Below are 227454 nucleotides of genomic sequence, written 5' to 3' on the forward strand. Positions count from 1 at the left end.
GACTATCGCTACTTCCCTGACCCTGACCTGCTGCCGCTAGAGATCGAGCAGGCCTGGGTTGACGACATCGCCGCCAACCTGCCCGAGCTGCCTGACGATAAAAAAGCGCGTTTTATCAGCACGTTCGGACTGACGGACTATGACGCATCGGTGCTGACAGCTGATGTTGAATCGGCTGCCTATTTCGAAGAGGTCGCGCAGGGTCGCAATGGCAAACTGGCTGCAAACTGGGTCATTAACGAACTGTTTGGCCGCCTGAAAAAGGAAGATCACGAGATCACCGACTCGCCGGTTTCACCTGCACAGCTTGGCGGCATCATCGACCTGATTTCCTCGGACGCGATCTCGGGCAAGATCGCCAAGGACCTGTTCGAAATCGTCTATACCGAAGGCGGAGATCCGGCGCAGATCGTCGAAGACCGCGGCATGAAGCAGGTGACGGACACGGGCGCGATCGAGGCCGCTTTGGACGAGATCATCGCCGCCAATCCGGCACAGGTCGAGAAGGCCAAGGTAAACCCGAAACTGGCCGGTTGGTTCGTTGGTCAGGTAATGAAGGCGACTGGCGGCAAGGCCAATCCCAAGGCCGTCAACGAGCTGATTGCCAAGAAACTGGGATCGTAGATCTTTCGGTTTTACTGATTTCGGCGGCGGGACTTTAGCCTTTGCGCAAAGTCCCGCCGCTTGTCATTTGTGGCACCAGACCCGCACCAGCAGATGTGCCGGAATTCGCCCGCCGCGCTATGATGACTTTCCCATTGTGATCAACCTGCTAGATTACCCGGAACTTACAGGTAGGAATTCCGATGCCCCGCTACGAATACAAAGTTGTCCCTTCCCCCCAAAAGTCTGCCAAGACCAAGGGTGAAAAGTCAGCCGAGGGACGTTTCGCTGCTTCTATTGAACAAGTGCTAAACCAGATGGGGCAGGATGGCTGGGAATATCAACGCGCCGAGTTGTTGCCCAGCGAGGAACGCTCCGGCCTGACCGGCAGCACCGTGAACTGGCGCAATGTGCTGATATTCCGCCGTGAAATTGATGTGCCTGTTGCCCCGACACCTGGCCCGACCGAAACGAAGGATGGCGTTGCTCTTGCTCAACCTGTTCCTGGTCCCGATACCGTTCAGGCCCCGGCCCCCATTGCAGAACAGGCCAAAGAGCCGCCTTTGTCGCTGAAAGGTGCTGAAACAGAAAAATCGGAAGACGAAACTGCAGAGACTGAAGGTCAAAAAACCTGATTGCCCTAACCGGGTCTGTCAAAAACAGCTGTCAGGAGTAGCGTTTTGAATCTCAGCTCGTGACGTCGCGAATTAGCGTGTCCCATTGGGCAAAGACCTGATCCGGGGACAGATCGGCCTTTAGCGTAGGTGACACCTTGGACATCTGCGCCCTGAGGTCGGGTTCATGGATCAGCTTCAGCACTGCCTGTTCCAAACCACTGACATCGTTGACGGGAACCAGATATCCGTTCCGTCCGTTTTGAATGAACTCTGACGGACCGTAATCGCAATCGAAAGACACGACCGGTATCCCGCTGACCGCCGCCTCAGCGACGACATTGTGAAACCCTTCGAACCGCGAGGTCGCTACCAGAATGTCCGCACGCTGCGCCCATTCCCCGACCTCGATCGTATTGCCGGGCAGCCGAGCAACCGACTGTAGCCCCAGATCATCGCGCAGTTTCTGCAGATTTTCCCGCTCGCTGCCCTCACCATAGATAATCAACCTGGTATCTGGAGTTTGGGAATGAATGCGCTGCATCGCCTGCAGCAGCATGTCGAACCCCTTTTGCCGAACGAGGCGGCCAACCGCGACCAGTTGCACACCCCGCCTCGTGCCAGAGGATTCAACTCGCTCAAAGGGGAGGATCGGGTTCGGAATAACCATCCCCTTCTTGCGCAAAGTGAAGGGAAGATCCGCCAATCCGCGATGTGTCAGCCCGACAACCTTTGCTGCCTTTATCCCCGCAATCCCCTGAAGCGGTGCCCAAAGGGGATGTGCGTCCTGTCGCAGCGGATTGTTGCGTTCAGAAATGATAACGGGAATCCCGGTTCCAACGCTTGCCAGAAGAGTCTGAACATTCACCTTGGTCAGGAATGAGATTACAACGTCCGGTCGGAATTTCTTTATGACAGAGCGGATATGCGTAATACGTGACGCCTGTCCCGTCGCCTTTTCTGCAACGCTGAGTTCAACATCGAGATGCATCGGGAAATAGGGACCATCGGTCGGCATCTGAAAACCGGTAACGTGAACAGCACAACCGCGCCGGGCAAAATGCCCTGAAACCATGGCGATTACTTTCTCTGCCCCCCCAGGCCCAAATCCAGCCTGCACAAAAAGAACTCTCAAAACCAAATACCTGAAAAACATCCCGTCAATGGAGGGTAGATTAGGGCCCGCGTTCGAGCAACTGTTATGCATGGAATGTTTTCACATTCAGGCTGAATTTCCTGATTTGTTGCCATCACTGCAAGAAACCGGTCGAAATCACCAAAACACCGAAAAATTACCGGCCGGCTTTCACCTATCCAACCCGCGACCCTGTGCCAATCTCTGAACGATCACGGCAAAACCCGCGAATTGTCTTCTCTGCAGGGGTACGACCGTTCCGGGCCGCGTTGCAAAAGCCTGCCTAAACACCGATATCCAATGCCAGAGCATGGATCCGCGGCACGATATCTCCAAGCGCCTTGTGCACTGCGCGGTGGCGGGCAACGCGAGATTGCCCCTCGAATGCAGCCGCGCGGATTCGGATGTTGAAATGGCTTTCACCACCTTCTTGGAATCCGGCATGCCCGCGGTGGCTTTCGCTGTCGTCAACAATTTCAAGCTCATGTGGATCAAACGCCGATTGCAGGCGGCTTCGCATTTCTTCGGTCACGGTCATTTTTACGCTCAGCGGCAAAAATATTACCGCCCCCCTCTTCTACTTTCGGCTGCTTAGACTAAACTGCTGCCTCCGAGTCGAGAAGATGCGTTCTTAAGGATCATAGCATGACGAAATCAGACCCATTTGGATTCGATATGTCCGTCTCCAGCGCGAAGAAAAAAAACCCGCGTGGACGGCGTGGTATGTCTGGCGCGTCTGAAACTTCGGTGCGAATCTGTGACCATGAGGGCTGTGAAGAGCCTGGTAAATTTCGGGCCCCGAAAGCACCGGATGTTTTGGATGATTTCTTCTGGTTCTGCCAGCAGCATGTGCGCGAGTATAACCAGAAATGGAATTTCTTCGACGGCACGACCGAGGCCGAAATGAATGCTCAACAGTCTAAGGACAAAGTCTGGGAGCGTGAAACCAAACCCATGGGCGATCCCGAGGCACGTGCCTGGGCCCGTTTGGGAATCGAAGACCCGCACCAGGTGCTGGGCGCGAACAGTACCCAGAACAAAGGGCGCACTACAGGCGGAGGCGGCCGCCGCCTGCCCCCGACCGAACGTCGCGCTATCGAGATTCTGGAAGCCAATGACAGCTGGTCCAAGGCCGAAATCCGAAAGACCTATAAAAAGCTGATCAAGGTGTTGCACCCCGATATGAACGGCGGCGACCGCTCGCAGGAAGAGCAGCTGCAAGAGGTTGTCTGGGCCTGGGACCAGATCAAAGACAGCCGGAACTTTAAATAGGCGTTTTAATTGCTGGCCATACCCTGCAGCGCCAGCACTTCGGGGCGTTTCAAGCAACGTAACCGCGTTCGAGGAACCGACGCCTCAGCACACAGTTCAGGGAATAGCGCGCGCAATTCGTCGACGTCTTCGCGGTGAAAGGATTGCAGCGCCCTGTCGCCCAGAAACAGGCTTTCGCTGCGCACGCCATTGGATGTCAAAATCTCGTGCCGTTCGCAGGCAATGTGAAAATATTCTACCGGCTTATCGGGCGGCACTTGATAGACCGTATCGCCATTGACCAAATGGATGGCAGCCGAAAAAACCTTTGCTTCGCCAAACAATAACTCGGCCCGCCAGCCTTCCAGCACGATCCGATGCTGAGGCGACACGTACAAATCCTGATCCGGCACCCCTTTGCCCAGGGCATTTCTCCGGATGCAGACAGGTCTGAACTTTGGCCTGCTGTGCAAAGCCATAGTGCTAAGAGCCCTTTTGCCGATCCAGACAATAGGCAGTGCCCCGCCATTCGAGACGAGCACCCTGTCGCCAACAACCAATTTCTCGACCGGGACCGGTCCGTTGTCGGTATCAATCAAAGTCCCGGAAACAAAACAGGGCGGGTCTGTTGGATCAAGATCCGAGGTCGTGATCTTCCAGTTCCCCAATGTCATCGGGCCCGTCGGGTTCGCCGTGTCCCAGGCATAAACCTGGCCGCCCACCCGAATGAACTCGCCAGATTCCCCTGTGCCACGGTAATTGCCTTGGCCAAGATATGTGTAGGTCTGGAACGTTGCCCCACCATCGAACGAGATCGTAGAGCCAGAGATAATGGCAGGAACGGTCGTGTCCTGAACGATCAGGTCTCCGCGGCCAGTGCTGTTGACAGTATGGAGAAGGGCATCAAAAGCCATTGGTCAGGCCCAGGATGCTGACGACCGAATGCGCCAACAAATGACCATGGAAAGTACAGAACTGAAAGCAGCCTGAACCAAGCTTCTCATAAACTACCTCACTCGGAACCCATTAAAACTCACTAATATGTTCAGTCTAAAACACAGTTACCCCCAAACTAAGTGATATTTTCATATTTGAATGCATATTGTTGCCTGCTGGCCAACAATATCGCCTGATGTAGAAGTGCAATTTCACCAAGACCATCTCCTTATGTGTAATCCGATTGGGCACAGTGCCTTTATCTGAAACGCACGGAGGCGGTATACCGAGCGCGTCAATACGAATGAAACTGCGCCTCAGTCTTTTAGCCTCGCCGCTTCCCCTTGCCCTTACCCGCAATATGTTGCACCACACACGGGTTCAGAAGCCCGCGCGGGGGCCGCGGTATCAGGATAAGGACGACAGGCATGGATTGGCCGATTGACGCAAACGCAAAACCAACAGAAGAGATTTCGGTCCGAGATGTGTTCGGCATCGATTCTGACATGCAGGTCAAACGCTTTTACGAACAGACAGAACGGGTTCCCGAGATCGACCCGACATATAAGTTCGACCCAGATACGACGCTGGCAATCCTCGCAGGGTTTACCCATAACCGCCGCGTGATGATTCAGGGTTATCACGGCACCGGTAAATCGACCCATATCGAACAGGTTGCCGCACGCCTGAATTGGCCGGCTGTGCGTGTGAACCTCGACAGCCATATCAGCCGGATCGACCTGATCGGCAAGGACGCGATCAAACTGCGCGACGGCAAGCAGGTTACGGATTTCCACGAAGGAATTCTGCCCTGGGCTCTGCGTAACCCTGTTGCGATCGTCTTTGACGAATACGACGCCGGGCGCGCAGACGTGATGTTTGTGATCCAGCGCGTTCTGGAAACCAATGGCAGCCTGACCCTGCTGGACCAGAACGAGATTCTGACCCCGCACAAGTATTTCCGCCTGTTTGCCACCGCCAATACTGTTGGCCTGGGTGACACAACCGGCCTGTATCACGGCACACAACAGATCAACCAAGCCCAGATGGACCGTTGGTCTCTGGTCGCGACGCTGAACTACCTTAGCCATGACGCAGAAACGATGATCGTTCTGTCCAAAGCGCCGCACTACAACACGGCCGAGGGCCGCAAGATCGTCGCTCAGATGGTCACCGTTGCCGATCTGACTCGGACCGCGTTCATGAACGGTGATCTTTCGACCGTGATGAGCCCCCGAACGGTAATCAACTGGGCCCAAAACGCCGAGATTTTCCGCAATGTCGGCTATGCTTTCCGCCTATCCTTTCTGAACAAATGCGACGAGCTGGAGCGCCAGACAGTGGCCGAGTTCTATCAGCGGTGTTTTGACGAGGAACTCCCGGAAAGCGCTGCAAGCACCAGCTTGGGATAACAAAATATACGGAATTTCCGGGGGCTTGTGCGTGGCACAGGCTTTCGGAAGCTCTGGTAGGGCCACATCATCAAAAGCTACGAAAGTTAGCTTTTATGCATTATTGGCCAAATGTGCCTGTGCAACTTCTTGAGCCGCATCTGGAGCCAGCAGTCCATCGTCGTCAAGTTTCCAGATTCCAATGTGATTGTCACAGAACTCGCGAAGATGACCGCGTTTACTGACGTCTTCCGCCAATTTGGTTAAACTATCCGCCGCCTCTGTGAAGTTATGCATGGCATAATCATCAAAGTCCTGGGTTTTCCACGGCCGATCATCGCCGAAATGAAACGTCAGACTGACATTCTTGAGCATCAGCATTCGTTTCGAGTGCGCAGCGAGATTGAATAGCATTGGCTGTATGACCCCAGACATCCCGAGGCAGGAATCTGTGCGAACAAATTGATCGAAAACTTCTTTGGAAAAAACAAAGCAGTCGAAACCCGGATGCTGCATACCAACCTCGCCCATAGACAGGGGGTCATGGGAAAACCCATGCGCATCGCCAAATGTCCGGCGATTGATCGTGATGGCATCGAAACCACCCGCAATAAGCTGACGTACCGCGCCATAAAAATAGGGCTGAAGACAAATATCTGCATTAGTGTAGATTACAAAATCTCCGGGTTTAGCAACGGATGCACCCTTTTCCAGAATATCAAACAAAAGTGGCAAAGGCCGAGGAATTCGAAACGTTCCGACATCCAGAACCGTGCGTTCCAGTTTTGTCGCAACTTGCAGGCCGTAATGGGCCTGAATCAGATCTTCGTCCCCATGCACCGGAACCTGCACCAAAGTTGTTTCACCTTCACCAGCCAACGGATCTGATTTGGCAGTCACCATGCTATCCAACGTAGCGCGCTGCACATCATTCATCGCTCCGTCGACAGAAAAGAAATTTACGATATGCACCAGGTTGATTGGGTCAGGATCTTTGTATTTGGGATCGAAAACGTGAACTATCTCACTCAGCGGCGTTGAGGGTGACTGACAGAAAACATTCTCGGCTAGCCAGCCGGAGGGCTGTAATTCTATGGTCTGTCTTTTGATCCCGAACAATTTTCGAAATTGTCTTCTGAGTCCCATAAAACCGTCCCAAACAAATAACTATATCACGCGTTCGTGTACCGTTCGTTTTGCATTGTACTGACGGAAAAGTCACCCCCAGTTAGAATCACAGGCCACGCAGAAGCCGGGCGTTGCCTCTTTTCTACAGGTCCGGCGTTTTTGCAATTCGGGCGTGCCGCTGATTACCCGGAAAACAAGGCCGACCCTATGGTCAAGACCTATGATTGGCTCTAGGTTGCCCGAGTAGAACAAGACCGGACCTGCCACCGATGAGCAAACCCAAAGACAACCCCGCTGATCCGTTCAAGAAAGCTCTGGCCGAAGCCACCAAAGTGATGGCCGACGATCCGGAACTTACGGTGAGCTATACGGTCGACCCGTCGGGCCTGTCGGGTGAGTCGATGCGGTTGCCTCAGGTCTCGCGGCGCATGACGCGGGAAGAGGTTCTGTTGGCACGCGGGACCGCGGATGCTTTGGCTTTGCAGCGACGCTATCACGATGATGCTACTCATAATCGCTATGCGCCTCCGGGTGACATGGCCCGCGATCTGTACGAGGCGATGGAGGTTGCCCGGTGCGAAGCGATGGGTGCGCGGGACATGCCAGGCACTGCGTCCAACATCGACGTCAAGATCGGGCACGAAGCGATCCGGCGTGGGTATGATCAGTGCAAACAGCCAGCTGACGCGCCTCTTTCGGTGGCCGCCGGCTATCTGATCCGGCATCTGGCCACTGGTCGCGACCTGCCGCCTGCGGCTGACAATGTCATGAACCTGTGGCGCGGGTTTATCGAAGATCAGGCGGGGGGCGTACTGGAGAACCTTGACGAGGTGCTTTCGGACCAGGCCGAATTCGCCAAGTTTGCACGCCAGATGATCAAGGATCTGGGCTATGGCGATCAGCTGGGCGATGACCCGGATGAGCTGGACGAAGATCAGGAAGATCAGGCCGAAGACGACGCCGAAGAACAGCCCGACCCCGACAGCACTGGTCAGGATGATCAGGACGAACAGGACGCGGATGCGACCCCTGAGCAGTCACAGGAAGAACAGCAGGATCAGTCTCAGGCCCAAGTCTCCATGGATGAGATGGCCGAGGATGAAATGGGAGAAGAGGCCGAGATGCCCGAGGGCGAGGCCCCGCTGGAGCCGCCTGCCCCTCCGCCTGCATCCGATGCTGATCCCGACTATAAGGTCTACCTGAGCACCCATGACGAAGAGATCGCCGCCGAGGATCTGGCGGAGCCCGCTGAGCTGGAACGCCTTCGGGCCTATCTGGATCAACAGCTAGAACCGCTGAAAGGCGCCGTCAGCCGTTTGGCTAACAAATTGCAGCGCCGGTTGCAGGCGCAACAGAACCGCAGCTGGGAGTTCGACCGCGAAGAAGGCATTCTGGACGCGGGCCGTCTGGCGCGTGTTGTTGCAAGCCCAACCACACCGCTGAGCTTTAAGGTCGAGAAGGATACTGAGTTCCGCGATACGGTGGTGACGCTGCTGTTGGATAATTCGGGCTCGATGCGCGGGCGACCTATTTCGATCGCGGCGATCTGCGCGGATGTTCTGGCACGCACGCTGGAACGCTGCAACGTCAAGGTCGAGATTCTGGGCTTTACCACGCGAGCGTGGAAAGGCGGGCTGGCGCGCGAGGCCTGGCTGAACGATGGCCGCCCACAGCAGCCCGGTCGTCTGAACGATCTGCGCCATATCATCTACAAAGGCGCGGATGCCCCGTGGCGACGCGCCCGACCCAATCTGGGGCTGATGATGAAAGAAGGTCTGCTGAAGGAAAATATCGACGGCGAGGCGCTGGAATGGGCGCATCGCCGGATGATGGCACGGCGCGAGCAGCGCAAGATTTTGATGGTAATCTCGGACGGGGCGCCGGTCGATGATTCAACGCTCAGCGTGAACCCAGCAAACTATCTGGAAAAGCACCTGCGCGATGTGATCGGGATGGTCGAAAAGCGCAAGATGGTGGAATTGCTTGCCATCGGCATCGGCCATGACGTGACCCGGTATTACGACCGCGCCGTGACCATCACGGATGTCGAGCAACTGGCCGGAGCCATGACCGAGCAACTGGCCGCTCTGTTTGACAGTGATCCGCGCGCACGAGCACGGGTGATGGGAATGAAGAGAGTAGGCTGAATCGCCTTTTCCATAACATGGCGTCGCGCGCTCCAAACTGATAGAGGTATGACATGTTTCAGTCCTTCGCCGTGACCGCACGGCCGGAACAGGGCCCGCCCCGGCTGGCCGATCTGCGGACCGAATTGGCACGCGACGGGTTGGACGGTTTCTTGGTCCCGCGCGCGGATGTGCATCAAGGCGAGTATGTGGCCCCGCGCGACGAACGGCTTGCCTGGCTGACCGGGTTCACAGGTTCGGCCGGGTTTTGCGTGGTTTTGGCAGATAAGGCCGGCGTCTTCATTGACGGACGCTATCGCACGCAGGTCAAAGCGCAGGTCGCCGCCGATTACATACCTGTTCCATGGCCCGAGGTCAGCCTTGCCGCGTGGCTAAAGGAACAACTCCCGCAGGGTGGTCGGGTTGGCTTTGATCCGTGGCTGCATTCGGCGGGTCAGATCGCGAAAACGCAGACCGACCTTGAAGGCCGAGATATTACACTGGAGCGCAGCGAGAATCTGGTGGACCGGGTTTGGCGGGATCAACCCGATCCACCAATGAACCCGGTAAAGCTGCACCCGATCGAATTCGCGGGCGAAAGCGCAGACAGCAAAATCGCGCGTCTGGCGCAGTCCCTGCAGGACGCGGGCTGTGGCGCAGCGGTGATTACGCTGCCCGACTCGATCATGTGGTTGTTGAACATTCGGGGCTCCGATATCGGGTACAACCCGGTGGCGCATGGGTTTGCTATACTGCATGCGGATGGCCGCGTGGATCTGTTCATGGCGCACCAAAAGCTGAACGTGGCGATGGCCGATTCAGTCACAGTTCATGCGCCGGACACGTTTTTGACGGCTGTCGCAGCGCTTGACGGTAAGGTTCAGGTTGATCTTGGTACGCTGCCACAGGCAGTGGCCGATGTGCTAGAAGGGCAGATGGTCGATGGCGGCGACCCTTGTGCGCTGCCCAAAGCCTGCAAGAACCCTGCCGAAATCGCAGGCAGTGCCGAGGCACATCTGCGCGATGCTGTCGCTGTGATCGAAACGCTGTGCTGGCTGGATGCGCAGGCCGCTGGCAATGTTACGGAAACGCAGGTGGTCACTCGGCTTGAGGAGAACCGGCGCAAGGATAATGCCCTGCAGGATATCTCGTTCGATACGATTGCAGGGACAGGACCCAATGGCGCGATCATGCATTACCGGGTGACCGAGGAAACCGACAGCCTGCTGCAAGACGGTCATATCCTGGTGCTGGACAGCGGCGGACAATATTTGGATGGCACGACTGATATCACCCGGACCATTGCTATCGGCAATGTGGGTGAAGAAGAAAAAGCCTGCTTTACTCGCGTGCTGAAAGGCATGATCGCCATGTCTATGCTGCGCTGGCCTGCCGGGTTGGCTGGACGTGATATCGAATCCGTGGCGCGTATTCCCTTATGGGCAGCGGGTCAGGACTTTAATCACGGTGTCGGGCACGGCGTCGGTGCCTATCTGAGTGTGCATGAGGGTCCTCAGCGTCTGTCCAAGGCCAGCCATGAGCCCTTGCTGCCGGGCATGATCTTGTCGAATGAGCCGGGTTATTACCGCGAAGGTGCCTTTGGAATCCGGATTGAAAACCTTTTGGTGGTGCAATCTGCCCCTACCCTGCCCAGTGGTGACGCGGAACGTCCCATGTTGGAATGGCGCACATTGACCTATGTCCCTATCGACCGACGCTTGGTTCTGACCGATATGCTGACGGCAGTCGAACGCGACTGGCTGAACGCATATCACCGCGAAGTTGCCGAAAAAGTTCGACCAAGGCTGGGAGATGACGCCCAACTGTGGTTGGATGCCGCAACCGCACCGATCTGACACCGCATCGTTACATATACCGGGCAGTGGATAAGCGCGAAACCGGACCAGAGGAAGAGCAAAGATGACCGAGATCACCATTCGCAAGACACCAGGCAAATGGAGCGTCCGTTCAGGAGGCGCCATTCTGGGTGAAACCACAAATGCTCTGGAATTGCTCGAGGGCGATCTTGATCCGGTCATCTATTTCCCTCGTACCGATATCGCGATGGCATTTCTGGATGTTACCGACAAGGTCACGCAGTGCAAACACAAGGGCCAAGCCACGCATTTTTCGATCGTCAACAAATCCTCGGTCACTGAAAACGCTGCTTGGAGCTATGAAGACCCGATCCATTCTGCCTTAGACATCAAAGGCCATGTCGCCTTCTACCCGCTTGATTCCGTGAAGGTCGAACAAATCTGACGTATGTCCCAGATGCGCAATACCTCTACTCAATCTAGTTGTTGCACAATATGAAAGGCCAGATCGCTTTGGCCTTCACGTCAAAATCTGGCTCGAAGTAAGTGAACGATCCTTTACGCTGGATACCACGAAAGTATCAAACGAGCCCGACCTGCACCTTGGGATTTCTCGCTGCGCCTACACTAATAACTGCTTTTTCCGGTATTCATGGCGCAGTTTCTTGGCAAAACCCACGCCCAAAATGGTCTGTTATTCTGGCACCAAATAGATTTGTTTTTGGTCGATCTAATGCCGCAAACAAGGTGAGTTTAGAGAGTTAAACTGAAGCCTGCTCAAGATCTAAAACTCATCAAATTCCGGAACATTTCCAAGCCTAATGATGAAACTCGGCGCCCCGACCTCGCCACTGTTCGGGTCCTCACTGACCATGTAGGCATCAGCGCCAGCGCAATCGTCGGATAGCGCTTCCCTTTCTGCTCTGTTTTGTGCCTCTGCTGCCGTGGAATATTCAAATTGCTTGCCAATTTTCAAGCTTCCTTGCCCTCCGCGACCGGGCTTATTTTCCACATATGTCTGGCAGATATAGTGAATTTTTTCTGAGCTCTCATCTGAGATTGTCATGGCAGTATCCGTAAAATGAGTATGGGTGCGATTGATGCATGGGAAAAAAATGCTCGCTAGCCGCTTTGTTCGTGTTTCGATCATTCCAGTCGCGCAAAAAGAAGGGGCGACTATCCTGTCACCGCTTTTTGACGGGCTTCGGCGGACAGGCTTCAGATAATGTATTCGCATCCCTTTCGAGCCGAGTTTTGCGGAGCCGGGCATTCTTGATCTGTCTTTGCTCTGCTTCTTCGTTGACCATTTCTCTAACGATCCGCGTTGTTTTGTCCATCGGTGTTTCCGCCTTGGGAACGTGTGCATAGAAGACAGTTTTTTTTGTCAGCTTTGCCAATGGTTATTCTCCTAACCGTTTTCAACGGTGCATTTATCAGTTGAGTGTTCAAATCGATGCTAGGTGATTGCCTGATCCTTGAGAGACATGCGCGTGTCTTGAATGACTGCCACGGAGCAACTTTGTCTTAACGTCAGGAGCGGACATAGCATTCATCAATGCACTATAGTTCATTTGGAACTTCATTTCCGATCCTACGCTTTGCGTCGAATGGTAAGTGCCAACGACAAGATGATCGCTTGTTGCACCGATAAACCTGTATCCAGGGGGCATCGAAAGCCCCAAAATGTTCGTGTCTTGCTGACCAACGGCCAGAATTATTTGTGTGCTCTGTCCGCTTTTCGGGACGAGGTGAAGTCTTTTGAATACCGGATCGCAGATGCTCTGAGGGTGAGATGCAGGTTTGGACCCTGTTTCAATTACCTCAGCGACAAGCGTGAAGGCATCCGTATACATCCCGCCTATCTGATCTCCGGAAACCGGATCAATGCCCAGAAGTATTGCTTCCCCCAGCCTTAGATCATTGATGCGACAAACTGGGTGTCCGCCGAGGGCCCAAGGAAGGTTGGCCGAGTTTCCGCCAGATACCGTGTGAAGGAAGGGACCACACTGCCCCTCTGTTTCATTCGCCAGGTCAGATAGGGCCTCCATATCTGCAGCATTCGGGGCAATTCCCCCCAGACATGCAAAGTTCGCTCCGATGCCTTTCAGCGTAACGCCGGGCATGTCCACCACTTGCTGTGCAACCGAGCCGAGGTCCTTTGGCATGATCCCTTCGCGCAGATCGCCCATCTCAACCATCAGGATAATGCCGTGAATGCAGTCTTTCCGGATCGCGGCGGCGGCCAGAGCGGTAATCACGAGGATTTCTGTATTGTAACTCGCCTCACAGTATTGGATGACCTGATCGACCTGACTCAGCATTGGTGTACGGATCAATGTGATCGGGCATGTCATGCCCGCGTTGCGTAACCTTCGCACGTTACTAAGCCGCGCTTCCGCAAGCCCCACAGCGCCGCCGTCGAGCATTGCCCGAGCGATTGCTGGATGCCCGCACACTGCCTTGGTCACACCGGTGACACCGATGCCGCGTATCTTGAGGCGCTCGACAACAGTCTTCGCATTGTGACGTATCTTGCTCAGATGCACCTCAATGCGAGGGGTACTCATATCGCAGCCACGGGTGTCGAGTGATGTAACCCAGGATAAGCGGCAACAACCATTGCAAGCAAATGCGAAGCCGGCCGGCTGAGTACATCCGTTACCGGCAGCCCGAGTATTTGTGACTGTGCAGCGATCGTGTCGGTTACTTCGGCCCCGGACATCCCCTCATGATTGAGCGTGACACCAATGACCTTTGTGTCAGCAAATGCTTCGATAAGGGCAATCTCACTTTCAGGCTTGGGCATCGGCATATTGGGAAAGTCACAGCGATGCGCGCGCTTTGGAGCGTGCTGGAGGATTACGGCGTCCGGCTGGCTGCCCCGCAGGATAAAGGCGGATGTGCAGAACGCCGGATGGCTCAACGCTCCTTGACCTTCGATCAATATGACATCGGGTCGTTCAGCCTCGGAAGCGTCAACGATCGCGCCTTCAAGTTCGCCGCAACAGAACTGCGGTGGTACGGCATCCATTGCCACCCCATATTTTGCACCCTGCATCAAACCTGTCTGGCCGGTACCAACAAGGACAGTCTTGATGCCTCTTGCGTTCAAAGCACGGGCTAAAACAGTCGCTGTTGTCCGCTTTCCGATGGCGCAGTCGGTTCCAAGAACCGCTATGCGCAGTGCTTTCACACCTGCAATACTTCCATCGAACAGGCGCATATCCTTGCTGGGTTTAGGTTTGCGAATATCTCGGATGGTGACTTTGCGTTCGGCCGCAAAAGAGGCGATTTCTGGATCATCGCCCAGATACTCATGCAATCCACTGACGATGTTCATACCAAGTGATATCGCGTCGAGAACAACGTCACGATCTGTCGATGAGAGCCTGCCTGTAGATGGTGCCATCCCGTAAATGAGGGTATCTGGGATTACGGCTTCATGGACAACAGCAGCGTCCAGACTTCTGAAGACCGGAATGTGGTTTACAGTATCGTCAAGAACCAACCCGCTGTCTTTGCCGTCGTGATCGCTATCTATGACAGACAGGATCCTGTAGGCCTGTGAATGACGAACAAGGCCATTTGCAGTTTTGCCATCCGCCTTGGCAAAGTTACCTTGGCAATAGACAATCGCAGTTGGCGGCAAGATGATCTGAGTGGCAGAAGTTGATCTTATGGGTTCGTCGCTGGTCAATGGCGGCGCCTGCGCCCCGCTAACAGGACGACGGATCGTGTTTGCCACGTTAAAGTCGGTTTTCATGATGTTTCCTTTGTGTGGTCGACACCCAAGGCAACACGGTCGTCACCATCGGATACCAAAGTCGAAATAGTCGCGCCGCGCGCTCAGTTATCGAGAACGCACAGGCCTTTAGATGACTTGAAATTCCTGTTGCAGTTCCAACGGTTTCCGGACCTGTCAAGATGGGCATTCGCAGGAAGCACTATTGTTTCGCAATTCACACCTGAGGTCGCGTATCCCCGCTCGCACTTCCATCCCGTGCCGTACGTTGCATCGTCCAAGTAGGCATGTTCAGGGATCACGACGGCCGCGCACGTGCCATCCTGTACAAAATATCCACGTTCACATGTCCAAGGTTGGCCGTATCCTGATGAATTCAAATACGCGTTGGCCGGGACCACAATGGCGACGCAACGGTCGTCCAATGCTTCGAACCCACGTTTGCATTCCCACGCGGGTCCATAGGTCGTATCAGCCAGATAAGCGTTTGCGGGTACGACAATTTCTTGGCACGTGTCGTCGATTTTGAGAAAACCGCGCGAGCAATGCCAACGTTCACCTGATGAATCAAGGAATCCGCCATCGGGTACAATCACCGCAACACAGGTCGCTTCATCGTTCTCGCGAAAACCATGAAGACATTCCCAACCTAAACCATAGGTACGGTTGGTCGGATAGGCATTTGCTGGCACTATGACAGCCGCGCAGACGTCGCCACTCAACCTATACCCGGCGTTACATTTCCAACCGTCGCCGTAGCTCGTTGCAGTGGCATATTCTGGCACCGATTGCGATGTAGATTGAGCGAATGCAGGCATCGAAAATAAAAGCAAAGCACAGAGTGTAAACCCAATCAGCGCCGCACTCATCTGAATGCCTAGTAACAGATTTGCGCGCCAAGTCGTCCGAAAGAGTTGCGGCATTGCCTTTGCCTTATGATCCATCCAGCTCAAGCCCCGCGATACAGGCATCTGCGAGGTCGCGGCTTGGCGAATCTGACCCCGGCAGTGTTGCCCAACCTGTATCCATCATGGCCTTGCGGCGGTTGAAGCCAGAGGCCTCTTGCAGTGTTTCGATTATTTCTTCGCGCTTGGGATCAGCGGTTGACCTGTTCAGGCAGACCGGCACCATCGCGAGCGTTACTTCTTCGCTTGCATGGTCTTTCGCCAACTCTTGAGCGCTGCCGCTGGTTGTCCATCCGCCCCAGGTAAAGCCAAGGATTGAGACCGCAACCGCACCACACAAAGCACCGTAGATGCCTGGTTTCGTCCATTCTGGAAATGTCATTTTCGATCCTCTGGCGGAGAAAGCGCCGCCTCGCTGTTTTATGTCTTTCTGCGCAATCTTGATCTTGCGCCCGGGCCAATCCCAGGACGCGATGGTCGATAGGCGCAGTTCTTGCCTATCGGAAGCTCATTTGATCAACGGTTGCGTTGTGGTTTATTGGCAAGCCATCGGTGCGTCTGATCACCACAAACGGATCAACTAACGTCACAAGCGATGTGGTCGTGCGCGAAAACATCGGCAACTTTCCCAAACATCATATCCAAGTAGAGGACGTGACAGCTGAATTTTCATGATGGAAGAACTTAGTTCGCTCTAGCAGGCGATACGCCTGGGCTGCAGAAAACCAGAACTTTAGTGTTTTCTATATAACCACTTGGAGACGCAATTACAACGCTCGTGGCCCTACCGCTGTTCCCAAGGCCCCGATACCGATCAAAAAAATGGTTTCAACCTGGCATTTGCTTTGTGTATCGGCAAATCCGTGACCACTTATGTAGCCTTTTTACTATGTCACTCTGAAACTGGCATTCGCTGCATCAAGGAAAACATGCGGTGAGGGCAGATAATGCTTGGACGTTTTACCGAAAAGTGTGGGTTTGTCTCTGATCTCACATGCTGTTTTGAGTGTGCCTCGCCAAACATTTCTGAGCGATTTTTTGGATGATGACAGGTTGGACTGACGCGCAGGGAAAAATCGGAATTTGGCGAGAAAACGGGCGTGGGTAACGCCTGAGACGCGCCGCCAAACGGATCGGCTGGGCGCCTCACCGACCTAGCCACGACCGATTTCGTCAAGCAATTCGGCTGTCGTCACCTGACGGCAGTAGCCTTTGATCGTTTGCAGGGAATTGTCGTGACGCTCTTGCGTGTAGGTCATGCAGGCATCCGTCACTTGGGTGACCAGATAGCCCAGATCACAAGCATCGCGAATTGCGCTTTCGACGCATTGATCAGTCACGATCCCTGCCAGCACCAATTGCTTTATGCCGAGATTGCGCAGCACGTAATCTATGTGGGTCGAGACAAAGACTGAGGACGAAGATTTTGGAAACACGATCTCATCATCGGCTGGTGCCAGTTCGTCGATCACCTTGCCGTCCCAGGATCCTTTGGGCACGTTGAAGCCCGTGATTTTGTAATCCAGAGATCTGTCGCGCCCGTCTTTGGTCAGACTTTCAATCGTTGTGTAAAGAACCTCGACTCCCGCCGCGCGAAATCCCTTTTGCAAGGCTTGCATATTAGGTACGATACGGGATTTCAGCTGCTCAAAAAACCAGCCAAACTTTGCGTCAAACTCGGCATTTGTCAGCCCTTCGAATTCGGCACCATCCCTGTGGGCTGCAAAGTTCTGCACGTCAATAAACAGCAATCCCGATTGGTCATGTTCTAGTGGAAGATCGCGGGTCAATTCCATGTCTGTCTCTGCTTTCAAATGTTTGCCCAAGAGGTCTAATTTTATGAATGAGGGCGATCATGACGTCCATACTAAAAGAAAATAAAATTCCAAAGTCAATTCAATTTAGATTGACAGAAAATATTTTTCCACCACCATATAGCGCATGTTGATCAGAGACCGCATCGAAAACGCAGCCGATATGCTAACCAGCGGAGAGCGCAAACTTGCTGCAGCTATCCTGTCGGATTACCCATTTGCTGGCCTTTCCTCGATCCAAGAGCTGGCAAAACACGCCGAGGTGTCACCGCCTTCAATCTCACGGTTTGTTACCAAGATTGGACTTGATGGATATCAGGATTTCCAACGTGATCTTATCGCGGAATTGAAAGAAGGGCACCGCTCGCCTGTTCAACTCCACCAGGCGGAACGGCCCGTTCATGGGGGATATCTGAAGGACTTTATTTCCAAATCGGCCAGCCAGATGGCCATGGCGGCTGATGCGATCACCGAAGATCAGTTTAACCAGATCTGCACCCTTCTGACCGACCCGAAACGCAGCGTTTACGTGCTGGGTGGCCGGATCAGCGATACGATCGCCAAGCATCTTTCGTTCCACCTGCGTCAGATCCGCAAGGATGTGTTTCATCTGCCTGATACGCCTGAAGGCTGGCCAGAATATCTGTTGCGGATGCGGCCCGGGGATATCCTTTATGCTGTTGATTTTCGCCGCTACCAATCGGCGCTGGAGCAGCTGTCGCTTGTTGCCTCACGCGATCGGAATGCCCGTGTGATCCTGATGACGGACAAATGGATTTCACCGATTGCCAAACACGCCCATGAGGTCATGCCGGTGCCAATTGATAGCGGCACCTTGTGGGATACTTACTCGGCGGCACTCTCGGTGACCGAGGCCATCGTGACGCGGATTGCCGAGGACAACTGGGAACAGACCCGAGACCGCATCAAGGCCTGGGATGCTTTGCGCTTTACTCAAGAGGAAAATGAAAAATGACCCTGCCGCTAATTTTTGCTGCCATATCCGATGTTGCCGGAAAGGTGCGCGGCAAAGCCTTTCCCGCTGATCAGTTGGAAAAACGGCTGGTGCGGGGGGTCGGCTGGACCCCTACCAATGTGCAGATCACCTGTTTCGACATAATCGCTGACAGCCCGTTCGGCGCACTAGGTGATTTGCTTTTGATTCCCGATGCAAACGCAGAGGCCCGGGCGACATTTGGAGATGTGACCGAGCATTTCCTGATGGGCGATGTCGTCACGCTTGACGGGGATCCTTGGGCCTTTTGTACGCGCGCTATCCTCAAATCCGCGCTGAAGCGCCTGCATGATGTGGCGGGCGTTCATCTGATCTCGGCGTTCGAGCACGAGTTTCAACTGAAAAGCCCACCGGCGGTGGAAAACCAGGGATACGGACGCGAAGGGTTCGAGATTCAGCGGAAGCTTTGCGAAGTGCTGATGGCGACACTCGCCGAAAACGGGCTCGAGCCAGACAGTATCATGAAGGAATTCGGCCCCAATCAATACGAGGTCGTTATCGGCCCTGCCAAAGGTGTGCGCTCGGCAGATGCGGCAGTAATCCTGCGCGAGCTTACTCGCTCGGCAGCGCGTCACCTGGGTGAGGCTGCAACCTTTACGCCAATCCGCGATGTGGCGAGCGTCGGCAATGGCGTTCATATCCACATGAGCTTTGTCGACGATGCCGGCGAGCCGGTCACATTTGATGCAAGCGGCCCCTGCGGGATGTCCAGACTTACTGATGGGTTCGCTGCTGGCGTGCTAAAATACCTGCCTAACATTTTAGCGCTGACGGCACCGTCTGTCGTGTCATACGAACGCCTTACTCCGCACCGGTGGTCGGCTGCGTATAACAATCTCGGGTTCCGAGACCGCGAGGCCTCGTTAAGGGTCTGCCCTGTGACGGCAAAGGACCCCGCTTCAATCGCCAGACAATTCAACATTGAATACCGCGCGGCGGATGCAGCGGCGTCGCCTTACCTGGCTTTGGCCGCTGTTGTACATGCTGGTGTTCAGGGGATCGAAGATGGGCTGAAAGCGCCTGCGCCGACCGAGGAAGACCTGTCACTTCTGTCAGCGGACGATCTCACGGCGCGTGGATTTGTGCGCCTGCCCGAAACGCTTGAGGCCGCCCTTGAGGCGTTTCAGGCGGATACGACAGTCACCGGTTGGTTTGGTCCAGATTTCGCGAGCGTCTACGCCGCCCATAAGGCTGCAGAAATCGACGCGGTAAAAGGCATGGACACAGCACAGAAATGCGCCGCGTATGAAGGAACATACTGATGAGCGCGCCCTCTGACAGAGCATTGGTTCCATTTGTCAGCGTCGAAAACATGCGGGCCCTGGTCCATAAGCATGGCCTACGGGACTGCCTTGCAGAATTGGCCAATATGATCGAAGCCGATTTCAAACGCTGGCCGGTATTTGACAAGACACCGCGCGTGGCGTCCCATTCTAAGGTCGGTGTTATTGAACTGATGCCAACCTCTGATGGTGTGGATCACACCTTCAAGTCCATGAACGGGCACCGATCGAACACCAAGGTCGGCCTGCAAACCCTAACCGCCGTTGGTGTGCTGGACTCTGTTGATACCGGCTATCCACAGCCCTTTTCTGAAATGACCCTTCTGACGGCGCTTCGCACGGTGGCAACATCGGCGATGGTGACGCGTATATTGGCCCCAAAATCAGCTAAAACCGCTGCGAGTATCGGCTACAGGATATTCTGATGCGCAATGACATTTCTGTAGAGTACCCAAAACAGACGCGCATCAAGGGCGATATCCAGCAACTCGACCCGGATCACGCGGTCAACGAACTGTGGCAGGTTCTAACCGGTTCTAAAAAGGGACGAACCTCCGAAGATCAGATCACGGTTTTTGATGGTGTTGGCTTTGTGGTCGAGGATTTCTCGGCCACGCGCTGGCTGCACCAAAAAGCGACTGACGACGCCCCAAGCGAAATGCTGGATCTGATTGCCGACCCGCACGATCCCAAGGATCTGCTCGGTATGATAAGACGATACACACACCGTGCGGTCCAAGCTGCATGAATTTGTGTACTCATACCTTATTGGGGCCGAACGATCCTGCGCCGATTGACGTCGTTAATGCGGATAGCACGTCGGAGATCGTGCTGCTGTGTGAGCATGCAGGCAATGCGGTCCCCGAGATGCTTGGAGATTTGGGCGTCCACCGCGACTTCATTGAAAGCCACCGCGGCTGGGACATTGGTGCTCAGAATGTAGCGCGCCAGTTGGCTGAACAGTTGAACGCGCCTCTCGTCGTCCAAAATTACTCACGGCTGGTATTTGACTGTAACCGTCCCCCTGACAGCCCCTTGGCGGTCCCTGCGATCAGCGACCAGGTTGAGGTGCCGGGGAACAGCGCGATCACCGAATTGAGCCGGGCCATGCGTGTCGATGAAATCTTCCGACCTATGGATGCAGAGTTGAATCGGCTCTTTGCCAACCGTCCGCGTCGTGCCGCGTTTTCGATCCATTCCTTTACACCGCATCTCGATGGCAAGGACCGGCCTTGGCAGGCAGGCTTTTTAAGCCGCGGTACAGGCGGTGCTGCCAAAGCATTGATGGCACATATCGCGCAGCGCCGCCCTGACATGACCTTTGCGTTGAACAAGCCCTATCAGATCGAAACTGAGGGCGATTGGTTTATTCCAGCGCATGCAGAACCCCGTGAGCTTGTGCATTGCCTGATTGAAATTCGAAACGATCAAATCCGCGAACAATCGCAAGTCGGGCTGTGGGCGGATCTGCTGGCAGACGCAATCCTTACAGCAGTAGGGGACATTCCCTCATGAGCATCGCCCCCCTTCATACACATCCCGGACGCTTGCGGGCGTCCAACTTGCTCCGGACGGCGGCGGCGGTTGCTGTGCTGCTGGCTGTGGTGCTTGGGCTGACGTTGATTTTTGGACGCACTGGCGAGCGGATTGCTGTACAGATGTGTGTCAATGTGGTCGCCGTAGTGGCCCTTGCGATTTATTGCGGCAACACGGGCATTGTGTCTTTCGGGCATGGCGCGTTTTTGGCGCTAGGCGCTTATCTGTCAGGCATTCTCACCATGCCTGCTGCTCTTCAACGTTCTGCCCTACCGGATCTACCGTCATTTCTGGCAGGCCATGAAGTAACGATCTGGGTGTCGCTGCCGGTGGTCGCCCTTGCGGGACTTGCCTTTGCAGCTTTAACCGGAAGCGCCATCGCTCGGCTTGTGGGTGCGTCTGCCACGATTGCCACGCTTGGCCTGCTGATCATCGCCCATGGCGTGGCCATCGCCGCACGCGAAATCACACGCGGTAGCCAGACGTTTTACGGTGTGCCAAGGGTGACAGATCTGGTTCTGGCCCTCGGCGCGGCCACGGTCGCAATCCTGCTGGCCCGTTGGTATCGCGAAAGCCGTTTGGGCCTGTTTTCCCGCGCGGCCCGTGACGATGAGGATGCCGCAACAGCACTTGGCATCAATGCCCGACGCACAAGATTCATCGCTTGGTGTGCCTCTGGTACCATGGCGACAGTCGCAGGTGCACTTTACGGGCATATGCTAGGGGCATTTTCACCCGCATCCTTCTACCTTGGGCTCGTCTTTGCGCAGGTGGTCATGATGATTGTCGGCGGAATGTCATCGGTTGGCGGCGCAGTGGTCGGGGTGATCGCGGTGACGCTGCTGCAGGACACTGTGCGCCAGTTCGAAGGCGGCTCAACTGTGCTTGGCGTCACCTTGCCCGAGGTCTTTGGCCTGACGACGATTGTCCTGGGGCTTGCCATCCTGCTGGTGATCTGGGCGCGACCTCAGGGTCTGGTCGGAGGCTTTGAACTTGGCCCTGGCGCCGATGCAAATCTGCTCGGGCGCCTGAAGTCCCGAGTAACTCCTGCGCGCACGCCCGAGCCCGTCGTCCCAGCCACGCTGAAAGCATCAAACCTGTCAAAAAGTTTCGCAGGCGTCAAAGCCGTAAGAGACGTCAGTTTCGAAGCTCCGACTGGGCGCATCACTGGCCTGATTGGCCCCAACGGTGCTGGCAAGTCCACGCTTGTTAACTTGCTGACACGCGCCTATCAGGCGGACACCGGTTCTGCGCATATGGGCGAGGTTGACCTGACCCGTGTCGCGCATCACAAAGTGCCAGGCTTTGGTGTCTCGCGTAGCTTCCAGAACTTGCGCCTGTTCAGCGGTCTGACAGCCTATGAAAATGTTCTTGTTGCCGCTTTGACCGCAGGTCACGACCGCAAGACTGCCGCGGCTATCACCCTGCGTGAACTGGATGCCTTTGATCTTGGGGAAGTCGCCGGGTATCGCGCCGACAGCCTGCCATATGGTGCCCGCAAGCGCCTGGAAATCGCCCGCGCTTTGGCACAAGACCCTAAGATTCTTTTACTGGATGAACCGGCCGCTGGCATGAATCCCGGCGAAACAGATGATCTGGCTGATCGGCTGATTAAGGTCGGCAAAACACGCGGCATCGGTGTCCTTCTGATCGATCATGACCTGAGGTTCGTGAACCGCCTGTCGGACTGGATCGTGGTGATGCACCAAGGTGGCGTCATCGCGCAAGGCACGCCTGATGACGTGCGCGCAAATCCCAAAGTCATCGAGGCTTACATCGGCAAAGGGCGCACAGCCCAAAAAGCAGAAATTAGCGAAACCAACCGAAGTCAACCAAAAGAGGTAGCAATAAAATGATACGTAATGCCCTTCTTCTTTCAACAGCAGTTATCACCGGCCTGACTGGAACAGCGATGGCTGAGAGTTATAAAATCGGCGTAATGTCCGCGCAATCGGGCTATCTGGCCCCCTATGATGGACCCGCCTATGCCGGATTCCAGTTCTGCATTGACGAAATGAACGCCAAGGGGGGCTTGAACGGCACAACACCGGTTGAGCTGATCGTGCGCGACACCCGGTCTGACATCGCCGAAGGCGTTAAAGTCGTACAGGAAATGATCGATGACGGCGCGCAGTTCATCGTGGCGTCAGCCGATGCCGATCCGACAATCGCCGCGGCCCAGATCACAGCGGCAGACAGCATCCCAACAATGACCTTTGCCGGAACAGCCCCGGTTCTGACGCAAGTCGGTGAACATGTCTTTGGCAGTTACCCTGCGGACAACCAACAGGCTGCCGTACTGGCAGGCCACGCACGCGAGCAAGGGTTCGAACGTGTCTGGCTCGTGAAATCCCCAGACAGTGCCTACACATTGGGTGGGCCCGAGTACTTTGGCGAGGCCTTCACATCGCTTGGTGGTGCCGTTGTCGGAGAAAGCAACTATTCGCTGAACCAGCCGGACTTTTCTGCCATCGTGACGACCATCAAGAATGCGGATACCACCCCGGACGTGATCGTCACATGGGCGTGGGAGCCTGATTTCCCGGCCTTTATCCGTGCGCTGCGGGGTGCCGGGGTTGATACCCAGGTGATGGGAGGTGACGTACTCGATTCACCAACCGTACGCGGCCTTGGTGATGTCGTCACAGGCGTAGCGCATACATCTGGTGGCTTTCCAGACGAAGGCTCTGCCTATGCCGATTTCATCGCGCGGTTCTCTGCTGCAAAGGGGATCACGCCTGACAACAATTACTACGTCAATGGCTGCGATATTGCGCATATGATCGAGGATGCTGTTGCAGCGGCTGGCACGACAGACCCTGCTGCCGTGACTGCCGCAATGGCCGGCATTGAGAATGGTGAGGGTATCATGTCCAACTTCACTTTCGCGGGGACCGACCGGATGCCTCTGCGTGATGTTGTGGTCGCACGGATTACCGATGCAGGCGAAAAAGAGTTTGTCCTGCGCACCTCAGCTGATCCCGCGATCCTGCCACAGCCGTAAGGTCTGAACCCAATGGAAACAGCACTCGATATCCAAGGCTTGCACGTCCGCTATGGCCCAATCCGCGCGGTTCAGGGCATTGACCTGATCGTCCCCAAAGGCGGCATAACGGCGCTTTTAGGGGCCAATGGCGCAGGCAAGACAACGACGGTCATGGCCATCGCAGGTGCTTTGCCCGTGGTATCGGGCGCTGTTTCCCTTTTTGGCAAGGATATGACAGGGGCCACACCCGACGCCATTGTGCGGGCGGGTGTGGCCATCTCACCGGAAGGACGCCGCGTGTTTGCGCAGCTGACGGTCGAAGAAAATCTTGTGCTGGCCGGATCAATTCTGGGCGACGAGACGCTCAGCGCCAAACGTTTGGCCGAGATGAAAGAGCGCTTCCCGATCCTGGGCGAACGCCGCCGTCAGATGGCGGGGCTTTTGTCGGGGGGCGAACAACAGATGCTGGCGGTGGGACGTGCCTTGATGAGCGGACCGCGCTTGCTGTTGCTGGACGAACCGTCGCTTGGCCTTGCGCCGCAGGTTGTGGATCAGATTTTCGACATCGTAGAAGAATTGAAAGCCGACGGTATTTCAGTGCTTCTGGTCGAGCAAAACGCGGCTCTTGCCCTGGACATTGCCGATCATGCTGTCGTGCTGGCGAATGGCGCTGTTGCCGCTGCCGGTGCACCATCGGAACTAGCAAATGACGCGGTCTTGCAATCCGCATATCTGGCGGCTTGAGCGATGGAAGTTCTTCTTCAACAAATGATCAACGCGCTTAGCCTTGGGGGAATTTATGCGATGCTGGCCCTGGGGCTGGCGATTGTGTTCTCTATTGTGCGATTGATCAATTTCGCGCATGGCGAAATCATGACGTTCGGGGGCTATGGCATCTTTCTGGCCATGAGCTTTGGCCTGCCGCCGATCGCCGCTCTTGTTGTCGGGCTTGGCGCTTCTGTGTTCATGGCCATGGCAATGGAGCGTACAGCGTTTCGCGCCATGCGCGGCGCGGATGTCGTTGCACTTTTGATCACATCCTTCGCGGTATCCGAAATCCTCAAAGTTCTGTTCCAGAACGGAATTTCAGCCAGACCCGTCCCGATCTCTTTTCCAGCGTCATGGTCTGGCACCTATCATTTCGGCCAGACGACATTTGGCATTATCCCGACCGTATCAATCATCGTAACATTTTCAGCCCTTGCAGGCCTGACATTCGTGTTGCGGCGCACAACGATTGGCATGGCCATGCGCGCCGCTGCCGAAGATATCGAGATGCTCAAACTGCTGGGTATCAAGGCCAACCGGGTCGTTGCTGTGGCTTTTGCCCTGTCAGGGCTACTTGCGGGTATTGCCGCTGTCATCTGGACGGCACAACGCGGGTCAGTGGATCCACTGATGGGATTTTTCCCCGTTCTCAAGGCCTTCATAGCGACCGTACTTGGGGGTTTGGGCAGCTTGGGCGGTGCTGTCCTTGGTGGGTTCATCGTCGGCGGGCTGGAGGTTCTGCTACAGGCTTTCCTGCCAGACAGTCTGGCCCCATACCGGGATGCAATGGTTCTGGCCTCAGTCATCTTGTTGTTGCTGTTACGCCCGGATGGCCTCCTTCCAGCGGCGAATGCCAACAGATCGTAAGGAGCGGTGTTGGCGCATAGTTCATCACTCGCTCGGATTGTTGCCCTCAGAGCGCGATGACAGACAAAGAGTGTGCAAATCGGATTCTGCGGAAATTGAATCTAACTTCCAAAATCAGACATTGGCGCAGCTGCAGCGGAATTGGGCTGTGCCACACTGCCCTTCTTTGACCAGATACCGACAAAAGTCCGCAATAGATCAGAATTTCTCGATGTTACGGCCAATATTGCATGACCCGCTGGCTCGAAAATATCCTGGGAAGCTGTCGACGGCTCAAAGTTGCGCGTCGTTCCACAAATTCCAGAGCGTCAGTGAGGTAAAGTTAGTCCTTCACCAGCGCTCCAAGGCCTAATGTTTTTCAGCTAGAAAGCTCAGTTCTGCACAGCTTGTCAGATCGAACACATGAGCCTCTGGATTTCGACTGGCCACGCCCGGCAAGTGCAGATCCAAAGATCGTATCGCGTCAATGCCTCGCCTGTTTCAACGAACAAGATTGACAAGGACCAATGTTGCAGGGGCCCCTGTTATGAATGTTCTTCTGCAGCCGTGGCTGCCAACGCGCGGTTATAGGCCTTTAGCGCATCAATATGGTAGAGCGTACCGACTGGGGTCTCAGCTCCGTCATCACCGCTCACAACCACCGGTATGCAGAGGATTTCGTCTCGGTCGAAGAACGGCATCGCCGCCTCAAGTGTGGCGCTTGCTTGAACAAAAAGACCCTGATCAATCAAAACCTGTGCTTCTTCCCGGGTGATTGAACGTGCATCGCCAAGCGGTCGCATCACTGCGCCTGCGCGCAACATTGCCAGAAGATAGGCCTGTGGCCCCGCGGCCAGATGCACATTGCGCCGTTCCAGTTGGGTCAGGAAGAAGGATCGATCCACGAGGCGCGAAGCCAGCGCCGTGGACATTGAAACCGACACCATCACCGCCAGACCGATCTGCCAATCTCCGGTCAGTTCAAAGACAATCATCGTGGTCGAAATCGGGGCACCAAGCACGGCAGCGGCCACCGCGCCCATCCCGGCAAATGCGTAGAGGGTATGGGTACCCGATACATCGGGCAGCAAACCCGTTGCAATCAACCCGAATGCCAACCCGGTTAACGCACCTATCATCAGCGAGGGTGAAAACACACCGCCACCCATACGTCCCCCCATCGTGATCGCAACAGCCACAGTTTTGATGATTGCGAACAGAATGGCAGTTGTCAGAGCCAGATCTCCGGCCAGAGCCCGGATCGTGGTTTCGTATCCAACGCCGATGATGTGGGGAAACCAGATCGCGATCAGCCCCAACATTGCGCCTGATACAGCAGGACGCAGCCATCCGGGCAAGGTAAGCCGGCTTTGAATGTGATTGCCAATATCTTCTGCAAAAAAGATCGACCGCATCAGAAGCAAGGCCACCAACCCGCAGATCAACCCAAGGATCAGAAACGCGGGCAGCTCGACATAGAATTGCAGTGATCCGGGCGTATCCAGAGTGAATTCGGTCACGTCGCCGTATTCCAGCCGGTTAATCACCGTCCCGGCGACCGAAGCGATAACGATGGGCGCAAAAGCATGCACCGCGAAATGGCGCAACACCACCTCAAGTGCGAACAAAGCACCGGCAATGGGTGAGTTGAAACTGGCCGAAACTGCCGCCGCCACCGCACATCCCAGCAAATCACGCCCGGTAATTCCGTCGGCATGGATACGATTACTGACCCAGGTCGAGATCACGCCTGCCATATGCACAACCGGCCCTTCTCGACCCGTGGACCCACCTGTGCTGAGCGTAATCAGCGAGGAGAAAAAAGACGCGATACCCGCCTTGCCTTCGACCCGACCATCGGTGAGGGCAGCGCCTTCGATTACGTCGGCAACTGAACGCACGCGCCCGTCATCGGTATACCGGTGCAGGATGATGCCAACGATAAGACCGCCGATGATCGGTGTGATCAGGATCAGGAACCAGGGTAGCTTTTCCACATGGCTGTGTAGTAACGAGATATCCCCGGTGTCGTAAACATAGGCCTGCAATGCCTGAATTGCCTTACGAAATCCCAATGCCATAAAGCCTGCGGCAATCCCGATCGCCAGCGCGATGAACCAGAACTGGATTTGGCTGGGCCCACGCCTGCGCATCACCCGCCACGCGTCCTTTATCGCGGCCAGAGCCTGATTGAGCTGGTTGCGCAGAACGGTGCGGGTTGACTGGGTCATTTGCCCTCGGGGGATCAGGATACACCCCTTACTAAGCCACGGAGGGCACGGATAAAAGCCGGATCGCGCGTCTGTGAGGGCCTATGCGTCCAGAAGAGCACGGGCAGCGGCGCGCGCTTCGTCCGTGATCGTGTCTCCGGCGACCATCCTGGCGATCTCGTCCACCCGGTCGGCCTGGGCCAAGGGCACCACGGTCGACAGAGTTTGCCCATCGGTCACATGTTTCTGAACACGCCAGTGATAGGCGGCACGTGCGGCGACCTGCGGGGAATGCGTCACGACCAATACCTGCCCGCCCTGTGCCAGCGATGCCAGACGCCTGCCGACGGCGTCCGCGGTCGCGCCGCCAACACCCCTGTCGATCTCATCAAAGATCATCGTGCGCACGCTGTCATCGCCGGTCAGACAGACCTTGAGCGCCAGCAAGAAGCGGCTCAGTTCACCGCCCGAGGCGATTTTGTTTAACGGTCCAGACGGTGCACCGGGGTTGGTGGCAACGGTGAACGCCACAGCATCCGCACCTTCGGGGCCGGGATCGGACGGGGTGATCTCGGTCTGGAACACAGCGCGTTCCATTTTCAGCGGTGCAAGCTCGGCCATCACTGCGGTGTCGAGTTTCGACGCTGCCCGCTGACGCAAGGTGCTGAGCGCCTTGGCAGCTTTGTTGTAGGCGGCCTGTGCGGTTTCAACCGCAACGCGCCTGTCGGCCAGATCAGCGTCACCAGCATCCAAACGGTTCAGCCGCTCACGCAAGGTGTCCGCGAACCCGCCCAAGTCGTCCGGGGCAACGTCATGCTTTCGGGCCAACGCACGAATGGCGAAAAGCCGTTCCTCGACTGCTTCCAGTTCAACCGGATTGAAGTCCAGCGCCTGAAGACTGGCATTAACGCCATCTTGCGCCTCGCCCAATTCGACCAGTGCACGCCCCAGTGCGGCAACAGGCTCTTCCAACTGCCCGCCCGCATTATCGGACACGCCTTCCAACCAGCGCAGAGCATCAGACATCGCGCCCTCGGCCCCATCGCTGCCAAGCAAGTCATAGGCACGGGCGACGTCATCGCGAATCCGCTCTGCCCCCTGCATCATGCGGCGCCTTGCATCCAGTTCGGCATCCTCGCCGGGCTGCGGATCAAGCTTATCAAGCTCAGTGACCGCATGGCGCAGAAATTCTTCCTCTGCCCGCATGGCAGCCAAGGCAGATTCGACCTCAGACAAAAGCTTGCGCGCACGCGACATCTCGGACCATGCAGAGCGCACAGTGGCCAGTTGCCCCCTTGCCTCGGCAAAATCATCCAGCATCGCGCGGTGGCCACGTGGGTTCAGCAGGCCGCGATCATCGTGCTGGCCATGCAGTTCCACCAGGGTTTCCGACAAGGCCCGCAGCACCTCGCCCGAGCAACGCCGGTCATTGACCCATGCGGTTTTCCGGCCCTCGGCTGTGTTCACGCGGCGCAAGATCAGCTCTTCGCCTCCGGGCAATCCGGCTTCGGCCAAAATCGCATGTGCGGGGTGGTTTTCGTGCAGCTCGAACTCGGCCACAACTTCGCCCTGAGCGGCCCCCTGACGCACCAGCTCTGCCCGCCCGCGCCAGCCCAGAACGAACCCAAGCGAATCCAGTAGGATCGACTTGCCCGCGCCGGTCTCGCCGGTCAACGCGTTCAATCCCGACTGGAACGTCAGTTCCAACCGGTCGATGATCAGCATATCGCGGATATCAAGGGCGCGCAGCATCGGGTCTCAGCGTCCCACGCCTTTAGCCATGGCGATTACAACCACTGACCTTTGACGGTCTGGCGATAAATCGTGCTGAGCCAGTTGTTGCCGCGGCTTTTGAGTTTCAGCCCGCGAGAGGTCAGCAGCTTATAGCCAGCGTCATACCATTCCGAGGATTGGTAGTTGTAACCCAGAATTGCACCGGCCGATTGCGCCTCATCCACCAGACCCAACGAGAGATAGGCCTCGATCAGGCGATAGAGCGCTTCAGCGGTATGCGAAGTTGTCTGAAAATCCTCTACCACAACGCGGAACCGGTTGATCGCGGCAGTATAGTGATCCTGACGCAGATAATAACGTCCGATCTCCATTTCTTTGCCAGCCAGATGGTCAAAGGCCAGATCGAATTTCAACACGGCGGAGGTTGCATATTCGCTGTCCGGATAGACTTCGATCACCGTGCGCAATGACTGAAGCGCCTGGAACGTCAGGCCCTGATCGCGGCCCACCTCGTCAATCTGGTCATAATAGCTGAGTGCCAACAGATATTGGGCATAGGCCGCATCTTCGTCGGTTGGATAGAAATCTATATAGCGCTGTGCCGCTGCACGGCTTTCTTCGTAATTCTCATCTGCATGGTACGAAAACGCCTGCATGATCAGCGCGCGCTTTGCCCAGTCAGAGTAAGGGTAAAGACGTTCAACCTCAGAGAAGTACCACGCCGCATCGTCGGAACGATTCTCCGACAGCTCAAATTCCCCACGCGTGAAAATCTGTTCGGGGGTGAACCCTTCTAGGTTCTGATTGCGGTCAGCGCCCCCGCTGTTGCACGCTGTCAAAACTGCTGTCAGAAGTACCGCCCCTGCGAATCTGACCGCCGCTTTGGTGCCTATCATTCCGCCAATCCTTGTCGTCTTGCTTAATGGGAATACCCCGGTTTGGGCCTTGGTCTAGCACATAAAATTCCAGTGCAAAACGCCTTAGTAGGCCCTTTGGCGGATTTGTCAGCAGAGTGGAACCAATCAGGCGACTTCGGGGATTTCGTCCCAGACCAGACCCTGCCCGGGCAGACGCGCGGCCTGTTCGGGGGTACACAGGATCGGACGCACAGCACCGGGCGTTTCAAACAGCTTGCGCAGCAGCGTGTTTGTCATCGCATGACCAGACTTGTCGCCGGTGAAATGACCCAGAATCGGTCCACCCGCCAAATACAAGTCACCCAGAGCATCTAGCATCTTGTGACGCACTGCCTCGTCTGCGTGGCGAAGGCCACCCGGGGTCAGAACTTCGTCGCCCTGAACGACCACAGCATTTTCAAGCGTGCCGCCAAGAGCCAAGCCGTTCTCGCGCATCGCTTCGACGTCGGTACGACGGCAAAATGTCCGGCAATCACTAAGCTCGCGTGCAAAAGAGCCATTGCACATATCCAGCGTCTTAGTCTGACGACCAATGGCGCTGTCTTCAAAATCGATATGAAAATCGATAATCAAACCGTCCGCAGGCGCAATCGAAGCACTGGCACCCTCACGGGTTGCGGTCACAGGTTTAAGAACCTCATAGGCCAGGACCGGGCTTGCCTGACGACGCACGCCTTTCAACATGATGCCACGAACGAATTCAATCGAAGACCCGTCCATGATCGGCACTTCGGGGCCATCGATCTCGATCAGCGCATTGTGGACACCGCATCCAGCCAAGGCTGCCATGATATGCTCGACGGTGGAAACCGTAACGCCCGCTTCATTGACCAGTCGGGTACAAAGCGGGGTACGATCGACCACATCGTAGATTGCAGGGATCAACGCATTGCCCAGCTCGATATCCGTCCGTTTGAACCAGATGCCGTGGCCAGCAGCAGCCGGCTTCAGGATCATCGTCGCAGGCTTACCGCTGTGCAGCCCGAGGCCTGTAAACGTGATCGAAGATTTGAGCGTATGTTGCAAGTGTGACCTCGGTGAGTGGCGTCCGACCTGTGATGGCGGTGTTGGCATTCAACTAAGGAAGCAGGTCAAAAGGCTCAACTCACTCTTTGCAACCGAATGAAACATGAATGTGACAGGTCGGCAAAACCCTGCTCACATAGGGATAATGCACTGTTTTAAAATAATAAAGGGCCGCCAAATGACAGCCCCTCTTTAGTATATTGTTACCGCGATCAGTTGGCTTGACGGCGAAGGAAGGCCGGTATTTCGATCCGATCCTGCTCCGGGTCGTCCTCGACATGTGCAGGTGCCGTAGCGTCAGATTGGCGCAATACCGGCTGCTGGCGGGCCGGTTGCTGCGCCGGAGTATCGGCTGCGTGGCCGGTCATGCGATCAATCAGGCGGTTAAAACCAAATCGCGGGCGGTCGGCATCCCCATGATTATCGGAGACCTCCTGCGGTCGAGGCGCAGGATGACCTCTTTCAGCCGGAGGTACATTCTGGACGGCTGCCTGCAAGCGCCTCAGCGCTTCAGGTGACGGCGATCCTGCGGGTGCTTGCGGCTGAGGTGCGACAAAGCTTTCTGGGGCGTATTCGACCGGCTCGGGAGTCGGCTCGAATTCGGCCACGCGCGGCTGATAGGCCGGGGGTGGCAGGCCGTCATCATCCTGTTCTGCGCGCGGTTGGAACTGCGGTTCCATCGGCTCTTCAGTTGTTTCAAACAGCGAAGGTTCACGCGTTGGTTCGGGCTGAGGTTCAGGTTCGGCGCTTGCCGCCACTGACATTTCTTCCAGGGCCGCTTCCTCTGCAGAAACCGAACGGGTCAGCGGTGCCGACATCGAACGACGCGCGACAGGCACATCATCCTGCTTTTCGCTGGCGTCGATACCTGTTGCCACAACCGAAACGCGCATGCCGCCTTCCATTGCGGTATCCAGCGTGGAGCCGACGATGATATTCGCCTCTGGGTCCACTTCCTCACGGATACGGTTTGCGGCTTCGTCCAGTTCGAACAGGGTCAGGTCGTGGCTGCCAGTGATGTTGATCAGAACGCCCTTAGCGCCCTTGAGGCTGATTTCGTCCAACAGCGGGTTGGCGATGGCCTTCTCGGCGGCCTGAACCGCGCGATCTTCGCCGGTGGCTTCGCCCGTGCCCATCATCGCCTTGCCCATCTCGTCCATAACGGCGCGAACATCCGCGAAGTCGAGGTTGATCAGGCCCGGACGCACCATCAGGTCGGTCACGCCTTTGACACCCTGATACAGAACGTCATCCGCCATCGAAAACGCCTCGGTAAACGTGGTCTTTTCGTTGGCCAGACGGAACAAGTTCTGGTTTGGAATGATGATCAGCGTGTCGACTACGCGCTGCAAGGCTTCAACACCGTCTTCGGCCTGACGCATCCGCTTGGCGCCTTCGAACTGGAAAGGCTTGGTCACAACACCGACGGTCAAAACACCCAATTCACGCGCTGCCTGCGCGATGATCGGTGCGGCACCCGTGCCGGTGCCACCACCCATACCGGCCGTGATGAAGCACATATGCGCGCCTGCCAGATGGTCTACAATCTGCTCGATGCTTTCTTCGGCCGCTGCCGCACCCACTGTCGGACGCGCGCCCGCACCCAGACCTTCGGTGACTTTCACGCCCAGTTGAACTCGTGACGAAGACTGGCTTTGCTGCAGCGCCTGGGCATCGGTGTTGGCAACGACAAAATCGACACCGTCCAACTGTTTTTCAATCATGTTGTTGACGGCGTTACCGCCCGCTCCGCCAACGCCAAAAACTGTAATCCGAGGCTTCAGCTCGTCGTGCCCGGGCATCGAAAGATTCAATGTCATGCTTCTGTCCGCCTGTTTATATAACCCGCCAACGCGGTGTTTTTCTTACCTATCCACTAACAATCCTACCGATCCAAACGGCAAACGTCACGCCAAAAATCGCGAAAATCCACAAAATATGGAGGAAATAAGGCACCTGAAAACAGTATTTGGCAGATATTGCCAGATGTTGCGGAATTATCTCAATGCACCACAAAACATGCGACGCTCGCGCCACTGTTGACGGGCGCGTCACTTGCAATTCATTCACATTCTGTCTGCGGAAAACTGCTCAAGCCCTCTCGCAAGGCCTCTGACGGGCCCTGTGGATATCTTGCGGGATTTTGACAGCCCCTGCAAGATATTTCTTTAGCTAATTGGGGCACTTGGGCAGTTAAGACCTTTCTCAGAAATGTCCCTGACCTCTTGAATTTCTGTCCTGGAGAAACCGACCATTCGCACCATCAACTGGTCTTCATACAAAAACGGCCACCAGCAAACTGGCAGACCATCCTCGTCATCGTCGTACAGAAAGCAAATCTGCCCATTAGGAGTTGTAATTTTCCCGTACACACAACCCTTGCCCTCCATACGCCAGACCGAGAGAGTCGGGCTCAGGAACTCTTCGGTGCCGACCAGCATTCCGCTGTCATAGACGTGAAACTTTACGGTCTTTCCTTGAACGGCCCCCAGGAAGGCTTCGGGTGTGATACGGGTCTGAGCCTCTATCGCTGACGGCACAGCCATGACCAGCGCCGCGATCGCGGCCTTACCAGTTGTCACGGAACCACCGCACAGCGCGCTTGAACGGGCGTGCGGAATAGGTGTCTACGGGGATTTCAAAATCCCACCATTCATCCTGTGGGTTGGCTGCAAACAGGCTTAGCCCCACAACCGAAGAGAACCCCGGCCCCGTGGCCGATTGCGGCAACCCATGGACCCGCAGCGGGCGACCAAGGCGAACACGTTGCCCCAGAATACGAGATGCCAACCCGTCGAGCCCCATAATCTGACTGCCGCCACCGGTCAGCACGATCTGCTGGCTGGGCATATGCTCAAACCCGGCAGCATCCAGCCGGACACGCACTTCTTCCAGAATTTCTTCGACACGCGGGCGCATGATGCCGATCAGCTCGGCCCGGCTGACCGTACGACGGTCATGTTCCCAATCACCGGTATCCCCTCCGATGTCGATCAGGTCACGATCATCCGCGCCGGTCGCGTGAACGCCGCCATTGAAGGTCTTGATCCGCTCGGCCACAGAGGCCGGAACGCCCAGCCCCATCGAGATGTCACTGGTCACGTGATCCCCACCCATGCGCACGCAATCGGCATAGATCATGTGTTTCTTCATGAAGATTGACACGCTGGTGGTGCCACCGCCCATGTCGATACAGGCCGCACCCAGTTCCTGTTCATCCTCAACCAGCGCCGAGATGCCCGAGACATAGGCCGAATTCGCGATACCGGCCAATTCCAGATCACAGCGTTTAATACAGCGCACGATGTTTTGGATCGAGACCGCGTCCACGGTCAGCATGTGCATATCGACGGCCAGCGATTGCCCCATCTGACCCCTTGGGTCAATCAGGCCCGATCGGTTATCCAGCGCAAAATTCACCGGCTGAGCATGTAGGACTTCGCGGCCCGCACCATAGTCGGGCACGTCACAGGCATTCAGAACCCGGCCGACTTCGGCCTCGGTGACAAGCTGGCCTTCCAGATCCACCTGGGCATCCAAACCATAGGACCGCGGGTTTGCCCCCGAGAAACAGGCGATCACATGGTCGACCCGGATATCTGCCATCTTCTGCGCGGCCTGAAGCGCGGTGCGAATGGCGCGCTCGGTCTCCTGCATCGCAGTGACTTCGCCAAACTGAACCCCACGCGATCGCGTCGTCGCAGCACCAATCACCCGGAACCCGGACTGCCCGGCCAGAGACCCGATGCCGCTGTCCTCGTGCAGGCGTCCGGCACCGTCGAACCGCAACACAAGGCAGGAGATCTTCGAACTCCCGACATCCAGAATGGCGACGACGCCGCGTTGCATTGCCTGCCTGCGCATCTGCCGCATCGCCCGTTGGGACTGATAAAGATCGGTCATCATTGTCGTTACTGCCCGCTACTCACATCTACTTTTGTATTCCACCAGTCTTCGCTGGCGGCTTTGGTCATTCGGATTGTTGGTCGCTGACCCAGGCGCATATCCACCACGGCCACATCGCGTTCCAGAAGATCCTGAACCTCGTTCACGGCCAACACGCGTTCCAATGCGCGCACTGGCCGTTCTGTCGGCAACATGATGCGCTGACCGCGATCCAGAACCAGATCCCAGCGACGTTCGCCAATTCGCACCAGACCGCGCACCCGATTGCCAAGACTGCTGGCTGTGGCCGTCAGTTGCAGCGCTTCCGGCACATAGGAATCCGCGCCCTCACCCGCGATCAGTGGCAGATTGGAGTGATCCTGCCGCGATGCTATGATTTCAACATGCGCGCCGGTTTCATCCAGCAATTCGACCCCTCGGCGGGTACGCCAGACAATGGCGGGCTGCCGTTCGACAACATCCACCTGCAGGATACCTCCTGGACGGATGCGCACAGAGGCTGATTTAACCGGATCCAATCCTGTGATCGTTTCGCGCATCTGTTCGACATCCAGGTCCCAGGAACTGATTGGGAAGTCCAGCGGCACCACTTCACGAATGTCTTCCGAAAGGTTGGTTCCCGCCCCATCAATCGCCATCAGGTTGACCATGAATTCTGGTCGCTGCTGGATCGAGATTTTCACATCATGGACATGAGCCACAATCGCTTCGCGCCGGTCCTGAGAGCTGAAATACCCGCCAAGCGCAGCACACACAGCGAAGACCGGCAGCCCGTATTTCAGGCCACGGCGAACACCAGGCGTCAACATCCAGCGCTGCAACCGATAGCTTAGGCGGGACGGCGCCGGATCAAACGCCGATGACTTACGCCCCCAAAGTCGCCGCAGGCGGAACTTGGGTTCTACATTGTTGCGGTCCCCCGAAGCGAAATCGGCATCCGGACCGGCAAGTGGCTTTGACCGATGGATAACCGGCGCACGGGTGGCTGTCAGCGGTCGCATGATGCGTCCTCCACCATCCATGCGCAAAACTGGCCGAAGGTTATCCCGCAGTGCGCGCCCTGTTCCGGAGCCAGTGACGTAGGCGTCATTCCTGGCTGGGTGTTGGTTTCCAGCAGGAACAAGCCCTCTGCGCCCTTGCTGTCATCCCACCGAAAATCTGTGCGGCTGACGCCTTTGCACCCCAACAGATCATGCGCCTGTTTGGCAAAGCCCATACACAGGTCAAAAATGTCCTGCGGGATTTCAGCAGGCAGCACATGCCACGACCCGCCCGGCTTGTACTTGGCATCGTAATCGTACCAGCCATCCGTCATGATTTCTGTCACGGTCAGGGCGCGGTCGCCCATGACTGTGACGGTCAACTCGCGGCCAGCCACATATTGTTCGACCATTACCAGTTCGGGCATGTCGTCTGCCAGTTTCGGTGGAGTGTTGGCGCCCTCATGCACCAGATAAATGCCGACGCTGGAACCCTCGTTGTTGGGCTTGACCACATAGGGCGGTTCCATCTTGTGACGCGCGGCAACTTCGGATTTGGCCTCGATCACACTTTCGGCGACTGGCAGACCCGCGATACGGAACGCCGCTTTGCTGCGCTGCTTGTCCATGGCCAACGCCGAAGCCAGCACACCCGAATGGGTATAGGGAATACGCAACCACTCCAGCAGACCCTGCACGCAGCCATCCTCGCCCCAGCGACCATGCAGAGCGTTGAAGACCACATCCGGCTTGATATCCAAAAGGCGCGCATAGAGGTCCGGACCCGCGTCCAGTTCGACCACTTCAAAGCCTTCTCCCCTTAGGGCGGCTGCGCATTCGCGCCCAGAGCTGAGAGACACCTCACGTTCCGCCGAGGGTCCACCCATCAATACCGCCACTTTGGGGTTTGTCCTGCTCGAACTACCCACGTCGTGCGCCTCAAATCCTGCGGACCTTATGTGGTGGTCCGTCCTGCTTTATGCCTTTGATCCGTCGCCCTATTTTGCCTGTTTTGGGTCTGACGGTCGGAGCTTTAATCTGTCAGCGGATCACCGACCCGCATGATTTCCCACTCTAGCGTGATGCCGCTTGTTTCGTAAACCTTTTTTCGCACATCTTCGCCCAACCCTTCGAGGTCGGCAGCGGTGGCAGAGCCGGTGTTGATCAGAAAATTGGGATGCTTGGGGCTCATCTGCGCTCCGCCCCGCATCACGCCCCGCATTCCCGCGTCGTCGATCACCTTCCAGGCCTTGAGGTCATGCACATCATCTGCGCGGCCCGTCGAGGAAAACCCGGCTGGATTGCGGAAGGTCGAGCCCGCGCTGCGATCTTTGGTCGGCTGGGTCTCATCCCGCTTTTTCAACTGCGAGTCCATGCGGGCATGCAGTTCATCAGGATCATCTAGGGGGCCTTCGAACGTGGCCGAGATCAGCACCGCACCCTCAGGCAGATCCGACTGACGATAGCGAAAATTCAGTTCTTCGGGCGTCAGATCGACGACCTGCCCTTGCCGCGTGATGATCGTCGCCTTGCACAGAACATCCGCCGTATAGCTGCCATAACATCCCGCATTCATCCGCACAGCGCCGCCGATCGACCCCGGAATGGTTCGCAAAAACGTCAGGTCCACGCCCGCATCAGCTGCCTTGCGCGCCACATGCCCATCCAGCGCCGCCGCGCCTGCGGTGACAATGTTGCCCTCAATCGAGATGCCATTAAATCCCCGGCCCAACCGGATCACTACGGCGCGCAGCCCTCCGTCCCGGACGATCAGGTTCGAACCGACGCCCATCGGGAAAACCGTGATATCGTCAGGTAAGTCGCGCAGAAACTGCTGCAGGTCTTCCTGGTCGGCGGGTTGAAAAAGGTAATCCGCCGGTCCTCCGACCCGCAACCAGGTCAGATCATTCAGCGGGCGGTTCTGGGTGAGCTTGCCACGTGGCGAGGGAACAGAAGTCATGGCCGCTAATTCGCGGATTTGAACCGCCAAAGCAAGCTGTATCCGCTATTGCGCGGCACCCAGGATCCGACGCAACCACCGGCCCAGATAAATCACGGGCCAACGCAGTACCGAGATCCCAGCAACCAGAACAATCAACCCGATCCATGGGCCGTTCTGCAGCGTGACATAGCCAACGATAGGAATACCCGCAGCAATCAAGAAATAGGCGCGGGTCCAGTGATTATCCTTGCTGGGGATCATCGCCAGCACATTCGCAACAACTCCCCACAGGGCGGCAAGGGCAATGGACCAATTCATTCGTCGTCCCCTCGGCCTGTCCAACGTTGCCAATAGTGGCGAATTGGGTTGCGGAACATGGATGCAAAAGCCGCAAAGCCCAGGACCGAAAAGAACCAGCCGAAATCGTAACCCAGCCAGACAATCAGCGCCGGCGCAACGATAACCAACACAATCCCCGGTGGAAATTGCAGGCGCATCGGTAGCATGGCCACGATAGTCGACGCTATGACCCACATCCCTGCAAATAATACCGAGTACGCCAAATCTTGCCTCCGAGACCGCTTTTTCTGCGGTTGCACGATCACTCTTTAGGGTTGCACCGCAAAAGAGTCCATTACGTCACATCGCCTGTTATTTCTGCAAGCGCGAAGGCAGGCCATTGGCCCAGGCGCTGATCGTACCGGCACCAAGGCAGACAACCATGTCTCCGGGGCGGGCCTGCTCACGAACCAGACGTTCAAGATCGGATTCGTCCATCAAAGCGCGGGCATGTCGATGCCCATGCCGGATGAGCCCCTGAACCAGGTCATCGCGGGACGCCCCTTCGATCGGGTCCTCTCCGGCAGCGAAAATATCGGCGATGGCAACAACGTCGGCGTCATTGAAACAGGTACAGAAATCATCGAACAGATTAGACAAACGCGAATACCTGTGGGGTTGATGGACCGCGATCACACGGCCTTCGGTGGCCTGGCGTGCGGCTTTCAGAACCGCTGCGATTTCAACCGGGTGGTGACCGTAATCGTCGATGATTGTGACGCCATCGACCTCACCCACTTTGGTAAAGCGACGATTGACGCCACCGAAATTAGCCAACGCTTCGCGGATTTCGGCGGCTTTCATGCCCAGATGGCGGGCAACAGCAACCGCAGACAACGCGTTCGAGACGTTGTGGTCGCCGGGCATCGGCAGGGTGCAGCCCTCGATCCTCTTGTCTTCGTATTGCAGGTGAATGTCGAAATGTGCGACGCCGCCCTTATAGGTCAGGTTCTCGGCCCGCACATCCGCCTGCGCGTTGAAACCATAGGTCCGCACGCGCCGGTCTGTGATGCGACCCACCAGTGTTTGCACTTCGGCGTGGTCGGTGCAGCAGACGGCAAGCCCGTAAAACGGCAGGTTCGAGACAAATTCGTAGAACCCGTCGCGCAGCTGGTCGAAATCACCCCAATGCTCCATATGCTCGGGGTCGATATTGGTGACAATGGCAATGGTCGCGGGCAGCCGGTTGAACGAGCCGTCGGATTCGTCCGCCTCGACCACCATCCATTCGCCCTGCCCCATCCGCGCATTCGAGCCATAAGCGTGAATGATGCCGCCATTGATCACGGTCGGGTCAAATTCCCCTGCCACCATCAGTTCAGCCATCATCGTGGTGGTGGTGGTCTTGCCGTGGGTTCCGGCAATGGCGATGTTGGATTTCAGGCGCATCAGCTCGGCCAGCATATCGGCCCGGCGCACCACTGGCAGGCCGCGCGCACGGGCGCCGTCCAGCTCCGGGTTGCCCGGTTTGATCGCGGTCGACACCACAACCACGGCGGCGTTCTCAAGGTTTTCAGCACTTTGACCGACAAAGATCTCGGCGCCCAGACCAGCAAGGCGGTCGGTGATTTTCGACGCTTTCAGGTCCGAGCCCTGTACCCGGTAGCCCAGATTCAAAAGCACCTCGGCAATGCCCGACATCCCGATCCCGCCGATACCCACGAAATGGATCGGCCCGACATCCTGCGGCAGTTTGGTTGCTGGGGTCATGCGGTCTCCTTCTGCGCCAACTGTTCGACCTGGGCGACCAAACGCTCGGTCGCGTCCGGTGCGCCGGTCGATAGGGCGGCATGGGCCATCTTTTGTGCGGCTTCAGGGTTTGTCAGAACTGCGGTGATTTGCTGCGTCAGCGAAGGAACGTCAAGCAGGTTCTCGGGGATCATGATTGCCCCTCCGGCCTGAACCAGCCCGCGTGCATTGGCGGTCTGATGATCGCCCGCGGCGGCGGCATACGGGATCAGGATCGAGGGTCGCCCGATGACGGATATATCCGCCACACTTGACGCACCTGAGCGTGATATCACCAGCTGCGCATCGGACATACGACGGGGCACATCCTGAAAGAACGGTTTCACTTCGGCACGGATACCGTGGTCGTCATAAAACGCGGAAACACGGGCACCGTCTTCGTCGCGGGCCTGATGCGCGACACGAATATGGCGGCGCATCTCATCAGGCAGCGCGGCAATCGCTTCGGGCACAATCTGACTAAGGATGCGCGCCCCTTGCGAGCCACCCATCACCAGGATCGACATCGGGTAATCACCTGGTGGGATATAGCCCGCCGCAGCCCGGTCCAGCACAGCGGCCCGAACCGGGTTGCCAGTATGTATGCCCTTTGCACCGTCCGGCAGATCAGTCGGCCAGACACCGCAAGCCACCTGCGCCACGCGAGTCGCAAACAGCTGATTCACACGGCCCAAAACGCCATTCTGTTCATGGATCATGCGCGGGATCTTCGACATCGTCGCAGCGCCCAGCGCCGGGATTGAGGGATAGCCGCCAAAGCCGACCACGACGTCCGGTCGGTCGCGCAACATCTGAAACGCCATACCGGCGACACCACCTGCGATCTTGGGACCGACCATCAGTTTGGCGGGCAGTCCGCCACGGGCGAATGTGGCCGAGGACGCCTCGACAATTTCAGTCGAATGCGGAAAGCCACCCGTATATCGTGCGCCGCGCGTATCGGTGGACAAGCGCACACGCCAGCCCCTGTGCAGCATCGCCTCGGCCAGCGCCTGAGCCGGGAACATGTGGCCCCCGGTCCCGCCAGCCGCAATCAGAAGGTAGGGTTTGCCCATCAGCCTCGTCCGCGTAGAATATCACCAAGTTCGCCCTGAGGGCGGGTGCGGGTAAACGCCAGAAGCATGCCGATTGCAATACCACCTGCAATCAGCGAGGACCCACCATAGCTGACGAACGGCAAAGTCATGCCTTTGGCAGGCAAAAGGCGCACGGCCACGCCCATATTGATCATCGCCTGAACCCCGAACATGCAGGCCAGACCGGTACCCGCCAGACGGATGAACATGTCGCGCTCGCGCATCAGCCGCAGCAATGACCGCACGACGATCAGCGAATACAGTGCAATGATGATCAACACCAGGATCAGGCCATATTCTTCGGCCGCGACAGCGATGATGAAATCCGTATGCGCATCGGGCAGCGACCATTTCACCTGCCCTTCACCCACACCGACACCGAAAAGCCCGCCCTCGCGGATCGCATTGGTGGCATAGCCCAGCTGAGTGGTCGGATCGACCTCTTGGTTCAGGAACCCGTCAATACGTCGGGCGAAATGTTCCGAGTTGGAATAGGCGAACATACCGCCTAGCACGACAAACCCCGCCATACCAACCAGCAACAACATCGGCGCACCGGCAACGAAATACATCACGCCCCAGCCAAACAGGATCAGGCAGGCCTGACCAAAATCGGGCTGCATAACCAACATGGCGACAATCGCCATGCACAGCGCAAAAGACCATAGCCGACCGGGCGGGCCGTTGATCTGTTGTGACGCGGCCAGCAACCAGGCCGCCACAACGATAAACCCGGGTTTCAGAAATTCAGACGGCTGCAGCGAGGCAAAGCCAAGCGAATACCAGCGCACCGCACCTTTGCCAAAATCTGTGCCAAAGACGGGAAGGAAGACCAGCGCGACAAACGCCGCAAGAAACCCCAACACCGCCAGACGTCGAACCAGTGTGGGCGACATCATCGAAGTCAGCAGCATCGCAACAAGCGCCATTCCGCCGAACAACGCCTGGCGTTCGACGTAATGGAACGGATCGAACCCGTTGCGACCAGCCAGCGGCGGCGATGAGGCCAGCCCCAGCAACAGCCCGATGACAAACAGGATCAGTACGCAGGACATCGTCCAACGATCGATCGTCCGCCACCACTTTGGTAGAATCGGTTCTCCGCGCTGGTCCTGGACCGCGCCATACACCATCTCAGTCATGAGATACCGCCACTATCTGCCTCGTCAACGCCCCGTTTTCGGGGTCTACGTGCGACTCTACAGGGGTTTTAGCGTTTGGGCTAGTGGAATGACGCCGCGACAGGGGGAAATTGGCGCCTTCAAGCCAGTGATCCGCTTCAGGGCTTCCCGTACCGGGCGTTCGGATCACCTAGGGAACAAGATCGTAGTGCTTTATCCTTCTGGATTCGACCAATTCAGCCTTTTTCCCAGTCGAACTGTGACTTGAGAAATGCGCGTGATCACTGAACCGCCCCCCTGTGCAGTGCGTCAAATTGAGCTTTCTTGTCAGGCGTATTCTGGCACATGGTATTCCGGCCTATATCACAAATGTTCCAACTGCCAATTTCATTCCAATTTCCCAAACCAATCAGAGGACGGAGCCACAGTCACGGACGGACGTTTGCAGCGCGTTTTCACGTCTCCCCCTTGCCATCCCAGCCATTCCACGCCATCCCCCGCGCATGACTTATGATACGATCATCCTGGGCGCCGGTGCTGCTGGCTTGATGTGTGCCGCCCATTGCGTTGGGCGCGTTCTGGTGATCGATCACGCGAAGGCGCCGGGTGAGAAAATCCGCATATCGGGCGGCGGGCGGTGCAATTTCACCAATATGTATGCAGGGCCGGGCAACTTCCTGTCTCAGAACCCGCATTTCTGTAAGTCCGCATTGGCGCGCTACACGCAGTGGGATTTCATTGAAATGGTCGGGCGTCATGACATCGCTTGGCACGAGAAAACACTGGGACAGCTGTTCTGCGACGGTTCCTCGAAACAGATCATCCAAATGTTGCTGGATGAAACAGAGCGAGCCGGGGCCGAGCTGTGGGTAAGGACCGAGATGAAGGACCTGTGCAAAACCGACACTGGTTTCGCGCTGACGGTTGAACGCGAGGGGCAGCGTCATGCCCTGACCTGCACCAATCTGGTTCTGGCCACGGGTGGCAAGTCGATCCCTAAAATGGGGGCGACGGGTCTGGCTTATGACATCGCGCACCAGTTTGGATTGCGGATGACCGAGACACGCGCGGCTCTGGTGCCGTTCACCTTTTCCGATGGCAGGTTCAAGGACCTGTCCGGTGTCTCGCTGCCGACGCGGCTGTCGAACGACCGGACCAGCTTTGACGAGGCTTTGCTTTTCACCCATCGCGGCCTCAGCGGACCAGCTGCGCTGCAACTATCCTCATACTGGCGCGAGGGTGAGGCGATCCGAGTCAACCTGATCCAGGATATGCCACTGTTCGACCTGCTGAGAGATCAGCGCCAAAACAGCGGACGCAAAGCCCTGACTACTGAACTTTCCCGGCAGTTACCCGCGCGATTGGTCGATTTCCTGAGCCAACACATTCCCATGCAAGGCAATTTGGCCGACCAATCGGACACCGCCCTTTCGGACCTGGTCGAGGCCCTGTCGAACTGGCATCTGACCCCGTCCGGGACCGAAGGCTATCGCACCGCCGAGGTCACGCTGGGCGGCATCGACACCGATGATCTGTCGTCAAAAACGATGGAGGCCAGGGATGTCCCCGGCCTCTATGCGATAGGTGAAGCGGTGGATGTCACCGGTTGGCTGGGCGGGTACAATTTCCAATGGGCATGGTCCTCAGGCCATGCCGCTGGAACTGCAATCGCCAGTCGTGGTTAGCCGACACGGTATTTGCGCGGCACTAGCCGACGACGTTGTACCCACGGCCACGCATGCAGTTACGCACCAACACTTCTTTGTTCTGGTTCTTGTTGATCACATCCGCACCGGCGCCAACCAACGCACCTGCAACTGCAGCACGGCCCAGATTATCGCTGCTGTCCTGTACGATCCCGGTCACTGCGGCTGCGCCAACGGCGCCGATGGCTGCATTCCCGGCCGTGGTGCCATCAACAGATGCCTGCGATGCCGCAAGCTGTTGGCACTGCTGCAGATCAACGTTGTAATTAGGGCCAACCGGACCATCGATGATCGGCTGGTAGTTTGCGCCAGTGTTGGTGCAGGCACCCGCAATCAGAATGGCAGGCAGGATCAGGGAAAACTTACGATATGGCATAGTCATAACCTCGTGTTGAATTTGACGGGTAGCAAAACCAAAAAATATGGCGCGTCAAGCTGATAGCATCTCAGCTTGGCCCAACCGGCGATCTATTGCAAATGGCGTATCCTAAAGCCGATTGCGAACCTGTTCGGCAAAATCCTCACCGCGTTGTTCGAAATTGTCATATTGATCAAAACTGGCTGCGGCAGGGGCCAGCAAAATCGTCTCGCCCGACTGCGCGTCGTTCATTGCCTGTTCAACGGCTTCTGCCATTGTGGTGCAAACCAGGGTATCTGCCTGTAACTGCATTGCAAATCCGGCAGCTTCGCGCCCGATCACATAAGCCTTGAGCACATGTTCACTGGCTGAGTTGAGTGCAGACAACCCGCCCTCTTTCTCAAGCCCGCCACAGATCCAGCGGACCTTCTTGAACGCGTTCAACGCCTTTACTGCGCTGTCGACATTGGTCGCCTTTGAATCGTTCACATAGGTGACCCCATCCGCTTCGGCGATGATCTGACTGCGATGCGGCAGGCCCGGATAGCTGTGCAAAGCATCCTGAATGATCCGAGGGGCCAACCCCAACGCGCGGCACGTGGCGTAGGCGGCACAGGCATTCTGGTGATTATGTGCACCGGGCAGACCTTTGATCTCGCGCAAGTCAATCGACCCCGCCTGTCGCCCCTTGCGATACTCCGACAGGAACCCTTTGCGCGCAAATACCTGCCATCCGGGTCCGGTCAACTTGCGGGCAACCGAGATACGGATCACCCGGTCATCCGTTGGCGCTTCGGCCAGCTGACCAGCCAGAAAGGCGCCTTCGTCTTCATCCACGCCGATCACGGCACGGTCAGGGCCACCTTCGGCAAACAGACGGCGCTTGGCGGCGAAATAGCCCCCCAAGCCACCGTGACGATCCAGATGATCCGGTGACAGATTGGTGAAAACGGCCACATCAGGTGTCAGCGACCGCGCAAGCTCTGTCTGATAACTCGACAACTCCAACACCACGACCGAGCCATTGCCCCCCGGATCAATGTCCAATACGCCTCGGCCGATATTCCCCGCCAGCTGTGCCTCACGGCCAGCTTCGGTCAGGATATGATGGATAAGTGCGGCGGTGGTTGATTTCCCGTTCGACCCGGTCACCGCGACCACGCGGGGCGGAGTATCGAGATTGTCCCATTCTGGCCCGGCGAACGAGCGGAAAAACAAACCGATATCGTTATCCACCGGTACCCCGGCCTCAAGCGCGGCCGCCACAACCGGGTTAGGCTCTGGGTACAGATGGGGGATCCCCGGCGACACGATCAGAGTGGCGACATCATCAAACGCCCCGTGACGGCCTAGATCGCAGCATGTGAACCCTTCGGCTTCGGCCGCCGCGCGTGCAGCCGGATTATCATCCCAGCAGACGGGTTCGGCCTTACCGGCCCGCAAGGCGCGCGCCGTGGTCAGGCCAGACCGACCCAGCCCCAGAACCGCAACTTTCTGTCCTGAAAACCCTTTGACCGGGATCATATTTCCCACCTTCTTTCGACTTCAAATGCGCCGACACACTGCACAGATGAACCTGCCATTGGCAAGATCGACAGCAGGTTCGTGCGCAGCGCGAGCCCGGCCCAACAGGAGGCGGCGGGCCGGCTGTCCTCCGAATCTGGCGGGAGCCTACCGGACCTTCAGCGTCGCAAGCCCAATCATCGCCAGGATCAGTGAGATGATCCAGAACCGGATCACGATGGTGGGCTCGGCCCAGCCCTTCTTCTCATAGTGATGATGGATCGGGGCCATCAGAAACACGCGACGACCTGTGCGTTTGAAATACAGCACTTGGATGATCACGCTCAGCGCTTCGACCACGAACAGACCTCCGACGACAGCCAACACCAATTCGTGTTTGGTGGCCACCGCAATCGCTCCCAAAGCGCCGCCCAAGGCAAGCGATCCAGTATCGCCCATGAACACGGCCGCAGGCGGCGCGTTATACCATAGAAACCCAAGGCCAGCACCGAACAGGGCCGAGGTGAAAATAAAGATTTCGCCGGTTCCGGGCACGTAATGCACATCCAGATACTCAGTGAAGTCGACCCGGCCCACTGCATAGGCGATAATCCCCAGGGTCGATGCGGCGATCATTGCGGGCATGATCGCCAGCCCGTCCAGCCCATCGGTCAGGTTCACCGCATTTGCTGACCCAACGATCACGACAATCGCGAAGGGAATGTAGAATATCCCCAGATTGAGCAGCGTGTCTTTGAATACCGGCACAGCAAGCTGATTCTGCAGCGCCTCAGGGTGGTGCATCGTGGCCCAAATAGACGCAAGAACTGCGATAACCACACCAAGTCCTAACCGCATTTTCCCCGAAACACCTTTGGTGTTTTGCTTGGAGACCTTGGCATAGTCATCTGCAAACCCAATGGCGGCATAGGCCAGCGTCACGAATAAGACCATCCAGACATAGGGGTTGTCCCACCGTGCCCAAACCAGTGTCGATGTGACAAGCGCGCCTACGATCAGCAAGCCGCCCATGGTCGGCGTGCCCGCTTTGGAGAAGTGCCCCTCGGGGCCATCATCCCGGATCGGTTGCCCTTTGCCCTGCTTGCGGCGCAGAACATTGATCAGCGGTTTGCCAAAGATAAACCCGAAAATCAGCGCTGTCATAAAGGCACCGCCCGCCCGGAACGTGATGTACCGGAAGAGATTGAAAAAATCCCCTCCGTCCGACAGGCCGGTCAACCAATAGAGCATATCAATACCTTTCCCGTGCGGCGATCATGGCTCAAGCGCGTCCCCTTGCCCCATTTCCCGCAAACCGTCAACAATTCGCGCCAGCGCCATGCTGAGTGATCCTTTGGCAAGAACAGTGTCGCCTGCGCAGATCAGCTCTGGCAGCCGTTCAGCCATCTCAACGCTGGTCTCAAACCAAAGTCCGCGCTTTTCCGCTGGCAACGCATCGTAAAGCGCTTTCATAAGCGGGCCAATGCAGTGAACCTGATCCATCTGCGTCATAGCCGCGACATTTGCCATCGCTGCATGCATGGGGATCTCTTGTGCGCCCAGCTCTTTCATATCACCCAGAAATGCGATCCGACGCCTGCCCTGTGAGGCGGCCAAAACTTCCAAGGCAGCCTCCATCGAAGTTGGATTGGCGTTATAGCTGTCGTCCAGCAATTCGACCTGATCACCATCCGCCAGTGAAATCTGCTCGCGAACGCCGCGACCTTTTACCGGCAACCAGTTGCCCAAGCCTGCGATGGCTTCGTTCAGGTCGACACCAAGTTCAACGCAGGCCGCCAATGCCCCAAGTGCATTCATGGCAAAATGAGTGCCTGCTGATTGCACATCAAAGGAGATGGCTTTTCCGTCGACCCTGGCCGTTGCATGGACCGAGTCCGGTTTCTGCACAACTCCGGTCAGCACGTAATCTGACGCAGCGCGTCCAAAGTCGACAATCCCTGCCCCAGCCTGAGTTGCGTATTGGCGCAGGATGTCGGCATGTTCGATATCCGCATTTACGATGGCCGCGCCGCCTGGGAGTAACCCTTCAAATATCGCTGCTTTCTCTTGGGCTATACCTGCGACGGACTCGAATGCTTCCAGATGGACTGCCGCGACGGTGGTAACCAAGGCCACATGCGGGCGGGCCTGACGCGCCAGCGGAGCAATCTCTCCGGGATGATTCATCCCGATCTCGATCACAGCGAATTCGGTATCGCGCGGCATCCGCGCCAGCGTCAGCGGCACACCCCAGTGGTTGTTGTAGCTGGCAACGCTGGCATGTGTTTTTCCATGCATTTCCAAGATGTTGACCAGCATTTCTTTGGTCGATGTCTTGCCGACGCTGCCGGTTACACCGACCACGCGCGCCTCTGTCCGGGCACGAGCCGCCTGTCCCAGCGCCTCAAGCCCGGTCTGCACGTCCTCGACGATCAGTAACGGCGCGTCCGGGGAAACGCCTTCGGGTATCTGCGAGACCAGCGCTGCGCCTGCGCCCTTCTCAAGCGCTTGCGCCACAAAATCGTGACCGTCGCGCACCGCCTTCAGCGCAACAAACAGATCTCCGGGCTGCAATGTGCGGGTGTCGATGGATACGCCATTGACCTGCCAATCGGCGGTGGCACGCCCGCCAGTGGCCGCAACAGCCTCAGCCGCAGTCCAGAGCGTCATGCCACCCTCCCATCGAGGGCGGCCACGCTGATGCTGGCCTGTTCTACGTCGTCGAAAGGTAAAACCTGATCGCCCACGATCTGTCCTGTCTCGTGCCCTTTACCGGCGATCAGCAGCGCATCACCCGGTTGCAGGGCATCTATGCCGCGCAGGATGGCTTCGGCACGATCACCCACCTCGGTCGCCTCGGGCGCGCCCAGCATCACCGCAGTACGAATGGTGGCCGGGTCTTCGGTGCGGGGATTGTCGTCGGTGACAAATACCACATCAGCGTTATTGGTCGCAGCCTTGCCCATCAGCGGGCGCTTGGTCGCATCACGATCTCCGCCGGCACCGATGACGGCAATCAGCCGGCCCATAACATGAGGGCGCAAAGCCTTGAGTGCCGTGGCCACAGCATCTGGCGTATGGGCGTAATCGACAAACACAGCAGCCCCGTTTTCACGCGTCGCAGCCAGTTGCATCCGTCCCCGGACCGTCGTCAGATGCGGCAGGGTCTCGAAAACACGCGTGGGATCTTCGCCACCAGCGATCACCAGCCCACATGCCAGCAGGATGTTTTCAGCCTGGAACCCACCGATCAGGTTCAATCGGGTCTGATACACCTTACCCTGCCACGAAAACCGCAGATCCTGCCCGGTTGCATCAAAGCGCTGATTGAGCAGACACAGATCTGCATCACCCAATCCAACGGTCAGCACATTTTGCCCGCGGGTTTCAGCGATACGACGAACCTGCCCACCCTTTGGATCGCTCATGTTGACCACAACCGTGCCGTCCTGAGGCAACACGCGGTCGAAAAGTCCTGCTTTGGCGGCAAAATACGCCTCGAAGGTTTCGTGATAATCCAGATGATCCTGGGTGAAATTCGAGAAACCCGCTGCCGCCAACTGTACCCCGTCGAGGCGGCGCTGCTCGAGACCATGCGAGGATGCCTCCATCGCGGCATGTGTCACACCGTTCTCAGCCGCCTCGGCCAAACACCGATGCAGGGTGATCGGTTCGGGCGTTGTATGCGCCAGAGGGGCAGTCCATGCGCCCTCGACCCCGGTTGTGCCCAGGTTGACGGCCGCATGACCCAGTTCCATCCAGATTTGGCGGACAAAGGTCGCGACAGAGGTTTTACCATTGGTCCCCGTCACAGCCACGATGGTTTGAGGCTGCTTTCCGAACCACAGTGCTGCGCATCCTGCCAGCGCCTGCCTTGGGTCTTCAACCACCACCAGCGCGGCATCCGACCCCGCAAGCACATCCGCTGCGACCTCGACCCCTTCGGCATCGGTGAGGATTGCGGCGGCCCCCATGCGCAGAGCATATTGAATGAACTCTGCGCCATGGACCCGCGTTCCCGGAAGTGCCGCAAACAGATAACCGTCTTTGACCTCGCGGCTATCAACGGCCAACCCGGTAATCTCAGGGTTTGCACCCGCACGCGCGGTCAGGGCCAGTTGGCTGAGTTTCTTTGTCCTAGTGCCCATGACCCACCTTTCGCCGGACGCCTAATTCGAGGTCAGCGTTATAGCAGCGCGCGCCTCAGGCTCAAGCCGGGGGCGCAGACCCAGCAAGGGCGCGATCCGTCCGATCAATTCTGCCGCCACAGGGACGGCTGTCCACCCCGCCGTCCGGCGCTTTTCGCCATAGGCCACGATGGAAGGTTCATCCAGCGTGACGATCAGCACGTATTTCGGATCATAGGCCGGGAAGATCGTGGCGAAAGTGGCGATGACTTTGTCATCATAGTACCCACCGCGCGGTTTCGGTTTGTCTGCCGTACCGGTTTTACCTGCCACGTCATACCCCGCGACATCGCCAAAGCTGGCGGTGCCATCGGTGACAACCTTGCGCAGCATCTTCTGCGCCTGCGTCGCCGCCCCCAGCGACATCACGCGCGGGCCATATTGTGACCCGCTCCGGCGCAGAATGGTTGGGCTGACATAATACCCGCCATTGGCAATCGCCGCATATCCCGCCGCCAGATGCATCGGGCTGGTCGACAAGCCATGGCCATAAGAAATGGTCACTGTGCTCAGCTCACCCCATTTCTTGGGCTTGAGCGGCTCACCACCTTTTGCTTCGACAATCTCGAACGGGGTCGGTTCGAACATGCCCAGCGAACGCAGGAATTCCTGTTGCCGCTGCGCGCCAATTTGCAGCGCCAGACGCCCAGTACCCCGGTTCGAGCTGTGGACGATCACATCCGCCACGCTGATCTTGCCGTAATTCTTGCCGTTGAACTCACCAATCGGAAAACGACCGATTTTCATCGGACCCGAGGTGTCGATGATCGTTTCAGAATTCACCAGACCAAGCTGAATTGCCTGCGCGGCGGTGAATATCTTGAACACCGATCCCAACTCGTACACGCCCTGCACATAGCGGTTGAACAAGGGGCTGTCCGATGGATCGAACCCCGAGGTCGGGGGGCGCGGGCGATCATTGGGATCAAAGGATGGCAGCGACGCCGCCGAGATGACCTCGCCCGTATGCGCATCCATCAAAACGGCTGAGGCGCCTTTGGCGTTCATGATCTTCATGCCACCAAAAAGCACCTGTTCGACAGCGGCCTGTACAGTCAGATCCAGCGAGAGTTGCAGCGGCTTGTTTCCGTTGGCAGGGTCCCGCAGATAATCGTCGAACTGCTTTTCAATCCCGGCCACGCCTATCACCTCGGCAGCGCTCACGCCTTCACGCCCAAAACCTGACCCGCCAAGGATATGTGCTGCCAGCTTGCCATTCGGGTAAAGGCGCATTTCGCGGGGGCCAAACAGAATACCTGGATCACCGATGTCATGCACGGCTTGCTTCTGCTCGGGCGAGATACGCTTTTTGATCCACAGGAACTTGCGGTTGCCGGTGAAATCCTTGATCAGACGCTCTTTTTCCAAATCCGGGAAGATTGCCACCAGTTGATCCGCGGCGGCAATCGGATCGATCATCAACGGCGGCTGGGCATAGACGGAATAGGTGTCCAGGTTGGTCGCCAGAATGCGCCCTTCGCGGTCAACAATATTGGCGCGCTGCATCGCGATTGTGGCACCGGGGGCGTTGGCCAAGGGCTCTTGCGCCTCGGATGTCGCAAGCATCCCCATCCGAACGCCAACCACCGAGAAGGCGCAAAAGAAGAAAAGACCCAGCACCAGCAAACGGCCCTCGGCCCGAGCGCGGGCCCTGTCCTTCATATCTTCATGGCGCTTCTGGATGTTTTCGCGCTCGATAACCTTGGGGTTTTCACCGCGTGCGCGCGCATCCAGGACACGGGCCAGAGGGCGGAGGGGCGTGCGCGTCATGGGAACTGCACCTCTCCCAACGCCTTAATGTTGGTTATCGCCTGCAATTCGATGGGATCGACAATCGGAAGATCCGGATCCTCGGCATAGGCAACCTGATCCGCGCGTCCGAACTGCTCTGCTCGCAAGGGCAGCAGGCCGAGACGTTCAAAATTCAGATCCGCCAGCTCTCGAAGACGATCAGGACGGTTCAAATAAGCCCATTCCGCATTCAGAACGGCCAGTCGGACCTGTGCCACGCCGATCTCTCGTTGCAGTGTTTGCGTTTCTTTCACAACTTGCTGGGTGCGGTAGTTCTCTTGATACGCCCAAAGGGCCACCCCGAACACGGCCAAGGCAGTCAACACATACAATACACTCTTCATTTTGCCCTTCCCCCTAGTTGCGGCATCCCAATGGCACGGGCTTCAATTTCCCCTGCCGGAGCCTCGGTGCGCACAGCAACACGCAGCTTGGCTGAGCGCGAACGCGGATTTTCCTGCAATTCCTGATCGTCCGGCCCCACCGCCTTACGGGTTTTAAGCGTAAATTGCGGCAGGTCCTGCTCAATTTCGGGCGCATAGCGATTGGCCCGGCCGGTTTTGCCCGCCCGCGACTGAAAGAACCGCTTTACCATGCGATCTTCGATCGAATGGAATGTCACAACAGCCAGCTGCCCGCCCGGTTTCAGCGCGCGCTCAGCGGCCATCAGGCCCTGGAACAATTCTTCATATTCTGCATTCACCGCGATGCGCAGCCCCTGAAAGCTGCGTGTCGCGGGATGCGATTGACCGGGTTTGGGCCTGGGCAGACAGGATTCGACAAGCCCCACCAACCGCAAAGTGGTTGTGATCGGCTCTTCCGCCCGCGCCTTTACGATAGCCCTGGCAATTCGCCTGCTGGCGCGTTCTTCACCATAGTGAAACAGGATGTCGGCGAGCTGCGCTTCGCTTGCAGTGTTGACCAGATCAGCCGCGCTTTCGCCGTCCTGGCTCATGCGCATGTCCAGCGGGCCGTCCTTCATAAAGGAAAAGCCACGCTCGGCCAAATCCAGCTGCATGGAGGAAACCCCAAGGTCCAGCACCACCCCGTCCAAGTCCTGCGCGTATTCGTCCAGACGCGAAAAGACGCCGGGCTGCATCACCAGCCGATCACCATAGCCCTTGGCCCAGTCCGCAGCCATTTCAAAGGCCAGCGGATCACGATCAACGCCGACGACCTTGTCCGCGCCTGCCTCGAGCAGGCCACGGGTATATCCTCCGGCACCAAAGGTTCCGTCCAACCAAACACCCGACACCGGAGAGACCGCAGCCAGCAAAGGGCGCAATAATACCGGAATATGTGGTTTGTCAGAAGAGGTTTGCGCACCGGCCATGCCGTCACGCGTCCCCGACGCCATCTAGGAACACCAAAGGATCGAAATCCTCGGGTTGATCATCCAGCCATTCCTCGGCGGCCGCCAATTCATCAGACTCGTAGGTTTCAGGCTTCCAGATCTGGAACGTGTCGCCAGCGGCAATAAAGAAGGCTTCACCCTCTAGGTCAATCTTGCGGCGCAGCTTGGCGGGTAGAACCAGACGCCCGGTCTCATCCACGTTTGTCGGAAAGGATTGTCCGTGGAACATGCGCTGCAATGTCTTCCGCTGCATTGAACCCCGTGGAAGCGCATCAATCTTGGCGTCAACTTCGTCAATCGCCTGCATGGTATAGCATTCAAGGAATTTGCGCCGGTGGTCGCCATAAACAATTACAAGTTCGGGATTGTCACCGGGCTGCCAGTTGGGATCAGAAGCTTCAAGCACACGGCGAAACGAGGCCGGGATCGAGACCCTGCCCTTCGTGTCCACCTTATGGTGGCTTTCACCTCTAAACCTGCGCGCCAAGACGACTGTCCCTTTCGCTTGCGCCCCACTTGAAATTCTCACTCCCCCCAGAATTAAAACGGCGGGTTGATCTGCTGCCACTGATCAACCCGCCGCATTGACCCGCTTTGCGGGATGTCCAGCTGCGCGCGCCACCTGGGGGGATGTCTGCTCGCCCGCGCGCCGGATCTCTTGATTGATGAAAGCGAGATGCCTGTATGAAACCTGATTTTATTGGTTCGGGGTCGTTTAGCGCCCCATGTGCCTCGTCCTCATCGGATAACTAAGGGATGACATGGGAATTCATGGAAATCAACAGAAAATTTCTCACATTCACGTCCCAACTCACAATGTACTCGATAAGAAAATGAATGGAAACTCTATTTACACACCAGAATTAGAACACAACCACCCAAAAGCAACCATATATAGACAAATCAGAGAAATTATAAGCGTCCCATGAATTCCCAACTTTTTTCACTTTCATCGATTCCCTGTAGATAGAGCCAGCAAATCCTCCATTCCAAACTACGAATCAACAAAGGTGGCTCGGTTCCCACGCACTCCCAAGTTACTAAAAACCACCTGAACCCACGATTTCCCATATACGCACGACCACAGCCATTCGGCTTCTTCGATAACCGTACCGAAGCAATCGGACCTTACGTCACGATCCTATGGTTTTCAGTGGAACCGCATTAGAAGCGACACCCTTGGCGCAACTCAAACCCATATTTTTAAGGCATATTCGATTGCCAACATTCAACTCTTTGATATCCATGCATTTGCTGCATAGCAGCATTGACGACGTCAACTATTGTGCAATCGCAGCATTTGCTTATTTTCATCCTCAAGCAAACGCCGAAACACTTCGGCACCAACATACGAAACGGGTTACGCAGATGGGTGTAGCAACACAACAAACCGCTCTGAGAAGCGCTCCGGCATTCGGCCTGGCTTCGATGATCGAAACCGCAAAGACCCGGTTTGCACGCTATCGGGCCTACCGCCAGACGGTTAACGAACTGTCCGAGCTGTCCGATCGCGAGTTGGCCGATCTGGGCCTGCACCGCTCAATGATCCGTCGGCTGGCAATGCAGGCCGCAGAAGAACAATTCGCGCGTTAAGCGCACAGCAATACAGAGATCAGACCCTACTCCTCCCTTGGGTCTGTAATCTGCGGCAACGTCTCTCCTCCTCCCTGACGTTGCCGCCTTTTATACCGGCCCTGAACGCCGGAAGCAGATACATCGGGGCTCTCCTCCTCCCTGCCCTGATGTTGAAAGTACGCGGCGACGTCTCTCCTCCTCCCTGACGTCGCCGCGTCTTCCTCATACCGGGATCAAACCCGGGTTCGGATACATCGGGGCTCTCCTCCTCCCTGCCTTGGTGTTGAAAAGAACGGCGGTTTCCTTCCTCCTCCCTGGGAACCGCCGTTTTTCGTTTCTCTCAAAGAAAAAGGCGCCCACCCAGGCGCCTTTCAAAACATTGAGCATGCGCCGTCAGGCGCATTCCTTTTGGTTAAAACGGAACGTCGTCCTTCGGAAAAAGATACTGGGCAACAACCTTCTTGGTGCCCGCCTTGTCGAACGCGACCTCAACCTTGTCGCCCTCGATGCCCTCCACTGCGCCATAGCCGAATTTCTTGTGAAACACCCGCTCGCCCAGTGTGAAACTTGCCACCGCGGTTGCGTCGATCACCGTGTTGCGTGTTTCGCGCGGTTGCGACATGCCATATTGTCCCTGCCGCGCCTGCAGCCGTTTCCAGCCGGGTGAGTTATAGACATTTGCCTCAGCCGCGCGGGTTTCGATCCCGGCCGACGGCTGCCCCCCGCCATAGAGCCCCGGAGGCGTCAGAACCTCGACATGCTCCTCGGGCAGTTCGTCAATAAACCGTGATGGCATCGAATTCTGCCATTGCCCGAACACCCGGCGGTTGGCGGCAAAGGAAATCGTACAGACCTCTTCGGCACGGGTGATGCCCACATAGGCTAGACGCCGTTCCTCTTCGAGCCCCTTAATTCCGGTCTCGTCCATCGACCGCTGCGACGGGAACAACCCGTCCTCCCAACCCGGCAGGAACACGGCGGGAAACTCCAGCCCCTTGGCCGCATGCAGAGTCATGATCGAGACCTTTGCCCCATCCGTTTCCTTTTCATTGTCCATGACCAGGCTGACATGTTCCAAAAACCCTTGCAGGTTCTCGAAATTGTCCAGTTGGTTGACCAGTTCCTTGAGGTTTTCCAGCCGCCCCGGCGCCTCGGGCGTTTTCTCATTCTGCCAATGGGCGGTATAGCCGGACTCGTCCAGCACGATCTGCGCCAGTTCGATATGCGTGTGCTCGGGCGCGTCATAGCGGATCGGAGACACCCCGTCATCAATGAGGGTGTCATCATCCACTTCAATCCGTGGTCCACGTGTCATCGCATTCCACCGAGCCAGCCCGTCGATCAACTCGCGCAGCGCCTTGCCGCCCTTGCCCTTGATCAACTCCTGCTCGACTACGATCCGCGCGCCCTCGACCAGAGACACCCCGTTTTCACGCGCCACCACTTGAATGGTCTGCTGCGCCTTGTCCCCAAGGCCGCGCTTGGGCGTGTTAACGATCCTCTCAAACGCCAGATCATCCTCGGGGCTGACCACCAGCCGGAAATAGGCCATGGCATCGCGAATCTCCATCCGCTCATAAAACCGCGGCCCGCCAATCACCTTGTAGGGCATCCCAATGGTCAGAAACCTATCCTCGAACGCGCGCATCTGGTGCGACGCGCGCACGAGGATAGCCATTTCGTCCAAGTTCATCGGGCGCACGCCACGCGTCCCGCCCTGCATCGCGTCGATCTCTTCTCCGATCCAACGCGCCTCTTCCTCACCATCCCAATGTCCAATCAGGCGAACCTTTTCACCCTCTTCTCTGTCGGTCCAAAGCTCTTTGCCCAACCGGCTTTCATTGCCCCGAATAACGTTCGAAGCCGCCGCCAGAATATGCGGGGTCGAGCGGTAGTTCTGTTCCAGCCGAACGACAAAAGCGCCGGGAAAATCCTTCTCGAATCGCAAGATGTTGCCCACCTCGGCCCCGCGCCAGCCATAGATCGACTGATCGTCATCGCCAACACAGCAGATATTCTTATGCCCCCCGGCCAGCAGACGCAGCCAGAGATATTGGGCGACATTGGTATCCTGATACTCGTCGACAAGGATGTAGCGGAACCAGCGTTGGTATTGCTCCAGCACATCCGGGTGGGTTTGAAAGATCGTCACCACGTGCAACAGCAGATCGCCGAAATCCACCGCATTCAGCTCACGCAGGCGGGTCTGGTATTGGGCATAAAGCTCAATGCCTTTGTTATTATAAGCTCCGGCATCCGCAGCAGGCACCCTATCTGGCGTCAGCGCGCGGTTTTTCCAGTCATCAATGATCCCGGCCAGCATCCGCGCAGGCCAGCGTTTGTCGTCGATATTGGCTGCCTGAGTCAGTTGCTTGAGCAAGCGCTTTTGGTCATCCGTATCCAAAATGGTAAAATTCGACTTGAGGCCCGCCAGTTCGGCATGGCGGCGCAACAGTTTGACGCAGATCGCGTGGAACGTTCCCAGCCACGGCATCCCTTCGGCAGGTCGGCCCAGCATGCGCCCGACCCGTTCTTTCATCTCGCGCGCGGCCTTGTTGGTGAAGGTCACGGCCAAAATCTCGTTCTCGCGTACCCGATGCGATCTGAGCAGATGGGTGATCCGCGCGGTCAGTGCCTTGGTCTTGCCCGTGCCGGCACCTGCCAGCATCAAAACCGGACCGTCCAGCCGCTCGACCGCTTCGCGCTGTGCCGGGTTGAGTTCGTTCAAATAGTCGGCAGCCACCGCAGGCATCGCCCGCGCCGACAGCGATGCGCCCTCGAAGGCGTCCATTTCGTCAAAACTGCTCATACTCTCAAACTACGCCGGATGGGCGCAAAGGGAAAGGCTTTGTTCACGGCTTGTTCACAAGCTTTTAAGATTTTCCTTGCGTTCAATTCTAACCAAATGAAGCGGTGTTCGACTGATGCCATTAACTCTCTGTAAAGCCTTAGGTCAGATGCTTGGCTCAAAGGTTTGGGAGCATATGGATATGGCATTGGCTGAGCGGGGGACGATCAATCATCGACTCAAATGGACCGGGATCACCCTATTGCTGATCAGCCTCGCCATTGGTGCAGGTTGGGGTGTCTATAGGCTTCCTGCGCCCTTGGTGGAACGGATGCTGCGGACAGATATCCTCAAACAGTCAGAATTGTGGAAACGCAGGGTTGTTTTGCACCTTGAAGACCCCGAAACAACGCTGCGAACCGGCCATATAGACGGGCATGACGCAGAGTTTCTGACCTCGATGCCCGAAGCATCGGATGTCTACCGGTTCAGGTTGTTCGACACGAGTGGACGCGTGGTCTGGTCCACTCGTCAAGGTGAGGTCGGCCTGCGCGAAGACAGCGCGTTCTTTCGCGCCGATGTTGCCCGGGGAATGGTGCACTATTTACAAGAGGTTGTGCCCCTATCCGAGATTGACGGCCTGGACTTGCACACAGGCAACATTCAGAACTCCAGTGCGCATCACATAGTCAAAGTCTTTATGCCGGTTACAAAAAACGGTCGCTTCATCGGTGCGATAGAGTTTTTTACCGATATCTCGGATTTGCGGGCGACCTTCATAACCCGGCTGAGAATTTCGCTGATCGTTCTAAGCGGTGTGGCCCTGTTGGCGCTGGCGATGGTGTCATTGGTGACCTACAGGACCAACCGGGCGCAACTGCGCTCTTTGCACAAACAATCCGAGAAAGAGCGTGATCTGATGGCTGACCAGTTGCGGCTGGCGCGTGAGGTGCGGCTGCTAGGGGAGCTGAACGAGTGGCTGCAATCCAGCCGTTCTCTGGATGAGCTGTTCGACATGGTCTCACGTTTTATGACCCATATCCTGCCCGAAGCAGAGGGCAGCGTTTACGTCTACTCGAACTCGCGCGATGTGCTTGATGGCTGCGCCAGTTGGAACGGCGGCACCCATAAGGCACATATCCACCCAGAGGGTTGCTGGGGCCTGCGCCGAGGACGCACATATGAATTCGGCGCCTCAGAGATTGACTTCATCTGCGAGCATGCCGAACCGCATGACGGGCGCCAATATTTCTGCTTTCCGATTCTGGCTCATGGCGAGACGGTTGGATTGTTGCATCTTCGGGCACATGAAAACTGCGAAGAAGAGTTTCACGTCAGCAGGAAACTGGCGCAGCTCTGCGCTGAACAGATCAGCATGGCCATTGCAAATGTGAGGATGCGCGATCAGCTGCACGACCAGTCCGTGCGTGATCCTTTAACCGGACTGTTCAACCGTCGTCATATGACGGAAACCCTGCGCAAGTCTATTTCACGCAGTCAACAGACCGGTGTACCGCTGAGCCTGATCGCCGTTGATGTCGATCATTTCAAGAAGTTCAACGACACTCATGGCCATGATGCAGGCGACATGGTGCTGCGCGCAGTCGGAGCCGCCTTGGAACAGGGCTGTGACCGGGACGAGGTTGCCTGCCGTATTGGTGGTGAGGAATTCATGCTGATCTTGCCGGACAACACCCCGGATGACGCGGTGAGCCGTGCCGAGAAATTACGGCAGTCGGTCGAAGCGGTCTCGGTCCGATACGGTGACAAGTCGCTGCCGCGAATAACGATTTCGGTTGGTGTATCGCATTACCCGGCGCATGGAACCATGCCGCAAGATTTGATGCGCGCCGCCGATGACGCGCTGTATATGGCAAAAGACAAAGGACGCAATCAGGTGCAAGTCGCCAAGGGAACGCCAACCGAAACCGGGTCCGCTGATAGCAACGGCCAAAAGGTTCGGACTTCAGGCCCAGTCGCGGCGGCGTGAAGCTCTAGCTAATACTTAGCAAAAACTCCAGTTACCCGGCGCCTGACTGCGCGGGCAAGGTAGCCACTTCTATACTTGTTAGCTTTCTCCAAGATCTTGGCCACATCGCGATCTTGCCAACCGTCCTAGCCAGCCCTATCGCTTTTGAGCGGCACAATCCCCAGACTCATAAACGGTCGGTGATCTTTCAGAGGATCGGATAAAGAAGTGACGCAATGATTTGAGGCAAGCGGTACGCAAACGATCTGCCCAAAACCTCTCGGGGCTGCACATCCACGATAACCGGACACGGTCAGGCCTTTCATTCCCAACGTGCTTGAAGTCAATCGGCTCGGCACCCGGCACGACCATGCGCGCAACTTGCCTGCTATGTCGAAACTTGGGAAAGCACCTGCCGACCGTGGCCAAAAAGTCTTTAATGAACACGCCAAATCAAGCCGCAATTCACCAGTCTTGATGCCGCAGCGCAGCAAGGCTATCAAGCATTCACCAACAGGAGGCGTTTGCGAGCGTTAACATGCCGGTTCTACCCAAATCACCGATATACCTGCGCGTATTGTTCGCCTAGAAGTTCGCCAAACAAACAGGACCGGGACCTGATATGACACATTTCGACAAGATCCTGATCGCCAACCGCGGCGAGATTGCTATTCGCGTGATGCGCGCTGCGAATGAGATGGGCAAACGCACAGTCGCCGTATATGCGGAAGAGGACAAGCTTGGCTTGCACCGTTTCAAGGCGGACGAGGCCTATCGCATCGGCGAGGGGATGGGGCCGGTTGCCGCTTACCTCAGCATTGACGAGATTATTCGCGTGGCCAAGGAATGTGGTGCGGATGCCATCCACCCGGGCTATGGCTTGTTGTCGGAAAACCCAGATTTCGTGGATGCCTGCGTCCAGAACGGGATCACCTTCATTGGACCAAAGGCCGAAACCATGCGCGCCTTGGGCGACAAGGCCAGCGCCCGCCGCGTGGCCATCGCCGCCGGAGTTCCGGTGATCCCAGCGACCGAAGTGCTGGGCGACGATATGGACGCGATCCGGTCACAAGCCAAAGAGATCGGATATCCCCTGATGCTCAAAGCATCCTGGGGCGGAGGTGGCCGCGGCATGCGCCCAATCGAATCCGAGGACGAACTGGAAGAAAAAGTCCTGGAAGGCCGCCGTGAAGCCGAGGCTGCCTTTGGCAATGGCGAGGGCTATTTGGAAAAAATGATTATCCGCGCCCGTCATGTCGAGGTGCAGATTCTGGGCGACAAACATGGCGAAATTTACCACCTGTATGAGCGCGACTGCTCGGTCCAGCGCCGTAATCAGAAAGTCGTAGAACGCGCGCCTGCCCCGTATCTCAGCGAAGAACAGCGCGCGGAAATCTGCGAACTGGGCCGCAAGATTTGCGCCCATGTAAATTATGAATGCGCAGGCACCGTCGAGTTCCTGATGGATATGGAAACCAGCAAGTTCTACTTCATCGAGGTGAACCCGCGCGTTCAGGTGGAACATACCGTCACCGAGGAAGTCACAGGTATCGACATTGTGCAGGCACAGATCCTGATCGCCGAGGGTAAATCGTTGGCCGAAGCCACCGGCGCCGCCAGCCAAGCGGATGTGCACCTGAACGGTCATGCCCTTCAGACCCGGATCACAACCGAAGACCCGCAGAACAACTTCATTCCCGACTACGGTCGCATCACCGCATACCGCTCGGCTACTGGCATGGGTATTCGCCTGGATGGCGGCACGGCCTATGCGGGTGGTGTAATCACGCGGTACTACGACTCTCTGCTGACCAAGGTCACGGCCTGGGCCCCGACGCCACAGGCCGCGATTTCGCGAATGGACCGAGCGCTGCGCGAGTTCCGTATTCGTGGCGTCAGCACCAATATCGACTTTGTCATCAACCTGCTGAAACACCCGACCTTCCTGTCGAATGAATACACCACCAAGTTCATTGACACGACGCCCGAGCTGTTCACCTTTAAACGACGCCGTGACAGGGGCACCAAGGTTCTGACCTATATTGCGGATATCACCGTGAATGGGCATCCCGAAACCAAGGATCGTCCCGAACCGCGTACCGATCTGAAAGAGGCCAAGGCCCCGGCCCTGAAAAGTGAACCGCAGATGGGCACCCGCAACCTGCTAGAACAAAAGGGCCCGCAGGCGGTGGCCGATTGGATGAAGGCTCAGCGCCAGTTGCTGATCACCGACACCACGATGCGCGACGGGCACCAGTCGCTGCTGGCGACGCGAATGCGGTCGATCGACATGATCAAAGTGGCCCCAAGCTATGCGGCCAATCTGCCGCAGCTGTTCAGCGTCGAATGCTGGGGCGGCGCCACTTTCGATGTGGCTTATCGGTTCTTGCAGGAATGTCCGTGGCAACGTCTGCGTGACCTGCGCGAGGTGATGCCGAACCTGATGACCCAGATGCTTTTGCGCGGTGCAAACGGGGTTGGATACACCAATTACCCCGACAACGTGGTGCAGGAATTCGTTCGTCAGGCGTCAGAAAATATCGACGTGTTTCGCGTCTTCGACTCTCTCAACTGGGTCGAAAATATGCGTGTCGCAATGGATGCGGTGGTCGAGAACGGTAAAATCTGTGAAGGCACCGTTTGCTATACTGGCGATATTCTGGACCCGAACCGTGCCAAATATGACCTAAAATACTATGTTGGCATGGCGAAAGAGCTGCGCGATGCCGGGGCTCATATTCTGGGCCTGAAAGACATGGCCGGCCTGCTGAAACCAGCCTCGGCCAAGATTTTGATCCGTGCGCTGAAAGAAGAGGTCGGGTTGCCAATCCACTTCCACACGCACGACACTGCCGGTATCGCCAGCGCCACCATTCTGGCCGCCTCCGAGGCGGGTGTGGACGCAGTGGATTGCGCGATGGACAGCTTCAGTGGCAACACTTCTCAGGCGACATTGGGCACTGTGGTCGAAGCGCTGCGCCATACGGAACGCGACACCGGTCTGGACATCAAGGCCATCCGCGAAATCAGCGACTATTTCGAGGTGGTCCGAGGCCAGTATGCAGCCTTTGAATCCAGCCTGCAGGCCCCTGCATCCGAGGTATATCTGCACGAGATGCCCGGTGGCCAGTTCACTAACCTCAAGGCTCAGGCGCGCAGCCTTGGCCTGGAAGAGCGTTGGCATGAAGTGGCGCAGATGTATGCGGACGTGAACCAGATGTTCGGCGATATCGTCAAAGTCACGCCTTCGTCAAAAGTGGTTGGCGATATGGCGCTGATGATGGTCAGCCAGGGGCTGACGCGCGCCGATGTCGAAAACCCGGACTCGGATGTGGCCTTCCCGGATTCGGTCATCGACATGATGCGCGGCAATCTAGGGCAGCCTCCGGGCGGATTCCCTGATGCGATCATCAGCAAGGCGCTTAAGGGCGAAAGCCCCAACACTGACCGCCCCGGCAAAGACGTACCCCCGGTCGATCTGGAGGAAACGCGCGCCGAGCTATCCAAACAACTGGACGGCAAAGAGGTCGATGACGAGGATCTGAACGGATACCTGATGTATCCCAAGGTGTTCCTTGATTACATGGGTCGCCATCGGATCTATGGCCCCGTCCGCACCCTGCCCACGCGCACATTCTTCTATGGAATGGAGCCCGGCGAAGAGATCGCCGCGGAAATCGATCCCGGCAAGACTCTGGAGATTCGCTGTCAGGCGATCGGTGAAACCGATGAAAATGGTGAGGTCAAAGTGTTCTTTGAACTGAACGGTCAGCCCCGTGTGATCCGGGTGCCAAACCGTCTGGTGACGTCAACCACGCAGGCCCGACCCAAAGCGGAAATCGGCAACCTCGCACATATCGGCGCACCGATGCCGGGTGTCGTGGCAACCGTTGCGGTTACTTCGGGACAAGAGGTCAAAGAAGGCGATATGCTTTTGACCATCGAGGCCATGAAGATGGAGACTGGCATTCACGCCGAAAGGGACGCCGTAGTCAAAGCCATCCACGTTCAGCCAGGCGGTCAAATTGACGCCAAGGACCTGCTGATCGAGCTGGAATAGCAAAAAAAGGCGCGCCTCTGGGGCGCGCCTTTTCCATTTCATTGGGTTAAGGTTCAGCCGTCTACGGTTTCTTCTTCAACCTCATCTTCGACCAATGCATTTTCTGTTTCATCATCAGAAACATCATAATCCGCAAGCGCCGGCAGACCCAGCAGGTCGTACAGCTCGTTCAGGGCGTCGTCAGACAACTCGCGACCGCCGGTCAGAGTATCCAGAGCCTCTTGCGGGTCAGAAGATCCGGCCAGGTTTGTCTCGGCCTCCTCGACAGCCAGCTCAGCCTCTTCGACCGCGTCGTCGTACTTGTCCTGAGCGGTGATGCCCTCGGCAAGCTCGTCCTCGGTCGGCTCATAGGCCTCTTCGATCTCTTCTGCGGTCAGTTCCTGCAGGTCTTCCAGTTCGTCGTTCTTATCCTGCAGATCTGTCGTCGCGTCGGTATGACCAAGGATGTTCTGCTGATAAGAGTACAGCTTTCCTGGCATACTGTTCGGGGACGCATTCATAAGAGCCGTTTGGCTGGCATAGGCCGCGTTCAGACCTTTAAGCTCCGATGCAATTTTGCCGTGCTTGTTGGGGTGAACCGGCTTCTCATCAACGACAGCAGTGGTAACTTTGGTCATCTTGGCAGGTTTCTTATTGCCCCTGACCAGATTACCAATCGAAGCGACCAGCCCGTTTTTCTTTTGAGTCGTAGCGCCCGTTTTGGCAGTTTTTTGCTTTTTCAGGCCAAGACTGGCGAGCAACCCTTTGCCCGTCCCCTTTTTACCCGAGGACTTGCCACCTTTCACCTGTGAGGACTTGTCGCCAGACTTATCCGCGCCGTTCCCATTTCCACCACCATTGCCTTTGCCAGCGCCATTGCCTTTGCCGCCACCATTTTTGGCGATGGCCATATCAGGTGCGGCAACAACTGCCACAAAGCTTACAGCGCCAAGCAGCAGAAATGAGGTGCAACTACACGCGAAAGTAACAAGAACCGCTTCATATTATTCACCTGTCCTTCTTGAGCAGTGGCAGCAGATACCACAAAATCAAGCACCTGAGACAACGTTGACAGTTAGTTAATAATTGAATCTGGGTAAAACGGTGGCCTTTTTCGGCGTGAGCGACCCACCGCGCTCACACCGCCAGCACAATATTGGCTATTGCAGCTACGAGGATTGAACCAAATGTCAGCAGCATTCCGATTTGCCTGAGGATAACGATCTGCGGAGACCTGCCAAACCCATATGCATGAAGCAGGCGACCACCCAGCAAGGCCAATCCCAACAGGTTCAACAGCAACCCGCTGGCGCCCTGCAATTCAACCATCGCCATCAATAACAGCGCAAACGGCGCGTATTCCGCGAAATTGCCATGAGTTCGGATCGCCTTGATCATTTGACCCTTGCCACCATCCCCGTATGAGACCTTTTCGCCCCGTCGGTGGCCAATGACCCGAAGGCTCAGCGCCAGATACAAAAAGGCGGCCAATGCCGCATAAACAGGTGTAATTGTCAGCATGGGTGGCTCCGTCTATTAATATTCCTAAGCTCTGGGCGAAGCTTAACGCGGAATCTCGACCGGTCCAGTTGAACCGGGCTGCTGCTACGCGAGGTCAAGTCTGTCTGGATTTCCTCCGCACGAGAAGATTTTTTGCAAAAGTCGCGTTTTTCCCCTTGCAGCTTTCCGCCAGAATTAATACTTCACGCCTCACTCAACGGCGCGGGCGTAGCTCAGGGGTAGAGCATAACCTTGCCAAGGTTAGGGTCGGGCGTTCGAATCGCCTCGCCCGCTCCATTGAGAGGTCTCCGGACCAAATATGTATCTGATGCGGGCGTAGCTCAGGGGTAGAGCATAACCTTGCCAAGGTTAGGGTCGGGCGTTCGAATCGCCTCGCCCGCTCCAGATACAAACCCTCTCACTCAACGCTGTTTTCTTATGGCGCGGCCTGCTGAAAAAGCATGACCCGCGTATATGTTCATATGCCGCAACCGAACAAAGCCACCTTCACATTGGCCGCGCGGGCGGCGCGTAAGAACGTCTTTGACACCGCGCCGAAGCACTCCAATCACGACCCGGACCGAATCTTCCGCGTGACCACGTTTGAGCAGGGCTAGAAGGCCTTGAACGTCATTGTGGTCAGCGAGCGTTCTATACCCGAGATCACCAGCAGATTTTCATTGATGAAATGTCCCACATCCTCGGCCTCGGGGATGTAAAGCTTCAGCAGCAGGTCATATTCGCCGCTGGTAGAGTAGAGCTCCGAGTGGATTTCGCGCAACGCGATCTCTTCAGCCACCTTGTAAGTGGTGCCGGGTTTGCAGCGGATCTGGATGAAAACACAAGTGGACATGGGCCGAGCCTTGTTGGTTGAGTTGGCCGCAGGCTGACATGGGCTGCGCCCGGGCGCAATCCCCTGCAACAGTTTGCGGCGATTGCGACGGATGGTCTGGATCAACCCGCCCTACCCCGTCTATAAGCACGCCTGTAGTAAAAGGAATTCGCCCATGCGCAGCGCAAAGATCAGCCGTCAGACCGCCGAAACCGAGATCACGGTCGAGGTCAATCTGGATGGGACCGGCCAGTATGACAATCAGACCGGCGTCGGTTTCTTTGACCACATGCTGGATCAGTTAGCGCGCCATTCTCTGATCGACATGACGATCCGTGCCAAGGGCGATTACCACATCGACGACCACCACACGGTCGAGGACACCGGAATCGCACTGGGGCAAGCGTTGACACAGGCCTTGGGCGACAAAAAGGGCATCCGGCGGTATGGCGAATGTCACCTGCCGATGGACGATGCACAGGTGCGCTGTGCGTTGGATCTGTCAGGGCGACCGTTTCTGATCTGGAACGTAGACCTGCCGACACCCAAGATTGGCGCCTTCGACACTGAACTGGTGCGCGAGTTCTTTCAGGCGCTGGCCACTCATGGCGGCATCACGCTGCATATCGACCAGTTGCACGGGTTCAACAGCCACCACATCGCAGAAGCGGCGTTCAAAGCTGTCGCGCGCGCATTGCGCGACGCGGTTGAGACCGATGCGCGCAAAGCAGATGCGATTCCGTCGACCAAGGGCGCGTTGTAAATGCTCACCGCCATTATCGACTATGAAAGCGGCAATCTGCATTCCGCTGAAAAGGCGTTTCAGCGCATGGCGCGGGAACTGGACGCCGGCGAGGTCGTAGTAACTTCAGACGCGGATGTCGTTGCACGCGCCGACCGGCTGGTGCTGCCCGGCGACGGCGCTTTCCCTGCCTGCGCGGCTGAGCTGCGCGGGCACAAGGGTATCTATGACGCGATGGTCGAAGCGGTCGAGCAGAAAGCCCGCCCATTTTTGGGTATCTGCGTGGGTATGCAGCTGATGGCCTCGAAAGGTCATGAGTACACTGACACCGATGGGTTGGACTGGATTGCCGGGGATGTGGTGCAGATTGCGCCGTCAGACCGGTCGCTGAAAGTGCCGCATATGGGTTGGAACGATCTGGTGTTGGAAAGCGAACACCCTGTCTTTGCCGGGGTCACATCAGGCGATCACGCCTATTTCGTCCACTCATACCATTTCCGGGTCAGCGATCCGGCACAGCGTCTGGCCTATGTGGATTACGGTCAGGACGTCACGGCCGTAATTGGCCGTGACACTATGGTCGGGATGCAGTTCCATCCTGAGAAAAGCCAGGATGTGGGCCTGCGCATGATCGGGAATTTCCTGACCTGGACGCCCTGAGTGGTTACTGAACCCGTGTCCAGTCCTGCCCGCGACACACCAATCCACCCGCAACACAACCTTTGACGGTCAGCTTGTTCTGGCTGTCCAGGGTCATTTTCGAGCTGTAGGTCTTGTCTCTGTCCGGAGCCCAGATCTTGCCCCCGCCATAGGTGCCGTCGCCATCGGGCACCATATCCCAGATGATCTGTTTGCCGAGGTTTTCATATTCAAGCTGTTCATTCCCGTCTTTGTCAAAAGCGGTATCGATGGTACCGCAAATCGCGCTGCCGCATTCGGCGATCGAAACATGCAGATATCCGCCGGTGTCTCCGGGCTGGGTTTTCCAAAGACCGTCAACCGGGTCGGCCATCGCCGCTCCCGAAATCAGAGATGCCAGCCCCAAGGCTGCTGCAAAAGTTGTTTTCTTCATAAAATCCTCCCTATTTGACCAGCAGTCTGGCGCGCTGGTGGACGTGGGGCAAGATTGACTTTGCGTCGCGTTGCATCCCCTGCCCTGCCTGTGCGATATCCCGCCGGGAAAACAGCGATTCAAGGCCTGACAACATGATCCTCTATCCTGCCATCGACCTCAAAGACGGACAGGCCGTGCGCCTGCTGCGCGGAGAAATGGACAAAGCGACCGTGTTCAATGAAGACCCCGCCGCCCAGGCCCGTGCCTTTGTCGACGCGGGGTGCGAATGGCTACATCTGGTTGACCTGAACGGTGCCTTTGCCGGTGAGCCGGTCAACGCCGCCCCAGTCGAGGCAATTCTGAAGGAATGCAACGTTCCCGCCCAGCTTGGCGGCGGTATCCGCGACATGGCCACCATTGAAACCTGGATCGACAAAGGTCTGGCCCGAGTGATTCTGGGCACAATCGCGGTCGAGAACCCGGATCTGGTGCGCAAGGCGGCCAAAGCCTTTCCCGGCAAAGTTGCCGTTGGCATTGATGCCCGCAACGGCATGGTCGCGACCAAAGGCTGGGCTGAAGAGACGAATGTGCAGGTCACTGATCTGGCGCGCAGCTTCGAGGATGCCGGCGTTGCTGCAATCATCTATACTGATATCAACCGCGATGGCGCGATGCAGGGCCCTAACATTGAGGCCACCGCGGACTTGGCCCTTGCCGTATCGATCCCGGTGATCGCGTCAGGCGGCGTCAGCTCATTGGATGATCTGATTGCTCTGCGTGATTGCGGTGTGGAACTGAACGGCGCGATTTCCGGCCGGGCGCTGTATGACGGCGCGATTGACCTGGCAGAGGCCATTCGCGCCCTGACCTGATTTACTGCGCGGCAGCCGCAGTCAGCTTTGCCAGCGCCCCGCGCATTTTCTCGATGATGGGAGAGTTTTCGACCGCGTCGAACTCATCCATCGTCTCTTTTGGATCTTCATAGATCAGCCAAACCTGACCGTCGGCATCTTCATACGCTTGCACCTTGAGCGGCAGGAACAGTCCGGCACGCGGGTCGATCTGCATTGCAGGCGTACCCAGCGCAGGATTGCCGAAGATCAGCACCTGATTGGGTGGTATTGGCGTTCCGACCTTTTCGGCCCCGGCCGCGTGGTCAACCCGCGCAAAAACCGTTGCACCCGCGTTGCCAATCGCCGTCTCAAGCGCGTCCAGCGCCTGTGTCACCGATTTGTCGGTCTTCATCTTGATGATATCGTCAGCCATTGCGGCAGCTGCTCCTGCGAAAATGAAAGTGGTTGCTAAAAAGAGTCTACGCATCTCATTGATCTCCTGATGAATTGGGGACAGTTTTCACAGGTTCCAGAGTTGTGACAATCACAAGTCTGGCATCGGCGGGGCTTTGCCGTTAGAGGTGCGCCAACAAAGGACGAGAGATGCTGAAAACCCGTATCATACCCTGTCTGGATGTCGCCGATGGCCGCGTTGTCAAAGGTGTTAACTTTGTTGGCCTGCGCGATGCGGGTGACCCGGTGGAATCCGCCAAGGCCTATGACGCGGCAGGCGCTGACGAGATTTGCTTTCTGGACATCCATGCCACCCATGAAAACCGCGGGACCATGTTCGATGTGGTGCAGCGCACAGCGGAACAGTGCTTTGTACCCCTAACCGTTGGCGGCGGCGTGCGGACCAAGGAAGACGTGCGCGCTCTGTTGCTGGCCGGTGCAGACAAGGTCAGCTTCAACTCGGCGGCAGTGGCAAACCCGGATGTGATCTCCCAAGCCGCCGATCAATTCGGCAGCCAGTGCATCGTCTGTGCCATCGACGCCAAGACCGTAAGCCCCGGCAAGTGGGAAATTTTTACTCATGGCGGACGCAAGCCCACTGGCATCGACGCGGTTGAGTTCGCCAAAACCGTCGTCGCCAAGGGCGCGGGTGAGATTCTGCTGACTTCGATGGATCGCGATGGTACCAAAGCCGGGTTCAACTTGCCGCTGACACGCGCCATTTCGGATGCTGTGAATGTACCAGTGATCGCCTCGGGCGGGGTTGGAACTCTGGATCATCTGGTCGAAGGCGTCACCGAAGGCGGTGCCAGCGCTGTCCTTGCCGCATCGATCTTTCACTTCGGCGAATTCACCATCCGCGAGGCCAAGGAGCACATGGCCGCCGCTGGCATCCCGATGAGGCTGACATGAGCATTCTGCACGAGCTGGCCCAAACGATTGAGGCCCGCAAAGGGACGGATCCTGAAGGCAGCTGGACCGCCAAGCTGTTGGCCAAAGGCCCCGAGAAATGCGCCGAGAAATTCGGCGAAGAGGCGGTTGAGGCCATCATCGAGGCGGTCAAGGGCGATCAGGCCAAGCTGACCTCAGAGGCGGCGGATGTACTGTATCACCTGCTGGTCATGCTGGCCGCGCGCGATGTGGCGCTGGATGATGTGCTGGCCGAACTGGCCCGGCGTCAGGGCACCAGCGGCATCGCGGAAAAGGCCGCGCGACCCAAGGGGTGACGCAGGTGTTGTCGATCCATTATTCTGATCCTGACAGGTTCGCAGGTCAAAGGGCGCGCAGATGATCAGAGCTTTGGTATTTGGGCTGGCGCTAGCCGTTCTGGGGTCCTGCGCAATTGCCCCGCCGTCCACCAGTGATGAAGTTCAGCGCCTGGCGTCTGAAATCCGCAACCTCGGGCCTGACATCGACCCTGAAGAGGCCAACCGCGCCGCGCGCATTGCCTATGCCTACACCGATCAACTGGCTCAGGAATATCAGATCACCGACCCGCCACTGATCCACAATGCCAAAGTCAACAAGGGCCTGAAGCCGCGCGGACTGTGTTGGCACTGGGCCGAGGATATCGAACGGCGGCTGGATCAGGAAAACTTCCAGACGCTGGAAATGCACCGCGCCATCGCTAATGCCGACAACCCGTTCCGGATCGACCACAGCACGGCAATCATCAGTCGCAAAGGCGAGACAATGTATGACGGTGTTGTGCTGGACCCCTGGCGCTATGGCGGCGTGCTGTACTGGACGCCCTTACAACAAGACACGCGCTATGACTGGGTTCCGCGCGAAGTGGTTCTGGAAAAGCGGCGTTTGGAACAATTCGGCGAACTGCAACCATATCTCGGTGAATAACCGCTCAGAGTTTCGACGAAATCATTCCGGTGGCAAAACCACCCATGCGCAACTCACCAAACAGGCGTTGATATTCGATCTTGGGACAGCGGTTCATTACCACATCCACCCCACGCGCCTGCGCTGTGGCCGCGGCCGTGGCATGCTCAATCCCGATCTGCATCCAGATTGTGCGCAGATTGGGGAACGCCTCTAACGCCTCATCGACAATGGGCGGGACGGCTTCGGACCGGCGGAAGATATCGACCATGTCTACCGGTTCGGAAATCTCGGACAGTGACACACGGATTGTCTGGCCAAACAACATCTTGCCCGCATGGCCGGGGTTCACAGGGATCACTTTGTATCCCTTAAGCGACAAATACCGCGCCACATAATAGCTGGGTCGCACCGGATTCATCGACACGCCCGCCACAGCAATGGTTTTTGTACGCTTTAGAATCTGGGTCAGGAATTCATCGGAATATTCAGTCATTTGGGCACCCTAGTCGCCCTTTCCAAAAGAAAAAAGCGCCCAGGAATACCTGAGCGCCAGTTGTTGGAACGAGGGACAGTGAAATGACCCGCGGCAGTTCCGTTCCGCGGTCACTGTGACATTTAAGCATGAGTTCGGAGAAAAAAAGAGGTAGCGCGCAATTTTGTGATGACAGATCAGAAAAAAGCGGTCGCCGGCCGATTATTTGTACAGAACGCTCGGCCAATGCGCTTCGGCCTCGCGGATATAGGCGGCGGTATCGGTCTGCCAGATGCGCTCGATTTCGGGCGAGTGGGTAAGATACAGCCGACCGTCAATCACCTGCCAAATAGTCGGATCGGTGCTGACAAGCTCTCCTTGCGCCATTGCGAAGGCGCAGTACCCGCCGAACTGAGGTGCATAGGCACGCGGATTCATCTCAAACGCATCCCGATTCTCAGCGGTGGCAAAGTGCCATTCAGCGCCTTTCCACATAACCGCGTATTCAGGCTGACCCCGAACAGGTGTTTCGCCATTGAAATAGGACACCGCATCATATCCGGCCATGGCTGCACCGTCCGTCCGATAGAAGACGGGCAGATCCTGCGCAAACGCAGGAAGAGCAATCACACTGGCGGCAATCGCGCCAAAAAGGAAACGTCTGTTCATGGTCATCGGATCACAAATAGAAACTCAGGGTATCAAGATGCAATTTATTATCGCAACTGAAACCCCTTTTAACGCGCTTGTGAACATTCGAACCGGCAACGCCAGCCTTTAGTCGAAAATGTCCTCGATCACATCCCAGGCTTCATCCAGCACCCGTGAGAAAACGCCTTTTTTCTTCTTCTTTTTGCCTTTGTAGGGACGATCCTGCTTGGCTGTTTGACGGTTCGCCTTGGCATCGTCCAGTTTGCGCTTTGGCATCATCTTGAGGTTATGCAGCGGGGCACCGCAGCTTGAACAACTGAGCTCTTGGCGCTGCGTGCCTTTTAGAACAAGCGCTGCCCGGGTCCCACAGTAACAGCAGGTCGCAATTTTGGATGGCGTGGAAATGACGTTCTCCTGTCGTTATCTTTGCCTAGAAGCATATAGGGCAATCGCCGCCGCATTTGAGACATTGAGAGAACCAAACCCGCCCACAGCGTCAATTTTGACCAACTTGTCGACGGTTTCTTTGGTTTTTTGCCTCAGGCCCGGCCCCTCTGCGCCCAACACCAATGCCACTGGCTGGTCCGGGTTACCTCTCAAGGCGGCCTCGATCGTGTCGTCCGCCTCGCCGTCCAGTCCTAGAACCAGAAACCCCATTCCCTGCAACTCGACAATGGCATCAGCCAGGTTACGCACCCGCAAATAGGGTTGACGTTCCAGTGCGCCGCTGGCGGTCTTGGCTAGCGCGCCAGTTTCCGGCGCCGCGTGATGGCGCATACCGACTACAGCGCTGGCTCCAAGAACCTCAGCTGACCGTAGAATCGCTCCGACATTATGGGGGTCGGTTACGCGGTCTAACAAAATGACGCGCGGGTGTTCGCGCCCGATGCAGTTTTCCGCCAGACCACCCCATTCCAAAGGCTTAACCTCAAGGGCCGCGCCCTGATGAACCGACCCCGGGTCAATCGGAGCGGTAAATTTGCGTGGATCAACCATCTCGGGCTCAATACCTGCAAATTCAATGGCTTCCACCAGCTTGTCCCGCGCATTCCGCGTCACAATCAGGTGCAATTTTGTGCGGTTTGGGTTCATCAGCGCATCCCGCACCGCATGCAGACCAAACAGCCAAACAGTTTCGGATGCGGCAGCTTTGCGCGCCTGTTCTTTTTCGACGACCCACTTGGGTTTCTTCATTTCTTTGGCCTCCGGGCCGCGAATTCGGTTTCCTGCGTCAAAGCAGTATTTTCCTGTTGACGCTCCTTTAGAGCGCTAGTAATCACGCCTCCACGTCAGGTGCAACGCCTGACAGTGGGCGACAGGCCGCAAGGTGTGGCAGGGGACTGTAACTCCCTCGCGGAGACGCACGCCTGGTTCGATTCCAGGGTCGCCCACCATTTTCTTCCAGACATCTAGCAAGCTTTGCCAGCGCGAGTGATGGATGGTTGATCACACCGCACCATGCAGAAATTGGCAGGACCGATGGCCCCGCCTTATGACCGTTCTGTCAGGCGGCAGCTTCACGTTGCGCAGTGACCCGGTCAAACCAGGCCAAGATCGCCTCAAGGTCGGGCTCAATCTGCTCGGCACCGCCGCCCGTGAATTCTTCGAATTTAGCCGCGTTCAAGCCGTTCACCCCGACAAGAACCGGAATGTCCTGCGCCAGTGCTTCAGCGATGACCGGGCGAAAACCGCGCCCATCCGCCTCGTGCTTGCCGAACTTGTTAACGATCAGCAAATGGGGATTCTCTGCCAGCGATGCCCTCACGTATCCAACTGCCCGCTCAAGTGCCGCAGGGTCCAGACGGCAGCCGCGCGACTGTGTACCCAAAGATTGCGAAATCCGGATGGTCTCTCCCTCTGGCAGGACACGGACGTCCATGTCGCACTTGCTGCTGTCGGCGCATTCGGTGTTGGTTTGCACCACACCCGCCAACTGCGCATCTGCGGCCAAAAGGCGATCCGCAGCCGCGCTCAGCAGACGGTCGGTTGCACCGCGGTCGGTGGTCGTAACATAGGCGAGGTACATGCAAATCCCCTTGTCGCAACAATTCGAAACATCAAATAGCACGCACGACCCGCCCCGACCACCACTCAGCTTATGGCAGCGGAGACAATCCGATCACCGGTTCGTGTAGGTGAAGCAGGATTGCAAATGCCACCAGCGCTACAAACCCGATCCAAACAGGCGGCCAAGGGCGTGGCGCACGCAAAGAAAACCTTGCAGTGTTGCGCGACAGCCGACCCCATTCAGCACCCATCTGACGGGACTTGCGTCGATCAATCAGCGGCAGCCCCATCGCAGCAAATACCGCAAACAAACCGAACAAAATCACGTGGGACAGGCTGCCATTGGCCAGCAGATGAGCGACAGCCCACACCAACAGTGCCACCAAAACCGGGTGGCGCGTGGTGCGCAGAATGCCGGGCTTTTCCGGATCGAACGGGCGCTGGCCTAAACCACCAAATGAAAACGGGTTCTGGATCGTCAAGCCCGCAACCGCGAGCCAGCACACAACGGGCATTATCAGAACGGGAATCCAGCGGAAAATCCAAATGGGTGGGATCACCTCGACATACGGGGCTTGCGCTGCGGCGATGATCAACCAACCCAGAACCAGCAGAGACAAGATGGAATAAGCCACGAAATACCCGCGCCGTCCGAACGTAGTGATCAGGCGGTCGCGCACAGCGGGGCGCGCTGGTATCGCATGGGTCGCCAGAAACGCTATCAGTGCAGCAAAGAATAGGGGCCAGCCCGCCATGGTAGTCTCCGATCATTTGCGCCAAGTTTAATCACCTGCGCCGGAACGTCCTTGCCCGAAATCAAAAGAGGCAGAGAGGCGGTTGTTCCGCCTTTCTGCCGATGTTTACAGGCCCAGCGCCTTGCGACGTTCCTCGGCAAAGCCCTGCACGATGCGGTCAGCTATCAGCGCAAGGATAGCCATCGCCGCCCCTGCTGAAATCCCCAATCCCACATCCGCCTGCCCCAGCGCCAGATAGATCGACTGGCCCAGACCGGTGGTTCCGATCAGCGCAGCGATCACCAGCATGGCAAAGGCGTAAAGGATGGTCTGGTTCAGACCCAGTAAGATAGTCGGGGCAGCATAAGGCGCGCGCACGTCACGCATGATCTGCCACTCGGTCGCGCCACTAGAGATGGCGGCCTCCATCATCTCATCCGGTGTGTTGACCAGCCCGTGCCGTGTGTAGCGGATCATCGGAACAACGGCATAGGCGCAGATTGCCAGAAAGGCCGAAAACTCGCCGATCTGAAACACCATCAGCACAGGAATCAGGAACACGAACAGTGGGATCGTCTGCAACATGTCACAGACGGGGCGGACCACCTTCCAAACAGGCAACCAGACCGCACTGGCAAGACCAATCACACCACCGACTACGGCACAAGAAAACACCGCAGCACCGCTCAGATACAGCGATAACAGCGCGCGTTCCCACAGGCCCGAGACAAGAATGGTACAGAGCAATCCGACCGAAAGCGCCGCCAATCGCCAGCCCCCTGCCACCCACCCCAACGCGGCGGCGGCAGTCAGAACGAAAGGCCAGGGCAGATTGGCAATGCCGGTTTCGAGCATCCCGATCAGGATCAGCATCACAAGCCCGCCGGTCAGATGTCCGCGCCATGCCATTAGCACAGCAATCGCTGCGGCGGCGGCGAACAGGCCATAGCTCATCACGGGCGTCCACTGAAAACCCCATGTGAACGGCAGCACGGCCTGGTCCAAACCAATCCGAAGCGGCAGCAGCACATAGAACAAAGAGTTGTTCTTGAGCGCGTCAAGCCACGGCCCATTAGCCTGGGTAAACGCCGTCAGCCCGCCGTCAATCACCCCGGCCAGCGGGTCGAGAATGGTCAGTTCGGACGGGTTCGGCAGCCTGGTCCAAAAGACAGCGGTGAACAGCACGGCAACGCCAATTACTGCCCAGGCGACACGCTGGTCATAGCGTTTACGTTCGGTCGCCAGCGTCCCGCTCATCCGGTCGATGACGACGGCAAAGACCACGATCACCAGACCGGCCATCAAGGCTTCGCCGAACTGTGCCTTGCGCATGGTCAGAAGAACCTCCCAACCGATATCGTTGAAGCCGCCAATGACGGCTGCGATGATAACCATCGACAGCGCAGCCATTAGGCACTGGTTCACACCGACCATGATCTGCGTGGCTGCAGCCGGGATCTCGACCTGAAACAGCTGTTGAAACCGCGTGCCGCCGGACATGATGGCAGCCTCTTTGATTTCCGGTTCGACCCGCTCCAGCCCCAACATCACGTTGCGCGCCATCGGAGGGGCCGCATAGATGGCCGAAGCGATCAGCCCAACCACAGGACCGAAACCAAACAGCAGCAGCAGCGGCGTCAGATAAGCGAATGTCGGCACGGTCTGCATCACGTCCAGCACGGCCTGCACAAATGACTTCACGCGCGGAACTTCGTTGGCAAGGATGCCGATAGCTCCGCCCATGATCAGCGCAACCGGCACGGAAACGGCCACTAACGCCAGGGTGTTCATACTTTCGGCCCAATAGCCCGATGCCAACACAAAGCTAAGGCCCACAAAGCCCAGCGCCGCCATCGGCAAGCCGCCCAAATACCAACCCAGCGCAGTCACCAGACCGATCAGGATGGGCCATGGCGTATTGCCAAGCACAAAGTTGGCCCAGTTCATGGGATAGGCCATGAGATCGGAAAACAGCCGCGCCGCCGGTTTGATCCCGTTCAGGAACCAGTCCAGAAACGTGCCTACCCATTGCGTTGCAGGCAGTTCCCAGCCTGCGGGCCATTTGACCAGCCAGGGCGCGACGCCTTCCAGCGCCAGACACAGCGCACCGACGATCACTGTGATCAGTGCGGCGCGCGCGCCAATGCTCATGCGCGCCTGCGGCACAGAAACTTCCGTCGCTACAGTCATGTTTCATCAACCTGCAGGGCGGCGGCCAGATCGGACGGATGAACCGTTCCGACGATGTTACCATCGGCATCCCTGACGGGCACCGGTTCGTATAACTCCATGCAATGCGCCAATGCAGCATCTAATGTCATCGAGGTTGTCAGGCCAGGGTCATCTGGTCCCCGCTCTCCGTCTTGGCGCATGACCGATGCGACCTTGGCATGCTGACCCTTGGCGACATCCTTTGAAAACTCTCGCACGTAATCATCCACCGGGCGCAGTACGATATCGGTGGGTGTACCGATCTGGACTATCTTGCCGTCGCGCATGATGGCAATCCGGTCGGCCAGTTTCAGCGCCTCTTGAATATCGTGGGTGATGAAGACGATGGATTTCTGCAGCGTCGCCTGAATGCGCAGGAATTCATCCTGCAACTGACGGCGGATCAAGGGATCGAGGGCCGAGAATGGTTCGTCCAAAAACCAGATATCGGGGTTCACGGCCAGAGACCGGGCAATCCCGACGCGCTGCCGCTGACCACCCGAAAGCTGACGCGGGAAGCTGTCTTCGCGCCCTTCCAGCCCGACCAACGAGATCACCTCCTGCGCGCGGGCCATCCGCTCTTTGCGGCTAACACCCTGAACACGCAGCGGATAGGCGACGTTTTCGGCAACGGTCATATGCGGGAACAGGCCGAAATGCTGAAATACCATGCCCAGCTTTTTGCGGCGCAGCTCGGTCATGGCTTTCTTTGACGCGCCGATGACGTTCTCGCCATCCACACGGATTTCGCCACCTGTGCCCGGCAAAAGCTGAGAGATACAGCGGATCAAAGTGGACTTGCCCGATCCGGACAGGCCCATGATCACAAACAGCTCGCCCTCCTTGACCTCGAAATTGGCATCCTGAACGGCGGGGATGAACCCGTTTTCCCGCAGATCGGCAGCGGCTTTGTCAGCGTCATTCCCTGACCGAGACAGCGCGTCGGTCAGGGCTTTGTCAGCGCCGGGGCCAAACACCTGCCAGAGATTCTGGCAGGCGATGGCTGGCGAATTTACGTCAGTCACTGATGTCAGCTCACTGCGTTGCCGCGTCAACAACAGGGCGCCATTTGCCTTCGTTTTCATCCATCCAAGCGGCGACGACCTCTTCGACGGAACCACCATCAACGTCGATCGCACCCATCATCGGCTGCTGATCTTCGACCGCCAGCTGATAGTTGGTCAGGATTTCATAGGCTGCGGGCCATTTGTCTTCCATGCCGCTCCAACCCGCCTTGAAGATGCGCGACGGCGAGAAATCGCAATCGTTCACAGCGTTCGGGTTCGGGCCCCAAGCGGGATCGGTGAAACAGGCGTCTTCCCCGGCTGGCAGTTCGACGAATTGCACATCATAGGCCGACATGGCCCAATGCGGCTGCCAGAAGGTGATCAGCAGCGGCGAGTTGCGCTCGGTCGAGGCCCGAAGCTCGGCTATCAAAGCACCCTCGGAACCTGCGGGAACCGCTTTGAACGGCAGATCCAGGCCCACCATACGGTCAGCGCCGGGCGTACCCCAATCGGCCGGGTAATCGACCAGACGGCCCCCGGGCAGCGTTTCGGCCGTCGCAAACACCTGCGCGCAGTCCTTCAGCGCTTCCCATGCGGGCAGGCCGGGACACAGATCAGCCACATGCGCGGGATAGGCGATGCCTTCTTTGGCGTCGAGGCCCAGATCGCCGATTTCAACGACGGTGCCTTCGTCGATCTTCTTGGCATATTCATCCGATACGTTGGACGACCAGATTTCCAGGGTCGCGTCGATGTCACCATCGGCCAACGCCTGGAACTGATTCATCATGCCTGCAGTCACATATTCCACATTGTATCCGGCAGCTTTCAGCATCTCACCCGCGACATGGGTGGTCACGTGCTGGCCAGTCCATTCGTTGATCGCCAGTTTGATCGGCTGATCCACGGCCCCCATCTCGGCGGCATAGGCAGAGCCTGCAACGGTCAGCGCCATCAGGCTTACACTCAGTTTTTTCATTGATTTTCTCCCTGCAATATTCGTTTTGCCCGGTCCGGCGCGCTGTTACGCGCCAGTCGGCTTGTCATGTGACAAATCCATGTCGCAACATGCACAAAAACTGGCGAAGAAGGGAAGCAGACAGTTCGGCGCGGCACGGAATAACTCGCCCCTTTGCCCCAGTGTTTCCACTCTTTCAGCATCATGCTACGCGCCCGCGCACACTGCATTTCCCCAGCATTGCGGTGCGGATATTGATTGACGAGTCAATCACAAACCAGAATCACCCACTTTGTCGAGCATTTCTTTTGGGCTTGGGATGTTTTTTTACCTTGGCAGGCATGTGTCCCGGGCCACCTTGCAACATCGACCGCAAAACGCGACGCTAGGTTTGGAGGATTCTGCAGATGCGCCATTTCGACGAGATTTTCGCCATAGCCGCCAACCGTCACGGCGGGACAGATGCCCTGAGCAACAAGCTTTCCAAACCCAAAAGCCCTGCGGAACTGGCTGAAATGCCCGAAGATCGCTGGCTGTCGATTATCACGAAATGCATCTTTCAGGCCGGGTTTAACTGGAAGGTCATCGAAAACAAATGGGACGGGTTCGAAACCGCTTTTGACGGGTTCGACATTGGACGCTGCGCCTTTATGGACGACGAAAAGTTCGATGCTCTGCTGCAGGACACTCGGATCGTGCGCAATGGCACCAAGATCGCCACGGTCCGCGACAATGCTGCCTTTTTGCTGGAACTGCGCCAAGAAGGTGGCGTCGGAAAGATTCTGGGTGGGTGGCCTTCGGATGACTATGTCGGTCTGCTGAATATGCTGGGCAAGCGCGGGTCGCGGCTGGGCGGTGCATCGGCGCAATATGCGATGCGATTTGCGGGGCGTGAAAGTTTCATCCTGTCGCAGGATGTGACCGCACGGCTGGTGGCCGAGGGCGTGGTCGATAAGCCGCCGACATCGAAAAAGGCGATGGCCTCGGTTCAAGCGGCATTCAACACATGGATGGAACAGTCCGGGCGATCTCTGACGGAAATCAGCCGCGTCCTAGCAATGAGCCTGTAAAAAAACCATTTGCACACGTGTGCTGCCAGAATAGATTTTTTGTCATGTTACGCCTCATTTTGATGACGTCCCTTTTGGTATTCACCGCTTGCGGTCGCCCCCTGACTGATCAGGAGGCTGCTTTTACCCGCACACTTCAGGGTGATACGCTGAAACTCAACAAAGTGCGGTTGGTCGAAGGCGCACCAGTTGCGCCAATAACTTTCTATCGTAAAGATCGGTCACGCCTTGCCTGCCGCGAGCGCATTTTTCCCGCCCCGAAAGAAGGTGTCGTCACCGCAAAACCCGCGGCAGTGGCCCTGTTCAACAAGGTCTATTTCACGCGTGACTGGTATCTGGACGATTACATGTCCGAATTCCCGGATCGGATGAACCTGATCGCGGCAATGTTGCTGGGTCATGAACTGACCCATGTGTGGCAATGGCAAAACCGCAAGAAGACCGGCTATCATCCGCTGCGCGCCGCAGCCGAGCATGGCGGGAATAACGACCCCTATCAATTCGATCTGGAGAGCTCGCCTGATTTCCTGTCCTACGGGTACGAACAGCAGGGGGCCATTGTCGAGGAATACATTTGTTGCCGGGCGCTGGATCCTTCGGCACCCCGCACCAGGCGTCTGCACGAGATGCTGGGCGCACATTTCGATCTGGCTCTGCTACGTGGTGACAAGCGTGAAAGCGCAGTGGTCATCCCCTGGGCCGATGCCGAGATCAAAGGAATCTGTCGGTAACGTTCAGTTGACCTGCAGCGTCTGCAGATAAGCCACCAGATCCACGATCGGCTGGCTGGTTAGGATCGGCTGCCCATCTGGTGTTTTCATCGCCGTATCCTGCCCTTCGAAATACGGTCCATAGACTGGCATCGGGCTGCCATGGCTGACCAGCGGGTCTCGTCCATCTATGCGCGCCACAACACGAGCGGTCGGGAATACCCCTTCGCTGCTTGCAAGCCGCGTCAGGTCAGTTGGCTGAATAACAAGGACGCCTGCCATTGGACCATAGCCCGTCGCGTCGATCCCGTGGCAGGTTGCACAATAATGCTGGTACAGCTCGGCGCCGGTATCTGCATCCTGCGCGCTGACCTGAGACGCCGTCACAAACGCCGCTATCGATAGCGCCCCCATTGCCTGTCTGATCATCACATCCTCCTGTCAGATTTGACATTTTCAGGCTTGCCCGTGCCTGGGCTTGGCGCAATGATCCAGATCAACGAGGCAATAGGAAAACCGCATGACACAATATGCTGCTATTATGCTTGTGGCTGGAATTGGGGTTCCGATCCTTGCCGCGTTGAATGCCGCATTGGGCAAATTGATCGGGTCGCCAACAACAGCGGCTGTGGTCCTGTTTGCGATAGCCTTTGCATCAAGTGCAGCGTTGATGGTGGTTTTTCCCGGCTTTGGAGCCCTTTCAAAAATAGCCGATGCCCCCAAGCACCTGCTTCTGGCCGGTGTGCTTGTCGCCTTTTACGTTCTGTCGATCACCCATGTTGCACCACATTTCGGGGTCGGCAACGCGGTGTTCTTTGTCCTTCTTGGGCAACTCGTCAGCACTGCAACCATCGACCACTTCGGCTTGTTTGGCGCGCAGGTCACCCCGCTGACATGGGTTCGCGCAAGCGGTATCGCAGTGATGGCTGCAGGCGTTGCAATCACTCAACTGGCCTAAGCGCGCCTCCGTCCAGCCTTAGTGTTCGGTCCATCCGGGCGGCAAGCTGCATGTTATGTGTGGCGATCAGAGCCGAGAGCCCCTCGTCCCGCACCAAAGCCATCAATGCGTCAAAAACCTGATCCGAGGTTTCAGGGTCCAAATTGCCGGTCGGCTCATCCGCAAGAAGAACCCGAGGTTTGTTGGCCAATGCGCGGCAGAAGGCCACGCGTTGCTGCTCACCGCCGGACAGGGCGGCCGGCCGGTGATCGGCGCGCGCGGCGACGCCGACATGATCCAACAGCGACATCGCCCGGTCCTGGGCCGCTCTCTCGGGCACGCCATTGGCCAGCTGCGGCAGGGTGATATTTTCCAGCGCGGTGAATTCTGGCAACAGATGGTGGAACTGATAGACAAAGCCGACATCCTGCCGCCGCAACGCAGTTCGCGTGCGATCACCTTTCCCGGTCACGTTCTGGCCTGCAATCTCAACCGATCCTGTGTCGGGTGTGTCCAACAATCCGGCAATATGCAACAGCGTCGACTTACCGGCACCCGAGGGCGCTACTAGGGCCACGGCCTCGCCCGCACGCAGGTCCAAATCGACACCGCGCAACACCTGAACTTCGCCCGGCGTGCCTTTGAGGTAGGTCTTGGTCAGACCGGCCAATCGCATCATCACATCACTCATAGCGCAGCGCCTCGACAGGGTTCAGCCGCGCCGCGCGACGGGCGGGGAAATAGGTGACCAGGAATGACAAGCCCAGAGATAGGCCAACGGCCTTGAGCACATCCGAAAGATGCAGCTCGGCAGGCAGCGCATAGATGCCGCGGATGGACGGATCCCAAACCCCGCCCCCCATCACAAAGTTCACAAAACTGAAGATTGGGTCGATATAGATTGCAAAGAGACAGCCCAGCACCACGCCCAACGCAGTGCCGATGATCCCGGTAAACGCGCCGCAGATAAAGAACACGCGCAGGATCGAGCCTTCGCTCAGCCCGATGGTGCGTAGGATGCCGATGTCTCGGCCCTTGTTTTTCACCAGCATGATCAGACCCGAAACGATGTTCATCGCGGCGATCAGAACCAGGATCGACAGAATGATGAACATGACGTTGTCTTCCACTTCAAGCGCGCGGAGGAACCCGCCCGAGGCATCCTGCCATGTCCAGATCTGACTGCGCTCGCCTGCGGCTTCAAGGATCGGGATCAGGATCGGCGTCAGTTCTTCGGGGCGGTCAACCATAACTTCGATCTCATCAGCCACGCCCTCGCGGTTGAAAAAACCCTGCGCCTGTTCGAAGGGCATATAGACCCGCGTCCGGTCGATGTCATAACGCCCAGCAGAAAACACATAAACCACCTGGTAGGCATTCACTCGGGGTGAGGTGCCAAACGCGGTCTTCACCCCATTGGGCGAGGTCAGCTTGATGGTATCGCCCACCGTCGCCCCGATGCTGCGCGCGACGCCTGAACCTATGGCAATGACGTCCTGGCCGTTCTGAAACATCGACAGATCACCAACCGCCTGTTCGCTTTCGGCGACACCGGGCAGCTCCAGCAAATCTTCGGGCTGGATGCCAAATACCTCAACCCCGCTGCTGCGGTCCCGATTGGTGATCAGAACCTGGCCTTTCACCAAAGGTGCTGCCCGCTGAACGCCCGGAACCTGAGCGACCCGGTCGGCCATGTCCATATAATCCGCAATAGTGCGATCTACCTGCCCCTGCGCAGTGAACTCACCCGATGAATACACGGTCACATGGGCGTTAGCCCCCAGAATGGTTCCAACAAATTCGGACCGGAAACCGGACCTGACGGCCAATGTGGCGATCAGCGCAAACACTGCCAAGGTAATCCCGATTAGCGAAATCCATGTCATCACGCTGACGCCACCTTCAGCACGGCGCGCACGCAGGTATCGCCAAGCGATTTTCCACTCAAAAAGCGCAAATGGCGGTGGTGTCTTGGCCATGTCTGCTCCGCTGGTTTTGTTTTGTGGCGACCCTCTCGGCAATTCGACCGGGGGTCAAGCCGGTTATCCGCCCACTTCGACTTGCCCCGTCAAAGCAGCGGTTCTGTTCAAGGCGGCCTCGGCGATAGAACGATCGCAGATGCCGCGGCTTTCCAGCTCGTGAAACACCCGGTTTCGAATGTCGGCGGGCAGCTTGTAAAGCGCTCTGTTATGCAAGCCTAGGGTCAAAGTTTCCGGATCGTCCAGCCGGGAAAGCTCATCGGTCAGTTTCTGCGCCGAGAAGGATGGCCACAGCCCTATGCTGGTGTTTCCCGAGGGTTCGAACCAAGGCGCAAAACCGGCTTCGGATTTCAGACAAAATGCATTCAACAACATAAACTCAGACGGGCGCCTGCGAGAGGCAAATAGCGATTGAACCGATCCGTGGCGCGCATTTATCTCTTGCAGCAGATTCAGGATCAGCGACCGGCGCACAGGATAGGGCGTTGCGAAATTTGTTGTCTGCAGGCCGTCCGTTTCCGGGATCGACGCGCCCAGCGCATCAAAGCTCTGTTCCAGCCAGCGTCTGTGATAATCGCTGTTCACACCGATAAACGGAATCCGCGCCGCACCACTGTCCGAGAAAAACTCGGCCTCCTGAAAGGGGCGCAGAAACAGGTTCTTGGTATCCAGAATCACAATGTTTTCTGTCGAGGCAGCGCGAGCAGATCCCAATTTCAAAACTTGCTGTGTCCGGTATCCGTTGTTGCCACGCCATCCACCCTTGCGCGCGCCCGGAATGCGGTATCGGTTTTCGACCAATATCCTGTCCGAGATCGACCGGCGCGCGCATTGCCCGGGAGCCAGCAAAACGTCATCGCCGCTCAGGACTTCAACTTTGGGTCGCAACGGACCGTAAGAAGCCAAAATCGGTTCCACCATCGCGCGCAGTGCCGGTTCGTCCACATCGTTCATGATCACCCGGATCGAGCCGACCTGATCAGGGTCAACAAATCGGGCAAAAGACAATGCCTGCAATTCAAGCAAGGGGAAGTCTTTGGAATAGACGACGGTTGTGAAGCTCAGCAAACCGTGGATCCTTTTGTGATTTTCGGCCCGTGTATCAGCAAATTCCAGGTGATCCAATTCCGCAAGAAATTCAACCATCGGCGAATCAGGTCGGGGTTTTTCAAAATACGGATGATTTCCACATGCCGCATTATACCCTTGGTTGTGAAGCCCTTCACAGACAGCACCGCATTGTTTCAGCTATGAAGTCAATGTGAGCATTCAGGGTGAAACTGCACTCAAAATGCAACATTTTAGGCGCAATATTATTTCGCTTTTTGATTATTTAAAGAAACTTTGTCACCCTACTTTGTGGGGGAATTCATTTCCAGAGCGGGGGTCGCTCATGAATATTCGTACTGAAACAGAACAACCGGGCGCAATTTCAGCCCGGAAACTATCTACAGAAATTGATTGCGAGACCGCAGCACTGCTGCGCGCGGCGATACGCCCGATATTTTCCGGTGCCGCAAGCTGGGGCAATCTGACGGATATCCTGAAAGATAAAGGGTACCATTTGGCGTTTCGACAGGGTCGGTTATGTATCACCGATCGCATGACTGGCGACCGTGTTTGCGGAATACGCTTTTTGGGGTTCGAATTTAAGGACCTAGTCAATCGCTTGGGCCGTCCGATCGTTGTTCCACGCGGATCCGAGGCTGATGGCGATCTGCTATCCGTCCGACCGACTGCGGCAGGTCACTAATAGCGCCGCCAAAACTGTACGGATCGGCGGGCCGTTTTCCATAGGCTATGGCGTGCCGCCAGTTTGATCCCCTCCGGGGTATCTGGGCGCCGCAGTAATTCGATCATCAGATTGGCAGGCATGTGTCCGCGGCGGTAGAACCGGAAGAAATCCTGTTGGGTCAGGGTCCGCGCTGCATTGAAACCTGAATAGAATTGAACCCAGACGCGGGCATAATCCTCGGCGGTTTTGACAATGTCGCTGGTTACGCCCCTGCCCCAGAACATGGAAACAGGCTCATCCGTGCGCTCTCCCTGATATCCGGCAGCGACAAGCCTCAGCATCAGGTCATAATCCGCAGCCACCCGAAACTGCGTGTCATGCCCGCCAAGCGCCTGAAACACATCCCGCCGCAGCAACACCGAATTATGGCAGAACGGCATCCGCTGCAGGATCGCTTTGAGCGACATGCGCTTTTCCCGACTTTCCGAACCGTCCTCGTATTTGCGCAGGGTCGAGCCATACAGGAAATCCGGTCGAGATTCCGCAAGCCGGTCGGCAAGGGTGTTCAAAATGTCATCCGATGCCAGCGAGTCATCCGAGTTCAGGAACAGCAGATAATCACCCTGTGCAGCCTCGGCGCCTTTGTTCATGGCATCATACAGGCCAGTATCAGGCGCGCTGATCACGCGCGTTCGTGGTGCACCTGCCGTCAGCTCTTCCAGAAACGCCACCGTGCCGTCATCCGATGCGCCATCCTGAATGATATGTTCGGCCCGGTCGCAACTCTGCCGGGCCATACAGGCTATGACTTCGCGGAAACTGTCCTGCCGCCCTTGGGACAGAAGGTTATATGTCGCCGTGATGACCGAGATCAGCGGCGTGTCGGTTTCAGGCGATGCGCTCATAGATCTCGGCGATCTTGGTGACGGCGGCTTCGGGGCTCAACTCTTCGCTTTCGCCTGTGCGGCGGCAAGTCAGTTCCACCACACCGTTCTTCAGGCCGCGCGGGCCGACCGTGATCCGCCAAGGCAGGCCGATCAAATCCATCGTGGCGAATTTACCGCCTGCCCGTTCGTTACGGTCATCATAAAGTGGCTCCAACCCCAGCACGGTCAGCGCGGCATAGAGTTTTTCACAGGCTGCGTCCGCTTCGTCATCGCCTTGTTTCAGGTTCACGATACCGCAATGGAACGGGGTCACGCCCTCGGGCCAGATGATGCCCTTGTCGTCATGGCTGGCTTCAATGATCGCGCCAACCAAGCGGCTGACACCGATGCCGTGGCTACCCATATGGACCGGAACCGGTTTGCCATCGGGGCCTTGAACGGTTGCCCCAAGAGGTTCGGAATATTTTGTGCCGAAATAAAAGATCTGGCCAACTTCGATCCCGCGCGCCACGCGGCGCCGATCTTCCGGCACCTGATTGAACAGCGCCTCGTCATGCGTCTCGTCGGTGCGGGCATATTTTGAAGTGAACTCTTCCAGAATAGACTGACATTGACCACGGTCGTCATAGTCAATCTGACGGTCGCCAAAAGTCAGGTCGGTGACGGCGCTGTCATAGAATACCTCAGACTCGCCGGTTTCAGCCAAAACCAGGAATTCATGCGTATCGTCGCCACCGATTGGGCCGGAATCGGCGCGCATTGGGATCGCCTGCAAACCCATGCGCTCATAGGTGCGCAGATATGTAACCAGGTGGCGGTTATAGGCGTGCAGCGCATCCTCTTTGGTCAAGTCGAAATTATAACCGTCCTTCATATAGAACTCGCGGCCCCGCATCACGCCGAAACGCGGACGGATTTCATCGCGGAATTTCCACTGGATCTGATAGAGCGTCAGCGGCAGGTCCTTGTAACTACTGACATGACCCCGAAAAATGTCGGTCACCAGTTCCTCGGCAGTCGGGGTAAAAAGCATGTCCCGGTCATGCCGGTCTTTCATGCGCAACATTTCCTGGCCGTAGTCGTCATAGCGTCCGGATTCGCGCCACAGATCTGCCGATTGCATGACAGGCATCTGAATGGCAATGTGACCCGCCCGCGCCTGTTCTTCGTGCACGATGTTTTCCAGCTTGCGCAGAACTTTGAACCCCAGCGGGAGCCAGGAATAAATCCCAGCAGCGGCCTGCTTGATCATGCCCGCGCGCAGCATCAGCCGGTGGCTGACGATCTGAGCCTCGGAGGGGTTTTCCTTGAGAACGGGCAGAAAGTAACGGCTGAGGCGCATGGCTTGACCTTTAGAGGTAAAATTCGACTTCAAAGGTGATTATGCCAAAGCCCCGCCGGGGGCAATCACGCATTGGGGTTTTACGACCACAGGCCTGTCGGTTTTTTGATTGACCCGCCAGTTAGCTGCGTCAAATGTGGCGGCAATGTAAAGTCACCGAGGCGCCCATGCAGACCATTCAAGAACCCGCCCGTCAGATCCCCGTTGTCCATTCCACGGACGTTCTGGTCGTTGGCTCCGGGCCTGCAGGTCTGGCCGCAGCGCTGGCGGCCGCACGGGCCGGAGCCGAAGTGTCGCTGGTCGACCGCTTCGGCTGCATGGGCGGCAATATCACCGCTGTCGGCGTTGAAGGCTTTGCCTGGTATCGCCACGAACAAACGGTTGAGGCTGGCGGCATCGGCATGGAATTCGAAATCCGCGCCAGGGACATGGGCGCGGCCGTGCCGGAAAGCCAATCTCTGAGTTATGAGCTGGACAGCGAAGGCTTTAAACTGGTCGCGGACAAGCTGGTCGAAGAGGCGGGCGTACACCCGATGCTGCACCGGCAATTCGTGGCTCCGATCATGGACGGCGACCGGATCACCGGCATCATCACCGAATCCAAAGCCGGGCGCGAGGCGATACTGGCGAAGGTTATCATTGACGCTACCGGGGACGCAGATGTCGCCCATCGCGCCGGTGCGCCCACGCACAAGACCGCACGCGAAGACATGATGGCGGCCTCGGTCATGTTCCATCTGGCGGGCGTCGACAAGCGCGCCTTTATCGAAGGCGTCAAGGCCGACCCCCAGACCTATAAGGATTGGGGCGGTGGTGGCGAATGGAACATTGAGACCAGCGGTAAAGAGGACGACATGTACTCGCCCTTTGTGCACAAACCGTTCCAGCAGGCGATTGATCAGGGGCTGATCCCAGCACATCTGAACACCATCGCGGGCACTTGGGGCGCGATGCATGACACCGGTGAGCTGACCTATATGAACCTGATTCATCTGGCCGAGATCGATGGCACCGATCCCGACAGCATGACCCGCGGTGAGATCGAAGGGCGGCGTCAGTCAATGCTCGCCATCGAGGCGCTGCGCCGGTTCATGCCCGGGTGTGAGAACGCCCGGCTGCGGAATTTCGGGATGACCATCGGCATTCGCGACACCCGCAAGATCGACGCGGTGTACAACATGACCGAGGATGATGCCCGCCATCAGGGCCGGTTCGAAGACACCATCGGCATCTATCCCGAATTCATCGACGGCTATGGCATTCTGATCCTGCCCACGACTGGTCGGTACATGCATATCCCCTATCGGTCGATGCTGCCCAAAGGGGCCAAGGGCCTGCTGGTCGCGGGCCGGTCACATGGGGCGGACCGGGTTGCCCATGCGGCGACGCGCAACATGGCTTGCTGTGCGGTCATGGGTCAGGGTGCGGGGATTGCTGCGGCGCTTTCACTCAAAAGCAACCAAGACCTCGATAAATTGAACCTTGCCCCGGTGCATAAAGAACTGGCACGGCAAGGCGTGAGGATACGCTGATGGACCACATCCCAACAATCGACATTGCTCCGCTGGGTGACTCCAGTCACCCCGATTTCAACGCAACCGTTCAGGCAGTCATGGATGCCTGCACCCGGATTGGGTTCCTGTCGATTACCGGCACCGGCGTTTCGCGGGACACCGTCAACAACATGCGCACTTGCGTCCGGGCGATTTTCGACATCGACGATGATGCGAAATGGGATCAGGCGATCACACGCGAGAATTATCGCGGTTTTATCCCGATGGGGTTTTTCACCCCGAATGACGGGTCAGGCAAAGCGGATAAATACGAAGGCTACAAGCTGCATTATCAGGTGGACCTGGATGCGCCCATCCGCCGAGATTGTGCCCTCTATGGCCCAAATATCTGGCCCCGCCATGTTCCACGGGCACAGGCAGTGATTCTGGATTACTGGTCAAAGCTGGACGGTGTCGCGCATATGCTGCTGGGCGCGCTGGAGATGGGTTTGAAGCTACCTGCGAACCAGCTGCTAGACGCGTTTCATGATCCTATGACCAATATGTCCCTGCTGCACTATCCCCCTCAGGCCCCGGACGATACCGGCTATGGAATCCACCCGCATAAGGACACAGATGCGCTGACCATCATCGCACCTGACCCGGTCGGCGGGCTTGAAGTTCAGACCCGCGGTGGCGGCTGGATCACACCCAACTGCCCGCCGGATGGATTTGTCGTCAATATCGGCGACATGCTAGAGCTTTGGTCGGGTGGCCGGTTGAAATCCACCCCTCACAGAGTGGTCAACCGATCGGGTCAAGAACGCTATTCCTTCCCGTATTTCGCGGTGCCGCGGCATGATGTGGTTGTCGAACCGCTTTTGACGCCTCTGCCCGGCTTTGACCGTCCATCCGTTCATTGCGGCCATTGGTCTGCCGAAATCTGGCGCACCAACTGGCCCGACGAAACAGCCCATGAAGCCACCCCTGAACTGGGCACGTTAAGCGACTAGCCCCGCGCGATTCTGGCGGGTCATGAAGCGCTTGCATCGTGAGGCCGCATACGCCAAGAACATTTGCACGTGCCGAAACAAGGGGACAGCCATGGCTTTGCCGGTAAGAGATCAACTCAGGTACTGGGGCATCGCCGCAGTGGTTATTGTACTGCTGTTGTGGGCACTTGGCGATGTATTGCTGCCCTTTGTAATCGGTGGCGCGATTGCCTATTTCCTTGATCCTGTTGCGGATAGGCTTGAAAAGCTGGGCCTGTCCCGCATGGCCGCTACCGGGGTAATCACGGTTGTCGGCGTTTTGGGTTTCGTACTGCTTATCCTGATGGTCGTTCCGGCGCTGATCACCCAGTTGATCGACCTGGTCGAGGTTATGCCCAGCCTTCTCAAGCAGCTAAGAGGGTTTATCGAACAGCAATTCCCGTCGCTTTTGGACCGCGAATCCAACACGCACCAGTTTCTGGTGTCCTTGGGAGAGACGCTTCAGTCCAAAACTGGTGATGTCCTGCAATCTGTCGCTGCGTCGCTTGGATCAGCCATCAACGTGGTGGTTCTGCTGGTGATTGTCCCAGTGGTCACCGTCTACATGCTGTTGGACTGGGACCGCATGATTGCTCGTATCGCAGAGCTTTTGCCCCGCGACCACGCCCCCACCATCAAGCGGCTGGCTGGTGAGATTGACAGCGTTCTGGCCTCATTTGTACGTGGAATGGGTACGGTCTGCCTGATCCTGGGCACCTATTACGCCGTCGCGCTGATGGCCGTCGGACTGCAGTTCGGGCTGGTCGTTGGGTTTATCGCCGGCTTGGTCACGTTTATCCCTTATCTGGGCGCCCTGATCGGGGGCTCACTGGCCATTGGTTTGGCACTGTTCCAGTTCTGGGGAGACTGGACGCAAATTGGGCTGGTCGCAGCGGTCTTTGCATTGGGTCAGGTGACCGAGGGCAATTTTCTGACGCCAAAGCTCGTCGGCAGCTCGGTCGGGTTACATCCGGTCTGGCTGTTGCTGGCATTGTCGGTCTTTGGTGCCCTGTTCGGATTTGTCGGGATGCTGATCGCGGTGCCGGTCGCTGCAGCGCTTGGCGTTCTGGCGCGCTTTGCCACGTCGATCTATTTGGATAGCCGTCTGTATACTGGCCTTGTGGGTATGGACCAGGAAGACGATTGAATGGCCCTACAGCTGAGCTTTGATCTACCGGCCAAGACTGCGCTGGGGCGCGAGGATTTTTTCGTCTCGCCCGCAAATGCTCTGGCTGTGGCCATGATCTCGGCCACCTCATGGCCGGGGAATAAACTGGTGCTCAGCGGACCTGCTGGCGCGGGCAAGACACATCTGGCCCATGTGTGGGCGGCAGAGACCGGTGGTCGAATTGTGCAGGCCTCGCAGATCAAGCACGATGAGGTTCCTGACCTCGCCCAAACACCGATCGCGGTGGAAGATGTCCCCATGATTGCTGGCGATATCGACCAGCAGAAAACCCTATTCCATTTGCACAATCTTGTGTTGGCAGAAGGCCACGCCCTGTTGATGACCGGGCGCCTTGCGCCAAATTTCTGGCAGTTGCCCTTGCCTGACCTGCAAAGCAGGATCGAAGGCGCACATCACGTTGCGCTGGACCCGCCCGATGACGCGCTGCTAGGCGCCGTGCTGGCCAAACTGTTCGTAGACCGACAGCTGAACCCCGGACCCGAGGTCATCGCTTACCTCGTCAAACATATGGATCGCCGTTTCGAAACCGCCGCCAGCACTGTGGCGCTGCTGGATCAACTGGCGCTGTCCGAGAAACGAGACATCACGCGGGCTCTGGCCGTACGGGTACTGAGTGCGGAACTGGAAGATGCCGAAACCAGCGATTGACCCGTCCCCGGTGATTTCGCATCTTAAGCCTGGAATATCTGGACGAGATATGGATCAAGCCGTAGATACCAACATTCCCGACTGGGGACCTTTCGGAAAGCCGTTGTTTGACAACCCCGAGGCCCGCGCCCTGTCGCGCGTCGGCGTTGTTGATGTAGGGTCGAACTCGGTCAGGATGGTGATCTTTGATGGTGCGGCGCGATCGCCTGCCTATTTCTACAATGAAAAAGTCATGTGCGAGCTTGGCGCGGGCCTGTCCGAGACCGGCCGCCTGAACCCGCTTGGCAGGATACGTGCCCTGGCTGCGTTGAAGCGTTTTTCCCGGCTGTCAGACGATCTGGGTCTGCCGGGGCTGCACGTCGTGGCCACCGCCGCCGTGCGAGAGGCCAAGGATGGCCCGGATTTCTGTGCCGAAGTTCACGCACTAACCGGGTTGACGGTCTCGGTCATCGACGGCGGGGAAGAGGCACGCCTGTCCGCTCAGGGCGTTTTACTGGGCTGGCCCGGTGCATATGGTCTGATCTGTGATATCGGCGGGTCCTCGATGGAGCTGGCCGAGATCGGTGGTGGAGACGTTGGTCGTCGCCTGTCATCGGCCCTGGGTCCGCTGAAGCTGCGGGATATCAAGGGCGGTCGTCGCGCGCGCAAGGCGCAAATCAAGGAGACGATGGAAAACCTGCGCGACCAGATGGGCCCTCAGCGCGATCGTCTGTTTCTGGTGGGCGGAAGCTGGCGGGCCTTTGCAAGGCTCGACATGCTGCGCCGGGGATATCCCCTGAACGTGCTGCATGAATATCGGATGACGACAAAGCAGGTGCATCAGACCATCAAATTCATCGAAAAGGGTGACCCGGAAAAACTGCGCAGTCTGGCAGGCGTCTCGGGTTCTCGGATGGCGCTGATCCCTTATGCGATGGATGTGCTTGCGCGACTGGTGCGAACGTTCAAACCCAAGGACATTGCCGTTTCCAGCTATGGTATCCGCGAAGGCCTGCTTTACGAACAGATGCCACAAATCCTGCGCGATCGTGACCCTCTGATCGAAGCCAGCTATTTTTCCGAAGCCAAAGATGCCCGCCTGCCCGGGTTTGGCAAACATCTGTTCGAATTCGTCATGCCTCTGTTCAAATCCGCGCCGGCCGCGCGGGTCAGGCTGATCAAGGCTGCGTGTCTTTTGCACGATGTCAGTTGGCGCGCCCATCCGGATTACCGAGCTGAAACCTGCTTTGATTACGTAACTCGCGCCAACTTGGGCGGTTTAAAGCATTCCGAACGGGTCTATATCGGGCTGGCCCTGCAGCACAGGTATCGCAACAAGCGTGAGGGCAACCGGTTTACCCCTCTCTATGACTTGTTGGGCGAAAAAGATCAGGAACAGGCCGAGATTCTGGGCAAAGCCATGCGCTTTGGTGCAATGCTGTGGATGCAGAACGAAGCCACGATGGGCACGCTTCGGCTGTACCCTAAAAAACGTCAGCTAGAGCTGATTTTGCCCGAAGCCGCAGCCCCTCTCTTTAGCGAAGTGGCCGAAGCACGACTGAACTCATTGGCAAGCACGCTGAAATCCGAACCCCGCTTGATCATCAAAGGCTGACCCTCAGATATCAATCTCGCCTTCGGGCTCATTTTCGGGTTTTTCCGGCTCAACCTCGGGCTCGGGCGGCTTTTTGCGGATAATGATATCCCCGTTCGGCAGGATTTCCGGAGCCTCGTAAACGCTCCAGTCCTGCACTTCGGCGGCCAGTTCCGCCAGGGCCGGTCCCATTTCCTCAAAAAACGACTGCATCGCGGGGCCGAATTGATCTGCCAGCCCCAACAAATCCTCAAGCGCGGGTTCCATTTCCTGACGCAGCCCTTCAAAGAACAACTCAGCCCCTTGTTCCATCAAGGATTTGCCTGTGTCGTCCTCTGCCTGTGCCGGAACGCCCATGGCCGCTGTGACCACGCATATTGAAATGAACTTTTTCATGCTTCAGATATAAGTCGCCCACGCCGGCGATGAAAGGTCACAGATCAATATCCAGCGTGACAGGGAAGTGATCCGAGGCTGTCAGCAGCGCCTCGTGCAGGTCCCGCGAGGCATAGCATGCAGGGTCCTGGAAAGGATGCCATATGCGCCATTTCGGGCGCTTAACACGCAGCCCTTCGCTGATCATGACATAGTCCAACAGCGCCTCAAGATGATCAGCCCTGTCGCGGCGCACAAAGCGCGCGGACGAGGGTAAGATTTCGGGTTCAGCCTCATTTGCCATCACCGCATGCGGATCGAACAGACCGGTCTGCAACAGGATTTCAACAGATGAGCGCCCGAACAGGTTTTCAAACTCATCCAAGCCCGGCCCGTCGTTGAGATCGCCCAAAAGGATGACATGCTCGTCAGCCGCAATATGCGCCTGTACTCGCCGCCCCAACCAGACAGCCTGTGCAAGCTGTTTGCGTCGATTGGCGATGGATATCCGGATCGCCTCATCGCGGCTTTCTGCCCCATGCGGGGCTTTGGATTTCAGATGCGCTCCGATCAGGCGAAACGTCGCCCCGCCTGACGTCTGCGCTGACAACTCCATTGGCGGCTTGGAAAAGCGCACATGATCCTCGGTTGCATCAATATCCAGGTCGATCTTGAAAACGCCATCAAAACGAGGGGCAGCCCCTTTTCCTTCCTTGTTTCCTTTGGGATCATGGCGCAATGACAGGATCTGAGGATCGAAAAGAAACGCAAGTTCCTGATGGGTATCGTTCGGAAACCCCATGATCGCGTTTCCTATGCGCAGATCGAACGCTTCGGCAAACCCTTGCAGCGCACGCACCGTGTTCTGCGTCTTACCAGTATTCGGAGCTTCAACAATCAGCACGGCATCCGCATCGATTGCCGTCAGCACTTTTGCGATGGCCTCGATCTGTTCAGCTTTGGTGACATTGTATCTGCCGGACCAGCTGTCATCTACGATCAAGCGGTCTTGCCGGTCGAAGAGATTGGCGAACCATTCAATATTGTAGGTTGCCAATCGCATCGGTTCAGGCCTGCGCGCCTTTGATTTCATCCCAGGCGCGATTGATGTCGATCATCTTTTTTTCGGCCAGACGAATGGCCTCTTCCGGAACGCCTCGTGACATCATGGCGTCGGGATGAGTGTCGCGTACAAGTTGTCGCCAGACCTTACGAATGTCGGGCAGAGGCATATTCCGCGGCACACCCAGCACCGTATAGGGATCCTTTGGTGCATCCGGTACAAACCGTGCGCGTAAGGCCAGAAACTGAGCATCGGTCTGACCGAATATCCGGCTGACATCTTCCAGAAACTTATTTTCGTTGGGATGATAAAACCCGTCAGCCATTGCGATATGAAACAGCCCCTCCATCAGGTCGCACAAGGTGGTGCTGTCTTCTGCGAACATATAGGCAATTTTGCTGGCATATTCCTGATACCCGGCGACATCGGTGCGCGCCATGTCAAAGACTCGAGCTGCACCGGCCTCATCTTCGCGCGCGATCTGGAATACATCCCGAAAGGCAGTAACCTCGTCTCGCGTGACCTGCCCGTCGGCCTTGGCCATCTTAGCCCCCAGGGCGATGACCGCAATCGCAAAGGCGACCGAGCGTTCCGGCGGCGTGCGCAGTTTCTCGAACACGGCCGTCAGGCTTTCGCCCTGTGCAAGCGCGCTTAGCGCATCGGATATACGGGTCCAAATCGACATGAGCGCACCCTAACCCGCTCTGTCGCGACTGTCAGGTGCGACAGATCACTGCGGGGCAAGAATTTTCTGCATCAGCACAAGATCTAACCACTGACCGCATTTAAACCCCACCTCGGGCATCAGGCCCACTTGTGTAAATCCGGCAGCCGTATGGAAAGCGATGGCCGCAGGGTTGGCCGAGGAAATGCCCGCAATCAGAACATGAACATTGTCCATCTGTGCGCGGGCTTCCAAGGCCTGCAACAATGCGCGGCCTATCCCCTGGCCCCGCGCCTGCGGTGCCAACAGGATCGAGTGTTCACGCGTATGGGCATAGCCCGGCCCTGACCGAAACGCACCATAGGTTGCGAAGCCCAGAACAACGCCGTCACGCTCGGCCACCAGAAACGCCGCCCCCCTGGAGACGATATCCAAGGCAACGGCGTCATCGTTGCGCAATTCAGTGGTGAATGTGATCAGCGTATCGCGGATGATCGCATTCCAGATCGCCGCAACAGCGGGTGCATCTTCTGGCTGGGCTTGCCGGATGTTCATTCCAATACCCGTACCCCGTGCGGTGTGTCGATTTCGGCACGCAACGCCGCCGGACCGCTGTCAAACTCAACACGCTCTAACGGGCCTAGCGCTTTGGCGAGGTCCAGCGCGTCAGGGTGGTAGATGACTAGGCGGCGCAGCTGGCAGCCACTGTCGTTCAGCATGTTTGCCGGGTGAAGGTCACCCTGCCACTGGATCAGCGCCGGGAAAAGATTATCAAACGGCAGGCGCCCATTGGGAGGCACCGCCATGCGCCAACGCAGCGCGCCACGGTTTAGGTCGATCGGTTGACCGACTCCGTCCGGAAAGACCGTCAGCGAGGCCTCGATATCCGGAACCTGGCAAATCCAGTTAGTCAGGCGGGGAGCGCCCTGAAACCGATCTAGATCGAACCAGCGGGTTCTTTGCGGATTGGGTGCATCGGGGTCAATCGCGATGGCTTCCAGATACAAACCGTCCCGCAGGCCCAACAACCGGTTATGAGTTCCGAATTTCTCGTGCTTGCCCCCATCATGCAAGGGGACGCCCAGCGCCTGTTCGACATGAGCCGAAGCCTGTTCAAGCGTTTCGCCAGCAACCGCCAGATGATCAAGTAACACGAATAAGCCCCCCAAAAAGACAAACGGCCAGACCGCAAGGGTCTGGCCGTATGTTTTCCTCAAAGGCGCCGGATCACAAGATTTTTCGACGAAAAATCTTGTGATCCGGTTCAATCTTTGGCTTCGCCGATCAAACGCAGGATATCTTGTGCCGCCTCTGGGATGTTCGTACCCGGACCAAAGATCGCCTTAACCCCGTGATCATAGAGGAACTTATAATCCTGTTGCGGGATGACACCTCCGCAGATGACGATGATATCCTCAGCCCCGGCCTTTTTCAGTTCTTCGACCAGCTGCGGGGCCAGCGTCTTGTGCCCGGCTGCCTGAGACGAAATGCCGACGACATGGACGTCATTGTCCACCGCGTCTTGTGCTGCCTCGGCCGGCGTTTGGAACAGCGGGCCAACGTCCACGTCAAAGCCGATATCGGCAAAGGCTGTGGCGATCACCTTGGCTCCCCGGTCATGCCCGTCCTGCCCCATCTTGACTACCAGCAGGCGCGGGCGACGGCCTTCGGCCTCAGCAAAATCCTCAATGGACTTCTGGATGGCGGCAAAGCCTTCGTCGCCCTCATAGGCGGCCCCATAAACACCCGCCAGCGTTTTGACCTCGGCGCGGTGGCGACCAAATTCCTTTTCCATTGCCATGCTGATCTCTCCTACGGATGCGCGGGCACGGGCGGCTTCGACAGCAGCGGCCAGCAGGTTGCCGCCATCGCGGGCGGTGGTCGTCAGGGTGTCCAGCGCCTTTTGGCAGGCAGCCTCATCGCGCGTGGCACGGATGCGTTCCAGACGTGCCACCTGCGCCTCGCGGACAGCCACGTTGTCGACATCCAGAATGTCTATCGGGTCTTCCCGTTCCTTGCGGTACTTGTTGACGCCGACGATTACCTCGTCACCCCGGTCGATCATCGCCTGCCGTCGGGCGGCGCTTTCTTCTATCCGAAGCTTTGGCATGCCGGATGCAACGGCCTTGGTCATGCCGCCCATTTCCTCGACCTCTTCCATAAGAGCCCAGGCTTTTTCGACCAGCTCATTGGTCAGGCTTTCGACATAGAAAGACCCGGCCAGCGGATCGACCACATCGGTCACCCCGGTTTCCTCTTGCAAGACCAGCTGCGTGTTCCGTGCAATGCGAGCAGAGAAATCGGTGGGCAGCGCAATCGCCTCGTCCAAGGCGTTAGTATGCAGCGATTGGGTGCCGCCCAGAACCGCGCTCATCGCCTCATAGGCGGTGCGGATCACGTTGTTATAGGGGTCTTGTTCTTGCAGCGACACGCCCGAGGTCTGGCAATGGGTCCGCAGCATCTTAGAGCGCTCGGATTTCGCGCCGAAATCGGTCATCACCCGATGCCAAAGGGTACGGGCCGCACGCAGCTTGGCAATTTCCATGAAGAAATTCATGCCAATGGCAAAAAAGAACGACAAGCGACCAGCGAATTTGTCGACATCCATTCCGGCCTGTGTCGCTGCACGAACGTATTCGCGCCCGTCAGCCAGCGTATAGGCCAGCTCCTGCACCAGGTTCGCCCCGGCCTCTTGCATGTGATAGCCCGAGATTGAGATCGAGTTGAATTTGGGCATATCATTCGACGTATATTCGATGATGTCCGAGATGATCTTCATCGAAGGCTCAGGCGGGTAGATATAGGTGTTACGCACCATGAATTCTTTCAGAATGTCATTCTGAATAGTGCCGGACAGGACGGATTTGTCGTGGCCCTGTTCCTCACCCGCTACAATGAAACTTGCCAGGATAGGAACCACGGCACCGTTCATGGTCATTGAGACCGAGACCTTGTCCAACGGGATGCCGTCGAACAGGATTTTCATGTCCTCTACGCTGTCGATGGCCACACCGGCCTTGCCCACATCGCCGACAACGCGTGGGTGGTCGCTGTCATATCCGCGGTGCGTGGCCAGATCGAAAGCCACCGAGACCCCCTGCTGACCCGCCGCCAGATTGCGACGGTAGAAGGCATTCGATTCTTCGGCGGTGGAAAACCCCGCATATTGGCGGATCGTCCAGGGACGACCGGCATACATTGTTGCCTTTACCCCGCGCGTGAACGGCCCAAACCCGGGCATGGAGCCCATATGTGGCAGATCAGCTGTATCTTCCTGCGTATAGAGTGGCTTGACGGCGATGCCTTCCAGCGTCTCTTTTGTCAGGTCGTCCAACGGGCGACCGCGCAGCTCTTTCTCGGCCAGCGCCTGCCAGTCTTTCCTATTGGTCATTGCGATATCCTTTTCTCAATTCGGGTCGCGCAAGGGCGTGGCCCGCGCGTTATCATCCGTGGTTGCGCCCATTGGAATTGGATGGGACGCAATATTTTATGGGCTGCGTGCATTTCGCTGGTCGCATTCGTGCGCACAGGGACTATATTCAATCCAACAGGAGGCCCAATGACACGAACGCTAGCCTTTGTTTTTTCGGCGCTATTTCCACTGGCGGCCCTGGCAGCTGACGGGGCAGCCCCGGCTGACGATGAATTTGTCCGCCCTGTGGGGGATAGCGAGCTCAGCGAATATCTGTGGATCAAGCGGCCCATTGTTGTCTTTGCCGATACACCTGCTGACCCGCGATTCCAGCAGCAGGTCGACATGCTTTTGGAAGGGGAGGACGTCATGCGCGACCGCGATGTGGTCGTTCTGATCGACACTGACCCTGACGCCCGCTCGCCCATCCGGTCAAAACTGCGCCCGCGCGGGTTCCAGATGGTGTTTGTCGACAAGGACGGCGTGGTCAAACTGCGCAAGCCTTCCCCTTGGAGCGTGCGTGAAATCGGTCGCTCCATCGACAAGACCCCCCTGCGCCAACGCGAAATCCGTGAACGGCGCGAGGGCGGCTGAACGCGTTTCCCATACCCGACGGCCCCGGCGGCGACCGCCGGTTCCCTTGCAGGATATGTCAAACGCACGGTCATGATCATTCAAACTCGATGATCACATCATCCACGGCGAGGCTGTCGCCGGGGCCTGCGTTGATCTTGGCAACGGTGCCTTTTTTCTCGGCGCGCAGGATGTTTTCCATCTTCATCGCCTCGATGGTGCACAGCGCCTGACCTTCCTGCACTTCTTGGCCCACTTCGACATCGACCTTCACGATCAGGCCAGGCATTGGGCAGAGCAGAAGTTTCGAGGTATCCGGCGGCAGTTTCTCGGGCATCAGCTTGGCCAGTTCCGCCTGACGCGGACGGCGCACATGCACCTTCATATCCGCGCCCCGGTTGCGGATCCGGAACCCGCCCGAGATTTTGTCGGCCTTCAGAACCAGCGGGCTACCGTCTACGTCCAGCACCGCCAGCTGGTCGCCCGGCGTCCACTCCGAGGCCACGCGCAATGTCGCGCCGTCTTCGAATTTGACCGTCGCGCCCTCTTTATCGGCATTCACCTGAACTGCGTATTCCTGGCCCTGCAGGGTCACGACCCAGCGTTTGCCGACCTTGCGTTCATGGTTGTCCATCCGGCCCGATACACGGGTGCGGCGAATCTCAGCCACCCGGTGCATGGCGGCGCAGGAAGCTGCGATCTGGCGCAGGTCAGCCTCGGGCAGCTCTACGCCCTGGAACCCATCGGGGTACTGTTCTTCGATGAACGCGGTAGTCATCTCGCCCTTGATGAAGATCGGATGATCCATCACTGCCGACAGGAACGGCAGATTGTGCCCGATGCCTTCGACCTCGAAACTGTCCAGCGCCACTCGCATCGCCTCAATCGCTTGATCACGGGTCGGGGCCCAGGTGCAGAGCTTGGCGATCATCGGATCGTAATACATACTGATCTCGCCGCCTTCATAGACGCCGGTATCGTTGCGAACGGCGGCCTCTCCGCTGGGGGCCTCACCCTGCCATTTGTCATTTACCAACAGCGGACCAGCGGCAGTTTCCTGCGGCGGGCGGTAGCGCGTCAAACGACCAATGGACGGCAAGAAGCCACGATAAGGATCTTCGGCATACAAACGGTTTTCAATCGCCCAGCCGGTCAGTGTGACATCGTCCTGGGAGATCGACAGCTTCTCACCGGCCGCGACGCGGATCATCTGTTCGACCAGATCGACACCGGTGATCAGTTCGGTCACCGGGTGTTCCACCTGCAGGCGTGTGTTCATTTCCAGAAAATAGAAGTTCTTGTCACCATCAACGATAAACTCGACCGTGCCAGCGCTGGCATAATCCACAGCCTTGGCCAAGGCCACCGCCTGTTCGCCCATCGCCTTGCGTGTCGCCTCGTCCAGGAAAGGCGATGGCGCCTCTTCCACAACCTTCTGGTTTCGGCGCTGAATCGAGCATTCGCGTTCGCCCAGATAGATGCCATTACCATGGCTGTCGCACAGAACCTGAATCTCGATGTGACGGGGTTGGGTCACGAATTTCTCGATGAAAATCCGGTCATCTCCAAAGGAATTCGCGGCCTCGTTCTTGGAGGACTGGAACCCTTCGCGCGCCTCGTCGTCGGTCCATGCGATCCGCATACCCTTGCCACCGCCGCCAGCACTGGCCTTGATCATGACCGGATATCCGATCTCATTCGAAATCTTGACGGCCTCGTCGGCGTCTTCGATCAGGCCCATATAGCCCGGAACCGTAGAGACGCCGGCCTCTTGCGCGATCTTTTTAGAGGTGATCTTGTCACCCATGCTTTCAATCGCACCGACCGGAGGGCCGATAAAGGCCACGCCTTCGGCATCCAGAGCTTGGGCGAATCTCGAGTTTTCCGACAGAAAACCATACCCCGGGTGAACCGCCTGCGCGCCGCTCTGACGGATTGCCTCCATCACCCGGTCGATGACGATATAGGACTGGTTTGCAGGCGGTGGGCCAATATGCACCGCCTCATCCGCCATCGATACATGCAGGGCGTTCTTGTCCGCGTCAGAATAGATGGCGACCGTGCCGATGCCCATCTTGCGGGCGGTTTTGATAACCCGGCAGGCGATCTCGCCCCGGTTGGCGATCAGGATCTTGTTGAACATGGAACGTCCTCTGTCTTGAAGTTCTGGAAACGCAAAACGCCGCCGCGGGGCAATGGCCCCACGACGGCGTGTCGCGCGATGACGGTCGGGGCGACGGGGGCCCCGAAGATTTCGTTATCTACAGTTGTTCTGGGTCTTGCAGTAAAGCACGTTGCCTGCCGCGCCGACCACGGCACCCAACAGCGGGTCGGCACTGACGACTGCCGCGCCAACGGCGCCGGCTCCGCCGCCAAGCAACGCCTGCTCGCCGGTCGAGTCTCCGCACGCCGCGAGCCCTGCACAGGTCGCCATTGCAAGAATGACTTTCGAGATTCGCATGATGTCTGCCCTTTTTGGTTTTTTAACAATTTCAGAGCCAGATGCGGGAAATCGCCACTGTTATTCAATAACGAGCGTACCGAAATGCCCATTTGCGCAGTTTTATGCCATCCAATGACTGAAGTTTGCACAAAGAAAAACGCGGGCAGGACATTGTGAAAACCACAAGCCTGCCCGCGGAAGGAAGGGGTACGGAATAGTAGGTGCGCGTGCGACGCAGGCAAAGTAGAGCCGCACGACCCGCTCACCATGCACGGCCCGGTTGCACCTGCAAACCGGGATTGGCCAGTGGTGAAATTTCCGGCCAGAATCTGCCCATTCAGCGAAATATCGCGCAGAAACGCGCCGATTCCGCTCGCGTGAACTTTGGTTGAGCAGGGTGAAATTCGCGCCCCGACAGTTACGCAAACCTTTGTTTTATCAACACTACCTGAGATCACATGACCTGAAGAATTTGATCCTAAGTCGCCGCGGCCAACCCCCGCCGACTGGCCTTTTTCCTGCCCAAGCCTTGATGGTTCTCCCGCCACCAAGCCACGGGTGATACACGCCATAGAATCAGTAGTTTGCGCCCTTTCCCTCAGGTATTTTGCGCGATTGTCACGCGCCCGATCTGCACAGCGCACATATCCTTCTTGGCCCAACCGGGGCAAAGAAACCCTGTTGGAATTTTCAAGGCGTTTATGTGCGACGACGTCGATCACCTTCAGCTATCCCCGCCGAAAATGTCAGGAAACGAGGCTCTGGCCACGCTCGGATCAATGACCAGCAATGCATCATAGCTGGCGGGGTCAAACGGATCCTCCGCCGGAATGACCTCACGCCCGAAAAACCAGCTCAGGCGACCGGCATCCAGATTGCCACGTTCGAATGGCTGGTCGCCAAAATGCTCCCACAAGGCCTCGATAAACGCTGCATCCGCGCGACGATCAGCAGGTTTACGATCCCGGAACCGTTCACGCGTTGTCAGTGGGGTAACACCCTTTGGGTTGGCCCGTCTGATAGTGAATTGATAATCCGTCCCGGTCAGACGGCCGGGAAATCCGCGATGTTTCAACATTTCAGCGCCTCTTCGCTAAGGTCCTTTGAGGCGAAGGGGAATGCACAGAAATTGTGGTAATTGACAACCATTCTCAAATCCCTCCGTCCCAGACACATTGGGAATCCTGCAGAAGATACGCTTCGAAGAACTGCGTGGCATCCGGCGCGGTATGGCCAAAATCTATCGGCTTGTTCGACAGGGAAATCACAACCCTGGCTGGTTCCAGCTTGTGGTGCGCGACATAGGCCACGGCCAGCGTCTGACACAGGTGCTCCATGTCGATCGTGGCGACATCATATCCAATGCGTCCCACATCCGAGCCGATCTTTGGCGCGATGAACCGAAAGCGCAGCCATAACTCGCCCGGATTGTTGTCCAGCAGGACGTCGTTCAGATGTACAGGCTGCCCAGAGGGCACCGGCACCAATGCTTCAGCGAATGTAGGCGAACCAAGACAGAGAATTGCCAGACATAAGGCGCGATCCCAGACCCACCAAAGGCGAGCTCCTCTCTCCGGGATCGCGCGCGCATGCCTACTGGCTCGCGCTTTTCTATGTCCAATAAGGCATTTCATTTAGCAGCTTTGCTCTCAAAGTCAAATTCGCCGTTTGGTGGTCTTTACACCAACGTGCCGAGAGGCAGGCACACCAGAGCACCTGCCCCGCGACCTTCAGCTTACAGCGGAATGTTATCGTGCTTTTTCCAGGGGTTTTTCAGTTGCTTGTTACGCAAGCTTGCAAAAGCTCGCGATACGCGGCGGCGGGTCGAATGCGGCATGATCACCTCATCAATGAATCCACGTTCCGCAGCCACAAACGGATTGGCGAACCGGTCCTCATAGTCCTGAGCGTGCTGTGCGATTTTCTCGGCATCGCCCAGATCGGCACGGTGGATGATTTCGGTCGCGCCTTTGGCCCCCATCACCGCGATCTCGGCGGTGGGCCAGGCATAGTTGAAATCGCCACGCAGATGTTTGGATGCCATCACGTCATAGGCACCGCCATAGGCCTTTCGGGTGATCACTGTGACCTTCGGAACGGTCGCCTCGCCATAGGCAAACAGCAGTTTTGCGCCATGTTTGATCACACCGCCATATTCCTGCGAGGTTCCCGGCAAAAAGCCCGGCACGTCGACCAGTGTCAAAATCGGAATTTCAAAGCAATCACAGAACCGGACGAAGCGCGCGGCTTTTCGGCTGCTGTCGATATCCAGACAGCCGGCCAGCACCATCGGCTGGTTGGCTACAACACCTACGGTCTGACCTTCCAGACGGATAAAGCCCGTGATGATGTTCTTGGCGTAATCTTCTTGAATTTCGTAAAAATCACCCTCGTCCGCCACTTTGGCAATGAGTTCTTTCATGTCATAAGGCGTGTTCGGGTTGTCCGGAATCAACGTATCCAGCGAAGCCTCAATCCGGCCCGGCTCGTCAAAGAAGGGACGAACGGGCGGTTTTTCCTTGTTGTTCAACGGTAGGAAATCGACAAGACGGCGCACTTCGGCCAGTGCTTCGACATCATTTTCGAATGCACCGTCGGCAACCGAAGATTTCTTGGTGTGGGTCGATGCACCGCCCAGCTCTTCGGCGGTTACAACCTCATTGGTGACTGTCTTGACGACATCGGGGCCCGTCACAAACATGTACGAGGTGTCTTTGACCATAAAGATAAAGTCGGTCATCGCCGGACTGTAGACGGCGCCACCGGCGCAGGGGCCCATGATCACACTGATCTGCGGAACCACGCCCGAGGCCATGATGTTACGCTGGAACACCTCGGCATAACCCGCAAGCGAGGCCACACCTTCCTGGATTCGCGCACCACCCGAATCGTTGATGCCGATCACCGGAGCACCATTCTGGATTGCCATGTCCATGATCTTGCAGATTTTCTGCGCGTGGGTTTCCGACAGAGACCCGCCGAAAACGGTGAAATCCTGGCTGAAGACATAGACCATACGACCGTTGATTGTGCCCCATCCGGTGACGACACCATCGCCTGCAGGCTTTTGATTTTCCATCCCGAAATCCGTGCAGCGATGGCTGACAAACATGTCGAATTCTTCGAAACTGCCTTCATCCACTAACAGCTCTATGCGTTCGCGTGCGGTCAGCTTTCCCCGCGCATGCTGCGCATCAATACGTTTTTGCCCACCCCCCAGCCGTGCATCGTTGCGGCGGCCTTCAAGCTCGGAAAGGATGTCTTTCATAACGATGATCCCCTTTGAAATTTGGCGCGACACTATACCTAGTTTCGTTCAGACCAAAGCCTCATTCGGCAAATTTGCAAATCTTTGAAAATACAGTTCCGGGTAATTGTAAACATGCAAAGTTTCGCACTGAGACACGGTCACGGATGGCAATCCCAAAAACCGTCACTATACATGTGAACCATGCAGTTTACTTTTTCGCCAGCGCGTCGTTCGCCCCCCACCATTGCCACACTTGTGATGCTATCCGGGCTGTCAGCACTGAGCTTGAATCTTTTCCTTCCCAGCCTGCCCAATATGGCCGCGTATTTTGACGCAGACTACAAAGTCATGCAGTTGTCGATCGCTCTGTATCTGATGATCAGCGCAGTAATCCAAATTCTGATCGGCCCCATCGCAGATAAGGTGGGCCGCAGGCCGGTTATTCTCTGGGGATTGGTTCTGTTTCTGATTGCGACACTGGGTTGCATCTACTCCCCGAACGCCGAAGTATTTCTGGCCTTCAGGATGTTTCAAGCGGTCGTAGCTGTTGGAATGGTCCTTAGCCGCGCAGCGGTGCGAGACCTTTACGAAGCAGATCAAGCCGCTTCAATGATCGGCTATGTCACCATGGGAATGGCCATTGTTCCAATGATCGGGCCTGCCATCGGCGGCTTTCTGGAAGAGAGCTTTGGCTGGAAGGCAAATTTCTGGCTTCCTTTCGGGCTGGGCCTACTGGCGCTAATGCTGACCTATTCCGACTTCGGAGAAACATCCCGCAAAAGCGGGCTGACCTTGCTGCAGCAGTTTCGTGAATACCCGGAATTGCTCAGATCCCCTCGGTTCTGGGGCTATTCCATGGCCTCAGCCCTGTCGTCGGGCGCTTTTTTCGCCTATCTGGGCGGCGCGCCTTTCGTCGGGACTGAACTGTTCGGCCTAACAGCGTCAGAACTGGGCATTTACTTCGGCGCCCCTGCGGTGGGTTATTTCTTCGGCAACTTCTTCAGCGGCAGGTTCTCTGTCCGCTTTGGCGTGAACCGGATGGTTCTTTGGGGGTGCTGGATGAACGCAACCGGCGTTGCACTGTCGACTATCGTGTTCCTTACGGGCTTCGGCTCGGTTCTCAGCTTCTTTGGGTTCATGACCATTGTTGGTGTGGGCAATGGTATGACCATTCCAAACGCAACTTCAGGCGCACTGTCCGTCCGCCCGCACCTGGCCGCGACAGCATCTGGGCTGAGCGGGGCCATCATGCTGGGCGGCGGAGCTGGCCTGAGCGCGCTCACGGGCGCAATACTAACCCATGAAACAGGCGCGATGCCGCTGCTGTGGCTGATGTTGGCCTCTGCAACATTTGCCATCGTTGCTATTGCCATCGTGATCCGGCGCGAACGGTATTTGGGCCTGTAACACGCCTTGCGCAGGACGGTTTGCAAAGCTAGCGTTCAAGATTAGAAAAGTTGCAAAGGTACGCCATGGCGACCCAAAAGCTCTATGCTGGTGCAAAACTGCGTGAAATGCGCACGCGCCTGACGCTGACACAAAAGGAATTCGCAGCCAAACTGGGGGTTTCGCTTCCCTATCTGAACCAGATGGAGAATAACAACCGCCCGATCTCGACCACGGTTGTTCTGGCTCTGGCGCAGGAATTCGGCATGGACGTGACCGAACTTAGCACTGGCGACAGCGAACGTCTGGTCTCAGACCTGCGCGAGGCGCTGGCGGACCCCGTGTTTGATGACGCCATGCCACCGCTCGCTGATCTGCGCCTAACAGCTTCAAACGCCCCCGCAATGGCCCGAGCGTTTATCGCCCTGCACCGCACGTATCGCCAGACGCATGAAAGGCTGGCCTCGCTGGACGAAGCCCTGGGACGTGAAGACGCACAGATTCAGGCCAGCCCCTGGGAAGAAGTGCGAGACTTTTTCCATTATTGCGACAACTACATAGACGCGGTTGACCGGGCCGCAGAACGATTTTCTGGCCGCGCCCAGGACAAAGGCGGAATTCGCGCCGCCGCAATCGAAAGCTTGGGTGAAAACGGTATTCGCGTTCAGTTCCCGGATATCGAAGAAACCCGGAAATACGATGCGGATAGCAAAACATTGCTGCTGTCATCACGGATTGCACCGCAAACACAAGTGTTTCAGCTGCTCTTGCAGGTATCCCTAATCAATCAGGACAAGCTGCTTGAAGCGACACTGGATTTCGCCAAATTTCACAGTGATGAGGCGCGCGCGATTGCGAAGATCGGCCTGGCGAATTATTTCGCTGGCGCCTCTCTGATGCCTTATGGCGAATTTCTCAGTGCAGCCCAGCTTTACCGCCATGATTTGGAATTGCTCAGCAATCGTTTTGGAGCATCCATCGAACAGGTGGCCCACAGGCTTTCGACGCTGCAGCGCCCCGGTGCAAAGGGGATACCATTCTTCTTTGTTCGGGTGGATCAGGCCGGAACGATCACAAAACGCCACTCCGCCACGCGCCTGCAATTTGCGCGCTTTGGCGGTGCCTGCCCGTTGTGGAATGTGCACCGCGCCTTTGAAACTCCGGGTCACTTCCTGCGGCAGCTTGCCGAAACCCCGGACGGGGTCCGCTATATCTCGCTGGCGCGGGATGTTTCGAAATCGGGCGGTTCGTACGGAGCGCCTGTCCGGCGCTATGCGATTGCGCTGGGATGCGAGGTCCGCCACGCCGAAGCGTTGGTTTATGCGGACAATCTGGATATTTCAAACGCCAGTGCCTACGAGCCCATAGGTATCTCGTGCCGGATTTGCGAACGCCAGAACTGCCACCAACGCTCAGTTCCTCCGCTGGAACGTCGCCTCACCATCGACACTCATACCCGCGGAACCTTACCCTATGAAGTCACCTGAGCTTTACCCGGCCTAAAACCGCGGCCAGCCGAAACGGGGGCAATGCCCCCGCCCAACCCTTAAGCGTTCGACAAAATCGCCCAGATCTCATCCTTCAATGCGGCGCGTTTCTTGCGCAGCTCGCCTTCGGCAAGGTCCTCCATCGGCTCGACGTTAGTTTCCGCGCGGTGCACGATACGATTGACCTCGTGATACTCTTCGGCCAGCCGAGAAAAATGCGCATCGGACTGTTTAAGCTGACTGATCAATTCGACCTTGTCGGGAAACTCTTCGGCCAATTCGTGCGGGGTGTGGGACATTCCTGTTCGCTCCTTAGAAAATGCGTTGCGATTCAGGTCTATATTGGTCCCACTCCCCCCGCTTTGACGCGGATCAAATCAGCGCTGCGCCGAGGCCCATTGCGGATGAATCCAAGGCTGATCATTGGCTTTGGGCAACGGATCTTTGCCCAGCAGATGATCCGAGACTTTCTCGCCCACCATAATCGACGGCGCATTAAGGTTGCCGTTGGTGATTTGCGGAAAGATCGAACTGTCCGCCACACGCAGCCGATCCACGCCGATCACCCGGCCTTCGGAGTCGACAACCGCGTTCTGGTCATCCGCCCGTCCCATCCTGCAGGTGCCGCAGGGATGATAGGCACTTTCGGCATGCTCAGCGATAAAGGCGTTCAACTCTTCATCTGTTTGTACCGCAGCACCGGGCTGAATCTCTTTCCCGGCAAAGGGTCTGAACGCCTCTTGCCCGAAAATCTCTCGCGTCAGGCGGATACAGGTGCGGAACTCCTCCCAATCTTTTTCCTGGCTCATGTAATTGAACCGGATGACAGGTGCGTCCTCGGGTCGAGCCGAGCGCAATGTCACAGCACCCCGTGATTCCGATCGCATCGGACCCACATGTGCTTGGAACCCGTGCCCCTCGGCCGCAGCCTGCCCGTCATAGCGCACAGCCATCGGCAGGAAGTGGTACTGGATGTCGGGGTATTCGACACCCGGCCTTGATCGGATGAAGGCCGCGCTTTCGAACTGGTTCGAGGCACCAAGGCCGGTCTTGGTGAACAGCCATTGCGCCCCGATCAGGCCTTTGCTGACCAGGTTCCAGTGTTTGTAGAGCGTGATCGGCTGAAGCGAGGCTTGCTGGATATACAGCTCCAAATGGTCCTGTAGATTTGCGCCAACCCCCGGACGGTCTGCAACAACTCCGATCCCCTGCTCAGCCAAATGCGCAGCCGGGCCGATTCCAGACAGCATCAAAAGTTTCGGCGAATTGATGGACGAGGCTGCGATGACCACTTCGCGGCGGGCGCGGATGACCTCTGTCTTGCCGCCACGGATCAGTTCAACACCAACAGCGCTTCCGTTTTTCAGAACAATCCGGGTCGCAAGACCGCGCACGATATCGCAGTTCTCGCGCTTGAGCGCAGGCCGCAGATAGGCATTTGCCGCCGACCAGCGCCGCCCTTTCCAGACGGTCTGCTCCATCGGGCCGAAACCTTCTTGCTTTTCACCGTTATAGTCGCCCGTGACTTCATACCCGGCTTGCTGGCCCGCATCGACAAAGGCCTGGAACAGCGGGTTCGCACGCGGGCCCCGCGACACATGCAGCGGCCCGTCTGTGCCCCGCCACGCGGAATCACCACCATGACCGCCGTCATGCCAGGTCTCCATCCGTTTGTAATACGGCAGCACATCCGCATAAGACCAGCCATCCGCGCCCATCTCGGCCCAGGTATCGAAGTCCCGGGCGTGGCCGCGCACATAAACCATTCCGTTGATCGAAGAGGATCCGCCGATCACCTTCCCTCGCGGGCAGGCCAGGCGGCGGTTGTTCAGATGCGGCTCAGGCTCGGATTGATAGCCCCAGTCATAGCGCGACATGTTCATCGGATAGCTTAGCGCGGCGGGCATTTGGATGAAGGGCCCGACGTCGGTACCGCCATGCTCGATCACCAGAACCGAGGCACCGGCCTCACTCAAACGATATGCCATCGCGCAGCCTGCGGAACCTGCGCCGACGATGACGAAATCTGCTTCCATTTTCGGGTCTCCATTCTCAACCGGAGCCAAGATTTTTCATCGAAAAATCTCTGCCTGACCGGAGAGGGTCTTGTTAATTCGGATTGTTACTCTCCGCGTGGAAAGCGTTGGCTTTCCTCGACGATATTCAGATCCATGTGGTTACGCATGTACCGCTCAGATGCTTTCTGCAGGGGCTGGTAGTCCCACGGATAATACCCGCCCTGGCGCAACGCCTCGTACACGACCCAGCGACGCGCCTGGCTGGCGCGAACTTCGGCGTCGAACCGATCCAGATCCCAACGGGCATCGGACTTGGCACGCAAGGTCTGCAACGTTCCTGCATGCTCTGGCCTGTCTGCGAGGTTCTCCAACTCGGAAGGGTCCGTCTCGAGGTCGAACAGTTGATCAGGGTCTAGCGCACATCGGTTGTATTTCCATTTGCCATAGCGCAAGGACACCAGTGGCGCATAAGAGGCCTCGGCCGCATATTCCATTGCGACCGGCGCACTGCGTTCGTGACCCTTGGCCAGCGGCACAAGGTTTTCGCCATCTGTCCAGGGCGCGATCTCTTCCATATCGACACCGGCCAGAGCGCCCAAAGTCGGCGTCACATCTATGGTCGAAACCGGAGCGTCGATCCGGCCCGCTGGCAGATCGGGTGCACAGATCATCAGCGGGACGCGGGATGACCCTTCGTAGAAAGTCATCTTGAACCACAGCCCGCGCTCACCCAGCATATCGCCATGGTCCGAGACAAACAGGATGATCGCCTCTTGCCGCGTGGTTTCCAGCACCTCGAGTATCTCGCCGACCTTGTCGTCCAGATACGAGATATTGGCGAAATAGGCGCGGCGTGATTTGCGGGTATCTTCTTGAGTGATATCAAAGCTGCGCCAGTCATTGGCGTCAAAAATCCGTTTCGAATGCGGGTCCTGATTATCATAACCAAGGTCGGCAATCTCGGGCAGAAGGTGCTCGCAATCTTCGTACAGATCCCAGTATTTGCGACGTGCAACATAGGGATCATGCGGGTGGGTAAAGCTTACAGTCAGGCACCATGGACGGTCGTCCTTGCCACGGGCCAGATCGTATAGCTTGGACTTGGCGTTATAGGCCACCTCGTCATCATATTCCATTTGGTTGGAAATCTCGGCTACACCTGCGCCCGTGACCGAACCCATATTGTGATACCACCAGTCAATCCGCTCGCCTGGTTTACGGTAGTCCGGGGTCCAGCCGAAATCGGCGGGGTAGATGTCGGTGGTTAGGCGATCTTCAAACCCGTGCAACTGATCGGGCCCGACGAAATGCATCTTGCCCGACAGACAGGTATAGTACCCTGCACGGCGCAGATGGTGGGCATATGTCGGAATATCACTGCCAAACTCGGCGGCATTGTCATAGACACCAGTGCGCGACGGCAACTGACCGGACATAAAACTGGCCCGACCCGGCGCGCACAGGGGCGACGCCGTATAGGCATTCGCAAATCGCGTGGATCGTTCGGCCAGCTTTTTCAGGTTTGGCGCATGCAGCCAATCGACAGGACCGTCAGGAAAAAGGGTCCCGTTCAACTGATCCACCATCAGGATCAGAATATTAGGTTTTGTCATTTCTCAGCCTCGAGCAAGGTGCTGAGCACGCGCATCGCGTGGTTTACAGCCAGTTGCGGTTCTTCCGGGGCGCTCAGCGCGGCGTGGATATAAAGTCCGTCGATCAAGGCGATCATGTTCCCGGCCGCCTCAACCGGATCGGCCAAATGCGGGCGAAGCGCATAAACCAGGTTCGACCGGATACGGGCCTGATAAATCTGCCACAATCGCAGAGCGTCGTCATTGGTCTGCGCAAGAACGTAGAACGTCATCCACGCTGCCGTCACATCCGGCGTGAAACAGGATGGGGCAAAGCATGCCCGGATGATCGCCTGCGCGCGTCCACTTGGCGTGGCTGCTTTCAGTTCGGACCGGACCTCTGCCCCGAAATCCGACAGGATGCGGCGCATCGCTGCCAGAAAAATCTGATCTTTACCGCCGAAATAGTGATGTGCCAGCGCGCTGGACATGCCAGCCCGCTTTGCGATCTGGCTGACGGTTACATCGAGGGATTTTTTCGACCCGAGCTCAGCAATCGTTGCCTTTACGATCGCATCACGGCGGATTGGCTCCATTCCGAGTTTCGGCATCCGTACCCCTCAACTGCTTTTGATAGAAAAACGCTAGGAGATTTTTATTGACTCGTCAATTAATAACGTTTTTTCGGCAGAAATCGGCTAAAGTTTAGGTGCAATACTGGGGGTCGTCAGGCTGCTGCGGTTCAACACGGCCTCGCGCCAGGCAATAAAACTGACTGCCAACAGAATCAGCGTGCCCCCGGCGACCACCCACAAATCTACGCTTTCGTGGAAAACCAACGCCCCAACCAGCGTGGCCCAGATCAGCTGTAAGAATGTGACGGGCTGCGTCACTGCTACAGGGGCGGCCTGCAGGGCCAAGGTCATCAGATAGTGTCCAAGTGTGGCAAAACAGGCAACCAGAAACAGCACACCCAAATCATGGAGACTTGGAGGGGACCACACGGCAATGGCGAAAGGTATCAGCGCCATCGTCACCCATATGGACATATGTGCAACTACGACCGAGGGCGGCAGATCTCGCACCAGCATCTTGGCCAGCAGGTAGGATGCACCAAGCGTCAACGAAGTGCCCAACATGGTCACGTGACCAACCGAGATATCCCGAAACCCAGGTCGGAGAATAATTGCGACACCGATCAATGCGACACCTATGGCGGCAATCCGGCGGAAGGCTAGTTTCTCGCCTAGAAACAGCACAGCACCCAATGTGACATAGACCGGCGTCATGTAGTTCATGGCCGTGACTTCGGCCAACGGAATTCGGGTCATGGAAAAAAACCACAGCATCACGGCAATGGCGTGAACCACCCCGCGGATGCCGAACAGTGTCAGATGCCTACGTGTCAGAGGTGTCGTAACGATCAGCCTTAACGCTGGCAGTAGGAACACCAACCCAAAGACAAAGCGCAGAAATGCGGCCTGTATCGGGTCCATGGAGGTGCCCAGAGATTTGACGAGCGCAGTCATGACAACAAAGGACAGACCGGCGGAAAACATCCAGAACATTCCCGCCAATGGCCGATAGGTGTTAGGTTGAGTTGTCATGTTAACGGTTCAACACCGAAACACAGGTGGGAACAAGACCTCAGATCGCCACCAGCTTGACCGCAATCGCCAGCATGACAAAACCGATAACAACATCCAGCACCTGCCATGCCCTTGGGCGGGCAAAGACCGGCGACAGAATCCTTGCCCCGTAGCCCAACGAGAAGAAGAAGACAAAGCTGGACAGCATCGCTCCAATAGCAAAGGCCAACCGGTCATCATATTGTGCAGATATCGACCCGATCAGAACCACCGTGTCCAGATAGACATGCGGATTCAACCAGGTGAATGCCAGCACGGTCAGCAGGACAGACCTCAGACTTGAACGTGTCCCTTCACTGACATCCATGGAAGACCCGCCGCGCCAGGCCGATAGCAGGCTGCGCAACCCGTACCAGGTCAGAAACACAGCCCCGCCATAGCGCATGACCGGCTCGAACCAAGGAGCAGTCTGAGCAAGCGTTCCGAACCCGGCAACCCCTGCCGCAATCAGAATGGCATCCGATACGGCGCAGGTCAGGCATAGGGCAAAAACATGTTCGCGGCGCAGCCCTTGACGCAGGACAAAGGCGTTCTGCGCACCAATGGCCAAAATCAGACTAAAGCCCAGAGCGAATCCGGAAATCAGAGATGCGGACATGAAACCTCCTGTGTTCGATTTGATTGACTAGAGCCAGTCAGTCGAATTATCAAATTAAAGAAGTTACACCTGGTTAAGCTCTGCTAATGTTGCTGGATCCCAATCACCTTGCCGCACTTTCGGCCATTCTACGCCACGGAAGCTTTGACGCCGCCGCCACAGAGCTGTCGGTGACGCCTTCGGCGATATCGCAGCGGATCAAGTCATTAGAGGATCGGATAGGCGCCGCTCTGATCACTCGTGGTGCGCCCTGCACAGCGACACCCGCCGGCTTGCGCATTGCCAGATACGCCGAGGATATCGGGCTGCTTGAGGCACAGCTGGCCCGTGAACTTGCGTTGGAGGGAACCTCTGGCCCGACCCAGGTGCGCATTGCAATTCCTGCAGACAGTTTGGCCACATGGTTCATCGCTGCGATGGCCCAAACAGATGAATTGCTGTTCGATCTGGTAATTGATGATCAGGACCATTCGGCCGATTGGTTGCGCCGCGGTGAGGTCAGCGCGGCTGTTACCACCGGAGGGCAACCGGTCTCTGGCTGCGATGCCCATCCACTTGGGGATTTCAGGTATATTCCAACGGCCAGCCCAGGTTTTATGCATAAATGGTTCCGGGACGGTGTAACCAAAAGCAGCCTTGCCATGGCACCGTGCCTGACCTTCAATCAAAAGGACGGTCTTCAGAAAGCCTGGTTTGCGAGAGAGTTTGGGCACCACATTTCCCCGCCATCGCATTTTCTGCCATCCTCACACGGGTTTGTGGATGCAGCGATTGCCGGTCTTGGGTGGGGAATGAACCCGACAGGGTTAGTCCAGCAGGCTCTGGCAGATGGTCGGCTCTGCCCTCTGATACCAGACGCACCCCTTGATGTGCCGCTGACCTGGCAGGTCGGGCGGGTCTTATCCTCGGCCCTGTCGCCGCTGACCGTCGCAGTAAAGCGCGCGGCCGCCGACGGGCTTATTCAGCGATAAACAGCAACGGGGGATCAGGTCGGCGCGGGTGATTTGGGAATTGGCGTCACCACCCAGAAACAAGCGAACGCCGCGAACAGGCTGACCGCAACAATGATCGCAACCGCCGCCGAGACCTCGTGCATATGGGCCAGACCTGCCAGCGCCGCCGACACGATGACCGCAACAATCCGCGAGATGCTTTTCACCGCAGCCGCGCCTTTGACCCGCTGATCAAACGGGGCGACATCCAGAAAATACAGCTTTCGAGCACTGCTGATACCCGTGACCGCCACGGTCACCACAAACAGGGCAATCGCATGGGTGTGCACCTCATGATCGATATGGAGGTAATGGACCGCCAGCAGCCCTGCTCCGGTCAGGGCCACCATCAGAGTGCCTGAGACCATGACCGCCCGGTGGGATTTCAGGTTAACGAACTGCCACAGGGGTGCCGCAACCAGATATCCAGAGGCCGAGGAAATGATCATGGCGGTCAGACCCCTGGCTGAACTGTGATGCGCCTCGGCCGCCATCAGGGCAAAGAACGGAACCGACAGGCCAACAACCACAATCGGCAGGCGCATCACCATATAGCGCCGGAACCAGGCGTGGTTGAACATCGACAAAATGTCAGTGAGATATTCGGACCAATGCCTTTTGCTTTCGCCCTCATGTGCGTCGGAAGTTCTGTGATGCGGGACCTCGGACATCGCGAGGATGGATAGGCCCGACAGCAGGAAGAACACAACTGACACCCCAATCACAACCGAATGCCGCGCAAACGGAGGGTTGCCCAGCGTGATCTGGTGGACCAACAGCACAAGACCAATGGCCGCCAGCCCTCCGGCCCCTAACTGCAGGTATCGCATGATCATCCGTGATCTGGACTGAACGTGGTCGCCCAGCAGGTCTGTGAACAGCAATGTCTGGATCTCATCCACCAGACCGATCACAAAAAATGCTGCAACAAAGGATATTGCCGTCAACGTGACGCTGCCCGTCGCCGCCGCTGCCAGAGCCATGACAAGGCACGCCCCGATCACAACCTCGGTCATCGCGATGCTGCGTTTCTTCCGTTCGCGCAGCGCAATCACCTGGGCCAGAAACACATCGGCGATCATGCTGCCGACCATACGGATTGAAACCAGCGCACCGGCGATGAACATCGGAAGTTCCAGCGAAACCGCAAGAAACGGCAAGACAATGGACGGGCTGCCAAGGGTCCAGGCGACCTGGGACAGAATGCTCTGCCCGGTCAGGACGGGCACATTACGTTTGGCCAATTCAGATTGGGGTTCGGTCATCTGCACTTTGACTCGCTGCTCCAGCTATTCGACCCAGCCTATGAGTTCGAACCTGATCGGCCAATAGCCCTATCCTCCAACCAACAAAAAAACCCGGCCTGAGGGCCGGGTTTCCAAATCTCAGGATGCGGGGCAGATCAAAGCTGCGCCATCACCTCATCCGATGCTTCGAAATTGGTTGTGACGCGCTGAACGTCATCATCATCTTCCAGCGCATCGACCAACTTCATCAGCTTTTGCATATCCTCAAGCCCCAGCTCGGTCGTGGTGCTTGGCTTCCAAACCAGTTTGGTGGATTCCGTTTCACCCAGCGCGGCCTCGAGCGCGTTCGAGACGTCGTTCAGATCGGTGTCGGCGCACCAGATGATATGACCTTCGTCCGAGCTTTCAACATCTTCCGCGCCTGCCTCGATGGCCGCTTCGAACACGGTGTCGGCATCACCAACCGTATCCGGATAGACCACTTCACCCTTGCGTTCGAACATAAATCCGACGGAACCGGTCTCGCCAAGATTGCCGCCATTCTTGGAAAAGGTCGAGCGCACGGTCGATGCGGTCCGGTTCCGGTTGTCGGTCATCGTCTCGACGATGACGGCCACGCCGTTGGGGCCATAGCCTTCATACCGGATTTCTTCATAGTCATCGCCGTCGCCTGCTTGCGATTTCTTGATCGCCCGGTCGATCACGTCTTTGGGGACCGAGTTCGACTTGGCCTCTTTCACCGCAAGACGCAGACGCGGGTTCTTGTCGGGATCGGGGTCGCCCATCTTAGCGGCAACGGTGATCTCTTTTGACAGCTTGGAAAACAGTTTGGACCGCGCGGCGTCCTGACGTCCCTTGCGGTGCTGGATATTGGCCCATTTGGAGTGGCCTGCCATGGTGCGTCCTCGTGATAGTGATTGCGTATTTGGCGCCCATATAGACGTTTGCGGGCCATGGGATCAAGAGACCGGCTTGCGACGGCTTCTTCTGCGAGTATGTTGGCGGTATGACGACAGATCAGATCATACTTTTCGCTCTCTTTGCCGCCGTATTCGGAATGCTGCTTTGGGGGCGGTTTCGCTATGATCTTGTTGCGTTTTCCGCGCTTCTGGTCGGAGTGGTGTTGGGTGTCGTGCCCGTCGATGACGCTTTTGCCGGTTTTGGTCACTCGGCGACCATCATCGTCGCGCTGGTTCTGGTCGTTTCGGCCGGACTGGTCCGGTCCGGTGCGGTATTCCTGATCACGCGATCCTTGGTTGACGCGTCACGCGGCCTTGGGGCCCATATCGCCTTGATGGGCGGTATCGGGGCGGTTCTGTCCGCCTTCATGAATAACGTCGCTGCCTTGGCCCTATTGATGCCGGTCGACATTCAGACCGCACGAAAAGCCGGACGAGCTGTCGGCCTGACCCTAATGCCGCTCAGCTTTGCAACAATTCTGGGTGGGATGGCGACCCTGATTGGCACGCCACCGAACATCATCATCGCCTCAATCCGCGCAGAAACTCTGGGCGAGCCCTTTCGTATGTTCGATTTCGCCCCTGTGGGTGGCATTGCTGCGATTGCCGGGCTTGCTTTTGTCTCACTGGTGGGCTGGCGATTGATCCCGAACCGGGGACCGCAAACCGAAACCTCTGAGGCGCTGGCCGAATATATCGCAGAACTAACCGTCCCACCGGAATCGCCGTTGATCGGCAAACGGGTCAGCGAGCTTTATGAAGATGCCGAGAAATCTGACGTCGCCATCATCGGCCTGATCCGCGACGGCAAGCGCCGCTATGGCCGGTCGGCCCATGCAACACTGAATCAGGGTGACGCGCTGGTGCTTGAGGCCCGCCCCGAGGCGCTGGATGAATTCCGCGCGGCGCTGAAGCTGGATTTTTCGGACACACGTCGACAGGAGCTTCTGACCGCTGAAGGCGACGGGCTGGAAGTCGTCGAGGTTGTCGTGACCGAAAACGCCCGCATCACCGGGCGTACGGCGCAGGGGTTGGGATTGGCATGGCGGCAGAGCACCGTTTTGATGGGCATTTCGCGCCAGGGCCGCAGCATCACTGAACAGGTCCGCAAAACCGAGGTTGAGGCTGGCGACATCCTGTTGTTGCTGTGCCCGCGTGATCGCAGCGCCGATGTGACCGAATGGCTGGGATGCCTACCGCTGGCCCAACGTGGTTTGAACGTCACCGCCAATGAAAAGGCGTGGCTTGCGATTGGCCTGTTTGCCACCGCGGTGCTGGCGGCCAGTGTTGGGCTGATCTACCTGCCGGTCGCATTGGGGCTTGTTGTGGTTGCCTATGTGCTGACCAAGATCATGCCAATCGCGGATCTCTATACTCACATCGAATGGCCGGTGGTCGTTTTGCTGGGCTCGATGATCCCGCTGGGCAGCGCGCTGGAAACCTCGGGCGGCACCGAACTGATCGCCAATGCGCTGATCCAGTTAACTGACGGCCTGCCTGCATGGGCTATTCTGACCGTTCTGATGGTGGTCACCATGACCCTGTCGGACGTGTTGAACAACACCGCCACGGCGATTGTGGCGGCCCCGGTCGGCATTCAGATGGCCCGCACACTTGAGGTTTCCCCCGACCCGTTTCTGATGACGGTCGCCGTTGCAGCCTCGGCTGCGTTCCTGACGCCTATCGGGCATAAAAACAACACGCTGGTTCTGGGTCCGGGTGGCTATCGGTTCGGAGACTACTGGCGCATGGGCCTGCCGCTGGAAATCCTGATCATTGCGGTTTCGATACCCGCCATCCTTGTGTTCTGGCCGTTGTGACGGGTAAGAGCCGTTCCATGAAACAATTTCTGATCCTGCAGTTACGCCCGGAAACCGATGCGTCGGATGCCGAATATGCCTCGATTCTGGACAAGACCGACCTAAGTCCTGATCAAACTCATCGCATCCGGCTGGACTGCGAAGACCTGCCCGAGGGTTTGGACGTGACAGATTATGCCGGAGTGATCGTCGGCGGCGGCCCCGGCTGTGTCAGCGATGATCCGACTGCAAAGTCGCACATGGATGCCCGCATCGAAGCCACGATCATGGGCCTGATGCCGCAGATCACCGCGCGCGATCATCCGTTCATGGGGTGCTGCTATGGGCTGGGTATTCTTACCGCGCATCTGGGTGGCGATGTCAGTAAAGACCGGTTCGGAGAGCCCGTCGGCCCCTCGACCTGCCACGTGACAGAGGACGGTGCGACCGATCCACTGATCTCGGGGCTGGGTCAGAGTTTTGATGCTTTTGTGGGCCATAAAGAGGCTGTGCAATCCCTGCCAGATGGGTGCGTGCATCTGCTTGCCTCGGACCCTTGCCCGTTCCAGATGATCCGCTGGGGCCAGAATGTCTATGCCACACAGTTCCACCCCGAGGCAGATGCCCGCGACTTTGAAGAACGTATCACCATCTACAAACACCACGGCTATTTCCCGCCCGAAGATGCGCAGCGTCTGATCGACATTTGCCACGCCGCGAATGTCACTCTGCCCGGTGAAATCCTGCGCAGGTTCGCCCAACGCTACGGCTGACCCTACGGCGCGGTTGCCTGCGGCTTTGACCCTCGCTTACGCTGGTCCGAACGGCTTTGGGAGGAGTTGTAGTTGGATCTGCTTATTAATGTCGGCCTGCCACTATCGTTGGCCACAATCATGCTGTCCTTGGGTGTCGGGCTTGAGATCGCCGATTTCCGCCGGGTTGTCAGCAGACGATACCCTTTTGCGATAGGGGCGTTCTGCCAGGTGATCTTGCTTCCCATTGCGGCATTTACGACCGTCAAACTCTTTGCACTGCCACCGGAAATAGCAGTCGGTGTTATGCTCCTCAGCTTTTGCCCCGGCGGTGTTACCAGCAATATCCTGACTAAACTGGCCAAGGGTGATGTCGCTCTTTCCGTCAGCCTGACAGCCATCATCAGCTTGCTGTCGATGGTGACGGTACCCGTATTGGCCGCATGGTCGATCAATCACTTCATGGGCGAGGACGCACCCGAGGTTTCGATCACCGGGCTGGCCATAGCGATGTTCCTGATCACCACCCTGCCCGTCGCTATCGGCGTCAGTATACGGCATTTCGCAAAAGGATTCGCAGAGCGGGTCGATGCCCCATTGTCCAAACTGGCTTCGATTCTTTTCGTCCTGATCGTTCTCGCCGCGCTGGCCGGGAACTGGGAAATGTTCGTCGAAAATTTGGGGCTGATGGGGTCGGCGCTGATCACCCTGAACATTGCGCTGCTGCTGATCGGGCTGGGACTGGCCCGCGCTGTGAACCTGTCATGGAACGAGAGCAAGACGATCTCGATCGAAGCTGGCATCCAAAACTCGACTCTTGGCATCACATTGGCAGCGCTGATTACCAGCACGGAAAACGGGCTAAGCCCTCTTGCTCTGCCATCGGCCGTCTATGGTATCTTGATGTATGTCGTCGCCCTGCCATTTATCGCCTGGCTGCGCCGCAGCTGAGAGGAAAGAACATGACCAATAACACCGCAGATGCCATTGTCGTTGGGGCTGGGCTGGCCGGGCTTGCGGCCGCGGCCGAGCTAGGCGACCGCGGAAAAAAGGTGATCATACTGGATCAGGAACCCGGTCATTTCCTCGGCGGTCAGGCGTTCTGGAGCCTCGGTGGATTGTTCATGGTCGACACGCCGGAACAGCGCCGGATGGGCATCAGGGACAGCCACGAACTGGCCTTGCGTGACTGGCAGGGCAGCGCGCAGTTTGACCGCGAAGAAGACGCTTGGCCCCGCAAATGGGCCGAGGCCTATGTCGAATTCGCCGCCGGTGAAATGCGGCCTTGGCTGCACGATATGGGGCTGCGATGGTTTCCTGTGGTTGGATGGGCCGAACGTGGCGGTTCTTATGCCGATGGGCATGGCAATTCGGTACCTCGGTTCCACATCACATGGGGCACCGGCCCTGGTGTTCTGGAACATTTCATCCGTCGCGTGCGCGAACATGTCAGCACAGGACTGATCCAGCTGAAGTTCCGCCACCAAGTCAGCCATATCATTATGCAAAACGGCTGTGCCAAAGGCGTCTCGGGAGAGGTCTTGGCTGAGGACGCAGCCGCGCATGGCGCCAAGACCAACCGGGAAGAGGTCGGGGAATTCGAGGTCTATGCTCCTTCGGTCATCGTCAGTTCGGGCGGTATTGGTGGCAATTTCGAAATGGTGCGCAAGAACTGGCCGCGCGACCGCCTGGGCGAACCACCCAAAGACATGATCGCGGGCGTGCCGTTCCACGTTGACGGCCGCATGATCCCCATCAGCGAAAAGGCCGGTGGACATGTGATCAACGGCGACCGGATGTGGCATTACACCGAGGGCGTCAAAAACTGGAACCCTATCTGGCCATCGCACGGAATTCGTATCCTGCCCGGCCCAAGCTCTATGTGGTTTGACGCGCGCGGCAATCGTCTGTTGCCCCCTTGTTTGCCGGGGTTCGACACGTTGGGCACGCTGAAAGAGATCCTAAAGACCGGTTATGAATACAGCTGGTTTGTACTGACGCAGAAAGTCATCAAAAAGGAATTTGCGCTCTCCGGGTCGGAACAGAACCCGGATTTCACCTCGGGCAGCTGGAAAGAGGTTATCCGTCAGCGCATTTTGTCAGGATCGCAAGCCACCGCGCCGGTCGAGGCCTTCAAACAACACGGGGAAGACTTCATCGTTGCCAACACTCTGACCGAACTGGTCAGCGGCATGAACCAATTGGGTGGCGATCTGATCAATGAGGCGCATTTGCGCGCCCAGATCGAAGCGCGGGACTCACAGGTCGACAACCCGTTTACCAAGGACGCGCAGATGGCGGCTATTCTGGCGGCCCGCAACTATCGGGGTGACAGGTTGATCCGCACCGCCAAACCACACAAGTTCCTTGATCCTGCCAATGGGCCGCTAATCGCGGTCAAACTTCACATGCTGACGCGCAAAACGCTGGGCGGTTTGCAGACCAACCTCGACAGTCAGATGATCGGTGCAAACGGTCAGGTCGTTCCCGGGCTGTTCGCCGCAGGAGAGGTCGCCGGTTTCGGCGGCGGCGGCTATCACGGATACAACGCGCTGGAAGGCACATTTCTGGGCGGCTGCATCTTTTCCGGGCGCAACGCAGGACGGTCGCGCGCTGTGGCCTGATTACTGCGTGCGTATGAATTTCAGAACCGGGTCGCCTGCGCTGTCCAGCAGCGCAAGGCTATTGCCTGCCACCGCATAAGTGGCCACGTTTTGCAGGGCGACAAAGAACTGATCCTCGACCTGCTCCATCTCGGGCGGGCAGGCCATCAAAGTGGCCGCAATATTGCCTGGAAACGTAAGCGAATTTCCGGAAATTTCGACCTGCCCTGTGAAACGGTTGCAACCGCCTGAGCCGCTAAAGGCACCGCCTTGCGCAAACTCAAGCTGCGGGGCGCGTTCGCTGTTCAGCACGGCCCCATCCACACCAATCGCCGTCCAGCTTGTGTTTTCCAGCCCCGCCGACGTGGGGCCGTCCGTCTTGACCAACAAAAGGTCGGCTGTATCCGGCGCACCATTGGTCAGGACCGGATACACCGTGTCGGTCGTAAACAGCAGTTGTGACCCACGATATATTGCCCCCCGCACCGCATAGGTCATCCCGTCACGGATCAGAGCATCATCATAGGTCAATTCAAACTCGGCAGGCACCCCGCTCAGCACGTAGCGCTGCGCAGCCAGCGTTACCGCTGGCGCATCCGCAAGCGATATATCCTGCAGCTCGATATATAGCGTCGCGTCTTCAGGCACGGCAATCCGTTCGCGGTAGGAGGCGGTACCGGTCACCGAACCAGCCGATACATCGCTGCCAATCAGCGCCACCATAATCGCACCCATTACGATCAACTGACCAAATTTTGGAAAAGGCATAATCCTGTCCTTTCGTCCAAGTTCTAGAGGAAAAGATTGTGTCTGGATCAGCCTTTACAAGACCGTCAGCGCAAAACCGGCGGGTTCGCGCCGGTGTCACAACGGCCAGATGATCGGAATAAGCAACGAAGCAAGCAGCCCGACCGTCAGGTTCAAGGGGATGCCAACCTTCATGAAATCGACAAACCGATATCCCCCCGGACCATAGACCATCATGTTGGTCTGATATCCGATTGGTGTCGCAAAGGATGCAGATGCCGCCAACATCACCGCAACTACCAGCGGCCTTGGGTCTACGCCGACGGCCTGCGCCAACCCGATTGCGATTGGCGTGACCACTACCGCAACGGCGTTGTTGGAGACGAGTTCGGTAAGCACCGAGGTCAAAACATAGATGGCCCAAACGATCAGGAACGGTGGCAGCGCACTAAGCCCAGGTGCGATTGCATCGACGATCAGGGAAACCGCCCCGGACTTATCAAGCGCGGCCCCGATGGCCAGCATCGAGAATATCAATGCCAGAAGTCGCCCTTCGATAAAGGAAAACGCCTCATCCGCGTCTATGCAGCGGGTGACCAGAACCAGAGCGACCGCAAGAATGGACAGCAGCAGAATTGGCGCCACACCTAAAGCAGCCAATACGACGATCCCGATCAATGCGCCAATCGCCACCGGAGCGTGATTGCGGCGGAACGCCCGCGCCGAGGGCTGTGTCACATCGACCATATCCATATCAGCGGCAAGCTTCTGGATATCGGCAGGCGATCCCTCCAACAGCAGAGTATCCCCGACTCGCACCACGAGGTCGTCTAGTTGACGACCGATATTCTGGTTCCGCCGATGTACCGCCAGTACGTAGACACCATAGCGGCGGCGCAGGCGCATCACGCCCAGCGTTCGCCCAACCATACGGCACCCCGGTGTGATCAGCACTTCGACCGTTTTGGTCTCGACCGCAGAAACCTGATCAACACGCTTTAACTCTTTGTTGCTTTGTAGGCTCAGCAACTCGGTCATCTCGGTCCGCAGGACCACGCGATCCCCAACTTCAAGCGTCACCCCTTTGAGGTTGCGCCGCAAAGACTCGTCCCCGCGGACCACGTCAATCAGGCGTACGCCGGGACGCTTGAACAGTTGCACTCCTGTCACTTCGCGCCCGATCAGGTTGCTGTCAGGCGGGATGACGGCCTCGGTGAAGAATTTCATCTTGGACCGGTCACTGAGAAGCGAGGCCATGCTATCGCGTTCAGGCAGCAGGCGCGGCGCAACAAAGCGCAGATAGATCATGCCGTAGATCACCACTGCGATGCCCAAGGGCGTGACTTCGAAAATCGTGAATGCAGCCAGACCCTGAGATCGCGCGACACCATCCACAAGCAGGTTGGTCGAGGTGCCGATCAGTGTCAGCGTCCCCCCCATGATGGCAGCATAGCTGAGCGGGATCAGCAGTTTCGAGGCCGGCACGTTCAACGTGCGGGCAATCTGTACAAAAACCGGGATCATCACGACGACCACGGGTGTGTTTGACACCACCGCCGAGGCCAAGACCACAAACCCCATCAGCATGGCAATCGCGATACGCGGGTTAACCTGCGCCTGTTTCTGCGCAGTTGCGGTAAAGGAATCCAATGCCCCGGTTCTGACCAGAGCCCCCATGACGATGAACATCGCCGCAATCGTCCATGGCGCAGGATTGGACAGAACTGCCAACGCGCTTTGATAGGGCAGGATACCGGTCACCAGCATCAGGGCAACGCCCGCGATGGCGACAACCTCGGTCGGGTAAGCCTCGCGCAGGAACATGACAAACATGCCTGCGACAACCAATAGCGCCACGATCGCGCTGCCCGTTTCTGTCAGTTGAAGAAATTGCATTCGTGGTATTCAGTCCGAACCCTGGCCCAGCTTGCGCGCCCGTCGGGCAGTTTCCCGTATTGCGGGCAGCAGGGCAAGCCCAACGTCGCGCTATTGCAGCCCGGCTTGTTGCAAGCGACCCCCAACGCGCACCATTTGCACGGATTTTGCCTGACCATTGCGATCATCGGTTTCCACGAACACACCGCTTAGCGTTGCTTCGCCATTTGCAGGCGTAAACCGCGCCTTGGGCATGCCGGTGATGAACCGGCGCATCGGTTCCAGCTTTTCCATACCAATGACAGAATCGTAATCCCCGCACATCCCAGCATCAGTCAGATAGGCCGTTCCCCCCGGAAGGATCTGAGCATCTGCGGTCGGCACATGCGTATGCGTCCCGACCACCAGGCTGGCGCGCTTGTCGCAGTAATGCCCCATCGCCATCTTCTCGGATGTGGCTTCGCAATGCATGTCGACGATGATCGCCTGCGCCTGCCCACCGCGCGGGTGCGACTTCAGAATTGGCTCGATCGCCGAAAACGGATCATCGAAGGGCCGCTTCATAAAGACCTGCCCCAGCACCTGTACGACCAGAACCTTGCGCCCGCCAGGGGCGGTATAGAGACGATGCCCGCGCCCCGGAGCACCCTTGGCAAAGTTAACAGGGCGCACAATGCGCGGTTCGCTCTCGATGAATTGCAACATGTCCTTCTGGTCGAAAGCGTGGTCGCCCAGCGTCAGGCAATCCGCCCCTGCATCTAACAGCAGCTTGGCATGATCCCCGGTCAAACCCATTCCGTTCGAGGCGTTCTCACCATTGATCACCACGAAATCCAGCCGCCATTCGTCGCGCAGACGTGGCAGATGTTGCTGAACAGCCGCGCGTCCAGCGCGGCCCATAACGTCACCCAGAAAAAGTATCCTCATAGAAACCGTCTAAGTGTGGCAATTCGCAAGTACAAGCCGTTAAGCTGACCCAATGAACGGCAAAACTCTTTATTTAGGAGATTCTTTATGTTTCGGATCGGTCTGACCTTTGGTGTCTGTGCCACCCTTGCTGCCTGCTCGGAAGAGCAAGCGGTCAACTCAAACCCACAGCTGCCAAACCCCTCGGCCATCTATTGCATCGACAGCGGTGGGCGGTATGAAATTCGGGACGGAGAGAATGGCCAGACCGGCGTGTGCATATTGCCTGATGGCACCGAAAAAAATGCCTGGGAATATTTTCGCGCTAAAAACCAGGGCTGATACCTTCGTTAAAAGGTCAACACACGGCTTTCAGTTACTACCATATCAAGCGGCTGATCCGTCGATTCCAGCGGCAGCCCGTCTGCTTCTTGCGCATCGAAGGCAAAACCGATGGCCAGAGTCGGGCGTTTCGCGCGCAGCCCTTCCAATGTCCGGTCATAGAACCCGCCCCCATAACCCAGACGCCCTCCATTTGCATCGAATGCCACCAGCGGAACGATCAGAATTTCGGGATCGAAATAGTCATCGACCTCGGGCACTTTGGCGCCAAACGGGCCATCCTTCAGCCTGCCTTCGGGCGTCCAACGAGAGAATTTCAGCGGCTGCCCGGCCGCCTGAATAACCGGTACGCCCACCGGGCCATAAGCGGACGCCTCGGCCATGGCGGGCAGCGGGTCACTCTCGGTCCGGATGGGCATATAACCCGACAGGGGTACTCCGCGGTGCCCGGCCAGAATTTCAGACAGTCGCCCGGCGGCACCCGGCGGATTTGCATCAAACGCAGATTTGCGCCGGGCAAAGGCCGCCTTGCGCGCGGCAGCTTTGATTTCGGTCAGATCGGTCACAATAGCACCACGCTGGCAAGCCCAAGAAAGATAAAGAATCCCATGACATCCGTCGTTGTCGTCACAAAGGTTCCTGACGCCAGCGCCGGGTCAATACCCATCCGGTCCAGCACGACCGGTACTACCGTACCTGCAAAGCCTGCGATCACCATGTTCACGACCAGAGCGGAGCCAATCACGACACCCAGCAACGGCGAGCCGAACCAATACATTCCCACCACGCCCAGAACGGTGGCAAAACACAGCCCGTTCAACATGCCCACCAGCAGTTCCCGTCGGATCACCCGCATTACGTTCGCACCTGTCAGGTCGCGCGTTGCCAGGGCTCGCACTGCGACGGTCAGCGATTGTGTCCCCGCATTGCCCCCCATCGAGGCCACAATCGGCATCAGAATGGCCAATGCCACCAACTGATCAATCGCCGCCTCGAACTGGGAAATCACCAGCGAGGCGCAGATCGAAGTACACAGGTTTACCGCCAACCATGGCAGGCGTCGCCTGCTGGTCGCGGCCACACTGTCGGACAGCGAGCTTTCGTTGCTGACACCGGCTAGGCGCAACATATCCTCTTCGTATTCCTCATCCAGCACCACCATCGCGTCATCAATGGTGATCACACCAACAAGCCGTCCGTCACCATCCACCACTGGGGCCGAGATCAGGTGGTACTGATTGAACGCATAGGCCACGTCCTCTTCATCCTGATCGACGGGAATGGTATAGAACTCTTCTTCGGCAATTTCGTGCAGAGGCACCTCGCGCCGGGTGGCCATGAGTTTGCCAAGTGTTACCTGTGCTGTTGGCTTCAGCCGCGGATCAACAAGAACCAAATGGTAGAATTGTTCTGGCAGTCCGTCATTGGCACGCATAAAGTCAATGGCCTGCCCAACTGTCCAATGCTCGGGCGCCATGACGACTTCGCGTTGCATAAGCCGTCCGGCCGAGTTTTCCGGGTAGGATAACGCCTGTTCGGCGGCGATCCGTTCGGAATCCTCCAGGGCACCCAGGATGGCTTCTTGCTGAGGCTCTTCAAGGTCTTCCAGCAGATCGACGACATCGTCGCTTTCCATGTCGCGTACGGCATCCGCCAGAACATCGGGACGCAGGACTTCAATAACTTCTTCCCTGACACCTTCGTCCAGTTCAGACAGAATATCGCCGTCGAACTCTTTGTCATACAGACGGATCAACCGGGCGCGGTCATAGGGGTTGATCTGTTCCAGAAGGTCGGCGATGTCGGCAGCGTGCAGCGGGTCCATCAATTCGATCAGCTTGTCGCGGTCATCGACATCAACTGCATACAGAATGGATGCTACCGTTCGACGATCCAGCGCATAGGCGTCATCATCAGAAGTCGGTTCACTTACGGGTTCGTTAGTACCTGTTGTCATATCTGCCCCCGCTCTGTTCGCCCATTGGCCCCTAAATAGAAGAAGCAGCTACCGGAAAACAATGACAATGCGCCGATTTACCGACAACTTTCCTGCCCCTATGCTGTTTCGCAGTCCCAGACAGGCGGAGATGAATGAGTATGGCGCAAAAAACGCTGCTGAAAGGGCGTGTCCTGAGTTTCACTGGCACCCCGTTCGAGGGCGAACCGACCGAGGCTGTCAAAATCAGCGAAGCGGTTCTGATCGAAAACGGTCGGATTTCCAGCGTATCGGATGCCGACAGTCTGAACAATGCCCACCCCCAGGCAAAAGTCGTGGATCATGGTCAGCACGTGATCCTTGCAGGATTTGTTGATGCGCATGTGCATTATCCGCAGACCGCCATGATCGCCAGTTGGGGCAAACGCCTGATCGACTGGCTGAACACCTATACCTTTCCCGAAGAGATGAAATTCGGCGATGCAGCTTATGCCTCTGAGATTGCCAACCGGTATCTGGACCTGACAGCGGCACACGGCACCACCACGATGTGCAGCTATTGCACCATCCATCCCGAGAGTGTTGATGCCTTTTTCCTTGCGGCCAAACAACGCGGTCAACGTGTGGTTGCGGGCAAAACCTGCATGGATCGCAACGCACCCGATGGCCTGAGAGATACCGTGCAAACTGCCTATGACCAATCCCAGACTCTGCTTGAGAAATGGCATGGGGTCGACCGCCTGTCCTATGCGATTACGCCGCGTTTCTCACCCACCTCCACACCCGAACAGCTAGAGGCCATGGGCGCATTATGGGCAGAGCATCCCCATTGCCTGATGCAAACCCATCTCAGCGAACAGACAGATGAAATTGCCTGGGTACGCGAGCTGTTTCCCGAGGCCCGCGATTATCTGGACACCTATGAAAAGTTCGGCTTGCTTGGTCCCAACGGCCTGTATGGCCACGTCATCCACCTTGAGGCACGTGAACGCGACCGACTGCGTGAGGTCGACGCTGCGTTGATCCATTGTCCGACCTCAAACACCTTTATCGGGTCAGGCCTGTTCGACATGGCAGGGTTGATGCGCGACGGACACCGGGTTGGTCTGGCAACGGATACTGGTGGCGGTTCAAGTTTCTCGATGCTGCGCACGATGGCATCGGCCTATGAGATCGGACAGCTGCGCGGAACCCCGCTGCACGCCGCGCAACTGCTGTGGCTGGGCACCGTCGGGTCGGCCCGCACGCTGAGGCTGGATGACAGCATCGGCAATATCGCCCCGGGGATGGAGGCCGACCTGATTGTGCTCGACCTCGCCTCAACCCCGGCCATCGCGCAACGCGAGGCCTGCGCCGATGATTTGTGGGAGGCCCTCTTTCCCACCATCATGATGGGCGATGACAGGGCGATTGCCGAGGTTTGGATCGCAGGTCAACCTGTCAGGACCTAGGATTGCAAGGCAAGGGCCAATCGGTTCTGCCGTTCAATCACCCGGGGCGGATCCAGCGTTGCGATCTGCCCGTCCCGCACGATCTGACGACCTTCGACAAACAGGTGCTTTACCCTCGTCGGTCCGGCAAGCAACAGGGCGGCTGGATCCCAACTGCCCGCGCTTTCAATACCGCGCGTATCCCAAATGGCTATATCGGCACGCTTACCGATAGCCAGACGGCCGCAATCAGGTCGGTTCAAGACATCCGCCCCGCCGCGCGTGGCAATCTCCAGCGCCTCGCGAGAGGACATGGCATCGGCACCGCTGGCGACGCGCTGCAACAACATGGCCTGCCGCGCCTCGAGGATCAGATTGCCGCTGTCATTACTGGCCGACCCATCGACGCCCAGACCCACAGGCACGCCGCGATCTCGCATCGACCGTACAGGGGCAATCCCCGAGCCCAACCGGCAGTTCGAACAGGGACAGTGCGCCACGCCAGTCCGGGACCGGGCAAATAGATCAATCTCTGCCCCGTCCAGTTTCACGCAATGGGCGTGCCAAACGTCTGACCCGGTCCATCCCAAATCCTCGGCATATTGACCAGGACGGCACCCGAATTGTTCCTGAGAATAGGCGATATCCTCGTCATTTTCGGCCAGATGGGTGTGCAGCATAACGCCTTTGTCACGGGCCAGAATGGCCGTGTCTCGCATCAAGTCACGACTGACAGAGAACGGTGAGCAAGGTGCCAGCCCGACCCGACACATTGCACCCTCTGACGGGTCATGAAAGGCGTCGACCACACGCATCATGTCTTCGAGAATAGCTGCTTCGGCTTCGACCAGTGAATCCGGCGGCAAGCCACCATCACTTTCACCAATACTCATGGCGCCGCGTGTTGGGTGGAACCGCAGGCCAACCTCGGCAGCCGCAGCAATAGTGTCATCCAGACGCGCACCGTTCGGATATAGATACAAGTGGTCGGAACTGAGCGTGCATCCCGTCAACGCCAGCTCGGCTAAACCGATCTGGGCGGATACGAACATCTCTTCGGGGCCAAATCGCGACCAGATCGGATAGAGCGTTTTCAGCCATCCGAACAAAAGCGCATCCTGCCCGCCAGGCACGGCGCGGGTCAGGGTCTGGTACAGATGGTGGTGCGTGTTCACGAGGCCGGGCGTCACCACACATCCGCTTGCATTATGGATCTCTGCGGTTGCCTGCAACCCGTGGCCGATCTGTTCGATCTGCCCATCTCGGATCAGAATATCCGCGCCAGAAAGCTCACGGCGCTGGTCATCCATGGTCAGGATCGTGTCTGCATTTTTGATGAGGATATCAGTCATCTTGCTCTCCTTGCATCGCCCGTTTCATGCATGGAGTGCAAAAGCTGGCGGAAAACGGGCACAAGAACCAGCCGGATTAAGGCTAATCGGCCTGCCAGTCCGCCGCAACAGTTTTTAGAATTTGCGCAGGATTTCCAGCGCCGCCGCGTGGATCTGCGGGTTTGCCGCCGCCAGAGCCCGACCACCTTCATGGGCGGGGCCGCCCTGCCAGTCGGTGACGATACCGCCGGCGGCTTGGATCACAGCGATTGGCGCCTGAATGTCATAGGCGTTCAGACCCGCCTCGATCACCAAATCCACCTGCCCCGCCGCAAGCAAGGCATAGGCATAGCAATCCATCCCATAGCGGGTCAGGCGCACATGCTGCGACACCGCCTCAAACCCGGCACGATCTTCCGACGCGCCGACCTCGGGGAAGGTCGTGAACAGAATTGCCTGGTCCAGAGAAGGTGTTGAACGGGTCTTCAGGGACATATCGCCCGTAGGACCATGGCTTCGCGCAATATCCGCCGAGCCGATGAAGCGTTCCCCGATATACGGCTGGTCGATGATCCCCATGATTGGCCCGTCCTGCGTGCTAAGCGCAATCAGAACGCCCCAAGTCGGTGTCCCGCTGATAAACCCTCGGGTGCCGTCGATCGGATCCAGAACCCAGGTGCGGCCACTTTGCCCCTCGTGCTGCCCATATTCCTCGCCAAAGATTCCATCTCGGGGCCGATGACGGGCCAAAACCGCGCGCATGGCTTTTTCAGCTGCGCGGTCGGCGACCGTGACCGGATCAAATCCCTGATCCAGCTTATTCGAAGTCTCAAGATTAGACTGCCTGAAAAAAGGAAGAATGGCCGCACGCGCCGCGTCGGCCATTTCTTCAGCTACTTCAAGATCACTCAGCGACATCTTATCCATACGCTACCCGTGCGTTCCGTCAGGATCAGAGTCAACCCGCGAAATCAGGCAACATCACTCAGAACGCGCGCAAGCTCGAACAAGCGGCGACGCTGGTTTTCCGGTATGGCATAGTAAGAGCGGACGAGATCCAGGGCCTCTTTGTCGCCCATAAGGTCTGCAGGAACCGATTTCTTATCCGAGCTTCCTTTCTCGACCTCTTCCAGGCCTTCAAAGAAGAAACTGACGGGAACATCCAATGCCTCGGCAATGTCCCAAAGACGAGACGCGCTGATTCGATTGGCACCGGTTTCATATTTCTGGATTTGCTGAAACTTGATACCAACTTGCTGTGCCAACTGCTGTTGGGTCATGCCAATCAGCCAGCGGCGATGCCTGACGCGTTTGCCCACATGGACATCGACGTGATGGGTCATTGGTACTATCCTCCCTTACACACACAACTGAAACGGGTGCGCAACATGCTTTGTTACCGCAACATTAGCGAGCCCGACTTAACTACTCCCTAATTTGGAACATGCCCCCCAAATCAGCACCATAGCGCACTATTACGTTTTTTGGCGCTTTTTTCAAGAAGGTTGAATCTGATTCCACAAACAATGGTTTATAGTTGTGTTGTGAATACCGCGCACACGTTGATTCCGATCTGGAAACAATCACCTGATCAACACCGGATTAACGGGGTCTTCAGCAGGGTAACAGATTGACAAGACCACGACAGCACTGACCTATGCCCGAAAAGACGGAGCCAAATCATGCTGGCGTTTCATATCCAGACCAACGGGGCCAAGGCCCAGCTTTGCAATATTGACCCGCCAGAACCCGGCGACAGCCAGGTCTGCATTCAAATCAAAGCCTGCGGTTTGAATTTTGCGGATCTCCTTATGCAGAAGGGGACGTATCAGGACACCCCGGTGGCGCCCTTTTCCTTGGGCATGGAAGTCGCAGGGATTGTTCGCGAAATTGGAAACAATGTACGCCACCTAAACCCGGGTGACCGCGTCGCTGTCTATTCCGGCCAGGGCGGCCTTGCTGAATTCGGAGTGTTCGAAGCCGATCGTGCAATCGCAATCCCTGACTCTATGAGCTTTGAAGACGCCGCCGCAATTCAGATCACATATGGCACCAGCCTTATTGCTTTGGATCATCGTGCGCGGCTCAGGCCCGGCGAAACCCTGCTGGTGACCGGTGCGGCAGGTGGCGTCGGCCTGACGGCGGTAGAGATCGGCAAGCTTATGGGCGCCACGGTTATTGCGCAGGCGCGCGGCAGTGAGAAACTCAAGGTGGCAAAGAGGGCCGGGGCCGATCATCTGATCGACGCATCCGAAGATCTCCGCGCCCGTGTCCAGGCATTAGGAGGCGCGGATGTCGTATATGACGCGATCGGCGGCGATGTGTTTAAAGCCGCCTTTCGCGCAACCAACCCCGAAGGTCGCATCTTGCCCATTGGCTTTGCAGGCGGTGAGGTGCCGCAAATTCCGGCCAACCACCTACTGGTCAAGAACCTGACAGTCATCGGGCTCTACATCGGAGGCTACTTGAAGTTTCGGCCTCAGATTGTGACGGACAGCTTTGAAACGCTGTTTCGCTGGCATAGCGAGGGCCACATCAAACCGCATATCAGCCATGTTCTGCCCCTGTCCGAAGCCGAACGCGGACTGGCCATGCTGCGCGACAGGACGGCCACCGGGAAAGTCGTCATAACCCCCTGAGGGATGATCAACCGACAACGGCTTTGAGCGGCACCCCCCCAAGCAAACGAAAGTTCTGGCGCACCAGCGTCGCCAACGCCTCAACCACGGCTCCGCGGCCAGTTTCGCCGCCATACAGATTTATCATATGCGCAGGAAGCTCGGGCAGGACGCCACCCGAATCGATCTGGGCAAGATGTGCGGCCTCTGTCCCTTCGAGCATGGCATGAACCGCCAAATCGGCGCTGACCGTTGCCTCGATAGTACGGTCATTTTCGGTTTCCACCGAAAGCTCCCAGGGAATTCCAGCCGCGTCCAGCGCAGCAATGACCTGCGGCCTGAACAGACACCGACGCCCAAGCGCTAGCGGAATGGGGCGTTTTCGCCAGGCAGACCCGCCCGGCGCACCAATCCAGCGCAAAGGAAGCTCGGCAATCGTCTCGGCCCCCTGCCCCACTGTCGCCTCGGTCGTTAGGATCAAATCGCAGTCTCCGCGCTTAAACATATCCTTCAGTTGCAGCGAATAGGAGGAGATAAGCTGCACACGGACGCGTGGGAAATCCGCGTTGAATCGCTGCAGCACCCGGGGGATCGCCGGATAGACGATATCATGCGGCACACCAAGAACGACCTCGCCCTCATAGGCCTGATCCGTCAGCTTGGACATCACCTCGTCATTCAACGAGATCATGCGTCTGGCATAGGCCAAAAGCTGTTCGCCCGATGCTGTCAGCGCGATGGTTCTGCCACTTCGGTCCAGCAGCTCCAGACCTAAAAGCTCCTCCAACCGCTTTAGCTGCATCGATACGGCAGATTGTGTCAGGTGCAGGAAACCGGCTGCCCGCGTCACGCCACCCTGATCGGCAACTGCCACAAAGGAGCGGAGAGTGGTGATGTCCAGATTTCGCATCTTCACGATTCCTTATGGATGTGTTCAATAATATTCATTTTCAAAATGTGTCACAGCTCTCCATATAAATCAAGGAAGTTGATGCAATAGGCACAACACATCAGCAAAACCGAAAGGACAAGGCTATGACGCAAATCACAGCTTCAACATATTGCAAACCACGGCAGCGCTTTAAGCTCACTTCTGTTCTGGATGCGCTATCGCTACGGCGCCAACGCTGTCAGCTCGCCAGATTGGACGACCGCGCCCTTCTCGATATCGGTATTTCCCGTGAAGAGGCCGAAGCCGAAGCAAAACGCCGCATATGGGATGCTCCGGAATTCTGGCAAAAATGAACCTAATCCACTACTTTTACCACTGAATGGCGGCTGACACCTCGAAGCCGCCATTTTTGTTGCGTGTTTTAGCCTGTTTCCCGCGTTAAACCCTTGAAACACAGCCCGCACTTGCCGATATTTGCGAGGAGCGCGGCCTGACATCAGGACGCAAAAAGAATATGTGGAGGGAGACCTTTTAATGGCACAATTTGACACGATCCGGACGGCGACCGGTACGCGCGCTGCCCAGATTGACGAGGGCCTGCGCGCCCATATGAACAAAGTCTACGGCACAATGTCCGTGGGCATGCTGATCACCTTTGCAGCAGCCTGGGCTATTGCTGGCCTGGCAACCACAACCGACCCTTCGGCGGCTGCGGCACAGCTGAGCTCTGACAAATATCTGACGTCGCTTGGGTATTCGCTGTTCGCCTCGCCGTTGCGCTGGGTCATCATGTTTGCCCCGCTGGCCTTTGTCTTTGGCTTCAGCGCCAGCATCAACCGCCTGTCGGCTGCAACGGCACAAACAGTGTTCTACCTGTTTGCCGCAGTCATGGGCGTTTCGATCAGCTGGATATTCCTGGTCTTCACCGGCGAGTCGATCATTCAGGTCTTCCTGATCACCTCAATCGCTTTCGCAGGGCTTTCCCTGTACGGCTACACGACCAAGAAAGACCTGTCCGCAATGGGCACCTTCCTGATCATGGGTGTGATCGGGCTGATCGTTGCCTCGGTCGTGAACATCTTCCTGGCCTCGTCTGCAATGACGTTCGCGATTTCGGTTCTGGGTGTTCTGATCTTCGCCGGTCTGACCGCCTATGACACCCAGAAGATCAAAACCACCTACTTGCAGATGGCACATACCGGCGATCAGGAATGGCTGGGCAAAGCAGCCATCATGGGCGCGCTGAGCCTGTATCTGGACTTTATCAACATGTTCATGTTCCTGCTGCAGTTGTTTGGAAGCCGTGAATAGTCCGGACCACCAACCATTTTGAAAATGTCAAAGGCGGGCCGATTGGTCCGCCTTTGTTCTTTCTGGTTAGCGCACTGGCTTTAGGCTCAAATGCCGCAACAAAAAAGGCCTCTCATCCTGACGATGAGAGGCCCTTCAATTCCACAGTAATATGAATTTAACTGCAGTTCAACTGAACAGCAAATCCGGAACTGCGCTTTTCTGAACCTTTGCGATAAACGTCGCCGACAGGCAAGCAGCCAGTGAATTGTTCAGCGCCAGTACCAAAGTTTGCACCAATCGTATTTGGAACCCTGGTGCGGCTATTTTCGGTACGCACGACGCCGAAAAGCGTTCCGTTCACTTCAACAGTGCTCAGGAACAGGTTTGTATCTGAGCCGGAAACGACTACTGCGCTGGTATCGCTGCGCGCGCCATTTTCTATTGCAACACGTGCAATTTTACCCGGATCGGTCTCGTCCGTTGAAACTCGGACCGGGGGCAGCTCTGCCAACTCTGCCGGAACATTGGTGGACTCTGGAACAAACGCCGCCGCACCCGGCACTTCGCTGATGCTCCGCGGCTCACCATCAATGCCCGTAAAGCCAACACCCTCGCGGTTATAGGGGTCTTCACAGGCTGCGAGAGCCAGAATAGTTGCTGTGGATAACAAGATTTTTTTCATGACGGCCAACATTTTGGAACGGTTAGCTCAAGCGTAGTTGCAATACATTCCAAAAAGCAACCCAGCGGGCAAACGAATGCCTCGGCTGCTGATGCTTCGCTGCAACGGCCTCCAAGCGCGCTCCGGCTGCCTTGAGCCGATAGATTCAGGTATGAAACATCGTCGCGCAATCGAAAAAGGCCCTGTCGAAACAGGACCCTTGTCATTCTGTCCAAGCTGGACGGCAGATTACTTGATCTTGCCTTCCTTGTACTCGACATGCTTCCGAACGACCGGGTCGTATTTACGAACGGTCATTTTCTCGGTCATGGTGCGCGCGTTCTTTTTGGTCACATAGAAGTGGCCCGTGCCCGCGGTCGAGTTCAGACGGATCTTGATTGTCGTCGGCTTCGCCATGGTTATCTCCTGCGTCCGAAAAGGCAGGGGCCTTTCGGTTGAATTCCTATGAGCGTGCGCTTTTACCCGGTCATGCAGCCGAGTCAACCTGAATTCGGGTAGATCGGCGCAGATTTCATCAAAACACAAGATCGTCCCTGCACCCAGCTTATCGCAGACCTTAACGCGGCCATTTCGGCCACAAGGGATGCCAGCTCAGCAGCCACAGCAAGACCTGTATCAAAGGATGACTCCAACCGTGACCCAGCTGTGGAACAACGCGATTCGTCTTAGCAATATTAACGCGCGGAGGGCCTGTAAGCCGGATCTTGTTCCAGGGTTGCCCCCTTCGATGACCATTCCTCTAGGCCGTGCATTGCTGCACGGCTCAAGCTGCCAACCCGGTCCCTCTCGGCCAAGACGCACTTAGCGGCGGTATCGGCGGACGCCGACCTGCCCGCGTGGGGACCCTATTTGGCATTGCTCCCGGTGGGGCTTGCCGTGCCACCCCTGTTGCCAGGGGCGCGGTGGGCTCTTACCCCACCGTTTCACCCTTACCATGCACGCATGGCGGTCTGATTTCTGTGGCGCTTTCCGTCGGGTTGCCCCGCCCGGGCGTTACCCGGCACCGTTGTCTTGTGGAGTCCGGACTTTCCTCTCGGGCTTACGCCCCAGCAGCCATCCGGCCCTCCGCGCAAAGACCCGACTAAACTTCCGCTCGGATACCGTCAAGATGTTCCATGAACCCTGCCAATCTTTCGATATCACCCATATCCTCCTTGGAAAGCGGGCCGCGCCGCACCGGAGAAAACCGGCTTCTGAACGCTTTCAGTAAATCCTCGGTGCTGGCCTCTGGATAGCCTACTCTCATCGCAATAAATGCGAAGTGTTTCTCATCTGGAGGCATTTGATCCAGGCAAATACCCTTGAGGACAGTAGGCCCTACGGCCAACCCAAGATGCGCAAGGCGATCCCAATCGAACTTGGAACCAGGATCAAGTTTTCGCTGGGGGGCCAAATCCGAATGGCCGATAACATTCCATGGTTGGATTCCCAGACGGTCTTGAATATCCGATAACAAGTTCTCCAAAGCAGCCATTTGCGGCTCCGAAAACGGAACCAGCCCTGAGTTATCCAGCTCTATCCCAATCGAACGCGAATTGATATCGGTTCGCCCGCGCCACTCCCCTGCTCCGGCGTGCCAGGCCCGGTCCTCTTCGCGCACCATTTGCCAAAGCGTGCCATCGGAACCGATCAGGTAATGCGCAGAGACTTCGAAGGCCGGGTCACACAAGCGATCCAGCGCAGCCTGCGCGCTGTCCATTGCGGTGTAGTGGAGAACCACCAAAGACGGCGTCAGCCCATCCCGGCGATCTCCGAAATTGGGGGATGGGTGCCAGATGGGCTTTGGATCAGTTGTTGACGGCACTGCGGAACGGGCTGGGATCCCAGCCGCAAGCATATCCGTCGCCATCAGGGTCCAGCCCCTTGCGGTCCTTCTGGGGACCGCCATTTGACAGGAACTCGATCTGCGCCTGGTCCGCCGATGGGAATTTCGCGCAATTCCGCTGTGCCTTGGCCTGCAGGTTGAACCCCGCACGGCTGTAAAGCTGGGCACCGACCGGATTGGATGTGCTCAGCGCGTATTGGACGATGTTTGGCTGACCATCCGCTCCGCGTTGCGGAACCGCGGTTGGGGCGACAACCTCATAGGTTTGGCTGTTCTGTTCGATTCGAGCAGCATCGGTTTCGATACTGCGACGTTCAGAAACCGCAGCAAAATCCTGTTCGTCAGAGATGCCGCTGTTGCTGGCAGTCGGCACGGATACTGAAGTGGCGGTCGCCTGCGTCGAGGTGCTTGCAAGCGCGGCGGCAGTGGCCGTGGCCAGGTCAGCGCCATCCGCGCCCGATGTCGACGACCCCAGAGGTCGTTGCGAGACCTCATAGGGTTCCGGCAGAGGGCTTCCAGTGCCGCCCTGCCCTGCCAGCTCAGCTTCTCTTTGCGCCTGATAAGTCGGGGTGTTGAACCCTGTACCCTGAACCGGAGCCACCGTGTTACAGGCGGCCAGCAACCCGATTGCGGGGATCAGAATCGTAAAGCGCATTCAGCTGCTCCGTTCTACGTTGTCTTGTTGATCAGAGGATTACCACCATTTCCCCGGCTTGGCCACAAAGCCCGCTGCGCTTTCCAGCGCATAGGCTGTGTTCAGCAAATCGCCTTCGTCCCATGGACGGCCAATCAGCTGCAGACCAAGCGGCAAACCCTGAGAATCAAGACCTGCAGGAACCGAAATGCCCGGCAAACCAGCAAGGTTGACCGTCACGGTAAAGACGTCGTTCAGATACATCTGAACCGGATCCGCCTCGGTCATTTCACCCAGACCGAACGACGCCGAAGGCGTGGCCGGGGTCAGGATGGCGTCAACACCGGCGGCGAAAACGTCCTCGAAATCTTTCTTGATCAACGTGCGGACCTTGCGGGCGCGGTTGTAATAGGCGTCATAGAAACCCGCCGACAGAACATATGTCCCGACCATAACCCGGCGCTGAACCTCGTGACCAAAGCCCTCGGCGCGGGTTTTCTCGTACATCTCGGTGATGCCGTCGCCTTGGCCCAACTGCGCGCGGCGGCCATAGCGGACACCATCATAGCGCGCCAGGTTCGAGGACGCCTCGGCAGGCGCAATCACGTAATAGGCGGGTAGCGCGTATTTGGTATGCGGCAGCGAAATGTCGACGATCTCGGCCCCTGCGTCCTTCAGCATCGCAGCGCCATCTGCCCAGAGTTTTTCGATCTCGGCGGGCATGCCGTCCATCCGGTATTCCTTGGGGATACCGATCTTCTTGCCCTTGATGTCGCCGGTCAGCATAGCCTCGAAATTCGGGACGGCCAACTCGGCGCTGGTGGAATCCTTGGGGTCATGACCGCACATGGTTTCCAGCATGATCGCCGCGTCGCGGACATTCTTGGTCATCGGCCCGGCCTGATCCAGTGAGGATGCAAAGGCCACGATGCCCCAGCGCGAACACCGGCCGTAGGTCGGCTTGATGCCAGTAATCCCGACAAAAGCCGCTGGTTGACGGATCGAGCCGCCAGTATCGGTGCCAGTGGCGGCCAGACACAGATCAGCCGACACCGCCGAAGCCGATCCGCCGGAGGACCCGCCCGGTGTCAGCTGTGCGTCGTCATTGCCACGGCGCCACGGGCTAACCGCATTGCCATAGACCGAAGTTTCGTTGCTGCTGCCCATGGCGAATTCATCCATGTTCAGCTTGCCCAGCATCACGGCACCGGCGTCGGCCAGTTGCTGCGAAACGGTGGATTCATATTCCGGCTTGAAGCCTTCCAGAATCTTCGAGGCCGCCTGCGAGGGCACGCCCTTGGTGCAGAACAGATCCTTGATGCCGATCGGCAGACCGCACATCGACGGGGCATCCCCTGCTTTGATCTGCGTATCCGCAGCCTTGGCGCGTTCCAGCGCAAGCTCTGGCGTTTTGTGGACAAAAGCGTTCAGCGCATCGGCGGCATCAATGGCGGTCAAGCAGGCTTCGGTAAGCTCAACCGAGGTGACATCACCGGCACGCAGCGCGTCGCGGGCCTCGGCCAGGCCCAGTTTGTTCAGTTCGCTCATGTCTTACTCCACCACTTTGGGGACTGCGAAGAAACCCTCGCGTGCGTCGGGGGCATTGGCCAGAACCTTGTCCTGCTGGTTGCCGTCGGTGACCACATCCTGGCGGCGCTTCAGGCGCATCGGTTCGACCGAAACCATCGGCTCGACACCGTCGACATCCACTTCATTCAACTGTTCGATGAACCCAAGAATGGTGTTGAACTCGGATGCCAGCGCAGGCAGCGCGTCATCCTCGACCTTGATCCGGGCCAGTTTGGCCACCTTTGCGGCGGTGCTTTGGTCAATCGACATCGGAAAACCTCATATGCGTCAGGGGGCATTTACCTGTCTGATGCCTCGGTCGCAAGGGTAGCAGGCGGTTGTTCTGCCCCTTCTATGCAAGGAGGTGGCTTAGCCATACAAAAATGCATAGCGCCTATGCACAAAAGTAAACCAATTAGTTCAGAATTCGCCTTGAAAAAGTGAACTGCGCCGTTCACTTCTTACAGCATGGCACAGCCACTAACTGGAGTAAGATGATGAAAACGCTCATGACCGCATTTGTGTTGGCCACTACTGTTCTTGCTACGCAAGCTCAGGCATTCGGACCCACCATGGGTTCGCTAACCCGCGACCTGTCTTTCCCCGATCAGGTTTCCGAACCAGTTACACAGGACAAAACGAAGCTGGGTAACTGACGCCACAACTTCGTCCGGGTCGGATCCCCCTCTCCGACCCGGAATTTCGCATTTGACTGCTGCGTTTGATTTGCCGACTCGCTACGATGCGTCCGAACACACCGCCGGATTTCCGGCAAGCCCACGGAGCATAGTATGAGCGCGCGAAAACAGGCAGTCCTGGACGCAATCGACGCAGCCAACACCCAAGATCCAACCTTAGAGAACGGCCAACCCGCAGCGTTGCTTTACGGACAACGCATGAGCGCTGAACTGGCCAGGCTTTTTCCCGATGCATCGAACTCGCTTGAGATCGCCGCACGCGGGCAACATGTTGAACGCTGGAAGCTGGCCCGAAGTGAATATCCCGAAGGGCGCGCAGGGTATCTGGCTTGGCGCAAGGCGCAGGGCGAACACCATGCGCAAACCGTCATGACCTTGATGAAGCAGTGCGGATTTGAAGAAAACGAAATCCAAGACGCCGGACGCATGGTGCGCAAGCAGGGTATCAAACGTGACAACGAGGTGCAGGCGCTGGAAGATGTGGCCTGTTTTGTGTTCCTCAAATGGTATTTCGCTCCCTTCGCCGAAAAGCACTCGCAGGAAAAAATCCTCAGCATTGTCGAGAAAACCGCGCGTAAGATGTCATCCGATGCACGCACCAGGGTTCTTGCCGAATTTGACCTGCCCGCAGAACTGGCTGCTGCGTTTCAGGCCTGAGACGCAAGGCTTAGGTGCCTGCGGTAGACTTCGATCATCCAGCCCAACATCGTGGCGTTCAGGATGTGCCACAGAAAATGCGTACCGGTCGGGAACTGCGTGCAAATCGGTGCATCCAAAGCGCGAAAGGTAATCGACACGATCAGGATCACTGCGCCGGTCGCCAGCCCGCGGGCGGTATCAGGCAGGCGTTTCGACAACAGGACGGCGTAAATCAGGATCAATAGCGGCACCGGAGCATAGGCGGCCGATCCGCCCAGACCCGGAAACAGTTGGAACACCGGAATCGTCAAAGCGGCATATGGCACAAACAGGGCCGCGCCGATCCACGCGTAAAGCGGCCGCAACTGCCAGACGTCGCGATTCATTGCAAAAATATAGGTCAGAATAAAAAGCAGGATGGGTGCAGTATCCGCCAACGCGGACCAGACCTGTGCATGGGTGTGAAACAAATAACTGCCAATTCCGATGCCGACCAGGATAACCACAAGCATTTTTGCCAATGGCATCCCCGGCCCGCGCACCCGCCGCCACATAATGAAAGCCGCAATCAAAAAGGCGGCATTCGTAACCGCATTTATCGGCTCTGCCCAATAGGCAGGCGATAAACGCTCGCAATAGCTGTCAATTTCCCGAAACCAATCCATGAAATTTTACATACCCGATGCTAGTCTGCTGCCAACAGTTCATTTGGGAGTGCTTTTCATGAATATCATCTGGCTTGGGCATGGCAGCTTTCGCATTGAAACAGCAGGACAAGTACTGCTGATCGACCCATGGCTGACCGGCAACCCCGTTTTGCCTGAAGATCAGCATGACGCTGCTTTGGAAGGCGCGACACATATCCTGCTGACACACACGCATTTCGATCATGTTGTTGACGTTGTCTCATTGGCCAAACATCTGAACGTCCCCGCGGTCGGTCAGTATGACCTGATGGGGTACTGGAGCGAAGCCGAAGGTCTGGAAACAGTCGGCTTCAACAAAGGCGGCACGGTCAACCTGAACGGTGTTATGGTCTCGATGGTACCCGCCTCGCACAGCTCGACATTTTCGACCCCAGACGGGCTGCGCACCGGCGGCAGCGAGGTCGGTTTCATGATCTCATCCGAGGGGCACATGCTCTATGTTTCGGGCGACACCGATATCATGGCCGATATGGACTGGATGGGGGATTACTATAAACCCGATATAGGTATCCTGTCCGCAGGGGGCCACTTTACCATGGACATGAAAGGCGCCGCCTATGCTGCAAAGCGCTATTTCAATTTCAAAACCGTGATTCCCTGCCATTACAAGACCTTCCCGATTCTGGAGCAATCCGCGCAGGTGCTGGCGGACGGTTTGCCGGGTGTCGAGGTGATCGAACCGCAGCTGATGCAAGCCATCAAGCTGTAGCCGCTTGATGAGTAACGCGGTAACACCCTCTCCAGAACTGGTCGCTGTCATACGGCGCTGGAATGATGCGGTTCGCCTCAAGGATCGCGCCGCGCTGATGAACCTGCTCTCGTCATCTGAACATCTGCGGTATCAGGGGTCGGCAGATGGCGAAAGCTGGTCCGGACAGGTGTTCCGCCAGGGCTTTGCCGACCACACCCGCGAAATTCCGGATTTCAGCTGGGACGAACATTCGCTCGAGGCGTTTGAATGCGGTGACATAGGATGGGCCCATTGCGATGCAACACTTGCATTCACATCAAACGGCAAAGCCACACTCCATAGGTTCACCTTTGTATTGCATCTTGAAAACGGTGTCTGGAAGATGATCCAGATGCATGTCTCCAACCCGACTTCGAACATGGAGAAAATCGGGATCGAGCATGAAGCGCTGAACGCATTGATCGCGGCAGCTCGGCAGGAATTCACTCAGGATCAACAAGAGGGCGCGGCATCGGTCATGTTTACTGATATCGCGGGTTCTTCTGAAATTACGCGTAAGGTCGGAGATCACAAATGGACCGCGCTCATATCCAGCCATTTCGATCTGGCTGAAAATCTGATTCACACCCATGGCGGCCGACTGGTCAAATCACTTGGGGATGGCACGATGTCGATCTTCTCCTCTGTCCACGACGCGATCCAAGCGGCGACCGAATTCCAAAGGGAAAATGCGGCCCTACAGTCGGATATACCCTTGGGTCTTCGGGTTGGCATTCATACCGGCGATGTCATTCAGCGGGACGAGGATTTCTTTGGATCGGTGGTCAATAAGGCCGCACGGGTGACTGGCCTTTGTGGCGCGAATGAAATTCTTGTCACCGACGTTACCCGATTGCTGCTGGGCGCGACCGCCGGGCTGCAGTTCAGCGCTCCGATTTCGGCTCAACTAAAGGGGTTCGGTGGGCCACAGACGGTCTATCGCGTGGACTGGGCCGAACCCTAGCACCGCAGGCCGGTCCCAACCCAGATTATTTACTGGCCCTCTTTTTGGTGAAGAATTCGCGCAGCAGGGCTTCGCAATCCTTGGCGGCAATACCGTCAAACACTTCGGGTTTATGGTGCGACTGTGGATGGGAAAATACACGCGCCCCGTGAGCTACCCCACCCGATTTGGGATCAGAGGCCCCGTAATAGATCCGCCGAACACGAGCGGCGGCCAAAGCCGCGGCGCACATCGCGCAGGGTTCCAGTGTGACATAGATGTCGTGGTCAATCAGGCGTTCCGATCCGGTCGCAGCACAGGCGGCGCGCAGGGCCAGTATCTCGGCATGTGCGGTTGGGTCGTTCAACTCGCGTGTCTGATTGCCTGCCACGGCGACAACCCGGTCGCCCAGCACGATAGCAGCCCCTACCGGAACTTCGCCGCGTTCACCGGCTTCGCGCGCCTGCTCAAGCGCGATATCCATGTACGATCTGAACTCCATGCCTCTGACTGCATCAGAAACCTGCCTTTCGCAAGGCGGCGGGATGCGCTATGGGCTGCAAATGACTAATACCCCTCCTCCAGGCGACCGGATCGCCAAAGTCCTTGCCCGCGCTGGCGTCGCCTCGCGCCGGGAAGCGGAACGCATGATCGAAGCAGGTCGTGTGGTTGTGAACGGCAAGACGATCGACAGCCCCGCGCTGAACGTTACCGCCAAAGACAAGATCACCGTCGACGGCAAGCCGGTGTCCGAGCCGGAACCGTCACGTCTTTGGCTGTACCACAAGCCACCCGGTCTGGTTACGACGACGAAGGACGAAAAAGGCCGCGCGACGATCTTCGACAAGTTGCCCGAGGACATGCCCCGCGTCATGAGCGTCGGGCGGCTTGACCTGAACTCGGAAGGGTTGCTGTTGCTGACAAATGATGGCGGCATCAAGCGCAAGCTGGAACTTCCTGCCACCGGATGGCTGCGCAGATACCGCGTCCGTGTAAACGGGCGTCCAAAAGACGAGGATTTCGCGCCGCTCCGAAAGGGGCTGGTGATCGAGGGTGAACGGTTCCAACCGATGGATGTAACACTCGATCGGCAACAGGGCGCAAACGCCTGGCTGACCATTGGCCTGCGCGAAGGTAAAAACCGCGAAATCCGCCGCGCGATCGAGGATATCGGCTTTGCCGTGAACCGGTTGCTGCGCGTCTCGTACGGCCCGTTTCAGTTGGGCAAACTGAAACCCGGAGAGGTCGAGGAAATTCGCCGCCGGGTCATGCGTGATCAGCTTGGTCTTGAGGCTGAGCCCGAGGCTCCGGCCAAACGCCCTGCACGACCACAGCGCAAACGGCCTCCGATCGGCAAGAAATCTCGCAAATGATAAGGGTTAGGTAACCTTCCCCCTAGCGCCGGGGCCGCGCATCCCCTAAGTTTTCCGCAAAGAGAAACTCAGGGAGCATCATGTCCGGGTCCGGAGTACAAAAACTGGCTTACGTGGCCTTGTTGGTTCTGTTGTTCGGCGTCTGCACCGGGTTACTGGGAGGGCTGTAAGCACATGGCCAAACGCTTTGGCGGCAAATACAGCCCAAACGACTCAGATTCGTCGACAGATCAACCGGCGCGCGGTCAGTTTGATGGCGCGCGCGTAGAACCGGCTGGCGCGCGAGCTAATATCCTGTTTATCCCGGCTGTTCCATTGGTGTTTCTGTCGCTGAACGACGGTGCGATCGGGATGACCATTGGACTTGTTGCCGCTGGTTTGCTGACCGGGGCGGCCTTTCTGCTGCGCGAAGGATTGCGGGCAGAGGCGGCCTATAACGCACGGCGCACAGCCCGGCGCCCGGCCATTCCCCGCAAGATATTTTCCAGCGTTCTGACCGGCCTTGGGGCCGGGTTGGCCTCATACCGATCCGAGTTTCTCGATGCGGCAACCGTGTCTGACGCCAGCCTCATCGCCCCGGTTTTATTCGGCACCGCCGCTGCTGTGTTGCATTCCGTTTCCTTCGGCCTGGACCCTATGTCAGACAAAGGCATGGAAGGCATCGATACCTTTCAGCAGGACCGTGTCGCACGGGTAGTCGAAGACGCTGAGGCGCATCTGACCGAAATGACCGACGCCATCAAACGTGCTGGGGACCGCCGGATCGAAGCGCGGGTCGAGCGATTTCAGGAAACTGCCCGCGATTTGTTTCGCACCGTCGAAGAAGACCCGCGCGATCTGGCCGGAGCAAGAAAATACCTGACCGTCTATCTGCAGGGTGCCCGTGACGCGACGGTAAAGTTCTCGGATGTTTATGCCAGAACACGTGATGCACAGTCGCTGCAGAATTACTCGTCTCTACTGGATGACCTGGAACAGAATTTCTCTGCCAGGACCCGTAAGATGCTATTGGATGACCGCAGCGATCTGACGGTTGAAATTGACGTGCTGCGCGAACGGTTGCAGCGCGAAGGCGTTCGGTTGGACTGACCGGCCCAAAGTATACAGAGAGGATTACCCCATGTCCGAGGAAGTAAAGAACAAGGCGGTCGAAGCCGAAACGCTGGTACAGGAAGTGACCGCCGTCGCCCTGCCCGACCCCACGGCGGAAATTGTCCTTCTGAAAGAGGCCGACGAGCCTGTAGGTGCTGAAATTCGTAAACGCATGGGCGAGATCGACATGGGGAACACGAATTCCATCGTGTCCTTCGGCTCGGGTGCGCAGGCCGAGTTGCAGGAAATCAGCCAGGCGATGCTGGCGGATGTACGCAACAAGGATGTCGGTCCGGCAGGTGACAGCCTGCGTAATATCGTGACCACGATCCGTGGTTTCTCGGTCAGCGAACTCGACGTGCGGCGCGAGCGTAGCTGGTGGGAAAAACTGTTGGGCAAGGCCGCCCCGTTCGCCAAGTTCACCGCCCAATACGAACAGGTTCAAGGCCAGATCGACCGGATCACGGATGACTTGCTTTCGCATGAACATACGCTGTTGAAGGACATCAAGTCCCTGGACATCCTGTATGAAAAAACCTTGGGCTTTTATGATGAGCTGGCGCTTTACATCGCGGCCGGCGAAGAGAAGCTGACCGAGCTGGACAGTCAGGACATTCCTCAGAAAGAGGCCGAGGTTCAGGCCGCGCCTGAAGAGGATCAGGTGATGAAAGCGCAGGAGTTGCGCGATCTGCGCGCTGCCCGCGATGATCTGGCACGCCGGGTGCATGATCTGAAGCTGACGCGACAGGTCACCATGCAGTCGCTGCCCTCGATCCGTCTGGTTCAGGAAAATGACAAATCCCTGGTGACCAAGATCAACTCGACCCTAGTGAACACCGTGCCGCTCTGGGAAACCCAGCTGGCACAAGCCGTCACCATTCAGCGCAGCGCCGAGGCCGCCGCCGCCGTGCGCGATGCGAATGACCTAACCAACGACCTTCTGACCGCGAATGCCGCCAACCTGCGCGAGTCGAACAAGGTGATCCGTCAGGAAATGGAGCGCGGTGTCTTTGATATCGAGGCCGTAAAACAGGCCAATGCCGATCTGATCGGAACCATCAATGAAAGCCTGGAGATTGCGGATGAAGGCAAGGCCAAACGCGCCGCTGCCGAGCAAGAGCTGCAGAAGATGGAAACCGAACTGCGCGACACTTTGGCCGCAGCCAAAGCGCGCAAGGACGGTATCGGTGACAACGCCGGAACAGCTGTTCCGGGCTGATGGTGGATTGAAGGTGCGGTCACAGGGATATCTGAAGCCCGTATTGGGTCTGGTCGCATTGCTGGCGCTGGCCAACTGCGACGAGGCCCTGACGTCTTCGGTTGCCCCTCAACCGCGCCCCGTAGCCCCCCCAGCGCCTGCCCCTAATGCCTATGTACCTCCATCTGCGGCCAGTCAGGATCTGGCGCGGTTCTATCAGCGGGTAGAACGTGACCTGCTGACGCGTGGTATGCTGCGCAGCGATGGCGGCGGGCCGGACACTCCCTATGATGCCAGCGATCTGGAGCGCAATTTCGAGGCGATTGCCTTTTTCAACGAGTATCCAGATCACGCCGTCACCGCGACCACATATTCGACCGAGGGCCAGCTTAGCCGATGGTCCACCCCCATCCGTGTTCAGACAGAATTCGCACCGTCTGTGTCCCCCGAAATGCGGGCAAAGGATGCCGAACAGGTCGAGATCTTTACCGCGCGGCTGTCCAAAGTGACCGGTCATCCGATGTCTGTCGTTACCCGCAAGGCAAATTTCCATGTCTTTTTCGCGGGAAAGGATGACAGTGCATACGTGGTCTCCCGCCTGAAACAGCTTGTACCTGGCATCGATCAGCCATTGCTTGACCTGGTTGCAAACCCGCGTTCAAATATTGACTGTTTTGTCATCGCGTCTCCGACCAACCGGTCCCTGCACCGATTTGTTCGGGCGGTGGTGCTGATCCGTGCTGAATTGCCTGATATGCTGCGGCGCAGTTGCATCCACGAAGAAATGGCGCAGGGGCTGGGACTCTCCAATGACAGCAACGCTGCGCGACCATCCATCTTTAATGATGACGATGAATTTGCGCTGCTGACCAGCCATGACGAGAAATTACTGACAATGCTCTATGACCCGCGTCTTGAGCCTGGCGTGGCTGTCGAAGACGCGCGTCCCGTGGTGCGGATCATTGCGCGCGAACTGATGGGCCAGCAGCTGTGAGCCCAAGATAAGGAGACCCCAAATGGGTATTTTCGATTTTCTGACCGGCGAGTTCATCGACGTCATCCACTGGGTCGACGACACCCGCGATACGATGGTCTGGCGGTTCGAACGCGAGGGCCATGCGATCAAATACGGCGCCAAACTGACCGTGCGCGAAGGCCAGGCGGCCGTTTTCGTGCATGAGGGGCAGCTGGCGGATGTTTTCACCCCCGGTCTCTATATGCTTGAGACCAACAATATGCCGATCCTGACGACACTGCAGCATTGGGACCATGGCTTTCAGTCTCCGTTCAAATCCGAGATTTATTTCGTCAACACGACTCGCTTCAATGACCTGAAATGGGGCACCAAGAATCCGATCATGCTGCGCGATCCGGAATTCGGACCGACCCGCATTCGCGCTTTCGGTACTTATACAACCCGGGTCAAAGACCCAGCAAAATTCATGATCGAAATCGTCGGCACCGATGGTGAGTTCACGATGGATGAGATCAGCTTTCAGGTGCGCAATATCATCGTTCAGGAATTCAGCCGGGTCATCGCAGGATCAGGCATTCCAGTTCTGGACATGGCCGCCAATACCGCCGATCTGGGCAAGTTGATCGCGGCAGAAGTGACCCCGGTCTTGGACGGGTACGGGCTGGAGATGCCTGAATTTTATATCGAGAACATCTCACTGCCACCCGCAGTTGAAGCGGCGCTGGACAAGCGGACATCGATGGGGCTGGCTGGTGATCTGGGTAAATTCACCCAGTATTCAGCCGCTGAGGCGATGACAGCCGCGGCCAACAATCCCGGTCAGGGAGGTGGCATGGGCGCTGGCCTTGGCATGGGAATGGGCATGGCCATGGCACAGCAGATGTCGAACATGGCAGCGGGTCAGCCGAGCGGCCCGTGGGGCGGTTCCGCCCCCGCTGCCCAGCAACCTGCGGCGCATACGGCGCCTCCGCCGCCACCGCCAGTGGAACATGTCTGGCATATCGCCGTTGACGGGCAAACCAGCGGGCCATTTTCCAAGGCCAAGATGGGCCGCATGGCGACAGACGGAGAAATCACCCGTGACACCCATGTCTGGACCGCCGGTCAGGACGGATGGAAAAAGGCGGGTGAGGTACAGGAACTGGCGCAGTTGTTCACGATCTTGCCGCCGCCCCCGCCCGGAGCCTGAAGTGACGGAAAGCTTAGGCAGCAACGTTTAACGCGTATCCGCAACCTCTCTGAAAGAGCAAACGAATGTCTACTTTGGACCGCTACTCAAAGCCCCAAATTGTATTGCACTGGCTGATCGCTGTGATCATCATCGGCGAATGGATCAGCAGCGATGGCATGGGACGCGCCCTGCATGCCCGGCTAGAGGGCAACACGGTCTGGACAGAAGGGGCCACCCCTCATGTCTGGCTTGGCTGCATCGTCTTTACGCTGATCCTGGTCCGCATCCTTCTTCGGTGGCGACAGGGCGCGCCTACCCCGGTTGAGGAGAGCTCGGACCTGATGGCGACTGCAGCAAAGTTGGGACATCTCTTGCTTTATGCGCTGATGGTCGCGGTGCCAATCTTCGGCATGTTGGCCTGGTTCGGGGGTATCCACGTTGCTGGTGAGGTCCACGAAACCGTGGGCAATGCCCTGTTGTTCGTCGCATTAGGTCACGCTGCCTTTGCCATCTCGCATCATTTCATCAAACGGGACGGGGTGCTGAACCGGATGCGACTGTCCTCTGGCCGATAACGCAAATTCGAGGCTTCAATGGCCCCTACCGACCCTAACATTGTAGACGAATACCGCTTTCCCTGCGATCAATGCGGGGCGGATTATCGGTTCAATCCCGATGATGGTACGCTCACCTGTGACCATTGCGGTCACTCCGAGGCGATTGGCGCCGGACCGTGGGGCGGTGCCAGCCTGAAAGAGCTGGATTTCAACAGTGCGCTTTCGGATCAGCTGCCTGACGATGAGATCGAGGAAACGCGTGTTCTGACCTGCCCCAACTGTGCGGCTCAGGTTGAATTCGACCCGGCTACGCACGCAGCCGAATGCCCCTTTTGCGCAACCCCAGTAGTGACGGATACCGGCATCAGCCGTCACATCAAACCCCGCGGCGTGCTGCCCTTTGCGCTGGATGAACGCACTGCGCATAAAGCGATGGGAGACTGGCTGGGACGGTTATGGTTCGCCCCAAACGGGTTGAAGGATTATGCCCGCAAAGGGCGCAAGATGCAGGGTATCTATGTTCCATACTGGACCTTCGATGCGGATACGAAATCCACATATCGGGGCGAGCGCGGCATAGTTTACTATGAAACACGCAGTGTCATGCGCGATGGCAAGCGTGTACAGCAAAGGGTCGCCAAGGTGAGATGGTCCCCGAAATCGGGCCGGGTCGCACGGTTCTTTGATGACGTTCTGGTTTTGGCATCCCAGTCTTTGCCCAAGAAGTACACCGACGCGCTGGAACCCTGGGATTTACCCGCGTTGGAACCGTATCAGCCTGAGTACCTCGCCGGTTTTCGGGCCGAGGCCTATACGGTCGAACTGAATGACGGCTACACCGAAGCGCGCGCACATATGTCCCGCGTGATCGAACGGGATGTACGCTTTGATATTGGTGGCGATCGGCAGCGCGTTCATGCGGTTGAGACCGATGTGCGGGATGTGACCTTCAAGCATGTCCTATTACCGATCTGGATGGCCGCCTACAAATATCGGGGGCAGACCTACAGGTTTGTGGTCAACGGCCGCACCGGGCGCGTTCAGGGTGAACGTCCCTGGTCAGCGCTCAAAATCTCGGTCGCCGTGTGCCTTGGCCTGCTGGTGGCAGCCGGTGTTGGCTATCTGGTGGCAACCGGTCAACAGTGACCCTGCCGACCGCATCAGCCCTTGAACATCCGCCGGTCTGACATCATCCTGCGCCCTGTCAACGCCGATGGGGAGGCCTGTGTGACACTATCCGCTCTGAACAATCTACTGGATCAACGGCATTCCTGCCGCGCCTTCCTTTCTGACCCGGTGCCAAAGGATCAGATTAATCAGATCCTGACCAGCGCAGCCCGCGTTCCAAGCTGGTGCAATGCGCAGCCCTGGAACGTGACCATCACCAGCGGGCCAGAGACCGATAAGCTTCGGAAGGCACTGCAGGATGAGGTAATCGCGGACACGCCATCCCCGGACCTGCCCTTTCCTGCCTCCTATTCGGGCATCTACCAGGAACGACGCCGTGAATGCGGCTGGGCCCTTTACGAAGCCGTTGGCGTTGAACGCGGAGATCGCGCCGGGTCCACCCGGCAGATGATGGAGAATTTCGCCCTTTTCGGAGCGCCCCATTGTGCAATCATATCCAGCCCAACGGAACTCGGCGCTTATGGCGCCATGGATTGTGGTGGCTTTGTTACGGCCTTCACCCTGGCGGCGCAGGCTCTGGGCATAGCGACAATTCCGCAGGCCGCAGTGGCCAGCTATGGCCCTTTTCTGCATCGATATTTCAACATCCCGGATGACCGTCTGATCCTATGTGCGATCTCTTTCGGCTTTGCAGACAAAGACCACCCGGCCAACGGGTTTAGAACCAGTCGCGCCGCGCCCGACGCGTTTGTCGAGTGGGTCGACTGACCATCAAATGGAGGAACCAAATGCGTGCGCTGTTGCAGAGGGTCTCGCTGGCAAAAGTCTCGGTCGAGGGTACGGTGATCGGACAAACCGGTCCGGGCCTGCTGATACTGGTTTGCGCGATGCAAGGAGACGACGAACAAAAGGCCGAACAGCTTGCTGCCAAGGTCTCAAAGCTGCGGATATTCAAGGATGAGGCCGACAAGATGAACAGGTCGGTTCTGGATATGGGCGGCTCGGCCCTAGTAATCAGCCAGTTCACACTTGCCGCTGATACCTCGCGCGGGAACCGCCCGGGGTTTTCTGAAGCCGCACCGCCAGAGGTTGGAAAACGCTTGTATGAGGTTTTCGCGCATCGGCTAAGTGGTCTTGGCGTCCCTGTCGAAACCGGCCAGTTCGGGGCGGATATGGCCGTGGAACTGGTCAATGACGGACCGGTCACGATCTGGGTCGAAAGCTGATGGAGCAAAGGCAAAAGGCAACCCGAATATGGCAGGCCGGGGTTGACGCGGTTGGTGGATATGCGGCGACGTTATCCGCCTTGAACGATGTAGAGCAGCCCAACCAAATTCTGGCTGTCGGCAAAGCTGCGGCGGCGATGACCCGCGCAACGCTGGACCATTTCGGCCCCCTCCCCGCTTTGGTTGTCACCAAGGATGGCCACGGGGACGCCCTGCCTGACCATGTCAGGGTGATCGAGGCCTCTCATCCCGTTCCTGATATCCGCAGTCTGCAAGCGGGCCGCGCACTGCGTGAGATGGTCCAGTCGATGGGATCATCTTCGCATTTGCTGCTGCTGGCTTCGGGCGGGGCCTCGTCTTTGGCCGAGGACCTTGTACCCGGCAAAACGCTGGCGAATCTGGAGCAGTTAAACCGAAAACTGCTGTCGGAAGGGTTGAATATCTCTGAAATGAACGCCGAACGGCGCAAACTGTCCCAAATCAAAGGGTCTGGCCTGTTGGCCCAGTTCAAAGGAGCGAAGGCGACTGTACTGGCGATTTCCGATGTGCCCGGCGATGACCTGAACGTTATCGGATCGGGCATTGGCGCACTTCCTGAGCCGCGCGATTTTCAGGGAGTTGCTCGCATCGTTGCATCGAACAAGCATGCCCGTGCTGCCGCCGTCCGACAGGCCATGGCCGAGGGCGCACCCGTTTTAGCGAATGAGGAATGCCTGCACGATGACCTGAAAAGCATAGCAGCCCGTTTGGGGCCACAGCTGCGCAATATGCCCGAAGGCGTCATGGTTTTCGGTGGAGAGCCAACTGTCGTGCTGCCCAGAAATCCAGGCAAGGGTGGGCGCAATCAGGCCCTCGCTTTAGCGTTGGCCAGAGAAATCGCGGGTATTGCTGGGCTGACGCTGCTTGTCGGGGGCACCGACGGCACCGACGGGCCGACCCAGGCCGCGGGGGCGATTGTTGACGGGACCACCTGGGGCGATGGTGCGGAAAAGGCGCTGCGGGATGCTGACAGCGGCAGCTATCTGGAACGCGTAAATGCTCTTTTCGTCACCGGACCGACCGGTACCAACGTAATGGACCTTATTGTCGCAATCCGAAGCTGATTTGACGATTTTCACCTGCACCAAAACCTTTTTGGCCCCGAGACTGACCGAATGAATCCAGCCGACAATTCGCTACTCGACATCGAAGACCTGCCAGATATCGGCATTCGCATGCCGGATGGGTGCCGGCTTTCAGCCCGGATATGGAAGCCGGCGAATGCAGAAAGCCACCCTGTACCTGCCATTCTGGAGTTCCTGCCCTATCGCAAACGCGACGGCACTGCGACACGAGACGCCCTGACCCATCCATGGTTTGCCAAGCGCGGCTACGCCTGCATCCGCGTGGACATGCGCGGCAATGGTGACAGCGAAGGGCTGATGGAGGATGAGTATACCCAGCAGGAACTGGACGATGCAGTTGCAACTATCGAGTGGCTGGCGCAGCAACCGTGGTGCTCTGGTTCTGTAGGAATGATGGGGATCAGTTGGGGCGGTTTCAATTCATTGCAGGTGGCGGCACTACAGCCAGAGGCGCTGAAGGCGATTATCACGCTGTGCTCGACCGCCGACCGGTATGCGGACGACATCCACTACAAGGGTGGCTGCCTGCTGAACGAAAATCTCGGCTGGGGCGCGACCATGTGGTCTTATTCATCGCGCGCTCCCGATCCGGCCCTGCGTCCGAACTGGCGCGAGCTGTGGCTGGACCGCCTTGAGAACGAGCCCTTTCTGCCCTCTGTCTGGTTGCGCCATCAGACTCGGGATGCCTATTGGCGTCACGGGTCAGTCTGCGAGGATTTCAGCGCTATCCGGGCGGCGACTTTGGCTGTTGGCGGCTGGGGTGATGCCTATAAGAATACGGTGCCTTTATTGGTTGAACAGCTTGATTCTCCGGTCAAGGGGATCGTCGGACCTTGGGTTCACAAGTATCCGCATTTTGCTGTTCCGGAGCCCCGAATCGGATTTCTGCAAGAAGCCCTGCGTTGGTGGGACCATTGGTTGAAAGGCCAGGATACTGGCGTCGACCAGGAACCCGACTATCGCGCCTATCTTATGGATGGGGTACGCCCCCAGCGCTGGTACAAGGAACGGCCCGGTTGCTGGATAACCGAGGATAAAGGCGCGACCTCGCATCTTCCTATTCAAACTCTGAATATCTCTAATGCTGGGCTGGACCAACCCGGACCCCTGGACACGTGCATCCGATCCCCCCAGACCTGCGGGATGGAAGGCGGAGAATACTGCGCCATCTGGTTGGGGCCGGATATGCCGGGCGATCAGCGTGTGGATGATGCATTTTCGGCCTGTTTCGACAGCGCCCCACTGGCCAATGATTTGAACATCGTGGGCGCGCCGCAAATATGCCTGCACATCAGTGCCGACCGTCCCTATGCCCAGATGGCCGTGCGCTTGAATCACGTCCATCCCGATGGGGCAACAACACGCATAACATACGGTGTCCTTAACCTGTGCCATCGCGATACCCATTCGCAACCGACCGAATTGGTCCCTGGCAAGGTTTACGAGGTCACGCTGGATCTGGACCATATCGCTTATCGGGTGCCAAAGGGACACCACTTGCGGATTGCGGTATCCAGCGCCTATTGGCCGCTGATCTGGCCTTCGCCCGAGTCTGCAGAACTGCATCTGACCGAGGGCCAAATCAAGCTGCCCATCCGTCACGCGGCGAGCGAGGCATATGTATTCCCTCCCCCGGATGCCGAGGCCGCACACGACATCACGACTGTCCGAGACAGCCGGAACTCTCGACAGGTCGAAACTGACATGAACTCGGGGGAAACTCATCTGATTATAGAAGATGACTTTGGCCTTGTTACAAACAACCACCACGGCCTGACACATGGCGGAACAGCCTTTGAACGTTGGTCGATTCGCCCTGATGACCCGTTATCTGCGCGCGGATATTGCCATTGGACACAAGAGATAATCCGTGACGGCACAGATCTGCGTACAGAAACATCTTGCGAAATGTGGTCAGACGCCGGAAACTTCTACCTCTGTGCTGAACTCAAGGCATTTGAAAACGGCAGTTTGGTATTTTCAAAGACTAAGGAGGATACCGTACCGCGTAATCATATGTGAAATTCAAGCAGGTCTGAGCCGGACTTTTTTCTTGCTCGACCAACCGAATTGCGCCTAACTTGACTGGCGCGTCAATAAAAAAACCCGTCAGGGGCTGACGAGATAAATCACTGGGAGATATCTGAATGAACGAACAAATCACTCACATGGCCAAGCAGGTTACAGCTGGCAAGCTGACCCGCCGCGAATTTATGGGGAAAGCTGCAGCACTTGGTGTGTCTGCTGCGATGGCCAGCACAATGTTTGCCGATGCTGCACGCGCGGCTGGCCCGAAAAAGGGCGGTGATCTGAAATTTGGCCTGCAGGGCGGGGAATCCACCAACTCGCTTGACCCGGCCACCTATGCCAGCTCGGTTCCGTTCCAGAACGGCAAGCAGTTCGGCGACCAACTGGTCGAGGTTGCGCCCGATGGATCGATCGAACCGCGCCTTGCAGAAAGCGTCGAAGGCAGCGCGGATGCCAGGGTCTGGACCTTCAAACTGCGTCAGGGCGTGGAATTCCACAACGGCAAGACCATGACCAGCGAAGACGTGCTGAAAACCATGGAGCGTCACTCGAACGAGGATTCCCAATCCGGTGCTCTGGGAATCATGCGCGGCATCGAATCGATGAAGGCTGATGGCGACAATTTCCAGGTTACGCTGAATGAACCAAATGCCGACCTGCCCTATCTGATGGCAGACTATCATCTGATCATCCAGCCGGATGGCGGCATGGAAAATCCTGGCGCAGGGGTTGGCACCGGCCCTTACCAAGTGGAAGTCAACGAACCCGGCGTCCGCCACGTGTTCAAAAAGTTCGCCAACCACTGGAGCGATTACGGCAATTTCGACAGCGTCGAAGTGGTTGTTATCAATGACGCTACCGCCCGGACCGCCGCGCTGCAATCCGGTCAGGTCCACGCGATCAACCGGGTTGAGCCCAAGATTGCTGATCTGCTGGGTCGCGCACCGAACCTGACTGTGCATTCAACCGCAGGCCGTGGCCACTATGTGTTTATCATGCATTGCGACACGGCACCGTTTGATAACAATGAACTGCGTTTGGCCCTGAAACACGCGATTAACCGTCAGGATCTGGTCGACAAGGTTCTGCGTGGCTATGGCTCGATTGGGAATGACATGCCGATCAACGCGGCCTACCCGCTGTTTGACGGTTCGATCCCGCAGCGTGAATTCAGCATCGAAAAAGCAGCTGAGCATTACAAGAAGTCGGGTCATGACGGCTCACCAATCATTCTGCAGGTCGCTGATGGCGCCTTCCCTGGTGCGGTGGACGCGGCCGCCCTGTTCCAGCAGACCGCGGCTCAGGCTGGTATCCCGCTGGAAATCAAGCGTGAACCCAACGATGGTTACTGGTCCGAGGTTTGGAACGTACAGCCGTTCTGCGCCTCGTACTGGGGTGGCCGTCCGGTGCAGGACCAGATGTATTCGACCGCGTATCTGTCGACCGCAGACTGGAACGACACGCGGTTCAAGGTTCCGGCCTTTGACGAGATGCTGTTTGCAGCCCGCGCCGAGCTGGACAATGACAAGCGCAAAGACATCTACAAACAGATGGGCATGATGGTCCGCGACGAAGGCGGCGTAATCTGCCCGATGTTCAATGATTTCGTCGAAGGTGTCAGCAATCAGCTGGAAGGTTGGGAAAGCGACCCGACCCAAGAGATGATGAACGGCAACATGTCCCGCAAGATGTGGTTCTCCTGATAAGGACCACGGATCATGCATCCTATCATCAAATTGGTTTCCCAGCGCCTTGCGCTGGGACTCCTATTGCTGTTTGGCGCTTCGGCCCTGATTTTTGGCCTGACCGAAGCCCTGCCCGGAGACGCCGCGCAAGCCGTCCTGGGACAGTCCGCAACTCCTGAGGCTCTTGCTAACTTACGTGAGGAAATGGGGCTGAACCGCCCTGCCCTGACCCGATACGCCGAATGGCTGGGCGGGATCGTTCAAGGCGATCTGGGCCAATCGATGACCAACAAACTGGATATCGCTGAAAGCATCGGCAAGCGCCTGGGCAACACGCTGTTCCTGGCTTGTGCCGCCGCCGTCGTCTCCGTACCACTCGCTATCTTCCTTGGCTTGTTGGCCGTCCGCTATCGCAACCGTATGCCGGACAAATTGATCTCGGCTGTGACCTTGACCACGGTTTCGATCCCCGAATTCCTGATCGGCTACGTGATTATCTATTTCGTTTCCGTAAAACTGGGCTGGTTTTCCTCGCTTGCGATGATCAACGATTCGATGTCCTTCGGTGAAAAGCTCTATGCAATCGCCTTGCCGGCCTTTGTGCTGACGCTGGTGGTATTGGCACAGATGATGCGGATGACCCGCGCCGCAATCCTAAACCTGATGCAGTCGGCCTATATCGAAACGGCTGAGCTGAAAGGTTTGTCCAGTTTTCAGGTCATCGCGCGACATGCCTTCCCCAACGCGATTTCGCCCATTGTCAACGTTGTTATGCTGAACCTGGCCTATCTGGTCGTGGGCGTCGTCGTGGTCGAAGTGGTGTTCGTTTACCCTGGCATGGGGCAATATCTTGTGGACTCGGTGACCAAGCGTGACGTGCCTGTGGTTCTGGCCTGCGGCGTTGTCTTCGCTGCGGTCTATATCGGGCTGAACATGGTTGCCGATATCGTGTCCATCCTTGCCAATCCAAGACTGAGGCACCCGAAATGATGAAGAATCTTCCTATTTCGGCCATGATCGGTCTGTTTTTCACCGGGCTGTACTTTTTCGTGGCGCTCGCGGCACCCCTGATCGCTCCTTACGGCATGGCTGAGGTGGTCGGTGATGTCTGGGAACCGTCCAGTGCCAAACACCTGTTGGGTACGGACAATATCGGGCGCGATCTGCTAACTCGCATGATCTATGGCGGGCGCACGACCATCTTTATCGCTGCTGCTGCCACAATCCTCAGCTTTGCCACCGGCACCACGCTGGGCTTGCTGGCCGCTGTTCTTGGTGGCTGGGCCGATCAGGTCCTCAGCCGAGCGGTTGACCTGGTCATGTCGATCCCGACACTGATCCTGGCGCTGGTCATTCTGGCGATTGTCCCGGTGACTGTCCCGATCCTGATCCTGGTGATGGGCCTGCTGGATGCCACACGCCCCTATCGCCTGTCGCGATCAGTCGCTGTGGATATCAATGTGATGGACTATGTTGAGGCTGCCAAGCTGCGCGGTGAGGGTCGTATCTGGATCATCTTCCGGGAAATCCTGCCCAATGCTCTGTCGCCTCTGGTGGCCGAGTTCGGATTGCGGTTCATCTTTATGGTTCTGTTTATCTCGACCCTCTCGTTCCTGGGTCTGGGCGTCCAACCGCCGCTGGCGGATTGGGGTGGAATCGTGAAGGAAAACAAAGACGGTATCGTCTATGGCATCGGCGCGGCGCTATATCCGGCTGTTGCCATCGCGACCCTCGCCATCTCGGTCAACCTTGTTGCTGACTGGGTCCTGAACCGTACCACATCGCTGAAAGGAGGCCGGGGATGAGTGATACCCTTCTCAAGGTCCGCGACCTCAAAATCGGCGCGACCGTCTATCCGCCGGGTGAAAAACCCCATGATATCGAAATCGTGCACGGGGTCAGCTTTGACCTTGAACGCGGCAAGGTGCTGGGTCTGATCGGTGAATCCGGGGCCGGTAAATCCACCATTGGTCTGGCCTCAATGGCCTATGGCCGTGGTGGTGTTGAACTCACCGGCGGAGAGGTTTGGGTTAACGGGCGCGATATCCTGAAAACCCCGCATAGCGATATCCGTAATCTGCGCGGAGGCGAAGTAGCATATGTTTCGCAATCCGCCGCAGCATCGTTCAACCCAGCCAAGAAGATCATGGATCAGGTGATCGAAGCCGCGGTGGAGCACAAGAAGTTTTCGCGTAAAGAGGCCGAAGCCCGCGCGCGGGAACTGTTCGCCAAGCTGGGGCTTCCCGATCCGGACAATATTGGTGATCGCTATCCGCACCAAGTTTCGGGTGGTCAGCTACAGCGGTGTATGACAGCGCTGGCGCTTTGTCCTGAGCCTGATCTGGTCGTGTTCGACGAACCGACAACTGCCCTGGATGTAACCACCCAGATTGATGTTCTGATGGCCATTAAGGAAGCCATTCGTGATACCGGCGTTGCCGCGCTCTATATCACCCACGATCTGGCAGTCGTTGCGCAAGTCAGCGACGACATCATGGTTCTGCGCATGGGTAACACGGTCGAGTACGGCAACACCGATCAGATCATCAACAACCCGCAGGAAGAGTATACCAAGGCGCTGGTCTCGGTCCGCTCCATCGAACATGAAGAAAAGAAGCCAACATCCGAACCAGTGCTGACAGTTGACGGGATCACTGCGCGCTATAAGGGGCTGAATTTCGACGTGCTGCACAACGTCAATGTCGAGCTCCATCCGGGCCAAACATTAGCGGTTGTGGGCGAATCCGGTTCTGGCAAGTCCACGCTGGCACGGGTGATCACCGGGCTGCTTCCACCGCGCGATGGCGAGATCAATTTCGCCGGACGCAAGCTCAGTGGCGATCTGAAGGGCCGCAGCCGTGAAGACCTGCGTGAGTTGCAGATGATTTATCAGATGGCAGACGTGGCGATGAACCCGCGTCAGACCGTCGGCACTATCATCGGGCGCCCGCTGGAGTTCTACTTCGGTATGCGCGGCGCGGAAAAACGCAAGCGGATCGTGGAACTGCTGGATGAGATCGAGCTGGGCGAAAAATACATGGACCGCTATCCGGCGGAACTGTCTGGCGGCCAGAAACAGCGTGTTTGCATTGCGCGTTCATTGGCGGCCAAGCCCAAGATGATCATCTGTGACGAGGTCACCTCGGCGCTGGATCCGCTAGTTGCGGATGGTATCCTCAAACTGCTGCTGGACCTGCAAAAGATCGAGGATGTGGCCTATCTGTTCATCACCCACGATCTGGCAACAGTGCGCGCGATCAGCGACAGTATTGCGGTGATGTATCAGGGCCGAGTCGTCCGCTACGGCCCCAAGTCGCAGGTGCTGAGCCCACCGTTTGACGACTATACCGACCTACTGCTCAGCTCTGTCCCCGAAATGCATCTGGGCTGGCTGGAAGAGGTCGTCGCCCACCGCAAAATGGAAAGCGCCGGGAACTGATCCCGGCCCTTCCTGTAAGTTTATGAAATCCCGGCGCCATTCGATCAAGGTGTCGGGATTTTGCCATTTGGGGCGGGATCAGGCAGCCAGACCGCACCGAATCTTTTAGGGTCGGCTGAAGCAATCTGAAAAAGGGTCAGAGCATGGACCGCAAACTTCTCCTCATCATTCTGGACGGTGTTCCATGGCGCAATTTCCGTCGTTTGTTCGGCAATCTGGAAGGCTGGGTCGACACCGGCGAGGCGCGCGTTTGGAAGAAGCGCGCTGTGCTGCCGTCAATCTCGGCAAGCTGCTATGCCTCGATCCATACCGGTGTTACACCGCAGGAGCATGGCTGTACCGGCAATGGCAACGTGTTCCGCCTGAGTCAGAAGGACATCTTCAGCCAAGTGCGCGAAGCCGGCGGCGTGACTGGGGCTGTGGCCCACAGCTTCTGGTCGCAATTTTTTAATCGCCATCCATTCGACTATGTCCGCGATGTTGAATACGACGAGCCCAACAGCAAAACGATCAATCATGGTCGGTTCCACACGATGACAGGCTATGGCAAAGCCAACCAGATGACGCCCTGTGACGTCGATCTGTTCGCGACGCTGACAAATCTCTGCCTACGCCATGGCTTGGACTATGGATTGCTGCATACCAGCACTTTGGACAGCATGGGTCACAGATTCTTTCATGAATGTGAAGAGATGGACCATGCCTGTTTCGTGATGGACGAAATGCTGGCCCCGTTTATCCCGCGCTGGCGGCAGTTGGGTTACGACGTCATCGTCACCGCAGATCACGGCCAGGACGATCGTGGCCATCACGGTGGGCGTGGCGCATTGCAGCAGGAAACCGCGCTGTATTACTTCGGTGACGCCGAAGGCCCCGATGCGGACGCTGTGATCGACCAGCTACAACTGGCGCCCACGATTCTGGGCCGTTTGGGTGCCCCGGTTGCCGAAACCATGAAGGGTCAGCCCTTCTTGAAGTAGGGAATCAGTCGTAGGGCCAGATCTGCTGGCCCAACGCCTCTATCGCCACCGAGATCCTCTCGAAGCTGTCCGCCGCACGTTTGACCATGGTGCGCGCCCGCAGATAGCCGTGCACAAGGCCGGGTTCATTGATGCAATGAGCCTGCCCACCTGCAGCCCTGATCTGCTCGCAATAGATCGCACCATCATCACGTAAGGGATCACAATCTGCAGTTACCACCACGGTTGGGGGCAGCCCCGAGAAATCCGTGTCATGCAATGGAGCGAATGTCGGGTCGTTTTCCGGCACATCTCCACCACAGCGCATCTTCTCGTAAAAACTTACATCCTCCAGCGTCAGCAAAGGCGCATGGGCATGTTCCTTATAGGAACCACGGGATGAATCTCCGCCCAAGCCTGGATAGATGAGGACCTGACCAAGAAGATTGTCGAACTGCATCCGTCCGTGCTGTGAAACTGCGGCGGCCAGATTTCCACCCGCGCTGTCGCCCGCCAGAACGAAAGGGTCTTGGAACTCTTGCACCGCCCAGTTGGTTGCAGCCCAGCTATCGTGAAACTGGGCAGGATGAATATGTTCGGGGCTCAGGCGGTAATCCACGGCAATCACCCGATACCCAGTTTGTGCACAAAGTTCGGCACAGACATCGTCGTGACTGTCCAGCCCGCCGACGACAAACCCGCCGCCGTGGAAATAGATCACCGTCCGGCTTGGATTGCCTGCGGTGTAAATGCGAACAGGCACGCCATCGGCGCGCCTGTCTTCTGTTTCAACACCCATTGGGCGAGGTTGGCGAAAATCCTTGCACATTACGTCATAGACGCCGCGCTGATCTTCGATCGACAATTCGACCGCGTCATCAGGATAGCTTTCAGCCGTTCGTCTTATGAACGCCCAGGTTTCTTCATCGATCAGACGTTCATAGTCCATAGCCCCTCCGCGATCAGGCAGCCCACTCCCATGGCCGGGTGAACGATCCCAGCACTTTGCTGACATCGTCGTCCGAGGAACCGTTGGCGTCAAGCTGCGCGACAAGTCCGCGCTTTTTATCATCCAGAACCGAAACCACACGCGCAGCAACGCCTGCGTCTTCAAGCGCACCATTGTAGATGCGTGTGATCGCCTGCTTACGTAGCTCGGGCTTAAAGACTTTGCCCACTGCCGTCTTGGGCAGTTCGTCCAGAATGGTCATGTGCTTAGGTTGCGCGGCACGCTCGTGAACGTGAACTCTGCAGTATTCCATCAGCTCCTGCTCTGTCACACTGGCCCCAGAGACCAGTTCGACAAAGGCACAGGGCACTTCACCCGCATGGGCGTCTGGTTGACCGATCGCACCGGCAAATGCCACGGCTTCATGCCCCAACAGCGCCTCTTCGATCTCGGCCGGGTCGATATTGTGCCCGCCGCGAATGATCAAATCCTTGGCACGACCGGTGATCCACAAATAGCCATCATCGTCAAACCGGCCCAAATCACCGGTGCGCAGATATTTGTCATAGTGGAACAGGCCCACGTTCTTTTCGACCTCTGTATACGTGTTGCCCGCAAATACGCCGGGGTTCGAGATACAGATCTCACCAATCTGATCAGTTCCACATTCGGTCGGACCGTCGGGCCCATCCTGCAGGATTTTCACATCCGTATAAGGGAACGGAACGCCAATCGAACCGATCTTCTTTTCGCCATCCACCGGGTTGCACGACACAAGGCAGGTGGCTTCGGTTAGGCCATAGCCTTCGACTATAGTGACGCCGGTGGCCTCTTCAAAGCGACGGAACAGTTCAACCGGCAAAGGAGCCGAGCCTGAGAAGGCCGTTTTCACTGACGAGATATCAGCGTCGACAGGGCGCTGCATTTTGGCAGAGATCGCTGTCGGAACCGTGATGATAAAGCTGACTTTCCAACGCTCAATCAGTTTCCAGAAATTGTCGAAAACGCCATCCCCGCGATATCCTTGAGGCGTCGGGAAGACCACATGCGCACCCGAACTCACCGCAGCCATGACGATCACATGCACAGCAAAGACGTGGAACATGGGCAGTGGGCACATGACCACATCGTTTTCGTCGAACAACAAGGTGCCACCACACCAGCCATTATAGATCAGGCCGGAATATTTGTGTTGTGCAACCTTGGGCATGCCGGTTGTACCACCAGTATGGAAATAGCACGCAACACGGTCTGATTTACTGTCTTCGAATGTCAGCGTCTTGGGCTGTTTCGCCAGCTCTTTGCTGAAATTCAAATAGTCCGCATGAGCCAATTTAGCCTTGTCGCCCATTTTGGGACGCACAAGGGGGACGATCCACGATTTCGGAGGCGTCAGATAGCGATTCAGGTCGATTTCCAGAATTGTGTTCACACCGGGCGCGTGGCGTACGGCCTCTTCCACCTTCTGTGCAACATCGGCTTTGGGAAATGACTTTAGCGTCACAACAACCTTGGCTTTCGTCTCGCGCAAAATTGCTGCGATTTGCTCGGGCTCCAACAACGGGTTGATCGGGTTCACGATCCCTGCGACGGCCCCTCCCATAAGGGTCACCAGAGTTTCGTTGCAGTTGGGCAGAACATAGGCCACCACATCGTTTTCACCGATACCCAGAGATCTGAAAAGATTGGCGGCCTGATTGACCTTACCCAGCAGATCAGACCACGTCAGTGTCTCGGCCTTATCGGTTGGGCCGGAAAACAGCTGAAAGCTAATGGCCTTGTGGTCGGGGAACTTGGCCGCCGTTCGAGAAAGTAACTGATGAAAGGTTACCGGTACGTCTCGATCCTCCCACGGCATTTCATTTTCTATTCTTGCCTTATCGTCTAATCCCGCGAATGCCATTAGTTCCTCCCTGTACTTTTACTGCGTCACGCGCAGGCTCTCATCTAGGATGAAAGTAAAACCCGCTCATGTGCAAGTAAGGGCTTAACGGCAGAACAACCCAGAATGTAGAATGACGCTGGGGCGCAAAACAAAATATCTCGCCATCAGGTTACTCTGCTGCAACACCATCGGTAAATTGCAACCGTGCCAAACGCGCGTACAGCCCATCCTGCGATACCAGATCGTCATGCGTTCCCTGCGCAACGATCTGCCCGTTCTCCAGGACGATGATGCGGTCGGCTTTTTTCACGGTTGCCAATCTGTGCGCAACAATCAGCGTCGTCCGCCCTGCACGCAACCTGTCGACAGCCCCTTGCACAGCGCGCTCGCTTTCAGCGTCCAATGCCGATGTCGCCTCATCCAACAACAGGATCGGAGCATCGCGCAGAATGGCGCGGGCGATGGCGATCCGCTGTTTTTGTCCCCCGGACAGCATGACGCCTCGCTCTCCTACAAAGCTGTCATAGCCTTCGGGCAGCGTCGAGATGAATTCGTGGGCCGCAGCTGCGCGGGCTGCGTCTTCAACCTCGGCATCCGTCGCATCGAGCCGCCCAAATCGGATATTTTCGCGCGCCGATGCTGCAAATATCGTGGGATCCTGAGGTACAAGTGCCATATGACGGCGGAAATTGGAACGATCCAAATCTCGCAGGTCAATACCATCCAAACAAACGCGTCCCGAGTCAGGATCATAGAATCGCTGAATCATCTGGATCACAGTTGTTTTTCCGGCCCCCGAGGGGCCGACAAATGCGACGGTTTCCCCGGGGTTGACTGTCAGCGACAGTTCATTCAACGCCACGACATCCGGACGCGCCGGGTAGCGGAAAGTCACATCGTCGAACTGAATCTCGCCGCGCACGGGCGCGGGGAAAACTTGCGCCTGGCCGGGATCGTTCACGGTGTCCTGAGCATTCAACAACTCGACCAACCGCTCGGTCGCACCGGCCGCACGCTGCAATTCGCTCCAGATTTCGGACAGGGCCGCGACCGAACCGGCCATGATGATCGAATAGATCACGAACTGGATCAGAACGCCCTCGGTCATGACACCGTTGCGGACATCATTCGCCCCCATCCACAACACGCCCACGATTCCGGAAAACACCAGGAATATAACGATGACGGTCAGGACGGCCCGGGTCTGAATTCGGCGCAGCGAGACAGTATAGGACGTTTCGGTCATCTCACCGAACTGATTTCGGCTGGCCTGCTCATGGGTAAAGGCCTGAACGGTTTGAACCGCGCTCAGCGCTTCACCGGCATTGCCTGATGAGGCTGCGATCCAGTCTTGGTTTTCTCGGCTAATAACCCGCAGGCGCCGCCCCAATACCAGTATCGGAACCACAACCAGCGGAATCAGCAGCAAGACCATCCCGGTCAGCTTGGCCGAGGTCAGCAGCATCAGCACAAGCCCGCCCAGAAACATCAACATATTGCGTAGAGCGATCGAGACTGACGAGCCCAGCACGGATTGAATCAGCGTGGTGTCGGTCGTGATCCGGCTCAGCACCTCACCCGTCATGATACGTTCATAGAATTCGGGGCTCATCCCGATGACGCGATCAAAAACGGCTTTGCGGATATCGGCGACAACGCGTTCGCCCAGGCGCGTAACAAGCGCATAGCGGATACCTGTTCCGACGGCCAGAATCGCGGCGATGCCCAGCGCCGCCAGAAAGTACCAATCCAGTAGCTCTCCGTCTTCGATCCGAAAGTTGTCGACCACACGGCGGACAGCCAAAGGCAATGTCAGCGTCATGCTGGCGGTCAGAACCAAGGCCAAAGAGGCCCCAATCATTTGCAATCGATAAGGCTTCATGAATGGCCAGAGCGAAGCCAAAACACTGATCTTCCTGGACCTGGCCCGTTCCTCAGCCGCACCGGGTGCGGGTTTTGCTGCTGGACTGGCTGAGACGGGTTTTGCCATGTCAGGCCCTTACTTCGTGTTCGAATTCCGGTATCCCGCTTCTTGGCGTCTACAACCCGCCGGGTCAAGCGGTGCAGCCGAATGGCCCAAACGAAAGGCTATTTGACGCAGATTTTTGGGGCTGATTTGGAGCGGGCGGCGGGAATCGAACCCGCTTCATCAGCTTGGAAGGCTGAGGTAATAGCCAGTATACGACGCCCGCTCAGCGGTGGTTGGTTTATGCCATGCCCAAGGTGTCGTCAAGCACAGTTCGCACGCGAATTTCAAAATCATATGACACCCGGGGACGGACCCCGGCGCATCGGTAATCCCGGGGTCGTTTCGGCAGCGCGCGGCTTATTCAACGCGCGGCATTCGCCCATTCGCAAGATTCAAGATCCGCCGAAATACGGATCATGGATGCCAGATTCTTACTGGAAGATTCGGCCAAGCCAATCAACTTCGCAGGATAGGTCGTTGCGGCGCTCAGCGCATCCTTCAGCGGGACACCGGCATTTTTAACAAGGATGCGAACAGCCGTCGTCAGATCCAGGTCAGCCCCTGCCAGCGTTCCATTTTCAAGCGTCAGGCGGCCATCCGTTCTGGTAATACGACGCCCTTCCAGTTTGAATTCCGTATCATCCGTTCCGGCAACGGCCATGGCATCGCTGACCAGAAATATCCGGGCTGGACCGGTTTTTGCCGCCCATGCCGCCCGCATGACCTCGGGGTGGACATGGACACCGTCGGCAATCAGACCCGCTGATAAACCCGCACTGGCCAACGCCGCGCCCACAAGGCCGGGCTCGCGATTCCCAAGCTGGCTCATGGCGTTGAACAGATGTGTGACACAGCGTGCACCAGCCGCAGCATAGCGTTGACAGGTCGCGAAATCCGCATCGCTATGGCCCAAGGACACCAGAATTCCGGCCTCAGCCAAAGAGGTAACCTGTCGCTCAGACACAGCTTCTGGCGCCACGGTGACCTTTAGGCAAGGCAATCGGCTGGCCGCGGCTATCAGGGTGGTCAGATCCTCTTCATCCATCGGGCGGATCAGCGCGGCGTCATGCGCCCCTTTTCGCGCCAACGAAAGATGCGGTCCCTCCAGATGCAGTCCAGCGACACCGGGAACACCGACATCCACAGCCTTGATCGCGGCCTCTATTGCCTGCTGGGTCTTGGCCGCAGTGTCGGTAATCAGGGTGGGCAAAAAGGATGCGACGCCAAGCTTTCTATGCGCTTGAGAAATGCGCTGGATAGTCTCGACAGAAGGATCATCGTTGAACATGACACTACCGCCGCCATTGACCTGTAGGTCCACAAATCCGGGGCAGAGAATATCACCGTTCAGATCGACCTGCTGCCCGGCGATTTTGGTTCCGTCTGCCGGGGTGATCTCGGACAAATTACCTTGGCGAAACACAACCGCCTGCCCCTCCAGCAGGTGTGTGCCGTCGAAATAGGCGCCGTTTCTGAATACAACCGTCTGAGAGGTCATACAGTTTCCGTAACTTTCTTAAGGTGACGCGGGGCATCAGGGTCAATTCCGCGATTGCAGGCGACCGATTCAACCATGCTGTAGAACGATGTGATGGTGCTGATGGGATCGGTCAGCCAATGGTCCGTTCTGACGACCGGCAGAGGCTGCGCCTGTTTCACCGCCGAGGTTGCGGCAAAAACGGTAGCCCCTTTTGCCGCCAACGCATCAGCCGCTTCTGCCGTTGTTTGTTCAGCGGCATCACCGGCGGCGAACACAATGGTAGGAAACCCTTCTTCAACGATTGAGACCGGCCCGTGCAGAACTTCGGCAGTCGAATAGCTCTCGGCGTGGATCTGGCAGGTCTCTTTGATTTTCAGCGCCGCTTCATTCGAGATCGCCAGCGATGGACCGCGACCCAAGGTAAACAGGGACCGGCCGGAAATTGCATTGGCGGCCGGGGTCCAGTCGCATTGGGCAGCCTTCCCAAGATACCCGGGCAGTGACCATATGGCCTGCTTCAGCTCTGCCTCATCCGCGATTTCCGCCAGCAACCACAGCCCCGCCACCAGAGACGTCACAAAGGTCTTAGTTGCTGCCACACTCAATTCCGGTCCAGCATGAAGAGGCAGGACGGCATCCGTGGCATCTGCAAGGTGGGATTCCGTATTGTTCGTAATGGCGACCGTCACGGCACCAGATCGTTTCAGCGCGCGCGTCATGCCAACGATGTCCGGGCTTTGTCCAGATTGCGACACCGATATGCTCAATGCACCCTGCGCCCGAAGCTCGGCACCATAGATCGAGTTGACCGAAGGCCCGACCGAGGCAACAGGAAGATTCAGCAACAGTTCGCATGCATATTTCAGATAGGTGCAGGCGTGATCCGAAGATCCTCGCGCCACCGAGACCAGAAAACGCGGGTCTGCGTCGCGCGCCAACTGGGCAGCGTGGCGGATATTGTCAGCCCCATTGCTTAGCAATCGGTCTACGGCATCAGGAATTTCCAGTATTTCCTGACGCATCTTAGAGAGTTCTACGGACATCTAGTTCCGTCCTTTCCGGTTACAACCGCAATTCAGCAACAAAATCATACGCATCGCCGCGATAAAGCGAGCGTGTCAGTTCGGCGACGCGTCCGTTTCTGAGAAAAGAAACACGTTCAATATTCAGCCCAGCGGCTCCCTCGGGAACATCAAGCAGTTCAGCCTCACGCGCGGCCAAATTCAGGGCCGAGATCTTCTGAACCGCCCGAACAGGACGGCGGCCCAGCCGATCCAAGACCTCGTACAGAGAGGTGGTCACTTCGATCGGGTTGGGCAAGATATCCAAAGGCAACGCCGCTTTTTCCAGCGCCAGCGGGCGGCCATCGGCTTCGCGCAATCGGTAGATACGAGAGATTTGCTCACCCTCGGACAAGCTCAAGGCGGCAATCTCTTCTTGGGTCGGCGCAAAGACCCCCCGCTCCAGCCATTTCGACGCGGTTTTCATTCCACGGCTGGACATGTCTTCGGTGAAGGATGTCAGATGCGTCAGCGATTGTTCGACCCGTGGCATGCGCTCGCGGATGAACGAGCCCGAGCCCTGACGCTGTTCGATCACGCCCTCCTGGACAAGCTCTTGAATCGCCTTTCGCACGGTGACGCGCGAAAGGTCCGTGATCTCGACAAGTTCTCTCTCGGAAGGAAGCGACGATTTGGGGGGCAGAACACCCGTATCAATGCCCTCCTGCAGCCTTCGCCGCAGTTGGACATATCTCGGCCCATTATCAGCGGTCAGCCAGGAATCCGAACGCAGAAAATCAGCAATGCTCATGTTCGACCTCCTTTGCCAAGGCGAGCGCCCCGTCGAGCGGTTCTCCTAACGGCGCGCGCAGGTCGGATTGCATGTTTTCGGGCAGATACGACGCGTATTGACCACCAATACCGCCCGTCAGGCACAGCGCGGTTCCCAGGTTCCACCCCAAATGCGTGGCGGTATCCGCCAGATAGGCAGCACCTGCCCGCATGATTTGTTGCGCAACCACGTCGTCATCTTGGGCAGCCATGGTCACTTTTGGTGCAATCGCACCAAACTGCGCAGGGTCTGCAGCCCCCGCAAAGCGAACGATCCCGGCAGGTCCGTCATGCTCGGACAGCAAAGTGGTCAAAAGGTCCGAACGGGCCTGCGTTCCATCAAACGCACGCAATGCCAAGGACAATGCCATCCTTCCAACCCACTGGGCCGAGGCTTCATCCCCCAAGACCGAGCCCCAGCCACCGGCAAAGCGCATGTCTCTACCAGTTTGTCTGGCCAGAAATGAGCCTGTACCACAATGGGCAATCAGCCCGTCCTGCGCACCCAGCGCCCCGCGCAAGGCTGCGGGACGATCATCCTCTATCCGGGCGTGCTTTAGACCAAGCGCATCCCTCAAACGAGTTGCGATCGCCTGATCCGTGACCCCAGCCAAACCAACAAAGGCAGGACTTGCCAACAAGCCCTCAACCCCGATGCCAAGCTTGCCAGACAGCCGGTCTAACCCCAGCTTTATCTGTGAAACGCCAGCCTGAAAATCAGTCGAGACGTTTGCAGCGCCAACTTCAACGCTGTGAGCGATTCCAGCAACTTCACAGGCCACACGACAGCGCGTTCCACCGCCATCAATGGCCAGCACAGCATTATTCAGGGACTCAGTCATGACAATACCAATACAATACCTATTTCGATTAGAAAAGCCTCGTTTTATGCTATTTTCGCCAATATCTCGATTTTTCCTTTAAAATCAGCATCCAAATAATACCGAAAAGAAAATGTTGGACAGGTGGTATTAAATAGGTATTGTAATCGGGAAACCTGGGAGGGGATTCTCTTGACGCTGCCGTCAACCGAACAACTGCACCGCGACGCCGCCAGCCTGAGCCGCGAAGACCTGACAGGGTCGGCGCTGTTGCTGGCCGAGGGGCAGATCGCTGCTGCAGCGGCGGTGCGTTCGGCCACGCAGGCTATTGCATTGGGCGCCGCTGCGATGGCCGAGACACTCCGGTCGGGCGGCATGCTGCACTATGTTGCGGCGGGCTCGTCCGGTTTGATGGCGGCGGCTGACGCGCAAGAGCTGGGCGGGACCTTCTCGATCACGCCGGATCAGTTGCGGATTCACATGGCTGGTGGTCTTCCGACGGGTGTCGAGATGCCGGGTGATTCCGAAGACGCCGACGGTGACCTGCGTGAAGCGCTGAACAGTTTGTCAGCCCGGGACACGGTGATCGCCGTATCCGCCAGCGGATCCACACCTTACACGATGACAGCGGTAGGCATCGCCCGCGCAAACGGCGCGACCTTGATCGGCATCGCCAATAACGCCAACAGCCCCCTGCTGATACAGGCCAACATCCCGATCCTGCTTGCCACACCGCCCGAACTGATCTCTGGATCAACTCGGATGGGCGCGGGAACGGCACAAAAGATCGCCTTGAATATGCTGTCGTCGCTGATGGCGCTGGACCTTGGCCACGTACATGGCGGCATGATGGTCAACCTGCGCGCGGACAATGACAAACTGCGCGCCCGCGCGGCCGGAATCGTCACCCGCATTGCCGAGGTGGACACAGACGCAGCAAAGCGCGCACTGGAAGCAACGCGCGGTGATGTGAAGCCCGCCGTGCTTGTCGCCGCAAAAGGTGTTTCGGCATCCGAAGCCACCGAACGCCTACGAACATCAGACGGAATCCTAACGGCCGCACTGGCCATAGAATAATAACCATCAATCGGGAGAATATGGATGACCAAGAATAGCTTGAAACTTGCTCTGCTGGGCACGACGCTGATGGCGTCGGCTGCCTATGCGGATGATGTGACCCTGACCATCGAAAGCTGGCGAAATGACGACCTGACCCTATGGCAGGACCAGATCATCCCTGCGTTTGAGGCCAAACACCCCGGCATCAAAGTGCAATTCACACCTTCGGCCCCGGCGGAATACAACGCCGTACTGAATTCGAAACTGGATGCGGGATCGGCGGGTGACCTGATCACCTGTCGCCCGTTCGACGCATCGCTGGCCCTATATGAGGCCGGTCATCTGAGCGACCTGTCCGGTGTCGAAGCGATGAACAACTTCTCGGATGTTGCCAAGTCGGCCTGGCAAACTGATGACGGCTCCGCCAGCTTCTGCGTTCCGATGGCGTCGGTGATCCACGGGTTCATCTATAACAAGGACGCATTTGCCGAACTGGGTATCGAAGTTCCCACAACCGAGGACGAGTTCTTTGCCGCCCTCGACAAGATCAAGGAAGACGGCACTTATATCCCGATGGCGATGGGCACCAACGACCAGTGGGAAGCCGCCACTATGGGCTATAACAACATCGGACCGAACTATTGGAAAGGCGAAGAGGGCCGCCAGGCGCTGATCGCGGGCGAGCAAAAGCTGACCGATGAAGCCTGGACCGCCCCCTATGCCACCCTGGCCCGTTGGGGCGCTTATCTGGGTGACGGATATGAGGCGCAGACCTATCCCGACAGCCAGAACATCTTTACCCTGGGTCGCGCAGCCGTCTACCCTGCGGGATCCTGGGAAATTTCGGGCTTCAATGCGCAGGCCGATTTCGAAATGGGCGCCTTTAAGCCGCCAGTCCAGAATGCGGGCGATACCTGCTATATCTCGGACCACACCGACATTGGCATTGGTATGAATGCGGCCACCGCGAATCCCGAAGCTGCCGAAACGTTCCTGGCCTGGGTCGCAAGCCCGGAATTCGCCGAAATCTTCGGCAACGCCCTGCCTGGCTTCTTCCCGCTCTCGAACACTCCGGTCGAGCTGCAGGATCCGCTGGCCAAGGAAATCGTAGGCTGGCGCGAAGAGTGTGAATCGACCATCCGCTCGACCTATCAAATCCTGTCGCGTGGCACACCGAACCTTGAAAACGATACCTGGGGCGCTTCGGTTGCCGCCATCAAAGGCGCAAAATCCCCCGAGGAACTGGGTGCCGAATTGCAGGAAGGCCTGGCCTCCTGGTACGCTCCGCATCAGTAAGCTGATCCATACCCGGGCGGTGCCGACCGCCCGGGTAACTCCGACATCCCTTTGAAAGCAATCCCATGACCCGCCCCCGCATCCGCTGGCATATCGTTGTATTTCTGGCACCTGCCGTACTCGTCTATACCGCTGTGATGATTTTCCCGCTGTTCAACACACTGCGCCTTGCACTGTATACAGAGGTTGATCAGGCTCGCGTGTTTGTCGGATTGCAGAATTTCCGGACCCTGTTTTTCGATCCCAACTGGTCGGATCAGTTCTGGAATGCTCTGGGTAATAATTTTTGGTTCTTCCTGATCCATATGTTGGTTCAGAACCCGATCGGCATCGCGCTGGCCGCCCTTCTCAGCCACCCCCGCCTACGGTTTGCCGCCCTGTATCGCTCGGCGATCTTTATTCCTACGATCCTCAGCTTTGTGATCGTGGGCTTTGCCTGGAAACTGATCCTGTCGCCGATCTGGGGCATTGCGCCTTCGATGCTGGATGCTGTTGGGCTTAAGTCCCTCTTTGCACCGTGGTTGGGCAAAGAGGAATACGCACTGACCACGCTGGCGCTGATCTCGGTCTGGCAGTTCGTAGGCATCCCGATGATGCTGATCTATGCCGCCCTGCTGACCATCCCCGAAGAAATCCTTGAGGCCGGAGAGATCGACGGCATCACCGGGGCCTCGGCTTTCTGGAAGATCAAACTGCCGCTGATCCTGCCCTCGATCGGGATCATCTCGATCCTGACCTTTGTGGGAAATTTCAACGCATTCGACCTGATCTATGCCTCACAAGGCGCGCTGGCGGGGCCGGATTTCTCAACCGATATTCTAGGTACTTTCATGTATCGCACATTCTTCGGCTTCCAGTTGCAACTAGGCGACCCGCATATGGGATCGGCCATCGCCGGGGCCATGTTCGCAATCATCCTGGTGGGCGTCTGTATCTATCTGTTCGGCATCCAGACCCGGATGCGCCGGTATCAACTGTGAGGGCCAAGTGATGAACAAAGCACGCCAAAACCCCCTCAACACCGCAGCAATGCATGCCGGGTTGATCCTGTACACGCTGATCGCGCTGTTCCCGGTCTTTGTGATCCTGATCAACAGCTTCAAAACCCGCCGGTCGATCTTTCGCGAACCGCTGGCCCTGCCCAACGCAGACAGTTTTTCGCTGATCGGCTATGAGACGGTGATGAAGCAGGGAGATTTCTTCCTCTACTTTCAGAACTCGATGATCGTCACCGTGGCGTCGTTGTTCTTTATCCTGCTGTTCGGTGCCATGGCGGCCTATGCGCTGTCCGAATACCAGTTCAAAGGCAACCTGCTGATGGGCCTGTATCTGGCACTGGGGATCATGATTCCGATCCGCATCGGCACTGTCGCAATCCTTGAGATGATGGTGGCGACCGGGTTGGTGAACTCACTTTGGGCGCTGATCCTGGTCTATACGGCACAGGGTTTGCCGCTGGCTGTGTTCATCCTGTCCGAATTCATGCGACAGGTCAGTGATGATCTTAAGAATGCCGGGCGCATTGATGGGCTGTCGGAATATACGATCTTCTTCCGCCTGGTGCTGCCACTGGTGCGGCCAGCGATGGCGACGGTGGCCGTGTTCAACATGATCCCGATCTGGAACGACCTTTGGTTCCCGCTGATCCTGGCCCCCGCCGAAGAGACCAAGACCCTGACGCTGGGCAGCCAGGTCTTTATCGGTCAATTTGTCACCGACTGGAACGCGGTCCTGTCAGCCTTGTCGATGGCTATCCTGCCGGTCCTGGTTCTCTATGTCATATTCTCGCGCCAGCTGATCCGCGGCATCACGTCAGGGGCTGTCAAATGACACGTGTTCTGATCGCAGGTCTTGGCAATATGGGGTTCAGCCACGCGCTGGCCCATCACCATCACCCTGACGTGCAAATTGCTGGGCTGGTGAACCGATCCGGGCGCGTGGATCACCCCGATCTGGCGGATTATCCTACCTATTCGGATTTCGAAACCGCGCTGGCCGAAACAAACCCGGATCTGGTCGTGATCGCCACCTATTCCGACAGCCATGCGGATTATGCCTGTGCGGCGATGGAAGCCGGGGCGCATGTCTTTGTAGAGAAACCGCTGGCCACCAATGTCGCTGATGCGCGGCGCGTGGTCGAAACCGCCATCCGACTGAACCGCAAGCTGGTTGTTGGCTACATCCTGCGCCACCACCCCTCGTGGGTGCGGCTGATTGCCGAGGCCCGCAACCTGGGTGGGCCTTATGTATTCCGCCTGAACCTGAACCAGCAATCCAACGGTGCGGAATGGGAGACGCATAAAGCGTTGATGCAGACCACCTCGCCCATCGTGGATTGCGGCGTTCACTATGTCGATGTGATGTGTCAGATCACCGATGCCCGGCCCATCCGTGTCCACGGAATGGGTCTGCGGCTGTCCGATGAGATCGCGCCCGACATGTACAATTATGGGCAGTTTCAGGTGGTTTTCAATGACGGCTCGGTCGGCTGGTATGAGGCCGGCTGGGGCCCGATGATGTCGGAAACCGCGTTCTTCGTGAAAGATATAGTGTCGCCCAACGGTTCGGTCTCGATCACCGACGGGAACAAGGGCGCCTCGGCGGATATTGACGGCCACACAAAGGTTGGCGGTCTGCTAGTCCACACACCGCAAGGCGACCACACAATCGACATGCCCGGCGAACCCGGTCACCAGGAACTCTGCGATGCCGAGCAGGGCTATATGCTGCGCGCCATCGCCGAAGACATAGACCTGACGCGTCATATGAATGACGCTGTCCAATCCCTTGCCATTTGCCTGGCCGCAGATGAAAGCATCCGCACTGGCCAGCCCGTTTCCTTTGAGGAGCAAGCGACATGACCGCCCTGACGCTGAACAAAATCAATAAATCCTTCGGCAATGTCCATGTCCTAAAAGACATCACGCTTGAAGTCGAAGACGGCGAGTTTGTCGTCTTTGTCGGCCCTTCGGGCTGTGGCAAGTCCACCCTGCTGCGGGTGATTGCGGGGCTCGAGGATGCATCGTCCGGTGAGATCAACATTGGAGGTCAGCAAGTCAATCTGGTGCCGCCGTCCAAGCGTGGGATCGCGATGGTGTTCCAAAGCTATGCGCTCTATCCGCATCTCAGCGTGCGGGGCAACATGACCCTGGCGCTGAAACAGGAAAAACAATCCAAGTCAGTGATCGAAGACCGAGTCGCCATTGCCAGTCGAATGCTGAACCTGGAACCCTATCTGGACCGCTTCCCGTCCGAACTCTCAGGCGGTCAGCGTCAGCGGGTTGCCATTGGCCGCGCCATCGTGCGCGAACCCAAACTGTTCCTGTTTGATGAGCCTCTGTCCAACCTGGACGCCGCGCTGCGGATGAACACACGGATCGAGATCGCCAATCTGCACCGCGCGCTGGATGCGTCGATGATCTATGTCACCCATGATCAGACCGAGGCCATGACATTGGCCGACAAGATCGTCGTTCTGCGTGACGGCCAGGTAGAACAGATCGGCAGCCCGATGGAGCTGTATAACAACCCCGCCAACCAGTTCGTGGCGGGGTTCCTCGGCTCTCCGTCAATGAATTTTCTGCCTCAAGGATTGCTCAACGAAAGCGGTCAGAACACGATCGGCATTCGGCCCGAGGATCTGTTCCTTGCAGATGACGGCCCGCTTACTGCACGCGTCAGCCATGTTGAGAAGCTGGGCGGAGACACAAATGTCATCGCGCAGATCAACGAACACGCCATAACCGCCCGGCTGTTTGGCCAGCATGCGATATCCGAAGGGCAGGAATTGCGACTCGCCTATTCTCCGGACAAGGCCTATCGGTTCAATCCAGAAGGTCAGCGCCTTACCTGACCGCTTTTTCACTGGCAAATTACTAATAAAACACGCTGTGATCAGTCCGTTTTGACGGGCTGGTCCAATCGGCGTATCCTAACGCATCCCGAGTAAATCTGTTTCCTGAGTATCCCGGCGCCATCGTTATTGGCGCTGTTATCACCCTGTCACAAATGCCCCCTAAATGCGTTTCATCGACTTTTCACCGACAGCCAGGAGCAATCCATGAAAGACGTTGACCCTACCACACTTTCTGCCGACGACTGGGACGAGCTGCATTTCCCCCGCCCCGAAGAAAACGACTTTGACCGTGTCGTCGAAAGCGCCATTTCCCGCCGTGGATTTCTGTCCGGCGTCGTGGCTTTCGGCTCTGGCGCGGCTGCGTTGGGAACCGGCCTGCTTGGCTCGACCTCGGCGCAGGCACAAGCAGCATCCCGGTTCGCTTTCACCCCGATTGCCGCACAAACTGATGGCACCGTCCATGTGCCTGAAGGGTTTGAGTGGAAGATCTTGATGCGCTGGGGTGATCCACTGTTTTCGGATGCCGATGGCTATGACCTCGCCGAGGGCGGCCCGGTTGAGAACTCGGACCGCATCTTTGGCGAGAATACCGACGGCATGGAGACCTTTACCTTCCAGGGTCATGAGCTGATTGCGATCAATCACGAATATCCGAACGGTAAAATCAACCTGCCCGCCGCGCAGGAAGGCGTTCCAGCCAGTGCTGACGACGTGCGCAAACTGCAGAACCTGCAAGGCGTGACCGTGATGGAAATCACCGAAGGCCCCGAAGGCTGGTCCGTGGTTAAAGACAGCCCGTTCAACCGGCGCATTCACCACAACACGCTGATGAACATCGTCGGCCCCGCCGCTGGCCACGATCTGCTGAAGACCGAGGCCGACCCGACCGGCACAACCTCGCTGGGCACTATGAACAACTGCGGTGCAGGCAAGACGCCTTGGGGCACGTATCTGACCTGCGAAGAGAACTTTAACGGCTATTTCGGCTCCAGCGACGAAAACGCCAGCTACGATCAGAAGGTCGCGGACGGCTTCAAGCGCTATGGTGTCAAAGCCGAAAGCTGGAATGGCTACGAACTGTTCGATCCGCGGTTCGACACCTCCAAAAACCCAAACGAGCCGCACCGAGTGGGATGGATCGTTGAAATCGACCCGACCAAACCGGACAGCACCCCGGTCAAACACACTGGTCTGGGTCGCTTCAAGCATGAGAACGCCGAGGTGACCCTGGCCGCTGATGGCCGCGTGGTTGTCTATATGGGTGATGATGAGCGGGGCGAGTATCTGTACAAATTCGTCTCGAACGGCACCTATCAGCCCGGCGGCGAAACCCAGAGCCTGTTGAACGACGGCACGCTTTATGTGGCGAAATTCGATGACGACATGACAGGCACCTGGCTGCCGCTGACGCCGGATGCAACCGGCATGGATGCGGCGGATATTGCGATCTTTACCCGAATGGCGGCATCCAAAGCAGGCGGCACCACAATGGACCGCCCTGAATGGGTGGCGTCCAGCCCAGTAGCGGTCGAAGCCTATTGCTGCCTGACCAACAACAAGAACCGCGGCGTGAAACCAAATGCCGGAGGCGACGATACGTCGACCAATGGACCCAACCCGCGTGAGGCCAATAAATATGGCCAGATCGTTCGCTGGAAACCGGATAATGACGACCACGCAGCCGATGCGTTCGTCTGGGATCTCTATGTCATGGCCGGCAATCCGACGGTGCATTCTGACGCCCGCGCCGGGTCGGCCAATGTGAACGAGGGCAACCTGTTCAACTCACCCGACGGGATGACCATCGACTCGACCGGTCTGGTCTGGATCCAGACCGACGGCAATGACGACAATGAAGAAGACTTCGCAGGCCACGGCAACAACCAGATGCTGGTCGGCGATCCGGTCACAGGCGAAATCGCCCGTTTCATGACCGGTCCAAACGGGTGTGAGGTCACGGGTCTGGCCTGGTCCAGCGATCTGCGCACCATGTTTGTCGGCATTCAGCATCCCGGCAGCGAATGGCCGGATGGAGGCACACCGCGCTCGTCGGTGATCACGATCAAGCGCACCGATAACGGGCTGGTCGGTTAAGCTGTTCCAGATTGTCCCCGGTCCTATGGGTCGGGGACGTCTATTCCTCAGATATCCTTACCCGGCGGCTCCAACGGTCCGCCCGGAGCCATCAGGTGGCGCTCGGACAGCCAGGGGTTAAGCTCCAAAGCACGTGACAGTGCCGCACGGGCTTCATCAATCCGATTCAAGCCAAGCAGCGTCAGGGCGCGCCCACTGATCGCAGCGACATGGTTCGGAGACAGCTCGATCGCCTTGTCCAGATCCGGCAACGCAGATGCGAAATCCTGGCTAAGATAATATGCAAAGGCGCGCTGATTGTACCCTTCGGCATAATGCGGGCAGTATTCGATGAGCTTGTCAAACTCCTCGATGGCGCCCCGAAGGTCCCAGCCACTGCGGCGGGTCATGCCCCGGTCCAGAACGGCCTGCGCAACAGCGTCGGGCGCATCGGTCCACAACTCCCATAATTGATTGGAAAATGTCTGGGCTTCGGCCTCGTTTCCAACATCCTGAATTTGCGCGATTACGGCCGAGATGCTTTCAGTATGATCCGGCGAGGACGGGCATTCTTCAGACCAGGCGACACCCGGAGGGGCCGCCAACACTAGCAAAGGGAACACAAAACGCTTCATACGCGTATGGTGACGCGCTTGCGCAATTCGTCAACCCACCCTGTCCAAAGCGCCTGAAACAACGGTTTCCTTAACTGCCTCCATCGCCACAAAGGTCGAGGTATTCGCCACATGCGGAAGCGAGGATATCTTCTCAGCCAAAACGGCGCGGTATTCCGACATTGAACCAGTGCGGATTTTCAGCAGATAGTCGAAATTCGACGCGATCATATGAGCTTGCTCGATTTCGGGCACCTTGCGGACTGCGGCGTTAAACTCGGCCAGTGCCTTCTCTCTCGTGTCGGTCAGGCGCACCTCGACAAAAGCCACATGGTCCAGCCCCAGTCGGATCGGGTCCAGTAGGGCGCGATACCCGGTGATCACCCCGCTAGCCTCAAGTCGCTTTAGACGCGCCTGGGTTGGGGATTTCGACAGCCCGATCCGCCGCGCTAGGTCGGCAACTGATATGCGCCCATCCTCTGAGAGAATCGCCAAGATCGCTCGATCAAACCGATCCAAATCCGGAAAGTTCATTTGCACGGCATTATCCCCTAAATACAGTCCATCCGACCAGATGAATTAAAAAATACGGCAATCGTCCTGAGAAATCGACATTATATTCAACAAAAGCCTGGAGGATTCATGTCACACAGCCTGAGCACCCATATCGACAGCCAAACCTACGCTGATCAAACCGCCGTTCTCGACAATCTTATCGATCATGCCGCGCTGTCTGAAACTGATCGAGCCCAAATCTGTGCGGCAGCCGCCCAGCTTGTGCGTGATATTCGATCCAGTACATCGCCGGGCATGATGGAGGTGTTTCTGGCCGAATATGGCCTGTCCACCGATGAGGGCGTGGCGCTGATGTGTCTGGCCGAAGCGCTGCTGCGCGTGCCGGATGCCGACACGATCGATGCTCTGATCGAAGACAAGATCGCGCCGTCCGACTGGGGCAAGCATCTTGGGCAATCCTCCTCGCCGCTGGTGAATGCCTCGACCTGGGCGCTGATGCTGACCGGTAAAGTTCTCGACGACGGCAAGCCCTCGCCTGTCAGTGCCCTGCGTGGCGCGATCAAAAGACTGGGTGAACCGGTTATCCGCACGGCCGTCGGGCGCGCGATGAAGGAAATGGGTCGTCAGTTCGTGCTGGGCGAGACCATCCAGTCGGCCATGGAACGTGCCAGCGGGATGGAGGCCAAGGGCTATACCTATTCCTACGATATGCTGGGTGAAGCCGCACGGACCGAGGCCGACGCGGCCCGATATCATTTGTCTTATTCCCGTGCCATCACCGCCATTGCAGAGGCCTGCACCCATGATGACATTCGCGCCAATCCAGGCATCTCGGTAAAGCTGTCAGCGCTGCACCCTCGGTATGAGTTAGCACAGGAACAGCGTGTGATGGCCGAGCTTGTTCCCCGCCTGCGCGCCCTGTGCCTTTTGGCCAAAGCCGCTGGCATGGGCCTGAATATCGACGCCGAAGAGGCCGACCGCCTGTCGCTGTCCCTGCAGGTCATCGAAGCGGTGATGGCTGAACCTGCGCTGGCAGGATGGGACGGGTTCGGAATTGTGGTTCAGGCCTATGGTCCGCGTGCCGGAATCGCTCTGGACGCGCTCTATGGAATGGCCGAGCGCTATGACCGCAAACTGATGGTGCGGCTGGTCAAAGGCGCCTATTGGGATACCGAGATCAAGCGCGCTCAGGTAGAAGGCGTCGAGGGTTTTCCGGTGTTTACTAGCAAGGCCGTGACCGATGTTTCCTATATTGCTAATGCGCGAAAATTGCTGGGCATGACCGACCGGATTTATCCGCAGTTTGCCACCCATAACGCTCATACGGTCAGTGCAATTCTGCAGATGGCAACTGATCAGCCTTTCGAATTCCAGCGGCTGCACGGGATGGGGGAAACCCTGCACCATCTGGTTAAGGACGCAAACAAGACACGCTGCCGCATATATGCGCCTGTCGGGGCCCATCGTGACTTGCTGGCCTATCTGGTGCGGCGACTGCTTGAAAATGGTGCGAACTCTTCATTCGTGAACCAAATCGTGGATGATACTGTTCCCCCGGAGGAGGTTGCGGCCGATCCGTTTCTGACTCTCCTCGAACCGGCGCGCGCCATCCCAACCGGACCCGAACTGTATCAACCCGAGCGGCCCAATTCGCAGGGGTTTGACCTGCGGCACATTCCCACTTTGGACCGGGTCAATGCCGCGCGGGACGCGTTTCGAACGCATCACTGGTATGCGCGCCCGTTGTTGTCCGGCGATGCGCGGCCCGATGACGATCAGCCCATCGTCAACCCCGCACAGTCGCGGGATCGCCCCGGTGCCGTTGCTCCGGCCAGCGCACAAGATGTCGAGCTTGCTTTGACTGCAGCCACCCCCTGGCAGGTAGTGGCAGATCAACGCTCGCAGGTTCTGAATGCCGCCGCCGACCTTTACGAGACCCATTTCGGTGAACTTTTCGCCCTGCTGGCCCGTGAGGCTGGTAAGTCCCTGCCCGATGCAGTCGCCGAACTGCGCGAGGCGGTAGATTTCCTGCGCTATTATGCGGCGAATATACCCGACGCAGAACCAGCGGGTGTGTTCACCTGCATCAGCCCGTGGAACTTTCCGCTGGCCATTTTCACCGGTCAAATATCCGCCGCTTTGGCCACTGGGAATGCGGTGTTGGCAAAGCCCGCACCGCAGACACCATTGATCGCGCATCGCGCCGTTGAATTGCTGCACGAGGCCGGAGTGCCACGCAGCGCGCTACAGTTGCTGCCGGGCGGTCCATCGGTGGGCGCAGCCCTGACCTCGGACCCGAGAGTGTCGGGAGTGGCCTTTACCGGCTCGACCGGGACCGCCCTGAAAATCCGTGCGGCCATGGCCGGAAACTTGCGGCCGGGAACGCCTCTGATCGCGGAAACTGGTGGCTTGAATGCGATGATCGTGGACAGCACCGCCCTGCCCGAACAGGCGGTTCAGTCCATCATCGAAAGCGCGTTCCAATCAGCGGGGCAAAGATGTTCGGCCCTGCGCTGTCTCTATGTCCAGGAAGACATTGCCGATGATCTTCTGACCATGCTGACAGGGGCTATGGATGCGCTGCTGGTTGGTGATCCCTGGCCTATCTCAACCGATTGCGGCCCGGTGATTGACGACGATGCTCGTCGCGGCATCGCCGATCACATCGCATTGGCACGGTCCGAAGGGCGTGTCCTGAAAGAGATGTCCGTCCCTGGTGACGGCACGTTCATCGCCCCAACCCTTATCAAAATCCCCGGCATTGCCGAGTTGGAGCGCGAGGTGTTTGGCCCCGTCCTGCATGTAGTGCGGTTCAATTCCTCAGAGTTGGATCAGATCATCGCCGATATCAACGCCACAGGATACGGGCTGACCTTTGGCCTGCACACACGGATCGACGACCGCGTTCAGCACATCACCGAAGCTGTTCATGCCGGAAACATCTACGTCAATCGCAACCAGATCGGCGCCATAGTTGGATCGCAACCCTTTGGCGGCGAGGGCCTGTCGGGGACCGGCCCAAAGGCGGGTGGGCCGAACTACCTGACCCGTTTCTGCGCCCCGGACCGGAAGGTCAGTCCCGAGCAATGGTCCACCGATATGACCGATCTACCATTACCAGAAGGAAAATCTGCTGAGATCAAGGCGCGGTTGCTGCCCGGTCCGACGGGTGAATCGAACCGCCTGAGTGAATTCTCACGCGCACCGCTATTGTGTATGGGCCCCGGAGTTGAAGCCGCACAAGCGCAGGCCAACGCGGTCAAAGCACTGGGCGGGCGGGCTATAACTGCTATCGGCGCGTTAGACCTGCACCGGCTTGAAATCCTGACTGGCTTCTCGGGCGTATTGTGGTGGGGCGACGACGCAACCGGTCAGGAAATCGAGCGTCATCTGTCCCGGCGTGCAGGCCCAATCATCCCTCTGATCCCCGGCCAACCAGATCGCACCCGCGTTCTGGGAGAACGACATGTCTGTGTCGACACCACTGCTGCGGGTGGGAATGCCGCATTGCTGGGGGGTGCGGCCTAAACAGGCCTTGACGCTGGGCAGCCAACCGCCCAGCGTCGCACCATGTTTCCAATTCGTGACCATAACCCTTCGGGGCGCACCCCATATGTCATCTATCTGTTGATGGCAGCGAATATCCTGATTTTCCTCAGCTATGCGGGAAGCATGGAGAACCAGCGACTGATCACCCAGCTGTATACCGATTATGCGGTGGTGCCCGCCCGGGTTACGGACGGTTACACGCTTGAGACCCTCGTGACCTCGATGTTCCTGCATGGCGGCTGGATGCATCTGGCAGGAAACATGCTGTTCCTGTGGATCTTCGGCGACAACCTCGAAGACGAAATGGGCCACCTGCCCTTTCTGCTGTTCTATCTTGCCGCGGGTATCGGGGCCGGTCTGATCCACGTCGTCACAGCGCCACAATCTCTGGTTCCTACGATTGGTGCGTCTGGCGCAATAGCTGGCGTCATGGGTGGCTATTTGTTGATGTTCCCCAAAGCGCGCGTGGACATCCTGCTTGTTCTGGTGATCTATTTCCGTGTCTTCTCGATCCCGGCGTTTGTCATGCTAGGCGTGTGGCTGGGTATGCAGTTCATTGGGAGCCTGTCCAGCAACCCCGACGAGGGCGGCGTCGCCTATTGGGCCCATACCGGGGGCTTCCTTGTTGGTTTGCTCTTGTGCATACCCCTTTGGTTGCGGCGCGGCGCGAGTGACTATTGGAACCGCACCCATGGGCATCCGCCCCATCCAGAGCACAAATACAAGCTGTCACAATCCCGCATCCCCCGCATCCCGCGCCGGTAAGCGCCCACCGCTGAGCAAGGTAACCTCTTGCGCGGCGGCTTGTACCAATCGGCCCAATTCCGGCGCGCGTTCAGTGCTGAACCGGGCGGTAGGGCCAGATACGGAAATGCCCGCACAGGGTTCCCCCCGGTCGTTGAAGATGGCCGCACCGATGCATGACATCCCCTCGTATCGTTCCTCCCGATCATGCGACCACCCGCGGGCCCGGGTCTGATCCAGATCGCTTTGCAGTGCATCGCCGGGCACCAGTGTTTGAGGCGTGAAGACCTTTGTGTCCAACGTGCCCAGCGCTTTGATCAATGCAGCCTCGTTCAACGCGGCCAAGATCGCCTTACCGGTGCCCGAGGCATACATCGGTGTCCGCGCGCCCGGTGGAAAAAAGGCCCGGATCGGATTGGCCGTTTCGACCTGCCCCACAAACACCACTTCGGCCCCGTCCGGAACGGCCAGATTCGCCGTTTCGCCGCTATCCTGCATCAGCCGGCGTAAAATGGGCCTTCCGATTTCGATAACACCATTACGGCGTAGAAAGGACGCTCCGGTGCGATAAGTCTCGATCCCGATCATCCATTCTTGACGCTCTTCATCAAAGGCGACGAAACCGTGCTTCTGCAGCGTCACCAGAATTCGGTGTGTTGTGGCCGTGGGCACATCAACTTCGCGCGCCAAATCGCTGAGTGCTGCGCGTTCCAGACTGGCTACTGTGGTCAAAACGCTAAGCGCCCGATCCAGCGATTGCATGGTCCCGGCCGAGCTTTCCTTGAACAGCGATTTTGGTCTGCCGCGTGGCCTTTTCTGCGTTTCCATCCCAGGCATTTCCTTTCAGCTGTCCAGAGTTTCTCGCGTCCGGATTTCTTGCACGTAAAAATGAAAAACGGAAAAGTTTAATATATCAGTAGCTTAATATTTATCTTCAATAAATGAAAATATTTTTCAAGAAAATTGCGTAATGCAGCTTTTTCCCGGACACTTATCTCCAAAGCAGAGGAACAAGCCATGTCGAACCAAAACCCGGTTTTCATTCCCGGCCCGACCAACATACCTGATAGATTGCGCCTGGCCATGCAGGTCCAGACGCAGGATCATCGCGCGCCGGACTTTGTCCAGACATTTGCACCCGTACTGGAAGACACCAAGAAGGTATTTGATACCGCTGCGGCCCAGATCGTTATCTTTCCCGCCAGCGGCACAGGTGGATGGGAGGCTGCAATCACCAACACGCTCAGCCCCGGTGATAAGGTCCTGATTGCGCGCTATGGCGTTTTCAGCCACCGCTGGATTGATCTGTGCACACGTCACGGGCTTGACGTTCAGGTCATCGACTGCCCTTGGGGCAGCGGCGCTCCCGCTGACCAATTTCAGACGGTTCTGACTGGGGACAAAGCGCATGAAATTCGCGCCGTCCTGGTCACTCATAATGAGACGGCGACAGGGGTGCTTTCGGATATCGGGGCTGTAAGGCGGGCGATGGATGCCGCCAATCATCCGGCGCTTTTGATGGTGGACTGCGTCAGCTCTTTGGCCTCTGTACCGTTCGAGTTCGACCGCTGGGGCGTCGACATCGCGGTTTCGGGATCGCAGAAGGGATTCATGCTGGCCACTGGCATGGCCATCCTTTGCGTCAGCCAGAAAGCGCTGGACGCGATGGAAACCGCAGAGCTGCACCGGACCTTTTTCGATTTCCGGGATATGATGGCGGCCAATGCGACCGGAGGGTTTCCCTATACACCACCTCTGCAACTGATCTACGGGCTGCGTGAAAGCCTGAAGATGCTGTTTGAAGAAGGCTTACCGAATGTTTACGCCCGTCATCATCGGCTTGCCGAGGGTGTCCGGCGCGCCGTCGATGCTTGGGGGCTGGAACTGGTTGCTCAATCGCCAGACCTTTACTCGGACACGGTCAGCGCAATCTACGTGCCCGAAGGGTTCGACAGCAACATTCTGACCGACCATGCCTTTAACACCTACGGGATGTCCTTTGGTGTTGGCTTGGGCCAGTTGCACGGCAAGGCGTTCCGTATTGGGCATCTGGGCAGTCTGACAGATGCGATGGTCCTGTCCGGGCTCTGTACGATCGAGATGGCAATGGCCGATCTAAGCTATCCGATCACGTTGGGCTCTGGCGTCGCCGCAGCCCAGGAACACTTTCGCGCCACACCCGGCAACCGAACCGAGGCCGCGGCGTAAGGAGAATGACAATGTTGGATCACCCCTCTGCCGCGGATCTGACGATCGAGGACATGCGTGTCGCGCATGATCGGATCAAACCGCATATCCGCCGAACTCCGGTCATGGTTTCGGACCACCTGAATGACCTGACCGGCGCGCAGCTGTTCTTCAAATGCGAAAATTTCCAAGAAGCCGGGGCCTTTAAGGTGCGTGGGGCCTGCAACGCTGTATTCGGCCTTGCAGACCATTTGATGCCCAAGGGTGTCTGCACGCATTCCAGCGGCAACCACGCCTTGTCGTTGTCTTATGCGGCCGGCCGCCGCGGTATTCCGTGCAATGTGGTCATGCCGCGCACAGCCCCGCAGGCCAAGAAGGATGCAGTTCGCCGATATGGCGGTACAATCACCGAATGTGACCCTTCGACAAGCTCGCGCGAAGCAACATTTGCCGAGGTTCAGGCCCGAACCGGTGGCGAATTTGTTCACCCCTATAACGACCCGCGTGTGATTACCGGTCAGGCCACCTGCTCCGCCGAACTGCTGGAACAGACTGGTGGTATGGACGCCGTTATCGCGCCCATCGGCGGTGGCGGCATGATTTCAGGCACCTGTCTGACGGTTTCGAACCTTGCGCCCGAGACCGCAATTTATGCAGCGGAACCGGAACAGGCGGATGACGCTTACCGGTCCTTCAAGGCCGGTCATATCATCGCAGACGACGCCCCCAAGACAGTCGCGGATGGGCTGCTGGTGCCCCTGAAAGAAAACACCTGGCATTTCGTATCCAACCACGTGACCGATATTTTTACCGCCTCGGAAGAGGAAATCATCGAAGCGATGAAACTGACCTGGAAGCACCTGCGCGTGGTGATGGAGCCGTCTTCGGCGGTTCCTCTGGCAACCATTTTGAAGAACCCAGAGGTTTTCCGAGGCAAGCGCATTGGCGTCATCGTGACCGGTGGCAATGTAGACCTGGACAAACTGCCCTGGCTGAAAGGGTAAGGAGAAACAACATGAACAAGACCGTAAATTTTGAAGACCTCGAGGTCGGCTTCGACATCCCTGCCGCGATCGGCATGGACGAAAGCGAGATACAGACGCCTTGCCTGATCCTTGATCTGGACGCGCTAGAGAGCAACATCCGAAAGATGGGCGATTTCGCAAAGGCCCATGGGATGCGCCATCGTGTTCATGGCAAGATGCACAAATCGGTCGATGTGGCCAAGCTGCAGGAACGGATGGGCGGTTCGGTCGGCGTCTGCTGTCAGAAAGTGTCGGAAGCCGAGGTATTTGCCCGTGGCGGCATTACGGACATCCTTGTATCCAACCAGGTGCGCGACCCGGCCAAGATTGACCGACTGGCACGGCTGCCCAATTTCGGCGCGCGTATCATTGTCTGCGTGGACGATATCGACAATATCTCCGACCTGTCGGCTGCCGCTTCGCGTCACGGCACAGAACTGGAAGTGTTCATCGAGATCGACTGCGGCGCAGGGCGCTGTGGTGTAACCACGACACCGGCGGTCATCGAGATTGCCAAAGCTGTGCAAGCAGCGCCAAATCTGAAATTCACCGGCATTCAGGCCTATCAGGGTGCGATGCAACATCTCGACACCTATGAGGCCCGTAAAGAGAAGCTGGATGTTGCCATTGCAATGGTCAAAGACGCTGTCGCCGGGTTGAAAGCAGAAGGGATCGAGTGCGAACTGGTTTCGGGCGGCGGCACCGGTTCCTATTATTTCGAAAGTAACTCGGGCGTTTACAACGAATTGCAATGCGGCTCTTACGCCTTCATGGACGCGGATTATGGGCGGATTCTGGATCAGAACGGCCAGCGGATTGATCAGGGAGAATGGGAAAATGCGCTGTTCATCCTGACCAGCATCATGAGCCACGCCAAAGCAGACAAGGCCATCTGCGACGCCGGCCTCAAGGCGCAGTCGGTCGATAGCGGCCTGCCCTTTGTGTTCGGGCGTGATGATGTCGAATACCTCAAGTGCTCGGACGAGCATGGGGTTATCGGGGATCCAGACGGCGTACTGAAAGTCAATGACAAGCTGCGGTTGGTGCCGGGCCACTGTGACCCCACATGCAATGTCCATGATTGGTATGTGGGCGTACGGGGCGGCAAAGTCGAAGCCCTGTGGCCGGTCTCGGCCCGCGGGAAAGCCTTTTGAGATGAGGGATGTTATGAAAAGCGACGGCCTGCTGATTGTAGGCGAAGATCTGTGCGAGAAACTGGTAGGACGCCAGCAGGCCTTTGACGCTGTACAGGCTGTGTTCGGTGCGATGGCTAAAGGTGGCGCGTGGAACTTTCCCGTTATCCGCGAGGCTTTGGGCCATGCCGACGCTCTCTATGGGTTCAAATCGGGATTTGACCGCGACGGTCAGGTGCTGGGCCTCAAATCCGGTGGATACTGGCCGGGCAATGCGGCGAAGGGCCTGACCAACCACCAATCCACAGTGTTTCTGTTCGACCCCGATACCGGGCGATTGTCCGCGCTTGTCGGGGGCAATTACCTGACAGCGGTGCGCACAGCGGCCTCTTCGGCGGTTTCGATCGCGCATCTGGCGCGGCAAGACGCAAGAGTACTTGGCGTGGTCGGGGCCGGACATCAGTCAACTTTCCAGCTGCGGGCGGCGGCGGAACAGCGCGACTTCGAAAAGGTCGTTGCCTGGAACCCGCATCCCGACATGCTGCCCCGCCTTGCAGCTGTGGCCACTGAGGTTGGGTTGGAATTCGAGGCCGTCAGCCAACAGGAGCTTGGCGCACAGGCGGATGTGATCATCACCATCACCTCGGCTTTTGAGCCGCTCTTGATGAAAGACTGGATCAAGCCCGGCACGCATCTGGCTTGCATGGGCACCGACACCAAAGGCAAACAGGAGGTTGACGCGGATCTCGTCGCTGCGGCGACTGTCTTTACCGACGAGGTCGCCCAGTCCGTGACAATCGGCGAGTCCCAACATGCCATCAGCCTTGGCGCCTTGACCGAGGATGCAATCGCGCCCATCGGCGCCGTCATCAATGGTGACCACCCCGGTCGGACAAGCGACGATCAGATCACTCTGTTTGATGGAACCGGGGTCGGGTTGCAGGATCTTGCAGTCGCCTCTGTCGCTGCAAGATTGGCTGAAGAGGCCGATCTAGCCCAGCGCGCGACCCTCTGAAACGAAAAAGCGCGCCTCAATCGGGCGCGCTTGCTTGACCTGTCTGTTGCTGGCTCAGCCCCGGATGACCTTGGAAAACTGATCAAAGATGGGCTCGTTGGAACAGATGACCTCGCCGTCCTCCAGCACGTTACCTTCCGGGTTCAAAGCCTGCACAAAGCCACCAGCCTCTTTCACGATGATGATCCCGGCGGCAACATCCCAGGCATTCAGACGGCGTTCCCAAAAGCCTTCATACCGGCCAGCAGCAACATAAGCCATGTCCAGCGCTGCTGCGCCCCACCGACGTACACCGGCGCAGACTGGCATCAGACGTGCCAGATCCTGCAGGGTCGCAGGCAAGTCAGACCGTCCGCCAAAAGGCAGCCCGGTCGAAAAGATCGACTCGATCATGCGGTGACGACCCGAAACGCGGATACGGGTGTCGTTCATCCATGCGCCTTCGCCATTTTCTGCAAAGAACATCTCGTCCTTGGCGGCGTCATAGATCACACCGGCAACAATTTTGCCTTTATGTTCCAACGCGATCGAGATCGCCCAGTGCGGCAGGCCGTGCAGAAAATTCGTGGTGCCATCCAGCGGATCCACAATCCAGCGGCGGGTGGGATCTTCGCCGGCAATCTCGCCGCCCTCTTCGGCCAGCCAGCCATAGGTCGGGCGCGCGCCAAGCAGTTCCTCTTTCAGGATCGCCTCAGCTGCAATGTCTGCCTTGGACACAAAGTCCCCGGCACCTTTCATCGACACCTGAAGGTTCTCGACTTCACGAAAATCCTTGACCAGTGAACGCCCCGCTTTGCGCGCGGCTTTGATCATGATGTTGAGGTTTGCACTGCCAACCATTGTCCAAAGGCTCCTGTCCGGTCAAACCGCGCGTATACTGGGGCAATGCGCCCTTGCCAAGAGGAATGATACGCATAGCAGACCCGCGTTTTGTGCCTATTGCTCCTGCAGCTTACGCGCCTCGGTTTTGGCCAGCTTGATCAGCTCTTGTACAAAGGGTTTCTCAAGGTCCTCGGTGCGCACTGCGGCGTACAGCCTGCGCGTAATTCCGTCTTTGGTCAGCGGGCGGGTGACATAGTCTGAATTATACTTCACCTCACGCACAACCCAGTCCGGCAGCACCGATATCCCCCGGTTCGACGCGACCAGCAACAGGATCACTGCGGTCAGCTCAACCTGCCGGATCGCGGCCGGTTCGACCCGCGCGGGGATCAGCAACTGGCTGAACACATCCAGCCGCGTGCGTTCGACCGGGTAGGTAATCAGGGTCTGGCCGCGAAAATCCTCGGCCTCAATGAACTCTTTCTGGGCAAGCGGGTGTGTCGAAGCCGCGACAAACACCGCGTCATAGTCAAAGAGTTCGATGAATTCGACACCGGGCAGATCTTCTGGGTCCGAGGAAACGACCAGATCAACCTCTTCTTTTTGCAAAGCCGGCAAGGCATCAAAGGCCAGGCCGGGACGGATATCGACATCCACATCGCCCCAGGATTTACGAAAGGATTCCAGCACCGGGAACAGCCACTCAAAACAGGCGTGGCATTCAATGGCTATATGCATACGGCCCGTGCGCCCGTCGCGCAAAGAAGAGAACTCCTGCTGTGTTGCCTCGACCTGCGGCAGGATCTGCTCGGCCAGGCGTAACAGCCGCAAACCGGCCGCCGAAAGTTTCATCGGTTTGGACCGGCGCAAGAACAATTCGACCCCGGCCTGATCCTCTAGGCCTTTGATTTGATGGCTCAACGCGGATTGAGTGATGTTCAGTTGATCTGCGGCACGGGCAAGCCCGCCACATTCATGGATCGCCTTGATCGTACGCAGGTGGCGGAATTCGATATGCATTGCGTGGAACTCATGTTGTTCTTGAATAATATGAGTTTGTCTCACAATGCGTAAGCTGGCACAAGGGTTAGAGATTTCACCCGTGAGGCCGAGATGACAAGACCAGAAGTTTCATTTGAATTTTTCCCGCCACAGACACTTGAGGCTTCATTCCGCCTTTGGGATACGGTGCAAACACTGGCACCGCTTGAACCGCGCTTTGTTTCTGTCACGTATGGCGCGGGGGGCACCACGCGCGAGCTGACGCGCGATGCGGTGGCCACACTGCACAAGTCCTCTGGCCTGCCTGTTGCTGCACATCTGACTTGTGTGGATGCGTCACGTCAGGAAACACTGGAAATCGCAGATACCTTTGCTCGGGCGGGCGTGGAGAACATCGTCGCTTTGCGCGGCGATCCACCCAAGGGTCAGGATCGGTTCGCGCCGCACCCGGAAGGGTTCGCGGACTCGGTCGAATTGATCGAAGCACTGGCAGAAACCGAGATGTTCAGCATCCGTGTTGGCGCCTATCCAGACAAACACCCCGAAGCACGGGATTTTTCCGCCGATGTCGATTGGCTAAAGGCCAAGCTGGACGCTGGGGCCGACGAAGCCCTGACTCAGTTCTTCTTTGAGGCCGAGACCTTTTTCCGCTTCCGCGATGCCTGTGAAAAGGCAGGGATCGACAAGCCCATCGTTCCGGGCATCCTGCCAATCGAAAACTGGAAAGGGGCGCGCAACTTTGCACGCAGATGCGGGACACATATTCCGGATTGGATCGAGAATGCCTTTGAGAAGGCCATTCGTGACGACCGCGAAGACCTGCTGGCCACCGCGTTGTGCACAGAACTTTGTTCAGACCTGATCGAGGGCGGAGTAGACAAGCTCCACTTTTACACCCTGAACCGGCCGGAACTGACCCGGGATGTGTGCTTTGCCCTTGGAGTCACACCAAAGGCCGAGCTTCAGAACGTCGCTTGATATCCGCTTGTTTCAGACTGTGCACCCGGGGCCAAAACCCCGGGTGTTTTTGTGGAACAAGTTGGGATTGCCCTGCCTAACAGGGGCCACTTGAACAATCCAACTGAAGCCTTATTCATTGTCGCGGTAAACCGTTCAATTCTGTTACAAATTTGACTTTAGCAGCCGCCCATTCATTGTGGGGCCGTATAGTTTGTTTATGAGTGAATTTAGTATGGAACCTTTTGACAAGGTTAGTGCCCGCGCCAATGCATTCGGCACACTTGGTCTGGCTCAAAGCGCCAGTTCAGATGACATTCGAGAAGCGTGGCGCGACATCGCATTCGAAGCCCACCCCGATAAGAATGGCGGAGACGGTGCGGCCTTGGCCAACGCCAAGGCGGCCTATGATTTGCTGCGCAGCGAGGGGCTGGCCGGGAAAGGTCTGGCGGGCTCGGCGGCGGGGAAACCACGCCGCCCCCGGTTGCGCAAACGCGTTATTCAGCTGGAAACCCAAGATATTGATGCCTGTCGTGCAATGTTGAATACGGCGCTGCCCCACTTGCAGGACTCCCCGGACACCCCAGTGGACAGTCAAGATGCGGATCGCCTGCAAGATGCTGACCACATTCCGGACGCTGTCGGCTTGCATGGCCGCAACCTGACTTATTTCATTTCCGCACCTGTCTGCGAAGGTGCTAACCGCGTCGCATTGCCGACGAGTGTTCTTGCTGGCACCAAGCGCGTCAAGACAGAGATTCTGAGCTTTCAGTCCAAAGATGCGGGCACGGGCGAAGTTGTCGTACCCGTTGCGCTTGCGACCAAGAAATTTCCGGGCGCCCGCAGCGTCCGGATCAGATTCAACGCCGACCAGCAAACGCAGGATGAGTACTGGTTGACCGGATGACAAACAAAAGCCCGGCAAATCAATGCCGGGCTTTGCATCCGTTGCAGAAATCTCAGTTTGCGACCGGGCCTTCGGAGGTAAACTTCGGGATCACGCTGCTGGAGGCCCCGTCGGCCTCGATGCCCGGCCAGTTTCCTTCAGCCAGATTGATATTGCCGGGAATATCTTCTTCAAAGAACCCGACAACCACATCAGTAATGTTCAGATACAGCTTGTCATCAACAATCCGCCACAGGTTCGGGTTCGCAGGCACCTTGCCGCCGCGTGACACGCCATAGGCGCAGTGACCGTCATATTGCGGCGCATAATAAGCAGGGTTTTCCAAGAACTTGTCCCGGTTCTCTTCGGTCGAGAATGCCCAGGTAACGCCGTTGTATTCGGCCGTAATATCTGACCTTCCGCGGACGGCTTCGGGCTGTGATTGACCGACAGCAACCTGATCCAGACTGCGATAGGCAACCACGTCATATCCTGACACCGCATAGCCGGTGCCGTCCACATACTGATCACCTGCAAGGGCAGGCATGGCAAATGCCAAGGTCGCAGCTAAGGTCCAGGCAAGTCGTTTCATAAGGGCGGTCCTTTTTTATTGGATGGGTGATCGGCCCGGAATACGGGGCTGTGCAGAGAATAGGTGATTCCTCGATCGAACGCAGTCCCGCTCGCGTCGCTGTGACATCGAATGACAAAACGTGAAGTCTTTTGCACTGAATGTTACAAAATCTTCCCAACGGGCAGGGTTGGACTTTGCCCTTTGCAATATTAGCTGTTGCAGCGAACGGATAATTCACCCGAACTTTGCTGAGAAAGGCAAGAAATGAGCGAGCAATCGACCTATACGCCCCCGATGGTCTGGACATGGGACAGCCAAAACGGCGGACAATTCGCTAATATCAACCGCCCGATTGCGGGGGCAACTCATGACAAGGATTTGCCTGCTGGGCGCCATCCTCTGCAGCTCTATTCGCTTGCCACTCCGAACGGGGTAAAAGTAACCGTCATGCTGGAAGAGCTTCTGGCGCTAGGCCATGAAGAGGCCGAGTACAACGCCTGGCTGATCAACATCGGCGAGGGAGATCAGTTTAGTTCGGGCTTTGTAGAGGCCAACCCGAACTCGAAGATCCCTGCCCTTTGGGATCGGTCCGGTGAAAAACCAGTGCGCGTGTTCGAAAGTGCCTCGATTCTGTTTCACCTGGCTGAAAGGTTCAACGCATTTCTACCCGAATCCGGGCCAGAACGGACAGAGGTGATGAACTGGGTTTTCTGGCAAATGGGCAGTGCACCATATCTGGGTGGCGGGTTTGGCCATTTCTACGCCTATGCGCCCGAGAAATGGGAATATCCCATCAACCGCTTTGCCATGGAAACCAAGCGGCAGCTGGATGTTCTGGATCGGGAGTTGTCCGAGAAAACCTATATCGCGGGCGAGGATTACTCTATCGCCGATATCGCGATCTGGCCCTGGTACGGACAACTGGTTCTTGGGCGCCTGTACAGCGCAGCCGAGTTCCTGGACGTCGAATCCTACAAGAACGTCATGCGCTGGGCCAAGGAGATTGACGCCCGTCCCGCCGTGAAACGTGGTCGCATGGTCAATCGTGCCTTTGGCGAAAAGCATACACAGCTTCACGAACGCCACGAGGCCGGCGACTTTGAAACGCGTACACAGGACAAGCTGGAGCCAGCAGCCGAGTAAACAAACCGGGCTTCGCGGATCAATCTGCGAAGCCCCATTCTACCATTACTTGAGCAAAGGCGGTTTGTCCGGATCGCGCCCAGGAGCGATATGCGCATTCACACGCGCCTCAGGCTGCGGCAGATCGTACCGCAAACCCGCCCGCGCCAAAGACGCTGCGGCCGTGTCACTCGATTTGAAAAAACCTACGTCCATTGCCCCAGCTTCAACCCCGGAAAAGGTAAGCGCTTCGGATGCAGCCTTGGCCAGAGCTGCCTCTGCCCCTTCGACGGCATCGACAAAACCCAGCAAATGCCCGAACCCACCTTCAGCCGTTTTGGTGCTGACCAGATAGGCGGCTTGCGCCAACCCAATGGCCGTAGCCAGCTTGGCGTCCAAAGCTGTCAGCAATTCGTCGGGCAACCCCGATGGAGCTAGGAACTCGGACAGGTGCTGTTGCACCTCTTCGGGACCATGCTGCAAAGTTTCCACCAACCAGCCCAATGCCTCGGGCGGGATCAACATCGAGGACGGGGCAACCTCAAGGTTCAACCCCAGCCCGATCCCCTGCCCCGACAACATAGACGATAAAACCCGCCCCGACAGCGCAACATAGGGCACCGGGCGGTCTGCGAAGCGGGCCAGCCGGTCTTCGCGATCGAAAGCCAGCACAAAACGCCCATCTGCCACATCGAACAATTCGGGCGAAATACTCTCGTTCTTTGCCTCTTCCGTCAGCATCAGGAACAGCTCACTGTCAGCCAGCCGTTCAAAGAAACGCAGGCGGGCCGCATCATCCTGCGGAGCAGCCTCAGCCGCGGCATGGGCGGCGTCCAGAGCCGAAATCTCAGTCATTCAGAACCTCTTGCACCCGTGCGCGCAAAACCGGCAACAGATCGGCTTCGAACCACGGGTTTTTCTTCATCCATGCCGTATTCCGCCAGGACGGATGAGGCAAGGCAAAGACCCGCGGCGCATAGTCCCGCCAGTTGCGGACGGTTTCGGTGACTGACCCACGTGACTTCAGGTGATATCTATGGGCGTGCCCCCCGACAAGAATGGTCAACGGCACAGGCCCAAGATCCGCCATGACCCGATCGTGCCAAGTCTGACCGCATACTGACGGAGGAGGCAAATCTGCCTTGCGCGCATCATAGCCAGGAAAGCAAAACGCCATTGGAACGATCGAGACACGCGAACGGTCATAAAACAGCTCCTCATCAACACCCAACCACGCCCGAAGCCGATCACCGGAAGGGTCGGTAAAAGGGCGACCCGACGCATGCACTCGTGCCCCCGGAGCCTGACCACAGACCAAAATGGGCGTGTCTTTGCGGAACCAGACAATGGGTCTTGGTTCATGCGCGGTTTCGGTTGCCGCAAATCGGTCGGCACAAATACGGCAGGCCTCTATTTCTTTTTCGAGTGGGTTCATGAGATCGCAATCAGTGCCGCATCAGATGGTTAGTGTTCTGAAAGCAAGATAGGTAACACACATCCAGACGCCAACAGATGCAAAAGTCACATTACCAAAAACGACCCCCGGAACGCATTGATCATTTGTTTCATAATTCGACATAATGTGGCCTATATGGCGCCGTAGAGGTACCGTTCTTTCGCCGATCCGAACGGCGCAACAACAAGATAAACCCGCAGGCCTTGGATGCTTGAGTTTGAAAATGTCAGCAAGTCCTTTTGGACCGGGACGCGCCGAAAGGTGATTCTGGACAGAGTGTCTTTTCGCGTCGAACTTGGCACATCCATCGGCATTCTGGCCCCGAACGGTACCGGAAAAACCACCCTGATCAACATGATGGCCGGACTAGAGAAACCCGACGAAGGGGTCATTCGCAAATCCTGCCGCGTCTCTTTTCCGATGGGATTTACCGGCGGAGTTTCAAACAAGCTGTCGGCTCTGGAGAACTCGCGCTATATCGCCAAGATCTATGGTATGGACCCGGACTATGTCGAGGCATATTGCAGTTGGCTGTGTGGCCTGGGTGAATATTTCAATCAACCGCTGGCGACCTATTCATCCGGCATGCGGTCGCGATTCACATTTGCGTTGATGCTGGCTCTGGATTTCGACATGTACCTCATCGACGAAGGGATGCCGGCCACAACGGATGTTGAATTCAACAAAAAGGCAGGCGACATTCTGCAGGAACGGCTGCGCACAACAACACTGGTCATCGTCTCTCACAACCCGGCCCTGCTTGAAAAATTTGCGCGTCAGGCGGCGGTTTTAGTGGATGGTCAGCTTCACTTGTTCGAAACCTTGGAAGAGGCAAAGCAGTTATATGACTACCAAACCCAGGGCTGATAAATACAACTGGCGTCGCAAACGGCGGTCTGCGGGAAATGCCGAAACGCGCGAAGACGCGATCTCGCGCATTCGCCAGGCCACACAGGCGCCCGGCGCAGAAAATGAACCACCAGTAGGAACCGAGATCGACGCTATCAAACGCGAAGGACTGACCGGCCGCCAACTGCGGGTGGCACGTCGTCTTGCCCAGAAAAACGGTCTTGCGGCGACTTCGGACTATGATGCAGTTCGGTTGTTGCGCAAAAAGGGAATTGATCCGTTTGAACGCTCCAGTCTGCTGAACCTTGCCTCGGAAAAGAAAACTTCGGACGAGCAGACGAATGATCGCATCACGATCCACCTGCCCCAGACCGTGAAAGATGCACCGGAGAACTTGCCCGGACCGGAGATGAGCCCGGCCGAGCGGCGTGAACGTGAAATCGGACAGATTCAGAGGGACATCGCCCGCCGCCGCCGTCGCAAACTGTTCGCTCTGTTTGCACGGCTTGCGGCCTTTGTCCTGCTACCTACCTTTGTCGTGGGTCTCTATTTCTATCGGATCGCGACCCCAATGTACGCCAGCAACTCTGCCTTTCTGATCCTTCAGGCGGACGGGGGCGCGGGCTCTATCGGAGGGCTTCTGGCAGGGACCCAATTTGCGACCACGCAGGATTCGGTTGCCACCCAGGAGTTTCTGGAATCGAAAGATGCGCTTGAACTTTTGGACACAGAGGCCGGTTTCGCTGATGTGTTCAAACAGGACTGGATCGACCCCATTCAGCGATTATCCCCAGACGCCAGTCTCGAAGAGGCTTACAAGCTGTACAAACGCATGATCACGGTCGGATATGACCCGACCGATGGCCTGATCCGGATGGAGGTGGCGACACCTGACCCACAGACTTCGGCCGCGTTTTCCCGAGAACTGATTTCCTATGCCGAGCAACGGGTAAACGCGCTGACCGAAAAGAAACGCGAAGACCAGATGAAAGATGCCCGGGAAGGGTTTGTAAGCGCTCAGGAAGAACGCAAGAAAGCTCAGGAAGACCTGATCGAGCTTCAGCTGCAAGGCGCAATCCTTGACCCTGAAAGCGTCATTGCCGGGTTGCGGGGCCGCATAAACGAAATCGAGACGCTTATTCAGGACAAAGAACTGCAGCTTGCAGCCTTGTTGGACAATCGCCGCCCAAACAAAGCCAAGGTGGATGGCGCACAGGCCGATATCGCACGGCTTACGGTTGTGCTGGAGGAATTGAACGCCGAAATGCTGGATGTCTCTGCCGGCGAGAATTCGCTGGCCAGGCTGAGTGTTCGGATTCAGATGGCACAGGCCGATCTGGCCGCTCGGGATATGATCCTGCAATCAGCTATGCAGCATATGGAGACAACCAGGACCGAAGCCAATCGTCAGGTTCGGTATCTGACGGTTTCCGTGAATCCTGTTCCCAGTCAGGAACCCAGCTATCCGCGCAAGTTCGAAAATACGATTTTGGCTTTCCTGTTGTTTGCTGGTATCTACCTGATGATCTCGCTTACCGCGTCGGTCCTTCGTGAACAGGTATCCTCGTAAGACACATGAAACATGTAAAAATCTCCGATCTCACGGTCGGCAATGATCTTCCCCTGACGATCATCGCCGGTCCCTGCCAACTGGAAACTGCCGATCATGCCCAAATGATCGCAGGAAAAATGAAAGAGGCCTGCGACGCCGCCGGGGCGCAGTACGTCTTTAAAGCCTCATACGACAAGGCGAACCGGACTTCTCTGTCGGGTGCGCGAGGTATGGGAATAGACACAGGGCTCAAGGTTCTGGATGACATCCGCAAAACCTTGGGTATTCCAGTGCTGACAGACGTACATACCGAAGCCCAGTGCTCGATTGCGGCCGAGGCTGTGGACGTGCTGCAAATCCCCGCGTTTCTTTGCCGACAGACCGATATGCTGCTCGCTGCTGGTAATACCGGCAAGGCGGTTAATGTCAAAAAAGGACAGTTTTTGGCCCCATGGGAGATGGGCAACATCGTGAGCAAGGTAGAAAGCACTGGGAACACAAACATCCTGCTGACAGAACGCGGAACTTCGTTTGGATATAATACGTTGGTCGCTGACATGCGCGGCCTGCCGCAGATGGCCAAAACGGGATACCCGGTCGTAATGGATGCCACACACTCGGTACAGCAGCCTGGCGGCAAGGGTGGTTCTACTGGTGGGCAGCGAGAATTCGCGCCTGTGATGGCCCGCGCTGCGGTTTCGCTTGGCATCGGTGCGGTTTTTATCGAAACCCATCAGGACCCTGATACTGCACCTTCCGACGGTCCTAATATGATCCCATTGGACCAGATGCCGCAGCTCATCGATACATTGATGCGTTTTGATGCGTTGGCCAAGGCCAACCCTATCCAAATCTGAACAAGAGTATTCCCATGACCAAACCCAACCCCGAGGTGACTCCGAACACCTGGAGCTTTCTGCGCGACGCAATGATCAAGCCAACCGGCTTTCGCGAATATGATGCCCGCTGGAAATATCCAGAAGAGATCAACTTGCCGGGCATGACCGCACTGGGGTTGGGTCTGGGCACACAGATGCGCAAGCGTGGGATTGAACCCGTGATTGCTGTAGCCAATGATTATCGTGATTATTCTCTGGCCATTAAAAATGCCCTGATCCTGGGCCTGATGCAGGCGGGAATTCAGGTAAAGGATATCGGTCCGGCGCTTAGCCCGATGGCCTATTTCGCTCAGTTCCATCTGGACGTTCCAGCCGTGGCCATGGTCACGGCCAGCCACAATCCAAATGGCTGGACCGGGGTCAAGATGGGGTTCGAACGTCCCCTGACCCATGGCCCGGACGAGATGTCAGAGCTGCGAGACATTGTTCTGAATGGCGAAGGGCAGACCCACCCTGGCGGGTCCTACGAATTCGTTGATGGCGTGAAAGAGGCCTATATCGACGATCTGGTCGGCGATTTCAGAATATCCCGGCCTCTCAAAGTGGTCTGTGCCACAGGGAACGGCACCGCATCCGCCTTTGCCCCGGAAATCTTTGAACGCATGGGGGTCGAAGTCGTGCCCAGCCACAACCAGCTGGACTATACTTTCCCGCATTACAACCCGAACCCAGAAGCGATGGAAATGCTGCACGACATGTCCGATACCGTGAAAGCCAGCGGTGCCGACATGGCGCTGGGGTTCGATGGTGACGGTGACCGCTGTGGCGTTGTGGATGACGAGGGGGAGGAGATTTTTGCTGATAAGGTCGGCGTGATCATGGCCCGCGATCTGGCCAAGATTTACCCCAATGCCACCTTTGTCGCCGACGTGAAATCAACCGGCCTTTTTGCCAGCGACCCCGAGTTGAAGGCCCGCGGGGTCAAGGCAGATTATTGGAAAACCGGCCACAGCCACATGAAGCGGCGAGTCAAAGAGATCAACGCGCTGGCCGGGTTCGAAAAGTCGGGGCATTACTTTTTGGCCGAACCGATTGGCCGTGGCTATGATTGCGGCATGCGCGTCGCGGTTGAGATCTGTAAACTGATGGACCGCAACCCGGACCAAAGCATGTCCGACCTGCGAAAGGCGCTACCGAAAACATGGTCGACACCGACCATGTCCCCCTATGCAGCGGATACCGAAAAATACGACATACTCGACCGTTTGGTCGCAAAGCTGGTCGCCAAATCCGAAGCCGGAGAGACGCTTGCAGGTCGCCCGATCAAGGAAGTGGTCACTGTCAACGGTGCCCGAGTCATTCTGGACAATGGCAGCTGGGGGTTGGTGCGTGCCTCGTCGAACACGCCCAATCTGGTGGTCGTCTGCGAAAGCAGCGAAAGCGAAGAAGAGATGCGTGCCATTTTTGCGGATATCGACGCGGTCATCCGAACCGAACCGGGTGTCGGAGATTACGACCAGACCATCTGAGCGTTGGTGCCGGGGCCCTGGCCCCGACACTTCAATTTCCGCCAAACAGCTTAAGCAGTCCTTTCTTGGCCTCGTCCTCAAGCTTGTTCTTCAGCGCATCCTCGACGCTGTCACCGTCAGTCCCGGCCGTACCGGTATCGCCGCCTATCTTGTCGATGACTTTCTTTTTGACATCATCCTCAAGCTCTTTGACTTTTCCTCCGGCGGCCGCTTCGATCACCTTGGTCAGGTCCGGCTTGATCGACGGATTGCTCCATGGTCCAACTATACGCACCGGAACCGACAGGCCCTCTCCCGAATTCGCACGCAGAGCGACCGGCGTGAACAGATAGTCGATATTGCGCGCTCCGATCCCGACTTTTCCTTTGCCATCCGCGCGGAAATTGTCCAGCGACATCAACAGATCGTTGTTCTGCAAAACGCCCTTATCAATGGTGAAGCTAGCCGTCAGGCTGTTGAACACGGTGGTGCCACCCGAACCTTTGCCTCGTCCCATCAGACGATCAAGGTCAAAACCCGATATCAGCCCCTTTCCTACATCCAAGCGGCCCTTACCGCTGAGCGAGCGCATGATCTGATTCTCGTTCTGGCCAACGCCCAGAAACTCGAATGATCCCGACCCGGTCCCGGACAGCCGCTCGACCCCGACCAAGGCTGTCAGAGCTAGTTTGAGGTCAATGCCCTTGGCCTTTATCTTGCCGCCAACGGACAACCCATTCCGATTATTGGCCACCACCTGCCCGTTCAGCGTTCCGGAAAACAAGGTTGCCGGGTTCATCTCCAATGCAGCCCGAGACCGGTCCAGCCGCATTGTCAGGTCGCTGGGGCCAAGCGTCAGCTCGGGCAACGCGATAGATTTGGCTGTCAGTCGAATTTCACCATTGGCCAAAGCCAGCGCGGAGGCGTCGATCGGTTCCCTTGACCACCCCTCCGAGGCAGCACCCGAGCCGGAACCGCCGGAACTGGACGAGTCCGTCTGACCACTTTGATTATAGCGAGAAAGATCAAGATCACTGGCATCCAGCCGAGCGGTGATCTGTGGCGGGTTGGAAATTACAATATCAACTTCGCCTGTAAAACGGTTACTGTCGAGTGAAGCCACCAGATCGCGCACAGATATGCGGCCATCTCTGGTATAAGTCATCTGCCCCGACACATTCGCAGCGCGGCCCAACCCGTGCGGCACTCCAACGCCCTCCTGACCAAACGCAGCCAGCATTTTTTCCGTGTCTTTGGTTTCCAACTGCAGCTTGCCGTCCATCTCTCCGGCAAGGTTGACGCGCCCGTCAAACCCGATGTCACCACCGGGGGCGGCAAGCGCCAGCTCAATCTCGGATGCCGCGCCCGAGGCATAGGCCGGCAGGTCGGGTATCTTGATATCCACGCGGGCCTCACCGCCCGGAACCGGCATTTGTGCATCCAGAACCATGGGGGCCGAGACTGCTGGCCAACTAGCAGACAAATCCACATCTGCGACATCAAATCGGGCCGATCCATTTTCAACAAAGATCAGACGCGCCTGAGTCAGTTTCAGATGCTCCAGTGTCACCACACGCGATGCATCGGCCGGTTTTGATCCACCCGAGCCGCTGGCTGTCGGGGCGACGGCCGTGTCAAACTCCCAGTTTCCGCGCCCGCCTGACAGTTCAAGTCTGAGGGTCGGATTCTCGGCAATAATCCGTTTGATCAGCACATCGCCGGACAAAATGGCCAAGGTATCGACCCCAACCGCCAGGCTTTCGGCGCTCAGCATCGGCTCAGACCCCGCCCACGAGGCATTTCCGAAGGAAACCGCCCCGGTTTCCATGCCCAGCACAGGCCAGAAGGACAGCTTAACGCCCCCTGACAGTTTCAGATCGCGCCCGGTTTGTGCCTTGACCTGCTCGGCCAGAATGGTCGCCAACTTGTCGCCCGGCATCAGCAGCAACGCGCCGATGACAAGACCGACCACAGCCACCAAAAGGAACAGGATGCGCATTAGCCATTTCATTTTCTGCTCTCCGACTTATTTGGCACGCTATAAAAAGATCATTCAAAGACGGCAGCGCATTTGCAAGGGGAAGCTTTCCCCACTATATGCCGCGCCATGACCACAAATCCGCCAAACCTCCGCCCCGACCTGGCACCTGCTGCCCGGATCACTGATACACCACGTCCGAACCAGCCGACCATCGGCATGGTATCGCTGGGTTGCCCCAAGGCTTTGGTCGACAGCGAGCGGATTCTGACGCGCCTGAGGGCCGAAGGATACGGCATCTCGCCGGACTATTCAGGCGCGGATGCCGTGATTGTGAATACCTGCGGATTTCTGGACAGCGCCAAGGCGGAGTCTCTGGATGCCATCGGCGAGGCTTTGGTGGAAAACGGCAAGGTTATCGTAACCGGATGTCTAGGGGCCGAACCCGATTACATCCGCGAGCATCACCCCCGTATCATGGCCGTCACCGGACCACATCAGTACGAGCAGGTGCTGGATGCGGTACACAAGGCCGTGCCGCCTGATCCCGATCCCTTCGTGGATCTGCTGCCTGCAGCCAACGTTCAACTGACGCCGCGCCACTACAGCTATCTCAAGATATCCGAGGGCTGTAACCACAAATGCAAGTTCTGCATCATCCCGGACATGCGCGGCAAACTGGCCAGCCGTCCGGCGCATGCTGTTCTGCGCGAGGCGGAAAAGCTGGTCGATAACGGTGTGCGCGAATTGCTGGTGATCTCTCAGGACACCTCGGCCTATGGGTTGGACCGGAAATACGATGTGAATCCCTGGAAAGACCGTGAGGTCCGCAGCCATATCACCGATCTGGCGCGTGAATTGGGTCAGTTGGATGCCTGGATTCGTCTGCACTATGTCTATCCCTACCCGCATGTACGTGAACTGATCCCGCTGATGGCGGATGCGGGCAGCAACGTGCTGCCCTATCTGGATATCCCTTTTCAACACGCACATCCGGATGTTTTGAAACGAATGGCCCGCCCCGCTGCAGCTGCCAGAACATTGGACGAGATCGCTGCCTGGCGCGCGACCTGTCCTGACATCACTCTGCGATCCACCTTTATCGTGGGCTATCCCGGCGAGACCGAGGCTGAGTTCCAGACCCTTCTGGACTGGATGGACGAGGCGCAACTGGATCGCGTCGGCTGCTTTCAGTACGAGAACGTCGAAGGAGCCCGATCCAACGACCTTCCTGACCATGTGCCCGCCGATGTCAAACAAGACCGATGGGAAAGGTTCATGGAAAAGGCTCAGGCGATTTCCGAGGCCAAACTGGCCGCCAAGGTCGGCCATACCCTGCAAGTCATCGTGGATGATATCGACGATGAGGCCGCGACCTGTCGCACCACCGCAGATGCGCCCGAGATTGACGGCAATCTGTTCATCGACGAGGGGTTTGAGGCCCTGAAGCCGGGCGACATTGTCTCGGTCGAGGTGGACGAGGCCGGGGAATATGATCTATGGGGCAAGCTTCGCTAACCACACCTACCTGAATTGACCGACCCAGCGGCAGTCAAAAAAGGCTCAACAGCCCGATAACCCAGGCCAATCCGCCAGCCAAAGCAGACAGTGCCACCGCAGCGCTGGCGGCGTCTTTGGCTTGCCCGGCCAATAGATTGTGTTCGGTCGAAGTATGATCCACCGCCCGTTCGATCGCCGTGTTGAACAGTTCAGCCACCAGAACCAACAGACCGATCACCAGTATCAGAGCCCTAACGCCATCGCTCAGGGGCAGCCACAGGGCCAGACCCGCAGAAACAAGATTGGTGCAGACCCAAGCGCGGAACGAGTATTCACTGTGCCAAGTGGCAGCCAATCCCTGCCAGCTCCAGCGGATGCGGTCCTTTAGATGGGTGACAAGTTTTCTCATGCGACCTCGGTAATTCAATAGGTCAAACAGAAACCCTAACACCGTATGACAGGCAATAAAAAAGCCACCCATAGGGCGGCTTTTTTGTTCGATTGTGCGGGCGGCTATGTCGGAATCCGCCCGCGAAAATCTTATTGAGCAGTCGGATTACATACGGTCTGACCTGCTTCGGTCGTCGCCAGATCTGTCCCTGCCGGGCAGCTCGGCGTGCCGTATTTGTCATAATCTGGGGTAATGTATACCGGTGTCGGCTCTTCCTGTTGCGAGCAAGCAGCCAGAACCAGGGCAAACGCACTAACGGCAGCAAATTTGAGTTTCATGTCCGTCATTCCTCTAATTAATCTCTGTTATTGCCCTGAACATGGGGCCGACTTCACAATACGGTGTGGTTGGTAATTTTGCAATAAAATCAACAGCGCGTTTGCGAAAGCAGGCAAAACCATGCCGGGGGGATTGCCCATGGAATGGGTGCCGCGTGGCAGCTACTGCTTTCGGCACATCTGTTCAGGCGATAGACTGGGGAAAGTCAGCGAACGGAGAAATCAGATGCCAGAAGGTCCTGTCATTGCGCAAAAAGCGCCCTATCCAATCGAAGTAACCGAAGGAAAAAGCTATTTCTGGTGCTCGTGCGGCCGGTCCAATCGGCAGCCATTTTGTGATGGATCTCACAAAGGAACCGGCTTTGAACCGGTCAAGTTCACGGCTGATACCAGCAAGAAACTGTTCTTCTGCGGCTGTAAAAACTGCGCTAACCCACCGTTTTGCGACGGGACACATTCCAAGATCTGATCACTTCAGCCGGTTGAAAACCTGGCTATTTACGCAGAACCCGGGCGCTGAACGAGGATCAGTTTGCTGTGCGGCCAGCCATATCGTGCATTTCTCGTGACAGTCCGAGGCCCGGCAACGCGTTACCATCTCGGCGTATTCATCCGGACTCAACCGCCCGTCGGACATGGCTTCGGTCAACGAGATCTTAAGGCATCGGGCAACAGATCGAGTCAGCCAAAAGTGCTTTTCCACGTCGCCCAGTACAGCGTGTTTCATCCCAATTCCTGCATTTGTATTACTTTCAACGCGGCGAATTGATGTTTGTTCGGGCAGGTTTGTGGTGCTCCTGCAACATCTGGATGTCTTTCCATCCAATCCGGACAGGCAGCCGCCCAGCCACATCCCTGACACAGGCGGATCATTTCAGCCCAGTCTTCCTGACTTAGCCGACCTTTATTGTGGGCCCGCACAATATCCGTACCCGTAGTTTGCCCCATCCTCAACACAAGGCGCAAATGAGTCATGAGGTGTCCAAGGCGCGGCATTGCGGCCCCCCTAAGGGATCAACTTGCTTAACAAATCCTGGTTCCGGCAATATTCGGGTGTCTGCGTTGCCAGAACCGGTTGATTCAAAAAAGATTGGCAATGGCCCGGGTTCGGGCAATCGGTGCATCGCAGAACCGCATCGGTAATCTGATCCACCGATATATGTCCAGCGATTGCAGATTCCTGCAGATCCACCCCCAGCTTGCCAGCCATACGGTCAACAAGACCAGCATGATGCCTAAGCGTTTCGCGATCGGGCATTGGCATTCCTTTCCGTTTCGCTTTGTCCGATCAGACTAGCAATACGAAACAGCCCAAGCCTTGACGCAGGTCAAAGTCCCAATTCCAGCTCGTCCAGATAAGCCCGTGTTGCATCCTGCACCCGTCGGAATCGATCACCGCCCAGCTTTTTTCCGCCATACCATCGAGTGACAATGACGATATGACCGCTCAGTTCGGCCCTTTCCAGCATGCGCAGAATCACCATTCCGGCACCGCTTTCCCCGTCATCCGCCTTGAGCGCACCAGTGGGCAGGATTGCGGCCCAGGTATTGTGCGTGGCCTTGGCATAGCTTTTGTCAGATTTCAGATCCTGCAGGACAGCAGCCACCTCGTCACGGGAACTGACCAAAGCGCCGGACACGGCATATTTCGATCCGCGGTCCGTCAAGACAACCCCCAACCGTTTCAGTCCCGTCATTGTGTCAGCCCAAGCTGCCGCGAGGTTTCCAAAACAATTTCGACGCGCTGAGCATTCGGTGGATGGGTGCCTAGAAAACGATCGCCTGGGTCAGGAATTCGGGCAAAATAGCGGGCTCCTAACAAGGGATTATAACCTGCCCGGTGCGTGATGATCGTTCCCAACCGGTCCGCTTCCAGTTCAAAGTCCTTGACATATATCTGGGCACCCACCTGCGCGCCCAGCTTCTGCGCCTGTTCAAGATCTGCGTCATTTGCCCCCGCTATGCGTGCAAGTTCGCCAAAAATCGCGGCACTTTCTCGTGAGTTTTCGGACTGGCGGGGAATATGGCGCAGGATGTGATGAGCAGATTCATGCCCCATCACAAAGGCCAGTTCATCGGCGTTTTCCACCGATTGAATCATCGCGCGGGTGAAGATTATGACTGGTTGATTGTCGTCATCCAAGGTTTGAAAAGCATTTGCTGGTGCGCGAGGGTTCAGATCAACCACGATCGAAAAATCGCAGTTGCTGACATTACTGCGCCGCTTGCACTCTGCGCGCGCCACATCCCCGACCCTTTGACTGATTTCGCGAAAGGTCAGCACATCGACCTGAAAATCAGTTGAAGGTTGTTGCCATTCCTCTACCGGCTGAACGCGTAACGAACCAGTGTCACAGGCCGAAAGAACCAGACCAAATATCAACAAGATCAGGCGACGCATACTATTTCCTTTGGTCCGGTCATGCCTTTTCGTCGAACATAGCCCGACACAAGGCGGTTCGCCACCGGACGATTTCCCAAGAACGGGTTGCATTGCAATGTTCCGCCCGGCAAGCTGGACACATGTTTTCGATTGAGCATGAATTCGACTCGACGGTCATAACCCTGGTGGACGAAGGCGAAAAGCCTTTGAACGAGGATGTGGTCATTAACAATTTTGCAGAATGCGTAACGCTGGAACAACTGGATCCGCGCACTGACCAGGTTCAGAAGATTACGCTTTCGCCCGAACAGGTTCGTGATCTGGCTGCGGCACTGGATCTGCCCGAAGGTGTTTACCAAATTCGCGAAACTCCCGATCAGGCCTGACACACAAAGACTTTCTCGCGCGATGTCTGGCCGCGCTTCAGGATCAGTGCGGACGGAGCAACCCCCAGCGCCACCGCCAGAATCTCCCGCGTGGCTTCATTTGCCCTGCCGTTTTCGGGCGGTGCAGTGATATATATTCTGATCGTTCCGTCCTGAACCAAAATCCTGTCTGCTGCGGCTTTCGGGGTAACCCTGACCGCAATCTCAGCATTCGGTGCTACACGGTCGCTCAGGTCTGGAAGATTTCTTAGTTTCGGTTTTCCCATTGGCACCTTCTGTTAACAAAGACCCTTGCACGGTTGGGCGGGGAATGAAATTGATCCAACTGGTCCAGCCGATTGCACTTGAAACTCGCCAGACGTTCAACCAGATACAGACAGCCTATGTAAAGGAAGTTAACATATGTCCTTGAAGAATCCGGCCGCTTTTGAGTTTCTGCAGACCCGTCGGTCGCGCCCAGCCAAAACGTTGATTGAACCGGCCCCCGACCGTGAGCAGCTGATGCCCCTGCTGACCGCAGCAGCCCGCAGCCCGGATCACGGAAAACTGGAACCTTGGCGGTTCATCGTGCTTGAAAAAGGCGCAATGGGGCGCCTGTCGGGGCTAACGCAGGAATGCGGTGAGGCGCTTGGCAAATCCCCTCAAGACATTGAAAAAGCGCGCGGACAGTTTGATTTAGGCCATCTCGCCGTCGCTGTGATCGAGGTTCAGAAGCCTTCGGAAAAGATTCCAGCCATCGAGCAGACCTATTCAGCTGGGGCTGTTTGCCTTGCTTTGCTGAACGCTGCTTTGACCGCAGGATGGGGCGCGAATTGGTTGTCTGGCTGGCAAACCCACGATCCAGAATTCTGTCGCAAGGCGTTTGGATTGCGGGATAACGAGAGTGTTGCCGGTTTGATCCATATCGCGACCGAGGGCTCGACCCCGCCCGACCGCCCTCGCCCGGATGTTGATGCCCTGACCGAATGGGTCACAGAATGATCATCCTCAACGCCTTTTTTTCAGCGCTTGGTCAGATCGGAGACCCGAAATTCCGCGGGGTCCTGCTTCGGGGCATTGGTCTGACCATTCTTATGCTGATCGCAGCCTGCGCCGGTGCAATTTGGCTGATCAACCGGCTGTCAGGGGACGAGATATCGCTGCCATTCATTGGTGCAGTTCCCTGGCTGAATGACGTCCTCAGCTATTCCGGCATTTTCCTGGTGCTGATCCTGCCAGTGTTTCTGATGATTCCCGTCGCCTCAGCCATCACGTCTGTGTTTCTGGACGATGTCGCGCAAGCTGTAGAGGACAGGCATTATCCGAGCCTGCCCACGGTTCCACGCATTCCGATAGGCGATGCGATCACTGACGCGCTTGGCTTTATGGGCGTGTTGATCCTGGCCAACCTTCTGGCGCTGATCCTTTATGCGATCTTCACGCCACTGGCCCCGTTTATCTTTTGGGCGATGAACGGATTTCTGCTGGGGCGTGAGTATTTTACGCTGGCAGCCATGCGCCGTATCGGGCGTGAGGGCGCGCGAAAACTGCGAGCACAACATTCGTCAACAATTTGGCTTGCGGGCACGTTGATGGCCATCCCACTGTCTATTCCGCTGGTGAACCTTGTGATCCCGATTATTGGAGCTGCTACATTCACGCATATCTTTCATAAGCTGTCAGGGCCAACGCCCTGAAGCTTAGTTTCGCGGTTCCATTTGATTTAGCCAATCGAAATCCCGTACCGAAATCACGCCCGAAATAATGATCCCTGCAATGATAGCCCAGAGCACGACCGACACCCCGGTGGTGATCCATAACTTTTTCTTCATGTGATGCACTTCCGGGGCCCCTGAATGGGTGCCGGGAACGACCTCGCCCAAATCACCCTGGGTCTTGATGCGGATCGGCAGAATCACCAAAAGCGTCATGAACCAGATGACGGCAAACAGAACCAGTCCTGCAGTGATCGTCATGTGTACACCTCCGGTGTTTATACTTGTTCCAACTCGACCAGACAGCCGTTGAAATCTTTGGGATGCAGGAAAAGAACCGGTTTCCCGTGCGCCCCGATCTTGGGTTCACCGCTACCCAGCACCCGGGCGCCGGTTTCTTTCAGATGATCCCGCGCGGCAATGATGTCCTCGACCTCATAGCAAACGTGATGGATTCCACCGGCGGGGTTCTTCTCTAGAAAACCGTTGATTGGGCTGTCATCGCCCATCGGATACAGTAATTCGATCTTGGTGTTGGGCAATTCGATGAACACAACGGTCACGCCATGATCGGGCTCATCCTGCGGCGCGCCAACCTTGGCACCTAAAGCGCTGCGGTACTGTTCAGACGCCGCCTCAAGATCAGGGACGGCAATGGCAACGTGGTTTAAGCGGCCAATCATGGAACTCTCCTACCTTCTGCGTTGCAGCGGTTATGGGGACAGATCAAGCAAAGAACAAGTGCGCCAAATTGCCGTTAACCCCGTGTTAGCCAGAAGTTCCTAGCGTGAAGCATCTGCTGAATAGGAGTTCTGCCATGGACGATTCGAGCCCCTTCGCCTCACCCGCGCAGCCGACGGCCACGCGGCCGCTGCTGGGACAAACCATTTTGGTTGTGGAAGACAGCCGCTATGCCTGCGATGCCATCCGCCTGATGTGTTTGCATTCAGGCGCGCGGATCAGGCGGGCCGATTGCCTGAAGTCCGCCCGGCGCCATCTTCAGATCTATCGACCTTCGGTGATCTTGGTGGATATGGGGCTGCCAGATGGCTCTGGCGCTGATCTGATTGCCGAACTGGCCATGACTACGCCCCGGATCGGAGCGATCCTGGGCATGTCAGGCGACGACAATTCAGAAACCCTTGCGACAGAGGTTGGCGCGGACGGGTTTCTTGCCAAACCGCTTAACTCACTGTCCTATTTCCAATCGTCTATTCTGAATTGTCTACCGGAAGACCGCCGCCCCTGCACGCTCCACGCCGTTCGGGATGAGGTGATATGCCCCGATCCTATGGCCTATCAGGACGACATGGCACATATCGCAGATGTTCTGGCCGGACCGAATGACCATCGGTCACTGGACTATGCGGCCCAATTCCTGCGCGGCGTTGCCCGTGATGCGGAAGATACGGTTCTGGCCGAAGCCGCCCAGCAGTTGGCAGCCTCACGCGCCGCAGGTATGCCCATCACCGCTCTGACAGCCCAAGTTGCGGGAATAGTGCAGGCCCGTCTGGAACAGCGCGAGGCTATCTGAAGTGACAACCGCATATCTAATTACCGCATCGCTCCTTTGTCTGTGGGCATACAGACAGACACGCGTCAGCGCGCGTGACATTCGGAACAGCCGCGAGAGGAAAAAGGACCATTTCCTGTAAACCCGCTAACAGCGAATTGGGAATGGGTTGAAAACAGAAAAAACCGCCACAGGCGACTGTGGCGGGTTTTCTATCAGTCCTGAGGGATAATCCGCAGGCCCAACTCCATCAGCTGGTCCGAGGCCGGGTCGGACGGTGCCTGCATCATCAGATCCTCGGCGCGCTGGTTCATCGGGAACATCATGACCTCGCGGATATTGGCTTCATCGGCCAAAAGCATCACGATCCGGTCGATACCAGCTGCACAGCCACCGTGCGGCGGGGCGCCATAGTGGAAGGCGTTGAACAGCGCGCCAAAGCGGGATTTCACCTCATCCGCGCCATAGCCAGCCAGCTCAAAGGCCTTCAGCATGATCTCGGGCTTGTGGTTCCGGATCGCGCCCGAGACCAGCTCGTATCCGTTACAGGCCAAGTCATATTGATAACCGCGCACGTCCAGAGGATTGCCGTTCAGCGCCTCCATCCCGCCCTGCGGCATCGAGAAGGGGTTGTGTTCAAAGTCGATCGCACCGGTTTCTTCGTCTTGCTCATAGATCGGGAAATCGACGATCCAGGCAAAGGCAAAGCGGTCTTTCTCGGTCAGGTTCAGTTCATCACCGATCACATCGCGCGCCCTGCCGGCCACCTTTTCAAAGGCTTTCGGTTTGCCGCCAAGGAAGAACGCAGCGTCTCCGACGCCCAGACCCAACTGCTGGCGGATCGCCTCGGTCCGTTCAGGGCCAATGTTTTTGGCCAGTGGACCGGCGGCCTCCATCCCTTCGCCCTGATCGCGCCAGAAGATATAGCCCATACCGGGCAGACCCTCTTTCTGGGCAAAGGCGTTCATGCGGTCGCAGAACTTGCGGCTGCCACCCGTCGGCGCAGGGATAGCGCGGATTTCGGTGCCATCCTGCTCCAACAGCTTCGCGAAAATCGCGAACCCAGACCCGCGGAAGTGGTCGGAGACCACTTGCATTTTAATAGGATTCCGCAGGTCGGGCTTGTCGCTGCCATACCACAAGGCCGCGTCCTTGTAGGAAATCTGCGGCCAGTCCTGATCGACTTTACGGCCGCCGCCGAACTCTTCGAACACGCCGGTCAGAACGGGCTGAATCGTGTCGAATACGTCCTGCTGCTCGACAAACGACATCTCAAGGTCAAGCTGGTAGAAATCGGTGGGTGAGCGGTCGGCGCGCGGGTCTTCGTCCCGGAAGCAGGGCGCGATCTGGAAATACTTGTCAAAGCCCGACACCATGATCAGCTGTTTGAACTGCTGTGGGGCCTGCGGCAGCGCGTAGAACTTGCCCGGGTGAAGACGTGACGGAACGAGGAAATCGCGCGCGCCTTCGGGCGAGGACGCCGTGATGATTGGCGTCTGATACTCGCGGAAGCCCTGATCCCACATCCGGCGGCGCATCGAGGCAACAACGTCCGAGCGCAAGGTCATATTCTGCTGCATCACTTCGCGGCGCAGGTCCAGATAGCGATAGCGCAGGCGCGTTTCCTCAGGGTATTCCTGATCGCCGAACACCATCAGCGGCAGCTCGTCAGCGGCGCCCAGTACTTCCAACTCGCGCACGTAAACTTCGATCTCGCCCGTGGGCAATTTCGCGTTCACCAGATCAGCGGCGCGCGCTTTGACTGTGCCATCGATACGGATACACCATTCCGAGCGGACTTTTTCCAGTTCGGCGAATGCCGCGCTGTCGCCGTCGCACAAAACCTGTGTGACGCCGAAATGATCGCGAAGGTCGATGAATAGAACGCCGCCGTGATCTCGGACCCGATGCACCCAGCCAGACAGGCGAACGGTTTCACCGACATTGGCGGCGGTCAGAGCGGCGCAGGTGTGGCTGCGATAGGCGTGCATGGATCATATCCCTTCGGGCGCAGAATTGGTCGGGCCGATACACCGCGTCAGACTGGGAAAGTCAAGGCAAGTCGCACCGTCAAAACGGCCTTTGCACGTTGCCTGAGTAGAAATAGATGCCCAGACCCACCGCAAAGATGATGTTCCCCGCGATGGCATGCAGCAGAACCGCATAGAAAAACGATCCGCGTTTGCGATAGGCCCAGGTAAACAGCAACCCTCCGGCAAATGTCATCAGAGCTACGATCCAGCTCCAATACATCAAATGCGCAAGCGAGAAGAGCGATGCATTCAGCAGATAAGCTGTGCGTCCATTGGGCAGGATTGCGTGGTAGCGACGAAAGAACAGCGACCGGAACAGCAGCTCTTGCGGCAGGGCGGAAACGAATGGGTAAAACACCCAAATCATCGCCAGCAGCTCGGGTTGGTTGTGCAACAGGAAAAAGGCAGCTTCGGGACGGGTCAGTCGTACTAGCGCAACACAAAACAGGGTCATTCCCACAGCAAAGCCGGCGACTTCCGGCCAGGACCAGTTGCGCCAGTTATATCTCAATTCCGCCCAGGCAAATCCGTGCGTGAAATGCAACAACACGATCCCGATGGCCGTAAAAGTAAACAGCGATGGAAACATCCAGTTTGGCGGGAAAAGTACGGCGATCAGCACAGGTATGGCGACGAAGAACAAACCGAATTCCAGTCGCAACCAACGGGAAGGTGCTGCGGCTTCAGCCCAATCGGTTTGCCTGTTCACAGTACCGCCAATTCTGCCCAGATCAGGCCTCGCAAGGAATTGCCCATCCAGAACCTTTCCGCGCTTTGCAGGTCGGTCATGGTCAGCACCGCCTCGCTGACTTTATTATTTTCCAGCAAGTCTTCGCGCAAGATCCCGGGAAGCAAGCCGGAGGACAAGGGCGGCGTCAGGCAACGACCATCGGGCATGTCCAGAAAGATGTTAGTGATGGTGCCCTCGCACACTTCGTCACGCTCATTCAGAAACAGCCACTCATCTACGCCCTCTGGCAGTGCCACCCGGGCCCGGTCATAAACATCGCGCTGCGTCGTCTTGTGCTGCAACCAGATATCAGAGGCAGCAAGCCTCGTATTGGAAACTGCGACCCGCCAGACGGACGGGTTATCCGCCAGTGCACCGGTTGTCACGCCAAACCCGCCACTGATGTCCATCGTCAATCGACAGCGCAATGAGGTTGAACCCGCAACTTGGTCGAGCGTTGCAATCGCGCGCCCTGCATCGAAAGGAAGCCCCAATGCCCGTGCCGAACGCTCCATCCGGGCTAGGTGTTTTCCAACACGCACAAACCCGCTCTCTGGCCGGAATGCCAGCGTTTCGATCAGACGGAAGTCAGGGTCAGCTGGTGGGCGAAACGTGCCTTCCATAGCGCTTCCTCATATTCGGATGGGGCTGTGCTGTCCCAGACAACGCCCCCACCCACATTCAGCGTGGCCTTGTTGCCCTCGACCATCAGCGTGCGAATAGCCACGTTGAACTCGGATCGCCCGTCTGGCGCGGCCCAACCGATAGCACCACAATAGATATCGCGTGGCCAGGGTTCGAGATCGGTCAAAATCTCCATCGCGCGAATTTTGGGCGCGCCTGTGATCGAGCCGCAGGGAAACAACGCGTTTAGGATATCGGAAAGTTCTGCCCCAAGATGCAGCTGTGCCTGCACCAGCGAGATCATCTGATGCACGGTTGCATATGTTTCGACCTTGAATAGCTCGGGTACCTTTACGGACCCCGGCAGCGCAACCCGGCTGATGTCATTGCGCAGAAGGTCAACGATCATGAGGTTTTCAGCGCGGTTCTTCTCGTCTCTCGACAAGAAATCGCGGCGGCGCGCGTCCTCGGCCATGTCTTCGCTGCGGGGTTGTGTGCCCTTCATCGGGCGGGTTTCGATCGTCCGATCTGCACCGGTGCGAAAGAACAACTCTGGCGAGCGGCTGAGCAAATCGGGCAAATCATCCTGCTGAACCAGCGCTCCGTGACCGACCGGCTGGCCCACAGCCAACGCCGCATAAAGCGCGGCGCTATCCCCTTGCAATGTCAGGTCAATGGGGAACGTCAGGTTGGCCTGATAGATATCCCCTGCCCCGATCGCATCGTGGACCAGCTGAAAGGCGCTTGCATATCTTGCCTCGTCCCAGCGCGGTGTGAATTCGGCAACACCGCCTAGGGGTGCGGGCAGATCGCACTGGCCTGGCGCATCATAGGCACCGAAACACAGCAGTGGCAGGCGGCGGTCAGTAGGCATCCGGTCCAACAGGCGGGGTTCCAACGCATATCCAAGCTCATAGCTTGCATAACCGGCCAGCCAGGCCCCATCCGCGCGTGCCTCATCCAGCGCCGCCAAAGCCTGTGGCACGTCTTCCGCTTTGTCTGCGCGGATCACCCGGTCTGGCCGTTCGAAATAAGTTCCCGATCCGGCCGGCCCCTGATCAAAACGAATACGCACGTGCATCCTCATTTGTCGTGCTGCGCGGTATAGACAATACGGCGGTAAGGGAAAGAGGGGAAAGCAGCAATTTCGCCCCTGTTTCCGATACCTCTTGAACCTTTTGGCGCGGTCCCTATAACGCAGAACAATTTGGGCACGCGGGCGGTGCCCTGACTCGCAGTTAACCGAAGGAAACAGGCTATGCCGAGAAGAACCGACATCCAGTCGATCATGATCATCGGGGCGGGCCCCATTGTCATCGGTCAGGCCTGCGAATTCGACTATTCAGGCGCACAGGCCTGTAAAGCCCTGCGCGAAGAAGGATACCGGGTCATTCTGGTAAACTCAAACCCAGCTACAATCATGACCGATCCCGGTCTGGCCGATGCCACTTATATCGAGCCGATCACGCCCGAAGTTGTCGCCAAGATCATCGAGAAAGAACGCCCCGACGCCTTGTTGCCCACAATGGGTGGGCAGACCGGACTGAACACCTCACTTGCACTGGAAGAGATGGGCGTACTGGACGAGTTCGGTGTCGAGATGATCGGTGCGACCCGCGACGCCATCGAAATGGCCGAAGACCGCAAACTATTCCGCGAAGCGATGGATCGGCTGGGCATCGAAAACCCCAAGGCCACCATAATTACCGCCCCCAAGCGCGACGACGGCTCCACCGATCTTGATGCTGGCGTCCAGATTGCCTTGGGCGATCTGGAAGACATCGGCCTGCCTGCCATCATTCGCCCCGCCTTTACCATGGGCGGCACCGGCGGCGGTGTGGCTTATAACCGCGAGGATTATATTCACTTCTGCCGCTCGGGCATGGATGCCTCGCCGGTAAACCAAATCCTCGTCGATGAGAGCCTGCTAGGTTGGAAAGAGTATGAGATGGAGGTTGTACGCGACACGGCCGACAACGCCATCATCGTCTGTTCCATTGAGAATATCGATCCGATGGGTGTGCATACCGGCGACTCGATCACCGTAGCCCCTGCCCTGACACTGACCGACAAAGAATACCAGATCATGCGCAACGGCTCCATCGCCGTTCTGCGCGAGATTGGGGTCGAGACTGGAGGTTCGAACGTACAATGGGCGATCAACCCCGAAGACGGCCGAATGGTCGTGATCGAGATGAACCCCCGCGTGTCGCGTTCGTCCGCGCTGGCGTCCAAGGCGACCGGGTTCCCGATTGCGAAGATCGCGGCCAAGCTGGCTGTTGGCTATACGCTGGACGAGCTGGACAATGACATCACCAAGGTCACGCCCGCCTCCTTCGAGCCAACCATCGACTATGTCGTGACAAAAATTCCGAAATTTGCGTTCGAAAAGTTCCCCGGCTCTGAACCTTACCTGACCACGGCGATGAAATCGGTGGGTGAGGCCATGTCCATTGGCCGCACGATCCACGAATCGATGCAAAAGGCGCTGGCCTCGATGGAATCCGGCCTGACTGGCTTTGATGAAGTAGAAATCCCCGGCCTGAACGTTGGTGTCTGGGACGAGGTCAGTGACAAAGTCGCGGTGATCAAAGCGATCAGCAAGCAAACCCCCGACCGTCTGCGCACCATCGCGCAGGCCATGCGTCACGGTTTGACCGATGATGAGATATTTGGGGTCACCAAATTTGACCCTTGGTTCCTGGCCCGCATCCGCGAGATCATCGAGGCCGAGCGTCAGTTGCGCAAAGACGGCCTGCCGGTGACCGAAGAAGGCATCCGCAGGCTGAAAATGCTGGGTTTCACCGATGCGCGGTTGGGCAACCTGACAGGCCGTGACGAAGGCAATGTACGCCGCGCCCGCCGCAATCTGGGTGTTAACGCAGTATTCAAGCGCATCGACACTTGCGCTGCCGAGTTTGAGGCGCAGACGCCCTATATGTACTCGACCTACGAAGCCCCTATGATGGGTGATGTTGAGTGCGAGGCGCGCCCGAGTGACCGCAAGAAAGTTGTTATCCTGGGCGGCGGCCCCAACCGGATCGGTCAGGGGATCGAATTCGATTATTGCTGTTGTCACGCCTGCTTCGCACTGACCGATGCGGGCTATGAGACCATCATGATCAACTGTAACCCCGAAACGGTTTCAACCGATTATGACACCTCGGACCGGTTGTACTTTGAACCGCTGACATTCGAACACGTCATGGAAATCCTGACGAAAGAACAGGAAAACGGCACTCTACACGGTGTGATCGTTCAGTTCGGCGGGCAGACCCCGTTGAAACTGGCCAATGCGCTGGAAGAAGAAGGCATTCCGATCCTCGGCACCACGCCCGACGCCATCGACCTGGCCGAAGACCGCGAGCGGTTCCAGGCGCTTGTCAATGATCTGGGCCTGAAACAGCCCAATAACGGCATCGCATCGACCGACGAGCAAGCGCTGAAAATCGCCGAGGATATCGGCTTTCCGCTGGTGATCCGTCCCTCCTATGTTCTGGGTGGCCGCGCGATGGAAATCGTGCGCGATATGGACCAGCTGCGGCGCTATATCAACGAGGCCGTGGTGGTCTCGGGCGACAGCCCTGTGCTGCTAGACAGCTATCTGGCGGGCGCGGTTGAACTGGATGTCGACGCGCTGTGCGACGGCACGGATGTTCATGTCGCAGGCATCATGCAGCATATCGAAGAGGCCGGCGTGCACTCGGGCGATAGCGCCTGTTCGCTGCCACCTTACTCGCTGTCGAAAGAAGTGATTGGCCGGGTCAAAGAGCAGACCTTCAAGCTGGCCAAGGCGCTGAACGTTGTCGGCTTGATGAACATTCAATTCGCGATCAAGGATGATGATATCTACCTGATCGAGGTCAACCCGCGCGCCTCGCGTACCGTGCCCTTCGTGGCCAAAGCGACGGACAGCGCCATCGCCTCGATCGCCGCGCGCGTGATGGCGGGCGAAAAGCTGGCGGACTTCCCGCTGCGCCCTGCATACAAAACCGTGGACGATACCAAGATCGCCGACCAGATGACGCTGGCCGATCCGGATATGCCGTGGTTCTCGGTGAAAGAGGCGGTGCTGCCCTTCGCCCGGTTCCCCGGCGTCGACACTATTCTGGGGCCTGAGATGCGCTCGACCGGAGAAGTCATGGGCTGGGACCGCGACTTTCCCCGCGCCTTCCTCAAAGCACAGATGGGTGCGGGCATGGTGCTGCCATCCTCGGGACGTGCGTTTATTTCGATCAAGGATGCCGACAAGACGCCTGCCATGCTTGAGGCTGCACAGGTTCTGGCCGCGCAGGGCTTTGCCCTTGTCGCCACCCGCGGAACGCAAAGCTGGCTGGCCGAGCACGGTATTGCCTGTGATCTGGTCAACAAGGTCTATGAGGGCCGTCCTGACGTGGCTGACATGCTTAAAGATGGTCAGGTACAGTTGGTGATGAATACCACCGAAGGTGCACAGGCGGTCGAGGACAGCAAGGCCATCCGGTCCATCGCGCTCTATGACAAGATCCCATATTTCACCACCGCCGCCGCCAGCCACGCTGCCGCGTTGGCGATAAAGGCGCAGGCCGAAGGTGATGTCGAGGTCAGGTCCCTGCAAGGCTGACCTTCCCCCCACTACACCAGAATAAAGCAAAACCCCCGGTCCATGACCGGGGGTTTTTCATTTAGACAACCGGCTGCGGTGGTTTCTTGCGCCGTTCCTCCGGCAGGAAGAACACCATGTAGAACACGGGGGCCGCCACCATGGTAAGGACCGTGGCAAAGGCCAGACCTCCCATGATGGTCACCGCCATCGACCTGAAGAACGCATCCGTCAACAACGGAGCCATACCCAAAATCGTCGTGATTGCGGCCAGCATCACCGGGCGCAAACGCGAGACCGAAGCCTCTATGATCGATTCACGCAGCCCCTGCCCGGTTGCACGTACCAAATCGATCTCTTCGACCAAAACGATACCATTCTTGATCAGCATCCCCGATAGGCTAAGCAGTCCCAGTAGCGCCGTAAATGTGAACGGCAGACCCGTGCCCAGCAGACCGATCACCACTCCGTTTACCGACATCGGTACCAACAGCCAGATAATGATCGGCTGACGAATGGCGTTGAATATCAGCACCGAAATCAGAACCATGATCAACAGGCTCAACGGCAACTGACGACCCAGGCTTTTATTTGCATCGCCAGCATTCTCGAACTCTCCACCCCATTCCAGTCGATAGCCCGCTGGCAGCTCCATGCTTTCAATAGCTGTGCGGACTTCGGAATGAACCTGCGCAGCTGTCAAATTCGGCGGGATGTCGGCCCCTACCGTAATGGTCAGCACACGATCCCGGCGGTGAACCAGCGTATTGAGTGCCTTATATTCGAACCTGTCGACCATCTGCTCAATCGGTACGAATTTCTGCGACTGGTCCGAGAATACAACCTGATCCACGATCGAATAATCCCCGTCCACCGGGCGGCGCAAGATGATCGGAATCAGGCGGTCGCGCTCGCGGAACACGCCACCGGTGATCCCATCGGTCGAGAATTGCAGAGTCGCCGCGATATCTTCGCGCGACACCCCTGCGGTCTGCGCCCGTTCGGTCGCATAAATTGGCTGGACAGCCAGCCCTTGTTCGCGCCAGTCGTGATAGACGTTCAGCGCATTTGGCGAGGCCGCGCGCATCGTCTGCACAGCCTCATTCGCAAGTTGCCGAAGCACCGCCGGATCGCTTCCCGAGAAACGGGCCTGAATTGGATCACCGCCGCCAGGACCAAAGACCAGCCGCTTGGTGCGGAACTTGCCTTCGGGGAACTGCGCCGAGCCAAACGCCTCGAGATCCGCCCGCAAAGCCGGAATGTCATCCAATGTTTCCGTCCGGATGATCATGTGACCGTAGCTGGGGTTCGGTTTTTCCGAAGAGTAGGTCAACAAAAAACGAGTTGCTCCTTGCCCAACAAATGTCGTGACAGATACCACATCGTCCCGATCCGCCAGCCAGTTTTCGAAAACAGCCATATCCTCGGCGGTGCGCGCAATGGGTGTGCCCTGCGGCAGGTTGTAATGCACGAAAAACAGCGGCGTATTCGAGTCTGGAAAGAACTGTTGTTTGACCAAACCAAATCCTGCGAAACAGACCACGGTAATGCCCACCAGCATTGCAATCACCATCCAACGGAACCGCAGCGCCCAGTTTAGGATCGCGCCATAAACACGGAACATGATCCCGCCATAGGCATCAATTTCACCTTCTTTGCCCTGCTTGAAGAAATAGTGCCCAAGCATCGGAGTCACCGTCAGCGCCAGGGTCCAGCTCAGCAGCAGCGATATCCCGATAACAGCAAATAGCGAAAACAAGAACTCGCCCGTCGCATCAGGGCTAAGACCAATCCCGGCAAAAGCCATGATGCCAATCACCGTTGCTCCCAACAGCGGAATTTGCGTTTTGGCCGCAGCCTCATCCGCCGCATCACGCGAATTCTTGCCGCGCAGCATTGCAATCTGCATTCCTTCGGCCACCACAATGGCGTTGTCCACCAACATACCCATCGCGATGATCAAAGCGCCCAACGAAATTCGTTCCATCTCGATCGAGAACAATGCCATGAACAACAACGTGCCAACCACGGTCAGCAACAGAGTTGTTCCCACAACCACAGCCGCGCGCCAACCCATGAACAGGGCCAAAACCGCAACAACAATAGAGACCGACAGCGCGAGGTTCACCAGAAAGTCGTTCGATGCCTGCTCAACAACGACGTGCTGCTGGTAAATCGGCAGGATCTCGACACCATAGGGGATCTGAGAATCCAACTCGGCAAATTTCGCGTCAGCACGCTTGCCGACCTCAACGATATTATCAGTCGAAAGCCCAGCGATACCCAGAGTGAAAGCTTCGGTCCCGTTGAACCGGATGATGACATTAGGATCGGTTAGGCGACCACGATGTACATTCGACATATCGAACAGGTTGATAACCTGGCCCTGCGATCCAACAGAAAGGCCAGCAATGGCGGAAACCGTATCGGATCCTTCGGCGGTTAATATCGCGGTCCGGCCATCTTCTGATCGCAATGACCCCGACGAGTTTACCGAGTCCGCATTTGTAATCGCGTCGGTAAGCGCCTGCAGAGGCACGTTTTGGTTCACCGAAATAGACAGGTCGGGTTCGATAAAGATCGCCTCTTGCGGCAGGCCCATCACCTCGACATCCGCGACACCGTCAACCGTCAGTAGTTCGCGCCGAAGAAATGTGGAAAGCTCATGTTTTTCAGCGTCCGAGAAGCCCTCGGCCGTGACCGCATAAAACAAGCCAAACACATCGCCAAACCCGTCATTGACCAGCGGATCACCCACCCCGGATGGCAGCTCCCGTGAGGCGTCACGGACCTTGGCGCGCAATTTGGTCCAGATCTCCGGCAGCTCGGTCCCATCATAGGCTGAGTTAATCTCGACCTCGATCAGCGAAAAACCGGGCTGGTTCATTGATGTGATTGTCTTGACCTCGCCCATCTGCTGGATGGCGGATTCCAGTGGCTCTGAAACCTCCAGCGCCACTTGTTCAGCCGTTGCCCCCGGATATTGGGTAGCGATGACGGCGTTTTTGATTGTGAAGGCTGGATCTTCCAGACGGCCAAGCGACAGAAATCCCCAGATACCGCCGAACAAGGCGATCAGGATGACCAGCCATGTATAGATAGGGCGATCAATGGATGCGCGTGCGATGTTCATCAATCCGCCCCTTAGTTGGCAAGACCGGTAAAGCGGCGCACCACCTGACCGTCAATCAAAACGTCGCCGCCGGCGACAACGATTTCTTCCCCGTCACTTAGGCCGTCCAGTACGTTGACATCACCGGTTTCCGTGGGCTCGATGGTAACGGGGACGCGGCGCAGTGTCCCTTGGTCAGCCCCAGTCGGAGAAAACACCATTACGCCCAGCGCCCCTTCGACATCGGCCACAATGGCTGTAGGCGGAACAAAGATTCCCCGTTTCTGGTCCTTGACCCGAACGGTCACAGTAGCCGACGAACCAGGCAGAATTTGCAGCCCTTCAGGCGGTGTCAGGCCAAATTGGATGCGGAAGGTTTGACCGACGCTTGAAGATTCAGCATCGAATTCGCGGATCTGAAGCGGGAAGACTTCGTCGCTCACCGGAAATTTCGCGGTGATGGTGATGTCATCCTGCTGGCCCGACCGTTGAAACAAAATTTCGGGTACGTCGACCTCAATCCGAAGTTCGGACATATCATGGATACGCACGATCGGGGTACCTGCGGAAACAGTGGTAAAGGCCTCGACCGCCCGGCTGGACACCAGCGCGTTAAATGGTGCCGTCAATGTCGCCTGTTCCAGGTCGTAAAGCGCGTCACGCACAGCGATATCAGCCAGTTGCGCCGCAGTCTCAGAGTCGTCCACAGCCACTTGGCTGGCCGCAGTTCCCCGCAGCCGAGACAGGCGGGCCAGGGTCCGATCCGCCTGATCTTTCTGCAGAACGGCACGATCATAGCGGCGCTGGAACGGCTCACGATCCAGCTCGGCGATCAGCTCACCCTTGGGGATGACAAATCCTTCAGCCACTGGCATTTCAACAATCTGTCCAGCCACCTGAAAGGCCAGATCAACCGTTTGCCGCGCAGCGACGCGACCAAAGAACTGACGTGTGAACCCAGGCGTGGTTTCCTTTACCACCATCAGCTTTACCGGCTTGGCAGCTTCTTCAGCCATGATTGAGCTGGAGAGAAAGATCAGGGCCACGCCCAAAGCAGAGATCAGTTTCATTTCTTCAGTCCCTCGGGAATTCCAGTTTTCAGTATGTTTTCCCGGATCTTCCGGGCCAGTCTTGCGAATTCTGCGGTTTCATCTTTGTTCAGTCCGGACGCGCGCTGAAACAGGGCGCCCGCTTGGGCTACAAGCATCTGGCGTGTTTCTGTGCCTTTTTCGGTCAAAACCAAAAGCCATGCACGGCGATCCTCTGGATCGCGTTCGCGTCTCAGATAGCCCGCTTTTTCCAAGGCATCGGCGGTCGACGTGATTGTCGAAGGAACTGACAGCATGTCAGCCGCCAAAACGCCCATGCGCCTGGGCTGATCCAATTTGATCACCATATGGCATTCCTGATGGCTCAGCTCTATTTCGATGGCATCGAAGCTCTCCTCGAGCTTCCAATAGAGCGCATACACACCCATCATCGCCTGCATCTCGGGGCTTAAGCGATGCAACAGAGTGTTATGATCATGGGCCATGGGATGATTCCTTGCAGAATTTGACGCGTATATACTTCGAAAAACGAACTATTCAAGAACTGAAGCTCAATTTCCAACCAAGCTTAACATTCCCTCGGGTCAATCTCTCTTGAACAATACCAATCATAACGGCATTTTAGGTGAATCCAGAAATCCAGGACCCAACATGTATACGCCAGCAATCACCGGCTCGGGTGTTTTCACGCCAGATAATGTCATTACGAATGCCGAGCTCGTTTCGGCCTTCAATGCATATGCCGACAGGATGAACACCCAGAACGCAGAGGCGATTGCCGCTGGTGACGTTGAGCCGATGCAGCATTCGTCTGAAGAGTTCATTCTGAAGGCCTCCGGAATCGAGAACCGCTATGTGATGGACAAAGCGGGCGTTCTGGATCCCGACGTGATGCACCCGCTGTTTCGTCAGCGCTCTGACGATGAACCTGGCATCATGACCGAAATGGCCGTTGACGCCTGCAAGAAAGCGCTGGCACAGGCTGGGCGCAACGGGGACGATGTTGATCTGGTAATCTGCGCGGCTTCGAACCATGAACGGGCTTATCCTGCAATCGCGATCGAGATCCAGCAGGCGCTGGGATGCAAAGGGTTCGGATTCGATATGAACGTTGCCTGTTCTTCGGCCACGTTCGGCATTCAGGCGGCGGCGGATATGGTCAGGTCCGGTTCGGTCAAATGTGCGCTTGTGGTAAACCCCGAGATTTGCACGGGCCACCTGGAATGGCGTGACCGAGATTGCCACTTTATTTTTGGTGACGTGGCAACGGCCACCGTGATCGAACGGATCGAGGATGCGACCGGACCGCATTTCGAGATTTTGTCGACCAGCTGCGCCACGGATTTTTCCAACAACATCCGAAACAATAATGGCTTCCTGCGTCGCACTCGGCCAGAGGGATTGACCGACCGCCGCGACATGCAGTTCATGCAAAACGGCCGTAAAGTGTTCAAAGAGGTTCTTCCAATGGTCAGCAAACACATTGCCGATCACATGGACGCCGAAGGGATCAGCAACGCCGATCTCAAACGTCTTTGGCTGCATCAGGCGAACAAAACGATGAATGATTTCATCGGTAAAAAAGTCATGGGCCGCGAGCCCGCCCCCGGAGAGCAGCCAAACATCCTGCAAGACTATGCGAACACGTCCTCGGCAGGGTCGATCATCGCATTTTCGAAATACTCGGACGATTTCACCGATGGCGAGATCGGTCTTATCTGTTCCTTCGGAGCGGGGTATTCCGTGGGTTCGGTAATCGTGAAACGGCACGGTTAAGACAACACTCCGCGCAACTACAAATTCGTACAAGAAAACCGGGCTCATTCTACCCGGCTTGGTTGTTTGATCCTTGTTTCAGCACTGGCATCACCCCGTCCGGCGGCAAGCGGCAAAAGCCCCAGCATGCGAGCGTTCAGATCGGGTCAAGCTTGACCTAGCATGTCATGAGTATCGGTACGCACACCAAACTGGATCAAGACACGCAGCTTCCCTTGCCTCAGCTCACGCTTTCTTCTTCCAGGTGCAGCTTCATTTCGATCAGAACATGCTGCAGCAGGCTGGTTTCCTTCAACAGGCGTTTGGCCTCGTTCACCGTGATGATACCGTCTTCGATAGCAGACTGGTATTCGGTCATAAGCATGGCAAAGCGTTGGCTCAACGCGATGACATCCGAATTCACACCTCCGGTGCGAGGAGCGTCAGTGTTGCGGCCATCATATGACAGCGTAATGTTCTTGAGGTCGGCCAAAGCCGACGTCACATGCGGAAAGTTGGCCACCGCCTCAAGGCGTGCAACTGCATCAACCGGCATGAACCGATCAGCATGCTCTGCATTATCTGAATAATATCGGCCAAGCGTGGCTTTGGATTTACCCGTGATCTCGCACGCGGACTCAATTCCAACGTCCTTGACCAACGCTTCGGTGTGCTTTTTGAGATAGGCCCCGATATCTGCCATGTTTTTACCTTTGCTACCTGCCTTCCCCACTACATCTGCCATTGCGGGGGAAAGGGAAATGAAATTTCCCATACCTGAGTCATAATTGAAATGCGATATGTTGGCTATCCCTCAGATATGCGAGGGTTTTGTGAGTGAGTGGCGGCAATAATGCCGGTAGCGAGTGATAGCGGGGCACATATTAGCCCCGCTTCGTTTAGGCCGCTTATAGGCCGAAGGCGTCGCTGTTGTGAGTGCAGGGGCTCCATCCCCAAAGAGCGTGAGCTCATCCCCTAACTGGACAACGGCGGCGTCGCTCATTTCGCCACATGAGATGGCTTGCCCAGGCGGGGCTGGCGAATTAGACCCGAGCCATGGCAAAACTTTACTTCAACTACTCGACTATGAACGCGGGCAAATCGACCGTGTTGCTGCAGGCCTCGCATAATTATCGCGAGCGCGGCATGGATACTTACCTGATGACGGCTGC

Annotated in this window: 221 protein-coding genes, 4 tRNA genes, 1 other RNA gene and 2 pseudogenes (2 of these 228 running past the window's edge); 100 read left to right on the forward strand and 128 right to left on the reverse strand. The window is 57.3% G+C overall.

Annotated elements, in window-relative coordinates; translation table 11 throughout:
- Together gatB and AC2FLG_RS12965 are read left to right on the forward strand one after the other, a co-directional pair.
- Positions 1–624: the final stretch of an Asp-tRNA(Asn)/Glu-tRNA(Gln) amidotransferase subunit GatB gene (gene gatB, locus AC2FLG_RS12960; protein WP_496706497.1), read on the forward strand. 888 nt of this gene lie to the left of the window's left edge; only the last 624 of its 1512 coding nucleotides appear in the window; its start codon lies beyond the left edge, outside the window; the stop codon is at positions 622–624.
- A gap of 182 nt (positions 625–806) precedes the next feature.
- Complete coding sequence (locus tag AC2FLG_RS12965; protein WP_281972785.1) at positions 807–1238, forward strand: DUF4177 domain-containing protein; 432 nt, start codon at positions 807–809, stop codon at positions 1236–1238.
- Positions 1239–1290: 52 nt separating this feature from the next.
- Here the strand turns inward: AC2FLG_RS12965 and AC2FLG_RS12970 are convergent, their stop codons facing one another.
- Positions 1291–2424 carry a glycosyltransferase family 4 protein gene (locus AC2FLG_RS12970; protein WP_496706499.1) on the reverse strand — a complete coding sequence of 378 codons (1134 nt, stop codon included), beginning with the start codon at positions 2422–2424 and terminating at the stop codon, positions 1291–1293.
- Between the two features lie 211 nt (positions 2425–2635).
- Complete coding sequence (locus tag AC2FLG_RS12975; protein WP_142634975.1) at positions 2636–2890, reverse strand: BolA family protein; 255 nt, start codon at positions 2888–2890, stop codon at positions 2636–2638.
- Positions 2891–2997: 107 nt separating this feature from the next.
- Between AC2FLG_RS12975 and AC2FLG_RS12980 the strand changes: the two genes are divergently transcribed.
- Positions 2998–3624 carry a J domain-containing protein gene (locus tag AC2FLG_RS12980; protein WP_496689725.1) on the forward strand — a complete coding sequence of 209 codons (627 nt, stop codon included), beginning with the start codon at positions 2998–3000 and terminating at the stop codon, positions 3622–3624.
- A gap of 5 nt (positions 3625–3629) precedes the next feature.
- Here AC2FLG_RS12980 and AC2FLG_RS12985 read toward each other — a convergent pair whose 3' ends face one another.
- On the reverse strand, positions 3630–4517 hold the full coding sequence (locus AC2FLG_RS12985) for a Hint domain-containing protein (protein WP_496706501.1): 888 nt from the start codon (positions 4515–4517) through the stop codon (positions 3630–3632).
- A gap of 450 nt (positions 4518–4967) precedes the next feature.
- Here AC2FLG_RS12985 and cobS point away from each other — a divergent pair, with 450 nt between their 5' ends.
- A complete protein-coding gene (gene cobS / locus AC2FLG_RS12990; protein ID WP_496690879.1) occupies positions 4968–5951 on the forward strand; it encodes a cobaltochelatase subunit CobS in 984 nt (327 codons plus the stop codon).
- Between the two features lie 93 nt (positions 5952–6044).
- Here cobS and AC2FLG_RS12995 read toward each other — a convergent pair whose 3' ends face one another.
- Positions 6045–7076: a hypothetical protein gene (locus tag AC2FLG_RS12995; protein ID WP_496706503.1), complete on the reverse strand. Its 1032-nt coding sequence runs from the start codon at positions 7074–7076 to the stop codon at positions 6045–6047.
- Positions 7077–7327: 251 nt separating this feature from the next.
- On the opposite strand from AC2FLG_RS12995, the gene cobT reads away from it, so the two are divergent.
- The 3 genes from cobT to AC2FLG_RS13010 all read left to right on the forward strand — a co-directional run bounded on the left by cobT (position 7328) and on the right by AC2FLG_RS13010 (position 11446).
- Entirely contained in the window at positions 7328–9205 is a 1878-nt protein-coding gene (cobT, locus tag AC2FLG_RS13000; protein ID WP_496706505.1) for a cobaltochelatase subunit CobT, read from the forward strand.
- A 53-nt stretch (positions 9206–9258) separates the two neighbouring features.
- Positions 9259–11040 carry an aminopeptidase P family protein gene (locus AC2FLG_RS13005; protein WP_496706507.1) on the forward strand — a complete coding sequence of 594 codons (1782 nt, stop codon included), beginning with the start codon at positions 9259–9261 and terminating at the stop codon, positions 11038–11040.
- A gap of 64 nt (positions 11041–11104) precedes the next feature.
- Positions 11105–11446 (forward strand): DUF427 domain-containing protein, encoded by a 342-nt coding sequence (locus tag AC2FLG_RS13010; protein ID WP_142634990.1) that lies wholly within the window; start codon positions 11105–11107, stop codon positions 11444–11446.
- Positions 11447–11785: 339 nt separating this feature from the next.
- Here the strand turns inward: AC2FLG_RS13010 and AC2FLG_RS13015 are convergent, their stop codons facing one another.
- From AC2FLG_RS13015 to AC2FLG_RS13045, 7 genes are all read right to left on the reverse strand, one after another.
- The gene (locus tag AC2FLG_RS13015) at positions 11786–12067 is read right to left on the reverse strand and encodes a hypothetical protein (RefSeq protein ID WP_282021446.1); all 282 of its coding nucleotides are present in this window, start codon (positions 12065–12067) and stop codon (positions 11786–11788) included.
- Between the two features lie 118 nt (positions 12068–12185).
- Positions 12186–12398, reverse strand: coding sequence for a hypothetical protein (locus tag AC2FLG_RS13020; protein WP_496706509.1), 213 nt, complete (start codon positions 12396–12398; stop codon positions 12186–12188).
- Positions 12399–12446: 48 nt separating this feature from the next.
- Positions 12447–13568 carry an alanine/ornithine racemase family PLP-dependent enzyme gene (locus tag AC2FLG_RS13025; protein WP_496706511.1) on the reverse strand — a complete coding sequence of 374 codons (1122 nt, stop codon included), beginning with the start codon at positions 13566–13568 and terminating at the stop codon, positions 12447–12449.
- Complete coding sequence (locus AC2FLG_RS13030; RefSeq protein ID WP_496701679.1) at positions 13565–14764, reverse strand: N-acetyltransferase DgcN family protein; 1200 nt, start codon at positions 14762–14764, stop codon at positions 13565–13567. The genes AC2FLG_RS13025 and AC2FLG_RS13030 overlap by 4 nt, the downstream gene beginning before the upstream one ends.
- Positions 14765–14847: 83 nt before the next feature.
- Positions 14848–15612: a hypothetical protein gene (locus tag AC2FLG_RS13035; RefSeq protein WP_496706514.1), complete on the reverse strand. Its 765-nt coding sequence runs from the start codon at positions 15610–15612 to the stop codon at positions 14848–14850.
- A 64-nt stretch (positions 15613–15676) separates the two neighbouring features.
- Complete coding sequence (locus AC2FLG_RS13040; RefSeq protein WP_142635000.1) at positions 15677–16030, reverse strand: hypothetical protein; 354 nt, start codon at positions 16028–16030, stop codon at positions 15677–15679.
- Positions 16031–16802: 772 nt separating this feature from the next.
- The gene (locus tag AC2FLG_RS13045) at positions 16803–17444 is read right to left on the reverse strand and encodes a cysteine hydrolase family protein (protein WP_496706515.1); all 642 of its coding nucleotides are present in this window, start codon (positions 17442–17444) and stop codon (positions 16803–16805) included.
- A 145-nt stretch (positions 17445–17589) separates the two neighbouring features.
- On the opposite strand from AC2FLG_RS13045, the gene AC2FLG_RS13050 reads away from it, so the two are divergent.
- The 8 genes and pseudogenes from AC2FLG_RS13050 to AC2FLG_RS13085 all read left to right on the forward strand — a co-directional run bounded on the left by AC2FLG_RS13050 (position 17590) and on the right by AC2FLG_RS13085 (position 25917).
- The gene (locus AC2FLG_RS13050; RefSeq protein ID WP_496706517.1) at positions 17590–18438 is read left to right on the forward strand and encodes a MurR/RpiR family transcriptional regulator; all 849 of its coding nucleotides are present in this window, start codon (positions 17590–17592) and stop codon (positions 18436–18438) included.
- Complete coding sequence (locus AC2FLG_RS13055) at positions 18435–19739, forward strand: glutamine synthetase family protein (protein ID WP_496706519.1); 1305 nt, start codon at positions 18435–18437, stop codon at positions 19737–19739. Before AC2FLG_RS13050 ends, AC2FLG_RS13055 begins: the two co-directional genes overlap by 4 nt.
- Positions 19739–20508: pseudogene (locus tag AC2FLG_RS13060) on the forward strand (Rossmann-fold NAD(P)-binding domain-containing protein). The gene AC2FLG_RS13055 and the pseudogene AC2FLG_RS13060 overlap by 1 nt, the downstream one beginning before the upstream one ends.
- Positions 20505–21275 carry an N-formylglutamate amidohydrolase gene (locus tag AC2FLG_RS13065; protein ID WP_496706521.1) on the forward strand — a complete coding sequence of 257 codons (771 nt, stop codon included), beginning with the start codon at positions 20505–20507 and terminating at the stop codon, positions 21273–21275. Before AC2FLG_RS13060 ends, AC2FLG_RS13065 begins: the two are co-directional and overlap by 4 nt.
- The gene (locus tag AC2FLG_RS13070) at positions 21272–23152 is read left to right on the forward strand and encodes a branched-chain amino acid ABC transporter ATP-binding protein/permease (protein WP_496706523.1); all 1881 of its coding nucleotides are present in this window, start codon (positions 21272–21274) and stop codon (positions 23150–23152) included. Before AC2FLG_RS13065 ends, AC2FLG_RS13070 begins: the two co-directional genes overlap by 4 nt.
- Positions 23149–24300 carry an ABC transporter substrate-binding protein gene (locus AC2FLG_RS13075; RefSeq protein WP_496706525.1) on the forward strand — a complete coding sequence of 384 codons (1152 nt, stop codon included), beginning with the start codon at positions 23149–23151 and terminating at the stop codon, positions 24298–24300. Before AC2FLG_RS13070 ends, AC2FLG_RS13075 begins: the two co-directional genes overlap by 4 nt.
- A gap of 12 nt (positions 24301–24312) precedes the next feature.
- A complete protein-coding gene (locus tag AC2FLG_RS13080) occupies positions 24313–25026 on the forward strand; it encodes an ABC transporter ATP-binding protein (RefSeq protein WP_281972774.1) in 714 nt (237 codons plus the stop codon).
- A gap of 3 nt (positions 25027–25029) precedes the next feature.
- Complete coding sequence (locus AC2FLG_RS13085; RefSeq protein ID WP_496706527.1) at positions 25030–25917, forward strand: branched-chain amino acid ABC transporter permease; 888 nt, start codon at positions 25030–25032, stop codon at positions 25915–25917.
- A 524-nt stretch (positions 25918–26441) separates the two neighbouring features.
- On the opposite strand, the gene AC2FLG_RS13090 is transcribed toward AC2FLG_RS13085, so the two are convergent.
- The 15 genes from AC2FLG_RS13090 to ftsW form a co-directional block, all read right to left on the reverse strand.
- Positions 26442–28127, reverse strand: coding sequence for a chloride channel protein (locus AC2FLG_RS13090; protein ID WP_496706529.1), 1686 nt, complete (start codon positions 28125–28127; stop codon positions 26442–26444).
- A gap of 81 nt (positions 28128–28208) precedes the next feature.
- Positions 28209–29858 (reverse strand): DNA repair protein RecN, encoded by a 1650-nt coding sequence (gene recN, locus AC2FLG_RS13095; RefSeq protein WP_496706531.1) that lies wholly within the window; start codon positions 29856–29858, stop codon positions 28209–28211.
- A 35-nt stretch (positions 29859–29893) separates the two neighbouring features.
- Entirely contained in the window at positions 29894–30736 is an 843-nt protein-coding gene (locus AC2FLG_RS13100) for an outer membrane protein assembly factor BamD (protein WP_142635022.1), read from the reverse strand.
- A gap of 126 nt (positions 30737–30862) precedes the next feature.
- Complete coding sequence (gene lpxC, locus AC2FLG_RS13105) at positions 30863–31783, reverse strand: UDP-3-O-acyl-N-acetylglucosamine deacetylase (protein WP_496706533.1); 921 nt, start codon at positions 31781–31783, stop codon at positions 30863–30865.
- A gap of 212 nt (positions 31784–31995) precedes the next feature.
- Complete coding sequence (gene ftsZ, locus AC2FLG_RS13110; protein WP_271950278.1) at positions 31996–33603, reverse strand: cell division protein FtsZ; 1608 nt, start codon at positions 33601–33603, stop codon at positions 31996–31998.
- A 348-nt stretch (positions 33604–33951) separates the two neighbouring features.
- Positions 33952–34365 carry a hypothetical protein gene (locus AC2FLG_RS13115; protein ID WP_271950279.1) on the reverse strand — a complete coding sequence of 138 codons (414 nt, stop codon included), beginning with the start codon at positions 34363–34365 and terminating at the stop codon, positions 33952–33954.
- Positions 34352–35686 carry a cell division protein FtsA gene (gene ftsA / locus AC2FLG_RS13120; protein WP_496696066.1) on the reverse strand — a complete coding sequence of 445 codons (1335 nt, stop codon included), beginning with the start codon at positions 35684–35686 and terminating at the stop codon, positions 34352–34354. The genes AC2FLG_RS13115 and ftsA overlap by 14 nt, the downstream gene beginning before the upstream one ends.
- A gap of 8 nt (positions 35687–35694) precedes the next feature.
- Complete coding sequence (locus AC2FLG_RS13125; RefSeq protein WP_142635027.1) at positions 35695–36690, reverse strand: cell division protein FtsQ/DivIB; 996 nt, start codon at positions 36688–36690, stop codon at positions 35695–35697.
- Positions 36678–37556, reverse strand: a complete 879-nt coding sequence (locus AC2FLG_RS13130; protein ID WP_496706535.1) for a D-alanine--D-alanine ligase — start codon at positions 37554–37556, stop codon at positions 36678–36680. Before AC2FLG_RS13130 ends, AC2FLG_RS13125 begins: the two co-directional genes overlap by 13 nt.
- A gap of 146 nt (positions 37557–37702) precedes the next feature.
- Positions 37703–38629, reverse strand: a complete 927-nt coding sequence (murB, locus tag AC2FLG_RS13135) for a UDP-N-acetylmuramate dehydrogenase (RefSeq protein ID WP_496690897.1) — start codon at positions 38627–38629, stop codon at positions 37703–37705.
- A gap of 45 nt (positions 38630–38674) precedes the next feature.
- Positions 38675–38929 (reverse strand): DUF2484 family protein, encoded by a 255-nt coding sequence (locus AC2FLG_RS13140; protein ID WP_142635031.1) that lies wholly within the window; start codon positions 38927–38929, stop codon positions 38675–38677.
- A complete protein-coding gene (locus AC2FLG_RS13145; RefSeq protein WP_496694818.1) occupies positions 38926–39174 on the reverse strand; it encodes a DUF2484 family protein in 249 nt (82 codons plus the stop codon). The genes AC2FLG_RS13140 and AC2FLG_RS13145 overlap by 4 nt, the downstream gene beginning before the upstream one ends.
- Positions 39175–39262: 88 nt before the next feature.
- Positions 39263–40660, reverse strand: coding sequence for a UDP-N-acetylmuramate--L-alanine ligase (gene murC / locus AC2FLG_RS13150; protein WP_282021454.1), 1398 nt, complete (start codon positions 40658–40660; stop codon positions 39263–39265).
- Positions 40657–41754, reverse strand: a complete 1098-nt coding sequence (locus AC2FLG_RS13155) for a UDP-N-acetylglucosamine--N-acetylmuramyl-(pentapeptide) pyrophosphoryl-undecaprenol N-acetylglucosamine transferase (protein ID WP_496706537.1) — start codon at positions 41752–41754, stop codon at positions 40657–40659. The genes murC and AC2FLG_RS13155 overlap by 4 nt, the downstream gene beginning before the upstream one ends.
- Complete coding sequence (gene ftsW / locus AC2FLG_RS13160) at positions 41754–42917, reverse strand: putative lipid II flippase FtsW (protein WP_496689711.1); 1164 nt, start codon at positions 42915–42917, stop codon at positions 41754–41756. The genes AC2FLG_RS13155 and ftsW overlap by 1 nt, the downstream gene beginning before the upstream one ends.
- A 482-nt stretch (positions 42918–43399) precedes the next feature.
- On the opposite strand from ftsW, the gene AC2FLG_RS13165 reads away from it, so the two are divergent.
- Positions 43400–44581, forward strand: a complete 1182-nt coding sequence (locus tag AC2FLG_RS13165) for a BaiN/RdsA family NAD(P)/FAD-dependent oxidoreductase (protein ID WP_496706539.1) — start codon at positions 43400–43402, stop codon at positions 44579–44581.
- A gap of 22 nt (positions 44582–44603) precedes the next feature.
- Here AC2FLG_RS13165 and AC2FLG_RS13170 read toward each other — a convergent pair whose 3' ends face one another.
- From AC2FLG_RS13170 to mraZ, 9 genes are all read right to left on the reverse strand, one after another.
- The gene (locus AC2FLG_RS13170) at positions 44604–44978 is read right to left on the reverse strand and encodes a glycine zipper family protein (RefSeq protein WP_246097157.1); all 375 of its coding nucleotides are present in this window, start codon (positions 44976–44978) and stop codon (positions 44604–44606) included.
- Between the two features lie 111 nt (positions 44979–45089).
- Entirely contained in the window at positions 45090–46484 is a 1395-nt protein-coding gene (gene murD, locus AC2FLG_RS13175; protein ID WP_496706540.1) for a UDP-N-acetylmuramoyl-L-alanine--D-glutamate ligase, read from the reverse strand.
- A 147-nt stretch (positions 46485–46631) separates the two neighbouring features.
- Positions 46632–47714 (reverse strand): phospho-N-acetylmuramoyl-pentapeptide-transferase, encoded by a 1083-nt coding sequence (mraY, locus tag AC2FLG_RS13180; protein ID WP_282021459.1) that lies wholly within the window; start codon positions 47712–47714, stop codon positions 46632–46634.
- Positions 47715–47738: 24 nt separating this feature from the next.
- Positions 47739–49133 carry a UDP-N-acetylmuramoyl-tripeptide--D-alanyl-D-alanine ligase gene (locus tag AC2FLG_RS13185; RefSeq protein WP_496706542.1) on the reverse strand — a complete coding sequence of 465 codons (1395 nt, stop codon included), beginning with the start codon at positions 49131–49133 and terminating at the stop codon, positions 47739–47741.
- Positions 49130–50611: a UDP-N-acetylmuramoyl-L-alanyl-D-glutamate--2,6-diaminopimelate ligase gene (locus tag AC2FLG_RS13190; protein WP_496706544.1), complete on the reverse strand. Its 1482-nt coding sequence runs from the start codon at positions 50609–50611 to the stop codon at positions 49130–49132. The genes AC2FLG_RS13185 and AC2FLG_RS13190 overlap by 4 nt, the downstream gene beginning before the upstream one ends.
- Before the next feature lie 21 nt (positions 50612–50632).
- Complete coding sequence (locus AC2FLG_RS13195) at positions 50633–52420, reverse strand: peptidoglycan D,D-transpeptidase FtsI family protein (RefSeq protein ID WP_496690904.1); 1788 nt, start codon at positions 52418–52420, stop codon at positions 50633–50635.
- Entirely contained in the window at positions 52417–52785 is a 369-nt protein-coding gene (ftsL, locus tag AC2FLG_RS13200; RefSeq protein ID WP_142635053.1) for a cell division protein FtsL, read from the reverse strand. Before ftsL ends, AC2FLG_RS13195 begins: the two co-directional genes overlap by 4 nt.
- Entirely contained in the window at positions 52782–53774 is a 993-nt protein-coding gene (gene rsmH / locus AC2FLG_RS13205) for a 16S rRNA (cytosine(1402)-N(4))-methyltransferase RsmH (RefSeq protein WP_496706729.1), read from the reverse strand. Before rsmH ends, ftsL begins: the two co-directional genes overlap by 4 nt.
- A 4-nt stretch (positions 53775–53778) precedes the next feature.
- Positions 53779–54246 carry a division/cell wall cluster transcriptional repressor MraZ gene (mraZ, locus tag AC2FLG_RS13210; RefSeq protein WP_496706545.1) on the reverse strand — a complete coding sequence of 156 codons (468 nt, stop codon included), beginning with the start codon at positions 54244–54246 and terminating at the stop codon, positions 53779–53781.
- A gap of 917 nt (positions 54247–55163) precedes the next feature.
- On the opposite strand from mraZ, the gene AC2FLG_RS13215 reads away from it, so the two are divergent.
- A complete protein-coding gene (locus tag AC2FLG_RS13215; RefSeq protein ID WP_142635057.1) occupies positions 55164–55388 on the forward strand; it encodes a DUF1127 domain-containing protein in 225 nt (74 codons plus the stop codon).
- 394 nt (positions 55389–55782) lie between these two features.
- On the opposite strand, the gene AC2FLG_RS13220 is transcribed toward AC2FLG_RS13215, so the two are convergent.
- Positions 55783–58179 (reverse strand): ATP-dependent helicase, encoded by a 2397-nt coding sequence (locus AC2FLG_RS13220; protein WP_496706547.1) that lies wholly within the window; start codon positions 58177–58179, stop codon positions 55783–55785.
- Positions 58180–58360: 181 nt separating this feature from the next.
- Here AC2FLG_RS13220 and AC2FLG_RS13225 point away from each other — a divergent pair, with 181 nt between their 5' ends.
- Complete coding sequence (locus tag AC2FLG_RS13225) at positions 58361–60148, forward strand: sensor domain-containing diguanylate cyclase (protein WP_496706731.1); 1788 nt, start codon at positions 58361–58363, stop codon at positions 60146–60148.
- Between the two features lie 601 nt (positions 60149–60749).
- Positions 60750–64187: a pyruvate carboxylase gene (locus AC2FLG_RS13230; RefSeq protein WP_496706549.1), complete on the forward strand. Its 3438-nt coding sequence runs from the start codon at positions 60750–60752 to the stop codon at positions 64185–64187.
- 53 nt (positions 64188–64240) lie between these two features.
- Here the strand turns inward: AC2FLG_RS13230 and AC2FLG_RS13235 are convergent, their stop codons facing one another.
- On the reverse strand, positions 64241–65077 hold the full coding sequence (locus tag AC2FLG_RS13235) for a hypothetical protein (RefSeq protein WP_496706551.1): 837 nt from the start codon (positions 65075–65077) through the stop codon (positions 64241–64243).
- Positions 65078–65303: 226 nt separating this feature from the next.
- A complete protein-coding gene (locus AC2FLG_RS13240) occupies positions 65304–65687 on the reverse strand; it encodes an MAPEG family protein (RefSeq protein ID WP_496690910.1) in 384 nt (127 codons plus the stop codon).
- A 201-nt stretch (positions 65688–65888) separates the two neighbouring features.
- Here AC2FLG_RS13240 and AC2FLG_RS13245 point away from each other — a divergent pair.
- The 3 genes from AC2FLG_RS13245 (at position 65889) to AC2FLG_RS13255 (ending at position 66283) form a co-directional block, all read left to right on the forward strand.
- Positions 65889–65963 (forward strand) — tRNA-Gly (locus AC2FLG_RS13245).
- Positions 65964–65996: 33 nt separating this feature from the next.
- Positions 65997–66071, forward strand: a tRNA-Gly gene (locus AC2FLG_RS13250).
- A 56-nt stretch (positions 66072–66127) separates the two neighbouring features.
- A complete protein-coding gene (locus AC2FLG_RS13255; protein ID WP_496701642.1) occupies positions 66128–66283 on the forward strand; it encodes a hypothetical protein in 156 nt (51 codons plus the stop codon).
- Here AC2FLG_RS13255 and AC2FLG_RS13260 read toward each other — a convergent pair.
- Positions 66280–66519, reverse strand: a complete 240-nt coding sequence (locus AC2FLG_RS13260; RefSeq protein WP_142636899.1) for an Lrp/AsnC family transcriptional regulator — start codon at positions 66517–66519, stop codon at positions 66280–66282. The two genes, AC2FLG_RS13255 and AC2FLG_RS13260, sit on opposite strands and share 4 nt — an antisense overlap.
- 154 nt (positions 66520–66673) lie before the next feature.
- Here AC2FLG_RS13260 and hisB point away from each other — a divergent pair, with 154 nt between their 5' ends.
- Complete coding sequence (gene hisB / locus AC2FLG_RS13265; RefSeq protein ID WP_496706553.1) at positions 66674–67261, forward strand: imidazoleglycerol-phosphate dehydratase HisB; 588 nt, start codon at positions 66674–66676, stop codon at positions 67259–67261.
- Positions 67262–67900 carry an imidazole glycerol phosphate synthase subunit HisH gene (gene hisH / locus AC2FLG_RS13270; protein ID WP_496690913.1) on the forward strand — a complete coding sequence of 213 codons (639 nt, stop codon included), beginning with the start codon at positions 67262–67264 and terminating at the stop codon, positions 67898–67900. It abuts the gene before it with no gap.
- Positions 67901–67904: 4 nt separating this feature from the next.
- Here hisH and AC2FLG_RS13275 read toward each other — a convergent pair whose 3' ends face one another.
- Positions 67905–68312 carry a DUF2147 domain-containing protein gene (locus AC2FLG_RS13275; RefSeq protein WP_142636876.1) on the reverse strand — a complete coding sequence of 136 codons (408 nt, stop codon included), beginning with the start codon at positions 68310–68312 and terminating at the stop codon, positions 67905–67907.
- Between the two features lie 134 nt (positions 68313–68446).
- Here AC2FLG_RS13275 and hisA point away from each other — a divergent pair, with 134 nt between their 5' ends.
- Positions 68447–69166 carry a 1-(5-phosphoribosyl)-5-[(5-phosphoribosylamino)methylideneamino]imidazole-4-carboxamide isomerase gene (gene hisA, locus AC2FLG_RS13280; RefSeq protein WP_496706554.1) on the forward strand — a complete coding sequence of 240 codons (720 nt, stop codon included), beginning with the start codon at positions 68447–68449 and terminating at the stop codon, positions 69164–69166.
- Between the two features lies 1 nt (position 69167).
- Here the strand turns inward: hisA and AC2FLG_RS13285 are convergent, their stop codons facing one another.
- Complete coding sequence (locus tag AC2FLG_RS13285) at positions 69168–69560, reverse strand: DUF302 domain-containing protein (protein WP_271949511.1); 393 nt, start codon at positions 69558–69560, stop codon at positions 69168–69170.
- A 170-nt stretch (positions 69561–69730) separates the two neighbouring features.
- On the opposite strand from AC2FLG_RS13285, the gene hisF reads away from it, so the two are divergent.
- From hisF to AC2FLG_RS13300, 3 genes are all read left to right on the forward strand, one after another.
- Positions 69731–70492, forward strand: coding sequence for an imidazole glycerol phosphate synthase subunit HisF (gene hisF / locus AC2FLG_RS13290; RefSeq protein WP_496702060.1), 762 nt, complete (start codon positions 69731–69733; stop codon positions 70490–70492).
- Entirely contained in the window at positions 70489–70806 is a 318-nt protein-coding gene (locus tag AC2FLG_RS13295; protein WP_142636868.1) for a phosphoribosyl-ATP diphosphatase, read from the forward strand. The genes hisF and AC2FLG_RS13295 overlap by 4 nt, the downstream gene beginning before the upstream one ends.
- 61 nt (positions 70807–70867) lie before the next feature.
- Positions 70868–71434 (forward strand): hypothetical protein, encoded by a 567-nt coding sequence (locus AC2FLG_RS13300; protein WP_496706555.1) that lies wholly within the window; start codon positions 70868–70870, stop codon positions 71432–71434.
- A 4-nt stretch (positions 71435–71438) separates the two neighbouring features.
- Here AC2FLG_RS13300 and AC2FLG_RS13305 read toward each other — a convergent pair whose 3' ends face one another.
- From AC2FLG_RS13305 to rlmB, 4 genes are all read right to left on the reverse strand, one after another.
- Positions 71439–71909 carry a CoA-binding protein gene (locus AC2FLG_RS13305; RefSeq protein ID WP_496690919.1) on the reverse strand — a complete coding sequence of 157 codons (471 nt, stop codon included), beginning with the start codon at positions 71907–71909 and terminating at the stop codon, positions 71439–71441.
- Between the two features lie 201 nt (positions 71910–72110).
- Positions 72111–72557, reverse strand: a complete 447-nt coding sequence (locus AC2FLG_RS13310; RefSeq protein ID WP_496690920.1) for a YHS domain-containing (seleno)protein — start codon at positions 72555–72557, stop codon at positions 72111–72113.
- A gap of 108 nt (positions 72558–72665) precedes the next feature.
- Positions 72666–72944, reverse strand: coding sequence for a hypothetical protein (locus tag AC2FLG_RS13315; RefSeq protein ID WP_142636860.1), 279 nt, complete (start codon positions 72942–72944; stop codon positions 72666–72668).
- Positions 72945–72959: 15 nt separating this feature from the next.
- Positions 72960–73733, reverse strand: a complete 774-nt coding sequence (gene rlmB / locus AC2FLG_RS13320) for a 23S rRNA (guanosine(2251)-2'-O)-methyltransferase RlmB (protein ID WP_271949501.1) — start codon at positions 73731–73733, stop codon at positions 72960–72962.
- A 116-nt stretch (positions 73734–73849) separates the two neighbouring features.
- Here rlmB and AC2FLG_RS13325 point away from each other — a divergent pair.
- A tRNA-Tyr gene (locus AC2FLG_RS13325) sits at positions 73850–73933 on the forward strand.
- A gap of 110 nt (positions 73934–74043) precedes the next feature.
- Here the strand turns inward: AC2FLG_RS13325 and AC2FLG_RS13330 are convergent.
- The 5 genes from AC2FLG_RS13330 to AC2FLG_RS13350 form a co-directional block, all read right to left on the reverse strand.
- A complete protein-coding gene (locus tag AC2FLG_RS13330; protein WP_496706557.1) occupies positions 74044–74565 on the reverse strand; it encodes a DUF2478 domain-containing protein in 522 nt (173 codons plus the stop codon).
- A 70-nt stretch (positions 74566–74635) separates the two neighbouring features.
- On the reverse strand, positions 74636–75301 hold the full coding sequence (locus tag AC2FLG_RS13335; RefSeq protein ID WP_496706559.1) for an NnrU family protein: 666 nt from the start codon (positions 75299–75301) through the stop codon (positions 74636–74638).
- 105 nt (positions 75302–75406) lie between these two features.
- A complete protein-coding gene (locus tag AC2FLG_RS13340) occupies positions 75407–77470 on the reverse strand; it encodes an ABC transporter permease (RefSeq protein ID WP_496706561.1) in 2064 nt (687 codons plus the stop codon).
- Positions 77467–78516, reverse strand: coding sequence for a quaternary amine ABC transporter ATP-binding protein (locus AC2FLG_RS13345; protein WP_496689692.1), 1050 nt, complete (start codon positions 78514–78516; stop codon positions 77467–77469). The genes AC2FLG_RS13340 and AC2FLG_RS13345 overlap by 4 nt, the downstream gene beginning before the upstream one ends.
- A gap of 10 nt (positions 78517–78526) precedes the next feature.
- Entirely contained in the window at positions 78527–79477 is a 951-nt protein-coding gene (locus AC2FLG_RS13350; protein ID WP_496702049.1) for an ABC transporter substrate-binding protein, read from the reverse strand.
- 386 nt (positions 79478–79863) lie between these two features.
- Here AC2FLG_RS13350 and AC2FLG_RS13355 point away from each other — a divergent pair, with 386 nt between their 5' ends.
- Entirely contained in the window at positions 79864–80526 is a 663-nt protein-coding gene (locus tag AC2FLG_RS13355) for a DNA-3-methyladenine glycosylase I (RefSeq protein WP_282021468.1), read from the forward strand.
- Between the two features lie 44 nt (positions 80527–80570).
- Positions 80571–81257: a hypothetical protein gene (locus AC2FLG_RS13360; protein WP_496706563.1), complete on the forward strand. Its 687-nt coding sequence runs from the start codon at positions 80571–80573 to the stop codon at positions 81255–81257.
- A gap of 3 nt (positions 81258–81260) precedes the next feature.
- Here the strand turns inward: AC2FLG_RS13360 and AC2FLG_RS13365 are convergent, their stop codons facing one another.
- Positions 81261–81665, reverse strand: coding sequence for a c-type cytochrome (locus tag AC2FLG_RS13365; protein WP_496706570.1), 405 nt, complete (start codon positions 81663–81665; stop codon positions 81261–81263).
- A gap of 91 nt (positions 81666–81756) precedes the next feature.
- On the opposite strand from AC2FLG_RS13365, the gene AC2FLG_RS13370 reads away from it, so the two are divergent.
- On the forward strand, positions 81757–82194 hold the full coding sequence (locus AC2FLG_RS13370; protein ID WP_496706574.1) for a DMT family transporter: 438 nt from the start codon (positions 81757–81759) through the stop codon (positions 82192–82194).
- Here the strand turns inward: AC2FLG_RS13370 and AC2FLG_RS13375 are convergent.
- From AC2FLG_RS13375 to AC2FLG_RS13385, 3 genes are all read right to left on the reverse strand, one after another.
- Entirely contained in the window at positions 82178–82864 is a 687-nt protein-coding gene (locus AC2FLG_RS13375; RefSeq protein WP_496706576.1) for an ABC transporter ATP-binding protein, read from the reverse strand. The two genes, AC2FLG_RS13370 and AC2FLG_RS13375, sit on opposite strands and share 17 nt — an antisense overlap.
- A complete protein-coding gene (locus tag AC2FLG_RS13380; RefSeq protein WP_496706578.1) occupies positions 82857–84152 on the reverse strand; it encodes a lipoprotein-releasing ABC transporter permease subunit in 1296 nt (431 codons plus the stop codon). Before AC2FLG_RS13380 ends, AC2FLG_RS13375 begins: the two co-directional genes overlap by 8 nt.
- Before the next feature lie 63 nt (positions 84153–84215).
- A complete protein-coding gene (locus AC2FLG_RS13385; RefSeq protein ID WP_496701622.1) occupies positions 84216–85298 on the reverse strand; it encodes a DUF6492 family protein in 1083 nt (360 codons plus the stop codon).
- Between the two features lie 247 nt (positions 85299–85545).
- Between AC2FLG_RS13385 and AC2FLG_RS13390 the strand changes: the two genes are divergently transcribed.
- The gene (locus AC2FLG_RS13390) at positions 85546–85905 is read left to right on the forward strand and encodes a hypothetical protein (protein ID WP_281972745.1); all 360 of its coding nucleotides are present in this window, start codon (positions 85546–85548) and stop codon (positions 85903–85905) included.
- On the opposite strand, the gene AC2FLG_RS13395 is transcribed toward AC2FLG_RS13390, so the two are convergent.
- Together AC2FLG_RS13395 and proS are read right to left on the reverse strand one after the other, a co-directional pair.
- A complete protein-coding gene (locus AC2FLG_RS13395) occupies positions 85902–86792 on the reverse strand; it encodes a glycosyltransferase family 2 protein (protein ID WP_496706579.1) in 891 nt (296 codons plus the stop codon). The two genes, AC2FLG_RS13390 and AC2FLG_RS13395, sit on opposite strands and share 4 nt — an antisense overlap.
- Positions 86776–88116 carry a proline--tRNA ligase gene (gene proS, locus AC2FLG_RS13400; protein WP_271949474.1) on the reverse strand — a complete coding sequence of 447 codons (1341 nt, stop codon included), beginning with the start codon at positions 88114–88116 and terminating at the stop codon, positions 86776–86778. Before proS ends, AC2FLG_RS13395 begins: the two co-directional genes overlap by 17 nt.
- A gap of 167 nt (positions 88117–88283) precedes the next feature.
- Between proS and AC2FLG_RS13405 the strand changes: the two genes are divergently transcribed.
- From AC2FLG_RS13405 to AC2FLG_RS13425, 5 genes are all read left to right on the forward strand, one after another.
- Positions 88284–89648 carry an FAD-dependent oxidoreductase gene (locus AC2FLG_RS13405; RefSeq protein ID WP_496706581.1) on the forward strand — a complete coding sequence of 455 codons (1365 nt, stop codon included), beginning with the start codon at positions 88284–88286 and terminating at the stop codon, positions 89646–89648.
- Positions 89648–90622 (forward strand): isopenicillin N synthase family dioxygenase, encoded by a 975-nt coding sequence (locus AC2FLG_RS13410; protein ID WP_496706583.1) that lies wholly within the window; start codon positions 89648–89650, stop codon positions 90620–90622. The genes AC2FLG_RS13405 and AC2FLG_RS13410 overlap by 1 nt, the downstream gene beginning before the upstream one ends.
- Before the next feature lie 91 nt (positions 90623–90713).
- On the forward strand, positions 90714–91787 hold the full coding sequence (locus AC2FLG_RS13415) for an AI-2E family transporter (RefSeq protein WP_496706585.1): 1074 nt from the start codon (positions 90714–90716) through the stop codon (positions 91785–91787).
- Positions 91788–92477: a P-loop NTPase family protein gene (locus tag AC2FLG_RS13420; protein WP_281972741.1), complete on the forward strand. Its 690-nt coding sequence runs from the start codon at positions 91788–91790 to the stop codon at positions 92475–92477.
- A 49-nt stretch (positions 92478–92526) separates the two neighbouring features.
- Positions 92527–94071 carry a Ppx/GppA family phosphatase gene (locus AC2FLG_RS13425; RefSeq protein ID WP_496689682.1) on the forward strand — a complete coding sequence of 515 codons (1545 nt, stop codon included), beginning with the start codon at positions 92527–92529 and terminating at the stop codon, positions 94069–94071.
- Positions 94072–94074: 3 nt separating this feature from the next.
- Here AC2FLG_RS13425 and AC2FLG_RS13430 read toward each other — a convergent pair whose 3' ends face one another.
- From AC2FLG_RS13430 to scpA, 6 genes are all read right to left on the reverse strand, one after another.
- On the reverse strand, positions 94075–94446 hold the full coding sequence (locus tag AC2FLG_RS13430) for a hypothetical protein (RefSeq protein ID WP_496689681.1): 372 nt from the start codon (positions 94444–94446) through the stop codon (positions 94075–94077).
- A 37-nt stretch (positions 94447–94483) separates the two neighbouring features.
- Entirely contained in the window at positions 94484–95488 is a 1005-nt protein-coding gene (locus tag AC2FLG_RS13435) for an endonuclease/exonuclease/phosphatase family protein (protein WP_142636815.1), read from the reverse strand.
- 4 nt (positions 95489–95492) lie between these two features.
- Positions 95493–96173: a molecular chaperone DjiA gene (locus tag AC2FLG_RS13440; protein WP_142636813.1), complete on the reverse strand. Its 681-nt coding sequence runs from the start codon at positions 96171–96173 to the stop codon at positions 95493–95495.
- Between the two features lie 45 nt (positions 96174–96218).
- Entirely contained in the window at positions 96219–96707 is a 489-nt protein-coding gene (locus AC2FLG_RS13445; protein ID WP_496706587.1) for a GNAT family N-acetyltransferase, read from the reverse strand.
- Positions 96704–97306 (reverse strand): VOC family protein, encoded by a 603-nt coding sequence (locus AC2FLG_RS13450; RefSeq protein ID WP_496706589.1) that lies wholly within the window; start codon positions 97304–97306, stop codon positions 96704–96706. Before AC2FLG_RS13450 ends, AC2FLG_RS13445 begins: the two co-directional genes overlap by 4 nt.
- 110 nt (positions 97307–97416) lie before the next feature.
- The gene (scpA, locus tag AC2FLG_RS13455) at positions 97417–99543 is read right to left on the reverse strand and encodes a methylmalonyl-CoA mutase (protein ID WP_496706591.1); all 2127 of its coding nucleotides are present in this window, start codon (positions 99541–99543) and stop codon (positions 97417–97419) included.
- A 168-nt stretch (positions 99544–99711) separates the two neighbouring features.
- On the opposite strand from scpA, the gene AC2FLG_RS13460 reads away from it, so the two are divergent.
- Complete coding sequence (locus tag AC2FLG_RS13460; protein ID WP_496690937.1) at positions 99712–100158, forward strand: DUF4174 domain-containing protein; 447 nt, start codon at positions 99712–99714, stop codon at positions 100156–100158.
- A 76-nt stretch (positions 100159–100234) separates the two neighbouring features.
- On the opposite strand, the gene AC2FLG_RS13465 is transcribed toward AC2FLG_RS13460, so the two are convergent.
- From AC2FLG_RS13465 to AC2FLG_RS13485, 5 genes are all read right to left on the reverse strand, one after another.
- Complete coding sequence (locus AC2FLG_RS13465; protein ID WP_281972736.1) at positions 100235–102280, reverse strand: acetyl-CoA carboxylase biotin carboxylase subunit; 2046 nt, start codon at positions 102278–102280, stop codon at positions 100235–100237.
- Between the two features lie 114 nt (positions 102281–102394).
- Positions 102395–102598, reverse strand: coding sequence for a hypothetical protein (locus tag AC2FLG_RS13470; RefSeq protein ID WP_142636801.1), 204 nt, complete (start codon positions 102596–102598; stop codon positions 102395–102397).
- Between the two features lie 706 nt (positions 102599–103304).
- On the reverse strand, positions 103305–103658 hold the full coding sequence (locus AC2FLG_RS13475) for a hypothetical protein (protein ID WP_142636799.1): 354 nt from the start codon (positions 103656–103658) through the stop codon (positions 103305–103307).
- Between the two features lie 73 nt (positions 103659–103731).
- The gene (locus AC2FLG_RS13480) at positions 103732–104058 is read right to left on the reverse strand and encodes a DUF6497 family protein (protein ID WP_271949451.1); all 327 of its coding nucleotides are present in this window, start codon (positions 104056–104058) and stop codon (positions 103732–103734) included.
- A gap of 257 nt (positions 104059–104315) precedes the next feature.
- Positions 104316–105848, reverse strand: coding sequence for an acyl-CoA carboxylase subunit beta (locus AC2FLG_RS13485; RefSeq protein WP_142636795.1), 1533 nt, complete (start codon positions 105846–105848; stop codon positions 104316–104318).
- Positions 105849–106031: 183 nt separating this feature from the next.
- On the opposite strand from AC2FLG_RS13485, the gene AC2FLG_RS13490 reads away from it, so the two are divergent.
- Both AC2FLG_RS13490 and AC2FLG_RS13495 read left to right on the forward strand, forming a co-directional pair.
- Positions 106032–107237, forward strand: a complete 1206-nt coding sequence (locus tag AC2FLG_RS13490) for a multidrug effflux MFS transporter (RefSeq protein ID WP_281972733.1) — start codon at positions 106032–106034, stop codon at positions 107235–107237.
- A gap of 65 nt (positions 107238–107302) precedes the next feature.
- Complete coding sequence (locus AC2FLG_RS13495) at positions 107303–108703, forward strand: helix-turn-helix domain-containing protein (RefSeq protein WP_496706592.1); 1401 nt, start codon at positions 107303–107305, stop codon at positions 108701–108703.
- 59 nt (positions 108704–108762) lie between these two features.
- Here AC2FLG_RS13495 and AC2FLG_RS13500 read toward each other — a convergent pair whose 3' ends face one another.
- The 6 genes from AC2FLG_RS13500 to AC2FLG_RS13525 form a co-directional block, all read right to left on the reverse strand.
- A complete protein-coding gene (locus AC2FLG_RS13500) occupies positions 108763–109002 on the reverse strand; it encodes an HP1242/YdcH family protein (RefSeq protein ID WP_142636790.1) in 240 nt (79 codons plus the stop codon).
- 78 nt (positions 109003–109080) lie between these two features.
- A complete protein-coding gene (gene betA, locus AC2FLG_RS13505; RefSeq protein WP_496706594.1) occupies positions 109081–110739 on the reverse strand; it encodes a choline dehydrogenase in 1659 nt (552 codons plus the stop codon).
- A gap of 86 nt (positions 110740–110825) precedes the next feature.
- On the reverse strand, positions 110826–112334 hold the full coding sequence (gene betC, locus AC2FLG_RS13510; protein WP_496702019.1) for a choline-sulfatase: 1509 nt from the start codon (positions 112332–112334) through the stop codon (positions 110826–110828).
- Entirely contained in the window at positions 112331–112903 is a 573-nt protein-coding gene (gene betI, locus AC2FLG_RS13515; protein WP_271949443.1) for a choline-binding transcriptional repressor BetI, read from the reverse strand. The genes betC and betI overlap by 4 nt, the downstream gene beginning before the upstream one ends.
- An 87-nt stretch (positions 112904–112990) precedes the next feature.
- A complete protein-coding gene (locus AC2FLG_RS13520; protein WP_496689676.1) occupies positions 112991–113899 on the reverse strand; it encodes a DMT family transporter in 909 nt (302 codons plus the stop codon).
- A gap of 40 nt (positions 113900–113939) precedes the next feature.
- Positions 113940–114539, reverse strand: coding sequence for a LysE/ArgO family amino acid transporter (locus AC2FLG_RS13525; protein WP_496690941.1), 600 nt, complete (start codon positions 114537–114539; stop codon positions 113940–113942).
- An 86-nt stretch (positions 114540–114625) separates the two neighbouring features.
- Here AC2FLG_RS13525 and AC2FLG_RS13530 point away from each other — a divergent pair, with 86 nt between their 5' ends.
- On the forward strand, positions 114626–115510 hold the full coding sequence (locus AC2FLG_RS13530) for a LysR family transcriptional regulator ArgP (RefSeq protein ID WP_496706596.1): 885 nt from the start codon (positions 114626–114628) through the stop codon (positions 115508–115510).
- A 14-nt stretch (positions 115511–115524) separates the two neighbouring features.
- Here AC2FLG_RS13530 and AC2FLG_RS13535 read toward each other — a convergent pair whose 3' ends face one another.
- Complete coding sequence (locus AC2FLG_RS13535) at positions 115525–116796, reverse strand: MFS transporter (RefSeq protein WP_496706598.1); 1272 nt, start codon at positions 116794–116796, stop codon at positions 115525–115527.
- 137 nt (positions 116797–116933) lie between these two features.
- Positions 116934–117674: a YebC/PmpR family DNA-binding transcriptional regulator gene (locus AC2FLG_RS13540; protein WP_496693835.1), complete on the reverse strand. Its 741-nt coding sequence runs from the start codon at positions 117672–117674 to the stop codon at positions 116934–116936.
- A 110-nt stretch (positions 117675–117784) separates the two neighbouring features.
- Here AC2FLG_RS13540 and AC2FLG_RS13545 point away from each other — a divergent pair, with 110 nt between their 5' ends.
- The 4 genes from AC2FLG_RS13545 to AC2FLG_RS13560 all read left to right on the forward strand — a co-directional run bounded on the left by AC2FLG_RS13545 (position 117785) and on the right by AC2FLG_RS13560 (position 122912).
- On the forward strand, positions 117785–119557 hold the full coding sequence (locus AC2FLG_RS13545; RefSeq protein WP_496706599.1) for an SLC13 family permease: 1773 nt from the start codon (positions 117785–117787) through the stop codon (positions 119555–119557).
- A gap of 17 nt (positions 119558–119574) precedes the next feature.
- Positions 119575–120309 (forward strand): glutamine amidotransferase, encoded by a 735-nt coding sequence (locus AC2FLG_RS13550; protein ID WP_496706601.1) that lies wholly within the window; start codon positions 119575–119577, stop codon positions 120307–120309.
- 72 nt (positions 120310–120381) lie between these two features.
- Positions 120382–121239: a bile acid:sodium symporter family protein gene (locus AC2FLG_RS13555; protein ID WP_496706603.1), complete on the forward strand. Its 858-nt coding sequence runs from the start codon at positions 120382–120384 to the stop codon at positions 121237–121239.
- Positions 121240–121250: 11 nt separating this feature from the next.
- The gene (locus AC2FLG_RS13560) at positions 121251–122912 is read left to right on the forward strand and encodes an FAD-binding dehydrogenase (RefSeq protein ID WP_496690946.1); all 1662 of its coding nucleotides are present in this window, start codon (positions 121251–121253) and stop codon (positions 122910–122912) included.
- Here AC2FLG_RS13560 and AC2FLG_RS13565 read toward each other — a convergent pair whose 3' ends face one another.
- The 3 genes from AC2FLG_RS13565 to AC2FLG_RS13575 all read right to left on the reverse strand — a co-directional run bounded on the left by AC2FLG_RS13565 (position 122913) and on the right by AC2FLG_RS13575 (position 126440).
- On the reverse strand, positions 122913–123659 hold the full coding sequence (locus AC2FLG_RS13565) for a YbaY family lipoprotein (RefSeq protein WP_496706605.1): 747 nt from the start codon (positions 123657–123659) through the stop codon (positions 122913–122915).
- Between the two features lie 96 nt (positions 123660–123755).
- Positions 123756–125534, reverse strand: a complete 1779-nt coding sequence (locus AC2FLG_RS13570) for an SLC13 family permease (protein WP_496689672.1) — start codon at positions 125532–125534, stop codon at positions 123756–123758.
- A 90-nt stretch (positions 125535–125624) separates the two neighbouring features.
- Entirely contained in the window at positions 125625–126440 is an 816-nt protein-coding gene (locus tag AC2FLG_RS13575) for a TIGR00282 family metallophosphoesterase (protein ID WP_496706607.1), read from the reverse strand.
- Positions 126441–126527: 87 nt separating this feature from the next.
- Here AC2FLG_RS13575 and AC2FLG_RS13580 point away from each other — a divergent pair, with 87 nt between their 5' ends.
- Positions 126528–126761 (forward strand): putative hemolysin, encoded by a 234-nt coding sequence (locus AC2FLG_RS13580; RefSeq protein ID WP_142636759.1) that lies wholly within the window; start codon positions 126528–126530, stop codon positions 126759–126761.
- Positions 126762–126769: 8 nt separating this feature from the next.
- Here the strand turns inward: AC2FLG_RS13580 and AC2FLG_RS13585 are convergent, their stop codons facing one another.
- Together AC2FLG_RS13585 and mgtE are read right to left on the reverse strand one after the other, a co-directional pair.
- Positions 126770–127327 carry a 5-formyltetrahydrofolate cyclo-ligase gene (locus AC2FLG_RS13585; protein ID WP_142636757.1) on the reverse strand — a complete coding sequence of 186 codons (558 nt, stop codon included), beginning with the start codon at positions 127325–127327 and terminating at the stop codon, positions 126770–126772.
- Complete coding sequence (gene mgtE / locus AC2FLG_RS13590) at positions 127324–128718, reverse strand: magnesium transporter (protein ID WP_496706608.1); 1395 nt, start codon at positions 128716–128718, stop codon at positions 127324–127326. The genes AC2FLG_RS13585 and mgtE overlap by 4 nt, the downstream gene beginning before the upstream one ends.
- 140 nt (positions 128719–128858) lie before the next feature.
- On the opposite strand from mgtE, the gene guaD reads away from it, so the two are divergent.
- Entirely contained in the window at positions 128859–130148 is a 1290-nt protein-coding gene (guaD, locus tag AC2FLG_RS13595; protein ID WP_496706733.1) for a guanine deaminase, read from the forward strand.
- Here guaD and AC2FLG_RS13600 read toward each other — a convergent pair.
- From AC2FLG_RS13600 to AC2FLG_RS13610, 3 genes are all read right to left on the reverse strand, one after another.
- On the reverse strand, positions 130145–131479 hold the full coding sequence (locus tag AC2FLG_RS13600; RefSeq protein ID WP_496706610.1) for an 8-oxoguanine deaminase: 1335 nt from the start codon (positions 131477–131479) through the stop codon (positions 130145–130147). The two genes, guaD and AC2FLG_RS13600, sit on opposite strands and share 4 nt — an antisense overlap.
- Before the next feature lie 114 nt (positions 131480–131593).
- The gene (gene hisN / locus AC2FLG_RS13605) at positions 131594–132385 is read right to left on the reverse strand and encodes a histidinol-phosphatase (RefSeq protein ID WP_496706612.1); all 792 of its coding nucleotides are present in this window, start codon (positions 132383–132385) and stop codon (positions 131594–131596) included.
- Between the two features lie 44 nt (positions 132386–132429).
- The gene (locus AC2FLG_RS13610; protein ID WP_142636749.1) at positions 132430–132801 is read right to left on the reverse strand and encodes a helix-turn-helix domain-containing protein; all 372 of its coding nucleotides are present in this window, start codon (positions 132799–132801) and stop codon (positions 132430–132432) included.
- Between the two features lie 339 nt (positions 132802–133140).
- Here AC2FLG_RS13610 and AC2FLG_RS13615 point away from each other — a divergent pair, with 339 nt between their 5' ends.
- On the forward strand, positions 133141–134097 hold the full coding sequence (locus AC2FLG_RS13615) for an NADPH:quinone oxidoreductase family protein (protein ID WP_496706614.1): 957 nt from the start codon (positions 133141–133143) through the stop codon (positions 134095–134097).
- Between the two features lie 7 nt (positions 134098–134104).
- Here AC2FLG_RS13615 and AC2FLG_RS13620 read toward each other — a convergent pair whose 3' ends face one another.
- The gene (locus AC2FLG_RS13620) at positions 134105–134986 is read right to left on the reverse strand and encodes a LysR family transcriptional regulator (RefSeq protein ID WP_142636745.1); all 882 of its coding nucleotides are present in this window, start codon (positions 134984–134986) and stop codon (positions 134105–134107) included.
- 125 nt (positions 134987–135111) lie between these two features.
- Between AC2FLG_RS13620 and AC2FLG_RS13625 the strand changes: the two genes are divergently transcribed.
- Together AC2FLG_RS13625 and AC2FLG_RS13630 are read left to right on the forward strand one after the other, a co-directional pair.
- Positions 135112–135321 carry a DUF1127 domain-containing protein gene (locus AC2FLG_RS13625; RefSeq protein ID WP_496690952.1) on the forward strand — a complete coding sequence of 70 codons (210 nt, stop codon included), beginning with the start codon at positions 135112–135114 and terminating at the stop codon, positions 135319–135321.
- A gap of 181 nt (positions 135322–135502) precedes the next feature.
- A complete protein-coding gene (locus AC2FLG_RS13630; RefSeq protein ID WP_496690953.1) occupies positions 135503–136279 on the forward strand; it encodes a Bax inhibitor-1/YccA family protein in 777 nt (258 codons plus the stop codon).
- 157 nt (positions 136280–136436) lie between these two features.
- On the opposite strand, the gene AC2FLG_RS13635 is transcribed toward AC2FLG_RS13630, so the two are convergent.
- From AC2FLG_RS13635 to gatC, 7 genes are all read right to left on the reverse strand, one after another.
- A complete protein-coding gene (locus AC2FLG_RS13635) occupies positions 136437–136943 on the reverse strand; it encodes a hypothetical protein (RefSeq protein WP_185956682.1) in 507 nt (168 codons plus the stop codon).
- Between the two features lie 228 nt (positions 136944–137171).
- The gene (gene rpmG, locus AC2FLG_RS13640; protein WP_007799108.1) at positions 137172–137339 is read right to left on the reverse strand and encodes a 50S ribosomal protein L33; all 168 of its coding nucleotides are present in this window, start codon (positions 137337–137339) and stop codon (positions 137172–137174) included.
- A gap of 281 nt (positions 137340–137620) precedes the next feature.
- Positions 137621–138012: RNase P RNA component class A (gene rnpB / locus AC2FLG_RS13645), an RNA gene on the reverse strand.
- A gap of 12 nt (positions 138013–138024) precedes the next feature.
- Positions 138025–138780, reverse strand: a complete 756-nt coding sequence (locus AC2FLG_RS13650; protein WP_496706735.1) for an N-acetylmuramoyl-L-alanine amidase — start codon at positions 138778–138780, stop codon at positions 138025–138027.
- Positions 138731–139423 carry a hypothetical protein gene (locus AC2FLG_RS13655; RefSeq protein WP_496701587.1) on the reverse strand — a complete coding sequence of 231 codons (693 nt, stop codon included), beginning with the start codon at positions 139421–139423 and terminating at the stop codon, positions 138731–138733. The genes AC2FLG_RS13650 and AC2FLG_RS13655 overlap by 50 nt, the downstream gene beginning before the upstream one ends.
- Before the next feature lie 39 nt (positions 139424–139462).
- On the reverse strand, positions 139463–140950 hold the full coding sequence (gatA, locus tag AC2FLG_RS13660; RefSeq protein WP_496706617.1) for an Asp-tRNA(Asn)/Glu-tRNA(Gln) amidotransferase subunit GatA: 1488 nt from the start codon (positions 140948–140950) through the stop codon (positions 139463–139465).
- Between the two features lie 3 nt (positions 140951–140953).
- Positions 140954–141241, reverse strand: a complete 288-nt coding sequence (gene gatC, locus AC2FLG_RS13665; protein WP_142636734.1) for an Asp-tRNA(Asn)/Glu-tRNA(Gln) amidotransferase subunit GatC — start codon at positions 141239–141241, stop codon at positions 140954–140956.
- A gap of 227 nt (positions 141242–141468) precedes the next feature.
- On the opposite strand from gatC, the gene AC2FLG_RS13670 reads away from it, so the two are divergent.
- Together AC2FLG_RS13670 and AC2FLG_RS13675 are read left to right on the forward strand one after the other, a co-directional pair.
- The gene (locus AC2FLG_RS13670) at positions 141469–141627 is read left to right on the forward strand and encodes a hypothetical protein (protein WP_185956681.1); all 159 of its coding nucleotides are present in this window, start codon (positions 141469–141471) and stop codon (positions 141625–141627) included.
- 135 nt (positions 141628–141762) lie between these two features.
- Complete coding sequence (locus AC2FLG_RS13675) at positions 141763–142326, forward strand: DUF4202 domain-containing protein (RefSeq protein WP_496694766.1); 564 nt, start codon at positions 141763–141765, stop codon at positions 142324–142326.
- Here AC2FLG_RS13675 and AC2FLG_RS13680 read toward each other — a convergent pair.
- The gene (locus AC2FLG_RS13680) at positions 142317–142973 is read right to left on the reverse strand and encodes a ceramidase domain-containing protein (RefSeq protein WP_496706621.1); all 657 of its coding nucleotides are present in this window, start codon (positions 142971–142973) and stop codon (positions 142317–142319) included. The two genes, AC2FLG_RS13675 and AC2FLG_RS13680, sit on opposite strands and share 10 nt — an antisense overlap.
- A gap of 58 nt (positions 142974–143031) precedes the next feature.
- On the opposite strand from AC2FLG_RS13680, the gene AC2FLG_RS13685 reads away from it, so the two are divergent.
- Together AC2FLG_RS13685 and AC2FLG_RS13690 are read left to right on the forward strand one after the other, a co-directional pair.
- Positions 143032–143724 carry a metal-dependent hydrolase gene (locus AC2FLG_RS13685; RefSeq protein WP_282021488.1) on the forward strand — a complete coding sequence of 231 codons (693 nt, stop codon included), beginning with the start codon at positions 143032–143034 and terminating at the stop codon, positions 143722–143724.
- Between the two features lie 7 nt (positions 143725–143731).
- Positions 143732–144709, forward strand: a complete 978-nt coding sequence (locus AC2FLG_RS13690; protein WP_282021489.1) for a nuclear transport factor 2 family protein — start codon at positions 143732–143734, stop codon at positions 144707–144709.
- Positions 144710–144734: 25 nt separating this feature from the next.
- On the opposite strand, the gene AC2FLG_RS13695 is transcribed toward AC2FLG_RS13690, so the two are convergent.
- Positions 144735–145190, reverse strand: coding sequence for a nucleoside deaminase (locus AC2FLG_RS13695; RefSeq protein ID WP_271949381.1), 456 nt, complete (start codon positions 145188–145190; stop codon positions 144735–144737).
- A gap of 61 nt (positions 145191–145251) precedes the next feature.
- Between AC2FLG_RS13695 and AC2FLG_RS13700 the strand changes: the two are divergent.
- The 16 genes and pseudogenes from AC2FLG_RS13700 to AC2FLG_RS13775 all read left to right on the forward strand — a co-directional run.
- Positions 145252–146058, forward strand: a pseudogene (locus AC2FLG_RS13700) (pseudouridine synthase); the annotation flags it as partial.
- 177 nt (positions 146059–146235) lie between these two features.
- Positions 146236–147150: a 5-bromo-4-chloroindolyl phosphate hydrolysis family protein gene (locus tag AC2FLG_RS13705; protein WP_496706624.1), complete on the forward strand. Its 915-nt coding sequence runs from the start codon at positions 146236–146238 to the stop codon at positions 147148–147150.
- Positions 147151–147181: 31 nt separating this feature from the next.
- The gene (locus AC2FLG_RS13710) at positions 147182–148372 is read left to right on the forward strand and encodes a toxic anion resistance protein (protein ID WP_496706626.1); all 1191 of its coding nucleotides are present in this window, start codon (positions 147182–147184) and stop codon (positions 148370–148372) included.
- Positions 148341–149345, forward strand: a complete 1005-nt coding sequence (locus AC2FLG_RS13715; protein WP_496706628.1) for a DUF2927 domain-containing protein — start codon at positions 148341–148343, stop codon at positions 149343–149345. Before AC2FLG_RS13710 ends, AC2FLG_RS13715 begins: the two co-directional genes overlap by 32 nt.
- Before the next feature lie 22 nt (positions 149346–149367).
- Entirely contained in the window at positions 149368–150516 is a 1149-nt protein-coding gene (locus AC2FLG_RS13720; protein ID WP_281994943.1) for an SPFH domain-containing protein, read from the forward strand.
- A 65-nt stretch (positions 150517–150581) separates the two neighbouring features.
- Positions 150582–151073 (forward strand): cytochrome b, encoded by a 492-nt coding sequence (locus tag AC2FLG_RS13725; RefSeq protein ID WP_496706629.1) that lies wholly within the window; start codon positions 150582–150584, stop codon positions 151071–151073.
- An 18-nt stretch (positions 151074–151091) separates the two neighbouring features.
- Positions 151092–152201: a TFIIB-type zinc finger domain-containing protein gene (locus AC2FLG_RS13730; RefSeq protein WP_142636713.1), complete on the forward strand. Its 1110-nt coding sequence runs from the start codon at positions 151092–151094 to the stop codon at positions 152199–152201.
- Between the two features lie 81 nt (positions 152202–152282).
- Positions 152283–152951, forward strand: a complete 669-nt coding sequence (locus AC2FLG_RS13735) for a nitroreductase (protein WP_142636711.1) — start codon at positions 152283–152285, stop codon at positions 152949–152951.
- 20 nt (positions 152952–152971) lie between these two features.
- Complete coding sequence (gene dtd / locus AC2FLG_RS13740; protein WP_496706631.1) at positions 152972–153409, forward strand: D-aminoacyl-tRNA deacylase; 438 nt, start codon at positions 152972–152974, stop codon at positions 153407–153409.
- Complete coding sequence (locus tag AC2FLG_RS13745; protein ID WP_496706634.1) at positions 153409–154512, forward strand: glycerate kinase type-2 family protein; 1104 nt, start codon at positions 153409–153411, stop codon at positions 154510–154512. The genes dtd and AC2FLG_RS13745 overlap by 1 nt, the downstream gene beginning before the upstream one ends.
- A 51-nt stretch (positions 154513–154563) precedes the next feature.
- A complete protein-coding gene (locus AC2FLG_RS13750) occupies positions 154564–156555 on the forward strand; it encodes a CocE/NonD family hydrolase (RefSeq protein ID WP_496706636.1) in 1992 nt (663 codons plus the stop codon).
- 125 nt (positions 156556–156680) lie between these two features.
- Positions 156681–158264, forward strand: a complete 1584-nt coding sequence (locus AC2FLG_RS13755) for an ABC transporter substrate-binding protein (RefSeq protein WP_496706638.1) — start codon at positions 156681–156683, stop codon at positions 158262–158264.
- A gap of 15 nt (positions 158265–158279) precedes the next feature.
- Positions 158280–159236 carry an ABC transporter permease gene (locus tag AC2FLG_RS13760; RefSeq protein ID WP_142636701.1) on the forward strand — a complete coding sequence of 319 codons (957 nt, stop codon included), beginning with the start codon at positions 158280–158282 and terminating at the stop codon, positions 159234–159236.
- A complete protein-coding gene (locus AC2FLG_RS13765) occupies positions 159236–160051 on the forward strand; it encodes an ABC transporter permease (RefSeq protein ID WP_142636698.1) in 816 nt (271 codons plus the stop codon). Before AC2FLG_RS13760 ends, AC2FLG_RS13765 begins: the two co-directional genes overlap by 1 nt.
- The gene (locus AC2FLG_RS13770; protein WP_496677699.1) at positions 160048–161685 is read left to right on the forward strand and encodes an ABC transporter ATP-binding protein; all 1638 of its coding nucleotides are present in this window, start codon (positions 160048–160050) and stop codon (positions 161683–161685) included. Before AC2FLG_RS13765 ends, AC2FLG_RS13770 begins: the two co-directional genes overlap by 4 nt.
- A gap of 143 nt (positions 161686–161828) precedes the next feature.
- Entirely contained in the window at positions 161829–162665 is an 837-nt protein-coding gene (locus tag AC2FLG_RS13775; protein WP_496690969.1) for an alkaline phosphatase family protein, read from the forward strand.
- A 4-nt stretch (positions 162666–162669) separates the two neighbouring features.
- Here AC2FLG_RS13775 and AC2FLG_RS13780 read toward each other — a convergent pair whose 3' ends face one another.
- From AC2FLG_RS13780 to AC2FLG_RS13815, 8 genes are all read right to left on the reverse strand, one after another.
- Entirely contained in the window at positions 162670–163593 is a 924-nt protein-coding gene (locus AC2FLG_RS13780) for an alpha/beta hydrolase (RefSeq protein ID WP_496706640.1), read from the reverse strand.
- A 13-nt stretch (positions 163594–163606) separates the two neighbouring features.
- Positions 163607–165496: an acyl-CoA synthetase gene (locus AC2FLG_RS13785; RefSeq protein ID WP_142636690.1), complete on the reverse strand. Its 1890-nt coding sequence runs from the start codon at positions 165494–165496 to the stop codon at positions 163607–163609.
- A gap of 151 nt (positions 165497–165647) precedes the next feature.
- A complete protein-coding gene (locus tag AC2FLG_RS13790) occupies positions 165648–167468 on the reverse strand; it encodes an ABC transporter transmembrane domain-containing protein (protein ID WP_496706641.1) in 1821 nt (606 codons plus the stop codon).
- Positions 167469–167595: 127 nt separating this feature from the next.
- Positions 167596–167670, reverse strand: a tRNA-Gly gene (locus tag AC2FLG_RS13795).
- Between the two features lie 138 nt (positions 167671–167808).
- Positions 167809–168945: an N-acetylglucosamine-6-phosphate deacetylase gene (gene nagA, locus AC2FLG_RS13800; protein ID WP_496706643.1), complete on the reverse strand. Its 1137-nt coding sequence runs from the start codon at positions 168943–168945 to the stop codon at positions 167809–167811.
- Positions 168942–169970, reverse strand: a complete 1029-nt coding sequence (locus AC2FLG_RS13805) for an SIS domain-containing protein (RefSeq protein ID WP_281972699.1) — start codon at positions 169968–169970, stop codon at positions 168942–168944. Before AC2FLG_RS13805 ends, nagA begins: the two co-directional genes overlap by 4 nt.
- Before the next feature lie 19 nt (positions 169971–169989).
- Positions 169990–170739 carry a GntR family transcriptional regulator gene (locus AC2FLG_RS13810; protein ID WP_281972698.1) on the reverse strand — a complete coding sequence of 250 codons (750 nt, stop codon included), beginning with the start codon at positions 170737–170739 and terminating at the stop codon, positions 169990–169992.
- Positions 170726–171601 (reverse strand): glucosamine kinase nucleotide-binding domain-containing protein, encoded by an 876-nt coding sequence (locus AC2FLG_RS13815; RefSeq protein ID WP_496706646.1) that lies wholly within the window; start codon positions 171599–171601, stop codon positions 170726–170728. Before AC2FLG_RS13815 ends, AC2FLG_RS13810 begins: the two co-directional genes overlap by 14 nt.
- A gap of 171 nt (positions 171602–171772) precedes the next feature.
- Here AC2FLG_RS13815 and AC2FLG_RS13820 point away from each other — a divergent pair, with 171 nt between their 5' ends.
- The 7 genes from AC2FLG_RS13820 to AC2FLG_RS13850 all read left to right on the forward strand — a co-directional run bounded on the left by AC2FLG_RS13820 (position 171773) and on the right by AC2FLG_RS13850 (position 179885).
- Positions 171773–172657 carry an N-acetylmuramic acid 6-phosphate etherase gene (locus tag AC2FLG_RS13820; RefSeq protein WP_496706647.1) on the forward strand — a complete coding sequence of 295 codons (885 nt, stop codon included), beginning with the start codon at positions 171773–171775 and terminating at the stop codon, positions 172655–172657.
- A gap of 24 nt (positions 172658–172681) precedes the next feature.
- Complete coding sequence (locus AC2FLG_RS13825; RefSeq protein WP_282021497.1) at positions 172682–173935, forward strand: ABC transporter substrate-binding protein; 1254 nt, start codon at positions 172682–172684, stop codon at positions 173933–173935.
- A gap of 65 nt (positions 173936–174000) precedes the next feature.
- A complete protein-coding gene (locus AC2FLG_RS13830; RefSeq protein ID WP_142636674.1) occupies positions 174001–174915 on the forward strand; it encodes a carbohydrate ABC transporter permease in 915 nt (304 codons plus the stop codon).
- A 10-nt stretch (positions 174916–174925) separates the two neighbouring features.
- Positions 174926–175765, forward strand: a complete 840-nt coding sequence (locus AC2FLG_RS13835; protein WP_142636672.1) for a carbohydrate ABC transporter permease — start codon at positions 174926–174928, stop codon at positions 175763–175765.
- A complete protein-coding gene (locus AC2FLG_RS13840) occupies positions 175762–176796 on the forward strand; it encodes a Gfo/Idh/MocA family protein (protein WP_496706648.1) in 1035 nt (344 codons plus the stop codon). The genes AC2FLG_RS13835 and AC2FLG_RS13840 overlap by 4 nt, the downstream gene beginning before the upstream one ends.
- Positions 176793–177788, forward strand: coding sequence for an ABC transporter ATP-binding protein (locus tag AC2FLG_RS13845; protein WP_496701959.1), 996 nt, complete (start codon positions 176793–176795; stop codon positions 177786–177788). The genes AC2FLG_RS13840 and AC2FLG_RS13845 overlap by 4 nt, the downstream gene beginning before the upstream one ends.
- Positions 177789–177995: 207 nt before the next feature.
- Positions 177996–179885, forward strand: coding sequence for a PhoX family protein (locus AC2FLG_RS13850; RefSeq protein ID WP_496706649.1), 1890 nt, complete (start codon positions 177996–177998; stop codon positions 179883–179885).
- 47 nt (positions 179886–179932) lie between these two features.
- Here AC2FLG_RS13850 and AC2FLG_RS13855 read toward each other — a convergent pair whose 3' ends face one another.
- Positions 179933–180499 carry a tetratricopeptide repeat protein gene (locus AC2FLG_RS13855; RefSeq protein ID WP_282027566.1) on the reverse strand — a complete coding sequence of 189 codons (567 nt, stop codon included), beginning with the start codon at positions 180497–180499 and terminating at the stop codon, positions 179933–179935.
- Between the two features lie 30 nt (positions 180500–180529).
- Positions 180530–181012 carry an Lrp/AsnC family transcriptional regulator gene (locus tag AC2FLG_RS13860; RefSeq protein WP_425595921.1) on the reverse strand — a complete coding sequence of 161 codons (483 nt, stop codon included), beginning with the start codon at positions 181010–181012 and terminating at the stop codon, positions 180530–180532.
- Positions 181013–181120: 108 nt separating this feature from the next.
- On the opposite strand from AC2FLG_RS13860, the gene putA reads away from it, so the two are divergent.
- Both putA and AC2FLG_RS13870 read left to right on the forward strand, forming a co-directional pair.
- Positions 181121–184522, forward strand: coding sequence for a bifunctional proline dehydrogenase/L-glutamate gamma-semialdehyde dehydrogenase PutA (gene putA, locus AC2FLG_RS13865; protein ID WP_496706650.1), 3402 nt, complete (start codon positions 181121–181123; stop codon positions 184520–184522).
- Between the two features lie 42 nt (positions 184523–184564).
- Complete coding sequence (locus tag AC2FLG_RS13870) at positions 184565–185308, forward strand: rhomboid family intramembrane serine protease (protein WP_496706652.1); 744 nt, start codon at positions 184565–184567, stop codon at positions 185306–185308.
- On the opposite strand, the gene AC2FLG_RS13875 is transcribed toward AC2FLG_RS13870, so the two are convergent.
- On the reverse strand, positions 185273–186115 hold the full coding sequence (locus AC2FLG_RS13875; protein ID WP_281972691.1) for an IclR family transcriptional regulator: 843 nt from the start codon (positions 186113–186115) through the stop codon (positions 185273–185275). The genes AC2FLG_RS13870 and AC2FLG_RS13875 overlap by 36 nt on opposite strands.
- 189 nt (positions 186116–186304) lie before the next feature.
- On the opposite strand from AC2FLG_RS13875, the gene bhcA reads away from it, so the two are divergent.
- Genes bhcA through bhcD form a run of 4 tightly spaced genes read left to right on the forward strand, consistent with a single transcriptional unit; the run spans position 186305 to position 190647 of the window.
- A complete protein-coding gene (bhcA, locus tag AC2FLG_RS13880; RefSeq protein WP_496706653.1) occupies positions 186305–187495 on the forward strand; it encodes an L-aspartate--glyoxylate aminotransferase BhcA in 1191 nt (396 codons plus the stop codon).
- 11 nt (positions 187496–187506) lie between these two features.
- Complete coding sequence (gene bhcB, locus AC2FLG_RS13885; protein ID WP_496694737.1) at positions 187507–188478, forward strand: beta-hydroxyaspartate dehydratase BhcB; 972 nt, start codon at positions 187507–187509, stop codon at positions 188476–188478.
- A gap of 11 nt (positions 188479–188489) precedes the next feature.
- Positions 188490–189653 (forward strand): 3-hydroxy-D-aspartate aldolase BhcC, encoded by a 1164-nt coding sequence (gene bhcC, locus AC2FLG_RS13890; RefSeq protein ID WP_496706655.1) that lies wholly within the window; start codon positions 188490–188492, stop codon positions 189651–189653.
- A gap of 13 nt (positions 189654–189666) precedes the next feature.
- A complete protein-coding gene (gene bhcD, locus AC2FLG_RS13895; RefSeq protein ID WP_496706657.1) occupies positions 189667–190647 on the forward strand; it encodes an iminosuccinate reductase BhcD in 981 nt (326 codons plus the stop codon).
- A 54-nt stretch (positions 190648–190701) separates the two neighbouring features.
- Here bhcD and AC2FLG_RS13900 read toward each other — a convergent pair whose 3' ends face one another.
- Positions 190702–191487 carry an inositol monophosphatase family protein gene (locus tag AC2FLG_RS13900; RefSeq protein ID WP_142636646.1) on the reverse strand — a complete coding sequence of 262 codons (786 nt, stop codon included), beginning with the start codon at positions 191485–191487 and terminating at the stop codon, positions 190702–190704.
- A 96-nt stretch (positions 191488–191583) separates the two neighbouring features.
- Complete coding sequence (locus AC2FLG_RS13905) at positions 191584–192489, reverse strand: LysR family transcriptional regulator (RefSeq protein ID WP_271949308.1); 906 nt, start codon at positions 192487–192489, stop codon at positions 191584–191586.
- Between the two features lie 93 nt (positions 192490–192582).
- On the opposite strand from AC2FLG_RS13905, the gene metF reads away from it, so the two are divergent.
- The gene (gene metF, locus AC2FLG_RS13910) at positions 192583–193449 is read left to right on the forward strand and encodes a methylenetetrahydrofolate reductase [NAD(P)H] (protein WP_496706658.1); all 867 of its coding nucleotides are present in this window, start codon (positions 192583–192585) and stop codon (positions 193447–193449) included.
- Positions 193450–193648: 199 nt separating this feature from the next.
- On the forward strand, positions 193649–194335 hold the full coding sequence (locus tag AC2FLG_RS13915; RefSeq protein WP_496690989.1) for a J domain-containing protein: 687 nt from the start codon (positions 193649–193651) through the stop codon (positions 194333–194335).
- 52 nt (positions 194336–194387) lie between these two features.
- Here the strand turns inward: AC2FLG_RS13915 and AC2FLG_RS13920 are convergent, their stop codons facing one another.
- Complete coding sequence (locus tag AC2FLG_RS13920; RefSeq protein ID WP_496689615.1) at positions 194388–194906, reverse strand: YHS domain-containing (seleno)protein; 519 nt, start codon at positions 194904–194906, stop codon at positions 194388–194390.
- A gap of 246 nt (positions 194907–195152) precedes the next feature.
- Here AC2FLG_RS13920 and yghU point away from each other — a divergent pair, with 246 nt between their 5' ends.
- A complete protein-coding gene (gene yghU / locus AC2FLG_RS13925; RefSeq protein WP_271949300.1) occupies positions 195153–196031 on the forward strand; it encodes a glutathione-dependent disulfide-bond oxidoreductase in 879 nt (292 codons plus the stop codon).
- A gap of 45 nt (positions 196032–196076) precedes the next feature.
- Here yghU and AC2FLG_RS13930 read toward each other — a convergent pair whose 3' ends face one another.
- Both AC2FLG_RS13930 and AC2FLG_RS13935 read right to left on the reverse strand, forming a co-directional pair.
- A complete protein-coding gene (locus AC2FLG_RS13930; RefSeq protein WP_496706659.1) occupies positions 196077–196865 on the reverse strand; it encodes an SseB family protein in 789 nt (262 codons plus the stop codon).
- The gene (locus AC2FLG_RS13935) at positions 196858–197445 is read right to left on the reverse strand and encodes a uracil-DNA glycosylase family protein (RefSeq protein WP_496690991.1); all 588 of its coding nucleotides are present in this window, start codon (positions 197443–197445) and stop codon (positions 196858–196860) included. Before AC2FLG_RS13935 ends, AC2FLG_RS13930 begins: the two co-directional genes overlap by 8 nt.
- Before the next feature lie 228 nt (positions 197446–197673).
- On the opposite strand from AC2FLG_RS13935, the gene AC2FLG_RS13940 reads away from it, so the two are divergent.
- From AC2FLG_RS13940 to AC2FLG_RS13955, 4 genes are read left to right on the forward strand one after another with little or no spacing between them, the layout of a single operon-like run.
- The gene (locus tag AC2FLG_RS13940; protein WP_142636630.1) at positions 197674–198333 is read left to right on the forward strand and encodes an ABC transporter ATP-binding protein; all 660 of its coding nucleotides are present in this window, start codon (positions 197674–197676) and stop codon (positions 198331–198333) included.
- Positions 198311–199885: a KpsE/RkpR family capsule polysaccharide export protein gene (locus tag AC2FLG_RS13945; protein ID WP_282027572.1), complete on the forward strand. Its 1575-nt coding sequence runs from the start codon at positions 198311–198313 to the stop codon at positions 199883–199885. Before AC2FLG_RS13940 ends, AC2FLG_RS13945 begins: the two co-directional genes overlap by 23 nt.
- Before the next feature lie 5 nt (positions 199886–199890).
- The gene (kdsA, locus tag AC2FLG_RS13950) at positions 199891–200724 is read left to right on the forward strand and encodes a 3-deoxy-8-phosphooctulonate synthase (protein ID WP_496701939.1); all 834 of its coding nucleotides are present in this window, start codon (positions 199891–199893) and stop codon (positions 200722–200724) included.
- A 14-nt stretch (positions 200725–200738) separates the two neighbouring features.
- Positions 200739–202235, forward strand: a complete 1497-nt coding sequence (locus AC2FLG_RS13955; protein WP_281994962.1) for a phosphomannomutase/phosphoglucomutase — start codon at positions 200739–200741, stop codon at positions 202233–202235.
- A gap of 31 nt (positions 202236–202266) precedes the next feature.
- Here the strand turns inward: AC2FLG_RS13955 and AC2FLG_RS13960 are convergent, their stop codons facing one another.
- Positions 202267–204225, reverse strand: coding sequence for an AsmA family protein (locus AC2FLG_RS13960; RefSeq protein ID WP_496706661.1), 1959 nt, complete (start codon positions 204223–204225; stop codon positions 202267–202269).
- Between the two features lie 96 nt (positions 204226–204321).
- Here AC2FLG_RS13960 and rimO point away from each other — a divergent pair, with 96 nt between their 5' ends.
- A complete protein-coding gene (gene rimO, locus AC2FLG_RS13965) occupies positions 204322–205710 on the forward strand; it encodes a 30S ribosomal protein S12 methylthiotransferase RimO (RefSeq protein WP_142636620.1) in 1389 nt (462 codons plus the stop codon).
- A 34-nt stretch (positions 205711–205744) separates the two neighbouring features.
- Here rimO and AC2FLG_RS13970 read toward each other — a convergent pair whose 3' ends face one another.
- Together AC2FLG_RS13970 and AC2FLG_RS13975 are read right to left on the reverse strand one after the other, a co-directional pair.
- Positions 205745–206101 carry a diacylglycerol kinase gene (locus AC2FLG_RS13970; RefSeq protein ID WP_496706663.1) on the reverse strand — a complete coding sequence of 119 codons (357 nt, stop codon included), beginning with the start codon at positions 206099–206101 and terminating at the stop codon, positions 205745–205747.
- Positions 206102–206232: 131 nt separating this feature from the next.
- Positions 206233–206421 (reverse strand): hypothetical protein, encoded by a 189-nt coding sequence (locus tag AC2FLG_RS13975; protein ID WP_142636616.1) that lies wholly within the window; start codon positions 206419–206421, stop codon positions 206233–206235.
- Between the two features lie 226 nt (positions 206422–206647).
- Here AC2FLG_RS13975 and AC2FLG_RS13980 point away from each other — a divergent pair, with 226 nt between their 5' ends.
- Positions 206648–206890, forward strand: a complete 243-nt coding sequence (locus tag AC2FLG_RS13980) for a CDGSH iron-sulfur domain-containing protein (RefSeq protein ID WP_142636614.1) — start codon at positions 206648–206650, stop codon at positions 206888–206890.
- Here AC2FLG_RS13980 and AC2FLG_RS13985 read toward each other — a convergent pair whose 3' ends face one another.
- The 5 genes from AC2FLG_RS13985 to AC2FLG_RS14005 form a co-directional block, all read right to left on the reverse strand.
- A complete protein-coding gene (locus AC2FLG_RS13985; protein WP_496706665.1) occupies positions 206891–207148 on the reverse strand; it encodes a DUF6455 family protein in 258 nt (85 codons plus the stop codon). It abuts the gene before it with no gap.
- Positions 207145–207417 (reverse strand): DUF6455 family protein, encoded by a 273-nt coding sequence (locus AC2FLG_RS13990; protein ID WP_496701528.1) that lies wholly within the window; start codon positions 207415–207417, stop codon positions 207145–207147. The genes AC2FLG_RS13985 and AC2FLG_RS13990 overlap by 4 nt, the downstream gene beginning before the upstream one ends.
- 10 nt (positions 207418–207427) lie before the next feature.
- Positions 207428–207685: a DUF6455 family protein gene (locus AC2FLG_RS13995; protein WP_496693872.1), complete on the reverse strand. Its 258-nt coding sequence runs from the start codon at positions 207683–207685 to the stop codon at positions 207428–207430.
- A gap of 64 nt (positions 207686–207749) precedes the next feature.
- A complete protein-coding gene (locus AC2FLG_RS14000) occupies positions 207750–208118 on the reverse strand; it encodes a YigZ family protein (RefSeq protein WP_142636608.1) in 369 nt (122 codons plus the stop codon).
- Positions 208115–208822, reverse strand: coding sequence for a M48 family metallopeptidase (locus AC2FLG_RS14005; RefSeq protein WP_142636606.1), 708 nt, complete (start codon positions 208820–208822; stop codon positions 208115–208117). Before AC2FLG_RS14005 ends, AC2FLG_RS14000 begins: the two co-directional genes overlap by 4 nt.
- Before the next feature lie 122 nt (positions 208823–208944).
- On the opposite strand from AC2FLG_RS14005, the gene AC2FLG_RS14010 reads away from it, so the two are divergent.
- Positions 208945–209190, forward strand: coding sequence for a DUF8831 family protein (locus AC2FLG_RS14010; protein ID WP_271949269.1), 246 nt, complete (start codon positions 208945–208947; stop codon positions 209188–209190).
- Here the strand turns inward: AC2FLG_RS14010 and AC2FLG_RS14015 are convergent.
- Positions 209181–209456 carry a DUF167 domain-containing protein gene (locus tag AC2FLG_RS14015; protein ID WP_496706668.1) on the reverse strand — a complete coding sequence of 92 codons (276 nt, stop codon included), beginning with the start codon at positions 209454–209456 and terminating at the stop codon, positions 209181–209183. The two genes, AC2FLG_RS14010 and AC2FLG_RS14015, sit on opposite strands and share 10 nt — an antisense overlap.
- A gap of 136 nt (positions 209457–209592) precedes the next feature.
- On the opposite strand from AC2FLG_RS14015, the gene AC2FLG_RS14020 reads away from it, so the two are divergent.
- Together AC2FLG_RS14020 and AC2FLG_RS14025 are read left to right on the forward strand one after the other, a co-directional pair.
- Entirely contained in the window at positions 209593–210171 is a 579-nt protein-coding gene (locus AC2FLG_RS14020) for a nitroreductase family protein (protein WP_142636600.1), read from the forward strand.
- Positions 210168–210866: an EI24 domain-containing protein gene (locus AC2FLG_RS14025; RefSeq protein WP_496690998.1), complete on the forward strand. Its 699-nt coding sequence runs from the start codon at positions 210168–210170 to the stop codon at positions 210864–210866. The genes AC2FLG_RS14020 and AC2FLG_RS14025 overlap by 4 nt, the downstream gene beginning before the upstream one ends.
- A gap of 3 nt (positions 210867–210869) precedes the next feature.
- Here the strand turns inward: AC2FLG_RS14025 and AC2FLG_RS14030 are convergent, their stop codons facing one another.
- Both AC2FLG_RS14030 and mce read right to left on the reverse strand, forming a co-directional pair.
- Positions 210870–211145, reverse strand: coding sequence for a DUF1467 family protein (locus AC2FLG_RS14030; RefSeq protein WP_142636598.1), 276 nt, complete (start codon positions 211143–211145; stop codon positions 210870–210872).
- Between the two features lie 17 nt (positions 211146–211162).
- Positions 211163–211567 carry a methylmalonyl-CoA epimerase gene (gene mce / locus AC2FLG_RS14035; RefSeq protein WP_282168947.1) on the reverse strand — a complete coding sequence of 135 codons (405 nt, stop codon included), beginning with the start codon at positions 211565–211567 and terminating at the stop codon, positions 211163–211165.
- Between the two features lie 134 nt (positions 211568–211701).
- On the opposite strand from mce, the gene AC2FLG_RS14040 reads away from it, so the two are divergent.
- Complete coding sequence (locus tag AC2FLG_RS14040; protein ID WP_496706669.1) at positions 211702–212418, forward strand: response regulator; 717 nt, start codon at positions 211702–211704, stop codon at positions 212416–212418.
- Positions 212419–212612: 194 nt separating this feature from the next.
- Here AC2FLG_RS14040 and aspS read toward each other — a convergent pair whose 3' ends face one another.
- The 4 genes from aspS to AC2FLG_RS14060 form a co-directional block, all read right to left on the reverse strand.
- A complete protein-coding gene (gene aspS / locus AC2FLG_RS14045; protein ID WP_142636592.1) occupies positions 212613–214388 on the reverse strand; it encodes an aspartate--tRNA ligase in 1776 nt (591 codons plus the stop codon).
- Positions 214389–214467: 79 nt separating this feature from the next.
- The gene (locus AC2FLG_RS14050; RefSeq protein WP_496706671.1) at positions 214468–215139 is read right to left on the reverse strand and encodes a CPBP family intramembrane glutamic endopeptidase; all 672 of its coding nucleotides are present in this window, start codon (positions 215137–215139) and stop codon (positions 214468–214470) included.
- A complete protein-coding gene (locus AC2FLG_RS14055) occupies positions 215136–215783 on the reverse strand; it encodes an aminotransferase class IV family protein (protein ID WP_496706673.1) in 648 nt (215 codons plus the stop codon). Before AC2FLG_RS14055 ends, AC2FLG_RS14050 begins: the two co-directional genes overlap by 4 nt.
- Positions 215738–216865 (reverse strand): aminodeoxychorismate synthase component I, encoded by a 1128-nt coding sequence (locus tag AC2FLG_RS14060; protein WP_142636586.1) that lies wholly within the window; start codon positions 216863–216865, stop codon positions 215738–215740. Before AC2FLG_RS14060 ends, AC2FLG_RS14055 begins: the two co-directional genes overlap by 46 nt.
- Before the next feature lie 177 nt (positions 216866–217042).
- Between AC2FLG_RS14060 and carB the strand changes: the two genes are divergently transcribed.
- Positions 217043–220387 carry a carbamoyl-phosphate synthase large subunit gene (gene carB, locus AC2FLG_RS14065; RefSeq protein ID WP_496691002.1) on the forward strand — a complete coding sequence of 1115 codons (3345 nt, stop codon included), beginning with the start codon at positions 217043–217045 and terminating at the stop codon, positions 220385–220387.
- Positions 220388–220448: 61 nt separating this feature from the next.
- On the opposite strand, the gene AC2FLG_RS14070 is transcribed toward carB, so the two are convergent.
- Genes AC2FLG_RS14070 through AC2FLG_RS14080 form a run of 3 tightly spaced genes read right to left on the reverse strand, consistent with a single transcriptional unit; the run spans position 220449 to position 225012 of the window.
- Positions 220449–223499: an efflux RND transporter permease subunit gene (locus AC2FLG_RS14070; protein ID WP_496706676.1), complete on the reverse strand. Its 3051-nt coding sequence runs from the start codon at positions 223497–223499 to the stop codon at positions 220449–220451.
- Positions 223500–223510: 11 nt separating this feature from the next.
- On the reverse strand, positions 223511–224548 hold the full coding sequence (locus AC2FLG_RS14075) for an efflux RND transporter periplasmic adaptor subunit (protein ID WP_271949243.1): 1038 nt from the start codon (positions 224546–224548) through the stop codon (positions 223511–223513).
- The gene (locus AC2FLG_RS14080) at positions 224545–225012 is read right to left on the reverse strand and encodes a MarR family winged helix-turn-helix transcriptional regulator (RefSeq protein ID WP_185956678.1); all 468 of its coding nucleotides are present in this window, start codon (positions 225010–225012) and stop codon (positions 224545–224547) included. The genes AC2FLG_RS14075 and AC2FLG_RS14080 overlap by 4 nt, the downstream gene beginning before the upstream one ends.
- 166 nt (positions 225013–225178) lie before the next feature.
- On the opposite strand from AC2FLG_RS14080, the gene AC2FLG_RS14085 reads away from it, so the two are divergent.
- The gene (locus AC2FLG_RS14085; protein ID WP_142636578.1) at positions 225179–226303 is read left to right on the forward strand and encodes a beta-ketoacyl-ACP synthase III; all 1125 of its coding nucleotides are present in this window, start codon (positions 225179–225181) and stop codon (positions 226301–226303) included.
- Positions 226304–226523: 220 nt separating this feature from the next.
- On the opposite strand, the gene AC2FLG_RS14090 is transcribed toward AC2FLG_RS14085, so the two are convergent.
- The gene (locus tag AC2FLG_RS14090) at positions 226524–226985 is read right to left on the reverse strand and encodes a hypothetical protein (protein WP_142636888.1); all 462 of its coding nucleotides are present in this window, start codon (positions 226983–226985) and stop codon (positions 226524–226526) included.
- A gap of 353 nt (positions 226986–227338) precedes the next feature.
- On the opposite strand from AC2FLG_RS14090, the gene AC2FLG_RS14095 reads away from it, so the two are divergent.
- Positions 227339–227454, forward strand: partial view of a thymidine kinase gene (locus tag AC2FLG_RS14095; RefSeq protein WP_142636576.1) — the start only. The gene runs 463 nt beyond the window's last position; only the first 116 of its 579 coding nucleotides appear in the window; its start codon is at positions 227339–227341; its stop codon lies beyond the right edge, outside the window.

The organism is Ruegeria sp. CDSA193 (assembly GCF_059611885.1).

Coding starts and splice junctions, on each gene's coding strand:
- AC2FLG_RS13815 (WP_496706646.1), bottom strand. CDS start 171,601: ATGACTGAGTCCCTGAATAATGCTGTGCTGGCCATTGATGGCGGTGGA.
- AC2FLG_RS13065 (WP_496706521.1), top strand. CDS start 20,505: ATGAATTTGTGTACTCATACCTTATTGGGGCCGAACGATCCTGCGCCG.
- AC2FLG_RS13030 (WP_496701679.1), bottom strand. CDS start 14,764: ATGAAAACCGACTTTAACGTGGCAAACACGATCCGTCGTCCTGTTAGC.
- scpA (WP_496706591.1), bottom strand. CDS start 99,543: ATGACCAATAGGAAAGACTGGCAGGCGCTGGCCGAGAAAGAGCTGCGC.
- AC2FLG_RS13340 (WP_496706561.1), bottom strand. CDS start 77,470: ATGACTGTAGCGACGGAAGTTTCTGTGCCGCAGGCGCGCATGAGCATT.
- AC2FLG_RS13980 (WP_142636614.1), top strand. CDS start 206,648: ATGCCAGAAGGTCCTGTCATTGCGCAAAAAGCGCCCTATCCAATCGAA.
- AC2FLG_RS13405 (WP_496706581.1), top strand. CDS start 88,284: ATGCAGACCATTCAAGAACCCGCCCGTCAGATCCCCGTTGTCCATTCC.
- AC2FLG_RS13075 (WP_496706525.1), top strand. CDS start 23,149: ATGATACGTAATGCCCTTCTTCTTTCAACAGCAGTTATCACCGGCCTG.
- AC2FLG_RS13825 (WP_282021497.1), top strand. CDS start 172,682: ATGACCAAGAATAGCTTGAAACTTGCTCTGCTGGGCACGACGCTGATG.
- AC2FLG_RS13015 (WP_282021446.1), bottom strand. CDS start 12,067: ATGACAATCTCAGATGAGAGCTCAGAAAAAATTCACTATATCTGCCAG.
- AC2FLG_RS13780 (WP_496706640.1), bottom strand. CDS start 163,593: ATGGACTATGAACGTCTGATCGATGAAGAAACCTGGGCGTTCATAAGA.
- AC2FLG_RS13685 (WP_282021488.1), top strand. CDS start 143,032: ATGAATATCATCTGGCTTGGGCATGGCAGCTTTCGCATTGAAACAGCA.
- AC2FLG_RS13100 (WP_142635022.1), bottom strand. CDS start 30,736: ATGATAGGCACCAAAGCGGCGGTCAGATTCGCAGGGGCGGTACTTCTG.
- AC2FLG_RS13805 (WP_281972699.1), bottom strand. CDS start 169,970: ATGTCCGTAGAACTCTCTAAGATGCGTCAGGAAATACTGGAAATTCCT.
- AC2FLG_RS13170 (WP_246097157.1), bottom strand. CDS start 44,978: ATGCCATATCGTAAGTTTTCCCTGATCCTGCCTGCCATTCTGATTGCG.
- AC2FLG_RS13185 (WP_496706542.1), bottom strand. CDS start 49,133: ATGACGCTCTGGACTGCGGCTGAGGCTGTTGCGGCCACTGGCGGGCGT.
- AC2FLG_RS13260 (WP_142636899.1), bottom strand. CDS start 66,519: ATGTCCACTTGTGTTTTCATCCAGATCCGCTGCAAACCCGGCACCACT.
- AC2FLG_RS13975 (WP_142636616.1), bottom strand. CDS start 206,421: ATGAAACTCAAATTTGCTGCCGTTAGTGCGTTTGCCCTGGTTCTGGCT.
- AC2FLG_RS13755 (WP_496706638.1), top strand. CDS start 156,681: ATGAACGAACAAATCACTCACATGGCCAAGCAGGTTACAGCTGGCAAG.
- AC2FLG_RS14040 (WP_496706669.1), top strand. CDS start 211,702: ATGGACGATTCGAGCCCCTTCGCCTCACCCGCGCAGCCGACGGCCACG.
- AC2FLG_RS13860 (WP_425595921.1), bottom strand. CDS start 181,012: ATGAACTTTCCGGATTTGGATCGGTTTGATCGAGCGATCTTGGCGATT.
- rpmG (WP_007799108.1), bottom strand. CDS start 137,339: ATGGCGAAGCCGACGACAATCAAGATCCGTCTGAACTCGACCGCGGGC.
- AC2FLG_RS13085 (WP_496706527.1), top strand. CDS start 25,030: ATGGAAGTTCTTCTTCAACAAATGATCAACGCGCTTAGCCTTGGGGGA.
- mraY (WP_282021459.1), bottom strand. CDS start 47,714: ATGCTCTATTGGTTGACCGGCCTGTCGGACGGAGGGGATTTTTTCAAT.
- AC2FLG_RS13040 (WP_142635000.1), bottom strand. CDS start 16,030: ATGACATTTCCAGAATGGACGAAACCAGGCATCTACGGTGCTTTGTGT.
- AC2FLG_RS13900 (WP_142636646.1), bottom strand. CDS start 191,487: ATGGTTGGCAGTGCAAACCTCAACATCATGATCAAAGCCGCGCGCAAA.
- gatC (WP_142636734.1), bottom strand. CDS start 141,241: ATGTCGATTGACCAAAGCACCGCCGCAAAGGTGGCCAAACTGGCCCGG.
- AC2FLG_RS13600 (WP_496706610.1), bottom strand. CDS start 131,479: ATGACTGATATCCTCATCAAAAATGCAGACACGATCCTGACCATGGAT.
- AC2FLG_RS13230 (WP_496706549.1), top strand. CDS start 60,750: ATGACACATTTCGACAAGATCCTGATCGCCAACCGCGGCGAGATTGCT.
- AC2FLG_RS13760 (WP_142636701.1), top strand. CDS start 158,280: ATGCATCCTATCATCAAATTGGTTTCCCAGCGCCTTGCGCTGGGACTC.
- AC2FLG_RS13770 (WP_496677699.1), top strand. CDS start 160,048: ATGAGTGATACCCTTCTCAAGGTCCGCGACCTCAAAATCGGCGCGACC.
- AC2FLG_RS13235 (WP_496706551.1), bottom strand. CDS start 65,077: ATGGCCATCGCCAAAAATGGTGGCGGCAAAGGCAATGGCGCTGGCAAA.
- AC2FLG_RS13165 (WP_496706539.1), top strand. CDS start 43,400: ATGACTTATGATACGATCATCCTGGGCGCCGGTGCTGCTGGCTTGATG.
- AC2FLG_RS13695 (WP_271949381.1), bottom strand. CDS start 145,190: ATGGAGTTCAGATCGTACATGGATATCGCGCTTGAGCAGGCGCGCGAA.
- AC2FLG_RS14005 (WP_142636606.1), bottom strand. CDS start 208,822: ATGCGTCGCCTGATCTTGTTGATATTTGGTCTGGTTCTTTCGGCCTGT.
- AC2FLG_RS13010 (WP_142634990.1), top strand. CDS start 11,105: ATGACCGAGATCACCATTCGCAAGACACCAGGCAAATGGAGCGTCCGT.
- AC2FLG_RS13420 (WP_281972741.1), top strand. CDS start 91,788: ATGGCCCTACAGCTGAGCTTTGATCTACCGGCCAAGACTGCGCTGGGG.
- AC2FLG_RS13575 (WP_496706607.1), bottom strand. CDS start 126,440: ATGAGGATACTTTTTCTGGGTGACGTTATGGGCCGCGCTGGACGCGCG.
- aspS (WP_142636592.1), bottom strand. CDS start 214,388: ATGCACGCCTATCGCAGCCACACCTGCGCCGCTCTGACCGCCGCCAAT.
- AC2FLG_RS13275 (WP_142636876.1), bottom strand. CDS start 68,312: ATGAAGAAAACAACTTTTGCAGCAGCCTTGGGGCTGGCATCTCTGATT.
- AC2FLG_RS14075 (WP_271949243.1), bottom strand. CDS start 224,548: ATGAAACTGATCTCTGCTTTGGGCGTGGCCCTGATCTTTCTCTCCAGC.
- AC2FLG_RS13550 (WP_496706601.1), top strand. CDS start 119,575: ATGAAACAATTTCTGATCCTGCAGTTACGCCCGGAAACCGATGCGTCG.
- yghU (WP_271949300.1), top strand. CDS start 195,153: ATGAGCGAGCAATCGACCTATACGCCCCCGATGGTCTGGACATGGGAC.
- AC2FLG_RS13995 (WP_496693872.1), bottom strand. CDS start 207,685: ATGCCAATGCCCGATCGCGAAACGCTTAGGCATCATGCTGGTCTTGTT.
- AC2FLG_RS13560 (WP_496690946.1), top strand. CDS start 121,251: ATGACCAATAACACCGCAGATGCCATTGTCGTTGGGGCTGGGCTGGCC.
- AC2FLG_RS13855 (WP_282027566.1), bottom strand. CDS start 180,499: ATGAAGCGTTTTGTGTTCCCTTTGCTAGTGTTGGCGGCCCCTCCGGGT.
- AC2FLG_RS13055 (WP_496706519.1), top strand. CDS start 18,435: ATGACCCTGCCGCTAATTTTTGCTGCCATATCCGATGTTGCCGGAAAG.
- AC2FLG_RS13570 (WP_496689672.1), bottom strand. CDS start 125,534: ATGCAATTTCTTCAACTGACAGAAACGGGCAGCGCGATCGTGGCGCTA.
- AC2FLG_RS13360 (WP_496706563.1), top strand. CDS start 80,571: ATGTTACGCCTCATTTTGATGACGTCCCTTTTGGTATTCACCGCTTGC.
- AC2FLG_RS13835 (WP_142636672.1), top strand. CDS start 174,926: ATGAACAAAGCACGCCAAAACCCCCTCAACACCGCAGCAATGCATGCC.
- hisH (WP_496690913.1), top strand. CDS start 67,262: ATGCTCACCGCCATTATCGACTATGAAAGCGGCAATCTGCATTCCGCT.
- mgtE (WP_496706608.1), bottom strand. CDS start 128,718: ATGACAACAGGTACTAACGAACCCGTAAGTGAACCGACTTCTGATGAT.
- metF (WP_496706658.1), top strand. CDS start 192,583: ATGACAAGACCAGAAGTTTCATTTGAATTTTTCCCGCCACAGACACTT.
- ftsW (WP_496689711.1), bottom strand. CDS start 42,917: ATGACTGAGATGGTGTATGGCGCGGTCCAGGACCAGCGCGGAGAACCG.
- AC2FLG_RS13730 (WP_142636713.1), top strand. CDS start 151,092: ATGGCCCCTACCGACCCTAACATTGTAGACGAATACCGCTTTCCCTGC.
- betI (WP_271949443.1), bottom strand. CDS start 112,903: ATGCCGAAACTCGGAATGGAGCCAATCCGCCGTGATGCGATCGTAAAG.
- AC2FLG_RS13080 (WP_281972774.1), top strand. CDS start 24,313: ATGGAAACAGCACTCGATATCCAAGGCTTGCACGTCCGCTATGGCCCA.
- AC2FLG_RS13985 (WP_496706665.1), bottom strand. CDS start 207,148: ATGAAACACGCTGTACTGGGCGACGTGGAAAAGCACTTTTGGCTGACT.
- ftsL (WP_142635053.1), bottom strand. CDS start 52,785: ATGAAGAGTGTATTGTATGTGTTGACTGCCTTGGCCGTGTTCGGGGTG.
- hisF (WP_496702060.1), top strand. CDS start 69,731: ATGCTGAAAACCCGTATCATACCCTGTCTGGATGTCGCCGATGGCCGC.
- bhcD (WP_496706657.1), top strand. CDS start 189,667: ATGAAAAGCGACGGCCTGCTGATTGTAGGCGAAGATCTGTGCGAGAAA.
- AC2FLG_RS13940 (WP_142636630.1), top strand. CDS start 197,674: ATGCTTGAGTTTGAAAATGTCAGCAAGTCCTTTTGGACCGGGACGCGC.
- AC2FLG_RS13375 (WP_496706576.1), bottom strand. CDS start 82,864: ATGAGTGATGTGATGATGCGATTGGCCGGTCTGACCAAGACCTACCTC.
- AC2FLG_RS13775 (WP_496690969.1), top strand. CDS start 161,829: ATGGACCGCAAACTTCTCCTCATCATTCTGGACGGTGTTCCATGGCGC.
- AC2FLG_RS13355 (WP_282021468.1), top strand. CDS start 79,864: ATGCGCCATTTCGACGAGATTTTCGCCATAGCCGCCAACCGTCACGGC.
- AC2FLG_RS13155 (WP_496706537.1), bottom strand. CDS start 41,754: ATGGGCAAACCCTACCTTCTGATTGCGGCTGGCGGGACCGGGGGCCAC.
- AC2FLG_RS13955 (WP_281994962.1), top strand. CDS start 200,739: ATGACCAAACCCAACCCCGAGGTGACTCCGAACACCTGGAGCTTTCTG.
- AC2FLG_RS13005 (WP_496706507.1), top strand. CDS start 9,259: ATGTTTCAGTCCTTCGCCGTGACCGCACGGCCGGAACAGGGCCCGCCC.
- kdsA (WP_496701939.1), top strand. CDS start 199,891: ATGAAACATGTAAAAATCTCCGATCTCACGGTCGGCAATGATCTTCCC.
- AC2FLG_RS13750 (WP_496706636.1), top strand. CDS start 154,564: ATGAATCCAGCCGACAATTCGCTACTCGACATCGAAGACCTGCCAGAT.
- AC2FLG_RS13410 (WP_496706583.1), top strand. CDS start 89,648: ATGGACCACATCCCAACAATCGACATTGCTCCGCTGGGTGACTCCAGT.
- AC2FLG_RS13535 (WP_496706598.1), bottom strand. CDS start 116,796: ATGACCGAACCCCAATCTGAATTGGCCAAACGTAATGTGCCCGTCCTG.
- AC2FLG_RS13370 (WP_496706574.1), top strand. CDS start 81,757: ATGACACAATATGCTGCTATTATGCTTGTGGCTGGAATTGGGGTTCCG.
- AC2FLG_RS12980 (WP_496689725.1), top strand. CDS start 2,998: ATGACGAAATCAGACCCATTTGGATTCGATATGTCCGTCTCCAGCGCG.
- AC2FLG_RS13745 (WP_496706634.1), top strand. CDS start 153,409: ATGGAGCAAAGGCAAAAGGCAACCCGAATATGGCAGGCCGGGGTTGAC.
- AC2FLG_RS13830 (WP_142636674.1), top strand. CDS start 174,001: ATGACCCGCCCCCGCATCCGCTGGCATATCGTTGTATTTCTGGCACCT.
- AC2FLG_RS13690 (WP_282021489.1), top strand. CDS start 143,732: ATGAGTAACGCGGTAACACCCTCTCCAGAACTGGTCGCTGTCATACGG.
- AC2FLG_RS13390 (WP_281972745.1), top strand. CDS start 85,546: ATGAATATTCGTACTGAAACAGAACAACCGGGCGCAATTTCAGCCCGG.
- betA (WP_496706594.1), bottom strand. CDS start 110,739: ATGGAAGCAGATTTCGTCATCGTCGGCGCAGGTTCCGCAGGCTGCGCG.
- AC2FLG_RS13525 (WP_496690941.1), bottom strand. CDS start 114,539: ATGTCCGCATCTCTGATTTCCGGATTCGCTCTGGGCTTTAGTCTGATT.
- AC2FLG_RS13615 (WP_496706614.1), top strand. CDS start 133,141: ATGCTGGCGTTTCATATCCAGACCAACGGGGCCAAGGCCCAGCTTTGC.
- AC2FLG_RS13870 (WP_496706652.1), top strand. CDS start 184,565: ATGTTTCCAATTCGTGACCATAACCCTTCGGGGCGCACCCCATATGTC.
- murD (WP_496706540.1), bottom strand. CDS start 46,484: ATGATCCCGGTCAAAGGGTTTTCAGGACAGAAAGTTGCGGTTCTGGGG.
- AC2FLG_RS13620 (WP_142636745.1), bottom strand. CDS start 134,986: ATGCGAAATCTGGACATCACCACTCTCCGCTCCTTTGTGGCAGTTGCC.
- bhcB (WP_496694737.1), top strand. CDS start 187,507: ATGTTGGATCACCCCTCTGCCGCGGATCTGACGATCGAGGACATGCGT.
- AC2FLG_RS13970 (WP_496706663.1), bottom strand. CDS start 206,101: ATGAGAAAACTTGTCACCCATCTAAAGGACCGCATCCGCTGGAGCTGG.
- betC (WP_496702019.1), bottom strand. CDS start 112,334: ATGACAAAACCTAATATTCTGATCCTGATGGTGGATCAGTTGAACGGG.
- AC2FLG_RS12965 (WP_281972785.1), top strand. CDS start 807: ATGCCCCGCTACGAATACAAAGTTGTCCCTTCCCCCCAAAAGTCTGCC.
- AC2FLG_RS13460 (WP_496690937.1), top strand. CDS start 99,712: ATGACACGAACGCTAGCCTTTGTTTTTTCGGCGCTATTTCCACTGGCG.
- AC2FLG_RS13765 (WP_142636698.1), top strand. CDS start 159,236: ATGAAGAATCTTCCTATTTCGGCCATGATCGGTCTGTTTTTCACCGGG.
- AC2FLG_RS13625 (WP_496690952.1), top strand. CDS start 135,112: ATGACGCAAATCACAGCTTCAACATATTGCAAACCACGGCAGCGCTTT.
- AC2FLG_RS13790 (WP_496706641.1), bottom strand. CDS start 167,468: ATGGCAAAACCCGTCTCAGCCAGTCCAGCAGCAAAACCCGCACCCGGT.
- AC2FLG_RS13330 (WP_496706557.1), bottom strand. CDS start 74,565: ATGTACCTCGCCTATGTTACGACCACCGACCGCGGTGCAACCGACCGT.
- AC2FLG_RS13810 (WP_281972698.1), bottom strand. CDS start 170,739: ATGAGCATTGCTGATTTTCTGCGTTCGGATTCCTGGCTGACCGCTGAT.
- AC2FLG_RS14010 (WP_271949269.1), top strand. CDS start 208,945: ATGTTTTCGATTGAGCATGAATTCGACTCGACGGTCATAACCCTGGTG.
- AC2FLG_RS13090 (WP_496706529.1), bottom strand. CDS start 28,127: ATGACCCAGTCAACCCGCACCGTTCTGCGCAACCAGCTCAATCAGGCT.
- AC2FLG_RS13195 (WP_496690904.1), bottom strand. CDS start 52,420: ATGACGCGCACGCCCCTCCGCCCTCTGGCCCGTGTCCTGGATGCGCGC.
- AC2FLG_RS13430 (WP_496689681.1), bottom strand. CDS start 94,446: ATGAAAAAGTTCATTTCAATATGCGTGGTCACAGCGGCCATGGGCGTT.
- AC2FLG_RS13190 (WP_496706544.1), bottom strand. CDS start 50,611: ATGGGCACTAGGACAAAGAAACTCAGCCAACTGGCCCTGACCGCGCGT.
- AC2FLG_RS14055 (WP_496706673.1), bottom strand. CDS start 215,783: ATGGAAGGCACGTTTCGCCCACCAGCTGACCCTGACTTCCGTCTGATC.
- proS (WP_271949474.1), bottom strand. CDS start 88,116: ATGCGCCTCAGCCGTTACTTTCTGCCCGTTCTCAAGGAAAACCCCTCC.
- rlmB (WP_271949501.1), bottom strand. CDS start 73,733: ATGAAGAAACCCAAGTGGGTCGTCGAAAAAGAACAGGCGCGCAAAGCT.
- AC2FLG_RS13850 (WP_496706649.1), top strand. CDS start 177,996: ATGAAAGACGTTGACCCTACCACACTTTCTGCCGACGACTGGGACGAG.
- AC2FLG_RS13990 (WP_496701528.1), bottom strand. CDS start 207,417: ATGCCGCGCCTTGGACACCTCATGACTCATTTGCGCCTTGTGTTGAGG.
- AC2FLG_RS14030 (WP_142636598.1), bottom strand. CDS start 211,145: ATGACGATCACTGCAGGACTGGTTCTGTTTGCCGTCATCTGGTTCATG.
- AC2FLG_RS13045 (WP_496706515.1), bottom strand. CDS start 17,444: ATGGAATTGACCCGCGATCTTCCACTAGAACATGACCAATCGGGATTG.
- bhcA (WP_496706653.1), top strand. CDS start 186,305: ATGTCGAACCAAAACCCGGTTTTCATTCCCGGCCCGACCAACATACCT.
- carB (WP_496691002.1), top strand. CDS start 217,043: ATGCCGAGAAGAACCGACATCCAGTCGATCATGATCATCGGGGCGGGC.
- AC2FLG_RS13350 (WP_496702049.1), bottom strand. CDS start 79,477: ATGAAAAAACTGAGTGTAAGCCTGATGGCGCTGACCGTTGCAGGCTCT.
- AC2FLG_RS13395 (WP_496706579.1), bottom strand. CDS start 86,792: ATGAGCGCATCGCCTGAAACCGACACGCCGCTGATCTCGGTCATCACG.
- AC2FLG_RS14020 (WP_142636600.1), top strand. CDS start 209,593: ATGTCCTTGAAGAATCCGGCCGCTTTTGAGTTTCTGCAGACCCGTCGG.
- recN (WP_496706531.1), bottom strand. CDS start 29,858: ATGCTGCGCGCCCTTGATATCCGCGATATGCTGATCATCGACCGGTTG.
- AC2FLG_RS13255 (WP_496701642.1), top strand. CDS start 66,128: ATGACCCGCGTATATGTTCATATGCCGCAACCGAACAAAGCCACCTTC.
- AC2FLG_RS13905 (WP_271949308.1), bottom strand. CDS start 192,489: ATGCATATCGAATTCCGCCACCTGCGTACGATCAAGGCGATCCATGAA.
- AC2FLG_RS13675 (WP_496694766.1), top strand. CDS start 141,763: ATGAGCGCGCGAAAACAGGCAGTCCTGGACGCAATCGACGCAGCCAAC.
- AC2FLG_RS13500 (WP_142636790.1), bottom strand. CDS start 109,002: ATGTCCCACACCCCGCACGAATTGGCCGAAGAGTTTCCCGACAAGGTC.
- AC2FLG_RS13875 (WP_281972691.1), bottom strand. CDS start 186,115: ATGGAAACGCAGAAAAGGCCACGCGGCAGACCAAAATCGCTGTTCAAG.
- AC2FLG_RS14015 (WP_496706668.1), bottom strand. CDS start 209,456: ATGGGAAAACCGAAACTAAGAAATCTTCCAGACCTGAGCGACCGTGTA.
- AC2FLG_RS13785 (WP_142636690.1), bottom strand. CDS start 165,496: ATGGCATTCGCGGGATTAGACGATAAGGCAAGAATAGAAAATGAAATG.
- AC2FLG_RS13670 (WP_185956681.1), top strand. CDS start 141,469: ATGAAAACGCTCATGACCGCATTTGTGTTGGCCACTACTGTTCTTGCT.
- rsmH (WP_496706729.1), bottom strand. CDS start 53,774: ATGGCCGGTGCGCAAACCTCTTCTGACAAACCACATATTCCGGTATTA.
- AC2FLG_RS13475 (WP_142636799.1), bottom strand. CDS start 103,658: ATGTTGAAACATCGCGGATTTCCCGGCCGTCTGACCGGGACGGATTAT.
- AC2FLG_RS13220 (WP_496706547.1), bottom strand. CDS start 58,179: ATGAGCAGTTTTGACGAAATGGACGCCTTCGAGGGCGCATCGCTGTCG.
- mce (WP_282168947.1), bottom strand. CDS start 211,567: ATGATTGGCCGCTTAAACCACGTTGCCATTGCCGTCCCTGATCTTGAG.
- guaD (WP_496706733.1), top strand. CDS start 128,859: ATGGCGCAAAAAACGCTGCTGAAAGGGCGTGTCCTGAGTTTCACTGGC.
- AC2FLG_RS13415 (WP_496706585.1), top strand. CDS start 90,714: ATGGCTTTGCCGGTAAGAGATCAACTCAGGTACTGGGGCATCGCCGCA.
- AC2FLG_RS13610 (WP_142636749.1), bottom strand. CDS start 132,801: ATGACCCATCACGTCGATGTCCATGTGGGCAAACGCGTCAGGCATCGC.
- AC2FLG_RS13680 (WP_496706621.1), bottom strand. CDS start 142,973: ATGGATTGGTTTCGGGAAATTGACAGCTATTGCGAGCGTTTATCGCCT.
- AC2FLG_RS13545 (WP_496706599.1), top strand. CDS start 117,785: ATGACGACAGATCAGATCATACTTTTCGCTCTCTTTGCCGCCGTATTC.
- AC2FLG_RS13920 (WP_496689615.1), bottom strand. CDS start 194,906: ATGAAACGACTTGCCTGGACCTTAGCTGCGACCTTGGCATTTGCCATG.
- AC2FLG_RS13130 (WP_496706535.1), bottom strand. CDS start 37,556: ATGGGTGGACCCTCGGCGGAACGTGAGGTGTCTCTCAGCTCTGGGCGC.
- AC2FLG_RS13225 (WP_496706731.1), top strand. CDS start 58,361: ATGGCATTGGCTGAGCGGGGGACGATCAATCATCGACTCAAATGGACC.
- AC2FLG_RS12985 (WP_496706501.1), bottom strand. CDS start 4,517: ATGGCTTTTGATGCCCTTCTCCATACTGTCAACAGCACTGGCCGCGGA.
- AC2FLG_RS13935 (WP_496690991.1), bottom strand. CDS start 197,445: ATGAACCCACTCGAAAAAGAAATAGAGGCCTGCCGTATTTGTGCCGAC.
- hisA (WP_496706554.1), top strand. CDS start 68,447: ATGATCCTCTATCCTGCCATCGACCTCAAAGACGGACAGGCCGTGCGC.
- gatA (WP_496706617.1), bottom strand. CDS start 140,950: ATGAGCGAACTGAACAAACTGGGCCTGGCCGAGGCCCGCGACGCGCTG.
- AC2FLG_RS13310 (WP_496690920.1), bottom strand. CDS start 72,557: ATGAACAGACGTTTCCTTTTTGGCGCGATTGCCGCCAGTGTGATTGCT.
- AC2FLG_RS14070 (WP_496706676.1), bottom strand. CDS start 223,499: ATGAACATCGCACGCGCATCCATTGATCGCCCTATCTATACATGGCTG.
- AC2FLG_RS13490 (WP_281972733.1), top strand. CDS start 106,032: ATGCAGTTTACTTTTTCGCCAGCGCGTCGTTCGCCCCCCACCATTGCC.
- AC2FLG_RS13215 (WP_142635057.1), top strand. CDS start 55,164: ATGGGTGTAGCAACACAACAAACCGCTCTGAGAAGCGCTCCGGCATTC.
- AC2FLG_RS13960 (WP_496706661.1), bottom strand. CDS start 204,225: ATGAAATGGCTAATGCGCATCCTGTTCCTTTTGGTGGCTGTGGTCGGT.
- rimO (WP_142636620.1), top strand. CDS start 204,322: ATGACCACAAATCCGCCAAACCTCCGCCCCGACCTGGCACCTGCTGCC.
- murB (WP_496690897.1), bottom strand. CDS start 38,629: ATGACTTCTGTTCCCTCGCCACGTGGCAAGCTCACCCAGAACCGCCCG.
- AC2FLG_RS13365 (WP_496706570.1), bottom strand. CDS start 81,665: ATGATCAGACAGGCAATGGGGGCGCTATCGATAGCGGCGTTTGTGACG.
- AC2FLG_RS14025 (WP_496690998.1), top strand. CDS start 210,168: ATGATCATCCTCAACGCCTTTTTTTCAGCGCTTGGTCAGATCGGAGAC.
- hisN (WP_496706612.1), bottom strand. CDS start 132,385: ATGGATAAGATGTCGCTGAGTGATCTTGAAGTAGCTGAAGAAATGGCC.
- AC2FLG_RS13140 (WP_142635031.1), bottom strand. CDS start 38,929: ATGAATTGGTCCATTGCCCTTGCCGCCCTGTGGGGAGTTGTTGCGAAT.
- AC2FLG_RS13520 (WP_496689676.1), bottom strand. CDS start 113,899: ATGACAACTCAACCTAACACCTATCGGCCATTGGCGGGAATGTTCTGG.
- nagA (WP_496706643.1), bottom strand. CDS start 168,945: ATGACCTCTCAGACGGTTGTATTCAGAAACGGCGCCTATTTCGACGGC.
- AC2FLG_RS13025 (WP_496706511.1), bottom strand. CDS start 13,568: ATGAGTACCCCTCGCATTGAGGTGCATCTGAGCAAGATACGTCACAAT.
- AC2FLG_RS13710 (WP_496706626.1), top strand. CDS start 147,182: ATGTCCGAGGAAGTAAAGAACAAGGCGGTCGAAGCCGAAACGCTGGTA.
- AC2FLG_RS13845 (WP_496701959.1), top strand. CDS start 176,793: ATGACCGCCCTGACGCTGAACAAAATCAATAAATCCTTCGGCAATGTC.
- AC2FLG_RS13540 (WP_496693835.1), bottom strand. CDS start 117,674: ATGGCAGGCCACTCCAAATGGGCCAATATCCAGCACCGCAAGGGACGT.
- AC2FLG_RS13930 (WP_496706659.1), bottom strand. CDS start 196,865: ATGACTGAGATTTCGGCTCTGGACGCCGCCCATGCCGCGGCTGAGGCT.
- AC2FLG_RS13725 (WP_496706629.1), top strand. CDS start 150,582: ATGTCTACTTTGGACCGCTACTCAAAGCCCCAAATTGTATTGCACTGG.
- AC2FLG_RS13495 (WP_496706592.1), top strand. CDS start 107,303: ATGGCGACCCAAAAGCTCTATGCTGGTGCAAAACTGCGTGAAATGCGC.
- AC2FLG_RS13285 (WP_271949511.1), bottom strand. CDS start 69,560: ATGGCTGACGATATCATCAAGATGAAGACCGACAAATCGGTGACACAG.
- AC2FLG_RS13580 (WP_142636759.1), top strand. CDS start 126,528: ATGTTTCGGATCGGTCTGACCTTTGGTGTCTGTGCCACCCTTGCTGCC.
- AC2FLG_RS13655 (WP_496701587.1), bottom strand. CDS start 139,423: ATGCGCTTTACGATTCTGATCCCCGCAATCGGGTTGCTGGCCGCCTGT.
- AC2FLG_RS13470 (WP_142636801.1), bottom strand. CDS start 102,598: ATGCGAATCTCGAAAGTCATTCTTGCAATGGCGACCTGTGCAGGGCTC.
- AC2FLG_RS13635 (WP_185956682.1), bottom strand. CDS start 136,943: ATGAAAAAAATCTTGTTATCCACAGCAACTATTCTGGCTCTCGCAGCC.
- AC2FLG_RS13300 (WP_496706555.1), top strand. CDS start 70,868: ATGATCAGAGCTTTGGTATTTGGGCTGGCGCTAGCCGTTCTGGGGTCC.
- AC2FLG_RS12975 (WP_142634975.1), bottom strand. CDS start 2,890: ATGACCGTGACCGAAGAAATGCGAAGCCGCCTGCAATCGGCGTTTGAT.
- AC2FLG_RS13915 (WP_496690989.1), top strand. CDS start 193,649: ATGAGTGAATTTAGTATGGAACCTTTTGACAAGGTTAGTGCCCGCGCC.
- AC2FLG_RS13295 (WP_142636868.1), top strand. CDS start 70,489: ATGAGCATTCTGCACGAGCTGGCCCAAACGATTGAGGCCCGCAAAGGG.
- AC2FLG_RS13380 (WP_496706578.1), bottom strand. CDS start 84,152: ATGGCCAAGACACCACCGCCATTTGCGCTTTTTGAGTGGAAAATCGCT.
- AC2FLG_RS14080 (WP_185956678.1), bottom strand. CDS start 225,012: ATGGCCCATGATCATAACACTCTGTTGCATCGCTTAAGCCCCGAGATG.
- cobS (WP_496690879.1), top strand. CDS start 4,968: ATGGATTGGCCGATTGACGCAAACGCAAAACCAACAGAAGAGATTTCG.
- AC2FLG_RS13240 (WP_496690910.1), bottom strand. CDS start 65,687: ATGCTGACAATTACACCTGTTTATGCGGCATTGGCCGCCTTTTTGTAT.
- AC2FLG_RS13465 (WP_281972736.1), bottom strand. CDS start 102,280: ATGTTCAACAAGATCCTGATCGCCAACCGGGGCGAGATCGCCTGCCGG.
- AC2FLG_RS14000 (WP_142636608.1), bottom strand. CDS start 208,118: ATGACGGGACTGAAACGGTTGGGGGTTGTCTTGACGGACCGCGGATCG.
- AC2FLG_RS13945 (WP_282027572.1), top strand. CDS start 198,311: ATGACTACCAAACCCAGGGCTGATAAATACAACTGGCGTCGCAAACGG.
- AC2FLG_RS13630 (WP_496690953.1), top strand. CDS start 135,503: ATGGCACAATTTGACACGATCCGGACGGCGACCGGTACGCGCGCTGCC.
- AC2FLG_RS13565 (WP_496706605.1), bottom strand. CDS start 123,659: ATGCCTTTTCCAAAATTTGGTCAGTTGATCGTAATGGGTGCGATTATG.
- AC2FLG_RS13720 (WP_281994943.1), top strand. CDS start 149,368: ATGGGTATTTTCGATTTTCTGACCGGCGAGTTCATCGACGTCATCCAC.
- ftsA (WP_496696066.1), bottom strand. CDS start 35,686: ATGACCGATCTTTATCAGTCCCAACGGGCGATGCGGCAGATGCGCAGG.
- AC2FLG_RS13070 (WP_496706523.1), top strand. CDS start 21,272: ATGAGCATCGCCCCCCTTCATACACATCCCGGACGCTTGCGGGCGTCC.
- dtd (WP_496706631.1), top strand. CDS start 152,972: ATGCGTGCGCTGTTGCAGAGGGTCTCGCTGGCAAAAGTCTCGGTCGAG.
- AC2FLG_RS14085 (WP_142636578.1), top strand. CDS start 225,179: ATGTATACGCCAGCAATCACCGGCTCGGGTGTTTTCACGCCAGATAAT.
- AC2FLG_RS12970 (WP_496706499.1), bottom strand. CDS start 2,424: ATGCATAACAGTTGCTCGAACGCGGGCCCTAATCTACCCTCCATTGAC.
- AC2FLG_RS13125 (WP_142635027.1), bottom strand. CDS start 36,690: ATGCGACCGCTGACAGCCACCCGTGCGCCGGTTATCCATCGGTCAAAG.
- AC2FLG_RS13305 (WP_496690919.1), bottom strand. CDS start 71,909: ATGACTGAATATTCCGATGAATTCCTGACCCAGATTCTAAAGCGTACA.
- AC2FLG_RS13035 (WP_496706514.1), bottom strand. CDS start 15,612: ATGAGTGCGGCGCTGATTGGGTTTACACTCTGTGCTTTGCTTTTATTT.
- AC2FLG_RS13445 (WP_496706587.1), bottom strand. CDS start 96,707: ATGAACATCCGGCAAGCCCAGCCAGAAGATGCACCCGCTGTTGCGGCG.
- AC2FLG_RS12995 (WP_496706503.1), bottom strand. CDS start 7,076: ATGGGACTCAGAAGACAATTTCGAAAATTGTTCGGGATCAAAAGACAG.
- AC2FLG_RS13050 (WP_496706517.1), top strand. CDS start 17,590: ATGTTGATCAGAGACCGCATCGAAAACGCAGCCGATATGCTAACCAGC.
- AC2FLG_RS13840 (WP_496706648.1), top strand. CDS start 175,762: ATGACACGTGTTCTGATCGCAGGTCTTGGCAATATGGGGTTCAGCCAC.
- AC2FLG_RS13425 (WP_496689682.1), top strand. CDS start 92,527: ATGGATCAAGCCGTAGATACCAACATTCCCGACTGGGGACCTTTCGGA.
- AC2FLG_RS13650 (WP_496706735.1), bottom strand. CDS start 138,780: ATGCTTGCGGCTGGGATCCCAGCCCGTTCCGCAGTGCCGTCAACAACT.
- AC2FLG_RS13705 (WP_496706624.1), top strand. CDS start 146,236: ATGGCCAAACGCTTTGGCGGCAAATACAGCCCAAACGACTCAGATTCG.
- cobT (WP_496706505.1), top strand. CDS start 7,328: ATGAGCAAACCCAAAGACAACCCCGCTGATCCGTTCAAGAAAGCTCTG.
- AC2FLG_RS14090 (WP_142636888.1), bottom strand. CDS start 226,985: ATGGCAGATATCGGGGCCTATCTCAAAAAGCACACCGAAGCGTTGGTC.
- hisB (WP_496706553.1), top strand. CDS start 66,674: ATGCGCAGCGCAAAGATCAGCCGTCAGACCGCCGAAACCGAGATCACG.
- AC2FLG_RS13485 (WP_142636795.1), bottom strand. CDS start 105,848: ATGAAAGACATCCTTTCCGAGCTTGAAGGCCGCCGCAACGATGCACGG.
- AC2FLG_RS13335 (WP_496706559.1), bottom strand. CDS start 75,301: ATGGCGGGCTGGCCCCTATTCTTTGCTGCACTGATAGCGTTTCTGGCG.
- AC2FLG_RS13385 (WP_496701622.1), bottom strand. CDS start 85,298: ATGGTTGAATTTCTTGCGGAATTGGATCACCTGGAATTTGCTGATACA.
- AC2FLG_RS13530 (WP_496706596.1), top strand. CDS start 114,626: ATGTTGCTGGATCCCAATCACCTTGCCGCACTTTCGGCCATTCTACGC.
- AC2FLG_RS13440 (WP_142636813.1), bottom strand. CDS start 96,173: ATGTCGATTTGGACCCGTATATCCGATGCGCTAAGCGCGCTTGCACAG.
- putA (WP_496706650.1), top strand. CDS start 181,121: ATGTCACACAGCCTGAGCACCCATATCGACAGCCAAACCTACGCTGAT.
- murC (WP_282021454.1), bottom strand. CDS start 40,660: ATGACCCCAGCAACCAAACTGCCGCAGGATGTCGGGCCGATCCATTTC.
- AC2FLG_RS14060 (WP_142636586.1), bottom strand. CDS start 216,865: ATGCACGTGCGTATTCGTTTTGATCAGGGGCCGGCCGGATCGGGAACT.
- AC2FLG_RS13435 (WP_142636815.1), bottom strand. CDS start 95,488: ATGCGATTGGCAACCTACAATATTGAATGGTTCGCCAATCTCTTCGAC.
- bhcC (WP_496706655.1), top strand. CDS start 188,490: ATGAACAAGACCGTAAATTTTGAAGACCTCGAGGTCGGCTTCGACATC.
- ftsZ (WP_271950278.1), bottom strand. CDS start 33,603: ATGACATTGAATCTTTCGATGCCCGGGCACGACGAGCTGAAGCCTCGG.